235 protein-coding genes, 3 tRNA genes and 1 riboswitch (1 of these 239 running past the window's edge) are annotated in these 222,953 nt (G+C 58.7%); of the genes, 123 read left to right on the top strand and 115 right to left on the bottom strand.

Features of this window, described 5'->3' with window-relative positions:
• The 11 genes from GOX21_RS06970 to GOX21_RS06920 all read left to right on the top strand — a co-directional run.
• Positions 1-341, top strand: the end of a protein-coding gene (locus tag GOX21_RS06970) for an ABC transporter ATP-binding protein (protein WP_170376430.1). It extends 478 nt beyond the left edge of the window; 341 of the gene's 819 nt are visible here — the last part of the coding sequence; the start codon falls outside the window, past its left edge; the stop codon is at positions 339-341.
• A gap of 29 nt (positions 342-370) precedes the next feature.
• Positions 371-1,357 carry a branched-chain amino acid ABC transporter permease gene (locus GOX21_RS06965; protein WP_170376427.1) on the top strand — a complete coding sequence of 329 codons (987 nt, stop codon included), beginning with the start codon at positions 371-373 and terminating at the stop codon, positions 1,355-1,357.
• Positions 1,358-1,612: a hypothetical protein gene (locus tag GOX21_RS06960; protein ID WP_170349607.1), complete on the top strand. Its 255-nt coding sequence runs from the start codon at positions 1,358-1,360 to the stop codon at positions 1,610-1,612.
• Complete coding sequence (locus GOX21_RS06955; RefSeq protein WP_170349608.1) at positions 1,609-1,866, top strand: hypothetical protein; 258 nt, start codon at positions 1,609-1,611, stop codon at positions 1,864-1,866. The genes GOX21_RS06960 and GOX21_RS06955 overlap by 4 nt, the downstream gene beginning before the upstream one ends.
• 3 nt (positions 1,867-1,869) lie before the next feature.
• Positions 1,870-2,946 carry a branched-chain amino acid ABC transporter permease gene (locus tag GOX21_RS06950; protein WP_170349609.1) on the top strand — a complete coding sequence of 359 codons (1,077 nt, stop codon included), beginning with the start codon at positions 1,870-1,872 and terminating at the stop codon, positions 2,944-2,946.
• Positions 2,947-3,019: 73 nt separating this feature from the next.
• Positions 3,020-4,303: an ABC transporter substrate-binding protein gene (locus tag GOX21_RS06945; RefSeq protein WP_170360980.1), complete on the top strand. Its 1,284-nt coding sequence runs from the start codon at positions 3,020-3,022 to the stop codon at positions 4,301-4,303.
• Positions 4,304-4,368: 65 nt separating this feature from the next.
• A complete protein-coding gene (locus tag GOX21_RS06940; protein WP_170376426.1) occupies positions 4,369-5,598 on the top strand; it encodes a patatin-like phospholipase family protein in 1,230 nt (409 codons plus the stop codon).
• A gap of 2 nt (positions 5,599-5,600) precedes the next feature.
• Positions 5,601-6,434: an ABC transporter ATP-binding protein gene (locus tag GOX21_RS06935; protein ID WP_170349612.1), complete on the top strand. Its 834-nt coding sequence runs from the start codon at positions 5,601-5,603 to the stop codon at positions 6,432-6,434.
• Positions 6,435-6,453: 19 nt separating this feature from the next.
• On the top strand, positions 6,454-7,674 hold the full coding sequence (locus GOX21_RS06930) for a phenylacetate--CoA ligase family protein (RefSeq protein ID WP_170376419.1): 1,221 nt from the start codon (positions 6,454-6,456) through the stop codon (positions 7,672-7,674).
• Positions 7,675-7,795: 121 nt separating this feature from the next.
• Positions 7,796-9,460: an ABC transporter permease gene (locus GOX21_RS06925; protein WP_170376417.1), complete on the top strand. Its 1,665-nt coding sequence runs from the start codon at positions 7,796-7,798 to the stop codon at positions 9,458-9,460.
• A gap of 76 nt (positions 9,461-9,536) precedes the next feature.
• Positions 9,537-9,887, top strand: coding sequence for a DUF2794 domain-containing protein (locus tag GOX21_RS06920; RefSeq protein WP_170349615.1), 351 nt, complete (start codon positions 9,537-9,539; stop codon positions 9,885-9,887).
• Here the strand turns inward: GOX21_RS06920 and GOX21_RS06915 are convergent.
• From GOX21_RS06915 to GOX21_RS06905, 3 genes are all read right to left on the bottom strand, one after another.
• The gene (locus GOX21_RS06915; protein WP_170376415.1) at positions 9,884-10,621 is read right to left on the bottom strand and encodes a C40 family peptidase; all 738 of its coding nucleotides are present in this window, start codon (positions 10,619-10,621) and stop codon (positions 9,884-9,886) included. The two genes, GOX21_RS06920 and GOX21_RS06915, sit on opposite strands and share 4 nt — an antisense overlap.
• Positions 10,618-12,000 carry a leucyl aminopeptidase family protein gene (locus tag GOX21_RS06910; protein ID WP_170376413.1) on the bottom strand — a complete coding sequence of 461 codons (1,383 nt, stop codon included), beginning with the start codon at positions 11,998-12,000 and terminating at the stop codon, positions 10,618-10,620. The genes GOX21_RS06915 and GOX21_RS06910 overlap by 4 nt, the downstream gene beginning before the upstream one ends.
• A 63-nt stretch (positions 12,001-12,063) precedes the next feature.
• Positions 12,064-12,453, bottom strand: a complete 390-nt coding sequence (locus tag GOX21_RS06905) for a hypothetical protein (protein ID WP_170349845.1) — start codon at positions 12,451-12,453, stop codon at positions 12,064-12,066.
• A gap of 144 nt (positions 12,454-12,597) precedes the next feature.
• Here GOX21_RS06905 and GOX21_RS06900 point away from each other — a divergent pair, with 144 nt between their 5' ends.
• Complete coding sequence (locus tag GOX21_RS06900) at positions 12,598-13,248, top strand: carbonic anhydrase (RefSeq protein WP_170349618.1); 651 nt, start codon at positions 12,598-12,600, stop codon at positions 13,246-13,248.
• A 105-nt stretch (positions 13,249-13,353) separates the two neighbouring features.
• A complete protein-coding gene (locus GOX21_RS06895) occupies positions 13,354-13,890 on the top strand; it encodes an SRPBCC family protein (RefSeq protein WP_170376411.1) in 537 nt (178 codons plus the stop codon).
• A gap of 60 nt (positions 13,891-13,950) precedes the next feature.
• Here the strand turns inward: GOX21_RS06895 and GOX21_RS06890 are convergent, their stop codons facing one another.
• From GOX21_RS06890 to GOX21_RS06875, 4 genes are all read right to left on the bottom strand, one after another.
• The gene (locus GOX21_RS06890; RefSeq protein ID WP_170376409.1) at positions 13,951-14,868 is read right to left on the bottom strand and encodes an endonuclease/exonuclease/phosphatase family protein; all 918 of its coding nucleotides are present in this window, start codon (positions 14,866-14,868) and stop codon (positions 13,951-13,953) included.
• A gap of 161 nt (positions 14,869-15,029) precedes the next feature.
• A complete protein-coding gene (locus tag GOX21_RS06885; protein WP_170349621.1) occupies positions 15,030-16,052 on the bottom strand; it encodes an aspartate-semialdehyde dehydrogenase in 1,023 nt (340 codons plus the stop codon).
• A gap of 110 nt (positions 16,053-16,162) precedes the next feature.
• Positions 16,163-17,200: a glycosyltransferase family 4 protein gene (locus GOX21_RS06880; protein ID WP_170376407.1), complete on the bottom strand. Its 1,038-nt coding sequence runs from the start codon at positions 17,198-17,200 to the stop codon at positions 16,163-16,165.
• A gap of 33 nt (positions 17,201-17,233) precedes the next feature.
• Positions 17,234-18,406 (bottom strand): MFS transporter, encoded by a 1,173-nt coding sequence (locus GOX21_RS06875; RefSeq protein ID WP_170376405.1) that lies wholly within the window; start codon positions 18,404-18,406, stop codon positions 17,234-17,236.
• A 142-nt stretch (positions 18,407-18,548) separates the two neighbouring features.
• Here GOX21_RS06875 and GOX21_RS06870 point away from each other — a divergent pair, with 142 nt between their 5' ends.
• Positions 18,549-19,691 (top strand): DUF3095 domain-containing protein, encoded by a 1,143-nt coding sequence (locus GOX21_RS06870; RefSeq protein WP_170376403.1) that lies wholly within the window; start codon positions 18,549-18,551, stop codon positions 19,689-19,691.
• A gap of 4 nt (positions 19,692-19,695) precedes the next feature.
• Here GOX21_RS06870 and GOX21_RS06865 read toward each other — a convergent pair whose 3' ends face one another.
• Positions 19,696-20,466 carry an HpcH/HpaI aldolase family protein gene (locus tag GOX21_RS06865; protein ID WP_170376401.1) on the bottom strand — a complete coding sequence of 257 codons (771 nt, stop codon included), beginning with the start codon at positions 20,464-20,466 and terminating at the stop codon, positions 19,696-19,698.
• A 10-nt stretch (positions 20,467-20,476) separates the two neighbouring features.
• Positions 20,477-21,889 (bottom strand): pyridoxal phosphate-dependent decarboxylase family protein, encoded by a 1,413-nt coding sequence (locus tag GOX21_RS06860; protein WP_170376398.1) that lies wholly within the window; start codon positions 21,887-21,889, stop codon positions 20,477-20,479.
• Between the two features lie 236 nt (positions 21,890-22,125).
• On the opposite strand from GOX21_RS06860, the gene hpaR reads away from it, so the two are divergent.
• Positions 22,126-22,560 (top strand): homoprotocatechuate degradation operon regulator HpaR, encoded by a 435-nt coding sequence (gene hpaR, locus GOX21_RS06855; protein ID WP_170349627.1) that lies wholly within the window; start codon positions 22,126-22,128, stop codon positions 22,558-22,560.
• Positions 22,561-23,101: 541 nt separating this feature from the next.
• Positions 23,102-23,800 (top strand): fumarylacetoacetate hydrolase family protein, encoded by a 699-nt coding sequence (locus GOX21_RS06850; RefSeq protein WP_170376396.1) that lies wholly within the window; start codon positions 23,102-23,104, stop codon positions 23,798-23,800.
• A gap of 3 nt (positions 23,801-23,803) precedes the next feature.
• Here GOX21_RS06850 and GOX21_RS06845 read toward each other — a convergent pair whose 3' ends face one another.
• Both GOX21_RS06845 and GOX21_RS06840 read right to left on the bottom strand, forming a co-directional pair.
• A complete protein-coding gene (locus GOX21_RS06845; protein ID WP_170376393.1) occupies positions 23,804-25,012 on the bottom strand; it encodes a winged helix-turn-helix domain-containing protein in 1,209 nt (402 codons plus the stop codon).
• Positions 25,013-25,016: 4 nt separating this feature from the next.
• The gene (locus tag GOX21_RS06840) at positions 25,017-26,042 is read right to left on the bottom strand and encodes a LacI family DNA-binding transcriptional regulator (protein ID WP_170349630.1); all 1,026 of its coding nucleotides are present in this window, start codon (positions 26,040-26,042) and stop codon (positions 25,017-25,019) included.
• Positions 26,043-26,157: 115 nt separating this feature from the next.
• Between GOX21_RS06840 and GOX21_RS06835 the strand changes: the two genes are divergently transcribed.
• Positions 26,158-26,234, top strand: a tRNA-Arg gene (locus tag GOX21_RS06835).
• Between the two features lie 56 nt (positions 26,235-26,290).
• Here the strand turns inward: GOX21_RS06835 and arsJ are convergent.
• Genes arsJ through GOX21_RS06820 form a run of 3 tightly spaced genes read right to left on the bottom strand, consistent with a single transcriptional unit; the run spans position 26,291 to position 29,381 of the window.
• On the bottom strand, positions 26,291-27,556 hold the full coding sequence (arsJ, locus tag GOX21_RS06830) for an organoarsenical effux MFS transporter ArsJ (RefSeq protein WP_170376391.1): 1,266 nt from the start codon (positions 27,554-27,556) through the stop codon (positions 26,291-26,293).
• Positions 27,553-28,551 carry an ArsJ-associated glyceraldehyde-3-phosphate dehydrogenase gene (locus tag GOX21_RS06825; protein WP_170376389.1) on the bottom strand — a complete coding sequence of 333 codons (999 nt, stop codon included), beginning with the start codon at positions 28,549-28,551 and terminating at the stop codon, positions 27,553-27,555. The genes arsJ and GOX21_RS06825 overlap by 4 nt, the downstream gene beginning before the upstream one ends.
• 2 nt (positions 28,552-28,553) lie before the next feature.
• On the bottom strand, positions 28,554-29,381 hold the full coding sequence (locus tag GOX21_RS06820; protein WP_170376387.1) for a helix-turn-helix domain-containing protein: 828 nt from the start codon (positions 29,379-29,381) through the stop codon (positions 28,554-28,556).
• A gap of 206 nt (positions 29,382-29,587) precedes the next feature.
• Between GOX21_RS06820 and GOX21_RS06815 the strand changes: the two genes are divergently transcribed.
• A tRNA-Thr gene (locus tag GOX21_RS06815) sits at positions 29,588-29,663 on the top strand.
• Between the two features lie 32 nt (positions 29,664-29,695).
• On the opposite strand, the gene dxs is transcribed toward GOX21_RS06815, so the two are convergent.
• The 6 genes from dxs to GOX21_RS06785 form a co-directional block, all read right to left on the bottom strand.
• Positions 29,696-31,624 carry a 1-deoxy-D-xylulose-5-phosphate synthase gene (dxs, locus tag GOX21_RS06810; RefSeq protein ID WP_170376385.1) on the bottom strand — a complete coding sequence of 643 codons (1,929 nt, stop codon included), beginning with the start codon at positions 31,622-31,624 and terminating at the stop codon, positions 29,696-29,698.
• 14 nt (positions 31,625-31,638) lie between these two features.
• Positions 31,639-32,505, bottom strand: a complete 867-nt coding sequence (locus GOX21_RS06805; protein ID WP_170376383.1) for a polyprenyl synthetase family protein — start codon at positions 32,503-32,505, stop codon at positions 31,639-31,641.
• Positions 32,506-32,748: an exodeoxyribonuclease VII small subunit gene (locus GOX21_RS06800; protein ID WP_170376381.1), complete on the bottom strand. Its 243-nt coding sequence runs from the start codon at positions 32,746-32,748 to the stop codon at positions 32,506-32,508.
• A complete protein-coding gene (locus GOX21_RS06795; protein ID WP_170376379.1) occupies positions 32,745-33,671 on the bottom strand; it encodes a histone deacetylase family protein in 927 nt (308 codons plus the stop codon). The genes GOX21_RS06800 and GOX21_RS06795 overlap by 4 nt, the downstream gene beginning before the upstream one ends.
• Positions 33,672-33,740: 69 nt before the next feature.
• A complete protein-coding gene (locus GOX21_RS06790) occupies positions 33,741-34,442 on the bottom strand; it encodes a response regulator (protein WP_170349647.1) in 702 nt (233 codons plus the stop codon).
• Complete coding sequence (locus GOX21_RS06785) at positions 34,439-34,951, bottom strand: MarR family winged helix-turn-helix transcriptional regulator (RefSeq protein WP_170349648.1); 513 nt, start codon at positions 34,949-34,951, stop codon at positions 34,439-34,441. Before GOX21_RS06785 ends, GOX21_RS06790 begins: the two co-directional genes overlap by 4 nt.
• A gap of 160 nt (positions 34,952-35,111) precedes the next feature.
• On the opposite strand from GOX21_RS06785, the gene GOX21_RS06780 reads away from it, so the two are divergent.
• From GOX21_RS06780 to GOX21_RS06765, 4 genes are all read left to right on the top strand, one after another.
• Positions 35,112-35,978, top strand: a complete 867-nt coding sequence (locus GOX21_RS06780) for a branched-chain amino acid aminotransferase (RefSeq protein WP_170349649.1) — start codon at positions 35,112-35,114, stop codon at positions 35,976-35,978.
• A gap of 127 nt (positions 35,979-36,105) precedes the next feature.
• Positions 36,106-37,056 (top strand): AraC family transcriptional regulator, encoded by a 951-nt coding sequence (locus GOX21_RS06775; protein ID WP_170376377.1) that lies wholly within the window; start codon positions 36,106-36,108, stop codon positions 37,054-37,056.
• A 109-nt stretch (positions 37,057-37,165) separates the two neighbouring features.
• Entirely contained in the window at positions 37,166-37,531 is a 366-nt protein-coding gene (locus GOX21_RS06770; RefSeq protein WP_170349651.1) for an SPW repeat domain-containing protein, read from the top strand.
• A 262-nt stretch (positions 37,532-37,793) separates the two neighbouring features.
• Complete coding sequence (locus GOX21_RS06765) at positions 37,794-37,991, top strand: hypothetical protein (RefSeq protein ID WP_170376375.1); 198 nt, start codon at positions 37,794-37,796, stop codon at positions 37,989-37,991.
• 33 nt (positions 37,992-38,024) lie between these two features.
• Here the strand turns inward: GOX21_RS06765 and cobO are convergent, their stop codons facing one another.
• The 5 genes from cobO to GOX21_RS06740 form a co-directional block, all read right to left on the bottom strand.
• Positions 38,025-38,624, bottom strand: a complete 600-nt coding sequence (gene cobO / locus GOX21_RS06760) for a cob(I)yrinic acid a,c-diamide adenosyltransferase (RefSeq protein WP_170360936.1) — start codon at positions 38,622-38,624, stop codon at positions 38,025-38,027.
• Between the two features lie 58 nt (positions 38,625-38,682).
• Positions 38,683-39,618 carry a DMT family transporter gene (locus GOX21_RS06755; RefSeq protein WP_170376372.1) on the bottom strand — a complete coding sequence of 312 codons (936 nt, stop codon included), beginning with the start codon at positions 39,616-39,618 and terminating at the stop codon, positions 38,683-38,685.
• Between the two features lie 45 nt (positions 39,619-39,663).
• The gene (locus tag GOX21_RS06750) at positions 39,664-40,326 is read right to left on the bottom strand and encodes an HD domain-containing protein (protein ID WP_170376370.1); all 663 of its coding nucleotides are present in this window, start codon (positions 40,324-40,326) and stop codon (positions 39,664-39,666) included.
• Positions 40,310-41,410, bottom strand: coding sequence for a chorismate synthase (aroC, locus tag GOX21_RS06745; RefSeq protein WP_170376368.1), 1,101 nt, complete (start codon positions 41,408-41,410; stop codon positions 40,310-40,312). Before aroC ends, GOX21_RS06750 begins: the two co-directional genes overlap by 17 nt.
• Before the next feature lie 95 nt (positions 41,411-41,505).
• Positions 41,506-41,946, bottom strand: a complete 441-nt coding sequence (locus GOX21_RS06740) for a 6,7-dimethyl-8-ribityllumazine synthase (protein ID WP_170376366.1) — start codon at positions 41,944-41,946, stop codon at positions 41,506-41,508.
• A 74-nt stretch (positions 41,947-42,020) separates the two neighbouring features.
• A riboswitch (FMN riboswitch) is annotated at positions 42,021-42,168 on the bottom strand.
• 109 nt (positions 42,169-42,277) lie between these two features.
• Here GOX21_RS06740 and GOX21_RS06735 point away from each other — a divergent pair.
• Positions 42,278-42,886, top strand: a complete 609-nt coding sequence (locus GOX21_RS06735) for a glutathione S-transferase (protein ID WP_170376364.1) — start codon at positions 42,278-42,280, stop codon at positions 42,884-42,886.
• Between the two features lie 41 nt (positions 42,887-42,927).
• Here the strand turns inward: GOX21_RS06735 and GOX21_RS06730 are convergent, their stop codons facing one another.
• Positions 42,928-43,386, bottom strand: coding sequence for a c-type cytochrome (locus GOX21_RS06730; protein WP_170349659.1), 459 nt, complete (start codon positions 43,384-43,386; stop codon positions 42,928-42,930).
• A 485-nt stretch (positions 43,387-43,871) separates the two neighbouring features.
• On the opposite strand from GOX21_RS06730, the gene petA reads away from it, so the two are divergent.
• The 4 genes from petA (at position 43,872) to GOX21_RS21700 (ending at position 47,161) form a co-directional block, all read left to right on the top strand.
• Positions 43,872-44,456 (top strand): ubiquinol-cytochrome c reductase iron-sulfur subunit, encoded by a 585-nt coding sequence (gene petA / locus GOX21_RS06725; RefSeq protein ID WP_170349660.1) that lies wholly within the window; start codon positions 43,872-43,874, stop codon positions 44,454-44,456.
• 11 nt (positions 44,457-44,467) lie between these two features.
• Entirely contained in the window at positions 44,468-45,799 is a 1,332-nt protein-coding gene (gene petB, locus GOX21_RS06720) for a cytochrome b (protein WP_170376362.1), read from the top strand.
• Between the two features lie 17 nt (positions 45,800-45,816).
• On the top strand, positions 45,817-46,602 hold the full coding sequence (locus tag GOX21_RS06715; RefSeq protein WP_170376360.1) for a cytochrome c1: 786 nt from the start codon (positions 45,817-45,819) through the stop codon (positions 46,600-46,602).
• Between the two features lie 208 nt (positions 46,603-46,810).
• The gene (locus GOX21_RS21700; RefSeq protein WP_170376358.1) at positions 46,811-47,161 is read left to right on the top strand and encodes an HNH endonuclease; all 351 of its coding nucleotides are present in this window, start codon (positions 46,811-46,813) and stop codon (positions 47,159-47,161) included.
• Positions 47,162-47,201: 40 nt separating this feature from the next.
• Here GOX21_RS21700 and mtaB read toward each other — a convergent pair whose 3' ends face one another.
• Complete coding sequence (gene mtaB / locus GOX21_RS06705) at positions 47,202-48,458, bottom strand: tRNA (N(6)-L-threonylcarbamoyladenosine(37)-C(2))-methylthiotransferase MtaB (RefSeq protein ID WP_170376356.1); 1,257 nt, start codon at positions 48,456-48,458, stop codon at positions 47,202-47,204.
• The gene (dapF, locus tag GOX21_RS06700; RefSeq protein ID WP_438826465.1) at positions 48,455-49,288 is read right to left on the bottom strand and encodes a diaminopimelate epimerase; all 834 of its coding nucleotides are present in this window, start codon (positions 49,286-49,288) and stop codon (positions 48,455-48,457) included. The genes mtaB and dapF overlap by 4 nt, the downstream gene beginning before the upstream one ends.
• Positions 49,289-49,508: 220 nt before the next feature.
• On the opposite strand from dapF, the gene GOX21_RS06695 reads away from it, so the two are divergent.
• Positions 49,509-49,584: transfer RNA gene (locus GOX21_RS06695), tRNA-Lys, on the top strand.
• Between the two features lie 432 nt (positions 49,585-50,016).
• Here GOX21_RS06695 and GOX21_RS06690 read toward each other — a convergent pair.
• The 11 genes from GOX21_RS06690 to GOX21_RS06645 form a co-directional block, all read right to left on the bottom strand.
• Complete coding sequence (locus tag GOX21_RS06690) at positions 50,017-50,379, bottom strand: hypothetical protein (RefSeq protein WP_170376352.1); 363 nt, start codon at positions 50,377-50,379, stop codon at positions 50,017-50,019.
• Between the two features lie 26 nt (positions 50,380-50,405).
• Complete coding sequence (locus GOX21_RS21630; RefSeq protein ID WP_302476805.1) at positions 50,406-50,531, bottom strand: hypothetical protein; 126 nt, start codon at positions 50,529-50,531, stop codon at positions 50,406-50,408.
• Between the two features lie 123 nt (positions 50,532-50,654).
• Positions 50,655-50,930: a hypothetical protein gene (locus GOX21_RS06685; RefSeq protein WP_170376351.1), complete on the bottom strand. Its 276-nt coding sequence runs from the start codon at positions 50,928-50,930 to the stop codon at positions 50,655-50,657.
• 8 nt (positions 50,931-50,938) lie between these two features.
• On the bottom strand, positions 50,939-51,262 hold the full coding sequence (locus tag GOX21_RS06680) for a hypothetical protein (protein WP_170376350.1): 324 nt from the start codon (positions 51,260-51,262) through the stop codon (positions 50,939-50,941).
• 26 nt (positions 51,263-51,288) lie between these two features.
• Complete coding sequence (locus GOX21_RS06675) at positions 51,289-51,732, bottom strand: recombinase family protein (RefSeq protein ID WP_217353035.1); 444 nt, start codon at positions 51,730-51,732, stop codon at positions 51,289-51,291.
• 110 nt (positions 51,733-51,842) lie between these two features.
• Positions 51,843-52,994 carry a hypothetical protein gene (locus GOX21_RS06670; protein WP_170376349.1) on the bottom strand — a complete coding sequence of 384 codons (1,152 nt, stop codon included), beginning with the start codon at positions 52,992-52,994 and terminating at the stop codon, positions 51,843-51,845.
• A 182-nt stretch (positions 52,995-53,176) separates the two neighbouring features.
• Positions 53,177-53,401 (bottom strand): hypothetical protein, encoded by a 225-nt coding sequence (locus GOX21_RS06665; protein WP_170326242.1) that lies wholly within the window; start codon positions 53,399-53,401, stop codon positions 53,177-53,179.
• Positions 53,402-53,534: 133 nt separating this feature from the next.
• On the bottom strand, positions 53,535-53,759 hold the full coding sequence (locus GOX21_RS06660; RefSeq protein WP_117871481.1) for a helix-turn-helix transcriptional regulator: 225 nt from the start codon (positions 53,757-53,759) through the stop codon (positions 53,535-53,537).
• A 103-nt stretch (positions 53,760-53,862) separates the two neighbouring features.
• Complete coding sequence (locus tag GOX21_RS06655; protein WP_170376348.1) at positions 53,863-54,531, bottom strand: hypothetical protein; 669 nt, start codon at positions 54,529-54,531, stop codon at positions 53,863-53,865.
• A 287-nt stretch (positions 54,532-54,818) separates the two neighbouring features.
• Positions 54,819-55,184: a hypothetical protein gene (locus tag GOX21_RS06650; protein WP_170376347.1), complete on the bottom strand. Its 366-nt coding sequence runs from the start codon at positions 55,182-55,184 to the stop codon at positions 54,819-54,821.
• 566 nt (positions 55,185-55,750) lie between these two features.
• Complete coding sequence (locus GOX21_RS06645) at positions 55,751-56,935, bottom strand: site-specific integrase (RefSeq protein WP_170376346.1); 1,185 nt, start codon at positions 56,933-56,935, stop codon at positions 55,751-55,753.
• Positions 56,936-57,559: 624 nt separating this feature from the next.
• On the opposite strand from GOX21_RS06645, the gene GOX21_RS06640 reads away from it, so the two are divergent.
• The 6 genes from GOX21_RS06640 to GOX21_RS06615 all read left to right on the top strand — a co-directional run bounded on the left by GOX21_RS06640 (position 57,560) and on the right by GOX21_RS06615 (position 61,921).
• Positions 57,560-57,988: a hypothetical protein gene (locus tag GOX21_RS06640; RefSeq protein ID WP_170349678.1), complete on the top strand. Its 429-nt coding sequence runs from the start codon at positions 57,560-57,562 to the stop codon at positions 57,986-57,988.
• Positions 57,985-58,650: a MotA/TolQ/ExbB proton channel family protein gene (locus GOX21_RS06635; protein WP_170349679.1), complete on the top strand. Its 666-nt coding sequence runs from the start codon at positions 57,985-57,987 to the stop codon at positions 58,648-58,650. Before GOX21_RS06640 ends, GOX21_RS06635 begins: the two co-directional genes overlap by 4 nt.
• Before the next feature lie 31 nt (positions 58,651-58,681).
• Positions 58,682-59,008, top strand: coding sequence for a biopolymer transporter ExbD (locus GOX21_RS06630; RefSeq protein ID WP_170349680.1), 327 nt, complete (start codon positions 58,682-58,684; stop codon positions 59,006-59,008).
• Positions 59,005-59,382 (top strand): ExbD/TolR family protein, encoded by a 378-nt coding sequence (locus tag GOX21_RS06625; RefSeq protein ID WP_170349681.1) that lies wholly within the window; start codon positions 59,005-59,007, stop codon positions 59,380-59,382. Before GOX21_RS06630 ends, GOX21_RS06625 begins: the two co-directional genes overlap by 4 nt.
• Complete coding sequence (locus GOX21_RS06620) at positions 59,379-60,524, top strand: TonB family protein (RefSeq protein WP_170376345.1); 1,146 nt, start codon at positions 59,379-59,381, stop codon at positions 60,522-60,524. The genes GOX21_RS06625 and GOX21_RS06620 overlap by 4 nt, the downstream gene beginning before the upstream one ends.
• Positions 60,525-60,898: 374 nt before the next feature.
• Complete coding sequence (locus tag GOX21_RS06615) at positions 60,899-61,921, top strand: porin (protein ID WP_170360912.1); 1,023 nt, start codon at positions 60,899-60,901, stop codon at positions 61,919-61,921.
• A 58-nt stretch (positions 61,922-61,979) separates the two neighbouring features.
• On the opposite strand, the gene GOX21_RS06610 is transcribed toward GOX21_RS06615, so the two are convergent.
• From GOX21_RS06610 to GOX21_RS06590, 5 genes are read right to left on the bottom strand one after another with little or no spacing between them, the layout of a single operon-like run.
• Positions 61,980-62,522: a DUF3833 domain-containing protein gene (locus tag GOX21_RS06610; protein ID WP_170349684.1), complete on the bottom strand. Its 543-nt coding sequence runs from the start codon at positions 62,520-62,522 to the stop codon at positions 61,980-61,982.
• Positions 62,519-63,136, bottom strand: coding sequence for a DUF3833 domain-containing protein (locus tag GOX21_RS06605; RefSeq protein ID WP_170376344.1), 618 nt, complete (start codon positions 63,134-63,136; stop codon positions 62,519-62,521). Before GOX21_RS06605 ends, GOX21_RS06610 begins: the two co-directional genes overlap by 4 nt.
• On the bottom strand, positions 63,133-64,356 hold the full coding sequence (locus tag GOX21_RS06600) for an MFS transporter (protein ID WP_170376714.1): 1,224 nt from the start codon (positions 64,354-64,356) through the stop codon (positions 63,133-63,135). The genes GOX21_RS06605 and GOX21_RS06600 overlap by 4 nt, the downstream gene beginning before the upstream one ends.
• Positions 64,356-64,901 carry a hypothetical protein gene (locus tag GOX21_RS06595; protein ID WP_170376343.1) on the bottom strand — a complete coding sequence of 182 codons (546 nt, stop codon included), beginning with the start codon at positions 64,899-64,901 and terminating at the stop codon, positions 64,356-64,358. Before GOX21_RS06595 ends, GOX21_RS06600 begins: the two co-directional genes overlap by 1 nt.
• The gene (locus GOX21_RS06590; RefSeq protein WP_170376342.1) at positions 64,852-66,186 is read right to left on the bottom strand and encodes an NAD(P)/FAD-dependent oxidoreductase; all 1,335 of its coding nucleotides are present in this window, start codon (positions 66,184-66,186) and stop codon (positions 64,852-64,854) included. Before GOX21_RS06590 ends, GOX21_RS06595 begins: the two co-directional genes overlap by 50 nt.
• A gap of 166 nt (positions 66,187-66,352) precedes the next feature.
• On the opposite strand from GOX21_RS06590, the gene GOX21_RS06585 reads away from it, so the two are divergent.
• Positions 66,353-67,078 carry an SDR family NAD(P)-dependent oxidoreductase gene (locus GOX21_RS06585; protein ID WP_170376341.1) on the top strand — a complete coding sequence of 242 codons (726 nt, stop codon included), beginning with the start codon at positions 66,353-66,355 and terminating at the stop codon, positions 67,076-67,078.
• 3 nt (positions 67,079-67,081) lie between these two features.
• Here the strand turns inward: GOX21_RS06585 and GOX21_RS06580 are convergent, their stop codons facing one another.
• Together GOX21_RS06580 and GOX21_RS06575 are read right to left on the bottom strand one after the other, a co-directional pair.
• A complete protein-coding gene (locus tag GOX21_RS06580) occupies positions 67,082-68,734 on the bottom strand; it encodes a DUF6504 family protein (protein WP_170376340.1) in 1,653 nt (550 codons plus the stop codon).
• Positions 68,735-68,795: 61 nt separating this feature from the next.
• Positions 68,796-69,086 carry an I78 family peptidase inhibitor gene (locus GOX21_RS06575; protein WP_170376339.1) on the bottom strand — a complete coding sequence of 97 codons (291 nt, stop codon included), beginning with the start codon at positions 69,084-69,086 and terminating at the stop codon, positions 68,796-68,798.
• A 129-nt stretch (positions 69,087-69,215) separates the two neighbouring features.
• Here GOX21_RS06575 and GOX21_RS06570 point away from each other — a divergent pair, with 129 nt between their 5' ends.
• Positions 69,216-70,328, top strand: coding sequence for an S-(hydroxymethyl)glutathione dehydrogenase/class III alcohol dehydrogenase (locus tag GOX21_RS06570; protein ID WP_170360895.1), 1,113 nt, complete (start codon positions 69,216-69,218; stop codon positions 70,326-70,328).
• Positions 70,329-70,379: 51 nt separating this feature from the next.
• Here GOX21_RS06570 and GOX21_RS06565 read toward each other — a convergent pair whose 3' ends face one another.
• The 3 genes from GOX21_RS06565 to GOX21_RS06555 all read right to left on the bottom strand — a co-directional run bounded on the left by GOX21_RS06565 (position 70,380) and on the right by GOX21_RS06555 (position 74,841).
• Complete coding sequence (locus GOX21_RS06565) at positions 70,380-71,315, bottom strand: DMT family transporter (RefSeq protein ID WP_170376338.1); 936 nt, start codon at positions 71,313-71,315, stop codon at positions 70,380-70,382.
• Positions 71,316-71,457: 142 nt separating this feature from the next.
• Positions 71,458-71,871, bottom strand: coding sequence for a group III truncated hemoglobin (locus tag GOX21_RS06560; RefSeq protein ID WP_170376337.1), 414 nt, complete (start codon positions 71,869-71,871; stop codon positions 71,458-71,460).
• A 51-nt stretch (positions 71,872-71,922) separates the two neighbouring features.
• Complete coding sequence (locus GOX21_RS06555; RefSeq protein ID WP_170376336.1) at positions 71,923-74,841, bottom strand: error-prone DNA polymerase; 2,919 nt, start codon at positions 74,839-74,841, stop codon at positions 71,923-71,925.
• A 109-nt stretch (positions 74,842-74,950) separates the two neighbouring features.
• Between GOX21_RS06555 and GOX21_RS06550 the strand changes: the two genes are divergently transcribed.
• Positions 74,951-75,415: a DUF1203 domain-containing protein gene (locus tag GOX21_RS06550; protein WP_170376335.1), complete on the top strand. Its 465-nt coding sequence runs from the start codon at positions 74,951-74,953 to the stop codon at positions 75,413-75,415.
• Here the strand turns inward: GOX21_RS06550 and GOX21_RS06545 are convergent.
• Positions 75,412-76,404, bottom strand: coding sequence for an ABC transporter ATP-binding protein (locus GOX21_RS06545; protein WP_170376711.1), 993 nt, complete (start codon positions 76,402-76,404; stop codon positions 75,412-75,414). The genes GOX21_RS06550 and GOX21_RS06545 overlap by 4 nt on opposite strands.
• An 87-nt stretch (positions 76,405-76,491) precedes the next feature.
• On the opposite strand from GOX21_RS06545, the gene GOX21_RS06540 reads away from it, so the two are divergent.
• The 3 genes from GOX21_RS06540 (at position 76,492) to polA (ending at position 80,257) form a co-directional block, all read left to right on the top strand.
• On the top strand, positions 76,492-76,671 hold the full coding sequence (locus GOX21_RS06540) for a zinc-finger domain-containing protein (RefSeq protein WP_170349697.1): 180 nt from the start codon (positions 76,492-76,494) through the stop codon (positions 76,669-76,671).
• Positions 76,672-76,705: 34 nt separating this feature from the next.
• Positions 76,706-77,368, top strand: coding sequence for a YrbL family protein (locus GOX21_RS06535; protein WP_170376334.1), 663 nt, complete (start codon positions 76,706-76,708; stop codon positions 77,366-77,368).
• Between the two features lie 90 nt (positions 77,369-77,458).
• Positions 77,459-80,257, top strand: coding sequence for a DNA polymerase I (polA, locus tag GOX21_RS06530; RefSeq protein WP_170376333.1), 2,799 nt, complete (start codon positions 77,459-77,461; stop codon positions 80,255-80,257).
• 58 nt (positions 80,258-80,315) lie between these two features.
• Here polA and GOX21_RS06525 read toward each other — a convergent pair whose 3' ends face one another.
• Both GOX21_RS06525 and GOX21_RS06520 read right to left on the bottom strand, forming a co-directional pair.
• Positions 80,316-80,546, bottom strand: a complete 231-nt coding sequence (locus tag GOX21_RS06525; protein WP_170349700.1) for a DUF2798 domain-containing protein — start codon at positions 80,544-80,546, stop codon at positions 80,316-80,318.
• 62 nt (positions 80,547-80,608) lie between these two features.
• Positions 80,609-81,364 carry a hydroxypyruvate isomerase family protein gene (locus GOX21_RS06520; RefSeq protein WP_170376331.1) on the bottom strand — a complete coding sequence of 252 codons (756 nt, stop codon included), beginning with the start codon at positions 81,362-81,364 and terminating at the stop codon, positions 80,609-80,611.
• 181 nt (positions 81,365-81,545) lie between these two features.
• Here GOX21_RS06520 and GOX21_RS06515 point away from each other — a divergent pair, with 181 nt between their 5' ends.
• Positions 81,546-82,481 carry a DMT family transporter gene (locus GOX21_RS06515; protein ID WP_170376329.1) on the top strand — a complete coding sequence of 312 codons (936 nt, stop codon included), beginning with the start codon at positions 81,546-81,548 and terminating at the stop codon, positions 82,479-82,481.
• On the opposite strand, the gene GOX21_RS06510 is transcribed toward GOX21_RS06515, so the two are convergent.
• Positions 82,478-83,056 carry a DUF1285 domain-containing protein gene (locus GOX21_RS06510; protein ID WP_170349702.1) on the bottom strand — a complete coding sequence of 193 codons (579 nt, stop codon included), beginning with the start codon at positions 83,054-83,056 and terminating at the stop codon, positions 82,478-82,480. The two genes, GOX21_RS06515 and GOX21_RS06510, sit on opposite strands and share 4 nt — an antisense overlap.
• Positions 83,057-83,120: 64 nt before the next feature.
• On the opposite strand from GOX21_RS06510, the gene GOX21_RS06505 reads away from it, so the two are divergent.
• Genes GOX21_RS06505 through GOX21_RS06490 form a run of 4 tightly spaced genes read left to right on the top strand, consistent with a single transcriptional unit; the run spans position 83,121 to position 89,801 of the window.
• On the top strand, positions 83,121-84,128 hold the full coding sequence (locus GOX21_RS06505) for an AAA family ATPase (protein WP_170360874.1): 1,008 nt from the start codon (positions 83,121-83,123) through the stop codon (positions 84,126-84,128).
• On the top strand, positions 84,125-85,000 hold the full coding sequence (locus tag GOX21_RS06500) for a DUF58 domain-containing protein (RefSeq protein ID WP_170376327.1): 876 nt from the start codon (positions 84,125-84,127) through the stop codon (positions 84,998-85,000). Before GOX21_RS06505 ends, GOX21_RS06500 begins: the two co-directional genes overlap by 4 nt.
• A complete protein-coding gene (locus tag GOX21_RS06495; RefSeq protein ID WP_170376325.1) occupies positions 84,997-87,762 on the top strand; it encodes a DUF4159 domain-containing protein in 2,766 nt (921 codons plus the stop codon). Before GOX21_RS06500 ends, GOX21_RS06495 begins: the two co-directional genes overlap by 4 nt.
• Complete coding sequence (locus GOX21_RS06490; protein ID WP_170376324.1) at positions 87,759-89,801, top strand: hypothetical protein; 2,043 nt, start codon at positions 87,759-87,761, stop codon at positions 89,799-89,801. Before GOX21_RS06495 ends, GOX21_RS06490 begins: the two co-directional genes overlap by 4 nt.
• On the opposite strand, the gene GOX21_RS06485 is transcribed toward GOX21_RS06490, so the two are convergent.
• Entirely contained in the window at positions 89,802-90,650 is an 849-nt protein-coding gene (locus GOX21_RS06485; RefSeq protein WP_170376322.1) for a 2-keto-4-pentenoate hydratase, read from the bottom strand.
• A 117-nt stretch (positions 90,651-90,767) separates the two neighbouring features.
• Between GOX21_RS06485 and GOX21_RS06480 the strand changes: the two genes are divergently transcribed.
• Together GOX21_RS06480 and GOX21_RS06475 are read left to right on the top strand one after the other, a co-directional pair.
• Positions 90,768-92,969: a response regulator gene (locus tag GOX21_RS06480; RefSeq protein WP_170376320.1), complete on the top strand. Its 2,202-nt coding sequence runs from the start codon at positions 90,768-90,770 to the stop codon at positions 92,967-92,969.
• Between the two features lie 8 nt (positions 92,970-92,977).
• Positions 92,978-93,436: a VOC family protein gene (locus tag GOX21_RS06475; protein ID WP_170376318.1), complete on the top strand. Its 459-nt coding sequence runs from the start codon at positions 92,978-92,980 to the stop codon at positions 93,434-93,436.
• Here GOX21_RS06475 and yaaA read toward each other — a convergent pair.
• From yaaA to GOX21_RS06460, 3 genes are all read right to left on the bottom strand, one after another.
• Positions 93,427-94,197, bottom strand: a complete 771-nt coding sequence (gene yaaA / locus GOX21_RS06470) for a peroxide stress protein YaaA (protein WP_170376316.1) — start codon at positions 94,195-94,197, stop codon at positions 93,427-93,429. The genes GOX21_RS06475 and yaaA overlap by 10 nt on opposite strands.
• Before the next feature lie 33 nt (positions 94,198-94,230).
• A complete protein-coding gene (gene recQ / locus GOX21_RS06465; protein ID WP_170376314.1) occupies positions 94,231-96,270 on the bottom strand; it encodes a DNA helicase RecQ in 2,040 nt (679 codons plus the stop codon).
• Positions 96,271-96,355: 85 nt separating this feature from the next.
• Complete coding sequence (locus GOX21_RS06460; protein ID WP_170326293.1) at positions 96,356-96,646, bottom strand: YggT family protein; 291 nt, start codon at positions 96,644-96,646, stop codon at positions 96,356-96,358.
• 131 nt (positions 96,647-96,777) lie between these two features.
• Between GOX21_RS06460 and GOX21_RS06455 the strand changes: the two genes are divergently transcribed.
• The 10 genes from GOX21_RS06455 to smpB all read left to right on the top strand — a co-directional run bounded on the left by GOX21_RS06455 (position 96,778) and on the right by smpB (position 104,906).
• Entirely contained in the window at positions 96,778-98,145 is a 1,368-nt protein-coding gene (locus GOX21_RS06455; protein WP_170376312.1) for an MFS transporter, read from the top strand.
• Positions 98,142-99,005 (top strand): penicillin-insensitive murein endopeptidase, encoded by an 864-nt coding sequence (mepA, locus tag GOX21_RS06450; RefSeq protein WP_170376310.1) that lies wholly within the window; start codon positions 98,142-98,144, stop codon positions 99,003-99,005. Before GOX21_RS06455 ends, mepA begins: the two co-directional genes overlap by 4 nt.
• Positions 98,978-99,859, top strand: a complete 882-nt coding sequence (locus tag GOX21_RS06445) for an esterase-like activity of phytase family protein (RefSeq protein ID WP_170376308.1) — start codon at positions 98,978-98,980, stop codon at positions 99,857-99,859. The genes mepA and GOX21_RS06445 overlap by 28 nt, the downstream gene beginning before the upstream one ends.
• A gap of 93 nt (positions 99,860-99,952) precedes the next feature.
• Positions 99,953-100,597, top strand: coding sequence for a queuosine precursor transporter (locus tag GOX21_RS06440; protein WP_170376305.1), 645 nt, complete (start codon positions 99,953-99,955; stop codon positions 100,595-100,597).
• Positions 100,598-100,860: 263 nt separating this feature from the next.
• Positions 100,861-101,280 (top strand): alternative ribosome rescue aminoacyl-tRNA hydrolase ArfB, encoded by a 420-nt coding sequence (arfB, locus tag GOX21_RS06435; RefSeq protein WP_170360851.1) that lies wholly within the window; start codon positions 100,861-100,863, stop codon positions 101,278-101,280.
• Positions 101,281-101,334: 54 nt separating this feature from the next.
• Positions 101,335-102,081: an SDR family oxidoreductase gene (locus GOX21_RS06430; RefSeq protein WP_170376303.1), complete on the top strand. Its 747-nt coding sequence runs from the start codon at positions 101,335-101,337 to the stop codon at positions 102,079-102,081.
• A 9-nt stretch (positions 102,082-102,090) separates the two neighbouring features.
• The gene (locus GOX21_RS06425) at positions 102,091-103,107 is read left to right on the top strand and encodes a P1 family peptidase (RefSeq protein WP_170376301.1); all 1,017 of its coding nucleotides are present in this window, start codon (positions 102,091-102,093) and stop codon (positions 103,105-103,107) included.
• Positions 103,108-103,219: 112 nt separating this feature from the next.
• Positions 103,220-103,633, top strand: coding sequence for a c-type cytochrome (locus GOX21_RS06420; protein WP_170349719.1), 414 nt, complete (start codon positions 103,220-103,222; stop codon positions 103,631-103,633).
• A 206-nt stretch (positions 103,634-103,839) separates the two neighbouring features.
• Entirely contained in the window at positions 103,840-104,382 is a 543-nt protein-coding gene (gene idi / locus GOX21_RS06415) for an isopentenyl-diphosphate Delta-isomerase (RefSeq protein ID WP_170349720.1), read from the top strand.
• Positions 104,383-104,429: 47 nt separating this feature from the next.
• Positions 104,430-104,906: an SsrA-binding protein SmpB gene (smpB, locus tag GOX21_RS06410; RefSeq protein WP_170360845.1), complete on the top strand. Its 477-nt coding sequence runs from the start codon at positions 104,430-104,432 to the stop codon at positions 104,904-104,906.
• On the opposite strand, the gene glpK is transcribed toward smpB, so the two are convergent.
• The 3 genes from glpK to panB form a co-directional block, all read right to left on the bottom strand.
• The gene (glpK, locus tag GOX21_RS06405; protein ID WP_170376299.1) at positions 104,903-106,381 is read right to left on the bottom strand and encodes a glycerol kinase GlpK; all 1,479 of its coding nucleotides are present in this window, start codon (positions 106,379-106,381) and stop codon (positions 104,903-104,905) included. The genes smpB and glpK overlap by 4 nt on opposite strands.
• A 67-nt stretch (positions 106,382-106,448) precedes the next feature.
• Positions 106,449-107,291 (bottom strand): pantoate--beta-alanine ligase, encoded by an 843-nt coding sequence (gene panC, locus GOX21_RS06400; protein ID WP_170376298.1) that lies wholly within the window; start codon positions 107,289-107,291, stop codon positions 106,449-106,451.
• Complete coding sequence (panB, locus tag GOX21_RS06395) at positions 107,288-108,127, bottom strand: 3-methyl-2-oxobutanoate hydroxymethyltransferase (protein WP_170360839.1); 840 nt, start codon at positions 108,125-108,127, stop codon at positions 107,288-107,290. The genes panC and panB overlap by 4 nt, the downstream gene beginning before the upstream one ends.
• A 171-nt stretch (positions 108,128-108,298) precedes the next feature.
• Here panB and GOX21_RS06390 point away from each other — a divergent pair, with 171 nt between their 5' ends.
• From GOX21_RS06390 to GOX21_RS06365, 6 genes are read left to right on the top strand one after another with little or no spacing between them, the layout of a single operon-like run.
• A complete protein-coding gene (locus GOX21_RS06390; RefSeq protein ID WP_170376296.1) occupies positions 108,299-109,786 on the top strand; it encodes an ABC transporter substrate-binding protein in 1,488 nt (495 codons plus the stop codon).
• Between the two features lie 55 nt (positions 109,787-109,841).
• Positions 109,842-110,909 (top strand): hypothetical protein, encoded by a 1,068-nt coding sequence (locus GOX21_RS06385; RefSeq protein WP_170360835.1) that lies wholly within the window; start codon positions 109,842-109,844, stop codon positions 110,907-110,909.
• A gap of 40 nt (positions 110,910-110,949) precedes the next feature.
• A complete protein-coding gene (locus GOX21_RS06380) occupies positions 110,950-111,897 on the top strand; it encodes an ABC transporter permease (protein WP_170376294.1) in 948 nt (315 codons plus the stop codon).
• On the top strand, positions 111,894-112,709 hold the full coding sequence (locus GOX21_RS06375; RefSeq protein WP_170376292.1) for an ABC transporter permease: 816 nt from the start codon (positions 111,894-111,896) through the stop codon (positions 112,707-112,709). Before GOX21_RS06380 ends, GOX21_RS06375 begins: the two co-directional genes overlap by 4 nt.
• Positions 112,706-114,304, top strand: a complete 1,599-nt coding sequence (locus tag GOX21_RS06370) for an ABC transporter ATP-binding protein (protein ID WP_170376290.1) — start codon at positions 112,706-112,708, stop codon at positions 114,302-114,304. Before GOX21_RS06375 ends, GOX21_RS06370 begins: the two co-directional genes overlap by 4 nt.
• Before the next feature lie 31 nt (positions 114,305-114,335).
• The gene (locus GOX21_RS06365) at positions 114,336-115,787 is read left to right on the top strand and encodes an aldehyde dehydrogenase family protein (protein WP_170376288.1); all 1,452 of its coding nucleotides are present in this window, start codon (positions 114,336-114,338) and stop codon (positions 115,785-115,787) included.
• Positions 115,788-115,790: 3 nt separating this feature from the next.
• Here the strand turns inward: GOX21_RS06365 and pncB are convergent, their stop codons facing one another.
• Positions 115,791-117,083, bottom strand: a complete 1,293-nt coding sequence (gene pncB / locus GOX21_RS06360; protein ID WP_170376285.1) for a nicotinate phosphoribosyltransferase — start codon at positions 117,081-117,083, stop codon at positions 115,791-115,793.
• A gap of 166 nt (positions 117,084-117,249) precedes the next feature.
• On the opposite strand from pncB, the gene GOX21_RS06355 reads away from it, so the two are divergent.
• Positions 117,250-117,783, top strand: a complete 534-nt coding sequence (locus tag GOX21_RS06355) for a hypothetical protein (RefSeq protein WP_170376283.1) — start codon at positions 117,250-117,252, stop codon at positions 117,781-117,783.
• Here the strand turns inward: GOX21_RS06355 and pncA are convergent.
• Positions 117,780-118,373 (bottom strand): bifunctional nicotinamidase/pyrazinamidase, encoded by a 594-nt coding sequence (gene pncA / locus GOX21_RS06350; RefSeq protein WP_170349733.1) that lies wholly within the window; start codon positions 118,371-118,373, stop codon positions 117,780-117,782. The two genes, GOX21_RS06355 and pncA, sit on opposite strands and share 4 nt — an antisense overlap.
• 117 nt (positions 118,374-118,490) lie before the next feature.
• Here pncA and trhO point away from each other — a divergent pair, with 117 nt between their 5' ends.
• Complete coding sequence (gene trhO / locus GOX21_RS06345) at positions 118,491-119,396, top strand: oxygen-dependent tRNA uridine(34) hydroxylase TrhO (RefSeq protein WP_170376281.1); 906 nt, start codon at positions 118,491-118,493, stop codon at positions 119,394-119,396.
• Between the two features lie 75 nt (positions 119,397-119,471).
• Entirely contained in the window at positions 119,472-119,975 is a 504-nt protein-coding gene (locus GOX21_RS06340; RefSeq protein ID WP_170349735.1) for a potassium channel family protein, read from the top strand.
• A gap of 4 nt (positions 119,976-119,979) precedes the next feature.
• Here the strand turns inward: GOX21_RS06340 and GOX21_RS06335 are convergent, their stop codons facing one another.
• Entirely contained in the window at positions 119,980-120,309 is a 330-nt protein-coding gene (locus GOX21_RS06335; RefSeq protein WP_170360821.1) for a hypothetical protein, read from the bottom strand.
• A 182-nt stretch (positions 120,310-120,491) separates the two neighbouring features.
• On the opposite strand from GOX21_RS06335, the gene betB reads away from it, so the two are divergent.
• The 3 genes from betB to GOX21_RS06320 all read left to right on the top strand — a co-directional run bounded on the left by betB (position 120,492) and on the right by GOX21_RS06320 (position 125,874).
• Positions 120,492-121,946, top strand: coding sequence for a betaine-aldehyde dehydrogenase (betB, locus tag GOX21_RS06330; protein WP_170376279.1), 1,455 nt, complete (start codon positions 120,492-120,494; stop codon positions 121,944-121,946).
• Between the two features lie 146 nt (positions 121,947-122,092).
• Entirely contained in the window at positions 122,093-124,534 is a 2,442-nt protein-coding gene (locus GOX21_RS06325) for a GcvT family protein (protein ID WP_170376277.1), read from the top strand.
• On the top strand, positions 124,531-125,874 hold the full coding sequence (locus GOX21_RS06320; RefSeq protein ID WP_170376275.1) for an MmgE/PrpD family protein: 1,344 nt from the start codon (positions 124,531-124,533) through the stop codon (positions 125,872-125,874). Before GOX21_RS06325 ends, GOX21_RS06320 begins: the two co-directional genes overlap by 4 nt.
• A 65-nt stretch (positions 125,875-125,939) precedes the next feature.
• On the opposite strand, the gene GOX21_RS06315 is transcribed toward GOX21_RS06320, so the two are convergent.
• From GOX21_RS06315 to GOX21_RS06295, 5 genes are read right to left on the bottom strand one after another with little or no spacing between them, the layout of a single operon-like run.
• A complete protein-coding gene (locus GOX21_RS06315; RefSeq protein WP_170376272.1) occupies positions 125,940-128,084 on the bottom strand; it encodes a hypothetical protein in 2,145 nt (714 codons plus the stop codon).
• The gene (gene motA / locus GOX21_RS06310) at positions 128,081-128,950 is read right to left on the bottom strand and encodes a flagellar motor stator protein MotA (RefSeq protein WP_170376270.1); all 870 of its coding nucleotides are present in this window, start codon (positions 128,948-128,950) and stop codon (positions 128,081-128,083) included. The genes GOX21_RS06315 and motA overlap by 4 nt, the downstream gene beginning before the upstream one ends.
• A 38-nt stretch (positions 128,951-128,988) precedes the next feature.
• Positions 128,989-129,564: a MotE family protein gene (locus tag GOX21_RS06305; RefSeq protein WP_170376268.1), complete on the bottom strand. Its 576-nt coding sequence runs from the start codon at positions 129,562-129,564 to the stop codon at positions 128,989-128,991.
• Positions 129,561-130,067 (bottom strand): hypothetical protein, encoded by a 507-nt coding sequence (locus tag GOX21_RS06300; RefSeq protein ID WP_170376266.1) that lies wholly within the window; start codon positions 130,065-130,067, stop codon positions 129,561-129,563. Before GOX21_RS06300 ends, GOX21_RS06305 begins: the two co-directional genes overlap by 4 nt.
• A 9-nt stretch (positions 130,068-130,076) precedes the next feature.
• On the bottom strand, positions 130,077-130,574 hold the full coding sequence (locus GOX21_RS06295) for a flagellar basal body-associated FliL family protein (protein ID WP_254428478.1): 498 nt from the start codon (positions 130,572-130,574) through the stop codon (positions 130,077-130,079).
• 119 nt (positions 130,575-130,693) lie between these two features.
• Between GOX21_RS06295 and fliF the strand changes: the two genes are divergently transcribed.
• From fliF to fliP, 4 genes are read left to right on the top strand one after another with little or no spacing between them, the layout of a single operon-like run.
• Complete coding sequence (gene fliF, locus GOX21_RS06290; RefSeq protein ID WP_170376262.1) at positions 130,694-132,283, top strand: flagellar basal-body MS-ring/collar protein FliF; 1,590 nt, start codon at positions 130,694-130,696, stop codon at positions 132,281-132,283.
• Positions 132,283-132,879, top strand: coding sequence for an ABC transporter ATP-binding protein (locus tag GOX21_RS06285; RefSeq protein WP_170376260.1), 597 nt, complete (start codon positions 132,283-132,285; stop codon positions 132,877-132,879). Before fliF ends, GOX21_RS06285 begins: the two co-directional genes overlap by 1 nt.
• Positions 132,872-133,159 (top strand): FliM/FliN family flagellar motor switch protein, encoded by a 288-nt coding sequence (locus tag GOX21_RS06280; protein WP_170360799.1) that lies wholly within the window; start codon positions 132,872-132,874, stop codon positions 133,157-133,159. The genes GOX21_RS06285 and GOX21_RS06280 overlap by 8 nt, the downstream gene beginning before the upstream one ends.
• Positions 133,159-133,890 carry a flagellar type III secretion system pore protein FliP gene (gene fliP, locus GOX21_RS06275; RefSeq protein ID WP_170376257.1) on the top strand — a complete coding sequence of 244 codons (732 nt, stop codon included), beginning with the start codon at positions 133,159-133,161 and terminating at the stop codon, positions 133,888-133,890. The genes GOX21_RS06280 and fliP overlap by 1 nt, the downstream gene beginning before the upstream one ends.
• 4 nt (positions 133,891-133,894) lie before the next feature.
• On the opposite strand, the gene GOX21_RS06270 is transcribed toward fliP, so the two are convergent.
• Together GOX21_RS06270 and GOX21_RS06265 are read right to left on the bottom strand one after the other, a co-directional pair.
• On the bottom strand, positions 133,895-135,346 hold the full coding sequence (locus GOX21_RS06270) for a sensor histidine kinase (protein ID WP_170376255.1): 1,452 nt from the start codon (positions 135,344-135,346) through the stop codon (positions 133,895-133,897).
• Entirely contained in the window at positions 135,343-136,080 is a 738-nt protein-coding gene (locus GOX21_RS06265; protein WP_170376253.1) for a response regulator transcription factor, read from the bottom strand. Before GOX21_RS06265 ends, GOX21_RS06270 begins: the two co-directional genes overlap by 4 nt.
• A 219-nt stretch (positions 136,081-136,299) precedes the next feature.
• On the opposite strand from GOX21_RS06265, the gene GOX21_RS06260 reads away from it, so the two are divergent.
• From GOX21_RS06260 to GOX21_RS06245, 4 genes are read left to right on the top strand one after another with little or no spacing between them, the layout of a single operon-like run.
• Complete coding sequence (locus tag GOX21_RS06260) at positions 136,300-137,544, top strand: ABC transporter substrate-binding protein (RefSeq protein ID WP_170349751.1); 1,245 nt, start codon at positions 136,300-136,302, stop codon at positions 137,542-137,544.
• A gap of 57 nt (positions 137,545-137,601) precedes the next feature.
• Positions 137,602-138,474, top strand: a complete 873-nt coding sequence (locus GOX21_RS06255) for a carbohydrate ABC transporter permease (protein ID WP_170376252.1) — start codon at positions 137,602-137,604, stop codon at positions 138,472-138,474.
• Entirely contained in the window at positions 138,467-139,366 is a 900-nt protein-coding gene (locus GOX21_RS06250) for a carbohydrate ABC transporter permease (protein WP_170349753.1), read from the top strand. The genes GOX21_RS06255 and GOX21_RS06250 overlap by 8 nt, the downstream gene beginning before the upstream one ends.
• Before the next feature lie 3 nt (positions 139,367-139,369).
• Positions 139,370-140,467 (top strand): ABC transporter ATP-binding protein, encoded by a 1,098-nt coding sequence (locus GOX21_RS06245; protein ID WP_170349754.1) that lies wholly within the window; start codon positions 139,370-139,372, stop codon positions 140,465-140,467.
• A gap of 58 nt (positions 140,468-140,525) precedes the next feature.
• Here GOX21_RS06245 and GOX21_RS06240 read toward each other — a convergent pair whose 3' ends face one another.
• Both GOX21_RS06240 and GOX21_RS06235 read right to left on the bottom strand, forming a co-directional pair.
• Entirely contained in the window at positions 140,526-141,134 is a 609-nt protein-coding gene (locus tag GOX21_RS06240) for an MlaC/ttg2D family ABC transporter substrate-binding protein (RefSeq protein WP_170349755.1), read from the bottom strand.
• On the bottom strand, positions 141,124-141,903 hold the full coding sequence (locus tag GOX21_RS06235) for an MlaA family lipoprotein (protein ID WP_170349851.1): 780 nt from the start codon (positions 141,901-141,903) through the stop codon (positions 141,124-141,126). The genes GOX21_RS06240 and GOX21_RS06235 overlap by 11 nt, the downstream gene beginning before the upstream one ends.
• A gap of 328 nt (positions 141,904-142,231) precedes the next feature.
• Between GOX21_RS06235 and GOX21_RS06230 the strand changes: the two genes are divergently transcribed.
• From GOX21_RS06230 to GOX21_RS06215, 4 genes are read left to right on the top strand one after another with little or no spacing between them, the layout of a single operon-like run.
• The gene (locus GOX21_RS06230) at positions 142,232-142,687 is read left to right on the top strand and encodes a RidA family protein (protein ID WP_058282655.1); all 456 of its coding nucleotides are present in this window, start codon (positions 142,232-142,234) and stop codon (positions 142,685-142,687) included.
• A complete protein-coding gene (locus GOX21_RS06225; protein WP_170376250.1) occupies positions 142,684-143,451 on the top strand; it encodes a glycerophosphodiester phosphodiesterase family protein in 768 nt (255 codons plus the stop codon). The genes GOX21_RS06230 and GOX21_RS06225 overlap by 4 nt, the downstream gene beginning before the upstream one ends.
• A 45-nt stretch (positions 143,452-143,496) precedes the next feature.
• On the top strand, positions 143,497-144,684 hold the full coding sequence (locus tag GOX21_RS06220; protein ID WP_170376248.1) for a GNAT family N-acetyltransferase: 1,188 nt from the start codon (positions 143,497-143,499) through the stop codon (positions 144,682-144,684).
• A complete protein-coding gene (locus GOX21_RS06215) occupies positions 144,681-144,974 on the top strand; it encodes a 4a-hydroxytetrahydrobiopterin dehydratase (RefSeq protein WP_170349758.1) in 294 nt (97 codons plus the stop codon). Before GOX21_RS06220 ends, GOX21_RS06215 begins: the two co-directional genes overlap by 4 nt.
• Here GOX21_RS06215 and GOX21_RS06210 read toward each other — a convergent pair.
• The 4 genes from GOX21_RS06210 to GOX21_RS06195 form a co-directional block, all read right to left on the bottom strand.
• The gene (locus GOX21_RS06210; RefSeq protein WP_170376246.1) at positions 144,971-145,282 is read right to left on the bottom strand and encodes a hypothetical protein; all 312 of its coding nucleotides are present in this window, start codon (positions 145,280-145,282) and stop codon (positions 144,971-144,973) included. The two genes, GOX21_RS06215 and GOX21_RS06210, sit on opposite strands and share 4 nt — an antisense overlap.
• A 15-nt stretch (positions 145,283-145,297) precedes the next feature.
• Positions 145,298-145,645, bottom strand: a complete 348-nt coding sequence (locus GOX21_RS06205; protein ID WP_254428477.1) for a hypothetical protein — start codon at positions 145,643-145,645, stop codon at positions 145,298-145,300.
• Between the two features lie 11 nt (positions 145,646-145,656).
• Positions 145,657-145,902 (bottom strand): glycine zipper 2TM domain-containing protein, encoded by a 246-nt coding sequence (locus tag GOX21_RS06200; RefSeq protein WP_058282649.1) that lies wholly within the window; start codon positions 145,900-145,902, stop codon positions 145,657-145,659.
• A gap of 103 nt (positions 145,903-146,005) precedes the next feature.
• Complete coding sequence (locus GOX21_RS06195; RefSeq protein WP_170349761.1) at positions 146,006-146,491, bottom strand: peroxiredoxin; 486 nt, start codon at positions 146,489-146,491, stop codon at positions 146,006-146,008.
• A 100-nt stretch (positions 146,492-146,591) separates the two neighbouring features.
• On the opposite strand from GOX21_RS06195, the gene GOX21_RS06190 reads away from it, so the two are divergent.
• The 4 genes from GOX21_RS06190 to GOX21_RS06175 all read left to right on the top strand — a co-directional run bounded on the left by GOX21_RS06190 (position 146,592) and on the right by GOX21_RS06175 (position 149,283).
• Entirely contained in the window at positions 146,592-147,803 is a 1,212-nt protein-coding gene (locus GOX21_RS06190; RefSeq protein ID WP_170376242.1) for an NAD(P)/FAD-dependent oxidoreductase, read from the top strand.
• On the top strand, positions 147,800-148,357 hold the full coding sequence (rsmD, locus tag GOX21_RS06185) for a 16S rRNA (guanine(966)-N(2))-methyltransferase RsmD (protein ID WP_170376240.1): 558 nt from the start codon (positions 147,800-147,802) through the stop codon (positions 148,355-148,357). The genes GOX21_RS06190 and rsmD overlap by 4 nt, the downstream gene beginning before the upstream one ends.
• Positions 148,358-148,443: 86 nt before the next feature.
• Entirely contained in the window at positions 148,444-149,079 is a 636-nt protein-coding gene (locus tag GOX21_RS06180) for an HAD family hydrolase (protein WP_170376238.1), read from the top strand.
• A gap of 24 nt (positions 149,080-149,103) precedes the next feature.
• Positions 149,104-149,283 (top strand): hypothetical protein, encoded by a 180-nt coding sequence (locus tag GOX21_RS06175; protein WP_170349765.1) that lies wholly within the window; start codon positions 149,104-149,106, stop codon positions 149,281-149,283.
• On the opposite strand, the gene map is transcribed toward GOX21_RS06175, so the two are convergent.
• Positions 149,271-150,083 carry a type I methionyl aminopeptidase gene (gene map / locus GOX21_RS06170; protein ID WP_170349766.1) on the bottom strand — a complete coding sequence of 271 codons (813 nt, stop codon included), beginning with the start codon at positions 150,081-150,083 and terminating at the stop codon, positions 149,271-149,273. The two genes, GOX21_RS06175 and map, sit on opposite strands and share 13 nt — an antisense overlap.
• A gap of 191 nt (positions 150,084-150,274) precedes the next feature.
• Between map and GOX21_RS06165 the strand changes: the two genes are divergently transcribed.
• The gene (locus GOX21_RS06165; protein WP_170376236.1) at positions 150,275-151,963 is read left to right on the top strand and encodes a tetratricopeptide repeat-containing sulfotransferase family protein; all 1,689 of its coding nucleotides are present in this window, start codon (positions 150,275-150,277) and stop codon (positions 151,961-151,963) included.
• Positions 151,964-152,000: 37 nt separating this feature from the next.
• Here the strand turns inward: GOX21_RS06165 and GOX21_RS06160 are convergent, their stop codons facing one another.
• Together GOX21_RS06160 and sfsA are read right to left on the bottom strand one after the other, a co-directional pair.
• Positions 152,001-153,143 carry an amidohydrolase gene (locus tag GOX21_RS06160; protein WP_254428476.1) on the bottom strand — a complete coding sequence of 381 codons (1,143 nt, stop codon included), beginning with the start codon at positions 153,141-153,143 and terminating at the stop codon, positions 152,001-152,003.
• A gap of 105 nt (positions 153,144-153,248) precedes the next feature.
• Positions 153,249-153,956 (bottom strand): DNA/RNA nuclease SfsA, encoded by a 708-nt coding sequence (gene sfsA / locus GOX21_RS06155; RefSeq protein WP_170376232.1) that lies wholly within the window; start codon positions 153,954-153,956, stop codon positions 153,249-153,251.
• 52 nt (positions 153,957-154,008) lie between these two features.
• On the opposite strand from sfsA, the gene GOX21_RS06150 reads away from it, so the two are divergent.
• The 5 genes from GOX21_RS06150 to GOX21_RS06130 are packed head-to-tail and all read left to right on the top strand — an operon-like array spanning position 154,009 to position 157,692.
• Positions 154,009-154,731, top strand: a complete 723-nt coding sequence (locus GOX21_RS06150) for a competence/damage-inducible protein A (protein WP_170349770.1) — start codon at positions 154,009-154,011, stop codon at positions 154,729-154,731.
• Positions 154,728-155,456 (top strand): GNAT family N-acetyltransferase, encoded by a 729-nt coding sequence (locus tag GOX21_RS06145; RefSeq protein WP_170376230.1) that lies wholly within the window; start codon positions 154,728-154,730, stop codon positions 155,454-155,456. The genes GOX21_RS06150 and GOX21_RS06145 overlap by 4 nt, the downstream gene beginning before the upstream one ends.
• On the top strand, positions 155,453-156,025 hold the full coding sequence (locus GOX21_RS06140; protein ID WP_170376228.1) for a peroxidase-related enzyme: 573 nt from the start codon (positions 155,453-155,455) through the stop codon (positions 156,023-156,025). The genes GOX21_RS06145 and GOX21_RS06140 overlap by 4 nt, the downstream gene beginning before the upstream one ends.
• Positions 156,022-156,924 (top strand): OmpA family protein, encoded by a 903-nt coding sequence (locus tag GOX21_RS06135; protein WP_170376226.1) that lies wholly within the window; start codon positions 156,022-156,024, stop codon positions 156,922-156,924. Before GOX21_RS06140 ends, GOX21_RS06135 begins: the two co-directional genes overlap by 4 nt.
• A 48-nt stretch (positions 156,925-156,972) precedes the next feature.
• Positions 156,973-157,692, top strand: a complete 720-nt coding sequence (locus tag GOX21_RS06130; protein ID WP_170376224.1) for an SDR family NAD(P)-dependent oxidoreductase — start codon at positions 156,973-156,975, stop codon at positions 157,690-157,692.
• A gap of 168 nt (positions 157,693-157,860) precedes the next feature.
• Here GOX21_RS06130 and GOX21_RS06125 read toward each other — a convergent pair whose 3' ends face one another.
• Positions 157,861-159,186: a methyltransferase family protein gene (locus GOX21_RS06125; RefSeq protein WP_170376222.1), complete on the bottom strand. Its 1,326-nt coding sequence runs from the start codon at positions 159,184-159,186 to the stop codon at positions 157,861-157,863.
• Positions 159,187-159,210: 24 nt separating this feature from the next.
• The gene (locus tag GOX21_RS06120; protein ID WP_170349776.1) at positions 159,211-160,122 is read right to left on the bottom strand and encodes a LysR family transcriptional regulator; all 912 of its coding nucleotides are present in this window, start codon (positions 160,120-160,122) and stop codon (positions 159,211-159,213) included.
• Positions 160,123-160,350: 228 nt separating this feature from the next.
• Between GOX21_RS06120 and GOX21_RS06115 the strand changes: the two genes are divergently transcribed.
• Positions 160,351-160,791, top strand: coding sequence for a DUF4399 domain-containing protein (locus GOX21_RS06115; protein ID WP_170376221.1), 441 nt, complete (start codon positions 160,351-160,353; stop codon positions 160,789-160,791).
• Between the two features lie 78 nt (positions 160,792-160,869).
• Positions 160,870-161,478, top strand: coding sequence for a LysE family translocator (locus tag GOX21_RS06110; protein WP_170349778.1), 609 nt, complete (start codon positions 160,870-160,872; stop codon positions 161,476-161,478).
• 13 nt (positions 161,479-161,491) lie between these two features.
• Here the strand turns inward: GOX21_RS06110 and GOX21_RS06105 are convergent, their stop codons facing one another.
• A complete protein-coding gene (locus GOX21_RS06105; protein ID WP_170376219.1) occupies positions 161,492-163,519 on the bottom strand; it encodes an NADPH-dependent 2,4-dienoyl-CoA reductase in 2,028 nt (675 codons plus the stop codon).
• A gap of 137 nt (positions 163,520-163,656) precedes the next feature.
• Here GOX21_RS06105 and GOX21_RS06100 point away from each other — a divergent pair, with 137 nt between their 5' ends.
• From GOX21_RS06100 to GOX21_RS06080, 5 genes are all read left to right on the top strand, one after another.
• The gene (locus tag GOX21_RS06100; protein ID WP_170376217.1) at positions 163,657-164,142 is read left to right on the top strand and encodes an RNA pyrophosphohydrolase; all 486 of its coding nucleotides are present in this window, start codon (positions 163,657-163,659) and stop codon (positions 164,140-164,142) included.
• Between the two features lie 6 nt (positions 164,143-164,148).
• Positions 164,149-164,688: an RNA polymerase sigma factor SigZ gene (gene sigZ / locus GOX21_RS06095; RefSeq protein ID WP_170376215.1), complete on the top strand. Its 540-nt coding sequence runs from the start codon at positions 164,149-164,151 to the stop codon at positions 164,686-164,688.
• A gap of 64 nt (positions 164,689-164,752) precedes the next feature.
• Positions 164,753-165,463, top strand: a complete 711-nt coding sequence (locus GOX21_RS06090) for a glutathione S-transferase family protein (protein WP_170376213.1) — start codon at positions 164,753-164,755, stop codon at positions 165,461-165,463.
• Positions 165,464-165,534: 71 nt separating this feature from the next.
• On the top strand, positions 165,535-166,908 hold the full coding sequence (locus GOX21_RS06085; protein ID WP_170376211.1) for a radical SAM protein: 1,374 nt from the start codon (positions 165,535-165,537) through the stop codon (positions 166,906-166,908).
• The gene (locus GOX21_RS06080) at positions 166,905-167,738 is read left to right on the top strand and encodes a DUF547 domain-containing protein (RefSeq protein ID WP_170376209.1); all 834 of its coding nucleotides are present in this window, start codon (positions 166,905-166,907) and stop codon (positions 167,736-167,738) included. Before GOX21_RS06085 ends, GOX21_RS06080 begins: the two co-directional genes overlap by 4 nt.
• Before the next feature lie 13 nt (positions 167,739-167,751).
• Here the strand turns inward: GOX21_RS06080 and GOX21_RS06075 are convergent, their stop codons facing one another.
• Genes GOX21_RS06075 through nth form a run of 3 tightly spaced genes read right to left on the bottom strand, consistent with a single transcriptional unit; the run spans position 167,752 to position 170,262 of the window.
• Positions 167,752-168,603 (bottom strand): glycosyltransferase family 2 protein, encoded by an 852-nt coding sequence (locus GOX21_RS06075; RefSeq protein WP_170376207.1) that lies wholly within the window; start codon positions 168,601-168,603, stop codon positions 167,752-167,754.
• A gap of 28 nt (positions 168,604-168,631) precedes the next feature.
• Positions 168,632-169,621 carry an adenosine kinase gene (locus GOX21_RS06070; RefSeq protein WP_170376205.1) on the bottom strand — a complete coding sequence of 330 codons (990 nt, stop codon included), beginning with the start codon at positions 169,619-169,621 and terminating at the stop codon, positions 168,632-168,634.
• Positions 169,618-170,262, bottom strand: coding sequence for an endonuclease III (gene nth, locus GOX21_RS06065; protein ID WP_170349787.1), 645 nt, complete (start codon positions 170,260-170,262; stop codon positions 169,618-169,620). The genes GOX21_RS06070 and nth overlap by 4 nt, the downstream gene beginning before the upstream one ends.
• 118 nt (positions 170,263-170,380) lie before the next feature.
• On the opposite strand from nth, the gene GOX21_RS06060 reads away from it, so the two are divergent.
• Positions 170,381-171,232, top strand: coding sequence for a methylated-DNA--[protein]-cysteine S-methyltransferase (locus GOX21_RS06060; protein ID WP_170376203.1), 852 nt, complete (start codon positions 170,381-170,383; stop codon positions 171,230-171,232).
• Positions 171,233-171,285: 53 nt separating this feature from the next.
• Here GOX21_RS06060 and GOX21_RS06055 read toward each other — a convergent pair whose 3' ends face one another.
• Positions 171,286-172,725: an aldehyde dehydrogenase family protein gene (locus GOX21_RS06055; RefSeq protein ID WP_170376201.1), complete on the bottom strand. Its 1,440-nt coding sequence runs from the start codon at positions 172,723-172,725 to the stop codon at positions 171,286-171,288.
• A 183-nt stretch (positions 172,726-172,908) separates the two neighbouring features.
• Between GOX21_RS06055 and GOX21_RS06050 the strand changes: the two genes are divergently transcribed.
• Positions 172,909-173,559: a peroxiredoxin gene (locus tag GOX21_RS06050; protein ID WP_170360748.1), complete on the top strand. Its 651-nt coding sequence runs from the start codon at positions 172,909-172,911 to the stop codon at positions 173,557-173,559.
• A gap of 69 nt (positions 173,560-173,628) precedes the next feature.
• Here the strand turns inward: GOX21_RS06050 and GOX21_RS06045 are convergent, their stop codons facing one another.
• The 4 genes from GOX21_RS06045 to GOX21_RS06030 all read right to left on the bottom strand — a co-directional run bounded on the left by GOX21_RS06045 (position 173,629) and on the right by GOX21_RS06030 (position 176,076).
• On the bottom strand, positions 173,629-174,360 hold the full coding sequence (locus GOX21_RS06045) for a glycosyltransferase family 25 protein (RefSeq protein ID WP_170376199.1): 732 nt from the start codon (positions 174,358-174,360) through the stop codon (positions 173,629-173,631).
• A 71-nt stretch (positions 174,361-174,431) separates the two neighbouring features.
• Complete coding sequence (locus tag GOX21_RS06040; RefSeq protein WP_170376197.1) at positions 174,432-175,121, bottom strand: outer membrane protein; 690 nt, start codon at positions 175,119-175,121, stop codon at positions 174,432-174,434.
• A 131-nt stretch (positions 175,122-175,252) separates the two neighbouring features.
• A complete protein-coding gene (locus GOX21_RS06035) occupies positions 175,253-175,780 on the bottom strand; it encodes a helix-turn-helix transcriptional regulator (RefSeq protein ID WP_170376195.1) in 528 nt (175 codons plus the stop codon).
• 23 nt (positions 175,781-175,803) lie between these two features.
• Complete coding sequence (locus GOX21_RS06030; RefSeq protein ID WP_170376193.1) at positions 175,804-176,076, bottom strand: PepSY domain-containing protein; 273 nt, start codon at positions 176,074-176,076, stop codon at positions 175,804-175,806.
• A 252-nt stretch (positions 176,077-176,328) separates the two neighbouring features.
• Here GOX21_RS06030 and GOX21_RS06025 point away from each other — a divergent pair, with 252 nt between their 5' ends.
• Positions 176,329-176,964 carry a DUF1326 domain-containing protein gene (locus GOX21_RS06025; RefSeq protein WP_170360738.1) on the top strand — a complete coding sequence of 212 codons (636 nt, stop codon included), beginning with the start codon at positions 176,329-176,331 and terminating at the stop codon, positions 176,962-176,964.
• A gap of 52 nt (positions 176,965-177,016) precedes the next feature.
• On the opposite strand, the gene GOX21_RS06020 is transcribed toward GOX21_RS06025, so the two are convergent.
• Together GOX21_RS06020 and pnp are read right to left on the bottom strand one after the other, a co-directional pair.
• The gene (locus tag GOX21_RS06020; protein WP_170360736.1) at positions 177,017-177,355 is read right to left on the bottom strand and encodes an NIPSNAP family protein; all 339 of its coding nucleotides are present in this window, start codon (positions 177,353-177,355) and stop codon (positions 177,017-177,019) included.
• A gap of 124 nt (positions 177,356-177,479) precedes the next feature.
• Positions 177,480-179,630 carry a polyribonucleotide nucleotidyltransferase gene (pnp, locus tag GOX21_RS06015; RefSeq protein WP_170376191.1) on the bottom strand — a complete coding sequence of 717 codons (2,151 nt, stop codon included), beginning with the start codon at positions 179,628-179,630 and terminating at the stop codon, positions 177,480-177,482.
• A 282-nt stretch (positions 179,631-179,912) separates the two neighbouring features.
• Here pnp and GOX21_RS06010 point away from each other — a divergent pair, with 282 nt between their 5' ends.
• The gene (locus GOX21_RS06010) at positions 179,913-180,674 is read left to right on the top strand and encodes a DUF3299 domain-containing protein (protein ID WP_170376189.1); all 762 of its coding nucleotides are present in this window, start codon (positions 179,913-179,915) and stop codon (positions 180,672-180,674) included.
• A gap of 197 nt (positions 180,675-180,871) precedes the next feature.
• A complete protein-coding gene (locus GOX21_RS06005) occupies positions 180,872-182,473 on the top strand; it encodes a BCCT family transporter (protein WP_170376187.1) in 1,602 nt (533 codons plus the stop codon).
• Between the two features lie 118 nt (positions 182,474-182,591).
• On the opposite strand, the gene GOX21_RS06000 is transcribed toward GOX21_RS06005, so the two are convergent.
• From GOX21_RS06000 to rbfA, 7 genes are all read right to left on the bottom strand, one after another.
• Entirely contained in the window at positions 182,592-183,713 is a 1,122-nt protein-coding gene (locus GOX21_RS06000) for a Hint domain-containing protein (RefSeq protein WP_170376185.1), read from the bottom strand.
• 254 nt (positions 183,714-183,967) lie between these two features.
• Positions 183,968-184,237: a 30S ribosomal protein S15 gene (gene rpsO / locus GOX21_RS05995; RefSeq protein ID WP_008757925.1), complete on the bottom strand. Its 270-nt coding sequence runs from the start codon at positions 184,235-184,237 to the stop codon at positions 183,968-183,970.
• Positions 184,238-184,381: 144 nt separating this feature from the next.
• Positions 184,382-185,410, bottom strand: coding sequence for a calcium-binding protein (locus GOX21_RS05990; RefSeq protein ID WP_170376183.1), 1,029 nt, complete (start codon positions 185,408-185,410; stop codon positions 184,382-184,384).
• Between the two features lie 94 nt (positions 185,411-185,504).
• Entirely contained in the window at positions 185,505-186,008 is a 504-nt protein-coding gene (locus GOX21_RS05985) for a DUF1643 domain-containing protein (RefSeq protein ID WP_170360724.1), read from the bottom strand.
• 21 nt (positions 186,009-186,029) lie between these two features.
• The gene (truB, locus tag GOX21_RS05980; protein WP_170376181.1) at positions 186,030-186,935 is read right to left on the bottom strand and encodes a tRNA pseudouridine(55) synthase TruB; all 906 of its coding nucleotides are present in this window, start codon (positions 186,933-186,935) and stop codon (positions 186,030-186,032) included.
• Between the two features lie 54 nt (positions 186,936-186,989).
• Positions 186,990-187,733, bottom strand: a complete 744-nt coding sequence (locus GOX21_RS05975; RefSeq protein ID WP_170349804.1) for a phosphodiester glycosidase family protein — start codon at positions 187,731-187,733, stop codon at positions 186,990-186,992.
• Complete coding sequence (rbfA, locus tag GOX21_RS05970) at positions 187,730-188,125, bottom strand: 30S ribosome-binding factor RbfA (protein ID WP_170349805.1); 396 nt, start codon at positions 188,123-188,125, stop codon at positions 187,730-187,732. Before rbfA ends, GOX21_RS05975 begins: the two co-directional genes overlap by 4 nt.
• Before the next feature lie 89 nt (positions 188,126-188,214).
• Between rbfA and dapB the strand changes: the two genes are divergently transcribed.
• On the top strand, positions 188,215-189,024 hold the full coding sequence (gene dapB, locus GOX21_RS05965) for a 4-hydroxy-tetrahydrodipicolinate reductase (protein ID WP_170376179.1): 810 nt from the start codon (positions 188,215-188,217) through the stop codon (positions 189,022-189,024).
• A gap of 6 nt (positions 189,025-189,030) precedes the next feature.
• Here dapB and GOX21_RS05960 read toward each other — a convergent pair whose 3' ends face one another.
• The 4 genes from GOX21_RS05960 to tmpA all read right to left on the bottom strand — a co-directional run bounded on the left by GOX21_RS05960 (position 189,031) and on the right by tmpA (position 192,374).
• A complete protein-coding gene (locus GOX21_RS05960; protein ID WP_170376176.1) occupies positions 189,031-189,888 on the bottom strand; it encodes a hypothetical protein in 858 nt (285 codons plus the stop codon).
• 97 nt (positions 189,889-189,985) lie between these two features.
• On the bottom strand, positions 189,986-190,654 hold the full coding sequence (locus GOX21_RS05955; protein WP_170376174.1) for an ureidoglycolate lyase: 669 nt from the start codon (positions 190,652-190,654) through the stop codon (positions 189,986-189,988).
• Positions 190,651-191,241, bottom strand: coding sequence for a (R)-1-hydroxy-2-trimethylaminoethylphosphonate oxygenase (tmpB, locus tag GOX21_RS05950; protein WP_170376172.1), 591 nt, complete (start codon positions 191,239-191,241; stop codon positions 190,651-190,653). The genes GOX21_RS05955 and tmpB overlap by 4 nt, the downstream gene beginning before the upstream one ends.
• Positions 191,238-192,374: a 2-trimethylaminoethylphosphonate dioxygenase gene (gene tmpA, locus GOX21_RS05945; protein ID WP_170349810.1), complete on the bottom strand. Its 1,137-nt coding sequence runs from the start codon at positions 192,372-192,374 to the stop codon at positions 191,238-191,240. Before tmpA ends, tmpB begins: the two co-directional genes overlap by 4 nt.
• 98 nt (positions 192,375-192,472) lie before the next feature.
• Between tmpA and GOX21_RS05940 the strand changes: the two genes are divergently transcribed.
• Complete coding sequence (locus tag GOX21_RS05940) at positions 192,473-193,327, top strand: LysR family transcriptional regulator (RefSeq protein ID WP_170376170.1); 855 nt, start codon at positions 192,473-192,475, stop codon at positions 193,325-193,327.
• 4 nt (positions 193,328-193,331) lie between these two features.
• Here GOX21_RS05940 and GOX21_RS05935 read toward each other — a convergent pair whose 3' ends face one another.
• On the bottom strand, positions 193,332-193,526 hold the full coding sequence (locus GOX21_RS05935; RefSeq protein WP_170349812.1) for a DUF1674 domain-containing protein: 195 nt from the start codon (positions 193,524-193,526) through the stop codon (positions 193,332-193,334).
• 89 nt (positions 193,527-193,615) lie between these two features.
• On the opposite strand from GOX21_RS05935, the gene GOX21_RS05930 reads away from it, so the two are divergent.
• From GOX21_RS05930 to GOX21_RS05900, 7 genes are all read left to right on the top strand, one after another.
• Positions 193,616-194,872, top strand: a complete 1,257-nt coding sequence (locus tag GOX21_RS05930; protein WP_170349813.1) for an RsmB/NOP family class I SAM-dependent RNA methyltransferase — start codon at positions 193,616-193,618, stop codon at positions 194,870-194,872.
• A gap of 90 nt (positions 194,873-194,962) precedes the next feature.
• Positions 194,963-196,702, top strand: coding sequence for a heparinase II/III family protein (locus GOX21_RS05925; RefSeq protein ID WP_170376168.1), 1,740 nt, complete (start codon positions 194,963-194,965; stop codon positions 196,700-196,702).
• Between the two features lie 22 nt (positions 196,703-196,724).
• Entirely contained in the window at positions 196,725-198,314 is a 1,590-nt protein-coding gene (gene purH / locus GOX21_RS05920) for a bifunctional phosphoribosylaminoimidazolecarboxamide formyltransferase/IMP cyclohydrolase (protein WP_170376165.1), read from the top strand.
• Entirely contained in the window at positions 198,314-198,784 is a 471-nt protein-coding gene (gene lspA / locus GOX21_RS05915) for a signal peptidase II (RefSeq protein WP_170349816.1), read from the top strand. The genes purH and lspA overlap by 1 nt, the downstream gene beginning before the upstream one ends.
• Positions 198,785-198,834: 50 nt before the next feature.
• Positions 198,835-199,353, top strand: coding sequence for a DUF3035 domain-containing protein (locus GOX21_RS05910; protein WP_170349817.1), 519 nt, complete (start codon positions 198,835-198,837; stop codon positions 199,351-199,353).
• A gap of 82 nt (positions 199,354-199,435) precedes the next feature.
• A complete protein-coding gene (locus tag GOX21_RS05905; RefSeq protein ID WP_170349818.1) occupies positions 199,436-200,776 on the top strand; it encodes a M16 family metallopeptidase in 1,341 nt (446 codons plus the stop codon).
• On the top strand, positions 200,773-202,083 hold the full coding sequence (locus tag GOX21_RS05900) for a M16 family metallopeptidase (protein WP_170376163.1): 1,311 nt from the start codon (positions 200,773-200,775) through the stop codon (positions 202,081-202,083). Before GOX21_RS05905 ends, GOX21_RS05900 begins: the two co-directional genes overlap by 4 nt.
• Before the next feature lie 21 nt (positions 202,084-202,104).
• Here GOX21_RS05900 and GOX21_RS05895 read toward each other — a convergent pair whose 3' ends face one another.
• The 3 genes from GOX21_RS05895 to deoC all read right to left on the bottom strand — a co-directional run bounded on the left by GOX21_RS05895 (position 202,105) and on the right by deoC (position 206,479).
• Positions 202,105-202,920: an SDR family oxidoreductase gene (locus GOX21_RS05895; RefSeq protein ID WP_170360697.1), complete on the bottom strand. Its 816-nt coding sequence runs from the start codon at positions 202,918-202,920 to the stop codon at positions 202,105-202,107.
• 216 nt (positions 202,921-203,136) lie between these two features.
• Positions 203,137-205,470: an aldehyde dehydrogenase family protein gene (locus GOX21_RS05890; protein ID WP_170376161.1), complete on the bottom strand. Its 2,334-nt coding sequence runs from the start codon at positions 205,468-205,470 to the stop codon at positions 203,137-203,139.
• Between the two features lie 10 nt (positions 205,471-205,480).
• Positions 205,481-206,479, bottom strand: a complete 999-nt coding sequence (gene deoC, locus GOX21_RS05885) for a deoxyribose-phosphate aldolase (protein WP_170376159.1) — start codon at positions 206,477-206,479, stop codon at positions 205,481-205,483.
• Between the two features lie 200 nt (positions 206,480-206,679).
• Between deoC and GOX21_RS05880 the strand changes: the two genes are divergently transcribed.
• The 6 genes from GOX21_RS05880 (at position 206,680) to GOX21_RS05855 (ending at position 214,015) form a co-directional block, all read left to right on the top strand.
• On the top strand, positions 206,680-207,648 hold the full coding sequence (locus GOX21_RS05880; protein WP_170376157.1) for a metal ABC transporter solute-binding protein, Zn/Mn family: 969 nt from the start codon (positions 206,680-206,682) through the stop codon (positions 207,646-207,648).
• 3 nt (positions 207,649-207,651) lie between these two features.
• Positions 207,652-208,455: a metal ABC transporter ATP-binding protein gene (locus GOX21_RS05875; RefSeq protein WP_170376709.1), complete on the top strand. Its 804-nt coding sequence runs from the start codon at positions 207,652-207,654 to the stop codon at positions 208,453-208,455.
• Positions 208,456-208,458: 3 nt separating this feature from the next.
• Positions 208,459-209,664 carry a metal ABC transporter permease gene (locus GOX21_RS05870; protein WP_170376155.1) on the top strand — a complete coding sequence of 402 codons (1,206 nt, stop codon included), beginning with the start codon at positions 208,459-208,461 and terminating at the stop codon, positions 209,662-209,664.
• Positions 209,661-210,590: a metal ABC transporter permease gene (locus tag GOX21_RS05865; RefSeq protein ID WP_170349825.1), complete on the top strand. Its 930-nt coding sequence runs from the start codon at positions 209,661-209,663 to the stop codon at positions 210,588-210,590. Before GOX21_RS05870 ends, GOX21_RS05865 begins: the two co-directional genes overlap by 4 nt.
• A gap of 283 nt (positions 210,591-210,873) precedes the next feature.
• On the top strand, positions 210,874-212,733 hold the full coding sequence (gene mutL / locus GOX21_RS05860) for a DNA mismatch repair endonuclease MutL (protein ID WP_170376153.1): 1,860 nt from the start codon (positions 210,874-210,876) through the stop codon (positions 212,731-212,733).
• 52 nt (positions 212,734-212,785) lie between these two features.
• Positions 212,786-214,015 (top strand): DNA recombination protein RmuC, encoded by a 1,230-nt coding sequence (locus GOX21_RS05855; RefSeq protein ID WP_170376151.1) that lies wholly within the window; start codon positions 212,786-212,788, stop codon positions 214,013-214,015.
• Positions 214,016-214,018: 3 nt separating this feature from the next.
• Here GOX21_RS05855 and GOX21_RS05850 read toward each other — a convergent pair whose 3' ends face one another.
• The 3 genes from GOX21_RS05850 to GOX21_RS05840 are packed head-to-tail and all read right to left on the bottom strand — an operon-like array spanning position 214,019 to position 215,796.
• Entirely contained in the window at positions 214,019-214,423 is a 405-nt protein-coding gene (locus GOX21_RS05850; RefSeq protein ID WP_170349828.1) for a hypothetical protein, read from the bottom strand.
• A gap of 55 nt (positions 214,424-214,478) precedes the next feature.
• Positions 214,479-215,129 (bottom strand): ChrR family anti-sigma-E factor, encoded by a 651-nt coding sequence (locus GOX21_RS05845; protein WP_170376149.1) that lies wholly within the window; start codon positions 215,127-215,129, stop codon positions 214,479-214,481.
• Between the two features lie 10 nt (positions 215,130-215,139).
• Positions 215,140-215,796, bottom strand: a complete 657-nt coding sequence (locus tag GOX21_RS05840; protein WP_170349830.1) for a sigma-70 family RNA polymerase sigma factor — start codon at positions 215,794-215,796, stop codon at positions 215,140-215,142.
• A gap of 146 nt (positions 215,797-215,942) precedes the next feature.
• Here GOX21_RS05840 and GOX21_RS05835 point away from each other — a divergent pair, with 146 nt between their 5' ends.
• The 5 genes from GOX21_RS05835 to GOX21_RS05815 all read left to right on the top strand — a co-directional run bounded on the left by GOX21_RS05835 (position 215,943) and on the right by GOX21_RS05815 (position 218,955).
• Positions 215,943-216,716, top strand: a complete 774-nt coding sequence (locus GOX21_RS05835) for a DUF1365 domain-containing protein (RefSeq protein ID WP_170376147.1) — start codon at positions 215,943-215,945, stop codon at positions 216,714-216,716.
• Between the two features lie 86 nt (positions 216,717-216,802).
• Positions 216,803-217,120, top strand: a complete 318-nt coding sequence (locus GOX21_RS05830) for a DUF3775 domain-containing protein (protein ID WP_170326413.1) — start codon at positions 216,803-216,805, stop codon at positions 217,118-217,120.
• A gap of 115 nt (positions 217,121-217,235) precedes the next feature.
• Entirely contained in the window at positions 217,236-218,315 is a 1,080-nt protein-coding gene (locus GOX21_RS05825; RefSeq protein WP_170376145.1) for a hypothetical protein, read from the top strand.
• A gap of 159 nt (positions 218,316-218,474) precedes the next feature.
• Entirely contained in the window at positions 218,475-218,711 is a 237-nt protein-coding gene (locus GOX21_RS05820) for a DUF1127 domain-containing protein (protein ID WP_170349833.1), read from the top strand.
• 43 nt (positions 218,712-218,754) lie between these two features.
• A complete protein-coding gene (locus GOX21_RS05815) occupies positions 218,755-218,955 on the top strand; it encodes a DUF1127 domain-containing protein (protein ID WP_170349834.1) in 201 nt (66 codons plus the stop codon).
• Between the two features lie 99 nt (positions 218,956-219,054).
• Here GOX21_RS05815 and GOX21_RS05810 read toward each other — a convergent pair whose 3' ends face one another.
• From GOX21_RS05810 to GOX21_RS21435, 5 genes are all read right to left on the bottom strand, one after another.
• Positions 219,055-220,197 (bottom strand): saccharopine dehydrogenase family protein, encoded by a 1,143-nt coding sequence (locus GOX21_RS05810; protein ID WP_170376143.1) that lies wholly within the window; start codon positions 220,195-220,197, stop codon positions 219,055-219,057.
• Between the two features lie 3 nt (positions 220,198-220,200).
• Entirely contained in the window at positions 220,201-221,256 is a 1,056-nt protein-coding gene (locus GOX21_RS05805; protein ID WP_170376141.1) for a saccharopine dehydrogenase, read from the bottom strand.
• 14 nt (positions 221,257-221,270) lie between these two features.
• The gene (locus GOX21_RS05800; RefSeq protein ID WP_170376707.1) at positions 221,271-221,885 is read right to left on the bottom strand and encodes a glutathione S-transferase family protein; all 615 of its coding nucleotides are present in this window, start codon (positions 221,883-221,885) and stop codon (positions 221,271-221,273) included.
• 17 nt (positions 221,886-221,902) lie between these two features.
• Positions 221,903-222,553, bottom strand: a complete 651-nt coding sequence (locus GOX21_RS05795; protein WP_170360664.1) for a histidine phosphatase family protein — start codon at positions 222,551-222,553, stop codon at positions 221,903-221,905.
• Between the two features lie 87 nt (positions 222,554-222,640).
• A partial coding sequence (locus GOX21_RS21435) for a hypothetical protein (protein WP_217353034.1) occupies positions 222,641-222,953 on the bottom strand: 313 nt, incomplete at its 5' end.

Raw genomic sequence — 222,953 nt, 5'->3', positions numbered from 1 at the left:
ACATCCGAAAAACTCCGGTCTCGCGCCTACCTTACGGGTTAAAAAAGCGGGTCGAGCTGGCCCGTGCGCTGGCGGCCGAACCCAGGCTGCTGCTGCTGGATGAGCCGATGGCGGGCATGAATGTCGAAGAAAAAGAGGACATGAGCCGCTTTATCCTAGACGTGAATGACGAATTCGGCACCACCATTGCCTTGATCGAACACGATATGGGCGTGGTGATGGACCTGAGCGACCGCGTGGTCGTGATGGATTACGGAAAAAAAATCGGCGACGGCACCCCGGATGAGGTGCGCAGCAATCAGGACGTCATCGACGCCTATCTGGGGGTCAGTCATGACTGAGCATCGGACAGACATGGGGAGAGGCGCAGATGCCTGAACAACTCGTATTCGCGATGGAGGTCATCCTCAACGGTCTGATGGCCGGGGTGCTCTATGCGTTGGTCGCGCTGGGCTTTGTTCTGATCTACAAAGCTTCGGGGATTTTCAATTATGCCCAAGGCGTTATGGCGCTGTTTGCGGCGATGACGCTGGTCGGGGTCATGAACGGGCAGGTGCCCTTTGCGCATGTGATAAATGCAACTTTTGGCACGCATGTTCATACCTTCGGGTGGAATGTGCCCGCTTTTGTGGCGATCCTTTTGACCATGGGTGTCATGGTATTGCTGGCCTGGGCGGTACAGCGGTTCGTCATGCGTCATCTGGTAGGGCAAGAGCCGATCATCCTGTTCATGGCCACCATCGGGCTGGCCTATTTCCTTGAAGGTGTGGCCGACCTGATGTGGGGGTCCGAGATCAAGACGCTGGATGTGGGCCTGCCGCAGGGCATCAATCTGTGGATTGATGAGAGCACCTTTAACATCTTCGGTTATGGCTTCTTCCTCGACAATCTGGACATCGTGGCGACCGTGATTGCGGCGCTGCTGGTGGCGGCCTTGGTGGCGTTCAGCCAGTACACCAAACAGGGCCGGGCCATGCGTGCAGTGGCCGATGACCATCAGGCAGCACTGTCGGTTGGCATCTCGCTGAACTTCATCTGGATCATGGTCTGGTCGGTGGCTGGGTTCGTGGCGCTGGTCGCGGGCATCATGTGGGGCACCAAGTCGGGCGTGCAGTTCTCGCTGTCGCTGATCGCGCTCAAGGCGCTGCCGGTGCTGATGCTGGGCGGGTTTACCTCGATCCCAGGTGCCATTGTCGGCGGGTTGATAATCGGTGTGGGTGAGAAACTGTTCGAGTTCGCCGTCGGCCCGCTGGTCGGCGGCGCGACTGAGAACTGGTTCGCTTACGTTTTGGCGTTGGTCTTCCTGGTGTTTCGTCCGCAAGGTCTCTTCGGTGAGAAAATTATCGAGAGAGTATAGATGGATAAGCTGGAACCCCTCTTCAAAACGTTGCCAATTGCATTGCTGGCCTATGGGTTCGCGCGGTCACTTGGTGACTGCTTTGAACTCAACCTGTCTGGTTCAAGCATAGCGATGCCTGGCGATACAGCGTGGGAGATGAGGATGTTGCTCATTGTGAGCTATCTGCGAGCCTTGGACTCGCTGTTCTTCTACGCAGCTTTTGCTGCTGTGGTGCATTGGCTGAACGTCAAAAGCCGCGGGGTCGCTGCATGACCAAACTGATCGCCATCATCAACGTCATCGCATGGGCAGGGTTCTGGGCCTTTGGCTATATCGCCGTCACCTCGGAAGATCTGACCGAAAGCCAGCTGGTCGTGGCCGCGATACTGGCTTTTGCCGGGCTGATCACGGGCGTTCTGGCCTACATGAAACTGGTGCGCAACTCCGAGGCGAGCGGATACGCCAAGGGCACAAACCAACTGGATGCCGAGGCTCGTAACCGGGCACAGGAAGAGTGGGAGAAGTAAGTTATGTTCTACCGTGAGGCCGGGGATTTCAAAACCTCCTACATCGATGACAACCAGACCTTTCCGATCAAGTTCGACCGGTATCGGTACTATGTCGTGCTGGCCGTGGCCTTTGGGATTATTCCGTTCCTCATCAATGATTACTGGGCCAATGCGTTGCTGTTGCCGTTTCTGATCTACGCGATTGCAGCGATCGGGTTGAACATTCTGGTGGGCTATTGCGGTCAGGTCAGCTTGGGCACCGGGGGGTTCATGGCCGTGGGGGCCTATGCCTGCTACAAGCTGATGACCGCGTTCCCGGATGTCAGCATGTTCATACATGTCATTCTGGCGGGCGGGATCACCGCCATTGTCGGCGTGCTGTTCGGCCTGCCAAGCCTGCGGATCAAGGGGTTCTATCTGGCGGTGGCAACCCTGGCCGCGCAGTTCTTTCTGGTCTGGCTTTTCAACCGCGTACCGTGGTTCTACAACTATTCCGCTTCGGGCCAGATCAACGCGCCCGAGCGTGACGTGTTCGGCATCATCATCACCGGCCCGAATGCACCGGCCTGGGCCACCTATCTGTTCTGCCTGATCTTCCTGTCGGTCAGCGCGATCATTGCGCGCAACCTGACGCGTGGCACCACGGGGCGCAGCTGGATGGCGATCCGCGACATGGATATCGCCGCCGAGATCATCGGGGTGAACCCGCTGAAGGCGAAACTGACCGCTTTTGCCGTCAGCTCGTTCTTTGTGGGCATCGCCGGGGCGCTGTTCTTTGCCGTCTATTTGGGCGCTGTCGAAGTGGGTGAGGTCTTTGGCATTCAGAAATCATTTCTGGTGCTGTTCATGATCATTATTGGCGGGTTAGGGTCTATTTTCGGATCCTTTGCGGGCGCTGCGTTTCTGGTGTTGCTGCCCGTGGTGCTGAAAGTTGTTGGCGCCGATTGGCTGGGCTGGCCCACCGATATTGTGGCGCATCTGCAGCTGGTGATTGTCGGCGCGCTGATCATCATGTTCCTGATCCTTGAGCCACACGGTCTGGCGCAGCTTTGGCGCGTGGCGAAAGAGAAACTCAGACTCTGGCCGTTCCCGCACTAAGGGGCAGGCCCAATCAGATAACGGGTGCAAAGCCCGACCCCAACATCGGACCAACCAAGGGAGGAGACACCCGATGAAATTGACACTGGCAACCGCGGCGCTTGGCGCCCTGATGGCCGCAGGACCGGCTCTGGCGGATTTGGTAATCCCTGATCTCAGCTACCGGACTGGGCCCTATGCAGCTGGCGGCATTCCGTTTTCGGACGGGTATAACGACTATTTCACCCTGTTGAACGAACGGGATGGCGGCATTGGCGGCGTGCCGATCCGCGTGGTCGAATGCGAAACCGGCTACAACACCGAAAAAGGGGTTGAGTGCTACGAATCAACCAAGGGCGAAGGCGCGTTGGTGTATCAACCGCTCTCGACGGGCATCACCTATCAGTTGATTCCAAAAGTGACCGCGGACAATATCCCGCTGCACACGATGGGATATGGCCGGACTTCGGCTAAGAATGGCGACGTTTTTAGCCATACGTTCAACTATCCGGCCAACTATTGGGACGGGGCCTCAGGTGCGATCAACTATCTGTTGGAAGAAAACGGTGGCGATCTGAGCGGCAAGAAAATTGCTCTTGTCTACCACAATTCGGCCTACGGCAAGGAGCCGATCCGCACGCTGGAAGAACTGTCCAAGAAGCACGGCTTTGAGCTCGCGGCCCTACCGGTTGATCACCCCGGTCAAGAGCAGAAATCGCAATGGCTGCAGATCCGCCGCGACCGTCCTGACTATGTCTTGATGTGGGGCTGGGGCGTCATGAACCAGGTTGCGGTACAGGAAGCCGCGAACATCCGCTTCCCGATGGAGAATTTCATCGGTATCTGGTGGTCCGGCTCGGAAAATGACGTTGTGCCTGCGGGTGAGGCCGCGAATGGCTACAAGGCGCTGACCTTCCACAATGTGGGCACGGATTTCCCGGTCTTTGCTGACCTGCAACAATATGTGGTCGATTCTGGCAAGGCTGCCGGTGCAGGCGATCAGGTTGGGACGGTACTGTATAACCGTGGCCTTTACGCTGCGGTGCTGGCTGCAGAAGCCATTAAGAAAGCACAAGAGCTTTCGGGCAATGCCGAAATCACTCCGGCTGACATGCGTGACGGTATGGAAGCGCTTGAAATGACCGAAGAGAAAATGGCTGAGCTGGGCCTGCCGAACTTTGGTCCGACCTTCTCGGTCTCGTGCAAAAACCACGGCGGCGACGCTCTGGTTGGTGTGACGCAGTGGGACGCGGCGAACAAGACCTGGTCGCTGATTTCTGACTTCAAACCAACAGATGGTGACGTGATCGGTGCGCTTATCGACGAGGATTCCGCAGCTTACGCGTCGGAAAACAACCTCGAGGGGCGCTGCAACTAAAGCGCAACAAAAAAAAGGGGTGGCGGTGATCCGCCGCCCCAACCCCCAAACAAGGACAGGCGGTGATGCTGGAGTTTCTCCGGATAAGAACAGGGATAGTGCTGAGTGCGGTACTTGGGCTTGCTGCGTGCAGCGCGCCCGAGATCGACGGGCCGACCTGCACCGGGCTTGTCCGAGATTTTGTTCCGGCGAAATCCGTTGTCGGGCGCAGCTCAGCGCCGAATGTGGATGCGACTGCGGATCTGTTTGCCCGGGTGTTCGAAGGTCAGGCCGCGCAACGTGCAGACCTTGACCGCGATGGGCGGGGCATTCCCGTCGAAATTCTGGCTATGACCACCGGTGGGCAATATGGTGCCTTCTCATCAGGCGTTCTGACGGGCTGGACAGAAAACGGCAGGCCAGACTTCAACGTCGTGACCGGGGCCAGCGCCGGGGCGTTGATTACCCCTCTGGCATTTGCGGGATCGGCGTTTGACGCGCGCCTGAAATCCAATACCAGGATCAATTTGAACGATGTGCTGTCGCTGCAAATCGTGCCACCGATTCCTTTGGCCAGTTCTGTCTTCAGCACCAAAAAGCTGAAACGGCTGGTCGAAAGTGAAATTGACGAACCTCTGCTGGATCGTATCGCCAAGCGGGCCGACCCGGGCCAATCCGGGCAAGAGGTCAACAGCGTGGTGGTCGGCGCGGTCAATCTGAAAACCGGGCGGTTCGACATCATGGATATCGGTCAGTATCTGGCCACCACCCCAGATGATTTCGCGACAAAAGAGGATTGCGTGTCCGAGGCGGTTCTGGCCAGCTCGGCCATTCCGGTTCTGTTCCCGCCTCGCAAGATCAATGGGGACCTATACGCGGATGCAGGTGTGCGCCAGCATGTGTTTCTGGAAGGCCTGGCTAAAGGTCAGCAAACAGCTACGCAGCGCACAGGCCAACAATTTGACGTTCGGGTAACTTTGCTGGTGAACGGTGACCTGGTTGTCGCGGAAAAGGACCCAGGACCCGGTATCCTCGCGTTGGCAGGCCGGAATTTCCAACTGGTCACCGATCAGGGATTTCGCGAGTCGATCGACCGAACCCTTCGCGTTGTGAAACAGAACCCCTCTTGGACCTTTAAGGCATTGGTTGCGCCTGAACTGCCCGCGCTCAATTGCAAGAACCCCGAACCCCTTTTTGACAAATGTATCACCGGGGCCTTGTTCGAGGCGGGGAAGAACATGACAAGCTCTCAACCCATCCCGTGGCTGACCGCGGCTGAGTTGGAGCGCAAGATCAACGAAATCTACGGGAGTTGACGATGCTGGATGCGGCACAAACCACCGATGTACAGGCCGAAACCCTGTTGGAGGTCAACAATATCGAGGTGATCTACAACCACGTCATTCTTGTGCTGAAGGGCGTCAGCCTGACCGTGCCCAAGGGTGGGATCACCGCCTTGCTGGGCGGCAACGGGGCGGGCAAGACCACGACGCTCAAGGCGGTGTCGAACCTGCTGCAGTCCGAACGGGGCGAGGTCACCAAGGGTACGATCACCTATCGCGGCACCAGCGTGCATGAAAGCGATCCGGCCGATCTGGTGGAAAAGGGCGTCATTCAGGTGATGGAAGGCCGCCATTGCTTTGAACACCTGACGGTCGAGGAAAATCTGCTGACCGGGGCCTATACTCGCAAGGATGGCAACGCGGCGATCCAGCAGGATCTTGAACTTGTGTATTCCTATTTCCCGCGTCTCGCAGAACGGCGCCGGTCGCAGGCGGGCTATACCTCGGGCGGGGAACAGCAGATGGTGGCGATGGGTCGGGCTTTGATGTCGCGCCCAGAAACGATCCTGCTGGATGAGCCTTCGATGGGTCTTGCGCCGCAGCTGGTCGAAGAGATTTTCGGCATCGTTAAGGATTTGAACGAGAAAGAGGGCGTGTCCTTCCTGCTGGCCGAACAGAACACCAATGTGGCGCTGCGGTTTGCACATTACGGATACATTCTGGAATCGGGGCGTGTTGTGATGGACGGCCCGGCGGCCGATCTACGCGAAAACCCGGATGTGAAAGAGTTTTATCTGGGCATGTCCGACGAGGGGCGCAAAAGCTTCCGTGACGTGCGCTCATACCGCCGCCGCAAAAGGTGGCTGTAAGCGGATGGAGGATCTGGTCATGACGAATTACTACGACGCGCTCGAGACCCGTTCAGCCGACGAGCGCGCTGCCGATCAGGCGCAGGCGCTGCGTGTTCAAATTCAGCGGGCGTTGTCCGCGCCCGGTTTTGCGGCGCATCTGGCAGGGGTTGATTGCAGTGCTGTTGCCTCGGCCGAGGATCTGGTGAAACTGCCAGTGCTGCGCAAATCTGAACTGGCGCAGGCACAGGCGGCGCGGCCGCCGTTTGGTGGGTTCACGGTCACACCGGCGCGGCATTTTCACCATGTTTTCCAGTCCCCGGGCCCGATTTATGAGCCCGGCAGCACTGATCCCGATTGGTGGCGCATGGGCCGGTTCCTGCATGCGGCAGGCGTAGGACCCGGCGATATCGTCCATAACTGTTTTGGCTATCACCTGACCCCGGCTGGGATGATTTTTGAAAGTGGTGCGCGGGCTGTTGGGGCCGCTGTGCTGCCCGCCGGTACCGGCCAGACCGAGCTGCAGGTCACTGCGGCGCGTGATGTGGGGTGTACGTCTTATGCGGGTACTCCGGATTACCTGAAGGTCATTCTGGACAAAGCGGATGAGATGGGCGTGGAGCTGAACTTTTCTTCTGCCGTGGTGGGTGGTGGCGCACTGTTCCCATCGCTGCGTCAGGATTATGCCGACCGGGGTATTTCCTGTCTGCAATGTTATGCCACCGCCGATCTGGGCAATATCGCCTATGAAAGCCACGCGATGGAGGGAATGATCATCGACGAGCATGTGATTGTCGAAATCGTCACGCCCGGCACAGGCACCCCGGTTGCAACGGGTGAGGTGGGTGAGGTCGTGGTGACCTCGCTAAACCCAGATTATCCGCTGATCCGGTTTGCCACCGGTGATATGTCCGCGATCATGCCCGGACAATCGCCTTGTGGCCGCACCAACCTGCGTATCAAGGGTTGGATGGGACGGGCCGATCAGACCACCAAGATCAAAGGCATGTTCGTGCGTCCTGAACAGGTGGCCGCGCTGGTCGACAAACATTCAGAGATCGTCAAAGCCCGTGTCATCGCCGCGCGACAGGGGGAAATGGACACGATGACCGTTCAGATCGAAAGTCCACGCGACGATGACGTGACCTATGCCAAATCCGTAATTGAAGTGCTGAAACTGAAAGGCGCGATTGAGGTTGTGGCCCCCGGTTCGCTGCCCAAGGACGGGTTGGTGATCGAGGATCAGCGCGTTTACGAATAGTCCAACAAAGGGTTCTGCGGCAGTTTGTGCCGCAGAATTGTTCCTTTGCCTACTGGTGTTTCTTAGCATTTTAGTCGATTAAAGGCGAAACCTGCGCCTCTTTGCCTGTAACACCGGAAACATGGCTGAAATCGAATACTCAGAACACGGAACGCGCAATCGGGGCGTGTTTGGCACCCGGTTGGTGGCCGTGGTGGCCTATCTGGTGGCAGCAGCCTGTCTGCTGCCGATGATTGCGGTTGTGCTTGCGGCAGTGACGGGTGGGACGGAAACGATCTCACACCTGCTGGATACGGTTCTGCCCGGCTATGCGCTAACAACGTTGATTTTGGTGGTTCTGGTCGCCATTGGCACCTTGTCCATCGGTGTGGGCGCGGCTTGGCTGGTGACGATGACCCGCTTTCCGGGCGTCCGCTTTCTTGAGATCGCACTGGTCTTGCCACTGGCCTTTCCGGCTTATGTTCTGGCCTATGCCTATACGTTCATTCTGGATCACCCCGGTATCGTACAGACCACCCTGCGCGAGGTGACCGGCTGGGGCCCGCGCGATTATTGGTTCCCCGAGATTCGCTCGACCGGGGGCGCGGCGGTGATGCTGATCCTGGTTCTGTATCCTTATGTCTATTTGTTGGCCCGCGCCGCCTTTCTACAGCAAAGCTCGACCGCTTTTCTGGCCGCGCGGGCGTTGGGAAAAAGCCCTTGGCTGGCGTTCTGGCATGTGTCCTTGCCAATGGCGCGCCCGGCAATTGCCGGCGGGGTCCTGCTGGCGATCATGGAGACCATCGCTGATTTTGGTACCGTGGCCTATTTCGGTGTCCAGACCTTTGCCACCGGTATCTATACCAGCTGGTTTTCGATCGGAGACCGCGCTGCCGCCGCGCAGCTGGCCATGTGCCTGCTGGGTTTCGCATTGCTACTGGCAGTGATCGAACGCACTCGGCGGGGCAAGGCAAAATATTACCAGGCAGGTAAAAGCCACGCCCCACTGCCAGCACAGCAGATTAAAGGTTGGTTTGCAGTTGCGGGGTTCACGCTGTGTGCCATTCCGGTGCTATTGGGTTTTTTGCTGCCGGTGTTCATTCTGGTGCAGATGGGGCTTGAATCGGAACAGAACCTGCTGTCGCGGCGCTATATCGGGTTTATCCAGAACTCGTTGACGCTGGCAGGTACGGCCGCCGTCGTCACCGTTTTTGCGGCGATTTGCATCGGGTTCTATCAGCGGTTGCGCCCGGGCAAAGGGTCAGCCACGACGGGTTATGTCGCGCGGCTGGGTTATGCAGTGCCGGGCGGTGTAATCGCGGTGGGCCTTTTGGTGCCATTTGCCAGTTTCGACAACGCATTGGATGCTTGGATGCGCGATACTTTCGATATCTCGACCGGACTGCTGGTTACCGGGTCAATCTGGTTGCTGATCGCGGCCTATATGGTGCGTTTCCTGGCCGCTGCGCTCAGCGCTTATGAGGGTGGGCAAAGCACGGTGCATGTCAACATGGACGCCGCTGCACGGTCGCTGGGCCAGACCCCGTTGGGAACGCTGAGACGGGTGCATTTGCCGATCCTGACACCCTCGCTGCTGACGGCGCTGCTGATCGTCTTTGTCGACGTGATGAAAGAGCTTCCCGCCACCCTAATCATGCGGCCCTTCAACTTTGATACGCTGGCGGTACAGGCGTATCGGCTGGCCTCGGATGAGCGGTTGGAGGGTGCCGCCGTGCCCTCGTTGGTGATCCTTGCGGTGGGGCTGTTGCCGGTGATTCTGATCTGCCGTCAGGTAAGGCGGCGCTAGCACAGGGCGAACCAAAAAATCACATCCTGTTGTGCTTGGGCTTGATTCAAACGCAATTTCCGGCAAGGCTTGGGGTATGAACATGCAGCCTCCCAGCCGGTTTTCTGCAAACTCGGCCCAGATGCCCGTCGCGTTTAACCGGCACGAGATGTCCCATATTCTATCCGTCTATGGCAGGATGGTCGCCGCTGGAGAATGGCGCGATTACGGAATTTCCAACCTGCGCGACATGGCGGTGTTTTCCATCTTTCGGCGAACGGCAGAACATCCGATTTACCGGGTCGAGAAACATCCACGTCTGCGGCAAAGGCAGGGGATGTATTCGGTGGTTGGCATGGATGGCCGCATCCTGAAACGCGGCCAGGATTTGCGCACGGTTCTAAGGGTGTTGGAACGCAAGCTGATTCGCTCGGTCGATCTTGATTAGAGCCGTTTGTGGGCGGTCACTGGCCCATCACCCTGTTCCAGAATACGCGTGATAGCCTGATCCATCGGCTCGAACGTCACATCCATGTGATAGGCATTGGCATGCAGCAGCATGTTTTCGCCATAGACCCAGGCGACGTGTCCCTTCCAAAACAGCAGATCGCCGCGTTTCGGTTCCGTCCCAGCAGGCAGGGCCTCGCCCAATTCACGCTCTTGATCGCCGCTATCGCCGGGACAGGGCGTGCCGCAGGCCAATAGCCCAGCCTGCACCAGACCCGAGCAATCCAATCCGAACCGGCTGTTGCCGCCCCAAAGATAGGGTGTGCCCAGAAACAGTTCGGCCACGGAAACCGGATCGGTCAGGTGGATGGCGGTGCGCTTGGCATGAACGGCGGGGATGAATCCCAGCTCAGTTTCCAGAAACCGGCCACTTTCCGAAAGAACCTGAACCCTGCTGCCGAAACTTAACGAGACCCGGTCGGGGCTTTTCATATCTGGCTGCGCATAGGCGTGGGTCGCAGGCGCCGTGACCCAATGCGTATCGGGCACCGGTACCCCCAAATGATCCAGGTTTACCCATCCCGGGTAACCGTCCTTGTCGGCGGTGATCCGGCCCCAACCCTGTTGCGTTTCAAGGACGGTGACGGTGTCACCGAATAAAAGCTGCCGGTCCCGCGGACCATCCGGGCGGCGCAACAGGTCGGCGACGGGGGTTATGATGCGCTGTTGGGTCATAAGCCCAGAATCTCGGGTAGGGCGGTCAATATGGCGCGGGGGCCTTGACCGAGGCCGCCTTTGCTGCGGCCCGGGACCTTGCTGGGCTGCCACGAGTAGATGTCGAAATGCATGTAACGACTATTGCCCACAAACCGACGCAAGAACAGCGCGGCGGTGATCGAGCCTGCAAACCCACCCGGAGGCGCATTGTCCAGATCGGCGATGCCGGGTTCGATCATTGCCTCATAGGGTTCATGGAACGGCATCCGCCAAACCGGATCAGCGGCCTGCCTGCCTGCTTGAGTCAAAGCATCGGCAGCACTGTCGTCATCGGTGTAAAACGGCGCAAGATCGGGGCCAACGGCCACCCGCGCGGCACCCGTCAGCGTGGCCATCGAGATTACCAGATCCGGCTCCCCCTCATCTGCCAGCGTCAGCGCATCGGCCAGTACTAGCCGCCCCTCGGCGTCGGTATTGTTGATCTCAACCGTCAGGCCCTTGCGCGAGGTCAGGATATCGCCGGGGCGAAAGGCGTCTCCGGCCACCGAATTTTCAACCGCTGGGATCAACACCCGCAGTTGCAGCGGAAGGTTCAACGCCATGATCATCCGGGCCAGGCCCAGCACATTGGCCGATCCGCCCATGTCCTTCTTCATCAAGCCCATCGAGTTGCCGGGTTTCAGGTTCAACCCACCGGTATCAAAACACACACCTTTGCCGACCAATGTCAGCTTGGGACCGACACTGCCCCAGTTTATCTCGATCAGCCGGGGGTCCTGCGCGGATGCCCGGCCAACGGCGTGGATCATCGGAAAGTTCTGGTCCAACAGCGCCGCACCGCGGATCACGTCGCACGACGCCTCGAATTCCTGCGCCAGCGCCTCTGCCGCAGCTTGCAATTGATCCGGACCCATATCTGCGGTGGGCGTGTTGACCAAATCGCGGGTCAGGGCCTCGGCTTGGGCCAAAACTTCGATCAACGTGGCGTCGACGCCCTCGGGCGCGATCAGCCGGGCGTTGGCCGGAGATTGCTTGGCATAGCGGTTGAACGCATAGCCGGTCAGCAACCAGCCCAGACATTCGGTCGCTAACACCTCGGATGGGACGCCAGAAGCAATGTGATAGGCGCCTTCTGGCAGGGATTCGGCCACGGCGGCCAGCGGAAAGCGCTTGCGCACCCGGCCTGTTGCTTTGCCATATCCCCCCAGCGCAAATTCGGGTTTGCCTTCCGGTCCGGGAATCAGCACTGCCTGACCCAGCGCACCGGTGAACCCGCTGGCCCTGACCCAGGTTGCAATATGGTCTGGCTGATCGCTCAGCCAGTCTTCCAGATCGGGTTGTGCGATGACATGCAGCGGAAGCGATGGATCAGAAGAGGAAGCGAAGGACAGGGTCATGGAAATCTCGGCTTGTTCGATTTGCGCCCAACCTAGCCGCCCACGGCCCGTCCGCAAGCCCCGTCAGACCGAAAGGTCCTGCTGATCCCAGATCACCGTCAACGAGTTTTCACCGACCCGGATCAGCCGCGACAGGGTGGCGCCGGTGGCAACGGCATCCCCTGCATCCACGGACTGCGCCACATCTCCGGCGACGCGGGCCAATGCGACCATGCCGATCTGTTCGGCGATCGCCACCAGCGACCGCGCGCATTTGCGCAACCCGGCCCAATCGCGTTGCCGCCAGAACCGTTCGCAGTTCGACAGGCGCACGGCCAGTTCCTCGACCGTGCGGCACAATACGTCCAGTGCGTTCTTGTCGCCCAATTGCCGGTACAATCCATTCAGCCGGTCCTGATCCAGACGAACGGTTTCTTTGTGTTCAAGCGTGAGTATCTTATCCACCACATTCACCCCAATATTTTGCGCCCCCACGGCATGGACCGACTTTGACCGCGAATTCCTTTGCAAAACCTTGCATTCGCGGGGGATAATCGCTCGAATTTTCTTCGAATTCGGGGTAGAGCAGCCTCCAGCGAACAAATCAGGGACTTTCAAATGGATCACGCCAAACCTTTGCCGAACTATTTGGTCAAGCGGTATCACGGCTGGAAAGCCACCACATATTCTGAAAATCAAGTCTGGTATCGCCGTCTGGCCACTGAAGGACAACGTCCACGGGCGATGGTGATTTCATGTTGTGACAGCCGCGTCCATGTCACTTCGATCTTCGGGGCCGATCAGGGTGAGTTCTTTATTCACCGCAACATTGCCAACCTGGTGCCGCCCTATGCACCGGATGGTGATCATCACGGCACCAGTGCGGCGATTGAATATGCGGTCACCGCTCTGAAAGTGGCGCATCTGATCGTGCTGGGCCATTCGCAATGTGGTGGTGTGCAGGGCTGTATCGACATGTGCAAGGGGCAGGCCCCGCAACTGGAAGCCAAAGAAAGCTTTGTGGGCCGCTGGATGGATATCCTCAAACCGAAATACGACCTGGTCGCCGATGTCGAGGACAGCGTTGAACAGGCGCGTCAGTTTGAACGGCAGGCGGTTGTGGCCTCGCTTGAGAACCTGATGACCTTTCCCTTCGTGTCCTCTGCGGTGCAGGATGGTTCGCTCAGCCTGCATGGGTTGTGGACCGATATCGGCGAAGGCGGGCTGCAAAGCTATGATCCGCAGGAAAAGAAATTCGTCGTCGTCTAAGCGGCGCTGAAATGTTGCGCAAATAGTGGGCGGGGGATCAGGTCTCTGATTCTGCGCCCTTTTTTGGTATAGTGGCCTGATCCGGGTTTGGGTCGGAGGCGCGATATGCGAGTCATCAAACGTATTTTCCTTTTTCTAATCTGTCTTGTTTTGCTATTGATCGGTGTCTCATACCTGCTGCCCGGCAAGGCGATCGTGTCGCGCAGCATCACCATCGATGCCCCGGCCAGCGCCATCTTTCCTTATGTGAATTCCATGCAAGAGACCGAGAAATGGTCTCCCTGGCTGGCGCGGGACCCGGAAACGCAACTGTCCTATAGCGGACCCGAAGCTGGGGTGGGCAACACCCTGAGCTGGAGTTCCGAGCATCCACAGGTCGGCAGCGGCACTCAGGAAATCATCGAAAGTGTTCCGGATCAGACCGTCAGAACCGCGCTGGATTTTGGTCCGATGGGCACGGCATCGGCGTCGTTTGAGCTGGCGCCCGAAGGTGATCAGACGCAGGTAACTTGGGGATTTGAGTCCGATCTTGGGATAAACCCGATGGCGCTCTGGATGGGTTTGATGATGGATAAGTGGGTCGGCGGCGATTACGAACAGGGGCTGAGCAATCTAAAGGCGCTGGTCGAAGGGCAGACCTAAGCCGATAGGTTTTGCGCCCCAGGTTTTGATCTATGCAGCCCGGCGCAACGGCCGGGCAGATTATTCAAATCGAATTCTGGCGAGCTTTCCAAGGTGGTCGGAGCCCATGAAGGGGCGCAGCTCAACCGTTCCCGTTGTTCCTTTCGGGAACAACAGGATGTCGATTGGCAAGGGTATCTGCCAGCTGCCAAGGTTATGAGTGTTCAGGTTAGTTCCAAAGCTTTGATTGTCTGCTGCCGCCGCGATCCGCTGAACGCTTTGGCCCCAGGGCACCATATTGAAATCTCCGGCAATCAGAACCGGCCCGTCGAGTTCCTTAATGCGGTCAGCAATCACTTGGCTTTGTTTGGATTGGTCATAAGGAAACGGCCAGTTCAGGTGTACGGATACAGCCCAAACCAGACCGCCGCCGGGGGTTTTAACCTGCACCCCGACAAGCCCATACCCTTCCAGGCAAAACTCGGAACCTTCGACAATTGGCAATGTGGTCAGGATGGCGACGTTTTGTTCGGGGCGAAATTCACAGATCGATTTTGCCGGGTAATGCTCGAACATGTTTCTCATGAACTTGCGATTGTGACTGGACACTTCCTGCAAGGTCACGATCTCGGCGTTGGATTCTATTATGTCATCGGCCAAGGGATAGCGTGGCCAGGCCTGGCTCATGAGGTTCTTTTGATACAACGTCAGGCAAGCGCCATTGCAATCACCTGAGGGCGCTGCATAGCTGGTTGCGATTGACCCAATCGCGAGGACAGCGACGGCTATCGCGCTCAATGCCACGTAGCGCGCGCGCATGCACAGCAAAATCACGGCGCATGGTAAAAGCAGAACGCCGGCCAGCGGACGAAGCAGGGCGAACGAATCCCCAGCTGCAATGACGGGGCCTGTAAAGCCAATAATGACCAGACCCATCAGCATACTTGCGCAGCCTATGATCAGATTTCGTACAATCCTGTGCTTGGTCAAAACTCGCATGCTCTGCCTCTGTCGCTTTGTGCGGGGCAATGCATGTGGTTTGCTGTGTCACATGTCCCGCTGTCAAAGCGCGTCATTTTGGTGACAAGCCAGCCTGTCTTTGTCAACAGGCAGAGGTGGAATGTGCCACGTCATCCAACATGGCACATTCGATATGTTTATCAGCCCTTTTTCAGGACTTCGCGACCCAGCAGTTCGGCAATCTGCACAGCGTTGAGCGCCGCGCCCTTGCGCAGGTTGTCGGACACGCACCACAGGTTCAGGCCGTTTTCGATCGTCGAATCTTGACGGATGCGGCTGATGAAGGTGGCAAAATCGCCCGCGCATTCGATCGGCGAGACGTAGCCGCCGGGTTCGCGCTTGTCGATCACCATGATGCCCGGAGCCTCGCGCAGGATGTCGCGGGCTTCGTCTTCGTCTAGGAATTCTTCGAATTCGATGTTCACGGCCTCGGAATGGCCGACGAACACGGGAACGCGGACGCAGGTGGCCGTGACCTTGATCGACGGATCGACGATCTTTTTGGTTTCGACAACCATCTTCCACTCTTCCTTGGTCGAGCCGTCTTCCATGAAGACGTCGATCTGAGGAATGACGTTGAAGGCGATCTGTTTCTGGAACTTCTTCGGTTCAACCTCGGTGGTGGGGTTGTAGATGGCCTTGGTCTGATCCCACAGCTCATCCATCCCTTCTTTGCCAGCACCCGAAACCGACTGATAAGTCGACACGACAACGCGCTTGATCTTGGCGCGGTCATGCAGCGGCTTCAGCGCGACAACCATCTGCGCGGTCGAGCAGTTGGGGTTGGCGATGATGTTCTTGTTCTTATAGTCGTGAATCGCCTGCGGGTTACATTCCGGCACGATCAGCGGAATCTCCGGGTCATAGCGATAGAGCGACGAGTTATCGATCACCACGCAGCCAGCCGCGGCCGCCTTGGGGGCGTAAACCTTGGTGGCCTCGGACCCCACGGCAAACAGTGCCATGTCCCAGCCGGTGAAATCGAATGTGTCCAAGTCTTTGGTCGTGAGGGTCTTGTCGCCAAAAGTCACCTCAGTTCCCAGCGAACGACGGCTTGCCAGGGCGGCAAGTTCATCGACAGGGAACTGGCGTTCCGCCAGGATGTTCAGCATTTCGCGGCCCACGTTACCCGTGGCGCCGACGACTACGACGCGATAGCCCATTTCATGTCTCCAAAGTTAAGGACGCGCGTTCATAGCCGCGTTGCAGCAAAGAAAAAAGAGGAATCGCGCCATTATTCCGAGGATGACGGCGATTTGAGGCGTTTCCGGCCTCAGTCTTGCGCTAACAGGGATCGATACACCTTGACGATCCCTTCTGCCTCGCCTTCGATTCGAAAATTCTGTTCGATATGCTGGCGGGCGGCGGTTCCGGCGGCGGCCATTTTGCCTGGGTCGCTCAGCATGTCGTGCAAAGCCTCGGCCAGCGCATCAACGTTGTCTTTTTCTACCAAACGACCGGTTACTCCGTCCTGAATCTGCGCACTAAAGGCGCCAACGCCATGGCAGGCGATGGCCGGAACGCCTGATGCCATCGCTTCAAGCGGGGTCAGGCCGAACCCTTCATGGCGGGCAGGGGCGACGAACAAATCCAGCGCGCGATAGGTTTCGACGATCTCCTCCCACGGGCGTTCGCCCAGAAACCGGACACGGTCGGCCAGCCCGGCCTGTTTCAGCTTGGTTTCCTGTTCACGCTGGAAGGCTTCGAATTCTTTCGTGGCATTGCCGGTAAAGACGATTTTGGCATCAGGAAAGGATGGCAGCACCTTGATCGCCGCATCAACCAACAGATCGACGCCTTTTTGGGGTCGAATACGCCCGAAACACCCGATCAACGTCCCGGTTGGCAATCCAAGCTTGGCGCGCAGTGCTTCCTTATCCTCGGCCGGGTGGAAGATCTGCGTATCAACGCCATGCATGATCACCTTCGACGGGTGTTGCAGGAATGAGGCCGCCTGTGGTGTGGTGGCAATCAACGCATCCATTTTCGAGATCAGCTTTTTGGTAAATCCCGAATGATCGCGTTGTGCGGCCGACGTGAACAGCATTTTATAGTTGCGGCGGAATACGGACCTTAGGAACAGTCCCATCAGCATTTCGGTGTTGCGACGCGCATGCCAAACGATGGGCTCTCGATTGGGCAAAAACAGAGTCTTCCAAAGGGGGATATGCGGAATATTATCTGGCAACCCTGGACCCGTGGCGCGGATGTTGATCATCTTTGCCTGGATGGGCAGCAGCCGGATAACAGTTGTGGTCACTCCCGAAAGACTATGTTTCAGGTTCGGCGCCAGAACTTCGATATCCTGCATTGAGTTCTCCATACCCGATGATCCGAGGCGGGATCAGTCTATGCTGTCGCGGCTGAATAGATAAATCACGCACCCGATAGCAAGCGCGACTGCGAAAAAGCCGAATATCGCTGTGTAGGGTGCGGTCGGGCTGATGTCCACCGTGGCCGCGTGAATGCGTCCGGTGATAAATTGGGCCAGCCCCACACCACCGATGCCAAACAGGTTCAGCAAGGTCATGCCGCGCCCAACCAGATGCGGTGCAACGAAAGCGCGGCCATGCGCCATGATCACCGGAAAGCTGGCCCCCATGAACCCAATCACCGCCATCAGAACCACTGATACCCAGACGGCGTTGTCGATCCACAGACACAACAGCACCAGCGCCACGGTGCCCAACGCATTGCCGCCGAAAATCACCCATTTCCGCGTGCCTAGCATCCGGTCAAGCGGCCCGTAGGCAAAAGTGCCTGCAATCATCGCCGCGCCCATGATCAGAGTCGCCGTCCCAATCTGAGTGGTGCTGAGGTTGAAAACGTCACTCAGATACGGCCCGGCCCACAGTCCTCGTGTGGCGCCCGAGGGTGCATAGGCGACCAGCATCAAAGGCAGGATCGTCCAAAGCGCGGGTTCCTTCAGCAAATCCAGCACGGACCCCCTGTGTTCGGTCTCGACCCGTTTTGGGTCATGCACGGTGAACAAGATACCCAGTGCGATAGCCCCCGAAAACAGCGCCAACACCCACATCGTTGCGCGCCATCCAACCAGTTCGACCGCCAGCGCAGTGGGGTATGAGGCCACCAGATTGCCGACCGATCCAACCCCCAACATCACCGCGGCCAATGTCGCAAAGCGGGCGGGCGGGTATTCCCGCGCGAAGATATAATAAGATGCCATCAAAACAGGGGAGCATCCGACCCCGATCAATCCCATGGCGATGGCGATGTGAAACGGCGTTTGGGCCACGGCAAACAGGGCTGCGCCGCCTGCGCCGCCGACCAGCAAAAGAACGGCCGAGGTCAGGCGCGGCCCGACTTGATCCAGCGCCCATCCTACCGGTAATTGCATCGCGGCAAAAATCAGAAACCAAAGACCCGAGGCAAAGGCCAGATCCTCGGGTGTGGCGCCGATATCGCGGCCCAGATCAACGCTGAGAACCGCCAGAAAGGCGCGAAAGAACTGGCTGAGCACATAGCCTAGGCACAAGACCACCAGACCTGCCTTCATTTTTCGTCCCTTCTACCCCTGCCTGCGCGGAAATGCTTCGCACGTCAGGATGCGCCACACAAGCGCGTGTGCTATACTGTTTTCACCGGACAGCGTTCACATTCGGTCTATCTAACTATTTACCCATCACCCCGAGGTGCAGATGAAAGACGCCCAGGCCGCCTTTTATGACAGCCTTCCCCTGCAGCGGGACTTTACTCGACTGGCTCAGCCTGCGCGGTTTACCGCTGTGCCGAATGACTGGGCGCTGGGCGTGGCCGATATCGTTGATTCCACCGGTGAGATTGCCAAAGGGCGTTATAAAACCGTCAATATGGTCGGCGCGGCTGTGATCTCGGGCATGATCAACGGGTTGAAGGGGCAGGAGTTTCCCTATGTCTTCGGTGGCGACGGGGCCGGATTTGCCATACCCGCCAGCGCGGTTGACACGGGCCGAACGGTCCTGGCCCAGCTTCGGCGCTGGGCGGACGAGGAGTTTGGGATTACTCTGCGCGGGGCCTTGGTGCCTGTGTCCGAAATCCGCATGGCGGGCAAAGACCTGCGTGTGGCACGCTATGCGCCGTCAGACGGGGTGGATTACGCCATGTTCTCGGGGGGTGGGCTGGCCTGGGCTGAGGCGCAGATGAAAGAAGGCCAGTTCGAAGTGCCGCCCGCCGACCCCGGCGCGCAGCCCGACCTTACCGGCCTGTCCTGTCGCTGGTCCAACAGCAGGGCACGGCATGGAATGATCGTCTCGGTCGTGGTGCAGCCGACTTCCAAAGCCACCGAAAGCGATTTTGCCGATCTGTCTCAATCCGTCCTATCCGCGGCCGATCGGTTGGAGCGCGCAGGTCACCCGGTGCCAGAAAACGGCCCACCGATCAGTTGGCCACCCCCCGATGTCGCGCTTGATGCGCGTGTGTCACGGGCCGGGCGCAACCTGTTTGCGCAGAAACTCAAACTTTTGGGGCAAAACCTGCTGATTGCGCTGCTGTTCAAGACCGGTAAGCGATTGGGTCAGTTCGACCCCGAGCATTACAAACACATGGTCAGTCGCAATGCCGATTTCCGCAAATTCGATGATGGGTTGAAAATGACGCTGGATTGCGATCCGGCCACCTTATCGCAGATCCGCATGATGCTGGAACAAGCGCGCGGGCAGGGCAAGGTACGCTACGGCCTACATGCGCAGGATGAGGCGATGATGACCTGTTTCGTGCCCTCGGCCACGCGCGATGATCACGTGCATTTCGTGGACGGCGCTTCGGGCGGTTACGCGCAGGCCGCGGCAGGGATGCGAGGCTAAAGCGCTACTTCGATTTCCACTTGGCCGCCAGTGCCCGCGCCGCCTGCGCCAATAGCATCACATCAATTCCCACTGCCAGAAACTGCGCGCCCATATCCATATAGGTCTGGCTTGCCTGATCATTGGTGCCCAGAATGCCAGGTGCCTTGCCGGCTGCCTTGATACGGGTGATGGCGTCGGCGATGGTGGCCTGCACCTCGGGCGCGGCGCTATTGCCTTGATAGCCCATGTCGGTGGACAGGTCCGCCGGGCCGATGAACACACCATCAATACCGTCAACCGTCAGAATATCGTCCAGTGCTGCCATCCCGGCGCGGTTTTCCACCTGAACCAGCAGGCAAATCTGCGCATCTGCTGTTTGAATGTAATCCGTGACGGACCCATAGCCAGTCGCCCGTGCGGCCCCTGCACCGACACCGCGTAGGCCCATGGGCGGATAACGACAGGCGCGGACCAATTCCTGTGCCTGTTCGGCGCATTCTACAATCGGTACCAGAATGGTTTGCGCCCCCACATCCAGCACCATCTTGATCTTCGCCGTTTCCCCCACGGGCACGCGTACCACCGGATGCGAGGGGCTGGCGGCCAGCGCCATAAGCTGATCGCGTATCGAACGGATGTCATTCGGCGCATGTTCACCGTCGATCACCAGCCAGTCGAATCCGGCGGTGCCCATGATCTCGGTTGCGATGGGTTCGGCAAAACTGCTCCAGCAACCGATTTGGCGATCTCCGTTGATCAGAGCCTGTTTGAAAGTATTTTTTGGTGCAGACATGGTGGAACCCTTAGGTTAGTGAGCGTGCGATTTCGGTGATGACATCATAGGCCATCCGCACGTCATCTTCAGTGGTTTCGAACTGACCGGCTTGAAAACGGATCGTCATATCACCGTCGACACGGGTTTGGGTCAGGTAAATGCGGCCATCATCGTTGATGGCATTAACCAGACGCAGGTTCAGCGCGTCCAGATCGGGGTGCCCTTCAGGCGCATAGCGGAAGGTCCACAACGACCACATCGGTTGCGTGGTGATCTGGAAATCCGGCTCGACCGCCAACTTGTCATGCAGGTCGACGGACCAGTTCACATGATTGCGCAGCCGTTCACGCAACCCCTCAAGCCCATAGGCGCGTATAACGAACCACAGTTTTAGCGCACGGAACCGACGGCCCAGAGGCACCGACCATTCCGAATAGTTGATGACCCCGTCCTTACCATGTGTCTTCAGGAATTCCGGGCTAATCGCCAACGTCTGCACCAGATCATCCGGGCTTTTCAGGAAATGCGCACAGCAATCGAATTGCACACCAAGCCATTTATGCGGGTTGAAGACGATGCTATCGGCCTGATCCACGCCGGGCCAATAGTGGCGATATTCCGGGCAGATCATCGCCGACCCGGCCCAGGCCGCATCCACATGCGTATAAAGCCCGTATTTCTGCGCCACCTTCAAGCATTCGTCGATCGGATCGGTGGCCCCAGTTCCGGTGCCACCAACACACATAATGACACCGGCGGGCTGAAAACCAGAGTCTAAATCGGCTTGAATTGCCCTATCTAGTACCGCAGGATCCATCCCGCGCCAATCTCCCTTGATCGGAACACGTACCAGATTATCCTGCCCAATCCCCGCAACCCAGATGGCGCGGTCCACCGATGTATGGACCTCGGCCGAGCAATAGACACGAAGCGGTTTCTGACCGAACAACCCCTGACGATTGCCTTGCCAGTTCAACACCTTTTCCCGCATAGTCAGCACAGCGGCCAGCGTTGCCGACGAAGCAGAATCCTGGATGACACCAGCAAACTCTTCGGGCAGGTCCAGCGCCTGTCGCAGCCAGTCCATCATCCGCGTTTCCATCTCGGTTGCGGCGGGCGAGGTCTGCCACAGCATGCATTGTGGCGCGATTGCGCTGGCCAGAAACTCGGCCAGAACCGAAGGGGCCGAGGCGTTCGAGTTGAAATAGGCAAAGAACCGGGGGTGCTGCCAATGGGTAATACCAGGCATCACGATATCTTCGAAATCGCGGAAAATGTCCTCGATCGCCTGCGCCTGTTCCGGCGGATGGGCGGGCAGGGCGTTGAAAACTTCTCCGGGCTCGGTCTGGGCGCGCACCGGTTTGTCCCCCACGGTCAGGTGATAATCCTGTGCCCATTCGGATATTTTCTTGCCCCAGTCTGAGAATTCATCCCATTTCATCGCTATCCTCAGCATTGTTTGGTGCGGGTTACCCCCGGGCTGGTTTTGTCTTGCTGATAGTGATGGACAACGCGGGCAGAAGGTCAACGATCTTTCGATCCTTCACTTCACCACAAAATGACAACCCTGTGAAAATATCCCATGATTTAGAGTCTATTTATGGCTAAACAGGTAAGAACAGCCGAAAAAACCCTTTGTCCCGTTGCAGTGTCGGCGGAATTCGGCAAGAATTTCGTATGACCAATGATGTACCATTGACGTCACGTTCATTGCCCATTGCGTTGCTGCGGGCGCGGGAACGGGTCATGGGACCCATTCGCAAGATGCTGGTGGATGTTGGTGTGACCGAACAGCAATGGCGCGTGCTGCGTGTCCTGAACGAGGAAGGCCCGCAAGAGCCGACTCATATTGCGGACCGTGCTTGCCTGTTGTTGCCCAGCCTCACTCGCATTCTGCAAAAGCTTGAGGTCAAAGGCCTGATCCTGCGGAGCGCGCATCCTTGTGACAAGCGCCGCCAGATCGTCGACATCACAGCCAAAGGAAAGCAGATTATCCAGGACAATATTCAGATAACCATCCATCTGGCCGAGGATCTGCGCACCAAACTTGGGCCCGACCGGCATGAGGCCCTGTTGGACCTGCTGAACGAATTGCGCGAACTGGAAACGTGACACCCCAAATACGAACCCCGCCAGAGACAGGTGCTATCTCTGACGGGGCGGCCAGACGTGTACTGGATTATATGCCTGGCCCGAGGCCGGTTGCACCGGATAGTTCCCGACGGTCCGGCCCGCAATTCAGAGAACGCGCCAATCAAAAAAGTAACCGGCTTTTTGCGCCAAAGACATTGGGGGTAACGCCTTTGACCATAGTTCTCTGAAATATTCGCACCCGATAATGCCGCGTGATGCGGGACCCTATGGGGTGTCTTGACGTCGTGGCGGGTGCTTGGGTCCCCGCCATATCTGTGAGTGGCGGTCAGAGCGCGCGGCACCCCGATTTGCCAGCGCTCGTCACCCAGCCATCTTTCAACTTAGAGCTGTTTGAGCGTTTTCCAAGCCCGTCGACCAGATTGTGAACAGCTGTCGGCCAGGGCTTGCCGATTGGCAGGTAAAATTGCAGTGAATTCAGCCGATGTCGCGAGAAGCGGCGACTTGTTCCCGCGGTTCACCGCATTAAGATGCGCGCTGGCTGATAGATTAGGGGGCTGCCATGCCAGACAATTTGTTTTCTCTTCCCGATCCGGTTGTGATTCCGATGCAGGGGCAGGATGCGACTTATCCGGTGGGGCGAATTTTCTGTGTGGGCCGTAACTATGCCGCTCATGCCGCCGAAATGGGGCACGAGGTCGACCGCGAAGCCCCTTTTTATTTCACCAAATCAGCGCCAAACGCAGTTCTGACTGGTGCGTCTGTGCCATACCCGCCGGGGACCGAGAATTTTCATTACGAGATGGAGCTGGCTGTAGCCATCGGAAAGCCCGTTTTCCGCGCCACCAGTGCGCAGGCTTGGGACGCCGTCTATGCCTATGGCTGTGCCCTGGACATGACCCGTAGGGATCTGCAAATCCGAGAGCGCAACAAACAGCGACCCTGGGATCTGGGTAAGGACCTTGAGGCCGGGGCAGTGTTTGCGCCCCTGACCTCGGCTGCGGACTGGTCACCGCAAGGCAACACACGCATTCATCTAAGCGTGAACGGCGACATTCGTCAGGATGCCACGCTGAGCGAACTGATCTGGAAGATCGACGAAATCATCAGCCATTTGTCCGGATATTACCATCTGCGTCCAGGTGACCTGATCCTGACGGGCACACCCGCCGGTGTTGGCCCAGTGCAGGCTGGGGATGTGATCGAAGGGGGGATTGACGGGTTGCAGCCGATCCAATTGACGCTGACGGACTCAGAATAGACCCTATTTAGGGTCTTTCAGCCAATCGGTTGCGAATTCAATACCGTCCAATCCAGCAAACCGGCGGACGCGGTCCATCTCGGCCTCTAGCCTGCGTGTCCGCGCGTCGGACCAGCGCACGGATCGCTCTGGCCATAACGCGTTGATCTGTAGAATGCCACAGTCGCGCTGGGCTTTCATATCGATCCGGCCAATCAATCGGTCCCCTTCCAGCAGCGGAAACACGTAATAGCCATAGGTCCGTTTGGCGGCGGGAACGAAGACCTCAATCCGATAATGGAACCCGAACAGACGTTCCGCGCGGTTGCGGTCGCGCAGCATCGGGTCAAAGGGGCTAAGCACGCGAATGCGGCTGGACGGCGAAGGCGGGTTTTTCTCGGCCAAATCCGGGCGCGCGAGCAGTTTGCGGCTTCTTCCATCGGCACAGGTGACTTCAATCTCCTCCAGAATGCCCTGTGTTAGACCCTTATTGCACCAGTTTTTGGCTTCGCTAACACTGACCGTATCCCAGAATGCCGCCAGCTCTCCGGGTGTGGCAAATCCCAGCCGGTCCAACGCTGCATTGCACAACCAATCCACGGTTTCCTCGGCGTTGCAGGGCATGTTGCCAGGACACAGATGCGTCTCGATGACCCGTTCGGTCAGATCGTATTGTTTTTGAAACCCGTTGCGGCCAACCACGGTCAGCGCGCCCGACCGCCACAGGAACTCAAGCGCTGTTTTCGATGGGTGCCAATCCCACCAACCGCCCGAGCCCTTTTTCTCGTCCTTGCCCACATCCGAGGACGAGACCGGGCCATGATCGCGGATATGTTGCAGGACAGAGGCAAACTGCTGCTCAAACCCATCCCGGCGCCAATTTTTCCACCGGGATTTCAACAATACCTCATCACGTTGAAATCGCAGATGCCAATGGGGGTAAAACTCTATCGGGATGACAGCAGCGTCATGAGTCCAGTGTTCAAACAGCGCCTTGTCACGTTCGTAAAGCTGTTTGAGGTTTTTGGCGCGATAGGATGGCCTGCGCGAATACAGGATCATGTCATGGGCGCGCGCCACGGTATTGATACTGTCCAGCTGAACAAAGCCCAGTCGGTGGATCAAATCCAATAAATCCGCACCTTTGGCCCCGCCCGAAGGCGGTTCGGCCAGCGCATGGTGATCCATAAACAACGCGCGGGCCGTTTTGTTGTCCAGCCGCCGCGGCGCCATGAGTTTAGCGCCGCTTCAGGGTGTCGCCGTAGCTGATCTTGGGGGTCAGTGTCAGACGCGTGTCGACCTCGGTATTCGGATCGGCCAATTGCGTGGCGATAATCTCGGCCGCCTTGCGCCCGATCTCAAGACGGCAGGCATCCATCGTGGCAAGCTTGCGTGGTAACCCCTGCAGCAGTTCCACATTGTTGAACCCGGCCAGACCGATCTGTCCCGGTATGTCGATGCCCTGTTCCAGCAGGTACAGCAATCCACCAGCACCAATCATATCATTGGAATAATACAGGAAATCCAGGTCGGGCGAACGATCCAGCATGGTCTGCGTCATCTCGCGCCCCTTGGCCAGGGCCGAACCGCCGGAATAGAACTCACGATCTTCGATCTCGATCCCGTTCTTGCCCAGCACTTCGGTAAAACCTTCAAAGCGTTTCCGCGCGCGGTGGTCCAACGGCATCTTGGTGCCCATGAAACCGATATGTTGATAACCCGCTTTCAGGATCGCAGCAGCCATTTCACGCCCGGCGCGACGGTGCGAGATGCCGACCATTGCGTCGACTGGTTTGCCATCTGTATCCATGATCTCGACCACTGGAATTCCGGCTGAATCCAGCATTGCGCGGGCGGCTTCGGTATGTTCCAGTCCCGCGATGATCACACCCGACGGCCGCCACGAGAGCATCTCGTAAAGGACTTTTTCTTCTTTCTCGGGCAGGTAATCGGTGACGCCGACCACGGGCTGCAATTCAGTGTCTTCCAACACCTGATTGATACCGGTCAGAACCTCGGGAAAGACCATATTGGACAGCGACGGGATAATCACCGCAACCAGATTTACGCGGCTGGAAGCCAGCGCGCCTGCAATCTTGTTAGGAACGTATCCCAACTCTTTCGCGGCAGCCAAAACGCGGGTGCGGGTGGCGTCGGACACGTCACCTCGGTTCCTCAGAACGCGGCTGACCGTCATTTCGGACACTCCTGACGCTTCCGAGACATCACGAAGGGTAAGCGGACGTTTTGTTTCTGTGGTCACGGAGGGCACCTGCACTGTTGTTTTGCCCGATGGTAGCGTGAACGGGACTTGATTTACAACTGTTGTGCAAAGGTCATGACAACCTGAAAAAACCGGGTTACAGAGAGCCTTGCGCGGCCCCGTGGCTCAACTGGATAGAGCAGCCCCCTCCTAAGGGGCAGGTTGCAGGTTCGAATCCTGCCGGGGTCGCCAAGTTTGCTGAAACACGGCTACAGGCGGCCGGGCGGTCAGGTAGTGTACGACAACATTCAAGAATAGGCGTCAACGGTTTGATCGGTCAGCTTGCCCGATGCCAGCGCTGCCAGTGCAACCATCGCGGCTGCGGTGCCCAGGACCAGGGAAAGACCTCCGATTTGATAGGTCAGCCCGGAGAGGACGGTGCCCACAAGGCGGCCCGTCGCGTTGGCCATGTAGTAAAATCCGACATCCATCGTCACCCGTTCCGATTTTGTGAAGGCCAGAATCAAGTAGGAATGCAGCGATGAGTTGACTGCGAACACCGCGCCGAACAGCAGCAGGCCCAGCACCAGCGTGACGGTTAACCATGTTTCGGGGCCTGAGGATACCAACACCGCACCCGTCAATGCGGCGGGTACACAAAACAAAGCTGCGGCCCAGCTGCGGGCGGAGTGGATCAGGTCTGCTTCGCTGCGTTCACTGGCGCGCAGAATCTTGGGCGCGCTGGCTTGAACTGCGCCGTAAAGGATAACCCAGACCGCCATGAAAGAGCCGATCATGAAAAAGGCTGCACGGTTTCCTTCTTGGGTGCCGTCGGACAGCACGGCGTAGAAATAGATCGGGATGCCGACCACGAACCACACGTCTCGGGCGCCAAAAAGAAAGACACGCGCCGCCGAAAGCCAGTTCACATTGGCGGACTTCGAGAACACCTCGGAGAACTTTGCCCCCTTGCGGCCCATGGGCAGACCTGCGGGCATGAACAGTATTACTCCAATCAATATCAGCGCCAGAACTGCGGCCATAATCAGGACCGCCATCATGAATCCCGAGGTGGCCAACATCACCGCACCCAGCAGAAAGCCCAGCCCTTTCACCGCATTCTTGGATCCGGTCAGCACCGCTACCCAACGAAAAAGCCCGCCCCCCTCGGTGGGTGCCAGCAGTTTCACAGAAGATTTCGAGGACATCTTGGCCAGGTCCTTGGCCACGCCGCTGGCCCCTTGCACCATCATCACAAAGGTCACCGATGCTGCGATGGTCCAATTCGGGTCCAGTTGCGTCATCGCCAGTAAGGCCAGAACCTGAAGTCCCAGACCGGCATAAAGCGTCGAGGTCAACCCGAAGCGTGCCGCAATCCAGCCCGCCGTCAGATTGGTTACGATCCCTGCGACCTCATACAAAACAAACAGATAGGCCAGCTGCACCGGGGAAAAACCTAGCGAATGAAAATGCAACAGCACCAACATGCGCAACGCACCGTCGGTCAGCATAAACGCCCAATAGGCGGCTGTGACCGCGATATAGGCCGACAGACCCTCAGGCCGTTTGGTCACAGCCCCGACCCAACCATCAGGGCAACGTCCACCAGGCGGTGCGCATAACCCATTTCATTGTCGTACCAGGCATAGATCTTTACCTGCGTTTTGTTCACCACCATGGTCGAAGGCGCATCCACGATCGAAGAGCGTGTATCATTGGTGTAGTCGGTCGACACCAATGGCCGCGTTTCATAACCCAGAATACCTTTCAAGTCCCCTTCGGCGGCGGCTTTGAACAGGGCGTTGACCTCTTCAGCAGTTGTTTCCCGCTCGACTTCGAACACGCAATCGGTCAGCGAGGCGTTCAGCAACGGCACACGCACCGCATGGCCGTTCAGCCGCCCCGTGAGTTCGGGGTAGATCAGCGTGATTGCGGTGGCCGATCCGGTGGTGGTCGGGATCAGAGAATTCAACGCCGAGCGTGCGCGGCGCAGGTCCTTGGCCGGTCGATCCACGATGGTTTGCGTGTTGGTCACGTCGTGGATTGTGGTCATCGATCCGTGTCGAATGCCCAGGTTATCATGGATCACCTTGACCACAGGCGCCAGGCAGTTGGTGGTGCATGAGGCCGCAGTGATGATTAGGTGCTTTTTCGGGTCATAGGTGGCATCGTTGACGCCCACGACGATGTTTGCGGTGGGCCCATCCTTGACCGGGGCCGAGACGACAACCTTTTTGACGCCAGCCGTGAAATAAGGGGCCAACTTGGCCTCGGTCTTGAAAACGCCTGTACAATCGATCACCACATCGACACCGTCCAGTGGAAGGGCATTCAGGTCCTTGGTGCCAATAAAAGGCAGGCGGGTGCCATTGATCGTGACACTCTCTGCGTCATGCTCGAAATTGGCATCCCAGCGGCCATGCACGGTGTCAAACTCCAGCAGATGCGCGTGCATTTCGGGGTCGCCCACTGCATCATTGATCCAGGCGATCTTGGCGCCTTTTTCCAACAATGGTTTCAAGGCCAGCTTTCCCATCCGGCCCAAACCGTTCAGTGCGTAGGTCGTCACAACTATTCCTCGACAGGCGTTCTGCCGATGTCATCGACAGCAGATTGCAATGCGATCCGGTCAAGACTTTCGACCGGCAAAGAGGTGAAGGCTTCGATCCGGCGCTTGAGCGCGCCATAAGTGTTCTGGAAGGCCAGGCTTTTTTCGGCGTCTGTGCCTTCGGTCTGGACCGGATCGATCATACCCCAGTGGCCGCTGATCGGCTGACCTTCCCAGGCGGGGCATTCTTCGTTTGCGGCCTTGTTGCAGACAGTAAAAACGAAATCCAACTCGGGCGCGTCGGGGCCCGAGAATTCAGATATGCTTTTGGACCGTAGACCCGAGGTGTCATGACCCTTGTCCTCAAGCACTTGCATGGCCATCGGATTCAGCTCGGAAAACGATTTTGTGCCAGCTGAGTAGACGTTGAACCGGTTCCCGGCGATGTCTCGCAGCAGGGTCTCGGCAAAAATGGAACGCGCCGAGTTGCCTACGCAGATAAACAACACGTTGAATTTGCGGCCCGTCATTGCGCCGTTTCCTTGCTCGGATGGCATGCAGATATCAGGGCGGCCACGGCAGCAATCGTTCAGCAGGAAGCCCAGCATGTTCTGCACGTTCTTCATTTCAACCGAATAAAGCAGGGAAGTCCCCGACCGTTTCTGCGTCACCAGCCCGGATCGTTGCAATGCGTTCAGATAGTTCGACAGAGTGCTGGGTTTGATACCCAGCTCTGTCGCCAATTCACCCGCCGGAACGGCGTCAGGAAAGCGTCGCATCAATATACGAAACACCGAAATACGTTGCGGGTGGCCAAGGACAGCGAGTTGGTTTGTTATTCGATTTATCATATTTCATGAAATATCGAAATAATACGCAAGCAACAATCCCTAACCTGCGCCGTTACAATAAATTCACATTCGTTGTCACTGAATGTTCGCGTTGGGGTCGAGCGGTCAACAGCACAGCTTGCCCAAACGCGTGGAAAAAGCACGAGGAAACCAAAAAGAAGTAGGCTTGCACGTACCACCCCGACCGTTTAAACGAACCCTCGCTTGCCTCAATAGCTCAGCTGGTAGAGCAGGTCCTTCGTAAGGACAAGGTCGGGGGTTCGAGTCCCTCTTGAGGCACCACATGCATTCCCGAATCGTGTTCCGGTAACCGCTTAGGCGCGTTTTTCGCCTATTGTTGTGACGCCCAGAACCGACAGAACCTTGGCTTCGATCTGTTCGGCATTCATGCCGGCAACGGCATACATGTCCGCTGGGCTGGCCTGATCGATGAAGATATCCGGCAGCACCATCGAGCGGTATTTCAGCCCGTGATCGAACACACCCTCATCCGCCAATAGCTGTGCCACGTGGCTGCCAAATCCGCCAACTGCACCTTCTTCGATGGTGATCAGAGCCTCGTGGTTAGCGGCCAGATCAAGGATCAGATCGCGGTCCAGCGGTTTGGCGAAACGGGCGTCGGCGATGGTGGGTGTGATCCCGCGGGCTGAAAGGGCCTCGGCGGCCTTCTGCACCTCGGCCAAGCGGGTGCCAAAGGACAAAAGCGCCACGCGCGCACCTTTTTGGATCATGCGGCCTTTGCCGATCTCAAGCACCTCGCCTCGTTCAGGCAGGTCGACGCCCACACCCTCGCCGCGCGGATAGCGGAACGCAATGGGACCGTCATCATGGGCCGCCGCCGTGGCAACCATATGCATCAGTTCGGCCTCATCCGCAGCGGCCATGACGGTCATGCCGGGCAGGTTGGCAAGATAGGCAATATCGAAGGATCCCGCATGGGTTGCGCCATCAGCACCCACCAGCCCTGCACGGTCGATGGCAAAACGCACCGGCAGGCGCTGAATGGCCACGTCATGCACCACCTGATCATAGCCGCGCTGCAAAAAGGTCGAATACATCGCGCAGAACGGTTTCATACCGCCAGCCGCCAGCGCCGCCGCGAAGGTCACGCCGTGCTGTTCCGCAATTGCGACGTCGAAACAGCGCGACGGGTAGCGTTCGGCAAACAGGTTCAACCCGGTGCCGTCCGGCATTGCGGCCGTGACAGCCACGATCTTGTCATCGCGCCCCGCCTCATCAACCAGCGCTTTGCCAAAGACCGACGTATATGATGGCGCGTTGGACGGGGCCTTTTTCTGCTCGCCCGTGACCACGTCAAATTTCGCGGTGGCGTGGCCCTTGTCGCGGGCCTGCTCGGCGGGCGCGTAGCCCTTGCCCTTTTTTGTCAGCACATGGATCAGGATCGGACCGGTCGCCCGTGCTTTGACCGTGCGCAAAACCGGCAGCAACTGATCCATGTCGTGACCGTCGAGAGGCCCGATATAGGAAAAGCCAAGCTCTTCGAACAGCGTGCCGCCCACCGCCATGCCTTTCAGCATTTCCTTGGCCCGTTTTGCACCTTCTCGGAACGGTTCAGGCAGAAGCGAAACCGCACCTTTGGCAGCCGCTTTCAATTCGTGGAACGGGGCTTCGGTATAAATTCGCGACAGATAGCTGGACAGTGCACCGACGGGCGGGGCGATGCTCATCTCATTGTCATTAAGGATGACGATCAGACGTTTGCCCAGATGACCGGCGTTGTTCATCGCCTCAAAGGCCATACCCGCCGACATCGACCCATCGCCGATCACGGCAATTGCGTCACCCAGCCCTTCGGGCGTGACGCCTCCCAGATCGCGAGCCACGGAAAACCCAAGTGCGGCGCTGATCGAGGTTGAGCTATGCGCCGCCCCAAACGGATCATACGGGCTTTCGCTACGCTTGGTGAACCCGCTCAGCCCGTCCTTCATGCGCAGGGTTCGGATACGGTCGCGCCGCTCGGTCAAGATCTTATGCGGATAACACTGATGCCCCACATCCCAAATGATCTTGTCGCGGGGCGTGTCGAACACCGCATGTAAAGCAGTGGTCAGCTCGACTACACCTAGGCCCGCGCCCAAGTGCCCACCTGTGACGGACACGGCCGAGATCGTTTCGGTTCGCAATTCCTGTGCCACCTGATGCAGTTGCGCATCCGAGAACTGCTTGAGATCCGCAGGGCGGCTCACAAGGTCCAGCAAAGGCGTTTTCGGGCGGTCAGACATTTGGCGTTCCTGGCTTAGCTGTCCCGGGCAATAACGAAGCGGGCGGCGTCCTTCAAGGTTTCTGCCGATGCGCCATAGCCGTCCAATGCGGCGCAGCCTTGATCCACCAGTTCCGCCGCACGGGCTTTGGCTGCTTCCAGACCCAACAGTGAAACAAATGTGGCCTTGCCAGCCTGGGCATCCTTTTGCAGGCGTTTTCCAGCCTTTTCGGCATCACCCTCGACATCCAGAATGTCGTCCGCGATCTGAAAAGCAAGCCCCAGTGCCCGGGCATATTGGCGCAATGGCCCGGGGTCGGCCTGCGCCAATCGTGCGCCTGCACATGCGGACCATTCAATAAGGGCACCGGTCTTACCCGCTTGAAGGCGCGTGATTTCGTCCAGGGTCAGCGGTGCTGCAGCCGTTTCCGCCGCGATATCCAGCGCCTGACCCAGCACCATACCTTGCGCTCCGCTGGCCTTGGCAAGGGTCAGAGCCAATTCTGCCCGAACCTCGGCCGTGCCGACCTCGGGGCGGGTGCAGAGTTCGAAGGCCAGCGTCTGCAACGCGTCCCCGGCCAGAACGGCGGTGCCTTCGTCCCATTTCACATGAACCGTGGGCCGCCCACGGCGCAGATCGTCGTCATCCATACAGGGCAGATCGTCATGGACTAGTGAGTACGCGTGCAGTGCTTCGATCCCGGTGGCGGGCAAAACGGCGCGAATTGCATCTACGCCGTGCAGGCGCGCGCTTTCCAGCACCAGAAACCCACGCAACCGTTTGCCACCTTTGATGGCATAGGCCATCGCACGGGTCACATTCAGATCGTCCAGCGCGCCCAGAACCAGATCGAACTGATCCTGAATCCGCGCCGCATCCTGCGCTAGTTTTTTACGAAACATTTACTGACCTTCGACAGTCGTCGTCCCGGTCGGCTGACCGTTGGCGTCCAGAGTAATAGCGGCCACCTTTTCTTCGGCCCGCTTCAACTCCTCCTCGCAGCGCTTTTTCAACGCCGCGCCGCGCTCATACAACGCGATGGACTGGTCCAGCGCCACATCGCCGCGCTCGAGCTGGCCAACAACGGCCTCAAGCTCTTTCATCGCCTGTTCGAATGTCATCTGGTCTACTGGGGTATCGGTCATCGGGCTGCCTTCATCAATTCATCCACATGGGCGCGTGTGGCCTGGGCCAGTGCGTTCAGATCATACCCGCCTTCCAGAGTCGAGACGATACGTCCCCCGCAAAGCTCATCGGCTATTTTGCAAAGCTCCGCGGTGACCCAGGCAAAGTCACCTGTGGACCAGTTCAGATTGGCCAATGGATCGTCCTGATGCGCGTCAAATCCAGCCGAGATGATGATCAGGTCCGGCTTGAAGGCGCGCAGGCGCGGGAACGCCTGTGTTTCATAGGCCGCACGCATCTCGGCCCCGCCGGAACCGGGGGACAGGGGGATGTTGAGAATGGTCTCATACGCGCCGGTTTCATCCGGACGCCCCGATCCGGGCCACAACGGCATCTGCTGGCTGGTGATCACAAGTGCGCGTTTCTCATCCCACAGCAAATCCTGCGTGCCATTGCCGTGATGCACGTCAAAATCAACCACTGCGACGCGGTTCAGCCCGTGGTGATCCAGCGCATGTTTTGCCGCCAGCGCGGCATTGCCGAACAAGCAAAAACCCATCGCGGTGTCAGTCTCGGCGTGATGCCCCGGAGGCCGGATCGCACAAAACGCATTTTGTGCCTCACCGCCCAGCACCATATCCACCGCCCGCACCACAGCCCCCGCCGCGCGATAGGCCGCATCGACCGAGCCCGGAGACATGAACGTGTCCCCGTCGATCTGGGCAAAGCCCTCCGCGGGGCGCATTTTGCGCACATCCCGGATGTAGCTTTCCGGATGTATGCGCAGCAGATCGTCATCCGCCGCCAGTGGCGCAGTCACCCGGTTCAGGTCCAATGACTCCAACGCATGCAGAATATGCTCCAGCCGGGCCACCCGCTCAGGGTGCCCATCCGGGGTGACATGCTCCAGACAATCCGCATGAGTCAAAAGGGCGGTATTCATATCGATCCCCTGTTCATCTGGCTAAAAATACCTTCGCCGAAGGCCAATAGTCGCCGCGAGCCGGCCTGATCAATCCGGCGCCAGCATATACCCGGCGCCCCGGACCGTCTGCAGATAACGTGGCTGCTTTGGGTCTTGTTCGATCTTGCGCCGCAGCCGGGTGATCTGCACATCAACCGCGCGTTCCTGCGCCTGTCCCTTGTCGCGGCCCAGATCCTCGACCAGCTTGGCGCGGCTAATCGGCTCACCGGGTTGGGTCGAGAAGATCTTCATCAACTGGCTTTCCGTCGCAGTCAGACGCACCGGTTCTTCGCCCTGCCACATCTCACCACGTTCCACGTCATAGCGGATCGGGCCGAGGGTCAAAATCTTGGTCGCCGTATCTTGCGCCGGTGTTTCAGGCATCCGCCGCAGGATCGCGTTGATGCGCAGCAACAGCTCTTTTGGCTCGAACGGCTTGGCCAGGTAATCGTCCGCACCGGCCTCAAGCCCAGCGATCCGGTGTTCGGTCTCACCACGCGCGGTCAACAGCAGGATCGGGGTTGAATGGGTTTCGCGCAGAGTTCTGGTCAGGCTTACGCCGTCTTCGCCCGGCATCATCACGTCCAGAACGATCATGTCGAAGTCCAGCCCCGACAGTACCCGACGCGCATGGGCGGCATCGCGGGCGGCGGTCACCAGAAACCCGCTGCGCATCAGGAATTTCTTGAGCAGATCACGAATACGCTCATCGTCGTCGACGATCAGCAGATGGGCATCCAAATCGCTCATGAGGTCGTATCCCGCAGTTTCGTGTAAGCATGACGCATATCAGCATCCATCATTGCTTCAAGTACTTTACGAAATCCTGATACCGCCTCGGGGCCCGCATCCTTGTAGGCGGCGCGCATTCGCACCCGCTGTGCCTCAGAGAGTTTGGCCTCAAGCGCCTTGCCTTTTTCGGTCAGAAACAGATGTCGTTCGCGCTTGTCCACTGTGCCCACGCGGCTTTCGACCAGCCCGTCATCGATCAAGGTCCGCAGTACCCGATTCAGCGACTGTTTCGTCACGCCCAGGATTGCCAGCAAGTTGTTCACGGTCGTTCCTGGCGCGCGGTTGATGAAATGAACGGCGCGGTGATGGGCTCGACCATAGGCGAGTTGCGCCAGAATGCGATCAGGATCGGCGGTAAAGCCCCGGTAAGCGAAAAACATCGCTTCGATCCCTTGTCGCAATTGTTCGTCGGTCAAAAACAAAAGGCTTTCACCGCCAAACACTTGGGCGGGGCGCGTATCCGACATCATTTGCCTCATTCGTTACTCAGGACCGACTTTATGTCAGCGTTATTGACATTCCAAGAGTGGACAGGTATCGAACCGCAGTTTCTGCGCAACTTTATGTCCGCATCGGACTTAAATGGCGCAACAAGCGAAAAATTCAACCCAGTTCAGGAGGTTTCGCATGGCGGGGTATGATGATCGTGACGGCGTGATCTGGATAGACGGTGAACTGGTGCCTTGGCGCGATGCCAATGTACACATCCTGTCTCATGCAATGCACTATGCGTCCTCGGTGTTCGAAGGTGAGCGCGCATATAACGGCAAGATCTTCAAAAGCCGCGAGCATTCCGAGCGTTTGATCGCATCTGCCGACGCGCTGGACATGCCGATGCCTTATACGATCGATCAGATCGAAGCCGCCAAGGAAGAAACCCTGAAAGCCAGCGGTCTGCAGGACGCCTATGTGCGGGTGCTGGTCTGGCGCGGTTCGGGCGAAGATATGGGCGTGGCCTCGGCCCGAAACCCGGTACGTATGGCCGTCGCGGTTTGGCCTTGGGGCGCCTATTATGGCGACGCTAAGATGCAAGGCGCCAAGCTGGACATCGCCGAATGGAAACGCCCCAGCCCCGAAACCATCCCGGTTCACGCTAAGGCGGCGGGTCTCTACATGATCTGCACCATTTCCAAGCACAAGGCCGAGGCCAAGGGCTGCTCGGACGCGCTGTTCATGGACTACAACGGCTATGTGGCCGAGGCGACCGGTGCCAACGTGTTTTTCGTCAAGGATGGCGAGGTACATACTCCGTTGGCCGATTGCTTCCTGAACGGCATCACCCGTCAGACCGTGATCCAGATGCTGAAAGACAAGGGCATCAACGTGATCGAACGTCGTATCAAGCCCGAAGAAATGGCTGATTTCGAGCAATGCTGGCTGACCGGCACAGCGGCCGAGGTCACTCCGGTGGGGCAAATCGGCGACTACACTTTCGAAGTCGGAGATCTGACCCGCGAGATCGCCGCAGATTATGAGGCGCTGGTACGCGCCTGATCTGACCAGAAACGCACAGTTAGGAACCCCCGCGTTTCGTGGGGGTTTTTCTTTGCCTGCCGTTCAAGTTCTTGTGCAGATCGTTCAACGGGCTGGACGGCAGCGCAGGCAGCGATAGGTTACGCCCATGTTGGACCTGCTCAGCGATATCCTCACCCGCCTGTCTTTGCGGGGGACATTCTATTTCCGCACGTCATTCACGCCGCCTTTCGGTATTCAGGTCCCTGCCTATCAAAATGTCGCCCGGTTCCACTTTGTTCAGCGCGGCGAATTGAAGGTTTACGTCTCTAACACAGGGGAAACGCTGCGGCTCAAGCAAGGCGATTTGATCCTGATCCCACACGGGGCCGCGCACGCGCTGCTGTGCAATGAGATCAAGCCACTGGACGCGTTGCCATTAGAGCAGGTTCTGGAGGAGGCCGGTTATCAGGGCGATGGCGTCCTGATTTACGGGGGCGAGGATAAAAGCCGCGATACTCAGCTGGTGTGCGGCCATTTCTCATTCACTGGTCCGCCGGGACGAAGGGGCGCAGGTCATATGCTGATCGACCGCTTGCCGTCGTACATTCTGATCGAAAACTACGGCGAAGAGGCCGGTGCCTGGATCGAAGCGACCCTGCGCATGATCGGGTCCGAGATCAACGGTGCCCGTATCGGGGGCGACCTGATCGCCCTGAAACTGTCCGAAGTGTTATTTGCGCAAGCCATACGCGCCCATCTGGAATACCAAAGCCCCAGCGATACCGCCTTGGCCGGGTTCGCTGATACGCGCATCTCGCGGGCGCTGACCGCCTTTCATCAGGCCCCCGCACAGGAATGGAGTGTCGAGTCACTGGCGCGTGAGGCCGGGATGTCACGTACCGCCTTCGCGCAGTTGTTTGCCGAGAAGATGAACGCGACCCCCATGCAATATCTGACGGATTGGCGCATGCAGATCGCCTGTCACGGCCTGACTGAGAATCGCTGGAACGTGGCGGATGCGGCGGCCGAGGTTGGCTATGCGTCAGAAGCGGCCTTTTCCCGCGTGTTCAAGAAACAGATTGGCCTGTCTCCGGCAGCTTACCGGTCCATGCACTAATCCGCTGGATCTTCGAACGATCTGCAATGATTCGCGAACGATCCAGAATTAAACGTCCGACTATCCAATCTTAACTTGGTGCCATGCCAAGTTAGGAAAGGAAAAAACAATGTCTGTCCGTTTTGTTACCCGCACTGTGCATGCTTATCTTGATTATCCGGTTGCTCTGGCGCTGATGGTGTTGCCTTTTGTTTTAGGGTTGGGGCAATCCAACCCAATGGCGTTGTGGCTGTCGGTAGTCACCGGTGTCGCGGCGCTTGTTCTGACCGTGCTGACCGACCACCATCTCGGCGTCTGGCGGGTTCTGCCCTATAAATTCCACCTGGCGGTTGATTTGCTCGTCGGCGTCACGTTCCTGGCCGCACCTAGCCTGTTTGGTTTTACGGGGCTGGACGCAATTTACTACTGGCTGAATGGTGCGGCGGTGGTTGCTGTGATCTCGCTTAGCGCGTCGGAACAGGGCGCAACCGCCTGAGTGTGAAATACGCCCACTTTTATGTCTGTGAGTCGCTTGTTTTAAGAACAGGCGGCTCATCCGCTCATCAAACGCATCACACCTGATCACACGGCGCTTTTGCTCTTGCAATTCCCGACTAAAATAATCAGATAAAAAGCAACGCTGGGTATGATACTATCCGGCACCGAATTTCGAGGCGGTTTGCGGGCTTAGCGCGTGACTTGGTGAGAGCCCGCCGCCGCCTCGGAAACGAAACAGACTGGCATGGAAAGAGCTTGGTATGGGCGATCCGCTGGACGAAATCATGGCACGGTACGAGGCCGCAACCGCGTGCGGCTGCTGTTGTGACGACGATTTTTGCGCCTATGTCGACAAGAAAAAACCTGCCACAGATGCCAAGTCATCCGACCGTTTACCTTACAGCGCCGCCAGCCAACGCGGGTCGGTCCGGTTTCTCAATGAAAACCGGGCGGGATAACAGCCCCGGTTTGGGGCTGTTTAGACTCTGTTTTCAGAAATCCACGCCGCGCTGTGCTTTGATCCCGGCTTGGAACGGGTGCTTTTCTTCGGTCATTTCAGTGACCAGATCGGCATAGTCGCGCAGCGCTTGCGGAGCGTCCCGCCCGGTCAGGAACACGCTGGTTTTGTCTGATCGCTCGTTCAGCCCGTCAATCACCTGATCAACCGACAGATATTCATAACGCAGTGCGATGTTGATCTCATCCAGTACCACCAGATCATAATCCCCGCTGGCCATCAGCGCGCGGGCCTTGTCAAAGGCGGCATTAGCGGCGGCGATGTCACGCTCGCGGTCTTGGGTGTCCCAGGTAAAGCCCTCGCCCATCGTGTGCCAGGTGACCAGATCACGTTCTTCGAAGAAACGCCGCTCGCCGGTTTTCCACTTGCCCTTGATGAACTGGACCACGGCGACCTTCTGCCCCCAACCCAGGGCGCGGATTACCACGCCAAAAGCGGCCGAGGATTTGCCCTTGCCCTTGCCGGTATTGATTAGCACCAACCCACGGCCCGGATCGACCGCCTCTGAGACTTTCTTGCGGTGCTGAGCCTGCACCTTTTGCATCTTTTCCTTGTGATCCTGCGCGTCGCTCATGGGGAACCCTCATTTTGTGTCGCGCCACACCCTAGGGGAAGTTTGGCAAAGGTAAAGGTCAGGCTTTGGGATCTGTGACGGCGCGAGCGCGTCCACGTTCCAGGCCCAGCTGATGTTCGCGCCAGATCACCACGATATTGCCGGCGATCACTAGTGCCGCACCGATCAACATCACCAGTGTCGGGAGTTCGCTGAACCAGAAATAGCCGATGACAATGGCAAACAACATCGAAGTATAGTCGTAGGGCGCCAGCATCGACGCCTGACCAAAGCGATAGGACGAGGTCACCAGAATCTGCGCCACACCACCGATCAGCCCGGCCAGAATCAACACGGCGGCTTGCTCCCACGTGGGCAGGACCCAGCCCCAGAAAACGGTCAGACCGGACAGCAAGGTCGCGGTCATCGAGAAATAAAACACAATGGCCGCCGGGTGGTCGACCTGCACCAACTGCCGGATGTGAATCTGCACAAAGGCGCGTGCAACGGTCGCCCCTAGAATGCACAGCGCGCCGATGGTGGCGGCGGCCTCCATGTTGTTGCCGCCCAGTCGGGGCCAGATCATGATCAGAACACCCAAAAGGCCAATGGCCACGGCGGCGATCCGAATCTTGCGGATGCGCTCGCCCAACATGATCGCGGCCAGAATCAGGGTGAAAATCGGGGTCGCGTAACCAATTGCCGTGGCCTCGGGCAGGGGGATCAGGCCAAGGCCAGTAAAGGTCAGCCCCATCGCTGTGGTCCCAAGTACGCCGCGCCAGAAGTGACCCATGGGTTTGCGAACAACAAAGCCTTGCGCCAATTCTCCGCGTGAGATCAGCCAGATGACGATCACGGGAATGGCGAACAGTGATCGGAAGAACACCATCTCGCCGGGTGGAAAGTGATCAGACTGCGACTTGATCAACCCGGCCATTACGGTGAACAAAAAGACCGCGCTCGTTTTCAGAGCGACGGCCAGCAGCGGTCGATGCGATGTTAACGGTTTTGCCATCGGCGCGAACCTGCGCCTTTGTTCAACAAAGATCAACGCGTGGAATCAGGAATTCGTCCAGTCCGCAGGCAGAGACTGGCCGATCTCGTCCGCGAAGTCCTCCAGAAAGCGGATCATCAGCTCGATGCGTTGTCGTGCAAGGGTTTTTCCGCCCTCGGTCAGCATGTCACTGGGCAGGCCCAGCAGCTTTACCTTCCAGTGATCCAGCGAATAGGTCAGATCGTCCAAGGACCGATTCGCGGCAAACGGATCTGCCGGATCGTACAGCGCCCGTCCCAAAGCGCCTGAAACCGAAAAGTTCCGCGCAATGCCAATCGCGCCCAGCGCGTCCAGCCGATCCGCATCGCGTAAGATGCAGGCCTCGGGTGAGACTGGCGTGATATTGGCAGAGAAGCTGTGTGCCTCAATCGCATGCTGAATGGCACGAATTTGGTTTGGACTATAGCCAAGTTTGCTCAGTATAGGCTCTGATTCCCGCGCGGACTGGCGGGATGCCAGATGGCGATCCGGGTCGTCTTTGGACAGGTTCACCAGATCATGCAGATAGCTGGCGGCCAACAACACGGGTATGTCGGTCTGATCGTCCGCAATGGCCTGCGCGTTCACCCAAACTCGGTCCAGATGGGCCAGATCATGCGCCGGGTCGGTCTCCATCCGCTGCGCGACGATGGCGCGCAGGCGCGCGCGCAGATCAGCCGATCCGTCCACGGTTCTCTCCGATCTGGCCACGGTGCAGCAGCAAGTGGTCGAGGATGACGCAGGCCATCATTGCCTCGCCCACGGGCACAGCACGGATGCCGACGCAAGGATCGTGGCGCCCTTTTGTAATGATCTCGGTTTCCTTACCGGATTTAGTGATGGTTTTGCGGGTGGTCAGGATCGACGAGGTCGGCTTCACCGCAAATCGCACCACAAGATCCTGCCCAGTCGAGATACCGCCCAGAATACCGCCCGCATGGTTGGAGCTGTATTGCGGACCGTCCTGCCCCATGAAAATCTCGTCTGCGTTGGCTTCGCCGGTCAGTTCGGCGGCGGCCATACCTTCACCGATCTCAACACCTTTGACGGCGTTGATCGACATCATCGCAGCGGCCAGATCAGTGTCTAACTTGGCATATACGGGGGCGCCGATGCCGGCAGGGACGCCTCGGGCTACCACTTCAACCACTGCGCCGACCGAATTGCCGGATTTGCGCAGGTCATCCAGATAGGTCGCCCAGTCTTCGGCTGCTGCCGAGTCAGGTGTCCAAAACGGGTTCTGTTCTATTTGCGACCAGTCAAAATTGGTGCGGTCAATCTTGCGCGGCCCCATTTGCACCATATAGCCGGTGATCTGCACATTGGGAGCGATCTGTTTGATTGCTTCGCGCGCCAGCCCCCCGGCGGCCACACGCGATGCGGTTTCCCGGGCCGAACTGCGCCCGCCACCGCGGTAATCCCTGATACCGTATTTCTGCCAATAGGTGATATCGGCGTGACCCGGCCGGAACTTGTCCATGATATCGCCGTAGTCTTTTGAGCGTTGATCGGTGTTCTCGATCATCAGTTGCACGGGCGTGCCGGTGGTCTGGCCTTCAAACACGCCGGACAGGATTTTAACCTGATCAGGCTCACGTCGCTGGGTAGTGAATTTGTTCTGCCCTGGTTTGCGCTTGTCCAGCCAGTGCTGAATCATCGCCTCGTCAATCGCAACGCCCGGCGGGCAGCCATCGACGGTGGCACCCAAAGCGGGCCCGTGGCTTTCGCCCCAGGTGGTGACGCGGAAGAGGTGTCCAAAGCTGTTCATCGACATGGGGCATGCTCCTTTGCGCGTCGTGATTAGCGGGCAAGGCCCGCGGCCTCAAGCGGATTTGCGGTTGGGGCCGTTTGACCCCAACCTTGTTCACATCACGCAGCCGCAGCCAACCCGGCGCGGGTCTGGGTGATTTTCAGCGCCGCCTGTGCCGCTTCGCGGCCCTTTTGCACAAAGTGGTCGCGGTAGATGGCATTGTGGTGGTCGGTTTCCTGATACTGGTGCGGGGTCAGCGATACCGATAGGACCGGAATACCTGTGTCCATCCCTGCGCGCATTAGCCCGTCAACCACGGCTTGGGCAACGAAATCGTGCCGGTAGATACCGCCATCCACGACGAATGCGGCGCAGGCGACCGCGGCATAACGCCCGGTTTGGGCCAGGTCGCGGGCCAGCAGCGGCATCTCGAACGCGCCGGGGACGTCATAAACATCGACCTGCTCGGCGGGGATGAGGTCCAGAAACCCATCCAGCGCGCGGTCAACGATATCGGAATGCCAGTTGGCTTTGATAAAAGCATAGCGGGTGTGTGTCATCATGATCTCCTTTCGTAACAGACACGTCACCCAAGGCGATCACGAGCAAATACGCCGTATCACCGGCGTTACTTGCACGTTCTCTTCCATCCGGACTTTAACCGTCGGCTCTGGCCTTTCACCAGATCTGCTGACACCCCGGTCAACGGGGCCGCTCGCGGGCTTACGGGTCTTGGCCCGCATACCGCCGGTGGGGAATTTCGCCCCGCCCTGAGAACGGGATCGACATTGCCAAGGCCCGCGCGGTTCCGCAAGGGTGAAGGTGCTGGCAATTGATGGGTTTTGTTTCAAACCAGCTGCTGTAGGGTTTCTGAAGCCAAGGAGAATGTGAATGAAACTCTATCACAGCCCGATGTCCCCCTATGTGCGTAAGGTTATGGTTTTGCTGCATGAAACCAGCCAACTTGACGATGTCGAGGTGATGACCATTGCCAATACGCCGTTGGATCCGTCCGATTCCTTGCTGGGCAAAGTGCCGTTGACCAGAATCCCCGCGTTGGAGCGGACCGATGGCCCGACATTGTTCGACAGTCGGGTGATCTGCGCCTTTCTGGACGCACGTGCCCAGGCCGGGATGTACCCCGAGGGTTCCGGGCGCTGGGACGTGCTGACACTGGAAGCGCTGGCAGACGGTATTATGGATTCAGCTTTGGCGGTCGCCTATGAAGAGCGTTTCCGCCCCGAGGATAAGCAGTGGGACCATTGGAAGGATGCGCAATGGGGCAAGATCGAACGCGCCTGCGCTGCGCTGAACCAACGGTGGATGGCCCATTTGGCGGGTCCACTGGATATGGGCCAGATCGCTGTGGCCTGTGCACTGGGTTATCTGGACCTGCGGCATGATGCGCGTGGCTGGCGTAAGGGCAATGATGCCTTGGCCGCGTGGTACGCGGATTTCAGCGAACGGCCAAGCATGGTTGCCACCCGCCCGCCAGCCTAGGAAACAGGCCCCGCGCCGAGGATGGGGCGGAGCCTTTTGCATTACTGACTGCTGAAGGTGGCCAGATAGGCAGCAATGTCTTCGGCCCCTTTCTTCAGCTTCACGCTCATGTTCGGGCGTGCGGTTTCGTCATTCAGGTAATCCTGAATAAACCCAATCGGGTCTTGCGAGTAAGCGATGATATTTTCCTCGGTCCACACAAGCCCTTCGTTGCCCGCACGGATCATGTCATCAGTGAACATTCCGATGGGCAGGCGTTCGCTTCCGTAAAGATAATCAGTCTCGGATCCGGCAACACGACCTACCACACCATACAGATTCGGCCCGGTTATGCCGCCTTTGACCAAAATTTCTCCATCTTTGATGATCGCGTGGCAAGAAGAGCAGCGGTTATATAGTTTTTCACCCTTAGCCGGATCGCCAACGGCCACGGCCTGAGACGCGATGGCCAGAAAAAGGGTCAGCGTTGGTGCAAAAAGTTGTGACACGGGGTTTGACATTGAAAACGTCCTGCAGAGGTTGGAATTTCCTTGCCTTTCGTGGATTCCCGTTAAAAGTGCAATCGAATTCAGACGTATATAACCCGTTATAAAATATACATTTTTAACTCAGTTTTTAATTGGTCACACATTCCAGAAAAGTGGAAAATAGGGTGGCAGAATCTGGTCTGAATCTTGCCCGATGCCCGCTTTCTTGCGGGGCAAAACCCAGTTCTGCATGCCGGTTTCGCCCTCAGTATGCCTCATCCGAATCACATGGGCAGCAGGTTTAGACAGGCGGCTGGTTCCCCCGCTTAAATCCGCCCCCATCTTGAAAAAATACCCCGTCGTTGTGACATGAATGCCCTGTTGAGGCGTCCTGCGCGCCTATGACCGCTGGACGAACCGATTTCTCCCGGCTAGATAGCCGCGATGAGACGCCGCTTTGATGCGGTGCTGATGCATGTTTGCCCGCAATCGCGGGCGCCGGAATCGGAGAAAACCTCGTGTCCCACGCAGAAGACCACGAAGGCACCCGCAGAGATTTCCTCTACTACGTCGCAGGCGGCGCAGGTGTCGTTGCGACGGGTGCAGCCGTATGGCCCCTGATCAACCAAATGAACCCATCGGCAGACGTTCAGGCGCTGTCCTCGATTCGCCAGGACGTCAGCGGTGTCGAGCCGGGCACGCAGCTGACCGTCAAATGGCTGGGCAAGCCTGTATTTATCCGTCACCGTACCGGTGCTGAGATCCAAGAGGCTCAGGAACAGGACGCCGAAGGCGTAGATGCACTGCCTGATCCGCTGGCGCGCAACTTCAACCTGCCCGCCGATGCGCCTGCGACTGACGCCAACCGCGTGATGCCGTCGCCCGAAGGCGAAGCGCCCGGCGCATGGATTGTTCAGATGGGCGTTTGCACCCACCTGGGCTGTGTCCCACTGGGCGATGCGGGTGATTTTGGTGGCTGGTTCTGCCCCTGCCACGGTTCGCACTATGACCTTGCCGGTCGTATCCGCAAAGGCCCCGCGCCTGAAAACCTGCCCGTTCCGCCCGTTGAATGGGTGGATGCGACAACCATCAAGCTCGGCTAAGGGAGACCCAGATGTCCGGAATTCCCCACGATCATTACGAGCCGAAGACAAATGGCGAGAAGTGGCTGAACAGCCGTCTGCCGATCGTCGGCCTGCTGAATGACACCCTTATGATCCCAACGCCCAAGAACCTGAACTGGTGGTGGATCTGGGGCATCGTCTTGGCGTTCTGCCTGGCGCTGCAAATTGTCACCGGTATCGTTCTGGTGATGCACTACACCCCGCATGTCGATCTGGCCTTTGCCAGCATCGAACACATCATGCGCAACGTGAATGGCGGCTATATGCTGCGCTACCTACACATGAATGGCGCATCGCTGTTCTTTGTTGCGGTATACATCCACATCTTCCGTGGCCTGTTCTACGGCTCGTACAAAGCCCCGCGTGAGATCACGTGGATCATCGGGATGCTGATTTACCTGATGATGATGGGCACCGCCTTCATGGGGTACGTTCTGCCTTGGGGTCAGATGTCCTTCTGGGGTGCAACCGTGATCACCGGCCTGTTTGGCGCGATCCCGTTCGTGGGTGATGCGATCCAGACCTGGCTGCTGGGCGGACCCGCGGTGGACAACGCCACGCTGAACCGCTTCTTCTCGCTGCACTACCTGCTGCCGTTTGTCATTGCGGCGCTGGTGATCGTGCATATCTGGGCCTTCCACACCACTGGCAACAACAACCCAACAGGTGTTGAAGTGCGCCGCGGTTCGAAAGCCGAAGCCGAGAAAGACACGCTGCCGTTCTGGCCGTACTTTGTGATCAAGGATCTGTTCGCACTGGCTGTGATCCTGGTTGTGTTCTGGGCGGTCGTCGGTTTCATGCCGAACTATCTGGGCCACCCGGACAACTACATCGAAGCCAACCCGCTGGTGACGCCTGCGCACATCGTGCCCGAATGGTACTTCCTGCCGTTCTACGCGATCCTGCGTGCCTTCACTGGTGAGGTCTGGGTCGTGCAGTTCGCCAGCTTCATCACCGGCGGCATTGTTGACGCCAAATTCTTTGGTGTGATCGCGATGTTCGGTGCGATCCTGGCCATGGCGCTGGCGCCCTGGCTGGACACGTCGACTGTGCGTTCGGGCAAATACCGCCCGCTGTTCAAATGGTGGTTCTACCTGCTGATCATCGATTTCTTTGCCCTGATGTGGCTGGGTGCGATGCCCGCGGAAGAGCCCTATGCGACCTTCTCGCTGATCGCGTCCGCCTACTGGTTCGCTTATTTCTTCGTGATCCTGCCGATCCTTGGCGTGATCGAGAAACCTCTGGCCCAGCCCGAGACCATCGAAGAAGACTTCAACGCGCATTATGGCAAGGCTGACGCCGACGCCACGCCGGCCGAGTAAGAAGAGGGACCGGAAACATGTTCAAGAAACTTGCAATCGGTGCCGCGTTTGCTTTCGCCCTTGCTCCTGCTGCGTCCTACGCGGCAGGCGGCGGCGAACAGCATATCGAGGACTTCCACTTCTCGTTCGAGGGGCCGTTTGGCACCTGGGATCAGAACCAGCTGCAGCGCGGTCTTCAAGTCTATACCGAGGTTTGCGCGGCTTGCCACGGCCTGAGATACGTGCCCCTGCGCGACCTTGAAGCGCTGGGCTATTCGGAAGAAGAAGTCATCGCCTATGCGGCGGGCAACTTCGAAGTGTTCGACCCCGAGCTGGACGATTTCCGTCCGGCCATTCCGACCGATCACTTCCCGGCAAATGACGGCGTTGGCGCACCGGACCTGAGCCTGATGGCCAAGGCCCGTGCGGGCTTCCACGGTCCTTACGGTCTGGGCATCAACCAGTTCTTCAAAGGCATGGGTGGCGCGGAATACATCGCCTCGCTGCTGGATGGCTATACTGGCCATGAAAAAGAAGAGGCCGGCACGATCCTGTACGAAAACACCGCCTTCCCAGGCGGCTGGATTTCGATGGCACCGCCCCTGGCCGAAGATCAGGTGGAATTCGCTGACGGTCACCCGGCCACGGTCGAAGCCTTGTCCGAAGACATCGCGGCCTTCCTGATGTGGACGGCCGAGCCGAAGATGATGGAGCGTAAGTACTCCGGCTTCGTCGGTGTGATCTTCCTGTCGCTGTTGTCGGTGCTGTTGTACCTGGTCAACAAGCGCCTGTGGGCAGGTGTGAAAGGCAAGAAGACCGTCTGATCGGATTTTGCTTCTGAATGTTACGAGGCCCGGTGTTCGACACCGGGCCTTTTTCGTTGCTATTGGGGTAAATCTTTGTTTGAATTAAAGAATACGACGCGGCACTAATTTAGTGCTGTTTGGTGTTAGCAGATGACTCCCAAGTATCGGGGCGGATTCAAGATTGACCGCTGCGCGTCTCATTTAGAGAAACGCAACTGGGTCAACTATGAGAAAAAAACTTAACTGCATTCGTTCAAAAAAATGGAAACTTCAGAATGGTCGCTGCTACTATTGCGGCTTTTTGATGTGGTCTGGCAATCAATCTCTATTTGCGAAGACTCTCGGGGTAAGCACCGCTTGTGTTAGCAGGCTTCAATGCACCGCGGAGCATCTTAATGCACGGTCAGACGGTGGTTTGGACTCCGACGCTAACATTGTTGCCGCCTGTCTGCACTGCAACAGAACGCGTCACAAAGCAGCGACAATTCTGGGACCGCATCCGTACCGCCTAAAGGTCCAGGACAGAATATCGGCTGGGAAATGGCATCCAAGGTGCCTTTGGGGGGCAGCGCCGTGATTTCGGCCAATGAATTACTATGAGTGGAATTTCCTAAACCTCAGGCATTGAGCTGTGAGTGTGAAGCTCCAGTAATTGTAGCCGTCACGATCTGTCCTTCGGTATGCGGGGTGTTGAACGCGACCTCGGTGAACTGCTCGGTCCGGCCCATATGCGGGTTTTCCATCAGGATGTGATGGGTTTTGCCGATCTGGGCGGTCAGGTGCTTTGCGACCTGCGCCTCACCCGCCGCACGCAGACGGGCGGCGCGGTCCTTGATAATGTTCCCGTTGATCTGCTGCGGTATGCGGGCCGCTGGTGTGCCATCGCGCTTGGAATAGGGGAAAACGTGCAACCAGGTCAGATCGCAGTCACGGACCAGCTTTAGCGAGTTCTCGAAATGCGCCTCGGTTTCGGTCGGGAAGCCTGCGATGATGTCGGCGCCAAAGGTCATCTCGGGCCGCAGCTTGCGGGCCTCTTGCGTGAAACGGATGGCATCGTCGCGCAGGTGGCGGCGCTTCATCCGCTTCAGGATCAGGTCATCCCCGTGCTGTAGCGACAGGTGCAGATGCGGCATCAGGCGCGGTTCGGTTGCGATGGCCTGCATCAGGTTCTCGTCCACTTCGATCGAGTCGATGGAACTGATCCTCAGCCGCGGCAGGTCAGGCACCAGTTTCAGGATGCGCATGACCAAATCACCCAGCTTGGGCTCTGCGGGCAGGTCAGCGCCCCAAGAGGTCAGGTCAACGCCGGTCAGTACAACCTCGTTATAGCCCCGGTCCACCAGCCGCTTGATCTGATCCACCACCACGCCCGCAGGGACGCTGCGCGAGTTGCCGCGGCCATAAGGAATGATGCAGAAGGTGCAGCGATGGTCACAGCCATTCTGGACCTGCACATAAGCGCGCGAGCGGGTGCCGAACCCATCAATCAGATGTCCCGCCGTCTCAGTCACCGACATGATGTCATCGACCTGCACAGCCTCAGTCTCACCGATGAAATCCGCGGCCATGCCTTTCCAGGTGTCGGGCTGCATCTTTTCGGTGTTGCCAATCACCGCATCGACCTCCTCCATCCGGGAAAAGGTCTCGGGTTCGGTCTGCGCGGCACATCCAGTCACGATTAGCCGTGCGTCGGGGTTCTCACGCCGCAGTTTGCGAATCTCTTGCCGGGCCTTGCGCACGGCCTCGGCAGTTACAGCGCAGGTATTTACCACCACCGCGTCGGTCAGACCGGCTTGCTGCGACAGCTCTTTCATCGCCTCAGTCTCATAGGCGTTCAGGCGACAGCCTAGCGTGGTGAATTTGGGAGCGCTCATTCCAGAGATTCCAGAAATTCCGGGGTCAGAGTGCCCGAGAGCACGTGGCACGTGGGTCCGGTCATCCAGACGCCATCTTCGCGCCAGTCGACCCAAATGGTGCCACCGTCCAGATCGATCTGCACCTTGCGACCAGTCAGGCCAAGACGGGCAGCAGCCACAGCCGTCGCGCAGGAGGACGAGCCAGAAGCCAACGTGATTCCCACGCCCCGCTCCCAAACACGCATGCGGATGTGGTCCGGTCCGATGACTTGCGCCACCTGTACATTGGTGCGCTCAGGGTACAGCGGGTGATATTCGTACCGCGCGCCAAATTCTTCCAGGGGAATCGCCTCGGCGTTTTCGACAAAGAACGTGCAATGGGGATTGCCCATACCGGTCGCGGTCGGAGTACCCTCGATCGGCAATTCCAGTGTATCAACTTCTTCAGCCAGCGGAATCTCGTGCCATTCCAGCTGCGGTTGCCTCATGTTCACCGAGGTCATGCCGTCCCCGGCATCGCAGGCAAAAAGCGTGCCGCGTTCGGTGGTCAGCGTCAGTTCCGATTTGCCGCTTTCTTCCATCAGGAAACGGGCGATACAGCGCGTGGCGTTCCCGCACGCCGCTGAGGTCGACCCGTCGGCGTTATAAAACACCAGATGCGCATCTGCGTTACCGTTTTCTATCACGGCCAGCTGGTCGAAACCCACGCCGAACTGTCGGTGCCCGATTCCCCTAGCAAGCGCAGGCGAAATCTCAACACTTTGCGCGCGCGAATCTACAATGACAAAGTCATTGCCAAGCCCGTGCATCTTCATGAAGGGCAAACCAGAGGTCATCATTCGTTGCATGGCGCGCATATAACCACGCGTTTGAAAGGAATCCACCCTGCGATGCAGATTCCTGAAAAAAGGGGTTGACCCCCCCGCGTCACCTCCCTAATTAGGCCGCCTATCGGGACGCCGGAAACAAGTTAAGTGACGGTGAAACGAGGTGCAAAATAAGGGCTTGAACCCAGTCGGGAAAATACCTTAGAGAGCGCCACGGATCGAACAGATCCAACAAAAGAGTGGGCCGTTAGCTCAGTTGGTAGAGCAACTGACTTTTAATCAGTGGGTCGCAGGTTCGAATCCTGCACGGCTCACCACTTTTATCAATAATAACAAATATTTACACGGAATCGTGTGGCGCGCGCTTCGTGGCGTGCGGCTTGCCGGAAGCAATACGGAAGCACTGTGACAAAGATTGAAGTGTGCCTATTGGATCACAATAGTATTGCGCGGCGGCAGCTCTCGGACACGGGTGTGCAATCTCCCGGACAAACTCAAGCGGGACTTGAGCAGGCCGGCCACCTTCCGGACATTCGCTGCGAGCGCAAAGCCAACGACTTAAGCTCAAGTAGTCAGTGAATTTCAGAGCCGATGGACTCACTCAGCGAGCCTTAATGCGGACATTCAGAAATGCCCACCCGCTCCTTATTGTTGACTTTGCCGGGGGATGCGTCCCCGCCCCGGCTCGGGGGCAAAACTGACTGACACGAGCCGAAAAGAGGTCAAAAACCGCGCCAGTCAATACGCCCCTATTGTTGAGTGATTGCGCCCGCGAGATGGCAACAACCGTAGAAGAACAATCCAAGCGAGATAAGGAGCGTTGCCATCGCCACATACATCATGCTGTCAGCTGCCGAATAATTGGGTCGTTGACCACGATCAGCCTGGTCAACGTACCGGGTGGACAGAAACGCAGCGAGCCAAGTAACGACACCAAAATTCACACCGGCCGCAAACATCATCATGCCGTGTGAAATGGCCGAGACGTCCATAAACTCTCTTAAGCCGGCTAACTGACTTAGGACTGCAACCGCAGCGCCACCATTTATCAGTATCGCGGCCTTGATTGCCCCTTGGGCGTACTCCTGTGAAATCTCGCGGTAGTCAGCCACGCGCCTCTCCTATTTGTGAAGTTCACCTATCGCCACGAGATTGGCACAAAAGGCTCGCCGTTCTTCTTCAATTCCGCCTCAAGTCGGTGCACATGATCCTGCCAGTCAGGATGTTCATCGACACCGAAGTACTTGCCGAAATGCGCTGCCACTTCCTTTTCTTGATCTTATAAAGATCTGTCCGACGCATAGGCACGGCGGCAAGCTTCGTGCAAGTCTTTCAATGTTCGAACTGTCATCCCACTAAAATCCATGTCTCTTCTCCTTATTGTGAGCTATTCGTTTTTACCAAAGGCATATCCCAGAGCACCCGCGATTAGAGTAGCTGGCGCTCCTTCCAATTGTCCGTTCAGCCCTAGAATGCCAACTATTGGGAGAGAACAAGCAATGACCGTATACCTAATAAAGCTCCAACCAATTCCTTTGCCGTCACCTTGATTTCGGTTCTTTAAGCCGAAGAACAAAACAATTGGAACCGAGACCGCCAGAGCCAAAACAGCCAGATCATGCCCCCAGTTCCCGACAACATTCAGGATATCTTCTTCGACCATCGGCTTTATTATTCCTCACTCAGGCGCGCTGAAATGAAGGTGTTGCCCTTGTGTTGATAGATGTCCAAAAGAAATCCGCCCTCACAGCTTTCGCAATCAAATGCGATGGTTAATCCATGCCGACGTCTGCTTGGGTTATCCGTTAGGTTACGGTCAATCTTCACGTCGTTGTCCAGCACTCTTACATGTGTGCCGTCGTCAGCGTCTTCACCACGCTCGAACACATTGACTTCCCCCTGGTGCGTGTAAGAACCGTCACACCGTGGGCAGTGCAGCAGCTTTTCACCTTCACCAGTGAATTCATCTGAAATGCGAATGACTTTGTTTTTCATTACCCTTAAGTCCTCGGTGTTAGGAATCAATCTATTTCATAGTTGAGACCTTTTGCGCCCTCGCGCAACCAACGCCTTATACTTTCGGTATTTTTCACCGGCTTTGCCTCCGAGTCCGCCGCATTGGCTTCAGCCATCAGCGCACCGGCAGTCATGCCCTTGACCATCACCCCGCCGGAGCCCCGGCTGACAAGGTGAAACTCGCCCGCGTTGTAGAGGCCCTGAATGTGTTTCTGGCGCTTGGGATGGTCCAGAAACCAATGCTTTGCGCCCCACTTCAAATCAGGGTCTGCTGCCTTGCGCGCAGCTATTCCCGCCTTGGTCCGTTCAGAAATCATGCCGCGCTCCAATTCTGCTATGGACGCGATGATGTGAAAGAAGAACGATTGCGCGGAAAACGCTTCTACCCGATGTCCTTTGAATGTCCGCTTTTGGTAAAATGGTGAGCAAGAATAGAGCCCACGTTCCACAGCAGCTTGTAGCTTGATTGCCTAAATTGAGGAAAGTGACCAACGGCAGGTAAGGGCTCAAATTGCCCAAATAGACACGGCACAAATGAAGTTGGGTGCTTGTCAGCGGTTTACGCAATGAACCGATATCTGTTCTTCGCTTCATGCAGCTTGTTTGCGGCGCGCTCAGGATCAGCCTGTACATTCTCTGCGAGCCTGCCTCCAACACTTTCCATGAAATCACTCAACTCACTTTCCTGAGTATCTTCCAGAGCAGCCAACGTGATCCCAAGTCCAGCCATTTGCGCCGATATCAACCTAATTTGCTCGGCGCGATGTACGTGCTTAATGCTTGTAGCATCTACGTAGCTGCGCATTTCCAACAAATCATCCTCTGACGATCCGGCAACCAAGTTCCAGATGTCATGATTTGGCCACCGCGCGCGGTTTCCGTCATCTGGATCAGGTTCGCAGTAGCGAATTTTTTTAAGTGCTTCGGCTATGAGGTCGCCGAACATGGCATCAAATTGGGGCCACGTCCTGATCTGCCAACGATCTTTGAGCAAGTCTTTCCCTGCACGCACCTCTATACGCCACACGCGGCTCTGAGAGACATCAGAATGGTCCAAAGGAGGCAAACCATCCCGCTCAAGGTTCGCGTTCCAGATATCCCACCATATTGGCTTCTTCTTATCAATTACTTCGCGACGTTTGTCATAAATAATGACCTGTCGTCCCGGCATTTTGCCTACAGTGACAGATGTAAACTGGCCCGACTTTCCGTTGCTGCGCATGTCATCTTGAGCGGTTATATAGTCAGCGCGGTTCGTGTGGCTGTGAATGACGAAATTTTCCGGAACCAGTTCGAATACCGGTGCGAGGATATCAACGCAGAAATCGGCGCGACTTATACTAATCTGATGCGACTCAAAGCGGATTCCGAGCCTTGTTAGGGTCTTGTCTATATAGGATCGCGCGTATCCAAGCCCCTGTGTCGCAAGAAGAGTTGAGCCAACCGAAACCCGAATGCCCCAAGGGTCACGCGCATTTGGTTTCTTGAAGGACCAATGTACATCCAATGGTCCCCCTTTGAGGATAAAGCGATACCCGTTGCCGCCATGGGGCAACAAGTCAAAGTCTGCACCACCATAGCTGAATGGAACGGGATGCCGCTCTTCTTCGGCCCTCTCACGTTCGATGCTCAGCAAGTCGAACAACTCCTGAGAGATATTCGCTTGAATCGAAAGTGCGATGGTGTCGAATCCACGATGAACAACGTGCATTATTGGGGTCTCCTATGGTTCCGGTATTTCCAGAGGGGGGTGCTACAATCACCCCCCTCTTTCGGCGAACGCCGCGCGATTTGGTTGAGGTTTGGAAAAGGGGCGGGCGCTGACGCGCCCTTCGATAGTGCCTCCGGCGGGGCAGCTATTGTTTTGGGGCCGGGCTGGACGCCCGGCGGATTTTATTGGCTGGCTGCTGCCTGCTTGCGTGAAATCCAGTTTTCTGCACGTTCCGCGCATTTGGCGACGTTCAGTAGATCATTGTGAGAAAACGCACTGGTGGTACGCCAGTCACCTTCCCCGTTCTTGTAGGACCGTGAGATATCGACGGAGAAAAAACCGTCATTGTCCCAGATCGTTGCGGTGATCAGCCCGATTTTGAATTTGAATGCGGGTTGCTGTGTCATGGTGAACTCCTTGTTTGAACCGTTTGGCAGGCACAGAAAGGGCGCGAGGTGGCGACACCCCGCGCCCCTGAGAGCCATCCGGCCCCAAAATCCCGCTCAGCGCTGCCAACTCTGAGCGGGCAAAACTCGAATGTTAGGAAGGTGCGGCGCTTGTGTTGGCGACGCGCTTTTCGGCAATCCACTTTTGCAGATCGCGGCGCGTGTACCGGACAGAGCGACCGGACACTTTTACGAACATTGGCCCACCGCCTCGAACGCGCCAGTTCTGCAAGGCACGAACGGAGTAGCAAAGGTAGTTGGCGGCTTCTTTTTCGTCGATAAGCCGGTCGAAGTAGTCAGGATCAATCTGTGCTTGCATGGTCGCCTCGCTGCATTTCGTTTCGTTGCAACCAGAATGCAGCGTAGGCACGGATTTTTCTAATGTCATATATGGCTCAAAAATTGCCTATATATGACATCCCCTATTTTTTAAGGCCAAACACGCGCAATGTAGCGTTTCCGATGGCTTGCGATGTCGGGAACTTGTGGTTGGGATCAACCCAGAAGAATGCATATAGGAAACTAAAGAAGTCGTTTTTGTAAGGCTGGTCAGCGTCGGTTTCGTCGTAGCGGTGCTTCTCCATCGGATCGCGACCAGTATAGTGCTGGAAGACCTGCGCGAGCCGCTGAATTGTTTCTTCCAGATTTTCATTTTGCTTCGGTCTGGCACGCGGACGCTTGTGCTGTTCCAGTGCCTCGCCAATCAGGAATTGAATATTCGGTAGTTTTTCTTGAACCGCTTCAACGAGATGTTCGCTGTAGCCAAGACCTTCGTGATCAGAACCCAAAGAGTCTTCAAAGTAGTTTTCCGGCTCGTTACCCATACCCACCTCGTCAAAATCCCATTGGATGGAGGGTGGCAGGCAGGAAAGCTGCTCCAGCAAAGAACTGATGGTCTTGTCCAGCTTGCTGTAGATCGCTTTGCGCTCTTTCGCTGGCAGTGGTGTTATGCGCCGGTCTTTGGGGTGGTAGTGCTGAGCAATCCAACCAATGTCTGCAACAAACCCTTCCGCGATTGGTAAGGGGAGTTGCATCTGCTTCCACATGTTTTCGAAATCCAATTCGCATTTCTTGTCCTGGTTATCCAGCATAAACCCTGAGCCTGTATTGTTATCTAACGTACGGTTGCTGTGTGGTGCCCTATGTAACGTAACCTATACGTAGAGCGCTCAATCCCCTGCTGCTTTCCCTATGTAAGGTAACGTTACTGAACAACCCGCAGTGCTGAGGTTCTCTTATGTGAGGCCTCGAATGCTGAGTTTCTTGAGCACGGTCTTTGAGGCGTGCCGCATTACTCAAATAGTTGTTGGTGGAAAAGCACCGTAAGAAAAAGGAGCACACCTTCATGCTCCCCTTTCCTTGTTGCTGCTTGGCAGTTTTAGCCAGTCACGCCGATTTGGGGGCAGTTCTTCGTCTGCATGGCCTGCGTGATGGCGTCGTAGTTACCTTTGGCCGCCGCCAACTGGTCGGCATGATCCTGTGTCGCAGCCATTGCTAACGCGGCAGGCCAGAAAAGAACCAGTGTCACGCCTGTGATAACCGCGTCATCCGTCGCGGCTTTCTTTTGGTCCGCCGTCAACTTTTTTACGTTGCTTGCAATCTGGTTGCGCTCGGCGTGCAACTGCTGGCACGAACGCCCATCGAAGATAGCCGGGCTGACATACGTGGCACCGACCTTATCCGGCGACTGCGCGCAGGCAGCAACAAAAGGCAACAGGGCAACGACAGTGAAAAACCTGCGCATGAAATACTCCTTTACATACATGCGGTTATGGTTCGGACTGACTACGAGAATGAGGCTTAACAGTGGCAATCTGAGACTTTTTCGATGTTGGTGAAAATTTTTTAACCGGGCGTTGCTGCGTATTAGTGTTTAACTACCTTACCCACGCCGGGTTGAGCGCCGCGACTCGCGATGCCACAGCCCAAGTGGTTCCTGTCCTTCGGCTTCGAGAACAGCTCTGAGATTGGTCCGATTACCTCTCTCGGGACGGTGACGTTTAGGATCCCTATTTTTACCTGATGGCTTGGTTTCCAGAAGTCGTTCGAAGAAGCTGCGTGTTGAGCTAATCAGAGACGCGCACAGAATGATTTCCACCAACAACGCTAACCAGAATTCTGCGGGCATTTTCTCCTCGCTGGGCGATAGCAACCTTAACTTACTGAAATCCAAAGTCTGAACGACATAACCACCTAACGCCATTTAGAATTGTGACTCAACGCCAGTCTTTTGTTCGAATCTGCCAATAGTGATCAATTGCAGCACTATGGGTGCATGGTGAACTTTCTTCACTGGACCTCTTTTTTCGACTAGCTGACAGCCCTCAAGGGTGCAGAACGAATGTCCCGGCGGACAGCACGTGCCAACCGGGCTGCAACCGACCCCGCCGCACTCTGAACTGCATCATCGGCAAGATGCGCGTATCGCAGTGTCGTTGTTAAGTTTTTGTGACCCATAATCTCCTTAAGGGTAAACGGGTCGATCCCGTCTTTCATCGCCACCGAAGCGTATGTGTGCCTGAGATCGTGTATACGGACGTCTTCCAGACCAGCCGCCTTACGTATACGCCGCCACGGCTTTTGCAGGTTGTTGAGCGGCCCGGTCTCCGACTCGCCTAATATAACGTAAGGGTTTTCCGGTTGCCGGGGCAGGTCCATCAGGATGTCGTAGGCTTCCCTCGGCAAGGGGATGCGGCGGCGACCGGTCTTGCTGTCCGGCAATTCCAGATGGTGCGACGTCACATAGTCCCAGCGCAGCGTCAGAATCTCACTGAGGCGGCATCCGGTGTAGATCAGCAGCAGCAGGGCCGAAACCACGTAGACAGTCTCTGTGCCGTCTTCCAACGCCTCTGCCAGCACCTCGCCAAGCCTTATCTGTTCCGCGTCTGACAGGTAGCGTTTCTTTTCTTCTTCGCGGAATTTCTTGATCCGGCGCGCAGGGTTCGAGCTCGGTTGCCGCAATCCCCAATCCTCGGCCAGATTGAAAAGCTTCGACAACATCGCTGCCGCCCGGTTGGCCTGATAGGGCGTTTCGCGCAACCCGTGATGAAACGCCACCACGTCGGCGCGGGTCACTTCGGCAATCGGGATAGGACCAAGCTTGGGGCGGATGAACCGGCGAATGACGCTGTGATAGTCACGGGCGGTGGTCGGCTTGCAATGTTGGTCGACATATTCTTCAAGGAAACGATCACAGAGTCCCGCCACGGTCGGTGCGCGTCGTTTGGCCTGTTTTTCGGCAGAAGGGTCCGACCCGCGCGCAACGTCACCCAGAAGCTGCTTGGCCTGCGTCCGGGCTTCCTCGGCGGTCAGAACGCCGTGTTGGCCGATGGTGATCCGTCGCGTCCGGCGTCCGGCCCGGTACTGAACCAGATAGGTCTTTTTGCCGGAGGGATAAACCCGCAGGCCAAAGCCGCGCATGTCCCGGTCCCAGACAAGGTATTCCTTGGCCTCAATTGAAAACCCCTCAACTGCGCGTTTGGTCAGTTTGAACATATCCAGAACACTCCTTGCTTCCGGCCTGCTTCCGGAAGCTATACGGAAGCAAAATGGCGGTGAATTCTGGAGTAAGTCATGACTTCAAGGCGCAACGGTGGTCAACTTAAATTACTGTTTTTGCTTCATTTTTGTTAGTGTGGCGAAATCTGGCGAAATGTAGAGAATTGGCTCTGGCCGTTCTTTTAATCAGTGGGTCGCAGGTTCGAATCCTGCACGGCTCACCACTTTTTCAACAAAAGCAAGATTTGTCGTGGAGCAGAAGCTGACGTTACCACGAGGTTTGTTTGCACCCCTTCCCCGATAGCTATTCACGTGTGAGTGTGCTTGCGAACGAGAAATTTAAGCCGATCAGACCTGAAGTGGGCGCAGGTCCGACATGTAAGTCTGTTCGTGCCAGTGAGTGGACTGCGCGATGACACATAGGACTGCCCGCAACTGCCCCAGTGACATCAACTAGAGCAGCACGCTGTTGCCCTTGACCCGGCAATAGGGTTGAACGGGTCGAAAATCGCACTTTATCACAAAGATGTCCGCAACCCTTTCGCGCCCCAGCGGTCTTGGATAAGACGGACATAGCGCTGTCAGAACCTCTGCCTGCGTGAAACAATTGGGAGCGTATTCATGAAGTTTCGCCCTTTGGCCCTTGCTGCCATCGTTAGCACGCTGCCCTTTGCGGCTCAGGCCCAAACGGCGAAGGATGCGCCGGGGTTGGTGGTCGAGCTGAACGCGACTGAAGATGTCGAAGGCGCCTGCCGTTTGACCTTTCTGGTCGAAAACGAAACTGCAACGGCGATCGACACTGCCAATTATCAGGTGGTGATTTTCGATGCCGCTGGTGTGTTCGAACGCTTTACCCTTTTTGGATTTCGGGACCTGCCAGCGGAACGCCCCCGCGTGCGTCAGTTTGATGTACGCGACATCGCCTGTGAAAATCTTGGGCGGGTTCTGATCAATGGGCTAAGCGGCTGTACCGTCGACGGTGCTGACAGCGAAATCTGCGACAAAACACCAACCTTGCGCAGCCGTACTGAAGTGGAGCTTTTGGGATGAGTATTCTTGACGCCCTGCGCGAAATTCTGGCCCTGGGCGGGCCGGTTGTGGCCATCCTGATCGCCATGTCCGTGGTGACGCTGGCGGTGACGCTTTACAAGCTTTGGCAATTCGCCGCCTCGGGTGTTGGTCGGCACCGGGTGCTGTCGCAGGCGCTGGACGCTTGGGATGCCGGTGACAAGCAAGCCGCCCGCGCGCGACTGGCCAAAAGCAACAGCTATCTTGCGCCGCTGGTCGGCGTGGCGATGGATGCGCCGGACGCACCCGGTCTGGATCAACGGTTGGATGCCGAGGCGGGGCTGGCGCTGGCCGGGCTTGAACGTGGTTTCCGTCTGCTGGATACGGTGGCGCAGCTGGCGCCGCTGTTGGGTCTGTTTGGTACGGTTCTGGGCATGATCGAAGCGTTCCGCAGTCTGCAAACCGCCGGGTCCTCGGTTGATCCGTCGCTGTTGGCGGGTGGTATCTGGGTGGCGCTGGTGACCACTGCGGTGGGCCTGGCGGTGGCGATGCCGACCTCGATGGTGCTGTCGTGGTTCGAAAGCCGCACCGCACGGGAACGGGTGTTCGCCGACAAGGCGCTGCGCACCGTACTGGTGCCGGGGCAGGCCATCCCGCTGGCCGAGGACGCACAGAGCATGGCGGCCACGCCCGGACATGCGTAACCTCGCACCCTTTGTCAGGCGACCACTGGCGATGACACCGCTCATCGACGTGATCTTTCTGTTGCTGCTGTTTTTCATGCTGACCTCGACCTTTTCCAAATATGGCGAGATCGAGCTGAGCGCTGCCACAGCGGGCAACCCGACCGCGGACACACCTCAAGATCGCGCCTTTGTGCAGCTGGGAGAAGAAAGGCTGGTTCTGAACGGTACTCCGGTCACGCTTGCGGACCTGACCACACAGGTGACGACCGGGCAGGTGCTGGTCAGTTTGGACCCTGACACGACGGCGCAGCGGCTGGTGGACCTGCTGGTTTTGCTGCGCGGGCGCGAGGGCCTCAGCGTTCTGGTGCTGGAATGATCCGTCCTGGCCGCCCCCGCCGCAAACGCGACTCGACCATTGCGCTGATCAATGTCGTGTTCCTGATGCTGATCTTCTTTCTGATCGCGGGAACGGTGGCCACGCCGCTGGACCCTGATCTGAATCTGGTCGACACGTCCGAGTTGGAAGGCCGCGAACCGCCCGATGCGCTGGTGTTACACCGGGACGGAACGCTCAGCTTTCGCGGCGCGCCGATGGACCCCGAAACCTATATGACAGGGCGCGACCCCGGACCGGTACGTATCGTCCCGGATCGCGAGGCGCCGGGCGCTCGGCTGATGGAAGTGACGGCTGAACTGCGGCGACTGGGCGCCGTATCCGTGTTTGTCGTGACCGAAAAGGCGCTGGAATGATCCGGGGGTCGGTGGTCATTGCGGTTCTGGCCGCGCTTCTGTCGCTGCTGCTGCATCTGACGGGGCTAAGCCTGACCGCACCCAGACTGACCGGACAATCAGGTGACACTGATACACCCGACAGGGTTGAACTGGGCAACAGTTTCGAAGATCTGGTTGAAGCCGTCGCTGAACCTGTTGAACCCGAACCGGAGGAAACGCCTGAACCTCCGGTCGAAGACCCGCCCGAACCTGCCGAGATTCCAACCAGCGAAGTGCATGTGGCCTCGGACGATCCCCAACAAACCTTTGCGCCCGATACGGGCACCTCAGAAGTGTTGCAGCCCGTTTCCCCCGAACCGGTCGAGTCAGAAGCCCCCGAACCCCAAGAGACCACGGATGGCGACCAGAGCGCCAGTGACGAGGTGGAAGAAACTCCGGACGTAGAAACTGCCGAGGTTGTCGAAGTCCCAGAAAGCAACCCCGAGGTAACCGAGCCGATTACTGAGGCCGCGGCACCTGAACCGGTTGAGGCCGAGCAGCTTGCCGCGCTGCCGGACCCGTCGGAAGACGTATTGCCATCAGTTGCGCCGGATATCCCCACCGAAAGCGAGGCGGTCGAGCCCGATATTCCCTCAGCCCAAGCCGAATCCGCACCGCAGGCAGAGGAAAGCAGCGAAGGATCAGAGCTGGCCGTGGCCTCTTCGATCCGCCCACAACTGCCGGATCGTCGCCCACAGTCTGAACCGCGGGACGTGTTGCGTAGCGTGCGGGATTTCAGCAACCTTCGGTATCCATCGCGCGAAATTGAATCCCCCCTGACCACATACGCACGCCGAGGTGTCGACAGGTTTACATCGGGCAATAGCGGCAGGCGCTCAGGCGGGCGTGGGCCCGGAAATTCTGACCGGACGAATTATGCTGGAGAGGTTCTGGTTCACCTGAACCGCGCGCCGATCGTCTATACAGCAGCGCGGGGCTTTGCGAGGGTGTTTTTCGTGATCAAGCCGGACGGAACCCTGGATTATGTCGAAGTGGTGGATACCAACGGCACACCGGATCTTGAACGGGCAGCCAAGGCACAGGTGGCAGCGGCCTCACCCTTTCCGAAACCGCCCGGAGGTGTCAGCCGGTCGCTGTCTTTTGTCTATTACGGCAACTGATCTGCCGAAGAGCTTGGCAGGCTGAGCAGGTATATTCGAAAGCGTTGGATTTTGCCGATCAGCGTGGCCGTAAGGCGTTGGCATGAGTATCGAAAACACCATTTACGGCTATTGGGCCAGTCTCTTTAAATTAAAGAGGTCGCGGCCTTTTTCTGCGATCAACTTTTTGTAACGGCTTCTGGAAGCTATGCTAATTATCTAAAAATAAATAATAAAAATTTGTTTATCTGATTTCACCTGTGCAAAGTTGCAACGCAAGCCGAGGGCAAGACGTTCGAATGTCCGCGGGCCCTGTTGAGCATGCCCGCGATTTGTTCGACTAGGCGCTCAGCCACACTTTGTAGCCAAACTCCTCTCACTCTCATGGACTTATCATGAAACAACTTCTTTTTGCGTCGACCGCAACAATTGCAACCGCAGGCATCGCAGCGGCCGAATCCGGCATCAACCTCAGCGGCTATGGCCGTTTTGGTATTGGTTACCTTGAGGACCGTCAGAACACGACACTGACCACCACCACAGCCAATGGTACGGTAAACCAATTCACGGCAGATTCTGACGAGGCCATCCTGATCTCACGTTTCCGTCTGAATATTGACGGCTTCACGGAAACTGACGGTGGCGTTCGGTTTGAAGGTCGTGTTCGTCTGCAGGCCGACGAAGACTCCGACACTGGTGAAGCCAACAACGCCGGTCTGAACGGCGCGCGGTTCTCTGTTATCTATGGTGGCTTACGTGTTGACGCCGGCAACGTGGCCGGTTCATTCGACAACCTGGATGACTATTTCGGCACCGAGCCCGGCCTGGAAGAGTTTCTGGGTCAGTATTCGGGCGTGAACTACTCGTTCCTCGAGTATGAATCGACCGGTTCGGGCGACAATGCCGTGTTCTTCCAGTACACCGTTGGTGATTTTGCTGTTTCGGCGTCCTACGACCAGAACACCATCTTTGCAAACAATGGCACTGGCGCAACCACGGACCGTGACCGTTGGGACGTAAGTGCGGCTTATACTTTCAACAACATCACCGCCTCGCTGGTTTATGGTGAAACCGATGAAGGAGATGGTGTCGAAAAGGAAAGCCTGACCGTCTTCACTTTGGGTGCCGAATTCAATGACTTCTACGGAACGCTGTTCCTGGCGGACGACGATGTGGCCGATGATGATGAAAACGGCACTGCTTACGGTTTCTCGGTCGCCTATAACCTGGGTGCAGCGACCACGTTGCAGCTGGTCTATGGTGACGGATCGGCCGATAATGACACGCGCAACATCGGTGTGGGCGCCATCTATGATCTGGGTGCGGGCGCTACACTGCGTGGTGCCGTTGGCGAAGTTAAAGACGGTGACGACGACGGCCGGATTCAGGCCGACTTTGGTGTCTGGTTCAACTTCTAAAGTGACCTGTTTGACCTAGATTCAAGGGCGGGCCTTTAGGTTCGCCCTTTTTGGTGGCCTACTGTTTTTCAAAGAACAGGATGACCTCGCCCAGCCGCACGCCATATCGCGAAACATAGGCGCGGTTCAGCAGACGATCATCGCTTAGCAGCCACATCCAGTCGTCAAAATTGACCCGCATGGTGCCGTCTTTGATCGGCAGATCGATCTTGTATGTCCAGTTGAAGGTATCACCACGCTCGACCCCGCTGGCAGCGCCCAGAACGCCAGGCGCAGTTCCGGTCCAGGTGTCCTGACCGGTTTTGATTAGGGTCCAGATGCGTTGTTCGGTGGCGCCGTCGTCATAGACGAAATCCTCGATCAGGGTCAGGGTTTCACCATCCCAAGTGCCTTGGATATCCACCGTAAATCGGCGGGGGACATTGCCCAGAACATCCTGAAACTGACCATAGGCGACGGTTTTGCCTTCAAAGAACTCCTCAAGGTTCAACTGCCGGTCGGACAGAAAGCTTTTAGGTACGCGCGGCTTGGCGGAACAGGCGGTCAGCGCGGCAAGCCCCGCGATGGCAAGGGCCGCGATCAGGATGCGGCGGGGCGTCATTGCAAGGTCCTCGTTTCTACCGCGGTGTCATAGCCATTTGAACCGCTGACATGCGCAGCTTTAGCTTCGGGCGCGGGGCGCATGGTGGCGACCAGTTCAGCGACCTTGATGCCGAATTTGCGCATCTCGGACCGGTTCATGATCACACCGTTCTCGGTCAGGTACATCCAATCGGTGACGTCCAGTGTGTGCCCGCCCGCGTCTTGGGGCAGGATGATCCGATAAGTCAGCTTCACGGTCGATCCCGAAATTGTGCCGTGACCCTCACCGACGATATCTTCTGCCGTCGCGGTAAACGTGTTGCCCGTGCCCAGCGTCAGATGCCATTTGCGGGTCATCTTCTTGCCGTTGGAATAGGTGAAATGCTCGGTCAGCGTGCCGGTGTTGCCATCCCATTTCCCCACCATACGGGCGACAAAGCTGTTCGACATCTTCCCATTGGGGCCATAGATCAGCCCTTCGGACAGGATTTCGCCGTTCAGGACTTCTTTCATTTCAAAGGCAGGCCCGGTGCCGCTGTAATCGGCAGGGGATTGCGAGCGAAAGCTTAGGAACCGGCGCTGAGCTGCGACCAGAACAAGGATAGCAAGCAGTAGGATAGCTACGATAGTCATTTGGCTGAGACCTCAGAAGGCAACGTCAGGACCAGCCCGAACGCGCCGAGTTTCAGGATGCAGGGCAGCACGGCATAGGCGAGGGTGAGCGTCCGCAACGCCTCGGCCGAGTTTGCCTGTCCTGGGGTGAACCCGCTGCGTTCCAGCAGCGGCAGAGTGAAAAAGGCAGCGAGCGCGAGGCCCAGCTTGCCAGCGAATGACCAGATGCCAAATGCGGCGGATGCGTTCAGCCCCGCCCGCGTCAGCGCGACTGAGAACATTGCGGGCAGCACCACCATATCCGCCCCCAGTGCCGCGCCCGAAGCCAGGCAGATTGCGGCGAACCCGGTCAGATTACCGGCGGACAACAAAGCTGCGCCAACAAATCCCGCGATCGACAGGGGCATGGCGATGATCAGTGTTCGTTTCGGGCCAATCCGGTTAGCCAGCTTTGCCCAAAGCGGAACGCTGGCCCCGGCGCTGAGGAAGAACAGGATCAGCAGTGGTCCGGCTTTTCCCGGCAATTGCAGGCGATCTTCGACAAAGAACAAAAACAGGGTCGAAGTGATGGCCACTGGCAAGCTGTTGACCAGCGCCAGCAGCAGCAAGCGCAGCGCACCAGCTTGTGCGAGCCCATTGAACGACAGGCCATCGCCAGTAATCGGGGGTCGGCGCCAGATTGGGATCGTCAGGGTCAGGGTGAAGATCGCGATCAGGCCCAGAAACAGGCCAAAGGCGGGATAGCCCTGCGCGCTGGCTCCGAATCCTACGAAGAAGGCTGGGGCGCTGGCTGCAAGGATGACGCCTGTCAACTGCCCGCCTTCGCGCCATGCGGCCAATCTTATCAACTCTTTCGGCTCTGGCTGTATGGCAAGCGTCGCGCTGCGACCATAAAGCAGGATGGTGCCTAAGCTGTAGGCTGAGAATAGTAGAATTAAAACAGAGACTAATAAGGCAATATTTGTTCCCGGCGGCAGTCCAAACAGCATTGGAAACCCGATCGCCAAACCAATCGCAGCGGTCGCAGCAAACAGCAGTTGCGCGTTTGGCCAGCGGTCTATGGCCCAACCAATCAGCGGATCCTGCACCAGATCGATTAATCGGATCACCAGCAGAACGGTGCCGATCACACCCAACCCGATACCAAGATTGACGGCAGCAAATCGCGGCAGATGGATATATAGCGGTATCCCCGCCGCAGCGAGCATCAGCGCATACAGACTGACACGCGGGTACAGCATCATCCGCCCTTCAATTGTCGGGTGAAACTGCCCGATCGGGTGTTGTCACCCAGAAAAATGGACATAAAGGCGCTTTTGGCGCCGGGATAGGACAAGGTACAGGTCTTTTGGCCGTTTCGCCAAAATCCAACTTTGTTCGGGCCTTCCGAGATTGCAATATAGCTGTCGCCCTTGCTAACCGCCTGAAAACACTTCTGCAACCGGGCCTGCGTCGGGGCAGGGTTTCCTTGTCGAGCCATCTCATCCAACGTCGATTCAACCAGTGCTTTCTGTTTCAGGGATTTGCGATAGGTCAGCTGCAATGCAAAGTCCTTCGTCCAATTGAGCGCGCTGCCTTGCGGCGTATACAGCTTGGCTTCGTAGATCGGCATGCCCAAAAAACGGAAGGTTGCGCTGCCTCTGAGTTGCGCATCAGTCAGCGTCTGGGTGATCGGTGACGCGGCCAACCCGCCCGGGGCCAGCACGATCACAGAAAACAGTGCAGCGCGGCAGGTATCAGAGATCAGCCGAGGCAGGGATGGCCGGGTCTTGTGCAGGAATGCCATTGTCAGCTCCGAGTGTGTGCGGGGTGCCGTTAAGGCGCTCAACAACATGCATTGCGCTGGCAATCCCGTCTTCGTGAAAGCCATGCCGGTTGTAAGCCCCGGCAAACCAGGTTCGGTTCTGTCCCTGCATCTCGCGGATTTGCCCCTGAGCTTTCAGGGCCGCTTTGTCGAACACCGGATGGGCAAACTCGACCTTGTCATAGATTTTACCCGCGGGAATTTCCGAAGATGCGTTCAGCGTCACAAACAGCGGATCGCTGTCTGGAATATTCTGCAGTCGGTTCATCCAGTAAGTCACGCCAACATTCCCCGCTTGCGAACGGTAGGTCCAGCTGGACCAGCACGCGCGGCGGCGCGGCATCTGGCTTGGGTCACAGTGCAGGATAGCCGTGTTCGGTTGGTAGCGAATAGAGCCTAACGCAGCTCTTTCCGCATCTGTTGCGGTCTCGCCCAGAATGGCAAGGGACTGATCGGAATGGGTGGCCAATATGATTTCGTCGAACAGATCAACCTGACCCAGGCTGTGGACAGTCACACCGGCATCGCCGCGTTGAATATGCTCAACCGGGCAGGCCAGACGGATTTCACACCCGCGCTCACGTAACGCGGCATCGATGCGGCGGACATATTCGATGCTGCCGCCCTTGACAGTGTACCATTGATGCTGATTGGCGCGACCACTGGCCAGCAGGGCATGGTTGCGGAAGAATTGTACCAGCGAGCGGGCCGGGAACTGATCCACGAACTCCACCGGAGTGGACCAGATCGCGCCGCACATCGGCATCAGGTAATTGTGGCGGAACCAATGACCCAGACGCAGCTGATCGACCAGCTCTCCGATCGTGGTGTCATCGTCACGTGCGGCTTCGGGGGCTTCTTTGCCAAAGCGCAGGATGTCCGCGATCATCTTATAATAGGCAGGCCGCGCGAGGTTGCGTTTCTGCGCCGTCAGGGTGCGCAGGTTGTTCAGTCCGTATTCAATGCGACCGTTGTCGATGGTGGCACCAAAGCTCATCTCGGATTTGATGACGGGCACGTTCAGCTCATCGAACAGGCGCGTCAGATAGGGGTAGGTGGCATAATTGAAGACGATGAAACCGGTATCGACAGGTTGGTCGCCGTTTTTGCCTGCCATGACGGTTCGGGCATGGCCGCCCAGCCGGGGTTCGGCCTCGAACACGGTCACATCGTTGTTTTTTGACAAATAGTAAGCGGCCGACAGACCTGAGATACCTGCACCTACTACCGCGATTTTCTTGCGTACGCCTCGGGTTTCGTCGAACATGCCATCCTCTTTGAGCGACATTTTACAATAGGATACGCAGGAAATGCCGGGGTGGATCAATCGGATTAGAAGTTTTTCGCAAAAGCACTATGTTGTCACGTCTGGAGTTTGATCCAGTGCGTCGCTCTGGCCGTAAAATCATAGACACAACTGTATTGGCCAGGGCATGAGCGGCTTTGAAGGAAAAACCTATTGGATCGTTGGCGCCAGCGAAGGGCTGGGCCGGGCTTTGGCCGAGGCGCTGAGCCGTCAGGGCGCACATCTGATCCTGTCTGCCCGCAATACTGAGCGTCTGACCGAGATTTGCTCTGCCCTGCCAAATGCGCAAGCTGTTCCGTGCGACGTGACAGATCTGGACGCTGTACGTCGTGCCGCGGTCGAGGCCGGAGAGGTGGACGGGTTGGTCTATAACGCCGGAGCTTATGAACCGATGCGCTCTGCCGATTGGAATTCCGAGGCCGTGCTGGCGATGACGGATGTTAATTACACGGGTGCCCTGCGGGTTCTGGGTGAGGTTGTACGCAGGTTCGTACGCAGGGGGCGCGGGGATATCACGCTGATCGGGTCTTTGTCGGGGTATCGAGGGTTACCCGCGGCAGTGGGGTACGCGGCCAGCAAGGCAGCACTTGTTTCGTTGGCCGAGACCATGCGGTTCGACCTGGCGGGCACAGGGGTGACGGTGCGCATCGTCAATCCGGGCTTTATCAAGACCCGCCTGACCGAGAAGAACACTTTCAAGATGCCGATGCTGATGACGCCCGAGGAGGCGGCAGATCGTGTGGTCAAAGCGATGTCACGTCGCCGATTCCGTACGGATTTTCCAGCACCATTTTCCTGGCTGGTGCGTCTGATCGACTATCTGCCTGATTGGCTGGTTTATCGTGGAAAATAGACTCTAACAAAACTGTCCCTGGCAAAACCATCCTGCCGACATGGTACCGCCATGGCCATAAAACAGCCACAGCCGCTCGCCCTGTTCGGTCACCACCACCCAGTAATCGCGCACGCCGCTGCGCCAGTTGGGATCGTCCAGCCACCATTCCGGCGCAATGCGTTCCGGGCCCGTGGCTTGTGCCAGTTGCCAGTCGCGCCCACGCCAGCGAAAGGCGCTGGGCACGTCCGGGGTTTCCGGCGCCATCACCGGTTCGGGTTGCCACATCTGCAAGGGGCGGGGACGCGGAGGGGCAGGCCAGTCATGCGCCGGTTCCGACCAGGCTGCGGCCAGCGTCTGCGCCGTCTTCTCGGGGATATGTGAGGCCGCCGGGTGCCGCCGCGTGATCGCCTCCAGCCCCACGCGTGCGCCCAGCTTGCCGATCAGATCATCGACGCCCGTGTTGCCCTCAAGCCGATCCTGCACGGCGCGGCGGGCCTCGGCATGGCCCGCCATGGTGCGGGCGTGGATAGGCTCGGTCTGGACTGCCACAAGCCGCAGCATGTCGATGCCATAACCCGCATCAATCTTGTCGACTTTCATCTCTAACAAAGGGCGAATACGATATTTGTCAAAGGTCGGACGGGCGAGACCGACTTCGACAATCTCAGCGGCCTGATCGGCGCGATGTGCCTCAAGCCGCAGGGTGCGAACGCCGCGGCCTTTCTCCTCCAGTTTTGCACAAAGCGTGGGCAGTATCCGATCAATGGCGGCCATGACGTCTTCGATCAGACCGATTGGGTTGGGCAGGGTCATCCGCACCGCAAAGCGATGGGGCGGACGGGCGGGCGAGACCGGTTCGGGCGCGCTGCCCATGGCCTGATCCAACCGCAGCACCAGACCCCGCCCGAACCGCCGCGCCAAACTGGCACGCGGCTGGCCCAACAGATCGCCGATCCGGCGCAGGCCCAGCCGGTTCAACTGCGCCACGGTCTGATCCTCCAACCGCAGCGCCGCGATGGGCAGGGGGCTGAGCGCGCCATAGGATTGTCCCGGCGCTGCAATCCGCGCGCCACCACCCAAGGCCATCACCTGCGGCGCGGTGCCACCTTTGGTCCAGTGCCGCCGTTTGGTGGCGCGGGCACGGGTGGCACGGGCCTCTTGGCTGATGGCGTCGCCGTTGCGGTCGGACGTGGCTTCTTGCCCGGCGTATCGCGCCAACGCCCAGGCCGCGCCCAGCGTGTCGGCGATGCCCATCTGTACGCTCAGGCCCATATCGGCGCAGTCGACCTCAAGTACGCTCAGCAACGCCTCTTCGCCGCCGAACAGATGGGCGCAGCCCGACAGGTCGACAATCAGCCCGTCCGGTGATTCTTCGGCTACCCAGGGGCTGAATTTGCCTGCCCAGCGGCGCAAAGCGGTTAGAAACGCGGCCTCGGCCGGGGCATTGCGAGGGCGCGTCACAAGGTTGGCGCACATGGCATGAGCGTCGCGCACCGGCTGCCCCACGCGTAACCCGGCGGCCTGAGCCTGCGCATTCAGCGAGATGACCACCTGCATGTTCGCCTGCTCGGCCACCACGGCCAAAGGCCCATCCTGCAGGCCCCGCGCAGCGCGGACCAGCCGTTCAGCCCCCAGACGGGGAAACCAGAGTGAGAGTATTCGTCGTTTGGGCATCGGCAGACATCAAAATGTTCCCATTTTGTTCTTATCGTAGAATCATGCCCCGAGTCCACGCCTACCCGCAGGTCAGACGCTGAATGATCCCGGCGTCATTGACGAACACGTTCAACCGGTCGATGCGGTAATCCTGCGTGGCCAAATCATCTGGCCCTAACACACGCGCGCGTTCAGGCAGCCGGCCCTGAATGGTCGAAACCGGCTGACCAATGGAATCGCCAAAGGGTTCACCCTCGCAAAAGGCCAGATCGACCGGTGCGGCTTCGGGTGCAAGGCGGGCGTCTTCCGGTGCGGGTGGCGTTTCGGCGCAAGCGGCCAGCAAGATCAAAATCGGAATAAATCGGCGCATTGGCGTTCCTCTTTGCGGCAATGTCGTTTCTGCAATATCAAATCATTAGCCGATCTGTCACCAAAGCGCAGTTGAAAACCCTCTGCGATTGACGCAGGGTCGGGGCAAAGAAGACAGGGAGACAACGATATGCGTACCCGTGCCGCCGTCGCCGTTCAGGCCGGCAAACCCTTGGAAGTGATGGAAGTAAACCTCGAAGGCCCCAAAGCGGGCGAGGTTCTGGTGGAAATCAAGGCCACCGGCATTTGCCACACCGATGAATTCACCCTGTCGGGTGCCGACCCCGAAGGGCTGTTCCCCGCCATTCTGGGCCACGAAGGCGCGGGCGTGGTGGTCGAGGTCGGCCCGGGAGTGACCAGCCTGAAGCCGGGCGATCACGTGATCCCGCTCTACACCCCGGAATGTCGCGAATGCGAATACTGTCTGCACCCCAAGACTAACCTGTGTCAGGCGATCCGCGAAACTCAAGGTAAGGGCCTCATGCCCGATGGCACCTCGCGCTTTTCGACGCTGGATGGCGATCCGATCCTGCACTACATGGGTTGCTCGACCTTCGCTAACCACACGGTCCTGCCCGAGATTGCGCTGGCCAAGGTGCGTGAGGACGCTCCGTTCGACAAGATCTGTTACATCGGCTGCGGCGTGACGACCGGTATTGGCGCGGTGATCAACACCGCCAAGGTCGAGATTGGCAGCCGCGCCATCGTGTTCGGTCTGGGCGGTATCGGCCTGAACGTGATCCAGGGCCTGCGCCTGGCCGGAGCGGATCAGATCGTTGGCGTTGACCTGAACCCGTCCAAGGTGGAAATGGCCACCAAGTTTGGCATGACCGATTTCGTCAACCCGTCCGAAGTTGAGGGCGATCTGGTCCCCTATCTGGTCAACCTGACCAAGGGCGGCGCGGACTATACTTTTGACGCCACCGGCAATGTCGGCGTAATGCGCGCGGCGCTGGAATCGGCGCATAAGGGCTGGGGAGAATCGATCATCATCGGCGTGGCACCTGCCGGGGCCGAAATCTCGACCCGTCCGTTCCAGCTGGTCACCGGCCGGTCATGGCGAGGTACAGCCTTTGGCGGCGCGCGAGGCCGGACCGATGTGCCCAAGATCGTTGACTGGTACATGGACGGCAAGATTGAGATCGACCCGATGATCACCCACACCATGGGTCTGGACGACATCAACCACGGCTTCGACCTGATGCATAAGGGCGAAAGCATCCGGTCGGTTGTGGTTTACTAAGCCTCTAGCTCCGAGAAATTTGCCTGCGGCGCGCTGATTGGCGCGCCGTTTTCATTCACCCGGACGCGACGCACCCGTATCCGACCGCGGTGATCGCACCCGCAGAACCGGAGTGTTGGCGGATGCATTTGTCCGGCTCTCACGCCAAACCACAAACACGCCGGATGCAATGATGATGCTGGCTCCGACGGCGACCCAAGCGTCGGGTTTTTCGCCGAAGAAGATCATGCCAAACAGCGTGGCCCAGATGATCTGGCTGTATTGGCTGGGCGCAATGACACCGGCGGGCGCGGCGCGGTAGGCAAGGATGATCAGGTGCTGGGCGATCACCGAGAACACGCCGACCAGCGCCATCATTGCCAGATGCAGCAGCGAGGGCGGCAGATACACGGCGGGTTGGGCAAGGCTCATCGCCACAATGGCCAGCAGCATCGGGTATAAGATCAATACGGCCGAACGTTCCTCATTCCCGATCTTGCGCACCAGAACGGATGCAAAGGCGCTGCAGAACGCGGCCGTCAGGGCGGCGAGGTGGCCCAATGTGATATCGGTCGCGCCAGGACGCAAGACGATCAGCACGCCGATCAGGCCGACGCCGACAGCAGCCCAGCGTTGGGCGCGCACGACCTCTCCCAATATCGGAATCGACAGGACGGTGACGATCAGCGGAAAGGAAAACAGCAGCGAGTAGACCTCAGCCAGCGGCAGAACCGAAAAGGAATAGAATGCACAGACCATGGACGAAACCATCAAGGCCGAGCGAAGCAGTACCAGCCAAGGGTGATGGGGCAGGAAGTTCCCGGTTGTCCGGTCGGTCAGGATTGTCACCGCCATCGGCACGAAGGAAAACAGCGTGGCGAAAAAGATGATCTGCATCACCGAATAGGTCCCGCCCAGCACTTTGATCAGTGCGTCATGACTCGCAAAAACTGCAAAGCCTGCAAACGCATAGCCAAGACCCCGGAGGGTGGTGTTTTGAGTGCTCATGAGTCTGGCCTCGGGTGATGTGCGGTGTTTAGGACGGCACGGAGTGATCTCGGGCTGTCTATTCGCGCTGCATAAACCCATTTTGCAGAGTCTGATAGCCCCTATTTTACCGCTAACATGTCAAAGCCGGTATGATATCCGATCATCGCAGGATCGGCGGCGCGTCCTTAGGCTGACGGGCAGACTGAACACCCGCTTTCATCCCCACTCCGATACGACGCGCCAAGGCGACCCAGGGAATGGCGGTTTCCGGTGGCAGCATCCGGGTGGCGACCTCTTCGAACAGATCTAGCCAATGGGCGAAGAATTCGGGTTTTACATCGGGCCGCTCGATATGAACCCGCTGTGGATTGCCGTCATAGCTACGCTCGTACAGGATGGCGTTGCGCCAGAAGGCGGCAATTTTTTCCTCATGCGCGGGCCAGTCATCGACATGTCGGTTGAAGATTGGCCCCAGCACTTTGTCTTCCCGGACGCGAGCATAGAAGGCGCTGACCTGCGCGTTGATTTGCTCGGGCGTCGCGGGGAATCGCGGGGGCATGGTTGGTCTGGACATGCGTGATCTCGGGGTTTCGATTTTGTTCGCGGTCAATAGCCGGTTCAGGGGTTACGCTACAGGGGTGGTTTTGTCGCGCTGGTCCGGTGTCAGAATATGCCGCAGCAGGGCCACCGGATGCGCCTTGAGGCTGAGACGGGTGGCCACATAATCCTCGACCACCTGTTCGCCCAGCGTCATCTGGGGCAGATAGGCTTCGGGCTCGTCCAGCGCCTCGCCTTCCAGATCCTGTGAGAACAGCGGCAGAGGTTTGGCGGTGGCAATCGCCTTGGCTTGCCACAGCGCCTCGCGCCGGGTCAGATCGCAGGCGGCGAAGGCATCGGCTTCGGCCAGTCGTTCGATCACCGACGGTCCAAGGCCCGCGCGACGCCAAACATCGTCGACCTGATGGTAGCCGTTGCCACGCGCGGCGGTCAGCCAGCTGGCGTCTTCCTCGCTAAGGCCTTTGATCTGGCGAAACCCCAGCCGCAGGGCCAGCCCGCCATGACCGTCGGGTTCCATCACATTGTCCCAGAAACTGGCATTGATGCAGACCGGGCGCACCTGAACCCCATGTTCGCGTGCATCCCGCACGATCTGGGCAGGCGCATAGAACCCCATCGGTTGCGAGTTCAGCAGCGCGCAGGCGAAAATCCCCGGGTGATGGCATTTGATCCAGGCCGAGGCATAGACCAGCAGCGCAAAGCTGGCCGCGTGGCTTTCCGGAAAACCGTAAGAGCCGAAGCCTTCGATCTGCGAAAAACAACGCTCGGCAAAGTCATCGTCATAGCCATTGCGCTTCATGCCGCGCAGGAACAGCGCGCGGAATTCGCTGACATTGCCATGTTTCTTGAAGGTTGCCAGCGACCGGCGCAGGCGGTCGGCCTGTTCCGGGGTAAACCCGGCACCGACAATGGCGATCTGCATTGCCTGTTCCTGAAACAACGGAACGCCCAGCGTTTTCCCCAGCACCTCGCCCAACGCGTCCGAGGGGAAGCTGACCTCCTCTTCTCCGTTGCGGCGGCGGATATAGGGGTGGACCATGTCGCCTTGGATGGGGCCGGGGCGGATGATGGCGACCTCGATCACCAGATCATAGAAATTGCGGGGCCGCATCCGGGGCAGAAAGTTCATCTGCGCACGTGATTCTACCTGAAACACGCCGATACTGTCTGCCTTGCACAGCATGTCATAAACCATTGGGTCCTCGGGCGGCAGGGTGGCCAGCGTATAGCTGGTCTGGTGGTGTTGGCCGATCAGGTCGAACGCCTTGCGGATGCAGGTGAGCATTCCGAGGCTGAGGACATCGACCTTGAGGATACCCAGAGAGTCGATGTCGTCCTTATCCCAGCAGATGACCGTGCGGTCCTCCATCGTGGCGTTTTCGATGGGGACCAGCTCGTCCAAACGCCCCTCGGTGATGATGAAACCGCCGACATGTTGCGAAAGGTGGCGGGGAAAGCCGTTGATCTCATAGACCAGCATTAGAGTCTGTTTTAGGCGGCGATCCTCGGGGTCGAGACCGATTTCGCGCATGCGTTCAGCCTCAAGCCCGGCGGCAGAGAAAAAGCCCCAGAGTTGTGAGGATAAGGCTGAAATGGTGTCTTCGGTCAGGCCCATCGCCCGCCCGACCTCACGAATGGCGCGTTTGCCGCGATAGTGGATCACGGTGGCGCAGAGACCCGCACGGTGGCGGCCATAGCGGTCGTAGATGTGCTGGATCACCTCTTCACGCCGTTCATGTTCGAAATCGACGTCGATATCGGGGGGCTCATCGCGGGCCTCGGACACGAAGCGTTCAAAGACCATGGTGCCCATCTCGGGGCTGACTTCGGTGATGCCAAGGCAGAAGCAGACCACCGAGTTGGCCGCCGAGCCCCGCCCCTGGCACAGGATACCGCGTGAGCGGGCGAAATGGACGATGTCGCGCACGGTCAGGAAGTAGGGTTCGTATTTCAGCTTGCCGATCAGGGTCAGTTCATGCGCCAGCATCTTTTGCGCCTTTTCCGACGCGCCCGCCGGATAGCGCCATTTTAAACCCTCATGCGCCAGGCGGTGCAGGCGTTGAGTCGGGGTTTCCTGTTCGCTACCTTCGCTGGGATATTCATAGCGCAGCTCGTCCAGAGAAAAGGTTAGTTGTTCGCTGAGTTGATGGGCGCGGGTGACCGCGCCTTCGTGGCCTTTGAATATCCGCAGCATCTCGGCCTCAGACCGCAGGCGCTGTTCCCCGTTGGCCAGCGCTTCGCGACCGAGCTCATCGACTTTGCGGCGTAGGCGGATGGCGGTCACCACATCGGCCAGCTTGCGACGGGTGCCGTGATGCATCAGCGGTGTGCCACTGGCTAGGGTGGGAATGCCGAGTTGCTTTGATTCAGTCTCTAATAAAGAGAAATAGACAGTATCTGCACCATCATACCGGGGATGCATCAGCAGATGCATCCGCCCGGCAAAGCGGCGCGTTAGCTGTTGCGCCTGTGTCCGCCATCCGTTCGCGCCGCCCGGAGACGGTGTCGCCTGTGGCCAGAGCAGCAGGTGGAGACCGTCGGAGAATTCCAACAGGTCGGACAGCTGTAGAATGCAGTCGCCCTTTTCGGCGCGCAGGCGGCCTTTGGACAGGATACGGCACAGGTTGGCCCAGCCCTGCCGGTTCAGGGGTAGGGCGGTGACGGTGGGCGCGTCGGTAAAGATCAGCCGCGCCGCTGGGATCAGGCGCGGCACCGCGTGGATGGGGTAAGAGAGCGGTTTGGGGATGTGATCGGGGCAAGGTGGGCCGATAGAGGTGTTCTGCGCTTCCCACTCCAGCCGTTCACGTACCTTGCGGGCGATTTCGCGCGCTTGGGTATGGGCACGGACGATTCCGGCGACCGAATTGTCATCGGCAATCGCGATGGCCGGTAGGCCAAGGGTGACGGCACGCTCCATATATTCCTCGGGATGTGAAGCCCCGGTGAGAAAGGTAAAATTCGACGTGATCGACAGTTCGGCATACATGGCGATTCCATATTATATTCACGTTTTGTTCTTTTTCGAGTCCTTTGCGCAGGAAACGGGTCGATTGGGATTTTCCGGGTGGGCATGATTGGGCAAAAGGAGACGCAAAATGTTCAAGATCACCGCATTGGCAACCGACGAAGTGCGCGCCCTTCAGGCTGGTCACCCGGATGCTTATGGCGCCACGCCAGAGCGCGCGACATCCACAGGCACAGGCAATCCATGCCGCCATTGCCTGCAGAATATTCCTGAGGGCGAAGAGATGCTGATATTGGCGCACCGGCCTTTTCTAGAGACACATCCTTACGCGGAAACGGGTCCGATATTTCTATGCGCTGCACAGTGTGAGCGGTACGAGGGGAAAGGGCTGCCAGAAATTCTGACCACGTCACCCGACTATCTGATCAAGGGCTACGGAACCGATGACCGGATCGTCTATGGCACCGGAGCGATCACACCCACAGACCAGATTGCCACTGCCGTCAGGGATATCTTTGCCCGCCCCGACGTGAGCTATATCCACGTCCGATCCGCGCGAAACAATTGCTACCAGGCTCGAATCGACCGGGTCTAAAGCTTGACCCGGTGCAGGCCCCGGCGCGGCTGATCCTGATCGTCTGCTGGGGTCTCATTCGCGCGGGATGAGGTAAGGGCGAGGAAGACATCCTCGAGATCAGCTTCTTCGGTACGAACATCGCGGATGCGGATGCCGGCAGAGCGTACGGATTCCAGAACTTGTTCGGCGCTGGTCTGGGCGCTGCGATAGCTCAATACCAGGGTGCCATCGTCTCGCAAAGCGGCTTCGACGCCTTCGGTCGTCGGCAAATCGGTCACCGGGCTATCCGGAGCAATCACCATGGTGCGGCTGTCCACCCGGCCCAGCAGGTTGGCGGTGCTGTCCTGCGCAATCTTTTCGCCGTGATTGATGATCGCGATCTCGTCACACATTTCCTGCGCTTCTTCCAGGTAATGCGTGGTCAGGATGATAGTCATGCCCTGTTCGTTCAACTTGCGCACATTGGCCCACAGCATCTGACGCAGTTCGATATCCACGCCCGCCGTCGGTTCATCCAGCACAAGGATCTTGGGATGATGCACCAGCGCCTTGGCCAACAGCAGCCGCCGCCGCATCCCGCCCGAGAGGGTTCGCGCATAGGCCTCGGCCTTGTCGCTGAGGCCAACCAGCTCCAGGATCTCATCGCTGCGGCGCTGTGCTTTGGGCACGCCGTAAAGGCCAGCCTGTACCTCAAGCGCACCGCGCGGGGTGAAGAACGGGTCGAGGTTCAGTTCCTGCGGCATCACGCCAATGGAAGCACGGGACTGGCGCGGGCTCTGGTCCTGATCGTAGCCCCAGATCGATACATGGCCCGAGGTTTTCACCACCAGCCCGGCCAGGATGTTGATCAGGGTTGATTTTCCGGCCCCGTTCGGCCCCAGCAGGCCAAAGACTGACCCCCGTGGAACGGTCAGGTCGATGCCTTTCAATGCGCTCTTCTCGGGCTGGCCCTTGCCGCCACGATAGGTTTTGCGCAGCCCTTCGATCCTGATTGCCGCATCGGCCATGTGACCCTTGCCCCCGGTTTGCTCATCGCTCATAAACGCACCTAATGCATGCCCGCGAGGCCGACAACCGAAGAAGGATCGCCAGCCGTGACAATCGAAGCGCCGGAAACCAAGATCGTCGAAACCGCCCGTGTCGCCTGTGACGGCGGCGAAGGCGCATTGGGCCATCCGCGCGTCTGGCTGCAAATCCCCGAGGATATTGGTTGGGTCGAGTGTCCGTACTGTGATTGCAAATTTGTGCTGTCCGGCAGCCAGGCACAAAGCTGACAGAGTGGCAGGTGCCGCGCGAAACGGAGGCCGGATGCCATTTGCAGTGCAGCTTTTGCGGCTATCGGATCAGGAGCCACTGGCAAAAGGCGGCCACAGAAATGTGTATGCCTACCCGGATCAGCCCGCGCTTTTGATCAAGGTGACACGGCCCCGTACACGCCGGAACCGCTCGTTCTCTAAACGGTTGGTGCGGCGGATATTGCCGGACACCGCCTTTCGCAACGCCTTGAAAGAGATCGAATGTGAGATGAAAGCCGCGCTGAAAAGCGGTGAGGAAATCGCGCAGCTGCCATTGGCACGGTCGTTCGGCGTTGTGCAGACAGATGTCGGGCCGGGGGTTGTGGTTGAACGGATTCAATCCAGCGATGGCCAGCTTGCGAACCATCTTTTGTCGATGTGCCGACAGCAGGGGTTGAGCGATCAGATGCTGGGTGACCTCAACCGTTTTGTGGAAAAATTGTTCGAACTGCAGATTGTGGGCCGTGACATCCACGCGGAAAACATCGTCTACGGGTTGCGCGGTCAGACCCGGATGTTTCTTCTGATCGATGGGTATGGTGAGCGTAACCTTGTTCCCTTGCGGTCACTGAGCCGTCGTTTGAATGATCGGTCCCTAAACAAGCAGATGCAGCAAATCGCAGATCGTACAAGGCTGGTCTGGGATAAGGCGCGCAGGGTATTCAACCTCGGCTAAGCATTCGGATCCGCAGTTTGTTTGTCTTCTGCGCTGGTCACCTGCACGGCCCTGTGGCAGAACCGTTCCCAACCAGAACGGAGCGCGTACATGAGCAATTTCGGAAAAGGATGTCACCTGCATCTGATCGACGGATCAGCTTTTATTTTTCGGGCCTATCACGCGCTGCCCCCACTGACGCGGAAATCCGACGGGTTGCCGATTGGCGCTGTGTCTGGGTTCTGCAACATGCTGCAGAAATATGTCGAAGGAAACGCCGGGCCGGACGCGCCGACCCATGTGGCCGTGATTTTCGACAAGGGATCGCACACCTTCCGCAATGACCTGTATGACCAGTACAAGGCCAACCGCGAGGCAATGCCCGAAGATCTGCGCCCGCAGATGCCGCTGACGCGCGAGGCGACGCAGGCGTTCAATATCGCTTGCAAAGAGTTAGAGGGCTATGAAGCCGACGACATCATCGCGACCCTCGCCGTGCAGGCGCGCGATGCCGGCGGACGGGTGACAATCGTTAGTTCGGACAAGGATCTGATGCAGTTGGTCGGCGGCGGCGTGGAAATGCTGGACGCGATGAAGAACAAGCGCATCGACCGCGATGGGGTGTTCGAAAAGTTCGGTGTTGGGCCGGAACGGGTAGTCGATGTGCAGGCGCTGGCAGGTGACAGCGTCGATAACGTGCCGGGCGCGCCGGGCATCGGGATCAAGACAGCGGCCTTGCTGATCAACGAATATGGCGATCTGGAAACCCTGTTGGACCGTGCCGAAGAGATCAAACAGCCCAAACGCCGCCAGACGCTGATCGAAAAGCGCGATCAGATCGAGCTGTCGAAAAAGCTGGTGCAATTGGATGAGAATACTCCGCTGGACTTCACCCTGGACGATCTGGAGGTGAAAGACCCCGAACCGGACACTTTGCTGGGCTTTTTGGCCGAGATGGAGTTTCGCACCCTGACCAAGCGCATCGCCGACAAGTTGGGGGCCGAGGCCCCGGTAATCGCTGATGCGCCCGCACCTGCGGTCGAAGAGGCCGAGGCTGAGGCCGTCCCCTTTGATGCGTCGAAATACGAATGCGTACGCGATGCCGGGGCGCTGCAAAAGTGGATTGATCAGGCATATGAGCGTGGCTGGGTCGCGGTCGATACCGAAACCACCGGGCTGAATGAAATGATCGCTGAGCTGGTGGGTATCTCACTGTGCGTTGAGGCGGGTGAAGCTTGCTATGTGCCGCTGATTCATCGCGAAAGTGCAACGGATGATCTGTTCGGATCGGATGCGCTGGCCGATGGGCAAATGCCGTTGGATGAGGCTCTGACCCTGCTGAAACCGATGTTTGAGGATCCATCGATCCTGAAAATTGGCCAGAACATGAAATACGATGCCAAGATATTCAAACGGTATGGCGTCGACGTGGCCCCGATCGATGACACCATGCTGATGTCCTATGCGATGCATGGGGGCGAGCACGGACATGGTATGGATACCCTGTCCGAACGATATCTGAGCCACACGCCGATCCCGATCAAACCATTGCTGGGCTCGGGCAAGTCGGCGATCACCTTCGACAAGGTTCCGATTGATGAAGCTACGGCTTACGCTGCCGAGGATGCGGATATCACTCTGCGCCTGTGGAAACTGTTCAAGCCGCAACTGCATCAGGTGCAGGTGACCACAGTATATGAGACGCTCGAACGCCCTCTGGTGCCGGTTTTGGCAGAGATGGAGATGCACGGCATTAAGGTCGACCGCGACGTCCTGAGCCGCATGTCGAACGCGTTTGCGCAGAAAATGGCGGGATTAGAGGCTGAAATCCATGAGCTGGCGGGAGAGAACTTCAATGTCGGCTCACCCGCGCAGCTGGGTGAGATCCTGTTCGACAAGATGGGTCTGGAAGGCGGCAAAAAGGGCAAGACCGGTAAATATTCGACCGGGGCGGATATCTTGGAAGATCTGGCAACCGAGCATGAGTTGCCGCGCCGGGTGTTGGATTGGCGGCAGCTGTCCAAACTGAAATCGACCTACACCGACGCGCTGCAGACCCATATCAATCCGGATACGGGCCGGGTGCATACTTCTTATTCGATCACTGGGGCGAACACGGGGCGTTTGGCCTCGACCGATCCCAACCTGCAAAACATCCCGGTGCGCACGGAAGAAGGGCGGCGCATTCGCGAGGCATTCATTGCCGAGCCGGGCAATGTGCTGGTCAGTCTCGACTATAGCCAGATCGAATTGCGGATTCTGGCGCATATCGCCGATATATCGGCTCTGAAACAAGCGTTTTCAGATGGTTTGGACATTCACGCTATGACCGCGTCCGAGATGTTTGATGTGCCGCTGGACGAGATGACGCCGGATATCCGCCGTCAGGCCAAGGCGATCAACTTTGGTGTGATCTATGGCATCTCGGGTTTTGGACTGGCTCGCAACCTGCGCATCCCACGAGCCGAGGCGCAGGGTTTCATCGACCGTTATTTCGAGCGGTTCCCTGGTATTCGCCGCTACATGGACGACACCGTCGCCTTTGCCAAAGAGCATGGTTACGTGCAGACGCTGTTTGGGCGCAAAATCCATACGCCCGAAATCAATGCCAAAGGCCCACATGCCGGGTTCTCGCGCCGGGCGGCAATCAATGCGCCGATCCAAGGTACAGCAGCAGATGTGATCCGCCGTGCAATGGTGCGAATGCCGGATGCGATCAATGGGTTACCCGCAAAGATGCTGTTGCAGGTGCATGACGAATTGCTGTTCGAAGTGGCCGAGGACGCGGTGGATCAGGTGATCGACGTGGCGCGCGATGTGATGGAAGGTGCATCGGACCCGGCGGTGAAGTTGGATGTAACGCTGAGCGTGGACGCGGGGCAAGGGGCCAACTGGGCCGAGGCGCACTAGCTGCTAAAAACAAGGGCGGCGCAGTTCATCAGGCCCGGCGGGCCCTCTTCACAGCGGATCAGTCCTGTGGCCTGACCAGGCGGTTGACCAACCGTTGCACGGATGGGCCAAGCAGCAGGATGACGGTGAAGGCGATGGGCCAGCAAAAGGCCCAGGACGCTATCCAGTCGCTGACGGTGTTGGGGCCAAACCCGATGGCTTTTACCGTCGCGATCCCGGTCACCAGGCAGGACATGAGGCCCGACATGATCAGGCTGAACAAGGCGCGGGAAAAGCGGGCGGGGATCATTGCGGGCATCCTGATGGTCTTGTTTCCCCTGATGTGCTGTATTTTCCGTCAAAACGCCAGAGCTAGCCCCGCATCCAGTCAAGGCTGTCCGTTGTTCGTGACGTGGAGGCAATATATTCGGCGCTGACCCAGCCGGAATAACCCGTTGCGTCCATCGCTGCGAACAGACGTTGGAAATCTGTCGGTCCGCGCCCCGGTTCACAGCGGTCGGGGGCGGCGCCGATCTGGGCGTGAACGATCCGCGGGTGAAAGCGATTCCAGACAGTTTCCGCGTCATCGTGGATCATATGAGCATGAAAGCTGTCATATTGCAGGCCGACATTGGGGCGGTTCACATGGTCCAGCACCTGCATTGCCAGATCGTAATCGTTCAGAAAGTACCCGGGCTGGGAAACCGGATTCAGCGGTTCGATCGTGAACTGCTGTTGCGGGGCGAAATCGGCGGCCCATTGCAGGTTGCGCACGAAACAGTCCTGCGCGTCCGAACCCGTGGCATACCCCGACATGATGTGAATCAGCCCTGGTCGCAGGATCTCGGCATAGCGCAAGACACGGCGGATATCGGATTGAAACCGCGCCTCGCCACCCGGAACTGCGGCATAGCCGGGCTCACCCCCGGTGTAATTGGGCGGCGGCGCGTTGATCAGAACAAGTTCCAGTCCATTTGCCAGCAGCGCGCGGCGCGTTTCCTTTGCAGCCAGTTCATAAGGAAACAGAATTTCGACCGCTTTGAATCCGGCGTCGGCCGCCGCCTGGAAACGCTCCAGATACGGAAGCTCGGCAAAGAGCAGTGAGATATTGGCGGCAAATTTGGGCATGGGCGGTCTCTGGCAGTTGTTGGCCGGACCTTAGCGGGACGGCGAATTTTGGGGAAGGGGACCAAAAACGACAGATTGTCGAAAATCGGCCAGATCGCCTGGATCAAATCAGAGACTTTTGGGGCAACGCGGCGAATCATTTTTGCGCGCCGTGCCAACAGAAGGTTTGAACACGATGGCAATGAGCCCTGACCCCGTGCGCGGGAACGCCCTTACTGTGTCTGGCGGACGGACATCCGCGGTGTCTGGCAATGGTCTGGCGGTTGCATCCATGCTGACTTGGGCGGCGGGATTTCCGGCCGCCGAGGTGCTGTTGCAAAGCTGGCCTCCGGTGGCCCTGTTTGCAGCACGATTGGTATTGGCGGTGGCGTTTCTGGTTCCGGTCTGGTTGCTGATTGACGGTCCGTCACGCGTATTGCGCGCCCGTTGGGGACATGCGTTGTTTGTTGGCGGGACGCTGGGCGCTGGCATGTTCCTGATCATTGTGGCGCAAAAACTGACTGACCCGGTAACAGTGGCCATCATCGCCTCTTGCGCGCCTTTGTTCGCGACGCTGTTGGAACTGGCGACCGGCACACGGCGGTTGCGGTGGAATTTTGCGGTAGGTCTGGTCGTGTCGATCGTCGGCGGGCTGATTGCCACCAGTGCGGTAGCTCCGGCGCAGCTTGGGTTGGGTGCGGGCTGTGCCATCCTGTCAACCGGGCTGTTTTGTTGGGCCAGCATGGCGACAGCGCGGGATTTCCCGGACCTCAGCCAGACCGGGCGCAGCACGATTACCTTGGTTGGGGGGCTGATCGTGGCTGCATTCCTGTTCTTTGCGGCCGGTCAGGCTGGCATGGATATCCTGCCCTCGGCACCGATTGATGTGCAGCAGATGGGGATGCTGGTCATCTATGCGCTGGTGTCGCTGGGGCTGAGTCAGGTGCTGTTCATCGCGTCGGTGGGCAAGCTGGGCGTGGCGTTGGCCTCGTTTCATATCAACATCGCGCCCTTCTATGTGATGCTGATCATGCTGGTATTGGGCGAAGAGTGGAATTGGACCCGCGCGCTGGGCGCGAGCATCGTCGCTGTCGCTGTGGTTCTGGCGCAGGATCGCCGGGTCCCGCGACGAGCTTAATCCGGCAGGTCCTCGGACGGAATCAAAGGAAAAAACCGCCCCCCCGACCGAACGCCGAACCAGCCATCCTGATGCTGGGCAAGGTCCACGAGGCGGTAAAAGCTTTTACGATCAATCCGCGCCTCAAGGTTTGTGCGCACCAATACATAGGGCGACGGCTCTTCTGTTTCCTCGTCGATGACAATGCGGATGGGATGATCCGGCCCCGCCACAGCCCGGTCACCGACATGCGTGCTAAAAGTCACGCTTTGCCCGTCACCTTCCCCCTCGACATCGAAATCGACGGCCACAAAGGGCGCATCCTCGACGGTGATTCCAACCTTTTCCACCGGGGTTACCAGGTAATACTTCCCGTCTTCTTTCTTAAGAATTGAGGAAAAAAGCTTCACAAGCTCGAACCGGTTGATGGGCGACCCTAAATAACTCCAGGTGCCATCTTTTGCGATCTTGATGTCCAGATCGCCGGAAAACGGAGGATTCCACAGGTGAACAGGCGGCAAACCCTTGGATTTGGTTGCTTTGACCGATGCTGCCAGACCATCAGGTGAAGGGGTCACAGGTTTTTGTCCGCTCATTGCTTTTGCCATTTCCTCTCAGCGCGATACACTTCAATCATAATAGTCCACGGAAGGGAAAGTCATGAGCGAACCTGCCGACCTCGTGTCCGAGATCGAAGCGCTGGAAAACAAGCTGCAAGAGGCCAAGGCCTCGATCACCCGTCGCTTTATCGGACAGGAACGGGTCGTTGACCTGACCCTGACTGCGCTGTTGTGCGGCGGTCACGCTTTGTTGATCGGCTTGCCGGGGCTGGGTAAGACGCGATTGGTTGAAACCTTGTCGACGGTGATGGGCCTGCATGGCAATCGTATCCAGTTCACGCCCGATCTAATGCCTGCCGATATTCTGGGGTCCGAGGTTCTGGACACCGCCGATGACGGCACCCGCCACTTCCGCTTCATCTCTGGCCCGATCTTCTGTCAGTTGCTGATGGCGGATGAGATCAACCGCGCCAGCCCGCGGACTCAGTCGGCTCTGCTACAGGCAATGCAGGAACGCACCGTAACCGTGGCGGGCGAAGATCGCTCGCTGGGCGAGCCGTTCCACGTTCTCGCCACGCAAAACCCGATTGAACAGGAAGGCACCTATCCCCTGCCCGAGGCGCAGCTGGACCGGTTCCTTGTTCAGGTCGATGTTGAATACCCTGACCGTCAGACCGAACGAGACATTTTGCTTGCAACCACAGGGGTCGAAGAAGACGAAGCCCATCAGATTTTCACCAAAGATGAACTGCTGGCCGCGCAGGTTTTGCTGCGTCGCATGCCGGTGGGAGAGTCGGTTGTGGAGTTGATTCTTGATCTGGTTCGTGCGTTCCGCCCAGAAGAGGCAGGTGCGTCCGAGCGCGTCGCAGAAACAGTTGCCTGGGGTCCAGGTCCCCGTGCGGCGCAGGCGCTGATGATGACGGTGCGGGCCCGCGCGATGTTGCAGGGGCGGTTGGCGCCAAATGCCGAAGATGTCCTGGACATGGCCCGCCCGGTGCTCAGCCACCGGATGGCGCTGAACTTCGCGGCGCGCGCGCGTGGTGATAGTCTGGCTGAGCTGATCGACTCGACGGCCGCCGGGTTAATCCGTACCGAGGCCGCGGCGTGAATGCCGCGCTGACCCTTCGAGAAAGATCCGAGGCCGAGGCATCCCGGCTACCGCCGCTGTTGGCGCGCGCAGAACATCTGGCCGGAACCGTTTTGCTGGGCGATCACGGGCGCAGGCGCTCGGGCCTTGGCGATGATTTCTGGCAATACCGCCCGGCGCAGATTGGTGACAGCCGCCGGATGATCGACCACCGGCGCTCGGCCCGCGGGGATCAGCAGTTTGTGCGTGAACGGGAATGGCAGATCGCGCAATCGGTGATGCTGTGGGTGGATCAGGGTGCCTCGATGCGGTTTGCGTCCAACAAGAACCTTCCCACGAAAGGTGACAGGGCCCGTTTGCTGGGTTTGGCAATCTCGATCCTGCTGGTACGCGGTGGAGAGCGCGTGGGCCTAACCGGTACCACGCTGCCGCCCCGGCGCGGAAACGCGCAAATCATCCGACTGGCGCAGGCCTGGTCAGGCGATGTGCAGGACGATTACGCCTCGCCCGAGCATCGCGCCATGATCCCGCGCGCGCGTGCCGTGTTCATATCGGACTTTCTGGGCCCGATGAGCGAGGTGGAGCTGGCCCTGACCAAAGCTGCCGACCGTGGTGTACGGGGCGTTTTGATGCATGTTCTGGACCCGAGCGAGGAATCTTTTCCCTATCACGGCCGCACCGTGTTCGAGAGTGTCGGACGAACCCTGAGACACGAGACACTGAAAGCTGGTGCTTTGCGTGGCCGGTACCTTGAGCGGCTGGCGGAGCGTAAGGAAGCGCTACAGCAATTGTGCCGGGCGACAAATTGGCAATATGGCCTGCACCACACCGAAGACAGCGCACAGGCGGCGCTGCTGTGGTTGTACCGCGCTTTGGACGGGAGCTTGCGATGACGGCATTTCTGTCAGTGATCAGCTTCACATCCCCTTGGGTATTGCTGAGCCTGCTGGCCCTGCCGATCCTGTGGCTGATTCTGCGCGCGGTTCCACCTGCACCGATCCGCCGCTTGTTTCCCGCGGTCACTTTGCTTTTGGGACAGAAGGACAAGGAAAGCGTTTCGGACCGTACCCCGTGGTGGTTGCTTTTGCTGCGGATGTTGGCAGTTGCCGCGATCATCATTGGATTAGCCGGACCGGTATTGAACCCGTCACGTATTCAGGCCGGGTCCGGCCCGTTGCTGTTGGTGTTGGATGCAAGCTGGGCCGGGGCTACGGGATGGCCAGCAACGCTGGAGCAAATTGACGCCCAGTTGGTTGAGGCCGGACGCGCGGGCCGTCCGGTATCCATTTTGCGCCTTACAGAGCCGGAAACCCCGGTCTTTCAGGCGGCAGAGGCCTGGCGCGGGCGGTTGCCGGGGATGGTTCCGGTGCCGTGGCAACCAAGCGAAACCCAGATCACGCAGGCAATTGACGTGCTGGATCAGATCGAAGAGGACTTTGACACATTCTGGTTCAGCGACAAGCTGGCTTACCCGAACAGCGCCCGAATTCTGGACACTTTGCAATCGCGCGGTGACGTGACGGTGTATCAACCTGCCGCCCCGGTACTGGCGATGGTTCCGGCAGTGTATCAGGATGGGGTTATTCAACTGACTGCAAGACGATCTGAACCCGGGCCAGCGACGGCTGTCACGCTTGTGGCTCAGGGCCGCGACCCGGCGGGTGTCATGCGCATTCTGCACAGTGCTGATGCCGTTTTCGAAGAAAATGAAACAACGGCGCAGGTGGAGCTTGCCCTGCCATCCGAATTGCGGGGACGGATCACAAGGTTCGAGATTCAGGGGCAGCGTTCGGCCGGTGCGGTAACGCTAACGGATGACAGCCTTCGCCGACGCGAGGTCGCCCTGATCGCCGGAACGTTGAACCGTGAAGGGTTGGAACTGCTCTCACCGCTGCACTATCTGACCCAGGTCCTGAGCCCAACTGCGGATTTCGTGGATGGAGGGTTGCTGGAAGTTTTACCTGCCAATCCTGATGCCATCGTTCTGGCCGATGTGGCCAAACTGTCGCCCGGGGAGCAGACGGCATTGGTGGAATGGGTCGAACAGGGCGGATTATTGCTGCGCTTTGCCGGTCCACGCATGGCCGCCAGCGACCTGGGCCGCGATTCCGAAGATGTATTGCTGCCGGTACGTCTGCGCAGCGGCGGTCGCTCGGTCGGTGGCGCGATGAGCTGGGGTGAGGCCAAGGGGCTGGCACCCTTCCCGGAAAACTCGCCTTTCTACGGCTTGCAGGTGCCCGGCGATGTTACGGTCACAACACAGGTCATGGCGCAACCAGACCCTAACTTGGCGGATCGGGTGATTGCGTCGCTGTCCGACGGCACGCCCCTGGTCACACGCAAGGCGCTGGGCTTGGGTCAGGTGGTTCTGTTCCATGTGACGGCGGATGCAGAATGGTCCAGCCTGCCGCTTTCGGGGCTGTTTGTTGAGATGTTGGACCGTCTAGCGGTGGCCTCGGCTGCGAAATCCCGGCAGGATTCGCAGCTACGGGGCACCACGTGGGAGCCGTTGCAAGTGATGGACGGCTTTGGCGCCCTGTCCGATGCGGGCAATCTGGCTGGCGTGGACGGGGTCAAGCTGATCTCGGGCACAACCGGCCCCGATTTGCAGCCCGGCCTTTATGAAAGCGGCAAACAGAAGCTGGCCTTGAATGTTCTGTCGGAAGAAGCTGTGATTAGCCCGGCAATCTGGCCTTCGGATGTACCGATCAAAGGGCAGGAGGTGAACTCTGAGACACCTGTCGGGGGCATCCTGCTCAGCCTCGCTCTGCTATTGCTGACGATTGATGTGATCGCCTCATTGGCCTTGTCTGGCCGCCTTGGTCTGGCCAAAGCGGCGGCGGTTGCGCTGGGTGCCATGCTGTTGGTGCCCGAGGCGCAGGCGCAGACGCCCGAGGATACAGAATTCGCACTGAATGCCACGCATGAGCTGGTGCTGGCCCATGTGCTGACCGGAAATGCGCAGGTTGACGATGTGGCAGGTGCTGGCCTGCGTGGCTTGTCGCAAACGTTGTTCTATCGCACATCGGTCGAACCTGCCGAGCCATTTGGGGTGGATCTTGAGCGCGATGAACTGGCGTTTTTCCCGCTGCTGTATTGGCCGATCACTCCGGATCAGCCGCAGCCTTCGGCTGAGGCTTATGTTAAACTGAACGCTTATTTGCGATCGGGTGGCATGATCCTGTTCGACACACGTGATGCGAATATCGCGCGCTTTGGAGCCTCGAGCCCCAATGGGCGCAAACTGCAACAACTGGCGGCCCCGCTTAATATTCCCGCGTTAGAGCCTGTCCCCGGTGATCATGTGCTGACTCGTGCCTTTTACCTGCTGCAGGATTTCCCGGGTCGCTACGCTGGTACAGAAATCTGGGTCGAGGCCGCCCCGGTGGATGCCGAACAGATCGAGGGCATGCCATTTCGCAATCTCAACGACAACGTCACCCCTGTGGTGATTGGCGGCAATGACTGGGCCGGGGCCTGGGCGATCGACCGCAACGGACAGGCGCTGTTGCCAGTCGGGCGTGGTTATGCCGGGGAACGTCAGCGCGAGCTGGCCAATCGCTTTGGGGTCAATCTGGTGATGCATGTGCTGACGGGGAATTACAAATCGGATCAGGTACACGTGCCTGCGCTTTTGGACAGGTTGGGACAATGACCGGAACAGTCATCTTTGATCCGCTGATCCCGTGGCCAGTACTGGCCATTGTCGCCGCGATTGCGGTCACAGGGGTTCTGCTGGCCCTTTGGCGCGGCCTGTCTGGTTGGGCCTTGCGCGGGCTGGCGGCGCTGGTGGTGATCGCGGCCTTGGCGGGTCCGGTCTATCAGGTCGAAGACCGTGCGCCGCTGACTGATATCGTGCTGATGATCGAGGATGAAAGCGCCAGTCAGGCCCTTTCGGATCGCGCCGACCAAACCGCACAGGCGGCCGAGGGTTTGGCTGCTGAAATCGAAGCCCGTGACAATACCGAGCTGCGCCGAATCAAGGTCGCCGACGGAGACGGGGACGAAGGCACGCAGGTCATGGCCGCGTTGAGCGCCGCATTGGCCGAAGAGCCGCGCGCACGGATTGCGGGTATTCTGGTGGTTTCAGACGGTCTGGTGCATGATGTCGAGCAGGCACCCGACCTGCCCGCGCCGATGCACTTGCTGCAAACCGGACGTGAAAGCGACTGGGATCGCCGCCTGATCGTCCGCAATGCCCCCGCCTTTGCTATTATCGGCGAGCCTGTCACCCTGACCTTGCGCGTCGAAGACAGCGGCGCCGCGCCGGCCGGGGCGACCACTGCGCCGCTTGAGATATCAGTAGATGGGGCCGAGCCGGAACAATTCACCATTCCCATCGGCGTCGATGTCGAATTGCCCATCGCTCTGCCGCATGGTGGGCGCAATGTCATCCAGTTCACTGTGCCTCAGGCCGAGGGCGAATTGACCGACCGTAACAACACCGCGCTGATCCAGATGAACGGGGTGCGTGACCGGCTGCGTGTGCTGCTGGTTTCGGGTGAGCCGCATCCGGGTGGGCGGACCTGGCGCAATCTGCTGAAATCCGACAGCTCGGTCGATTTGGTGCATTTCACCATCTTGCGTCCGCCCGAGAAACAGGATGGCGTGCCGGTGGACGAGTTGTCCTTGATCGCTTTCCCAACGCGCGAGCTGTTTCTGGAAAAGATCAACGATTTCGACCTGATCATCTTTGATCGCTACAAACGGCGCGGCATCCTGCCCGCGATCTATCTGGACAATGTCACCAATTATATCAACGAAGGCGGCGCTGTTCTGATTGCGGCAGGGCCGGATTTTGCCAGCGCCGACAGCATCTTCCGTTCACCTTTGGCGCCGATTCTGCCGGCACAACCCACTGCCCGAGTGATCGAGGAACGTTTCGTGCCCATGGTGACCGATCTGGGCCATCGCCACCCGGTGACGACAGATCTGGGGGATTCCGAGGATTGGGGTGCATGGCTGCGCCAGATCGACGTCAACCACCGCACGGGTGAGCTGTTGATGACCGGTGTGGATGAGCGACCCCTGCTGGTGCTGGACCGCGTGGGCGAAGGGCGCGTGGCGCTCTTGGCGTCGGACCATGCCTGGTTGTGGAGCCGGGGTTTTGAGGGCGGCGGGCCGCAATTGGAACTGTTGCGCCGTCTGGCCCATTGGATGATGAAAGAACCCGAGCTTGAGGAAGAAGCCTTATGGGCCGAAGCCAACGGGCAGGTCATGCGTATCATCCGTCAGACATTGGAGGATGAGGTCGGACCGGTGACCATCACCCGCCCCGATGGCGAAACGCTTGAAATAACGCTCGATGAGGTCTCCCCTGGGCGGTTCGAGGCGACATATTTTGGACCCGAGATTGGCCTCTACCGTCTTCAGGAAGGTGACCAGATGGCAGTGATCGGGCTGGGCCCCGCTGCGCCGAAAGAGTTTGAGCGCACCATCGCCACTGATGAGGTGCTGAAACCCGTACTGGCCGAATTGCGCGGGGGTGCAATCCGACTGGAAGACGGGTTGCCGTCTATCCGCAATGTCCGCGCCGGGCGTCCGGCTGCTGGGCGCGGATGGATCGGCCTGACCCCGCGAGAAGCCTATGAGACGCGCGATGTCACACAGGCCGGGCTTTTACCGCCCTGGCTGGTGCTGGTGCTGGCCGGTGGCTTCTTGCTGGCCGGATGGTTGCGCGAAGGGCGACGTTGATTACTCGAACACCACGCTGACCGTGGGATCACCGGGCAGACCCGCATAGGTGACGGACGCCCCGCCTTTGCCCTTTGCAGGCGGCACAAGCGGGCCGAAAGACCCGACCGAAATCAGGTCGCCGGCTTGAAACTCGATACCTTTCGACATCAGCCATAGGGCCGCATTTGCCGGGTGCCCCAAAACGGCCGCCCCTGGGGCTTGCGCCAGTACCTCGCCATCCGCGGCGCGGAGTGTGACCGTCATATCCTGCAACGCCTGCGTCATCGCTGTAGGATCGGATACGGGAATTTCAGAGCCTAACACGCCGAGTTTCGGGGCAACGCCAATGGCGGTTAGGGTAACCGGCGTGATTGGCTCCCCCTCGGCCAGGGTAAGATCCGGCAGCTCGATAAAGGGGCGGATGGCTGAGATATGGGCAAGAACTTCGGCCGGGGTAGTCGCCTGATTGATGCCAGCGTCGCCGACAACCAGCACCAAATCGGCCTCAAAAACCGGACGCGCACCCCATGTGGCGGGTACAGTGGCCCCGTCGTCCAGCATCATATCGCGGTACAGAACGCCCTGAACCGGTTCAGATGCGCCGAACCGCTCTTGCGCGGGGGCGCTGGTCAGGCCTGCCTTATAGCCGATGATCGGCCCCAAATGTGGTTCTAACACACTGACTATCTTGGCCTGTGTACACAGCGCGTCTTCCATGCTGCCATCCGCAGAAAGGGCCGCCGTCGGCGTGTTGGTCAGATAGTCCTGCACATATTGGTCGATCTGCGCTTCTGTGGCGCAATCCGCCACCGCATGAGAACCCAGCGTGATTGCGCAGAGTATTGGCAAGTATGTTTTACGCGGCATGGCAGACCTCCAGGTTTTCGAAAACTCTGGCACGATGGTCCGTGTTCGGGCAACGGCTTAAGCACTTTTTCACGCTCTGTCTGGATGCTGGGCGCAAGTTACCCGGGATCAGCAACGATGAGTCTAGCAACCAAACTGGCACAGGAACGGCGTGCGCGGCTGGCGGCCGAGCGGCTGTTGGAAATGAAGCAGGTCGAATTGTCAGCCGCCAATCGCAAGCTGGGTTTGCATGCGATGGCCCTGACCAAACGCATCGGTGAAACCCAGGCCGAGGTCGAAACGGTCAGGGATGAAAATGAAAAGGTCAAATCCGACCTGACCGAAGCCAATGCCAAGATCGAAGTGGCCGAGCGCCGCTTGTGGCATTCGATGCAGACCATTCAGGACGGTTTCGCCTTTTTCAATGACCAAAGCAACATGATCGGGGCCAATGCCGCCTATCTCAGCCTGTTTGACGGTTTGGAAGAAGTGTCGCCGGGTATTGCCTATGCCCGTATCCTTGAGATTCTGACCGACGAAGGGTTGATTGACATTGGCGCGGAATCTCCGGCCGATTGGCAGGCCAGAATGCTGAACCGCTGGGCACAACCCCAGCCGGAATCGGTGGTGATCAAACTGTGGAATGGTGAATATTTCAAGTTGATCGACCAGCGCGGCAATGGCGGTGACGTGGTCAGTTTGGGCCTGAACATCACCGCCTCGGTTCGGCATGAGGCTGAGTTGAAGGCCGCCCGCGAACGGGCCGAGGCCGCAAACCGGGCCAAATCTGCCTTTCTGGCGAATATGAGCCATGAAATCAGAACCCCGATGAACGGCATTGTCGGCATGACCGAGTTGATGTCGGAAACCCCGCTGGACGAGGAACAGCGGCTCTACCTCAACACCATCCGCAACTCGGGCGAGGCGTTGTTGGTGATCATCAACGACGTTCTGGATTATTCCAAGATCGAGGCGGACAAGCTGATCCTGCACCCTGAACAGTTCGATTTTGAACGCTGCATTCTTGAGGTTGCGATGCTGATGCAACCCAGCGTGCGCGACAAAGGGCTGTCCTTGCTGGTCGATTATGATTTGTTCCTACCGACCTTGTTCGTGGGCGATCCCGGTCGCGTGCGGCAGGTATTGACCAATCTGGTGGGCAATGCGGTCAAGTTCACCACCGAAGGCCATGTGTTGATCCGCGTCACTGGTGTGCCGAATGCAGACACGAACACATGCGATATTCACGTTGCGATCGAAGACACCGGTATCGGCATCGAAGAGGACAAGATCGGGCACATCTTCGGTGAATTCAATCAGGTCGAAGATGAAAAAAACCGCGCATTCGAGGGTACAGGGCTGGGGTTGGCGATCACCAAGCGGCTGATCACACTAATGGGCGGGTCGGTCTGGGTGGAAAGCGAGCCCGAGCTGGGCTCCTGTTTTGGATTTCGCATCTCGTTGCCCACCATCGAAGGCCCGCAACCCACACCGCCTGATTTGGCTGGTCGGTTGCGCCACGTGGTCGTTGTCGAGGATCTGGCGGTGAACCGTGCCATCCTGTCGAAACAGCTAGGGCGATTGGGATCGAAAGTCACCGTTTGCGCCTCGGGGGGTGAGGCGCTGGCCGCTGTTGATGGCAGTGTGGACCTGTTGCTGTGTGATCACGACCTGCCGGACATGGATGGGTTGGAACTGGCGACCACGCTGAAAGGCCGGGGCTGGGGGGATTTGCCCGTGGTGGTGATGTCGGCCAATCCCGGTGTCATCCACGCCAACCCGGCACGTAACCTGATTGACGGGGTTTTGCAGAAACCTATTCCCCGCGCCGAACTGTATTCGCGCTTGACGACATTGGGGCGGCTGCCTGTCACGCCTGAAGCTGCTTCAAGTGACCCCGAGGCACCGTCAGAGCCGCACGGTGAACGCCAGATGCGTGTTTTGGCAGCCGAGGACAATCGGACCAATCAGTTGATCCTGCAAAAGATGGTCAAGGATTTGAATATTGACCTGCAATTCGCCGCGAATGGGCTGGAAGCCGTGGACCAGCATCAGAAATTCGACCCGGACCTGATTTTCATGGATATTTCGATGCCCAAGATGGATGGGAAACAGGCCACGGCGGAAATCCGGCGGCGCGAGATTGACACGGATCGGCATGTGCCGATCGTCGCATTGACGGCGCATGCCATGGCTGGGGATGATCAGGGCATTCTGTCGGCCGGATTGGATCACTATCTGACCAAACCGCTGCAAAAGCGGAGAATCCACCAGATGATATTGGACCATCAGCCCGAGGATGCTTTGCCTGTCATTGCCGAAGATGCACAGGCTGAATAGGGTAAGCCATGACTGATCGTGGATTTCAGCCTCGTGCCTTGGGTGAGATTGCCATTCGCTGTGCCGATATGGGCGCGATGGTGGCGTTTTATGAAGATGTAATCGGGCTGGAACGCCTGAGCGGTGATCACAACAGCGCCATCACCTTTTTCCGCATCGCCGAAGGGTTCGGTGGGCATACACAGGTCTTGGCCCTATTTCACCACACAGCAGCCCCGCGGCCTGGGTTGCACCCGACCGGCGCCGACAAGCCCACTACCGGCGCCGGGTCATCGCTGCATCATATTGCTCTGTCATTGCCCTTTGCCGAACAAGAGGCCGTGATGCGCTGGTATGACAAAATCAGTCAGCCTTACCGCGTTGAACAATTCGGCTGGATCGGATGGCGGGGCATTTTCACCGAAGACCCCGAGGGCAACACGGTTGAGTTGGTTGCTTACGACCCATCGATGCTGGATCAGGCCTGATAGGGGCGCACGAAAACGGGTTTGTCCTCTTGCGACAGGTCCGAGCGGTATTCATATCCACCAGTGTCGAAATCCAGCAACCCTTTGGGGTCGGTCAGACGGTGTTGAACGATATATCGGGCCATCGCACCCCTCGCTTTTTTGGCAAAGAAACTGACGATCTTGGGGGTGCCGGCCTTGTCTTCCATAAAGACCGGCGTGACCACCCGCAGCTTCAGCGCCTTCAAGTCGACCGCGCCGAAATATTCCTGACTGGCGCAATTCACCAGAACGTCTGATCCGACCTCTTCAGCCTGCGCGTTCAGCGCTTTGCTCAGTTGGTCGCGCCAGTATTCATACAGGTTCTTACCGCGCCGGGTTTTCAGCTTGCTGCCCATTTCAAGACGATAGGGTTGAATCGCGTCCAGCGGGCGTAACACCCCGTAAAGTCCGGACAGGATACGCAGATGGTCTTGTGCCCAGGCCATTTCTTCGGCATCCAGCGAGGTCGCTTCCAGCCCCTGATAGGTATCCCCAGCAAAGGCCAGCGCTGCAGGTCGGGTCAATTCAGCGCTCGGCGAGTCCGAAAATGCTCGATACCGGTCACGGTTCAGACGGGCCAGATCGTCGCTGAGGTCCATCAGTTTTTTCAGATCGCCCAGTGTCAGATTGCGGGCGGTTTTCGACAGTCGGATCGCGTCGTCCTGAAAGTCGGGTTGCGTGACCTCAACGTCCCGCTCTGCCCAATCCAGCCGCTTGGCCGGGGAAACCACTACCAGCATATCCGCCCTCGTTTCTTGCCTGATGCAGGGTATCTAGCCCGCCTGACGCAGCACGTCCAGAAACGCGGCACCAAACCTTTCGTGACGACGGTTGCCCAGCACCTGTTCCATCCCGCGGGGGTCATTGGGGCGCAGTTGTGCGACCTTGGCCAGTTGTGAGGCCGAACAGGTCAGCGGTTTGTCAATCCCGTCGGAACCGCGCGAAAGCTGTGTTTGAACCTCAAGCAGTCGGTCATAGATATCCCCTTGTTCGCGGCCCGCCAGTTTGCGGCGTGCTGGGTGCAATTCTTCAACCGCGCCGGTCAGCACCTCAAGGAAGGTGTCGCCGTACCGTTCCAGCTTTTTCGCGCCAACTCCGCTGATCCGGGCCATATCGTCCAAAGAGGCCGGGCGTTTTTCGGCCATTTCAATCAGAGTGCGATCGGGAAAGATAACATAGGCCGGAACTCGCGCGCTTTCCGCCAGCGCGCGACGTTTGGCCTTGAGCGCAGATAGCAGCGGCGCGTCTTCCTCGGACACCATCATCTTGACGGCGGGCCTCCGGGTGGCCTTGCGGATCGTGTCTTTGCGCAGGTTGATCTGCGCCTCACCTTTCAGGATCGGCTTGGCTGCTTCGGTCATGCGCAACGCGCCGTGGCGTTCGGGATCGGGGCGAACAAGATCGTGACCCATCATCTGCCGGAAGATCGCCTGCCATTGCGGGCGCGACCAGTCCTTGCCGATGCCCCATGTGGACAGGTTGTCGTGCCGCCGGGCGCGAATCTTGTCGGTTTCATTACCCAGCAGAATGTCGATCAGATGGCCCGCGCCGAACCATTCCTCGGTGCGAAGGATCGCCGACAAGGCCATGCGAACGGGGGTGGTGCCATCGAACACTTCCGGAGGGCTGTCGCACAGGTCGCATTTACCGCAAGGTTCGATCTGTTCTCCGAAATACCCCAGCAGGGTCTTGCGTCGACATTCGAGCGCCTCGGCCAGCCCGAGCAGAGCGTTCAGCCGCGCATGATCTGCCATGCGCCGTTCCGGTGGTGCGAGCCCCTCGTCGATCTGAGACCGGCGCAAGCGAATGTCGTCGGGGCCGAACAGGGTCAGGGTTTCAGCAGGCCCGCCGTCGCGGCCGGCGCGGCCGATTTCCTGATAATAGGCTTCGATGGACTTGGGTAGGTCCGCATGCGCGACCCAGCGGATATCGGGCTTGTCGATGCCCATTCCGAACGCAACGGTGGCAACCACGATCAGCCCATCCTCGCGGGCAAAGCGGGTTTCGACGATGCGGCGGTCTTCGGCCTCCATTCCGCCGTGATAATGACAGGCGGTGTGGCCTTCGGCGCGTAAGGCCTGGGCCAACACTTCGGTTTTGTTGCGGGTGCCGCAATAGACGATACCGGATTGGCCTTTGCGCGCTTCGGCGAAGTCGAGGATCTGTTTGCGTGGGCCGTCCTTGGCGGCAAAGGCCAGATGGATATTGGGCCGGTCAAAGCCGCGCAGGAACTTACGCGGGGCAGTGCCGTCGAAAAGTTTTTCGACGATTTCCTCTTGAGTTTCGGCATCCGCGGTGGCGGTGAAAGCGGCCAAAGGCACGTCTAATGCGCGCCGTAATTCTCCAATCCGCAGATAATCTGGGCGGAAATCATGGCCCCATTGGCTGACGCAATGGGCCTCGTCTACGGCGATCAGGCTGACATTGATCCGACGCAACATGCCCAAGGCTGACCCGGCGGCCAGACGCTCGGGGGCCATGTAGAGCAGTTTCAGACGCCCGGCCTCCAACGCCTCCCACACGGCGTCGGTTTCTTCGGGGGTGTTGCCCGAGGTCAGCGCACCGGCCTCGACCCCGGCCTCTTGCAGCCCGCGCACCTGATCACGCATCAAGGCAATCAGGGGGGATATCACCACGGTCACCCCGTCACGCAGAAGGGCGGGTAACTGAAAACACAGGGATTTGCCGCCGCCCGTGGGCATGATTGCCAGCACGTTTTCACCCAGCGTGACGGCATCGACGATCTCTTCCTGACCGGGGCGGAAATCGTCGAATCCAAAGACATCTCGCAGCAAAGGCGCGGCGTCGAACATGTGCGGGGTTGCCCTGTTTTAAGGTTTATCTGCTCTTAAGACAGGACAATCACATACTAAGATTCGGTGAACAAGAGGGTTCGCGTCAGCTCAGCGCCATAAACAGTTCCGGCAGGACGTAGCTGCGAAGCGAAATGATGATGACCAGAACTACCAGAGGTGTCAGGTCGATGCCGCCGAGATCGGGCAAGACTCGGCGAATTGGGCGATAGATGGGCTCAAGGATGCGGTTCAAGCCATACCAGATCTGGGCAACGAACTGCTGGTGCAGATTCAGAACCTGAAAGTTGATCAGCCAGCTCATAATCACCTGAATTAAGACGAACCAATAGGCGATGCTCAATATCAAGTCGATGGGGCCGAAAATAGCCATCATGTCCGAATACTCCAGTTACGTTTGACGAGACCTAAGCGCCCCCGCCTTAAAGAGCAAGCCCGCGCCAACAGAACGCTTGCGAAACGGGACAAAGGCCCGTCTTATGATGGCAACGATAATCAGGGGCGGTCATGGCAGAGATTTCCAAGCGCAAGCGCATTTGGGGCTGGTGGTTTTTCGACTGGGCAAGTCAGCCCTACCACACACTTCTGGTCACTTTTGTCTTTGGTCCCTATTTCGCCGGGGTTGCGGCGGGGTATTTCTCGGGTACCGGTTTGGATGCCGAGGCTGCAGCGGCGCGGGCGCAGACGGTTTGGGCCAATTGCCTGACCATCACCGGGCTGATCATCGCTTTTGGCGCGCCGCTTTTGGGTGCGATGGCCGACGTGTCCGGGCGGCGCATTCCCTGGATATTCGCCTTTTCGGTGATGTATGCGGTGGGCTCGGCGGCGCTGTGGTTCACGATGCCGGATGGCTCGAACATGTGGCTGATGCTGTCGGCCTTTGGTCTGGGCTTTGTGGGTGCGGAATACGCGCTGATCTTCATCAACTCTCAGCTGCCTGATCTGGGCGATGACAACGAGGTGGGAGAGATTTCGGGCTCGGGCTTTGCTTTTGGTTACTTTGGCGGGCTGATCTCGCTGGCGATCATGCTGTTGCTGTTTGTCGAGCAGCCCAACGGCAAGACGCTGATCGGGATGGACCCGATGTTCGGGCTGGACGCCGCCATGCAAGAGGGTACGCGGTTCGTCGGACCCTTCACCGCCGGCTGGTTCGCCCTGTTCATGGTGCCCTATTTCCTGTGGGTGCGTGACGACCCGGACAGCAATAAAACAGGCAGTCTGGGTAAGGCGCTGCGCCTGCTGGGCAAATCGATCTCGGACCTGCGCCATCGGGTCAGTCTGGCGACCTATCTGGGCTCGTCCATGTTCTACCGCGATGCGCTGAACGGGCTGTACAGTTTCGGCGGTGTCTATGCACGGCTGGTATTGGAATGGGGGCTGATCAAGATCGGAGTGTTCGGGATTGTCAGCGTTCTGGCCTCGGCCATCTTTGCGTGGGTCGGTGGCAAGATGGATAAGAAATACGGCCCTAAACCAGTTATTCTGGTCGCGATCTGGGTGCTGATCTTTGTCTGCATCACCGTGGTGTCGATGGATCGGACGCAGATTTACGGCATCTCCTTGCCCGAAGGGTCAGGCCTGCCGGATCTGGTGTTCTTTGGCTGCGGAGTTTTGATCGGCGGTATGGGGGGTATCCTGCAATCGGCCAGCCGATCCATGATGGTGCGCCATACCGACCCAAAAACGCCAGTCGAAAGCTTTGGCCTTTACGGCCTGTCCGGCCGCGCGACATCTTTTGCTGCGCCTTTGCTAATCGGGATTGCCACAACTGTTACGGGCAGTGCGCGGTTGGGGGTGTCACCGATCATTCTGTTGTTTATTCTGGGCCTGTTCCTAATGCGCTGGGTTAAACCGGAAGGGGATCAGAGCAGATGATTTTACTACGTTTTTTAGCAATAATCGCCGCGATGACATTGGCAGGAGCAGCCGGGGCGCAGCCCTTGGCTAAGCAATTGTTCGGGGCGCAAAAGCAAAGTTCACAGCAAAAGCCAGCCGCGTTCGGCAGTTATTCGCGCGGATGTGCCGCGGGGTCGGTGCAACTGCCCGAAACGGGGCCGACATGGCAAGCCATGCGCCTGTCGCGTAATCGCAACTGGGGGCACCCGGAGGCGGTGGATTACGTACAGGACCTCAGCAAGTTTGCGGCTCGGCAACCGGGGTGGAATGGTCTCTATATCGGGGATATCAGCCAACCGCGTGGTGGTCCGATGACTTCTGGTCATCGCAGCCACCAGTTGGGGTTAGACATCGATATCTGGATGCTGCCTGGCGACAACATGCGGCTGTCGCGCAAAGCGCGCGAGAATATCTCGTCGATTTCCCTGCGCCGCGCCAACGGGGCCTATGTGAATGGCAATTGGACGGCACAGCACCACGCCGTGCTGCGTGAGGCGGCAAAGGACAAGCGCGTGGCGCGGATTTTCGTCTTTCCCGGCGCCAAGGTTCAGATGTGCAATGATGAAAAAGGCAACAAGGCCTATCTGCGCAAGATCAGGCCATGGTGGGGGCATCATTATCATTTCCACGTGCGTCTGAAATGCCCCAAGGGCTCGCGCGGCTGTGTCAATCAGGACGCGCCGCCCAAAGGTGATGGGTGTGCCGAGGCGCAGCAATGGGTGCGCAACATCCTCAACCCGCCGCCACCTGACCCGAACGCGCCTGCGCCGAAGAAACGCCGCGAGTATGTTCTGACCGATTTGCCCCAGCAATGCGCCGCAGTCTTGCAATCCAACTGATTGCTACTTTGCTGGCGGGTGCGGTTTGGGCGGTCGAGGTCAAGACGGCCACATACTTAAACAGCTTTGTCTGGCGCCACCCGGCGGAATGGTTTGGTGGGTTTTCGGCCCTGTATATCTCGGACAACGGTCGGCATATGCTTGCGCTTAGTGACCGGTCGGTTCTTGTCCGCGCGACCATTGCGCGGGACGAGGATGACATTACAGGGGTCCGGATCACCGGGAACTGGCCGGTTCTCTCCAGCACAGGACGGCCCCTATCCGGCGAAGCAGGGGATTCCGAAGGCATTGCGGTCGCACCGGACGGTAGCCATTACATCTCATTTGAGTCAGTGCATCGCGTTGCCCGGTACGCGACCCCCGACGCCGAAGCGCGGGTGCTGCCGCGCCCAAAGGCGTTTGAAAATCTGAAACTGAATGGGTCGTTCGAAGCCTTGGCAATCGACAATCAGGGGTGGCTGTATACCCTTCCCGAAAGAAGCCGGACCGAAGCAGGCGACATCCCCGTTTATCGCTGGGACGGGCAGGGTTGGTCGACCCCTTTCGTGTTGCCACAGCGGGGCAAATTCTTGCCTGTATCTGCCGATTTTGGTCCCGATGGTCGGTTCTATTTATTGGAACGAGCCCTGTCCCTGACAGGGTTCCGCACCCGCCTGCGGCGGTGGCAGATCACAGAGGATTCAGTCGGTGCCGAAGAAAACCTGTTCACGACCGGCACAGGCACGCATGATAACCTAGAAGGGTTGTCGGTTTGGCGCGATGATCAGGGGCGGCTGCGCGCCACGATGATATCGGACGACAACTTTCTGGTCCTTCAGCGCACTGAACTGGTGGAGTATCTGCTACCGGATTGACACATCCCAACCAAAGGTCTAAACGCACGGCTTGCCTTGGGACGGTCCCTTGGCCAAGTCGCCGCTACCTTGTCAAAACGGGCATCTGAAAACATGCAACGCGCTTATATACCCGGCATTATTGCCATGGCCGCCATTGTTGTGGCCTCGAACATTCTGGTTCAGTTCCTGATTTTTGACGGGCTGCTGACCTGGGGTGCTTTTACCTATCCGCTGGCCTTTCTGGTCACCGACATCATGAACCGCGTCTATGGCGTGGCCACGGCCCGCAAGGTGGTGTTTGCTGGGTTTGTCACCGGCATCATCTGTTCGCTGATCGGCAGCCAGATCATGCTGCAAGGTGACGGGTTCACCTATGCCGCCGTACCGCTGCGGATCGCTGTTGCCTCGGGGACGGCGTTTCTGATTGCACAGCTGACCGATGTCACCGTGTTCAATTCGCTTCGCGGTGGTCGCTGGTGGCGCGCGCCGCTGGTGTCGACTTTGGTTGGCTCGGCGCTGGACACCGCGCTGTTTTTCACCATCGCATTCTCAGCTTCGATCACGGTTTTCGGTGCCAATGCTGATGCGGCGATCAACTGGGCGTGGGAGCCTGTGCCCTTCATGCTGACTGGTCCGATGACCCCCCTGTGGGTGACGTTGGCCTTTGCTGACTGGCTGGTGAAGTTGTCGCTGGCGATGATTGCGCTGATCCCGTTCAAGGTGATCGTTGCGCGGTTGACCGCGCAGCCTGCGTAAAAAAGTGCTTTGAGAATGGCGCATCTTGTGTCAGGCTCAAAGTTAACCGCAACAGATAGAAAAGGAGGTGATCCAGTGTCGAGAAAGAGATTGGAGAGAGGTGTCGGAACAACCGGGGGGATCGCCTGTTAGGGCAGCCCTTGGCGGAGCGCTCGCTCCGGCTGGTCGATTGATCTAACCGACCCAACCTCCTGTACTTTCGAAGGGCCGTCCCGCCGGGGCGGCCCTTTTTGTTTCTGTTTGTGCCGGATAAGGTCCACTTCATGTTGCGCATCACCGACGATATCACCCTGCAGGACTGGGAAATGACCGAGAGCTTTGTCCGCTCGTCCGGTCCCGGTGGTCAGAACGTGAACAAGGTCTCGACCGCAGTTGAGCTGCGGTTCGAGGCTGCGCGCTCGCCCTCCTTGCCCGATCCGGTCAAAAACAGGCTGAAACGGTTGGCCGGGCGGCGCTGGACCAAAGATGGCGCGATCATCATTCAATGCGAAGAAACCCGCAGCCAAGCCCGCAACCGCGAGATTGCCCGCGCCCGTCTGGCTGAACTGATTGTCCGCGCGCTGGTGAAACCCAAGCGGCGGATTGCGACGAAACCCACCTATGGCTCGGTCAAACGGCGGCTGGCGGCCAAAAAAGCGCGCTCGGATGTGAAGGCGCTGCGCGGCAAGGTCGCAGAAGATTGAACTGGCAGTTTCACGGTGCCTTGCTAGTTTGATAGGGCAAGGGAGAGCAAGATCATGAGGTTAGAGGGGAAAACCGCGATTGTAACCGGTGGCGCGTCTGGCTTTGGTGCCGGGATCGTGCAGAAATTCCTGTCCGAAGGCGCGCGGGTCATGATTGCCGATATCAATGGTGACGCGGCCGAGGTTCAGGCAAATCAGCTTGGGCCGAATGCGATTGCTCAGATGGTCGACGTGGCGAATGCAGTCTCGGTGCAGGCCATGGCGGATATTGCGATGGATCGGTTCGAGCAATTGGATATTTTGGTGAACAATGCCGGTGTCACGCATCTGCCGACGCCGCTAGAGAATGTCACCGAAGAGGAATTTGACCGCGTCTTCAATGTGAACATGAAATCGGTCTATCTGACCGCACGGACGCTGGTGCCAGCGATGAAAGCGCGCGGGGCGGGTGCGATCCTGAACGTGGCCTCGACCGCGGGGCTGTCGCCACGTCCGAACCTGAATTGGTACAACGCGTCCAAGGGCTGGATGATCACGGCCACCAAGACAATGGCGGTGGAACTTGCGCCTTCGGGTGTGCGTGTAAACGCGCTCTGCCCGGTGGCCGGGGAAACACCACTGCTGAAATCCTTCATGGGAGAAGATACGCCTGAAATGCGCGCCAAGTTCCTGTCGACCATCCCGCTGGGGCGTTTCTCGACCCCCGACGACATGGCCAACGCCGCCTGTTTCCTGTGTTCGGACGAGGCGAGCATGATCACCGGCGCTGCTTTGGAGGTCGACGGTGGCCGTTGTATCTGAGGTCCATCCATGATCCCCGGACCCCGTAACCTGATCACCGATGTCTCTGGCCTGAGGGTCGGAAATGCGCAGGACGCTGCGTTGAAATCGGGAACAACTGTCCTGACGGCAGATCAGGCCTTTACCGCGTCGGTCCATGTGATGGGTGGTGCGCCGGGTTCGCGGGAAACCGATCTGCTGGCGCCGGATAAATCGGTCTCGCAAGTGGATGCAATTGCTTTGTCCGGTGGGTCGGCCTTTGGGTTGGATGCCTGTTCTGGCGTCTCGGATGCATTGCGGTCGCGGGGCAGGGGGTATCCGGTGGGCGATACTGTGGTGCCCATTGTGCCGGGCGCGATCCTGTTTGATTTGTTGAACGGCGGAGACAAGGATTGGGTTGAAAACCCCTATCGCGCGCTGGGACAGGAGGCCTTTGACGACGCAGATGTGGATTTTGCGTTAGGCACAGCGGGGGCCGGAACCGGCGCTTTGGCGGCGCGGCACAAGGGGGGGCTCGGGTCCGCCTCATTGGTTCTGGACAATGGGGTGACCGTCGGTGCCCTGGTTGCGGCCAACCCGTTGGGCAGTGTGACAACACCCGGCGACCGCCATTTCTGGGCAGCACCGTTCGAGTTTGGAGACGAATTTGGCGGTTTAGGATCTGATTCAAGTGCCGGTCTTGGCTTTCCAGCCCCCAGCCTCAAGGCGCAGGCGATGCGACTTGCCGAGCCGGATAAGGGCAACACGACAATCGCTATTGTGGCCACGGATGCTGCCTTGTCGAAATCGCAGTGCCAGCGACTGGCAGTGGCAGCACATGATGGCATTGCCCGCGCCATTCTGCCGGCACACACACCAGGGGACGGAGATCTGGTCTTTGCAGTCAGCACTGGCGCGCAGACCATCGACGCCGAAGCCGGCTTGGGGCTGATCGGACATGCGGCCTCGGTCTGTCTGGCACGAGCTATTGCGCGGGCTATTTACTTGGCGACCCCGGCAGCGGGCGATCTATTGCCCTGTTGGACCGCACCACATGACAAAAGTTAAGGACTGTCTTTATGCCGCAGGGCACATTACCCTCGCGCGGCAATCTGCGCGTTGACTCTTTTTTGCGCCGACGGTCCATTCGGTGCAGCCAATTCGTATCGGAGCAAAACTCATGAATCGTATCCTCGCTACCGCAATTGTCGGCCTGCTGGCCCTTCCTGCCTATGCGGAAGGTGACGCCGAGGCGGGCAAGAAGGCCTTCAATAAATGCAAATCCTGCCATCAAATCGCTGACCCGGCCGGTGAAGTCATCGTCAAGGGCGGTAAGACCGGTCCGAACCTATACGGTATCGCGGGCCGCACCGCGGGAACCGTCGAAGGGTTCAAATACGGAGACAGCATCGTTGAGGCTGGTGAAAACGGTCTGGTCTGGGATGAAGCCACATTTGTCGAATACGCGCAGGATCCCAAGGCGTTTTTGAAAGATTACCTGGGTGAGACATCGGCCAAGTCGAAAATGACCTTCAAGTTGAAGAAGGGCGGCGAAGACGTCTATGCCTATATCGTCAGTGTCTCGGGCGAATAACGTCTGAAACCAGACCATTCGAAAGATTGCAAAAGGCCGCAGCCCCCTGCGGCCTTTCGTGCGATTGATAACAGCTTGGATCAAGGTCACCTTGGGGTTACGCGGTTCATCATGCCCTTGCATGACTTCGCAGAGCCAAGCCGGTCCGGCGGCAGCCAATTCCATACATCCCGCCGCCCTGGCGGATCGGCAGCAGGAGACGACAGATGGGAATCATGATCCCGGCCTGGGTTGATGGTGAATTGACCCCCGTGGACAAGCTTGAGGCGCATGAAAAGGGCCTGCGGCACAAAGCAGTGTCGGTCTTTGTCGTGCGCGGCACCGAGATCTTGATGCAACGCCGGGCTTTGGGCAAATACCATACGCCGGGCCTGTGGGCGAATACCTGCTGCACCCATCCCGATTGGGGCGAGACGCCCTCGGAATGTGCCGTGCGTCGTTTGCGCGAAGAGTTGGGGATCACCGGCTTGTACCCGGAATACCGGCACCGGCTGGAATATCACGCCGATGTTGGCAACAACATGATCGAACACGAAGTGGTCGATATCTTTCTGGCTCATGTTCGTGGGCCACTTAAAATCGAGCCTAATCCGGACGAAGTCATGGATATCCGGTGGATCGACTACCATGATCTGCTGGCTGAAGTGCAACGACATCCGCAGCGGTTCACGCCGTGGCTGAAGATCTATCTGCACAGTCATGCCGACACGATTTTCGGTCCTGATCTGATCATCTCGGCCACGTCCTGACCGCAACGGCTTGCAAGGGCCGCTCAAGCCGCCTAAATCAACGCGTCATGGCCAAGCAAAAGACAGACCCGAATTACAAAGTCATCGCCGAAAACCGGCGCGCGCGCTTCGATTACGCGATCGAGGACGATATCGAGTGCGGCATCGTGCTGGAAGGGTCCGAGGTCAAATCCCTGCGCGTTGGTGGGTCAAACATCGCCGAAAGCTATGCTTCTGTCGAGGATGGCGAGCTGTGGCTGATCAACAGCTATATCGCGCCTTATGAGCAGGCGAAGGTTTTCAAGCACGAAGAACGCCGCCGCCGCAAGCTGCTGGTGTCGCGTAAAGAGCTGTCGAATCTGTGGAATGCGACCCAGCGCAAGGGCATGACGCTGGTGCCGCTGGTTTTGTATTTCAACCACAAGGGCCGGGCGAAGCTGAAGATCGGCATCGCCAAAGGTAAAAAGCTGCACGACAAGCGTGAGACTCAGGCCAAGCGGGACTGGTCACGGCAGAAACAACGGCTGATGAAGGATCACAGCTAGAAGGTCATCGCGGCCTCAACCGCGCGTTTCCAGCGATCATAGGCGGCGTCGCGTTCTTCGGCAGACAGTTCCGGTTCAAACCGACGATCCAGTGCCCAGGTTTCGGAAAAACCCTGTTGGTCCGGATAAACACCGGCGCGCATGCCGGCCAGCCAGGCCGCCCCTAATGCGGTGGTTTCCTGCATCACCGGGCGGTCGACCTCGGCCCCCAGATAGTCCGACAGCCCCTGCATCGCCCAGTCCGAGGCGCTGGCACCGCCATCCACGCGCAGGGTGACATCGGTGTCCGCGCCCCAGTCGCCCTGCATGGCGTGCCACAGGTCGCGCGTTTGATAGGCGATGCTTTCCAGCGTGGCCTTGGCGAATTCCGCGCGGCCGGAATTACGGGTCAGGCCAAATATCGCACCACGGCAATCAGGTTTCCAATAGGGCGCGCCGAGGCCAGTAAAGGCGGGGACCAACACGACATGCTGGTTCGGATCGGCTTGTTGCGCCAACTCGCCGCTTTCGGGGGCTGATTCGATGATCTGCAGCGCATCGCGCAGCCATTGCACAGCGGCCCCAGCGACAAAGATCGATCCCTCCAGCGCATAGGTCCGCTTACCGTCCAACTGATAGGCGATCGTGGTCAGCAAACGGTTCTTCGACTCAACCGGTTTGTCTCCGGTGTTCAAGAGGGCAAAACACCCCGTGCCATAGGTCGATTTCATCATTCCGGGCTGGAAACAGGCCTGCCCGATAGTGGCAGCCTGCTGATCCCCCGCCACGCCTAGAATCGGGATATTTCCCCCAAATAGGGTCGTATTTCCGAAATCCGAGGCGCAATCGTGTACCTCTGGCAGCATGTTCATCGGCACGTCAAGCAGATCGCAAATCTCGGCACTCCACGCGCCTTTGTTGATGTCGAACAACAGGGTGCGCGCTGCATTCGTGGCGTCGGTGGCATGGCTGCGCCCCTCGGTCAGACGCCAAATCAGGAAACAGTCGATGGTGCCGAACATCAACTCTCCGGCCTCGGCGCGGTCGCGTGCGCCGGGCACGGTGTCCAGCAGCCATTTGACCTTGGTGCCCGAGAAATAGGGGTCCAGCAACAGCCCGGTCTGGGCGGTCACGTCATCTTCGCACCCCGCCCGTTTGTAGCGCGCGCAAATTTCGGCGGTGCGGCGGTCCTGCCAGACGATGGCGTTGTGGAGTGGTTGACCGGTGGCGCGGTCCCAGACCACAGTGGTTTCGCGCTGGTTAGTGATGCCGATGCCTGCGATCTGGTCGGCGGTGACGTCGGTGGTTTCCATCACCTCGCGGCAGACGCGTAGAACGCTCTCCCAGATTTCTTCGGCGTCGTGTTCGACCCAACCTTCCTGCGGGAAATGCTGCGTGAATTCGTGCTGCGCGGTGCCTGCGCGCTGCATTTCCGCGTCAAACAATATGGCCCGTGATGATGTGGTGCCCTGATCAATGGCAAGAATATAGGTCACGCCTGCGCCCCCTCCGGTCTGGTTTTGCCGGACTTTAGCGCAAACAATGACGATCGTGCCAGAGCGTTCAGACAGGAATATTGTCGATCAGCCGCACGCCATCCGCCCAGGCCGCCGCAAACAGCCGAGCGGGCCGTGTGGCATGGGTCAGCGGGTCCAGTGTGTCGGCGCAGCGCAGTTGAATATATTCAACTTGAGTGAAGCCTGCCGCCAGCAGATCAGACTCGGCCCGCGCGGCCACAGTTTCAAACGCGGCCCCTGCTTTCAGCGACTGGACCACACCCTGCATGATCCGGTGCTTGTTGGCCGCAATGTTCAACCCCTCGGGCGAGAGGAGGAGGTTGCGCGAGGACATTGCCAACCCCGAGGGTTCGCGCACCGTGGGGCAGCCGATCACCTCGATGGGGATGTCCAGATCGCGGGCCATGCGGCGGACGATCATCAATTGTTGATAGTCTTTTTCCCCGAAATAGGCTCGATCTGCCTGCGTTTGCAGGAACAGCTTAGCGACAACAGTGGCAACGCCATCGAAATGGCCAGGGCGGAATTCACCCTCCATCACATCGGTCAAACCGGCGACTGAAACGGTGGTGGCGAAGCCTTGCGGATAGATCTCCTCGGGATCGGGGACATAGATGGCGTCGACACCGTAAGGGGCCAGTTTCTGCGCATCTTCGTTCTCGGTCCGCGGGTAATTGGCCAGATCGTCGGGGTTGTTAAACTGTTTGGGGTTCACAAAAACCGTAACGATCACCCGGTCGGTTCCGGCCTTGGCGGCTTCGGCCAGAGACAAGTGCCCCTGATGTAGCGCGCCCATGGTGGGGACGACACCGATCGTTTCGCCGTTGCCGTGCCATTTGGTCGTCAGCGCGCGCAAATCACTTAGGCGGCGCAGAATGGGTGCGGTCATGTCTTAGGTCCTTTGGTCGGAGCCTGATCGGCAAAGACATGTTCATCCGCTGGAAAGCTGCGGGCGCGCACATCGGAGGCATATTCCGCGATGGCGGCCTCGGCTTGCGGACCCAGTTCGGCATAGCGTTTGACAAATTTCGGTTTGAACGCGGTGAAAAAGCCCACCATGTCGTCCACGACCAGAATCTGCCCATCACAACCGGCTGAGGCGCCAATGCCGATGGTCGGAATCGCGACCTCGGCGGTGATCTGATCAGCCAGGCCTTGCGGTACCTTCTCAAGCACAACGGAAAATGCACCAGCCTCGGCCACGGCATGGGCATCGGCCAACACCGCCTTCGCCTGTTCGTCGCGACCCTGCACCTTGTAGCCGCCCAGCGTGTTGATCGATTGTGGAGTCAGGCCGATATGCGCCATCACCGGGATACCGCGCTTGACCAGAAAGCGGATGGTCTCGGCCATTTCCACGCCGCCTTCCAGCTTGACCGCGCCTGCGCCGGTTTCGGCCATCAGGCGAGCGGCATTCTTGAAGGCATGGGCCGGGTCGTGTTCGTAACTGGCAAAGGGCATATCGATAACCATCATCGCCCTGTCCAGACCGCGAGCAACGGCCTGACCGTGCATCACCATCATCTCCATCGTCACACCCAGGGTCGAGGTCAGCCCATGCAGCACCATGCCGACGCTGTCGCCGACCAGAACAAAGTCGCAATGGGCATCCATCAGCCGTGCCATCGGTGTGGTATAGGCGGTCAAACTGACCAATGGTGTGCTGCCTTTGCGGGCGCGGATATCCTCGGCATTCGGGGCTGTTTTGCGGGCGGTGGCGCTCATGATCGCTCCTGCGGGGTTCATGTTGCAGTGCGGCATAGCAGATTGCACAAGGTTATAGAAACCCCGGTTGCGCGAACATTTCCTTGATTGACCCGAGGTTTAAAGGGACATTGAGTGCAGAAAAGCCTGTAAAACAGCCGGTTCCAAGGATTCAATCAGGGAGAGTTTTTCATGACAAAGCAGATGTTTCGGAGCATTGCGTCGGCTCTGGCGGTGGGTGCCAGCCTGTTTGCCTCGCAGGCTTTGGCCAAATCGGACATTACGATTGCGATGCAGTTGGAGCCGCCACACCTGGACCCGACCAGCGCCGCCGCGCAGGCCATTGATTCGGTGGTTTACACAAATATCTTCGAGGGTCTGACCCGCTTTATGGGTGACGGCTCGGTCGTGCCCGGCCTGGCCGAAAGCTGGGAAATTTCCGAGGACGGTACTGTCTATACATTCAAGCTGCGCGACGGGGTGACCTTTCATGACGGCACCGTCATGGATGCCGAGGACGTCAAATTCAGCCTCGACCGCGCCACGGCAGAAGACAGCGCAAATGCGCAAAAGGCGCTGTTTGCAGGCATCGAAAGCGTTGAGGTTGTGGATCCGCTGACCGTAAAGGTCACCCTGTTCGAGCCGAACGGCAATTTTCTGTTCAACATGGCTTGGGGGGATGCGGTGATCGTCGCGCCCGAAAGCATCGACAACATCAAGACCAACCCGGTGGGGACCGGTGCCTTTACCTTTGGTGACTGGGTGCAGGGCGATAGCATCACGCTAAACCGGAACCCCAACTATTGGGGCGAACAACCTGCGTTAGAGACTGCTACGTTCAAATTCATCTCGGACCCCACTGCCGCCTTTGCCGCGGTGATGGCCGAAGATGTGGACGTCTTCGACAACTTCCCCGCACCCGAAAACCTGCCTCAATTCGAGGCTGACCCGCGTTTTCAGGTGCTGGTGGGGTCGACCGAGGGGGAAACCATCCTGTCGACCAACAACAAGAAACCCCCGTTTGATGATATCCGCGTGCGGCAGGCGCTGGCCCATGCCATCGACCGGCAGGCGGTCATTGACGGTGCGATGTTCGGCTATGGCACGCCCATTGGCACCCATTTCGCGCCGCACAATCCGGCCTATGTCGATCTGACCGGCACCTCGGCCCATGACCCGAAACAGGCCGCCAAACTGCTGGCCGATGCGGGGTATGAAGAGGGGTTCGAGACCACACTGCACCTGCCGCCGCCCTCTTATGCCCGACGCGGAGGCGAGATCATCGCCGCGCAACTGGCCGAGGTTGGAATCAAGGCCGAGATTATCAATGTGGAATGGGCGCAGTGGCTGGAATCTGTGTTCAAGGGTAAGGATTACGGACTGACCATCATCAGCCATACTGAGCCAATGGATATCGGCATCTATGCCCGCCCCGACTATTATTTCCAGTATGACAGTCTGGATGCCCAGACGTTGATGGAGACATTGAACGCGACCACCGATCCGGAGGAACGTAAAAAGCTGTTGGGCGATATGCAGCGCCTGATCGCCACGGACTATGTCAACGGCTACTTGTTCCAATTGGCCAAGCTGGGGGTCGCCAAGGCCGGTGTTCAGGGCCTGTGGGAGAACGCGCCAACGGCCGCCATCGACCTGACCCAGATCAGTTGGTCCGAATAATCGGGTCCGAGGCCGATATCGGCCTCGGATTACCTGTTTCCGAGTGAGCCTGAAAATGAATCTGGTCCGTTTCTTGTGTTTTGTTGCTGTGACTGCCTGCCTGTGTGCGCTGGGCGGCAAGGGACAGGCGCAGAATGTGCTGGATGGCGGGCTCGGTGGTCTGGTTGGCACGCCGGAAAACCCGCTGAAGGTGGGGATCGGCATCCGTATCGATCAGGTTACCAGCGTGGATCAAAAGGCCGAGAATTATGGCGCCGTCGTCGTATTGCGCGCCGAATGGACCGATCCCGCGCTGGCCTTTGACCGCGACACTGTCGGGCGCGAGTTTCAGGTTTTCAATCCGAGGACGCTGGCTGAACATGCCACGGATATCGGGGCGGTGGTTCCGGCGTTTGTCATTCACAACCAACAATCCAACAAATGGATACATGAATCTGCAGCCTCGCTGCACTATGACGGGCATGTGGTCTATGTCGAGAAGTCCTCTCTGACGTTGCAGGCTCCGCATTTCGATTTCCGAAAATACCCGTTCGACACCCAGGAGTTTTTCTTCGAAGTTGTCTCGATCTTCCCGTCCGAATACGTATCCTACTATCCGCTGGAAAAGTATTCTGGCCTGGGTGATCTGCTGGGCGAGGAAGAGTGGATACTGGACAACCCACAAGTCCTGCATTCGACGGTCATTGGCCTTTCGGGCCGGGACAGCGATCAGGTTGTGCTGGCGTTTGAAGGAAAGCGGCACCTGACCTATTATGTGATCCGGGTGTTCCTGCCGATGCTGGTCCTGGTCTCGGTGGGCTGGGCGCTGTTTTTCCTCGACGAATACCGCCGCCGGATCGAGATTGCCGGAGGCAACCTGCTGGTCTTCGTGGCCTTCAACTGGGCCATCTCTGCTGACCTGCCCAAGCTGGGCTACCTGACGTTTCTGGATTTCATCCTGCAATGCATGTTCCTGATGACAGGGGCATTGATCGTGTTCAACGTGGCCTTGCGCAAACTGAAAGTGTCCGGGCATGAGGACGGGGCCAGAAAGCTGGACAATTACGCAATTAAGTGGATTTATCCGCTGGGCTATGCGTCCATCGTCGCTTACGCGGTTTTTGCCTATCTGTTGGTGCCTTAGGTGCTGGACCCGCGCGATATGTGATCCTAACGTGGCCTCAATGCTCCGCTATGCCTTGAAACGTCTGATATCGCTGGTCATCAGCCTTGTGGTCGCCTCGGTGGTCATCTTCGCCGTGATCGAGGTGGCGCCAGGCGATCCGGCCTCGTTCATGTTGGGCGTCAACGCGCAAGAGGACACACTGGCCGCCCTGCGGGCCGAGCTGGGATTGGACGGGTCCAAGATCCAGCGCTATTTCAACTGGGTTGGCGGTATGATGGTGGGGGATTTTGGGACCTCTTACACCTATCGCACACCAGTGTCGCAGATGATTTCGGACAGGCTGTGGGTGTCATTGCCGCTGGCGCTTTACGCCTTGACCTTATCGACCCTGATTGCCTTCCCGGCCGGGATTTACGCCGCAGCCCGTCGTGGCAAGCCGGGGGATTTGACGGTGATGGGGGTGACGCAATTAGGTATCGCAGTGCCGAATTTCTGGTTCGCGATGATGCTGGTGCTGATCTTTGCCATCAACCTTCGCTGGTTCAACGCCGGAGGTTTTGCGGGTTGGGACAAGGGCGTCTGGACCGGCTTGCATTCTCTGACATTGCCCGCCATTGCGCTGGCCTTGCCGCAGGCCGCGATCTTGGCGCGGGTCATGCGGTCTTCGCTGCTGGATATACTGGGCGAAGAATTCATGCGCACTGCCCGCGCCAAGGGATTGTCACGCCGTCAAGCACTGTGGCGGCACGGTGTGCGCAACGCGCTGATCCCGGTTCTGACCATCCTCGGGCTGCAGTTCTCGTTTCTGTTGGCGGGGTCGATCATTATCGAGCAGGTGTTTTATCTGCCCGGACTCGGGCGGCTGGTGTTTCAGGCGATCTCGGCCCGCGATTTGGTCGTGGTGGAATCGGTGGTCATGCTGCTTGTCTTTGCTGTCATCACCGTGAATTATATGGTCGATCTCGCCTATGCCGCCGTGGACCCACGGCTGAGAGGTCGGTCATGAGCCGCAACCTGCTTCTTGGTTCAGTATTGTCCTCGTTGGTCTTGCTGGCGGCGCTGATGTCCTTTGTCTGGACGCCGTATGATTATGCGGAGCTGGATATCCCCAACAAGCTGGAGCCGCCTAATGCACAGCATTGGTTCGGTACGGATCATTTCGGGCGCGACATGTTCTCGATGATCATGGTGGGGGCTCGTACGTCCATCGCGGTGGCATTGGTGGCGGTGGGGATCGGTATGGCGCTGGGCGTACCGCTGGGCCTGACGGCGGCAGCGCGTAAAGGATCATGGCTGGATGAGGTGATCATGCGCGGCAACGATCTGGTCTTTGCCTTCCCCTCGCTAGTCATCGCCATTCTGATCACAGCGGTGTTCGGAGCAGGCGCGATCAACGCGATCATCGCGATCGGTATTTTCAACATTCCCGTCTTCGCCCGCATCACCCGTGGCGCGGCCTTGTCCCTATGGGAACGCGAGTTCATTCTGGCCGCGCGTGTCGCGGGCAAAGGCGCGGCGCGGATATCAGCAGAGCATATTCTGCCCAATGTTGCGAACCTGCTGATCGTTCAGGGGACCATCCAGTTCTCGCTGGGTATCCTGGCCGAAGCGGGCTTGTCTTATGTCGGTCTGGGTGCGCAGCCGCCCACACCCAGTTGGGGTCGAATGCTGGCTGATGCGCAGACAATGGTCAGTTTTGCCCCGCATTTGGCTCTGATTCCGGGGCTGGCAATTATTGTCACTGTGCTGGGACTGAACCTGTTAGGCGATGGGTTGCGCGATTGGCTTGATCCCAGAATACGAGTCGCGCGCGCATGAGCTTGCTGGAGATCGAAAACCTTTCTCTGACCATCCATGAGACCGAGATTCTGAAGCGGGTCAGCTTGTGTATTGGTGCCGGACAAATTGTTGCCGTGACCGGTGAAAGTGGCTCGGGCAAGTCGATGACCGCGCTGGCCGTGATGCAATTGCTGCCAAATGGCGCAAAGACAGAAGGCGCGATCTGGCTGGGACGTCAGAATCTGCTGAAACAGTCTGAACGCGAAATGTGCGACCTGCGTGGGGCCGAGATTGGGATGGTGTTTCAGGAACCCATGACCGCCTTGAACCCAGTCAAAACCATTGGCGATCAGGTGATCGAAACCATTCCGGTCCACAAGGCCATGTCGCGCACCAAGGCGTCGGCCCGCGCACACGAGGTTTTGAGCCGCGTTGGCCTGCCACCTGACCGTTTCCCGCTGTCGCGATACCCGCATGAACTGTCAGGCGGTCAACGGCAGCGTGTGGTAATCGCCATGGCAATCGCACTGCGCCCCAAATTGTTGATCGCGGATGAGCCGACAACCGCGCTGGATGTGACGACGCAGGCGCAGATACTCGACCTGCTCAAAGGTCTGGCGCGCGAATATGGCATGGGGCTGCTGATGATCACGCACGATCTGGCGGTGGTGGCAGACATGGCCGACCAAATCGTCGTGATGCGCCATGGAGAGGTGGTCGAAAGCGGTGCAACCATTGACCTGCTGAACAATATGCAGCACCCCTATACACGGAAGCTGTTTCAGGCCTCGGGGCATCAGGTTTCGCTGCCTGAACCGCCAGAACCTCGACCGCTGCTCGAGGTAAAAAATGTTGTTCGGGACTATCGTCTGCCGAGAAACAGCTTGTTCGCAAAGGCAGGGCAACATCGCGCAGTAGATGACGTCAGCTTTACGCTGAACCGGGGTGAGCGGTTGGGGTTGGTCGGAGAGTCGGGATGCGGAAAATCGACCCTAACACGGGCAATTCTTGGCTTGGAAGAGGTGCAAAGCGGCGAAATCAGACTGGACAACCAACCTGTCTTTGCCGGTCACAAGCCGAACCCCGCTGTGCGACGTAAGATGCAGGTGGTGTTTCAGGACCCCTATGGCAGTTTCAACCCGCGCCACCGCGTCGCCCGCCTGATCACCGAGCCGTTTCACCTGTTGGAATCCCCGCCCACCGGCACAGAGAGGCAAGACCGTATCGCCGAAATGCTGACCGCCGTGGGCCTCAGCCCGGATGATGCGAACAAATACATCCATGAATTCTCGGGCGGGCAACGACAGCGGATTGCCATTGCCCGCGCCTTGATCATTCGCCCCGAACTGATCGTGTTTGATGAGCCGGTCTCGGCCTTGGATGTATCGGTCCGGGCACAGATTCTGGATCTGCTGGCCGAGCTGTGTGCCACCTACAACCTGACTTACTTGTTCATCAGCCATGATCTAAGTGTCGTACGGACAATCACGGACCGGGTGATGGTGATGCAGGCGGGCAGAATTGTTGAACAGGGTGAGACCGAACAGGTATTCTCTTCCCCGCGGCACGCTTACACTCGGACCCTGATCGATGCCGCACCGATCTTGCCCGGTATCGGTGCAAATGTCGCGTAATTCCTTTGTTAGAGACGATATGGAGGCCAAAATGCCCAATTCTCTCTGGTTCAATCCCGGCCTTTGCCTGATCGGCGGCGATTGGGTCGCGCCTGCGTCACAGCAGACGATTTCGATGATCAATCCGTCTGACGGATCCGAGATCTGCCGGATTGCCCGCGCGAGTGCCCCAGATATAGATGCCGCTGTGCAGGCCGCCCAAACGGCGTTGGATGGGGATTGGGGGCGAAAGACGGCGTTGGAGCGCGGCCGCGTCCTGACCCGACTTGGCCAACTGGTTTTGGAGCGCGTAGAGGACTTGGCGCAGCTTGAGGCGATGGATGTAGGAAAACCGCTGACACAGGCCCGTGCGGATGCCGTGGCGTTGGCGCGGTACTGCGAATTCTACGGCGGCGCGGCGGACAAGGTGATGGGCGAGACGATCCCCTATCTGGACGGCTACACCGTGTACACGCTGCGCGAACCGCACGGGGTGACCGGGCATATAGTGCCGTGGAACTATCCGATGCAGATCATTGGCCGCTCTGTCGGGGCAGCTTTGGCGATGGGTAACGCCTGCGTGCTGAAGCCAGCGGAAGAGGCGTGTTTGACTGCGCTTGCCTTTGCCCATCTGGCGCAACAGGCGGGCCTACCTGCCGGAGCGCTGAACGTGGTGCCGGGGTTGGGGGCCGAGGCCGGGGCGGCATTGTCAACGCATCCAGGCGTGCAGCATATCTCATTCACAGGGTCAGTTGCCACCGGCGCGCTGGTGCAACAGGCAGCGGGGCGCAACGTGGTGCCGGTGACGCTGGAACTGGGCGGTAAATCGCCCCAGCTGGTATTTGACGATGCCGATCTTGATGCCGCACTGCCGTTTCTGGTGAACGCGGGTATTCAGAATGCCGGGCAGACCTGCTCGGCCTCGTCCCGTATTCTGGTGCAGCGTGGGGTGTATGAGCAGGTCAAAACCCGCATGGCAACCGCCTATGCCGATCTGACTGTTGGTCCAGCACCCGAAGATTTGCGGGTCGGCCCCCTGATCTCGGCCCGTCAGAAACAGATCGTCGAGGGGTTTTTAGCCAAAGGCGCCGACCTCAACATCGCAGGACAAGGGCGTATCGTAGATCATGCCCCCGGCGAGGGGGCATATGTGCAGCCAACCCTTTTTGCCGATGTCCCGTCAGATCACCTTCTGGCTCGGGATGAAATTTTTGGACCGGTGCAGGTTCTGATCCCCTTTGAAACCGAGGAGGAGGCGGTTCAGATCGCCAACGCCACCGAATACGGGTTGGTTGCCAGCATCTGGACCCGCGACGGTGCGCGGCAGATGCGGTTGGCGAAACAGCTGCGTTCGGGACAGGTGTTCATTAACAATTATGGTGCGGGGGGCGGGGTAGAGTTGCCGTTTGGCGGTGTCGGCAAGTCCGGTCATGGCCGCGAAAAGGGGTTCGAGGCGCTGTTTGGGTTCTCGCAGGTGAAAACAGTAGCGGCTTACCATGGTTAGGGTCTAAACAATCACTTCGATCGACTGTTGCGCACCCACACCGAAGACGCGCTTATAGCGCTCGATCTCATCCTTTGGGCCCATCGCTTTTTCCGGGTTGTCGGACAGTTTCACGGTTGGTCGGCCATTGGCGGACACCGCCTTGCAGACCAGCGAGAACGGTGCCAGCGCGTCTTGTGGGACCAGCCCACGGAAATCATTGGTCAGCAAGGTGCCCCAACCAAACGAGACCTTCGTGCGATGAGCGAACTGGCTGTGTAGTTCGTGGATTTTGTCCACGTCCAGCCCGTCCGAGAAGATTACCCGCTTTTGCAGCGGGTCCTCACCGCGCGATTTCCACCAGTTGATGGCAATCTCGGCACCTGTCGCCGGATCTCCGCTGTCGACACGAATACCGGTCCATCCCGCCAACCAATCCGGCGCATTGTCCAGAAAGCCCTGCGTGCCATAGGTGTCGGGCAGGATGATGCGCAGATTGCCGTCATGTTCCTCGTGCCAGTCGCTGAGGACGTCATAGGGGGCCTGCGCCAGTTCGGTGTCGGATTCCGCCAGCGCGGAATAGACCATGGGCAGTTCATGGGCATTGGTGCCGATCGCCTCAACCTCGCGTCGCATGGCGATCAGGCAGTTCGAGGTGCCGGTAAACGCGGGCCCCAGTCCTTCGATCATCGCCTGCACGCACCAGTCCTGCCACAGGAAGGAATGCCGCCTACGGGTGCCGAAATCAGCAATGCCCAGCCCATCGATGCTGCGCAATTGATCGATTTTTTCCCAAACGCGGGTCATGGCGCGGGCATAAAGCACCTGCAGTTCGAACCGGCGCATATTGTTCAGAACGGCGCGGGATCGCAGCTCCATCAATACCGCAAGCGCCGGGATTTCCCACAGCATGACCTCGTGCCACTTGCCCTCGAAGGTCAGTTCATACTGATCGCCTTTGCGCTCAAGGTGGTATGGCGGCAGGCGCAGATTCTCGAACCACTCCATGAAATCCGAGCGGAACATCTGCCGTTTCCCATAGAACATATTGCCACGCAGCCAAGTGCTTTCACCCCGGCTGAGGCTAAGAGACCGGATATGATCCAGCTGTTCGCGCAGCTCACCCTCATCGATCAATTTGGCCAGTGGAATGTGATTCGACCGGTTGATCAGCGAAAAAACCACATCCGTTTGGGGCTTATTTCGAAACACTGACTGGCACATCAGCAGTTTGTAGAAGTCTGTGTCGATTAAAGACCGTACAATCGGGTCAATCTTCCATTTATGATTGTACACGCGCGTCGCAATATCGACCATGGCAGAACTCCTGCGATTTCTGTTGTTAGATCAATAGGTGCATGAATTGGCAAGAGTCGCTAGATTGAAGACAATGACAAGGTGAGGTCACAAATCGAGCATATTGTGTAATCTTTTCATTGGTTAGTGAAAAGAAGGGGTTGGAAGAACAAGGTTTAGTTGGTGAATGGGTCTCGAGTACGACTTTGATATTGTAGCGATTGCGCCTGATGAAGTGGATCCGGAACATGGCATGGCTGCCGTGACGGGCCACCGCGCCGTTCGCGCGACCTTTCGCAATACTCAGACTGTTGAGGCCTTGCACAGTGCATCCCCCAAGATTCGTCGTATTTTTCTGGAATCGGGCTTCAGCCTGGAATCCAAGGGTGGCAGCCTTCCACATGGTTATTTCCTGTCCGAAGATGCACCGGATCGTGAACGCATCCTGAAACGGCTGTTTTCGAATATCCGCAATATGGGTGTTCAGGGGGAATATTGTGGTGATTTCGACTTTTGGCATTTCCTGGACGACGTAAGGCGGGCCCGCCCCCGGGCAAATGCCACGCGCGAGTTGCAGGAATTGACGCCAAGCCCTAAAGCGCCTGATGTGGTCAAACCAAAACGACGCTCGGTTCAGGGGCGTATCGGGTTTGCGCTTGGTCTGGCCGTGGTTGTGATTGTCGTGCTGAGATACCTGGCGTCCGAGGGGTCTGCCCCCTAGGCCAGGATAACGCCGGCTTCCCGCATTGCGGTTTCAGCAGCGGCCAGTGATCCATCCATATCGATAGCTCGGCACGCATCCATTCGGACCGTGACGTCAAAACCCAGACGTGCTGCGTCGATTGCGGAATAGTACACACAAAAATCAGTGGCCAAGCCGACGAGCGTCAGTTTCGTGATTCCGCGCGACTTAAGATACCCCTCCAACCCAGTTGGTGTTTTCTGGTCATTTTCGAAAAACGCCGAGTAGCTGTCGATACCGCTGCGAAAGCCCTTGCGAAGGACAAGATCGGCATGGGTGTTCAGATCCGGATGGAAATTGGCGCCCTCGGTTCCCTGAACGCAGTGATCCGGCCAAAGTACCTGCGGGCCGTAGTGCATTTCCGTCATGTCAAACGGGTTCTTGTCGTCATGCGACCCGGCGAAGGACGAATGACCCGCCGGATGCCAGTCCTGCGTCAGGATCACGGCATCGAATTCGTCCATCATGGCGTTGATCGGGGCCACGATCTCATCCCCTCCGGGTACGGCCAGCGCGCCGCCGGGGCAGAAATCGTTCTGGACGTCGATCACAAGCAGGGCGTGGGTCATCGCGGTTTCTCCTCAGGTTGCTCTATCGGTAGGGCGCGCAGGCCCAATCGTCAATCTGGCTGCGAAGCGTCAATTCGATCCCTTGCGACTCTGTTGCGTCAGGTTTAGACCGCGCGCATGTATACCATCGCTGCTCTTTATCACTTCACCCGTTTCCAGGATCACGCTGCCCTGCGCGAGCCTTTGTCGGACCTGTGCCGTACGCAATCTGTCAAAGGCACATTGCTGCTGGCGCAAGAGGGGATCAATGGCACTATTGCCGGCCCCCGCGCCGGGATCGATGCGGTGCTGGCGCATATCAAAGCGCTGCCCGGCTGTGCCGATCTGGACTGGAAAGAGGCCACCGCCGATCACCCGCCTTTTGGCAAGATGAAGGTGCGCTTGAAAAAAGAGATCGTGACCATGGGGCAGCCGGATATCGATCCGCGCGCCCGTGTCGGCAACTATGTCGAGCCTGAGGATTGGAACGATCTGATCCGCTCGGACGACGTGGTGGTGATCGACACCCGCAACGATTATGAGGTGGCGATTGGCACGTTTGAGGGCGCAATAGACCCTGAAACGGCCAGTTTCCGTGAGTTCCCGGCTTGGTGGGAAGAGAACAAAGAGCGGTTCCACAACAAGCGCGTCGCCATGTTCTGCACCGGTGGTATTCGCTGTGAGAAATCCACTAACTTCCTGCTGGGGCAGGGGGTTGAGGATGTGTATCACCTGAAGGGCGGCATCCTGCGCTATCTTGAGGAAATGCCAGCTGATGACAGCACCTGGCAGGGCGAGTGCTTTGTGTTCGACAACCGTGTGTCCGTTGGGCACGGGCTGGTCGAGGGGCCGCATAACCTGTGCCACGGTTGCCGCCGTCCGATTCTGCCCGAGGATATGAAGCGCCCTGAATACGAACATGGCGTGTCCTGCCATCGGTGTGTTAACGAAACCTCTGAAGCCGACAAAATGCGGTTCCGTGAGCGGCAAAAGCAGATCGGTCTGGCGCGTCAGCGCGGGCAAGAGCATCTGGGCGCCGACTAACTCTCTGATAAATAAGGTTGCAGGCGCGGGTCGGAATGTCGATCATTGAACCTGCATCACCGTATCGGAGGTTTAATGCACCGCGACCCGACAACTCTGGATGAGTGGAAATCGACCTTGGTCGCGGCCTTGGGTCTGGTGGTCGTCAGCTTTGTTGCCTGGTATGGCCTGTCGCGGCTGAGCGAGACCACTGCTGGCGACAAAATAGGGACTGCAACAACCGTAGGGTTGACGATCTGGCTGGTGTCGCAGACCTGGTACTACATGACCCAGGTGAAATCCCCAAAGCGCCAGCTGTTGCTGATGGGGATATCCTTTATTCAGGTCGTGCCTTTCTTGTTCGCAGCCGTTTACGGCTCGTTCGGGTATAACGATCTGTGTGTGGTCGGGGCCAAAGGGCCGTCAGACGTTTTGTATTTCTCATATGTCACATTCACGACGGTTGGGTTCGGAGACCTGCATCCCGCAGGCCTGTGCCGCGGGCTGGCCGTGGCTGAGGCGATCACTGGGTATATCCTGCTGGGCCTGTTCGTAGCGGCGGCCGTGGGCATTTACGCGCGCGGACACAGCCAGAATTGAACGGTCACTTGTTGTGGTCGATCCACTGGGACATTGCGTATTTGTCGCGAAAACACTCAGACGGGATTGGCCTGCGTTTGCTGCGCGAAATCCGTTCGGCAAAGGCGACCTGCTTGCCTGTGGGATAATTGGCAAAAGGTGACGGATCGTGTGGTTTATGTGCCGAAATCCAGGCTGACATTGATCGGCGGTCACGTTGTGCTTCGACCGGGATTTCCAGCGCCGACTGTTCCGCAATAGCGCGGGCAAAGCGCATCTGCCGGTCCGTGACGGGCAGCAGGTGATAGTCGTTTGTCGGGCCGCTTGGGGCGGAATTTCGCAAGTTCTGGGTCATCGGATGTTCCCCTGACTATGTAGAACATAAATGGAACATTAGCTTTTAATTTCAAGAGAGGGGGCTGCGACTCGGCGGGATATTGCCTGTTACGGCTTTTATTGACTGACCAATCAATAAAAGCTAAATCCGCGGATAACGCTCTTTGCCCGACGCGGGTGCAATCAAGAAAAGGACGCGGCATGAAGTTTCAGCCCAAGGCCAGCCATTTCATCAATGGCGAATATGTCGAAGACACAAATGGCGCCCCCATCGACGTCATCTACCCGGCCACTGGCGAGGTCATCGCGCGGCTGCATTCCGCCACGCCAGAGATTGTAAATCAGGCTCTAAACAGCGCCAATGCGGCGCAAGCGGAATGGGCCGCGATGTCCGGAACTGAACGTGGCCGGGTTCTGCGCCGCGCCGCCGATATCATGCGTGAGCGTAATCGTGAGCTGTCGATCCTCGAAACCCACGACACCGGAAAACCGCTGCAAGAGACCTTGGTGGCCGATGCAACCAGTGGCGCGGATGCGCTGGAATATTTCGGTGGGCTGACGGCGTCGCTGACGGGTGAACATATCCCGCTGGGCGGTGGCGATTTCGTCTACACCATCCGCGAGGCGCTGGGTGTCTGCGTCGGAATCGGTGCGTGGAACTATCCGACGCAGATCGCTTGCTGGAAGGGTGCCCCTGCGCTGGCCTGCGGCAACACGATGGTGTTCAAACCCTCTGAGACCACGCCTCTGTCGGCCTTGAAGGTGGCCGAGATTCTGATCGAAGCCGGCGCGCCCAAAGGCGTCTACAACGTGGTGCAGGGCTATGGCGATGTAGGTGCGTCACTGGTGACCGACCCGCGCGTGGCCAAGGTATCGCTGACCGGATCCGTTCCGACGGGCCGCAAGGTCTATGCCGCCGCGGCGGATGGCATGAAACACGTGACCATGGAATTGGGTGGCAAGTCCCCAATGATCGTGTTCGATGACGCCGATATCGAAAACGCCGTGTCGGGTGCGATTTTGGGCAATTTCTATTCCTCAGGTCAGGTCTGTTCCAACGGCACCCGCGTGTTCGTGCAGAAAGGCATCAAAGAGACCTTCCTGAACCGTCTGTCCGAACGTTTGGCAACGGCGAAAATCGGCGATCCGCTGGATGAAGAGGTCAATTTCGGCCCCATGGTCAGCGAAAACCAGATGAACATCGCGCTGGGTTATATCAAAAAGGGCAAGGCCGAGGGCGCACGGCTGGTCTTTGGCGGTGAGCGCATCGAAGGTGACGGGTTCTATATGCAGCCTACTGTTTTTGCCGATGTCACCGATGATATGACCATCGCGCGCGAAGAAATCTTTGGCCCGGTCATGTCGGTGTTGGATTTCGACACCGAGGAAGAGGTACTGGCCCGCGCCAACGACACAGAATTCGGCTTGGCCGCCGGTGTGTTCACCAACGACCTGACCCGCGCCCACCGCATTGTGGCCGGGTTCGAGGCGGGCACCTGCTATATCAACACCTACAACCTTGCTCCGGTCGAGGCACCGTTTGGCGGGTCGAAAATGTCGGGTGTCGGACGTGAGAATTCGAAACTGGCGATCAACCATTTCAGCGAGATGAAGACGGTTTATGTCTCAATGAACGATGTCGAGGCACCGTATTAACTCATCTCTGCGTGAAAATTATTCATACCGAGAATACTCTGTTCCCGACATTTCGCGTCGGGAACAGAGCATAAGCCACCTTTGACCTGTGGCTGACTTTCCTGACAGGGTGCGGTTCATGCGCCCGCCAGCAGGAGGTCACACCCATGAAAACCCACGCCCAGGCCGTTGTGATCGGAGGAGGCCTTGTCGGCTGCTCGATCCTTTATCATCTGGCCAAGCTCGGCTGGACCGACGCGGTGCTGCTGGAGCGGGATGAGTTGACCTCGGGTTCGACCTGGCATGCGGCGGCGAATATTCATGGGCTGCACGACAACAACAACATCACCCGCATCCAGCATTATACGATGAACCTGTATAAAGAGCTGGAAAAGGAAACCGGACAGGGCTGCGGCGTGTTCCAGTCGGGCTCGCTGTATCTGGCGCAGACCGAGGACCGCGAACACCAGCTGCGCCTGCAAGAGGCCAAGGCAAAATTCTACGGCCTGAACTTCTATGAGATCAGCTGCGAACAGGCGATGGAACTGCATCCGCTGGCGCAGTTCGACGATATCCGCTGTATCATGTTTGAACCCGATGGCGGCAACGTCGATCCGTCGGGTGTGACTCACGCCTACGCCGCAGGGGCGCGCGCGATGGGGGCAACGATTGAGCGGTTTTGCCCTGTAATAGGGACTGAACAGAAATCTGATGGCTCGTGGATCGTGCGCACCGAAAAGGGTGATATCCACACGCAGTGGGTGGTCAATGCCGGGGGTCTGTGGGGGCGAGAAGTCGCGGCGCTGGCCGGGATCGAACTGCCGCTGCAACCGACCGAGCACCAGTATTTCGTGACCGAGGCGATTGACGAGGTTGCGGAACTGGGCCGTCGCCTGCCCTCGATCGCCGATCGGGATGGTGAGTATTATTTCCGTCAGGAAGGAAACGGCCTGCTGATCGGAGCCTATGAGAAAGACATGCGGTTCTGGGCCGAAAACGGCACGCCGCTGGACTTCGCCCATGACCTCTTCCCCGACGATCTGGACCGGATCATGGAAAACGTGATCCGCGCCACCGAACGTGTGCCGGTAGCGGCAACGGCCGGGGTCAAACGGGTGATCAACGGCCCGATGATCTGGTCGCCGGACAGCAACGCGATCTGGGGGCCGGTGCCAGAACTGAAGAACTATTTCTGCTGTACCGGTATCATCCCCGGCTTCTCGCAATCCGGTGGCCTTGGGCTGTTGGCGGCGCAATGGATGGTCGAGGGCGAGCCGCAATATGACATGTTCGCCTGGGATCTGGCGCGGTTCGGCGACTGGGCCGATAAGAAATTCACCAAGGCCAAGGTGGAGGATGTCTATACCCACCGTTTTGCCATCCATTTCCCGAATGAGGAACGCAGCGCTGGCCGTCCGGCCCGTGTGCGGCCGGCTTATGAAATGCAAAAGCAGATGGGTTGTGTGTTCGGCCTGAACTGTGGCTGGGAACACCCCTTGTGGTTCGCCGATCAGCCCGGTGAGACCGAAACCAACGGCTTCACCCGCCAGAACTGGTGGCAACCCGTGGGCCGCGAGGTACAGATGCTGCGCGACAACGTAGGCGTCATCGATATCTCGAACTTCGCCAACTACGTGATCAAGGGGCCGGGCGCGTATGACTGGCTGGACCGTCTGGTGGCCAATCGGGTGCCGACCGAAGTGGGACGGTCCTGCCTGACACCGCTGATCTCGGTTCGCGGTGGCGTGGCCGGTGATTTCACCATCACCAAAGTGGCCGAGGATGAGTATATGATGATCGGCTCTGGCATGGCGGAACGGTATCATCAGCGTTTTTTCAACATGGTCGATCTGCCCGAAGGCACCACGTTCGAGGTTGCCACCAATCGGATTGCGGGCTTCAACGTGGCCGGTCCAAAGTCGCGCGATCTGCTGCAACGGCTGACCAACGCGGACCTTTCGAACGAAGCGTTCCGCTTTATGCGGTCCCAGACCATCGAAGTGGCCGGGGTGACCTGTCTGGCCATCCGCGTTTCGTTCACCGGTGATCTGGGGTGGGAGCTACACTGCGCCGAATCCGATCAAATCAGGCTCTATTCCGCGCTTTTGAATGCGGCGAAAGAGTTGAACGGTGGCCCGGTTGGCGGTCGCGCGTTGGGATCTCTGCGCATCGAAAAAGGCTACGGCTCGTGGGGACGGGAGTATTCTCAGGAATACTGGCCGCAAGAGGTCGGGTTGGCCGGCCTGATCAAACTGGACAAGGATTTCCTGAACAAAGACGCCTATCTGTCCATCAAAGATAATTCTGCCCGCGAAATGCTTTCGATCTTTGAGGTTGATGCCGTTGACGCTGATGCCACCGGAGGTGAGCCGATATTCATGCCCGATGGTACGCCTGTGGGCCGGGTGACCTCGGGCGCCTATGGCTATTCGGTGGGCAAGTCCCTGGCCGTTGGGTATGCCGACCCCAAAGTGGCCGGCCCCGGCGATACGGTCGAAATCTACATTCTGGGCAAGCCACACAGCGCCAGAATCCTCTCGGAACCGCCTTTTGATCCCAAAGGTCACAAGTTGCGTGATATTCAGCCGGTCGCCGAAGGCGTCTCATGACTGGAACTTTCGCCCGCGTTGCAGATTTTGCCCTGAACCGATCTGCCGATCAGATGCCCGTCAGCGCCAAGGAAGCGGCTGCGCTGATGATGCTGGATACGATGGGCATCCTGATCGCCTCTGGCCCGATGGAGGCCGGGGTGATCGCACGCGACACGGCGGCCCTGCTCTATGGCAGCTCTGATCCGGACTACAGCGCCCGGATGATGTTCGACGGGCGTCCGGTCAGCATGGCCGGGGCGGCTTATGCGGCGGCGACCCAGACTGATAACCTGGATGGGCATGACGGCTATAACCCGACCAAGGGGCATATTGGTGTCGTGGTTTTGCCCGCACTGATCGCCATGGCCGCCCATCGCCCGGATCTGACGGGCCCCGAAGCACTGGCGACGGTGATCACCGGCTATGAAATTGCCGGGCGCGCGGGGTTGTCGCTGCATGCCTCGGTCAGTGACTACCATACGTCAGGTGCATGGAACGCGTTAGGCGTAGTCGCGATGGCCGCCCGTCTGCGCGGCCATTCGCAGGATCAGATGCGGCAGGCAATGGGTATCGCCGAATATCACGGTCCCCGCAGTCAGATGATGCGCGAGATAGCCAACCCCACGATGCTGCATGACGGATCGGGTTGGGGTGCGCTTGTCGGAGTTTCAGCCGCTATTCTGGCCGAACATGGCTTTACCGGTGCCCCCGCCATCACGATCGAGGCAGAAATCGCCGCGCCTCATTGGGCCGATCTAGGCCAGTTTTGGCAGGTCGAGCATCAATACGTGAAACCCTACCCAATCTGCCGTTGGGCCCATGCCGCAATCGACGGTGTCCGGGCGGTAATGCGGGACAATGACCTGTATCATGCGCAAATCCGGTATATTCAGATCAACACATTCCATCAGGGTGCTTGCCTGTATGCCGGAATGCCCGGCACGACCTCTCAGGCACAGTATTCGTTGCCTTTCGCGGTGGCCGTGCAGGCGCTTTACGGTCGGATCGGGGTCGAGCATATTTCCGGTTCCGGTCTTTCTGACCCGGCAGTGGCCGCGCTGATACCCCGTATTCACGTGGCCGAGAGTGATCGTCACAATGCCCGCTTCCCCGAGGGGCGTTGGGCCGATGTCAGTGTCGAAACCACGGATGGGCAGATTTTCGACTCTGGAGATGTCCACGCCCGAGGCGGTCCTGAGGTCCCCATCAGCCGCGAAGAAGTGATCACCAAGTACTCGGAATTCGCAACGCCAGTCATCGGCCCGACCCGGGCTGCGGCAATTCGGGATGCAATTTTGGGATGGGTCGCGCCGGACTCTCGGATGTCTGACTTGTCTCCGTTGATATTTGATCCTTAGAAAACGTGTCGTTTACGTCGCGCGTGTCGACAAACAACAGGAAAGTGTCCGCGTTAGAGCCGTATTCACGGCTGACTCAATATGGCAAACAACTCCGCAATCCTGTTGCGGGTTTCCACGCTGTCCCTCAATAGGTTCTCCGCGTCGGCCAGGGGCGTTTCAGGAAGTCGGGCCGGTGCACCTGTTAGACCCTGGGATGTCTGGACGACCTGATCGAATTTGGTGTGATTTTCCAAATTCACTTGCTCTGGTAGATCGGCCAGCCAGAACAAGCGGTTTGCTTCATCCTCACGACCTGAGTTGCGCATCAGATCACCCGCCGCCGCAAAATCCTCTGCTGCAATCAGGGCTTCAGTCCGTAGCATACTCGCTGCGTCCGTCTGATCATCGTCCAGTTCCAGCATCGCTTGATGCGGACGCTGATCCAATAGCGCGGCTTTGGCCCGCAGACGGGCACGCTCACCCCGCCTCAGCCTGTCCTGATGACGCTTTGCTAGTGCGTATGCATGTCGTGAAAACCCAAGCTTTGCCAGTCGGTCAGCAACGGCAATGGCTGTGTCGGTTGTCAGATTTTGGGAATGCTTATGTGACAAGATCAGGACGCGGCGCAAAAAGGTCGCATCATCAGCGCGTTCGGTCAGGATAAGCACCGCACGGTTCAGAGCGTCCGCGGATTCCGCATCCTCTGACAGCTCTGCCACCAAATCCAGAGAGGCATCGAATTCCTGACTCAGGCTTAGCGCGACCATATGGGTTTGTTTCATCAGGGGGCCGATGTCAGAACGGCGAAACTCAACCGTGTAGGATTCCGCCAGATCCAGTTCCTGAGGAGAGATTGCGCCACGTTCCAGCCAACGTTTGTCGACCAGTCGGGCCAGTGCCAACGGCGCCTCAAGCGTGGCGTCTGACGCTTCGATCGCTTCAGTCAGCAAGGCTTCGGTCCGGGGGGCGTCACCTTCGGCCGCTGCAACCTTGGCCTTTGCCTGCGCGACATTTGCGCTGGTTTGCGTCTTGACGCGATCGACCGAGCGCAAGATCCGCCGGGCGGCTTCTAACTCGTCCCCGTCTACCAGAATGTCCGACAAGGCCGGGCCGACATGGCGCCGCAGATGGTCCGGTAAGCGGGCAAAAGACTGTTCGATAGCCGTTAGATTGGCGTCGCCTTGCAAGTTGCCTTCACTCATCGCCGCCCACAAAGCCACATCGCCCTCGCAACGCTGCAAGCCCTGGAACGGATTGCCTTCGATCAGCGGCCCATCATCCAGAACACGGGCAATGGCCGCGATGTGTTCGGTTTCCAAAGATCGCTCGTCCAGCAGGTCCAACGCCCGGATCGCTTCGGCGCCAAACCCGGAATGCGCGTACAGTTTCGCCAGTTTCAGCGCGCTCTCTTTGTCGATGGTATCGAATTCTTGGTACAGTTCTGATCGAAGCTGCGCGGCTTGTTCTGGAAACGGACGCTCGTCAGACCAACGGTCAAAAGCCAGCTCGGCGCTGGATACGCAGGGTGGGCGCCGTTCCACTTTTGGAACATCCGGACCCAAAAGCCCGTTCAAACCGTCCAAAATCGAAGTCACTTGAACATTCAATTCAACATCGGCTGGCAAAAACAGGCTTTGATTCCCGTTGGATGCGCGTGGCCCCACCGGCGCAATGTTCAGATCAATGATTCCGCGGTCCGCCCCCTGCAGCAGCCGGGTCGAAAGCTGGTCTTCGAATCCGTTCGCGTTGAGGTTCAACAGCGGCAGGGCCAGTGCATCAATGGTCTGCTCCGGGCCTGTCGTTTTGATTTCTTTTGGGGTTTTGGGCAGGACCGGGGCCTGAATATTACTGGTGAGCGGCGGCAGGAAGGTGCCGGGTGCGATATCAATCACAATCATCGTACTTTTGAAAAGAAAGGCCGAAGCGACACAATCGCAACCGAACTCCAGTTCCAGTGCACCGCCTGGTTCGGCCTGCGAAATCGCGGCAAGTCGGTTTTGCGTCAGACGTTGGAAGACGGTGCCGGTTCGGTATGTCACATCCTTCAGCGCGACGTTCAGGCGTGCGCCGTTTTTTGTCTGTTTCAGAACCCAATCGGTGTCTTGAGGCACTTGAACCACCAATCTGGTATAACCTTCATGCTCACCCGAGCGCACCGTCAGATCTTGCGCTGCGGCTCCGCTGGCCCCGGCGATGAACGCCGAGAATAAGAATGCAAACCGGGTCATGCGGCTGCCTGTTTGAGTTCTTTCAACGCTTCTTCCAACTCGGTGAAATCAGGGCGGTTGTGGGTTGGGGTGTTCTGACGCCCAACCTCAATGCACATGGCAGCGTTGTGGTTGTGCAGATTGGCGACCAACACTTCTTTGATCAGCTGGTAGAAGTGGTTGTCTTCTTCGACGACAGCTTTCAGTTTGCCCGCGAAAGGCCCGACCAGGCCATAAGCCAGAAACACCCCAAGAAAGGTCCCCACCAGGGCGCCGCCGATCAATTTACCCAGCACTTCGGGGGGCTGGTCAATCGAACCCATCGTCTTGATCACGCCAAGAACCGCCGCAACGATGCCCAAGGCAGGCAGGCCATCCGCAACCGTCTGCAAGGCGTGGCTGGAATGCATGGCATGGTGGAAGTTCGCCTCCATCCGCTTTTCCAGAACTTCTTCCACCTGATGCGGATCATCATAGTTCATCGAGGCGGCGCGCATCGTATCGCAGATCAGGTCAACGGCCTCTTTATCTGCCTGAATTTTCGGGTAAGCCGAGAACAGAGATGAATTTTCCGGGTCTTCGATATGTTGTTCCACCTCGACCGGGTTGGCCTTGGCAATACGGATCAGCGAGAACAGCAGGCACAGCAGGTCGCGGTAGTCCTCAGGTTTCCATTTTGGTCCTTTGAACACTTTGCCCATGTCTTTGAGGGTGTGTTTGACGGCGCTCATGTCATTGCTGATCAGGAAAGCGCCAACAGCGGCACCGCCGATCATCATCATCTCAAAAGGAAGCGATTTCAAAATGATGGTCATTTTGCCGCCCGCAGCCAGATAACCGCCGAACACCATGGCGAAAATGACGACAATTCCGATTATTCCGATCATGGGTGATCTCCAGCAAAATCCTGTGCGGGGTTAGAGTTTTATTCCTGTGGGGCGGCGGCGTTGCGGCCTGCCATTATGACGCTGATGGTATAGGCGGCTTCGGGGCGCAGGCCGGTCAGAACACCAGCAGCCGCATCGGGCGGCATGCGAGACAGGAATCCGGCGGCAAAGCTTGGGTCCATCGTCTCAAACAACGCTGCGGCGTCCTTGGGTTTCATGCTTTGATAGACATCCGTCAGGCGCGTCAGATCGGTCTCGGCAGCTTTTTCGGCAATGGCGAGCGTCGCGCGCAGGGCCTCTTCGGCCTCTTGCAGGGCAACCAGTCGCGTCTCGATCGCCTGATCCGCAATGGCCAATGCCTTTTCCTTGTCAAGCGCTGCTGCCTCGCGCTTTTTCAGCGCTTCTTCCCGGCGCAGCAGTTCGGTCAGCAGGACCTGTGCGCCGGGCAGATCGGCCTGTGCGTGTTTGACTTTGGGAGCATAAGGTTCGGCAGTTTTTGCCAACGCTGGTCCTGCTTCCAGCCCAAGACGAATCGCGGCAGACCCGATCATCAGCAAAGAGATGACGGCCAGCACGCCACCTTTTGGGCGCCTATCGGCTTTCCGGCGGGTCATGATGCGGCCTCACCCTGAGAGCGATCGTGGCGGAAGAACATCAAGCCGCCCGGCCGCTTGGCCGGTTTTGGGGCGGTCGCGTCCTTTTTTGGCTTCTCGGGCGCTGCGATCGTTTCAGCGACTTCATCTAACTCAGCCACGGCGGATTCCGCCTGTTCCTCGGGTGCGGCGCTGATATCTTCTTCGGTGTCGGTCGACTGGTCGGGTTTGTCTTGCGATGGAACGACGTCGTGCATCGAAGCCATCATCAGCTCTAACCGTTGCGCCACCGATTCGGCCCGCTGCGTCAGCTCTTTCAATTCCGCACCGGACTGGTCCGAGGCTGCTTGTGCGGCACCCAGGGATTTCTTAAGCTCATCCGCCTGGGTCGATAGAACAGCAACCGCGCCGCCCACGCCTTTTTCCAGATCGGTGAAGCGTTTCAGCCGTCGGGACAGCACGAAACAATACAGACCCGCACCCAGCGCGCCGGCGACCAGCAAAATATCTGCAATCAGCTCCAATTTCGCCTCCTAGTTCAAAACGAATTCCATCACGAGAACGTCGCGCACGCGGCCTTCTCCGACGACGATTTCAATGCGGCGCAGCAGATGGCCGCGGATGCGCATCAGGGCCAGAGAATCTTCAAGGTCCGAGACTTCGACCGCGCGTAGATACCCGTTCAGGATGTCCATGATTCGGGGTTTCATCTTTTCGACATCGGCGGCGTATTCGCTGTTCACCTCAAGCTGAGCGTGAAATTTCAGATGCCGCGAATCGCCTGCATTCACCGACACGATCACCGGCGGCAGATCGATGAATCCCACTTGCGGCAGGGCCTTTACAGCCTTGCCCTTATCCGTTTCCTTGACGTCTTCCATTGCGGGCTTGCCACCAAAAGGAAGCAACCCGGAGGTGGTCAGGAAATAGCCACCAGCCGCCCCGGCCACGGCCAGAATCACCCCTATGATCATCCCTTTTTTCCCAGATTTTTCTGGTACTTCTGCCTGTTCTGCAGTCGCGTCAGTCATGACGTCCTCATTTGTCCGTTCTGCAATCGTCATAACCCGGCAGGGACTAACCGATTGTTAAGGGCAATCGTTCAAACAAGGGATGCGCCGGGCAGAATGTCGGCGAGTCGGAGGTGATCGTGCAGCAGATCGGAACTGTCTGGGCAAGTTTGGACAGGCGTAAACAAATCATCGTCGCCGGTGCAGTAGTGCTGGTTTTTCTTGGGGTCCTTGCGATGTCGCGGATGGTCACGGCGCCGTCGATGACCTTGCTTTATGCCGGGCTGGAAAGTGGCGCGGCGGGGGATGTCGTCCGCTCGCTGGATCAGCGCGGGGTGCTTTATGAGATTCGGGGCGGCTCGATCTACGTGCCCGGATCACAGCGAGATGAGCTGCGCATGACACTCGCCAGCGAGGGGATGCCCGCCAACGGCAATCAAGGCTATGAGCTGTTGGATTCACTTAGCGGGTTTGGCACCACCTCGCAGATGTTCGATGCCGCCTATTGGCGCGCAAAAGAAGGTGAGCTGGCCCGAACCATCGTTGGCAGCCCTCATGTCAGCCAGGCACGGGTTCATATTGCCAACGGATCGAACAACCCGTTTCAGCGCAGCGTGGCGCCGACGGCCTCGGTCTATCTGGTGCCGTCAGGGGCGCATATCACATCCGATCAGGCCAAGGCGATCCGGTTTCTTGTGGCGTCTGCCGTCAGTGGTCTGGCGCCTGAGAATGTCACCGTGGTCGATTCGAACGGGGCGATGATCGGCGCGCAGGAGACCGCAGTCGCTGCGGATACGGCAGATGACAAGGCGCGCCAGTTGCGCGAGCGTGTGATGCGATTGGTCGAGGCGCGCGTCGGCACGGGCAATGCTGTGGTTGAGGTCAGCGTCGACACCGTGACCAAGACCGAATCCATCCGCGAACGCCGTTTTGACCCCAATGGCCGCGTTGCCATCAGCACTGATGTCGAGGAACGCTCGGACAGCGCCCGCAATCAATCCGCCGATGTCACCGTGGCGTCGAACCTGCCGGATGGCGATGGCGCGGGTGGGGACGAATCGAATTCGAACGCGACGCAGACGCGGGAACGGGTGAATTACGAGGTCTCGGAAACTGAATTGGAAGTCCACAATGCCCCCGGTGCGATCAAGCGTCTGACGGTTGCGGTTCTGGTCAACGGCACACGGTCCGTGGATGCGACCGGAGTCGAGACATTTGAGCCGATGCCCGAAACCGAGATGGAGGCCTTGAAGGAGCTTGTGGCCTCGGCCGTGGGGTTCGACGCCGAACGCGGGGACGTCATCACCCTGAAATCGCTGGACCTGCCGGTGGTAGAGCCGCAGGGCACATTGGCAGCGGCCTCGATCTGGCAAAAGGTTCATTTCGACGCGATGTCGTTGATCCAGATGGCAGTGTTGGCGATTGTCTCGCTGGTGCTTGGGCTCTTCGTGATCCGTCCGATCCTGACCAAACCGGCGATGGCCCCGGCCTTGCTGCCCGCCGGGGCACCTCCTGAGCCCGAGGCCATTCTGACCGGCGAGATAGCGACTGACGAAAACGGACAATTTAGCGCGCTGCCGGGCCAGACTGCCGCTGGCGACGTCCCGGCGCTGGCCGCGCAGGCGGGCGCTGATCCGGTCGACCGATTGCGGGCTATGATCGGCGATAAACAGGAAGAGACCGTCGAGATCCTGCGCAGCTGGCTTGAAGAAGGTGAGGAGCGCGTCTGATGTCGATTGCTCATCTTCTTGAGGATTTCACGCTGCAAGCCGGGGGCGGCAAGCTGCACCTGCTGGACGAGGACGCGCTGGAGGAACAGCGGCTGGCAGCGTTCGAGCAAGGCTATAGCGCCGGTTGGGAAGACGCGCTTCAGGCGCAAGAACAAAGCCGAGGTCAGGTCTCAGACGGGCTGGCCAGATCGTTGGAGGACATGTCCTTTACTTATCATGAGGCTGTCACCCGCATGACGTTGTCGCTGGACCCGATGTTCCAGAGCCTGGTGGACACTGTCCTGCCCGAAACGCTGGATCGCGGTTTTCCTGTCCGGTTGGCCGAACAGCTGACCGAAATGGCGCGGGAACAGATTGGCCAGCCGATGCAAATCTTCGTGCCCAAGGGCCGCACAGCTGGGGTAGAGGCCCTGCTACCGCAGGAACTGTCCTCACCCACTCGCGTGATCGAAGACCCCTCGTTAGAGCCAGGACAGGCCCGGTTGCAGGTCGGTACAACCCAGCGTGAGGTGGATTGCAGCGGTCTGCTCGCCGCAGTCGCGGGGGCATTTGACGCTTATGTATTTGAGGCAAAAGAGGCAGTGAACCATGAATGATCCCCAAACTCCGAAACCCGAAAAAGCCAATCCGTTCGAGGCGGTTCCGATTGAGGTTACGGTTTCGGTCGGGCGTGCGCGTCCGCTGATCCGCGACCTGCTGAACATGGGTGAGAACGCCGTGCTGACGCTGGACAAGCGGATCGAGGACCCGGTTGACCTGTATGTCGGAGACCAACTGGTCGCCCGCGGCCTGCTGGAGGAGATGGAGGGCGATCAGGCCGGGCAGCTTGCTGTGCGCCTGACAGAGATTGCTGATTTGCAGAACGGGATCGGTTGATGCGGCTTCTGCTTTGGTTGGTTGTTGCGCTGGCGACGCTGTCCCCGTCTCTGGCTGTGGCGCAAGAGCTGTCGCTGTCATTGGGCGAGGGGGGGTCGATCTCGGCGCGGACCATCCAGCTGATCCTTTTGATCACGATCCTCAGCCTGGCACCTGGGCTGGCGATCATGGTCACCTGTTTTCCGTTTCTGATCACCGTTCTGGCCATTCTGCGTCAAGGGATCGGATTGCAGCAGTCGCCACCGAACATGCTGATCGTCAGCCTGGCGATGTTCCTGACCTATTTCATCATGGAGCCCGTATTTTCCGAGGCCTGGGCCACCGGTATTCGACCGATGGTCGAAGAAACCATGGCGGTCGAACCCGCGTTGCAGATTGCCATTCAGCCCTTCCGAGCCTTTATGGCAGCGCGGCTGGACCCAGATACGTTTCACGCGATGGCGGCCTTGCGACCTGGCGGTGACGCTATCGCCCTGACGCCCGAGGCGCCGCTGTCGATCCTGATGCCGTCCTTCATGCTGTCCGAGATTGCACGCGCCTTTCAGATTGGTTTTCTGATTTTCCTGCCGTTTCTGATCATTGATCTGGTTGTGGCGGCGGTGCTGATGTCGATGGGAATGATGATGGTGCCGCCTGCGACGGTATCGCTGCCATTCAAGCTGGCGTTTTTTGTTATTGCGGATGGCTGGTCGCTGATCGCCGGGGCGTTGGTGCGCAGCTATATGACATGAGGTATCACTGCCGGGTGATTTGCAGCCGCGCGCGCAAGCCCTGGTCCCCGGCCTCAAAACTGAGGGAGCCCCCATGCTGTTCGGCAATTGTGGCCACGATGGTCAGACCCAGGCCGAACCCGTCTGAGGATCCGATGTTCGATCCGCGCCGGAACGGTGCCATCAGGTTTTCGATATCAGTGACGGACAGATCGGCACCCTTGTCCTCGACCGTGATGGTCGCGGTGCGGGCGTCGGTTTCCAGCTGCACCTCGGCATGGCGGCCGTATTTCAGGGCGTTGTCGATCAGATTTGTTAACGCCCGTTTCAGAGAGATTGGCCGCCCCATCACCAGCATCCGCCGTGTCTCGGGCAAGGATCCATGCCCGCGTCGGGACATGAAGACCGATTGCGCGCCTTCGACTGCGACCGGGGCGATTTTCTTCAGGGTCACCGGCAGGTCCATGTCCTGATAATCAGCGACCACAGACTCGACCAGCGCGGTCAGGGAAATCTGACGGGGGTCTTCAACGCTGAGTTCCGAGCGTGTGTAAGTCAGCACGCTTTCGATCATGCCCGTCATCTGATCCACATCGGCCTCAAGCTTTTCGCGCAGTTCGTCATCGGCGATCAGGGCCGCGCGCAGGCGAACACGCGTGGCAGGGGTGCCAAGATCGTGACTGACACCGGACAGAACGGTAGCGCGTTTTTCAAGCTGCATGCGCTCGGCATCCAGATGGTCGTTCACGGCTGACACGATGTCGCGCAGTTCCGCCGGGCCGTCGGCATCATAGCTGCTCGGCCCGCCCCGGCGCTTGCGGCCGCGCAGGGCGTTGGAAAACCGGGTGAAACTGTCCGAGACATTGCCGATCGATGTCAGGATGACCGCCAAAGCCACGATGGCGGCCAGAATGGCGGGCAGGCGCAGGTCGCCAGGGGCGGCCTTGCAACCCCAGATATCGGTGCCGTCCACCTGCTGCCAGCCCCTGTGTCCGAACCGGGCGACCAGGATTGGCTCGCTGCAATAGGTGGCAAGAAGGCGGGTCAGATTGCCCATCTTCTCGGCCCCGGTCTGGTCAACGCGGGACAGAAGATCAGACACTGGGTAAACCAGCCGGTCGGACATCACCGCCAGCGTCAGTTCGCGCCCGGCCAGGGGGGCGGTGTTGTCGGTCAGGATCGACAGGTTGGTGACAAAGCTGCGATCCGACAGGCCGGGCAGTTGCTCGAACCGCCCGACATCGGCCAACTGCGCAGCTTCGGGGGACAAGGGGGTGATCGTGATCCCCGGCGGGGGGATTTTGCTGACCCGCAGCTCTTCATAGACGGAAAACCCTGCGACATAGGCGCGGGTTAGAAAGTTGTCCCAGGCGCGGGCCGAAGAAAACCACAGCCCGGCGGAGAGAAGCCCCGAGGCAAAGGCGGCCCCTGTCCAGATCCAGCCCAGGCTGCGCAGGCGCGGGGCGTGTGTGGTCATGCGTCCTCTTCCACCGACACTTCGGCCGCAAAGACATAGCCGACCCCGCGTTCGGTACGCAGCATCTGCGGGTCTTTCGGGTTGACCTCGATTTTCGAACGCAACCGACCAACCAGCATGTCGATGGCGCGACCCTGCGCCTCGGGTTTGTCGGCGCTGCCGGTGACGTCCAGCGCAGCGGCGATTTCATCCCGAGTTAGGGGGATATGCGGGTTGGCCAGCAAAACCTTGAGCAGCGCAGTTTCCCGTTGCGACAGAGGAACCAGGTAGCCTTCGGGTGAATGCACCTCATCCCGTTTGCCGTCATAGGCCCAGTCGTTGAACCGAAAGCGGTGTGTGCGGCGGCGATAGGCCAGCGACGGCGTACGCCGGGCGCGTTGCATCACCGCACGAACCCGCGCCAGCATCAGCTGCGGGTTGAAAGGCTTGGCGATATAGTCGTCGGCCCCGACCTCGTACCCCGCCATGCGCTGATGGTCGGCTGACAGGGCCGAAACCAGAATGATCGGCACGTCCTGTTCAGCCCGCAGGCGGGCGCAGATCTCGACTCCGTTCTCATCCCCAAGCATCACATCCAGCAGGATCAGGTCGATCCGTCCCGCTTTCAGATGGTTGCGGATTTCAGCCTCGGAACTGGCGGGCAGGGCGACGAACCCGTTCTGATGCAGGAATTGGGTCATCATCGACCGCATTTCAGGGTCGTCATCCACCACCAAAAGTCGCGGAATGCTCACGCGGTTTGTCCTCCCAGTTTCTGCTGCTCCGACATCATCCATTGTAACGAACGGAAACAGATTCAATGTCAACGTAACACGCTGTAACAAAAGCAGTGAATTTTTGGGTGGTTGCCGGGCTTTGGCGCGGATTCAGCGTTGCCAGATGACGAACTGGTCTCAGAATAACGGGCATCGCTGCATCAGCAGTCACTAAGTTCTCTAGGGAGGAGACAGACAATGAAGCATTTTGCATTCGCCACCGTTTCGACATTGGCCGTTGTGGCCGGGTCGTCGGTTCTGGCCGAGCCGCAGGCCGAGGTTCTGCATTGGTGGACGTCGGGTGGTGAGGCCAAATCGGTCGCCGTACTGCAGGAAGAGTTCGCGTCGAATGGCGGAACCTGGACCGATATGCCGGTTGCAGGTGGTGGCGGTGACGCGGCCATGACCGCGTTGCGTGCCCGGGTGCTGGCCGGAAACGCGCCGACCGCAGTTCAGCTGAAAGGCCCCGCAATTCAGGAATGGTACGAAGAGGGCGTTCTGGCCGATATCTCATCCGTGGCCGACGCCGAAGGCTGGGCGGATGTGCTGCCCGCATCCATCGCAGGTCACATGAAGTGCGAGGGCACATGGTGCGCCGCACCAGTGAACGTACATCGCGTAGACTGGATCTGGGCCAATGCTGATGTTCTGGCCGCAAATGGCATCGAAATGCCGACCACCTGGGACGAGTTCAACGCTGCTGCTGATAAGCTGCAGGCTGCCGGTGTGATCCCGCTGGCCCATGGTGGTCAGTCATGGCAGGACGCGACCGTCTTTGAAACTGTGGTTCTGGGTATCGGCGGGCCCGAGTTCTTCCAGAAAGCGCTGGTCGATCTGGACCCCGAGGCGCTGACCTCGGACACGATGGTACAGGTCTTTGATCAGATGCGTACTCTGCGCGGCTATGTCGACGAGAACTTCTCGGGCCGCGACTGGAACCTTGCAACAGCGATGGTCATGAACGGCGAAGCAGCCTTCCAGATCATGGGTGACTGGGCCAAGGGTGAGTTCCTGGCGGCCGGCAAGAAGCCCGGTGAAGATTTCCTGTGCGCCTCGACCCCCGGCGACGGCTATCTTTACAACGTTGACAGCTTTGCCATGTTCGACGTGGACGGAGATGACAAGAAAGCCGGTCAAGACCTGTTGGCCAAGCTGATCGTGGCGCCGAACTTCCAGAAGGTGTTCAATCTGAACAAAGGCTCGATCCCTGCCCGCACCGACGTCGCGCTGGATGATTTTGACATCTGCGCCAACCTGTCGGCTGAAGACATGGGCTCGACCTCGGACGCTGGGTCGCTGTTGCCGTCCTATGCCCATGGCATGGCGCTGCGCGGGTCGCAGTCCGGTGCGATCACCGACGTTGTGACCGCGCATTTTAACTCGGATATGTCCTCGGCTGACGCGGTTCAGCAACTGGCGGACGCGGTGGCAAACAGCTACTGATCCAATACGCTCTGCCCCCTATAATGTGGGGCAGAGCATCTTTCCCCGGAGGAAAAAATGTCCGAATGGCTGGAAAACCACCTGCCCAAGGTGGTGCTGGCACCGTCGTTCATCGCCGTATTGATCTTTGTTTACGGATTTATCGGATGGACCGCATGGGTGTCGCTGACACGATCTAAACTACTGCCGAAATATGAGATCAACGGGTTCATCCAATATGAGCGCCTGTTTGATTCACCCCGCTGGGATACGGCAATCAACAACCTTTACATCTTCGGCGCGCTGTTCATCGTGATCGCGATGGTCCTGGGTCTGCTGCTGGCCATCCTGCTGGATCAGAAGATTCGCGTCGAAGGAGCGATCCGGACGATTTACCTGTACCCGATGGCGCTGTCGATGATCGTGACTGGCACGGCTTGGAAGTGGATTTTGAACCCCGGATTGGGCATTGAATCCATGGTGCAGGGTTGGGGCTTTCCGAATTTCGAGTTCGACTGGCTGGTGCACCCTGACTACGCGATCTATACGATCGTAATCGCTGCTATCTGGCAGAGCTCGGGCTTTGTTATGGCGTTGTTTCTGGCAGGTCTGCGGTCTGTGGATGGCGAAATCATCAAGGCCGCGCAGGTCGATGGTATTCCCACTTGGCGCATCTATACGGCGATCATCATCCCGTCGATGGCTCCGATCTTCCTGTCGGCGTTCATCGTGCTGGCGCACCTTGCGATCAAGAGCTTTGACCTGGTCATCGCCCTGACAGGCGGCGGTCCGGGCTACGCGACCGATCTGCCTGCCACTTACATGTATGCCATGGCGTTTTCGCGCGGCGATATCGGTCAGGCGGCATCCTCCGCGATGATCATGATGCTTGTCGTCTTTGCCATCGTGGTTCCCTATCTTTACTCAGAGCTGAGGGCGAAAAATGACTGATCTGTCGATGCCCCAAACCCAAACCCGCACCCAAAGCGCCACGGGCAAGATCGCCTTGCGCTGGTTGCTGTATGTCCTGCTGGGCCTGTTCGCGCTGTATTACCTGATGCCGCTTTTCGTGATGTTGACCACGTCGCTTAAAAGCCTTGAGGAAATTCGCACAGGCAGCCTGATCTCGCTGCCGCGTGAGGTCAGCTTTGACGCCTGGAAAACGGCGTGGTCCGGGGCTTGCACCGGTATCCAGTGTGAAGGGCTGCGGCCGTACTTCTGGAACTCGGTCCTGATCGCGGTGCCTGCGGTGGCCCTTTCGACCCTACTGGGCGCGCTGAATGGCTATGTCGTGGCGCAATGGCGGTTCAAAGGCGCTAATATCATCTTCTCGCTGATGCTGTTTGGTTGCTTCATCCCGTTTCAGGTTGTGCTGCTGCCGATGGCGCGTCTGCTGGGCATGATGGGGATCGCCGGGACCATTCCGGGTCTGATCTTCGTCCACGTGATCTATGGCCTCGGTTTCACTACACTGTTTTTCCGCAATTACTATGTCACCATTCCGGCCGAGCTGACCAAGGCGGCCCGGGTCGATGGGGCCGGATTCCTGCGGATATTCTGGTCGATCTTCCTGCCGCTGTCGCTGCCCATCATCGTGGTGACCGTGATCTGGCAGTTCACGCAGATCTGGAACGACTTCCTGTTCGGCGTGTCGTTCAGCCAGGCGGGGACGCAGCCCGTGACCGTGGCGCTCAACAACATCGTAAACTCCACCACCGGCGTCAAAGAGTACAACGTCGACATGGCCGCCGCGATCATCGCGGGGTTGCCGACGCTGCTCGTTTATGTCGTCGCCGGTAAGTATTTCATCCGCGGTCTGACCGCTGGCTCAGTGAAGGGATAACCCATGGCTCCCATCCTCGATATCAACAATCTGTACAAGAATTACGGCGCAACTGAGGTTCTGAAGGACATCAACATTTCGATCGAACCGGGTGATTTCCTGGTGCTGGTCGGCCCCTCTGGTTGCGGCAAGTCCACCCTGCTGAACTGTATTGCGGGGCTGGAGGAAATTACCGGCGGCACGCTGTCCATCGGGGGCAAGGACATGACCCATGTCAGCCCCAAGGATCGCGACATCGCGATGGTGTTCCAGTCTTATGCCCTGTACCCGACAATGTCCGTGGCCAAGAACATCACCTTTGGCATGAAGGTACGCGGGGTCGATCAGGCGACGCAGGAGGCCAAGCTGAACGAGGTTGCCTCGTTGCTGCAGATCGAGCCGCTGCTGAACCGCCGCCCCAGCCAATTGTCAGGCGGTCAGCGTCAGCGAGTGGCGATGGGTCGGGCGCTGGTGCGCGATCCCAAACTGTTTCTGTTTGACGAGCCGTTATCGAACCTTGACGCCAAGCTGCGGGTCGAGATGCGAACCGAGATCAAGAAACTGCATCAGACGCTGGATGCCTCGATCGTCTACGTGACCCATGACCAGATCGAGGCGATGACGCTGGCGACCAAGATCGTGGTTCTCAAAGGTGGAATCGTGCAGCAGATCGGCAGCCCGGCTGAAATCTACAACAACCCGGCCAACCTGTTTGTGGCTGATTTTATGGGCTCACCGGCGATGAACCTGATCCCGGCGCAAGCGTCCAAGACCGGCCCGGGCACGCAGATCGCCATTGCACGTGAAACGGGCGAGACACTGGTTCTGAACGATGCCCGCGATCTGTCACTGCCCGAGGATGTGATTCTGGGCCTGCGCCCCGAAGACATTGCCGAGGCCGGGTTCCGTGCCGGTGATGGTGTGCAAGAGGCCTCCTGTATGGTCGACATGGTCGAACCGGCGGGGGCTGATACTTATGTGGTCTCGGAACTGGGCGGCAAACAGGTCACTGCGCGGCTGCACGCGGAAACCAGTGCGCAGGCGGGCAAGATGTTGAACCTGGCCTTTGACATGAGCAAGGTGTCCTATTTCGCCAAGGAAACTGGCGAACGCCTGAACTAAAACCAAAAAAGAGCCGCGCGAACCCAATCGCGCGGCGCTTTTTCATTTGTGAACCGGATCAGCTTAGCTTGTTTCGGCTCATATCCTTGATCAGACGGTTCAGATCGCCCCCACGCGCATCCAGCATGGCGCCGACCTCTGTCCGTTCGGTCAGCAGCATGTTCACCCCTTCGATGAACATGTTAAAGAACTTGTCGCGGCCCGATTTGTCCGACACCAGGAATGTCACCTCAAACGGGGAAGACCCCTGCAACTTGACCGAGGTGCGCACCTCGTAGCCCGCCTTGATTTTGCGGGCATTGCGAACAGTGACTTGGCCACCAATGAACTCGCGGAAGCGGCGGCCATATTTGTTGGAAATATAGCCTTGAAACGCTTTGGTGAATTGCTTGATCTGCGAGGGGCTGGCTGAGCGGCCATCGGCCCCCAGCACATAGCGCGCCATGATCGGCACATCGGCATATTGCACGAAGATCTTTTCAAAATCGCGGATCATCGCCTTTTCGGATTTGCCCGAGGCGATCACGCGGTTGATATCGTCCACGACACTGACAACCAGTGCCTTAGCGCTGGCTTCGGTCTGTGCAAAGGCGGGCAGGGCGGTCAGCATCGCACTGGCCAGGCCAGTGGCGATAAAGCCGCGTCGGTTCAGATGGTTATTCGGCATAGGGGTCCTCGTAGGGGTCTAAGTAGGGGTCCCTGACTGGGTCAGTCCCGATATCTGCATAAGGGTCATCGTACAGACCCAGATAGGCGTCCTCATCGTCGCGTGCCAGTTCAAAGCGGCGGTTTTGGATGTAAATTGTCTGTGCCTGCGCATAGCTGTCGGCGCTTTCATACAGGATTGAATCCACCGTATCCGAGAACCGGCCCCGATCACCCATGCGGCGGACGACCTCTGCATATACGCCGATATTGTCCACCGGACGGACCGGTGTGAAATTGATCGGATTCGAGAATAGATTGACCACAACACCAATCGCATCCCGTTGGGTTGACGGGCCATAGAAAGGCAGCTCGACATAAGCGCCCTCGCCAACGCCCCAAACATGCAGGGTCTCGCCGAAATCGGTATCCACCGGCGGCAGGTTCAACTCGGCAGCAGGGTCAGACAGGCCCAAGCCGCCCACAGTGGTATTGACCACAAAGCGCAGCAAAGCGTTGCCGGATTGTTTGACATTGCCTTGCAACAGGTAGTCCAGCGCCTGCCCGGGCATCGTCAGGTTTTCAGCGAAATGGTTAAAGCTTGTCACCATCGGATCGGGTACGATCTTGACATAGCCTTTCGAGGCCGGGCGGAACAGAAACCGGTCAACGCCCAAGTTGAATTTGTGAATGCCCCGGTTGGTGTTCTCATAGGGATCGAACACCTCATTCGACGGGGTCCCCTCCGGCGGTCGCGTGGCGCAGGCGCTAAGGAATGCCATCACGGACATGACGATAAGGTGCTTCAGGCGGGGTCTGCTCAACACGGTCTTTGCCACTCCTAAACGTTCGGGTTCCACACGCCCGAACTGTCAATCAATACTGCCCGTGGCCACATAGCATGGCCCAATCCGATGTCACATATACGTTTCGCAACCAGTATGAAACAAAAAGCGTTTAACCTGTGCGACGTACTTACGTAAAGTGGTACAGGTTCAACTGTTCGGCATAGGAAGAGTTACGCTGACCGCTCTGGGTCGTCTATCCCCGTTTTCGTACTTTCCGATCCCGGTCTTCCCGGTTAGCTTCGCCCCGACTCAAAGATTGGGAGGAAGCTTCATGAGCATCGCAGCAAAACTGGAAAGCCTGGGCGTCAACCTACCGGACGCGCCTGCGCCGGCGGCGAACTATGTACCCTTCGTTCGGGTGGGCAACATCGTCTATGTCTCGGGCCAGATTTCCAAGGATGACGATCTGATCACCGGCAAGCTGGGCGATGACATGGAAATCGAAGCCGGTGCCGCTGCCGCGAAGGTTTGCGCCATCAATCTGCTGGCGCAGGTCAAGGCAGCCTGTGGCGGTGACATCGATAAGCTGGTGAAAGTGATCAAGCTGACCGGTTTCGTGAACTCGACCGCCGATTTCACAGCACAGCCCCAGGTGATCAACGGGGCGTCGGATTTCCTGGTCGAGGCGCTGGGCGAGGCTGGCCGTCATTCCCGCTCGGCCGTCAGCGCCGCGGCACTGCCGCTGGGCGTGGCCGTCGAAATCGAAGGTATTTTCGAGGTTCAATGACACCGACCTTGCCGTCAGTTTTCCTGCAGGCCCCGATTGCGCATCGGGCGCTGCATGACCTTTCGGATAACCGCCCGGAAAACAGCCGGGCGGCCATCCGTGCGGCTGTCGAGGCCGGGTACGGGATCGAGATGGATTTGCAGCGAACCTCGGACAGCCGGGCAATGGTGTTTCATGATTACGACATGACACGCCTGACCGGGCAGCCCGGCCCTATTCAGCGGGTGACGGCGACACAGGCGCAGGCGACGCAGCTACTACATGCTGATGATGGTATTCCGACGCTGGACGACGTGCTTGCACTGGTGGACGGCAAGGTTCCCCTGCTGATCGAGTTCAAGGATCAGGACGGCGCGATGGGTCCCAATGTCGGATCACTTGAGGCTGACGCAGTGCGGGCCTTGCAAGGGTATGACGGACCGGTGGCCTTGATGTCTTTCAATCCCAACAGCGTGGCCGAACTGGCGCGTCTTGCCCCCCATCTGCCGCGCGGGTTGGTGACTTGTTCTTACCAGCCCAAGGTCGAGCTGCTGCCGCAGAAGGTCTGCGATCACCTGCGCGACATACCCGATTTTGACAGGGTCGGTGCCAGCTTTATCAGCCATGAGGTCGCCGATCTGTCCCGCCCCCGCGTGGCCGAATTGAAAGCGCGCGGCGTGCCGGTTCTGTGTTGGACCGTACGCTCGGCCGAGCAAGAGGCTCAGGCCCGAAGGGTTGCCGATAACGTGACCTTCGAAGGGTATTTGGCCCCACATCCGGGTTGAACCTGCCCCTCGGTGTCACAGATAAAGATCAGACGCGGAGGGCACATGGATCAGGCGCAAATCGAAGTTCAGGTTCTGAGATCGCTTTCGCAGATTTCTGCGACCGAATGGGATGCCTGCGCCTGCCCCGAGGCCGCCGACGGTGGTCGGCCGCTTGATCCCTTTACCACGCATCGATTCCTGCTGGCGCTGGAAAACAGCGGTTCGGTTGGGCCGGGCACTGGCTGGCAGCCTCAATACCTGACCGCATATCTGGATGGGATGCTGATCGCGGCCGCGCCGATGTATGCCAAATCGCACAGTCAAGGCGAATACATCTTCGACCACAGCTGGGCCCATGCTTATGAAAACGCAGGCGGGCGGTATTACCCCAAACTGCAGATCGCGGTACCGTTCACTCCGGCCACCGGGCGGCGGTTTCTGGTGCGACCGGGCTACGAGGTGCCGGGCATGTCGGCCCTGGTGCAAGGGGCCGTGCAGATTGCAGCCGATAACCGGGTGTCTTCGGTTCATGCCACGTTCTGCACCGAGGACGAAGCGCTGGCGGGCGAACAGATGGGTCTGTTGCTGCGTCAATCACAGCAGTTTCACTGGCTTAACGGCCAATATGCGGATTTTGATGGGTTTCTGGCCGCGCTGTCCTCGCGCAAGCGCAAGAATATCCGTAAGGAACGCGCGCAGGCCTGCGAATTTGGCGGAGAAATTCACACCTATTCCGGTGATGATCTGCGCCTTGAACATTGGGATGCGTTCTGGCGGTTCTATCAGGATACCGGCGCGCGGAAGTGGGGATCGCCTTACCTGACGCGACAATTCTTTGATATCGCTCAGGAAACCATGACTGACGATATGGCATTGGTTCTGGCAGAGAGGGATGGCTATCCGATTGCCGGGGCACTGAATTTTATTGGGCGCGAAACGCTTTATGGCCGCTATTGGGGCTGCGTCGAACATCACCCCTGTCTGCATTTTGAATTGTGCTACTATAGGGCGATCGACTTTGCCATTGCAGAAGGATTGGCCCGTGTTGAGGCCGGTGCGCAGGGCGAACACAAGCTGGCGCGGGGCTATCTTCCCATGCGCACGTATAGCTTGCATTGGGTCGCCGACCCCGGCTTTGCCGATGCGATCAAGAAATATCTGGACGCCGAGGCCCACGCAGTGGGACAAGAGATTGAGATTCTGACGGAATACGGCCCGTTCAGGAAATCGAACCCGGAGGAACAGCAATGACCGAACTATTGTCGCCCGAGACCCGCGGACCGCTTCTGGACCCGCTGTTCAACAACGGCTGGACCATGGTCGAAGACCGGGATGCGATCACCAAGACCTTTATCTTCGAAGATTTCGTGCATGCCTTTGGCTGGATGACGCAGGTGGCGATTTTTGCCGAAAAGTGGAATCACCACCCCGAATGGTCCAACGTCTACCGCACAGTCGAGGTGACGCTGGCCACCCATGATGTCGGTGGCATTTCGGCGCTGGATGCAAAGCTGGCGCGCAAGATGGACAGCCTGGTTTAGCCTCTGTCGCTCCGCGAGCCTTCTCCGCCGGCCAGGGATGCAGCAATACCCAATTGCCGGAACTCATCAGGTGTCACGGTTCCGTCGCTGACGTTGATATTGCCAGGAATTTGCGTCGTCCGATTGCCGATTTGGCGCACACTGCGGGCTGCCGGATTAATATCCAGACATTTGGTGTTATAGCAGGTCAGCCCGGAAGTGTTGATCTGGATAAATGTCTGCCCGTCCGGTCCGGTCACAACCGGCGCCTGCGGTACATCGCAGGCCGCCACCAGTAAAAGCGCACCCAAACGGATCCATTTGTTCATCGTGCGCTCCTGTTGCTAGTCCAGGTGACCGTTGCCGTTTTTATCCGCCGCATTGAAATCGTCGTTCATCTGCGCGTCGTATTCCGCCCGAGAGATAAAGTCGTCATTATCGCGGTCAACGTCCTGAAACTGTTTTATGTCCAGAAACGGCTTGGCTTCGTCCAATCCCAGCGTGCCGTTCTTGTCGTCATCCATTTCCTGAAAGGCATAATCGGAAAAGGCATCGAACTCATCGCGGGACAAGAAGCCGTCATTGTTCTTGTCGATGGCCTTCAGTTCGTTTTCATGCAACTCGCCCACGGTCTCGGCTGTGGCCGCACCGGCCAGTATAAGGGCCGCAGCAATCAAAATTCCACGTGTCATCTCGGCTCTCCTCAGCATGCGTATCTGTTGCCTTCAATCGCGCCAGCGGCTGCGCCTGCCGCAGTCAGGATGGATTTACCTGATCCGCCACCGAATTGGTTGCCGATCGCGCCGCCGATCAATGCACCGCCCAGTGATCCGCTGAGACATGCGATTTCATGCTGCCGCGCCGCCTGTTGCTGAGGGGTGGGTGCCGGGCCGCAGGCGGCCAATGCCCCCGCTGTGCCCAGTAATAGAGTGAATACTTTCAGTTTCATCAATGAACTCCCTGATTGTATGCCACAACTATTGGCTGATCAGGGCGTTGCATCAAGTTAAATGCGTTTGCGGCCCCGAGGTGACCCGGGGCCGCGCGCAGGATCAGATCGCGTCCAGCAGAGTTTCGCCTGCTGAAATCTCGCAGGTGCCGGGGCTTTCTTCCAGGTTCAGCGCAGTGACCTTGCCGTCTTCGACCAGCATGGCATAGCGTTTGGACCGGGCATACAGTCCGGCGGGCGGGGCGTCGAATTCCATGCCAATGGCCTTGGTGAATTCGGCTGAGGCATCGCCCAGCATGGTCAGGCCTGCATCGGCCGCGCCTGTGGCCTCGCCCCAGGCTTTCATAACAAACGGGTCGTTGACCGAAACGCAGATGATCTCATCCACGCCATTGGCGGTAAACTGGTCTTTGGTGCGAATGAAGCTGGGCACATGGGCCGAACTGCAGGTCGGCGTGTATGCTCCGGGCACCGCAAAGATCACCACTTTGCGCCCTTTGGTTTTGTCTGAAATCCGCACCTCTTCGGGGCCGTCTGCGCCCAGTTGCGTCAGTGTGGCGTCGGGCAGTGTCTCACCTGTTGAAATCATTTTTTAAGCTCCTGTCGTTTGGATTTGCAGAGTCGGGCTCAGCCGCAATATAGGTGGTCGCGTGGATGAGACCACGGGAATTCGACACGGTGGGAGGAACATGAGCCATATTGTCGTCATCGGTGCCGGGCAGGCGGGGTCGTCGCTTGTTGCCAGGCTGCGCAAAGACGGGTTCGAAGGGGACGTCACTCTGATCGGGGCCGAGCCGCATCTGCCTTATCAGCGCCCGCCGCTGTCAAAGGCTTATCTGCTGGGTGAAATGGAGCTGGAGCGCCTGTTCCTGCGGCCCGAAAGCTTCTATGCCGAGAACAATATCACCCTACGTTTGGGTCAGCGCGTGACGGCGATTGATCCGCAGGCCAAAACCGTGACCGTAGGGGATGAGGTCATCGCATATGACGAACTGGCCCTGACCACCGGGTCGGACCCGCGCTACCTGCCTGCCGCGATTGGCGGTGATCTTGAAGGTGTCCACGTAGTACGCGATCTGGCCCATATCGACGAGATGGAGCCCCGCGTGAAAGACGGCGCGCGCGCCCTGATCGTGGGCGGCGGCTATATCGGGCTGGAGGCCGCGGCAGTCTGCGCCAAGCGCGGGGTCAAGGTGACTTTGGTCGAAATGGCCGACCGCATCCTGCAACGGGTCGCTGCGCCCGAGACCAGCGATTACTTCCGCGCATTGCACAGTGAATATGGCGCCGATATCCGCGAAGGTGTCGGGCTGGATCGTCTGGTGGGCGACAACGGCAAGGTGGTTGGTGCGGTTCTGACCGATGGCACCGAGATCGAGGTCGATTTTGTTGTCGTTGGTGTGGGCATCGTCCCATCAACCCAACTGGCCGAGATGGCCAGTCTGGAACTGGACAACGGCATCAAGACCGATGCCCATGGCCGTACGTCTGATCCGTCGATCTGGGCGGCAGGCGACTGCGCGTCCTTCCCACATGGCGATGCCCGTATTCGTCTGGAAAGCGTGCCGAACGCGATTGATCAGGCCGAGATCGTGGCCCAGAACATGGTGGGCGCGGCCAAGGACTATGTGGCGACGCCGTGGTTCTGGTCGGATCAATATGACGTCAAACTGCAGATCGCGGGCCTGAACACCGGCTATGACCGCGTGGTGACCCGTCAGGGTGACGGTCAGACCGTGTCCTTCTGGTACTACCACGGCGATCAACTGATCGCGGTGGATGCGATGAATGATCCGCGCGCTTATATGGTTGGCAAGCGCCTGATCGAAGCGGGCAAAACGGCTGATCCTGCTATCGTAGCTGATCCTGACGCGGACCTGAAACCGCTGCTCAAGGCGTGAGGATCATCGCCGGAGAATTCCGGGGCCGGGCCTTGGCGTCGGTCGGCAAGGGGGATGCGGGCGCACATCTGCGCCCCACCACCGACCGGGTGCGCGAAAGCCTGTTCAACGTGTTGGGTCATCAGATCGACTTTGACGGGCTGCGCGTTCTGGACCTGTTTGCCGGAACCGGCGCGCTGGGGCTTGAGGCGCTGTCGCGCGGCGCTGCACGGGTGACCTTTGTGGATGACGGGCGGGTGGCGCAGGGGCTGATCCGCAAGAATATCGACCTGACCCGCAGCGCCGACCGCACCACCTTGATCCGCCGGGACGCCACGCGGCTGGGCGAAAATCCGGGTGCGCCCTATGATCTGATCTTTCTGGATCCGCCTTATGGAAAATCCATGGGGCAAAAGGCCATCGCTGCCCTGTCCCATGGCTGGATTGCCGACGACGCGCTGATCGTGTGGGAGGAAAACAGCCCCATGGCAGCGCCGCAGGGGTTCGACCTGCAGGACAGCCGGAAATACGGTGACACGCATATCTCGTTGATGTGGCGAAATGTTTCAGGCTGAAACCCTGCGGGCAAGGTTCTGCTGACACCCGGTTTGCACCTGCGCGCACGGTTGGCTAGGCACAGTGCAAAACAAAGAGGGCAGGCATGCACGATCTGGTCATTTTCGATTGCGACGGTGTTCTTGTGGACAGTGAACCGCTGTCCAATCAGGTGCTGGTCGACAATCTTGGACGGTATGGGCTGAACTTGACGCTGGAAGACAGTGTTGCGTTCTTTCTTGGGGGTACAATGACCGGAGTGCGCGACAAGGCCCGCGCGCTGGGCGCAAACCTGCCCGAAGATTGGGTCGATGAGGTTTATGCAGAAACCTATGATCGTTTGCGGCAGGGCGTGGATCTGGTTTCGGGTATTCCGGAACTGCTGACCGCGCTGGATGCCAAGGGCATCCCCTTCTGTGTGGCGTCAAATGGAAGTCCCGACAAAATGCAGATCACTCTGGGCCAGAACGGTTTGTGGGAGCGTTTTAGCGGCGCAATGTACTCCGCCCATGTCTTGGGAACCGCCAAGCCTTATCCGGTCATGTTCCAGACGGCCGCCGATCAATTCGGGGCCACCGCACCAGTGGTGATCGAAGACAGCCAGAACGGCGTAATGGCAGCCAAACGCGCGGGCATGCGCTGTCTGGCCTACGCGCCGCATGGGCAGGGCGAGAAGCTGGCAGAACTTGGGGCCGAAGTCTTTACCGATATGGCCGAGGTTCCGACGCTTTTGGGAATCTGACCCGGGCGTGCTAGCATTCGGGGCATGGACCGTACCTTAAATCCCCCGATCTGGACCCTTTCAAAGGATACGGAATCGACTACCGGCCCCGAACGCAATCCCATGCGCGCGCCGGTATTCATCCATGACGCAGTAACGCCGTGGAGGGATGAGACATTGCTGCTGAAGCTATTGCGCGATCAGGCCGTCAATCAGGACGAATAGGTTGGGTGAAACTTGTTGCCCGGTGACAGGGTAAAGATCTCAACCCCATCTGCCGTGACACCCACCGAATGTTCGAACTGCGCCGATAGTGACTTGTCACGGGTCACGGCGGTCCAGTCATCGGCCAGCGTTTTGGTCTCGGGGCGGCCCAGATTGACCATCGGCTCGATGGTGAAGAACATGCCTTCTTCCAGCTTCGCTCCGGTCCCCGGACGGCCATAGTGCAGCACGTTGGGCGGGGCGTGGAACACACGACCCAACCCGTGGCCACAGAAATCGCGGACAACGCTCATCCGGTGCGCCTCGACATAAGCCTGAATCGCGTGGCCGATATCGCCGAAGGTGTTGCCCGGCTTGACCATCTCAATGCCTTTGAACAGCGCATCATGGGTCACCTGAATCAGACGCTCTGCCTTGCGGGGCAGTTTGCCGGCCACGAACATGCGCGAAGTATCGCCGAACCAGCCGTCAACGATGACGGTAACGTCGATATTCAGGATGTCGCCATCCTTCAGGCGCTTGTCGCCTGGGATGCCGTGGCAGACCACATGATTCACGCTGATACAGCTTGCGTGCTGATAGCCCTTGTAGCCTATGGTGGCCGACGTTGCGCCTGCATCCTCGACCATCTGAGTGATCAGGCGGTCGATCTCACCGGTTGTTTGGCCGGGAAAGACATGATCCGCAATATCGTCGAGTATCCGCGCCGCCAGTGCCCCTGCCGCGTGCATGCCGGCAAAGTCACCCTGTTCATAGATGCGGATGCCATCCTTGGTCAGACGGCCACGATGTTCTTTCATGGATGCGAGGCTCCAAATGTTTCGCGCAGCACTCCTTTTACGCTGCTTGTGCAGAAAGTACCAGAGGGCGTTGGGTCGTAATGTCAAGTCCGCGCCCGGTCTGGTACCTGATCGCATATAGACCCTCAGGTAATTTTCAACTAGCACAAAGCAAGGCTGCGCGGGTGCGCGAAACAGGAGAAGGCGTGCAAATGCAAAGAAAAGCAGACCAGTTGAGGGCCGAGATCACCAATATCAGCGCGCTTCTCCAGGCTGGTCGGCTGGATCAGGCCTTTAAACGCGCCACCAAGGCGGCCAAGAAATGGCCTAAGGCTGCGGCGTTGCCCCGAATTGCCGGTCTGTGCGCAATTCAGCAGCAGAACTTCAAGCAGGCCCAGATTTATTTTGAACGCGCTTGGCGGCTGGACCCCGGCAATGCCGAACTGATCCAGAACTATGGCCTGAGCTTGATTCAAGGCGGCGAACCGGCTGCTGCCTTGAAGTTTCTGGAAAAAATCAGCGCACGTGGTCCTCTCAGCCCGGCGCAGCTGTTCATTCAGGCGTTGGCCCTGCTGCAAGAGCAAGAAGCGGAAATGGCCCTTGTAGCCATCGAACAAGTCCTGAAGCGCGAACCCGCCAATGTGAATGCGCAAATTCTGAAGGCGGACATTCTGGACGCGTTGCAGCAATGGGATAGTGCTGTAGACATGTTGAATACGCTGGTTCGAAAAAACCCGCGGTTTCTTCCCGGCCTGTTGCGTCTTGCCAGATCTCAGTTGGGTTTGGGCCAGCTTGGCGAGGTGTTAAAGAACCTACGCACAGCCCTGGTGCAAGCGCCTGGTCACCCCGAGGCGCTTGAGATGATGGCGGGGTTGCCCAACCTGACCTTCGAGGATGCCGCAACGCTGAAGACGCAGATCGCAGCTGCGCTGGAGCGCGGCGTGCCAAACCCTAAGGATGCTGTGATGGTATGCTTTGCTGCGGCCAGCCTGGCACGCCGCGAAAAGAACACACCGCTTGAAATGCAGCACCTGTCTGAGGCTCATTTGATGCAGCGTGCGGGGTTTGACTCTTGGGAAGAACGCAGCGTGCAGGAATGCGATAAACGGCTGGCTGCGCCATTGCCCGCTGCCCAGCCCAAACCATCCAAGGGCAGTACCCGGCCGATTTTTGTGGTTGGTCTACCCCGGTCGGGCACCACGCTGGTCGAGCGTATTCTGGGCCGTCACTCTGCTGTTCAGGGTTTGGGTGAGCTGGCATCAGTACACCAATGGGCCAGACAGGCCGAAGCGCAACCACCCGAATGGCGCGAGGCTCATAATCTGGCCGATTTCTACATGGGTAAGCTGCCTTCATTGACAGATGGCGCAGTGGCTTTTGTGGACAAAGCACCGGGCAACTACGCTTTTTTGGGTGAGATTGCGCAAGCTTTCCCCAATGCCGTGATTTTTAACGTGCTGCGAGACCCGCGCGATGTCGCGCTGTCCATGTGGCGCGCGAATTTTGGCGCGGGCGGGTTGTATTTCACCCATGACCTGGACTGGATGGCGGCCGAGGCCAACCGCTATCAGCGCTATATGCGGCACTGGCACAAGGTACTGCCCGGGCGCATTCACGACGTTCGGTACGAAACGTTGGTGGGCAATCTGGAAGAAACCGCAAAAGAACTGGCTCAGATCTGCGATCTGTCCTTTGAGGACGCGATGCTGTCACCGGACAAGTCCCCGAACGCGATTAAGACGGCCAGTAACCTACAGGCGCGCAAGCCGGTCAATGCCGCCTCGGTCGGGGGCTGGCAGGCGGTGACAGATGAGTTCGAGCCGTTTGTGAACGGACTGGATGCCGAGTTGTGGGCAGAGTTTCTGGATGCGCCAGGCGATGCTGAGGAACAGCAAGCCTGAAACCGGTTGCGCCCTCATCCATTGGGGCCGCTTCGGTTCAGTCCCTTGCGGGCAAACGATCGCGCGCAAGCGCAGTCCAGAAATCGACCCCCAAGGGTAGCAATTCATCATTGAAATCGTAATCGCTGGAGTGCAGCGGTTGCCCATGCGGTCCGGTTTCGCCATTCCCCATCAGCAGAAAACAGCCCGGAACGGCCGCGCTGAAATGGGCGAAATCTTCGGAAAAGCTCATGGGCTGGCGGTCAGGGATGGTGTCGGCGCCGATGGATCGTGCGGTCCGAACAACGGCCTTTGTGGGTTCCTCGGCATTAATTGTTTCGATGAATTCCGTGTTGAACATGACATCGGCCGAGACCCCGTGCGCGATGGCCACACCGCGTGCGATTTCGCGCATCAGGCCCTCGATGGTGATGCGGTCTTCGGGGCTGCGGGCGCGTACGTCGCCTTTCAAGGTCGCTTGTCCCGGCAGAACATTGCGCTGCCCATCGGTCAGAAACTCGGTCACTGACACCACCGCCCCGGCACCGGGGGCAAGTTTGCGCGATACGATGGTCTGCAATGCCTGCACCATGTCCGCGCCAATGGTGATCGCATCGCGCCCTGCTTGCGGCATCGAGGCATGCCCCCCCTGACCGGTGATGGCAATCTCGAACAGGCTTTCTGAGGAACAGATCAACCCGGTCCGCGTCGATACCTGCCCGACAGGGGCACCGGGAAGGTTGTGAATGGCATAGATCTCGTCCACCGGAAACTGTCCCAGAATCCCTTCATCAATCATCGCCCGCGCGCCGAGCCCATGTTCTTCATTGGGCTGGAACAAAAAAACTATGGTGCCATCGAAGCTGGGATCAGCAGCCAGTTCCTGCGCGGCGCCCAATAACATCGACATGTGGCCGTCATGCCCACAGGCATGCATCACGCCATCGGTCTCCGAGGGGTAATCGTGCTGGCTGGTCTCATGAATCGGCAGGGCATCCATATCAGCGCGCAGCCCGATGGCCCGGTTGCCTGTACCCGCTTTCAACACCCCCACGACGCCGACGCCTTCGTGAACGTCCAGCCCAAGGTCGCGCAGAAATTCCGCTACTTTGGCCTTGGTACGTGTCTCATCGAACCCAAGTTCCGGAAAGCGGTGAAAATCTTGCCGCAAGGCAACTAGCTTTTCTTGATTGGACTCCAAGTGCGTTCCCCTGACTGGTTGGTAAATCGTTGGTGCGGGTGACCCGGGCATAGTCAAACGCGCGGACCGGGAAATGGCAACGGGCGCAACAGATAAAATCCGGCCTTATCCGGGTTGCGCCCGAATCCTTTCGCCGACCGTGATTTCGGTGGGTGCAATGCGCGTGCCGTAAATCAGCCGCTCGACCCCTTGCCCCTGCGCGACCTCGAACGCGGCCGCGTAGGCTGGGTCGATATCCGCGGCCAGCGCGAACCGGTCGCAATCGGTGCGCTGCACCAGATACAGCATGATCGCGCGGTGCCCCTGCGCCGCCATCTCCGCCAATTCGCCCAGATGCTTGGTGCCGCGGGCGGTGACACTGTCCGGGAATTCGGCCAGTCCCGGTTGGCGAGACAGGGTGACGCTTTTGACCTCGACATAGGCATCTGGCAGGCCCGGTTGGGTCAATAAAAAGTCGATGCGGCTGTTTTCGCCGTATTTCACCTCGGGGCGGACGGTCCTGTAGGCCGCAAGTTGCGGAATCTCACCAGCTTCCAGTGCCGCGCGCAGGGCTTTGTTGGGAACCGAGGTGTCGACCCCGGTAAAGTGTCCATTTTCATGATCGACCAAACGCCAGCCGTATTTCAGTTTCTTCTTCGGGTCGTCATTGGGCTCCAGCCAGATTTTCCCACCCGGCTCCGCCAGACCCATCATTGAGCCCGGATTGGCGCAGTGTGCGGTCACCTCGCGCCCGTCCTCCAACGTGCAATCGGCCAGGAAGCGTTTGTAGCGTCGGATCAGGCGGGCGGGGACAAGGGGGGTTTCAAATTTCATGCCTCAGGGCCTATACCTGCTCCAAAGGTCGATCAAGAGGGAGGCACGCGCCATGGCCAATCCAACCGCTGCAATGCTGGTGATCGGGGATGAAATCCTTTCAGGCCGCACCCGAGATGCGAATATGCATTACCTCGCCGGTGAACTGACCAAACATGGCATCGATCTGAAAGAGGTGCGCATTGTCAGCGACGACGCATCCGCCATTGAAACGGCGGTCAAGGCGTTGTCGGAAGCCTATGACAATGTCTTTACCAGCGGTGGGATCGGCCCGACCCATGACGATATCACCGCCGACAGCATTGCCCGTGCGTTCGACACGCCTATCGACGTGCGCGAGGATGCGCGCGCTTTGTTGCAGGCCCGCTATGACAAATCCGGGCAGGAGTTGAACGCGGCCCGCCTGCGTATGGCGCGCATTCCGGACGGGGCGGCGCTGATCGACAATCCGGTTTCGACCGCGCCGGGGTTCACCATTCAGAACGTGCATGTGATGGCCGGGGTGCCCTCGGTGTTTCAGGCGATGGTTGCCAGCGTGTTGCCCGGCCTGACCGGTGGCAGCCCGTTGTTGTCGCAAACCCTGCGCGTGGAACGTGGTGAGGGAGATATCGCGGGACCGCTGTCCGCCTTAGCTGAAGATTTCTCGGACCTGTCCATCGGCAGCTACCCGTACCAGATCAACGGCGTGTTTGGGGCGAACGTGGTTGTGCGCGGCACAGACGGGGCGCGGATCGACGCGGCTGTCACCCGGTTGGCGAAAGAGCTTGATCTGTGAGCGTCAACTGGCCCGACATCGTTGACGGCACCTGGCCCGCTGCGGGCTATGAACGGCTGGGGCCGTTTCAGCTGCGACAAGGGCAGGGCGGCGGATCGCGGGTGTCAGCGGCCAGTGCACTGGGCCCGGTGACCGAAGCTGATATCAGCGCCGCCGAGGCTGCAATGCAGGCAATGGGGCAAAAGCGCCTGTTCTGTCTGCGTCCGGGGGATGAGGCATTGGATGCTCAGCTTGCCGCGTGCGGGTATGAGGTTCTGGATCCGGTTAACATCTATGCCTGCCGGGCAATTCACCTGACCGATACACCGATCCCGCGCGTGATGGTCTTTCCAACACCGGAACCCCTTGCGATTATGCGCGAAATTTGGGCGCAGGGTGGAATTGGTCCGGCACGTGTTGCGGTGATGGAGCGGGCGAAGGGCCCGAAAACCGGGCTACTGCTGCGCCGCGACGATCAGCCCGCCGGTACTGTATTTGTCGCGATACAAAACGGTGTTGCGATGGTTCACGCGCTTGAGGTTCTGCCGCAGCACCGGCGACACGGGTTGGGTGCCTGGGCGATGCGCGCGGCAGCCTTTTGGGCACAGGAAAACGGTGCCGAAACACTCAGCGTGATCTGCACCAAGGCGAATGCTGCGGCCAACGGGCTTTATCACGCACTTGGGATGGAGATTGTCGGCGAATACCACTACCGTCAGCTTGCCCAAGGAGAGAGCCTGACGTGACCGACCAGAATTTGCCCACCGCGCTGAATTTGCCGATGGTGGACCCGCTGCCGCCCGAGACGCAGAAATATTTTGATATCTGTGTGGAAAAACTGGGCTTTGTACCGAATGTGCTGCGGGCCTATGCGTTTGATATCGACAAGCTGAACGCATTTACCGCGACGTATAACGATCTGATGCTGGGCGACAGTGGGCTGAGCAAGCTGGAACGGGAAATGATCGCCGTGGTCGTTTCGGCGATCAACAAGTGCTTTTACTGCCTTGTGGCCCATGGCGCAGCGGTGCGGCAATTGTCGGGCGATCCACAACTGGGTGAGATGCTGGTGATGAACTACCGTGTGGCGCCATTGGACCCGCGACAGCGCGCGCTGCTGGATTTCGCCGCCAAAATGACGACTTCCAGCGCCGAGATCGAAGAGCCCGATCGCCAACACCTACGGGATGTCGGGCTGACAGACCGGGATATCTGGGATCTTGCCAATGTCACCGGATTTTTCAACATGTCGAACCGGGTTGCCAGTGCTACGGCCATGGCCCCGAATGACGAATATCACGCGCAGGCCCGATGACCCGAATTGCCTTACTGATCCTGTTGTTGCTGGCCGGACCGCTTGCCGCGCAAGACCTGACCCTGCCTAGCGGCGCGCGCCAGCTCAGCGACCGTGTCAGCCCCTTGGACAGTTACGATCTGCCAACTGGTCCCTTTGCCGATGGCAACCTGCCCGTGCGCCACGTCGAAGGGCAGGTTGAGCGCATCACATGGCGTGTGCAATCGGGCTCTAGCACCACGTTGCAGTTGTTGGCGCCATTGCGTGAACAGATCATCGCGCAGGGCTATGAGGTCTTGTTCGAATGCGAGGCTCGGAACTGCGGCGGGTTCGATTTCCGCTTCGGGACCGAGGTGGTGCCGACCCCCGACATGTATGTCTCGATCCAGGATTACCGCTTCTTGGCTGCCACGCGCGGGGATGAGGTACTGAGCCTGCTGGTCAGCCGCAACCCGCCCAGCGGCTATGTGCAGATGATCCGTGTCACCCCGGTTGGTGTCGCTGCTCCGCCGCCACTGGTGATTGAGGAAACGGTCAGTGGTTCGGACGGCCTGCTGAGCGAATTGGCCCAGAACGGGCATGTGATTCTGGACGACCTGCATTTCCGTACCGGTGAGATCACGCTGGGTGACGGGCCCTTTGCCTCTCTGGATTTGATTGCCGGGTATTTGGCCGACAATCTGGGTACGCGGCTGGCGTTGGTGGGCCACACAGATGATACCGGCGCGCTGGATGCTAACATCTCGGTTAGCACGGGTCGGGCGCAAGCGGTGCGAACCCGTTTGATCGAGGCGCATGGGGTTGCCGCCGACCGGCTTGAGGCGCGGGGGATTGGGTATCTGGCACCGCTGACGTCAAACGCAACCGCCGAAGGGCGCGATCTGAATCGCCGGGTTGAGGCCGTATTGCTGGTCAATTGATCGCACCGACTTAGGTCAGTGAGAGGACCAAGAGTGAAGGAGCCTGCCATGGCCGATCAGACACAAACCCCTCAGGCATTGATCATCGGCGCGGGGGCAGGCTTGTCGGCCTCATTCGCGCGGGCCTTGGCTCGGGATGGATATGCGCTGCACTTGACCGCGCGCGATATCGCGAAACTGGAACCTCTGGTTGCCGAAACGGGTGCGACGCTTCATCAGCTGGACGGTACGGATGCCACGGGCGTGGCGGCGTTGGTCGCCGATCTGCCGGGTGAATTGCGTGTGGCCTGTTACAACCCCTCGGCCCGGCAGCGTGGTCCCATCACCGATCTGGACCCCGAAACGGTACGCAAGGCGGTTGAAGTAACGGCCCACGGGGCCTTTTTATTAGGGCAGGCCGCTGCCCGCCGCATGCTGGACCAGCCGATGCGGGACAACCGGCGCGGAACGATTCTGTTCACCGGTGCCTCGGCTGGGGTCAAGGGCTTTCCGCTGTCCGCACCCTTTGCCATGGGCAAATTTGCACAACGCGGATTGGCGCAATCCATGGCGCGCGAGTTGCACCCCAAGGGCATCCACGTGGCGTGGGTCAATATCGACGGCGGCATCCGCAATGCGTCCCGTCCGGAACGGGTTGAGGCCACGGACAACCCCGACAGCATGTTGGACCCGGACGCCATCGCGCGGGAATACATGCATTTGGTACATCAGCACCGATCCGCCTGGAGTAACGAGCTGACCTTGCGTCCTTGGGTCGAGCGTTTCTAAGAGACAATCAAGAAAAAAAGACCCGCGCTGATGCGCGGGCCGTCGAGGTTCACCGGGGAGATATTTCCTGTTACTTGCACTATCACTGGCAAAAGAGACGATTTGTCGACAAAACGAAGACGATCTGTGGTTGTTCTTCGACCAATCGCCTTCGGTTGGCTCTGACCGTCAGGGTTTCTGACTGCGACGTTGATTTCGTAAGCGCGCAATCAGGCCATTCTCCGCGATCCAGTCAGCATAGGCGTGATAGTCTTCGTCGGTCATAAGATGCTTTTCTTCCGTCTTAGCGCGCGCGTAATACAGTGCATTCACCCCCAACAACAAAATGCAGCTTTGAAGGGCGGCCGCTGGTCCGACGGCCGAAAGAAATGGCATGTAAAGCATCCACCACATGATGTTTTTGGACAGATAGGCAGGATGCTTGGAATAGCGAAACGGCCCGGTCGTGATAATCCCGCGATGGGTCAGGTTCGAAAAACGAAGCCCGAACGCAGCGGTTGCCCAGGCATAGATTATGGCAAGCAACAGAATTACGCCGCCCCAAACAATCAAAAGCACAGGCTGATCCGACAGCCAATCCGTCCATGATTGCGTGCCTGCGCGATAGTCGAGCGGGCCGCCAGTGGTCATCAACGCGAAGGGGGGATAACACACCAGCGCAGCGACCCAGGCAGACAGATACGGGTTCGCAGTTCTAATATGTGAATCGAGAACCCGGAACGTGCAGACATAGCCAATCGACCCGATGCACACATCCACAAGAAAGGAAACCTGGATCAAGAGCAGGATGAGCGACACCGGGTCGGCAAGAAAGCTCTCTAGATCCGCGTTGGTCACGAAACTGACGATCTGCGGTAGGATGGTGATCATGAAGGCCAGGAAAAACCCTTTGACCAGCCATGTCCTGCAATGGTCTTTAATCTTTTCAGAATCCACGACGGAAAGCTGCAGGGTGATCAGCTTACCAAAGTGCCAAAGCTCGTCGCGCGGCTCGACCATGTGGCGGGTGGTGAAGGCAATATAAGCTGGGGACAGAATCCAAATTATAGGAAACCACGCAAGGGTCAGTGCGCGAACCAGCTCGTATTTCGACGAGTCGTAGGTCGGAATGGTCTGGTAGGCCATGGCGATGACGAAAAAGGTCGCTCCAAGGCCCAGGGTCTTTGTTACCGTGATTGAGACAACATCTGAAGAGTGCCTCCTGAGCCTATAATCCAATCCTGTTGAGGCGCGCAAATGGGCCTTGTCCAGCAGGATAGACGACACAATCATCGGAAGCGCGGCACCCGCCAACAACAACTGAATGGACTGCAACAACGGCGTGTCGAAATAGACGGCTGCCAATGTTGCTGCAAAAAGGCCGACTACGCCAATCAGGCCAGTGATTTCGCTTACGGCTGAAACCGGGGGCGTTTTTGACCCTGTTGACGATGCAGGACGTGCGTCGCCATCGGCGTGCTCGGTGCTATTCTCGGTCTGAATAGCTGTATTCATTTGTTCAGCCTGTTGAGCATCGGGTCAGTCCACCCAATCCATCAGGCCTTTTTCCGCAAAGGACTGAACCAGGAAATCGATGAACGCGCGTACTTTGGGCTGCGTGAAGCGGCCGGGTGGATAGACGGCATAGATACCCTGCACCTCATCGGGCAATGACGGCATCGCATCCAGTACCTCGCCGGATTTCAGCGCCTCGGCATATAGGTAGCTGGGCAGATATGCGATCCCCAGCCCCGAGATCGCCGCGTTCAACAGCGACTGACCGTCATTCACGCTGAGCCAACCGGCGGTGCGCACTTGTCTTTTTTCACCTGACGGTGCGGTCAACCTCCAGACATTGCCCGAGGATTGGCTCGAATAATGCAGCAGCTTGTGTTCATTCAGATCGTCGATTTTCTGCGGACGACCGAATTTCTCGATATAGCTGGGCGCGGCCACCATTCGTTTCACGGTTTCGGTCAGTTTACGTGCGCGCAGGGTGCTGTCCTCAAGCTCACCAATGCGTACGGCGACGTCGAAGCCTTCGGAAATCAATTCCACGTAACGGTTGTTCAGAACCATATTCACGGTGATATCCGGGTACGCGGCCAAAAAGTCCGACAGCACCGGCGACAGATGGTTCACCCCGAAATCCGTCGCCACGCTGATTCGCAGCAGGCCAGAAGGTGCCGATTGCATTGAGGTGACCAGCGCATCCGCTTCGCCCGCGTCATTCAGTACGCGGCGCGCGCGGTCGTAATAGGCCAGCCCGATCTCGGTCGGGGATACCCGACGCGTGGTACGGTTCAGCAATCGTGCGCCCAGCCGTGCCTCTAGGCTTGATACATGCTTTGATACTGCAGATTTAGAAATACCCATCTTCTTGGCCGCATCGGTGAACCCACCCTGATCCACCACATTGGCAAAGGCTTCCATTTCGGTCAGTCGGTCCATACTCGTTCCCCGGGTGTTTTGTCTCTGCCTGACTTTGGCGCCCAATCTGGGCGGAAACGGGGCAGACATGGGATAATATCAGGGATTTAATTGCTATCGTTTGCAGATGGGAAACGCGGAAACAATAGTTTCCAAGGTGACTACACCCCAAAAAAGACAAAGGGTTTAGGGGCATTGGCGCGAATATGCTAAGATGAGAATGGCAAATTTGTGACCACGGAGGAGATCATGAAAGCCTTTTTCGCCCTTGCTGCCCTGTGCCTGTCCGCAACCCTTGCGTTGGCCGGTGGAGAAACGCCATCCAACCCCGAAGCAAAGGTTTATTTCGTCAATCTGGCGGACGGGGATACCGTCAAGTCCCCTGTGACGGTGGTCTTTGGTCTTAGCGGCATGGGCGTGGCCCCGGCCGGGACCGAGAAGGAAAACACCGGTCACCATCATTTGCTGATTGACCGCCCACCGCTAGGAGAGGGCGAAGACGGCGCGGATGAGCTGGCCTATGGTTTGCCCGCAGACGACAATCACCTGCATTTTGGTGGCGGTCAGACCGAAGTGACGCTGGACCTTGCCCCCGGTGAACACACGCTGCAACTGGTGTTGGGCGATGCAGGGCACGTGCCGCATGCAACACCAATTGTGTCCGAGGTGATTACGATTACGGTGGAGTAGTCACCAGAACTGCCAGCTAAAACGGTTTACATTAATTTGATTGTCGGAAACTCTGCCTCGGAACAAGTTGGAGGCGGCATGTCGCTTGAGTTTTTTCTGACATCCCTAATTGTGGTGCTATTGCCGGGGACCGGTGTGATATACACGCTGGCCGTTGGTCTTGGGCGCGGTTTTCGCGCCAGCCTTGCGGCCGCAGTTGGATGTACAATTGGAATCGTTCCGGCAGCGCTTGCCAGTATCATCGGGCTTGCCGCGCTTTTGCATACCAGCGCGCTGGCGTTTCAGCTCATCAAGTATCTGGGTGTCCTTTATCTGTTTTATATGGCTTGGGGGATTCTCAAAGATGGCGGCGCATTGGAGGTCAATGCCGAGAAATCCTCGGTAAGCCACGTCAAAATCGCGGTGACCGGAACTTTGATCAATGTTCTGAACCCCAAACTATCCTTGTTCTTTCTGGCCTTCCTGCCACAGTTCTTACCGGCAGGTACGGCGAACGCAGGGCTGGAACTGATCAAGCTCGCCCTTGCCTTCATGGCACTGACCTTTGTGGTCTTTGTTGGATACGGAGCCTGCGCGGCGCTGGCGCGGGATTATGTCATTCACCGACCATCCGTCATGACCTGGATCAAGCGGTGTTTCTCAACCGCGTTTGGTGCGCTGGGCGTCAAGCTCGCGCTTTCCGAGTAACCTTTGTACGAACTCAGAGGCTAGCCGCCAACCGTGTGCCCTGATTGATCGCCCGCTTGGCGTCCAGCTCTGCCGCTACATCCGCGCCACCAATCACGTGCGGGGTGATGCCGCGATCGATCAGCGCGTTGGCAAGGCAGCGTTCAGACACCTGACCAGAACACAGAACAATCGTATCCGCTGGGATGACAGTCGGATCAGCGCGTTCTTCGCCAAAGGTTACATGCAGGCCGTCCTCGTCGATGCGTTCATAGTTCACGCCGCCTACGAAATTGACGTTTTTCATCTTTAGCGTTGCGCGGTGAATCCATCCCGTAGTTTTGCCCAGCCCTTTGCCGTGTGCCTGCTTCTTGCGCTGCAACAGGGTGATCTGCCGCTTGGGGGCCTCGGGCTGCGGGCCTTCGGGGGCCAGGCCCGAGCGGTGATCCTCGGGGTCGGTCACACCCCATTCTTTCATCCAGACGGGCAAGTCGGTTGTGGGGCTATGTCCGTCTTCAATCAGGAATTCGGACACATCAAAACCAATGCCGCCTGCGCCGATCACGGCGACGGACGCGCCGACCTCGGCCTTGTTGCGCAGCACGTCGATATAGCTGAGGACGTTGTCCCGATCCTGTCCCGGTATCTGCGGATCGCGCGGGGTAACACCGGTGGCGATGATCACCTCGTCAAAACCGGTCAGGTCATCGGCACTAATCTCGCGGTTCAGTTCCACCTTCACACCCAGATCAGCCATCATGGTGCGGTACCAGTCGACCAGGCCCCAGAACTCTTCTTTACCCGGTACCTGTTTGGCCATGTTCAGCTGACCGCCAATTTCACTGGCGCGGTCGAACAGGGTGACCTCATGGCCGCGCTGGGCGGCGGTCATGGCGGTGGATAGACCAGCCGGGCCAGCACCGACAATAGCCACCGTCTTGACCGTATCTGCCTTGGCAATCTCCAACTCGGTCTCGTGGCAGGCGCGCGGGTTAACCAGGCATGAGGTCAGCTTGCCGCTGAACGTGTGATCCAGGCAGGCCTGGTTGCAGGCGATACAAGGCGCGATCTTGGCGCTGTCCCCGGCAATCGCTTTGTTCACGAAATCCGCATCCGCCAGCATTGGGCGGGCCATTGAGACCATATCGGCGCAGCCTGTCGCCAAAACCTCTTCTGCCACTTCCGGTGTATTGATCCGGTTTGAGGTGATCACGGGGATCGAGACCTTGCCCATCAGCTTTTTGGTCACCCACGCAAAGGCGGCGCGGGGAACACTGGTCGCAATCGTCGGAATCCGTGCCTCGTGCCAACCGATGCCGGTGTTGATGATCGTCGCACCGGCCTGTTCGACCCGCCGCGCTAATTCCACCACCTCATCATGGGTCGAGCCGTTGGGGATCAGGTCAATCATCGACAGGCGGTAGATGATGATGAAGTCCGTTCCCACCGCCTCGCGCGTGCGGCGTACGACTTCGATGGGCAGGCGCATCCGGTTCTCATACGACCCGCCCCAACGATCGGTGCGCTTGTTGGTGTGGGTTACAAGGAACTGATTCAGGAAATACCCTTCAGAGCCCATGATCTCGACCCCGTCATAACCTGCCTTCTGGGCCAATCGGGCAGCGTTGACGATATCGCTGATCTGTTTCTCGATGCCGCCTTCGTCCAACTCGTTTGGCGGAAACGGCGAGATCGGAGACTTCACAGGGCTGGGGGCCACACATTTCGGGCCATAGGCATAGCGGCCCGCGTGCAGGATCTGCATCGCGATCTTGCCGCCTGCTTCGTGTACCCGCTGCGTCACGATGGAATGGTTCGCCACTTCTTTGTCGTTGGTCATCATTGACGCACCCGGCAGGACCGAGCCTTCAAGGTTCGGGCCAATCCCGCCCGTCACCATCAGTGCCACGCCACCCCGCGCACGGTCGGCATAGAACTCGGCCACGCGGTTCCAGTCGCCGGTTTCCTCAAGCCCTGTATGCATCGAACCCATCAGCACGCGGTTCTTCAACGTGGTAAAACCCAGATCCAGCGGGGCCAGCATGTTTGGGTACGCAGTCATGGCGAAACTCTCCCTCACGAATTTGCAACCTAAATTGACGCGCGCGTAAACTTTGTCACGCGAAACCTAACGTCACCCCCTTTGCGGACCTCGCGGCGCTTGTTAGAGGTTGCCTGAACATCCCCATGAGGCCACGCATGACCCCCGAAGAAATCGCTAAACTGCCCTATCGCCCCTGCGTCGGGTTGATGCTGATGAATGCCGACGGCAAGATTTTTGTCGGCCAGCGTAATGACCGCCATAAGGACGCGTGGCAGATGCCACAGGGTGGGGTGGACAAGGGTGAGAACCCCCGCGATGCTGCCTTGCGTGAGCTATGGGAAGAAACAGGCGTGACCGCTGATCTGGTCAAGGTGGTGGCCGAGACCGATGGCTGGCTTCCTTATGACCTGCCGCATGAGATTGTGCCCAATATCTGGAAAGGCCGTTTTCGCGGGCAGGAACAGAAATGGTTCCTGCTGCGCTTTACCGGCCGCGACGATCAGATCAATATCGCAACCGAGCACCCGGAATTCACCCGCTGGAAATGGCAAGACCCCGGCAAGCTGATCGCGGAAATCGTGCCTTTCAAGCGTGAGGTCTATGAGCAGGTGGTGGACGCGTTCGCCGATTACCTGTCATAAACCAGCATGCAGATCGAAGATATTTGGCCGAAATATCGCGCTCGTCTAAAGGCGTTTTTGCATTCGCGCGTGTCCAATGCGGCGGATGTGGATGACCTGCTGCAAGAGATTTCGGTCAAGGTCTTCACCGGCCTGCCTGATTTGAAAGATCCGGCCAAGCTGCAGCCGTGGCTGTTTCAGACGGCGGATCGCACTATCATTGACCACTATCGCAAAGCGGGCCGTGCGCAGGCGCATCCGGATGACCTGTGGTATCATCGCGATGATCCCGAAACCCGTCAGGATCTTGAAGGCTGTGTCGAACCCTTCATTCGGGGTCTGCCCGCCGAGACCGCAGATATGTTGATGGCCATAGACATCAATGGCATGTCACAACGCGATTATGCACAGGCGCATGGGCTGTCCTATTCGACCCTCAAGTCACGCGTTCAAAAAGGTCGGTCCGAGCTGCGCAAGGCGTTTGAAGACTGCTGCAATATTTCGATGGATGTGCGGGGAAACATCTCGGACGTGCAGGAAAAATCCAGCAATTGCAGAAAATGTTGATCTGATCGTCGTCTTTTTGGCGTGGGCTTCGTCTGACAGGTGAAGCAACCAAAAGGAAAGACCAATGATCCGTATCATCAGCTTTAAAATTTGCCCTTTCGTTCAGCGCGTCACGGCGTTGCTTGAGGCCAAGCAGATGCCCTATCAAATCGACTTCATCAGCCTCAGCGACAAGCCTGATTGGTTTCTTGAGCTGTCGCCCACAGGCCAGGTGCCCGTGCTGGTGACCGAAGGCGGCACGCCGCTGTTCGAGTCAGACGCAATCGCTGAATATCTTGATGAAGTCGCTACCCCGCTGCAACCCGATCTGACGCCCGAACAGCGCGCCTTGAACCGAGCGTGGAGCTATCAGGCCAGCAAACACTATCTGGTTCAGTGCAGCACCATGCAAAGTGCGGACAGCGCGGTATTTGGTGAACGCGTGACCAAATTGAACGCCGCCTTTGCCAAGGCGGAAAAACAACTGGGCGATGGTCCGTTCTTTGCAGGTGAAACGCTGGGCAATGTCGATATGGCATGGCTGCCCTTGTTGCACCGCGCTGCGATTGTCGCCGATTACAGTGGGCACGACATGCTGGCCGATTATCCCAAGGTGAAAGCGTGGCAGCGGGCCCTACAGGCCACGGGCATTCCGCAGAAATCCGTGTCCGACGACTTTCACGACCGCTTCACCGATTTCTATCTGGCCGAACGCACCTGGCTGGGTCGGGGTGCGAATGTGAACGAGGCTCCGTCGGCGACCGAAGTGAAACAATCCGGTGGCTGCTGCGGCTGATCGTTCACCGGCCCGCACGTTGGCGTGAGAGGGCGTGGCCGCATGTCCGAGCCCTCTCTAGCTTGATGCGTATGAAAGACACCGCGCATCCCCAGCCCGCCATTGTCCCCGCCGGACGCAAGTTCACAGGCACCGACCGTCGTGCCCCCTTGCGTGGTGGTTTGCTAAGTTGCGGTGAATTTGGTGCGGGACAGACAGCGGGGCGGTTTTACCCCATCGCCTGCGTCGCGCTTGAGGTCACCCAGCACTGCAATCTGGATTGCACGCTATGCTACCTCTCGGACCGGGCCGAGATGACCTTTGACCCACCGCTTTCGGTTCTGTTTGCACGGCTCGCCACGATCCGCAGCCACTATGGCAAAGGTGTCTCGGTACAACTGACGGGCGGTGACCCGACCCTGCGCAAGGTCGAGGATCTTGAGGCCCTGTGCCGCGAGATCCGCCGTCTGGGCATGCGGTCCTGCCTGATGACCAACGGTATCCGCGCCAGCCGGGCTTTTCTGACGCGGCTGGCAGCGGCAGGGTTGGATGATGTCGCCTTTCACGTCGACCTGACCCAGGAACGAAAAGGGTTCAGCACCGAGGTCGAACTGAACACCGTGCGCCGCGCCTACATCCGCCGCGCGCGCGGGTTGGGGTTGCGTATCCTGTTCAATACCACCGTGTTTGGCGGCAATTTCGGCGAGATACCGAAATTGGCCCGGTTTCTGCGTGACCGCCCCGAGGTTGCTTTTGTGTCGTTCCAGATGCAGGCCGATACCGGGCGCGGTGTACTGCGCGTGCGGCCCGATGCGATCACGCAGGACAGTGTGACGCGCGCGATCGAAGCAGGCTACGGCACGCCGCTGCATTTCGACACTGCTGCCATTGGGCATTCCAAATGCAATCGTTATGCCAGTGTGGTCACCGCCGGAGGGCGCGCGGTCTCGTTGCTGTCGAACCGGCGGCTGGTGCATCGGGTGATCGCCGCGCTTGAGGGCGTGGACGACAAACAGGACGCGCATATCCGCATCCGCCCCAAACTGCGGCGCATGATCTGGCGGCACCCGCTTCTGGCCTTGCGGGCGCTTGGTCATCTGGCGTTAAGCGTGGTGCGTCTGGGATCAGGGCTGCTGCGCGGCCCGGTGCGGCGGCAGGCCGTGTTCATCCATAACTTCATGGCGGCGGATGCGCTTGAGGAGGATCGCTGCGCCTCATGCGTGTTCATGGTCGCGACGGCCAACGGACCGCTGTCGATGTGTGTACACAATGCGCAGCGCGATATGCATCTGGCCAGCCCGGACCAGATCGAAGGCCCGACCGGCCCAAGCTGGTGGAACGCCGCCGTGCCGCGTCTGTCTGGTGGGCCGGATCTGCCCGAGCTTGGCGACCCCTCGCTTGCCCCGCTGAAGCGGCTCAAGGGTCAGATGCGGGCCCTGCGCCAGATTCGGAAGGACGCGTCATGAGATACCTGCTAATCCTACTGCTGCCCTTGCTGGCCGCTTGCGCCAGTGTCGAGCGTTTGGCGCTGCCCGCGCCTGAGACCTTGCCGGGGCAGACCTTGACCAGCTACGCGCCACTGCCCGGACAACGGGTTGATCACGGTGATTGGACGGCTTTCCTGTCCCGTTATGTCGCGCCGGATGCGCAAGGTGTAAATCGGCTGGCTTATGGGCAGGTGACGCAGGCCGACCGGGCGCGGCTGGATGGTTATCTGACCGATTTGCAAGCCGTGGATCCGATGCAACTGACCCGCGATCAGCAGCTGGCCTATTGGATCAATCTCTATAATGCGGTGACGGTGGATGTGGTTCTTGATAACTATCCCGTCGCCTCAATCCGCGACATTAAAGACGGGCCGCTGTCGATCGGCCCCTGGAACTGGCCTCTGGTTGAGGTGGCGGGGCAGACGCTGACCTTGAACGATATCGAGCATCGCATCATCCGACCCACATATGATGAGCCCCGCATCCACTATGCGTTGAACTGCGCGGCCGTGGGTTGTCCCAATCTGATGAGCCGCGCTTGGCAGGCCGAGACCTTGGAGCAGGACTTTGCCGCGGCCGAGCGTGCCTATGTCAATGATCCGCGCGGGGTGCGGTTCAATGATCACGGGAGGCCTGTCCTGTCAAAAATCTACATCTGGTTTCGCGAAGATTTTGGACCAAATGAACAGGCCGTGCTGTCCTATATTCGAACGGTCGCCGATCCCGACTTGCGGGTCCGATTGCAGCAAACACAGCGGGTCAGGGCGTATGATTACGATTGGCGGCTGAACGACGCGGCCGGTTCATAGCACGATCTTCCGATCACACCTGGCCGAGAATACCCTGCGGGAGTTCCACGACGCGGTTCATGTCGGGTGTCGCAACAGGCACAAGGATACCGCGCCGATACCAGGCTGGTCTGTGGCGATTGCTTTGAACGTTCCGGACGTGACTGAGATGAGCATCGCTATCATCGACCTGACCCAAAGCAATGTGGTCAAGAATAATCCGTTCCCACTTGTCCAGATTCTTCCACGAGCGCGGCGCGTTCTTCATCATGATTTTTCGATTACGATGGGCCTGATGCACGGCGTTCGAACACATCCGCATGTGCAGCAGATACAGCCCTTCAGGCATGTTTACAGTGTAGGAAGATGATCCTCGAGGGTTTATGTGAACCCCATGGTTTTCCAGCCGCATGCCATTTCGTACCGCAAACGCCTTGGAATACCTGGCAAGAACCAGACCATAGCGCCGCTGGGTGGTGATAGGGTCTGGCGTCAGTTCCTTTTCGCTTTCGTGTTGGAAAACCTCAAGGCCGAGGGCAAAGGCGAACGGAACCTCCTGACGCTGCAGGATCTCGGGCACGGTTCCATATGCCCTGTCCGCGACAATGAACTCATCCGAATCCGTGCGAATGACCCAATCATAAGAACTGGACAGAAACTGAACGAAGCGATGCAGCATTTCGAACCGCCACGTGTCGAAATTCGGAACGGGCTCCCTTGGGACAGTGATGCAGTTGCACCCTTGGGCAATCTCACGGTGCCGTGGGTCGGCACCATGAGAGACGATAAAAAGGTTTTCGCGGCCCAGCATGTCGCCGTAATAATCGCACCAGCGCGCCAGCATTTCATAGTCGCGGTACACCATCGTCAGCGCAGCTATTTTCATGCGATGCCCTCTGTCCGGCCCTGACTTTTTACAGCAAGCCTGCGGCGCGTAGCAGTTCCTGCATATTTGCTTCGGGCCTTGGGCCGATATGGCTGATCACTTCGCGGGCGCAGACATTGCCGATGCGGGCGCAGGTCTCATAATCGCGACCGGTGGCCATGCCATACAGGAACCCGGCGGCAAACTGGTCGCCCGCGCCGGTCGCGTCCACCGGCACCACCTTTTCCACCGGAACATCGGTGCGTTGGCCGTCATACAGAACCGTTACCCCGTCACCCGACCGGGTACACACAACCAGAGGGCAGATCGCGGCGGTCTTTGCTAGCGCTTCTTCCAGATCGTCGGTTTCGAATAGCGACTTGATCTCGGCCTCGTTGCCGATGACGAAATCCAGCTCGTTCTCGATCAGCAGCAGGAAATCGACCCTGTGACGTTCCACGCAGAACGGGTCCGAGATGGCGATGCCCGCCATTCCGCCGCCTTTGTGACAGTTTCGCGCAGCCTCAAGAAACGCCGCTTTGCCCTTTTCCTTGTCGAACAGATACCCTTCAAGGAACATAAGCTGGCTGTTGCCCGCCACGTCGCTTGAGACGTCTGCTGAGGACAGCTCGGAAGAAATCCCCAAATAGGTGTTCATCGACCGTTCCCCATCTGGCGAGACAAAGATCATTGAGCGCGAGGTCGGCAGTTCGCCACCCGGCACCGGCGGGTTCACGAAATCCACGCCATCCTCGTTCATCGCATCCGCATAGAACCGGCCCAACGCGTCATCATGCACTCGTCCGATAAACGCGGCATCCAGCCCCAGTGCGCCGGCCCCGGCGATAGTATTTGCCACAGACCCGCCCGGCGTCTGAACCCGACCTTCCATCGAGGCATACAGTACCTCGCCGCGTTCCTGTTCGATCAGCTGCATGATGCCTTTTTCGATGCCCATAAGTTCCAGGAAACTGTCATCGGCCTGGGAAATCACGTCCACAACGGCGTTTCCGATGCCAACAAGCTGGTAGGTTTTCATAGGTTCTTGTCCTCAAATTCGCAGAGATCGCGGATGATACAGGTGCCGCACATGGGTTTGCGCGCCTTACAGTGATAGCGGCCATGCAGGATCAGCCAGTGATGTGCATGCAGCTGGAAATCGGTCGGAATGTTGTCTTCGATGGCACGCTCGACCGCGTCCACGTTTTTGCCCGGGCAGATGCCGCTGCGATTGCCGACACGAAAGATATGGGTGTCCACCGCCTGCGCCGGATAGCGCCACCACATGTTCAGCACCACATTCGCCGTCTTGCGCCCCACCCCCGGCAGTGATTGCAAGGCCGCACGGGAATTGGGTACTTCGCCGCCATAGTCTTCGACCAGAATACGGCTGAGCTTGATGACGTTCTTGGCCTTTTGTCGAAAAAGACCGATGGTTTTGATGTGTTCGATCAGGCCGTCTTCGCCAAGATCCAGCATCTTTTGCGGCGTGTCGGCAACCTTGAACAACGCGCGTGTGGCTTTGTTGACGCCCGCGTCCGTCGCCTGCGCAGACAGCGCCACAGCAACGACCAAGGTGTAGACGTTGACGTGCTCCAACTCGCCCTTGGGTTCGGGGTCGGCGTCATGGAAACGCGTAAAGATCTCGCGGATCGTATGATAATCGAGTTGCTTTGCCATCTGGGCCTTAATGCCGCCCGCTGGCCCGTGACACAAGCCCAAAGCCAATGCGCAAGTTCCGGGTCGCTTGGACGTGGCCTGCGCGCTATGGTTTACCCCAGATAATGAGGTGAAAGACATGAACGTCCAGACTCCTGAAAGCGGCTATCACTACAACGTCATGCGACGCGCGATCGAGTTGATTGATCAGGGCGGAGAGCCCCTCAGCCTGGATGAGCTGGCCCGCCAGATGGACATGAGCCCGGCGCATTTCCAACGCCTGTTCTCGCGCTGGACCGGCGTGTCACCGAAACGGTACCAGCAATACCTGACTTTGGGTCACGCTAAGGCGCTGTTGCGCGAACGGTTCACGACGCTGGAGACCGCCCACAATGTGGGTCTGTCCGGCTCTGGCCGCCTGCACGATTTGTTCCTGAAATGGGAATCCATGAGCCCCGGCGAATACGCCCGCAAAGGCGCAGGGCTGACGATCTATTGGGGCTGGTTCGAAAGCCCCTTTGGTCCGGCGCTGGTGATGGGTACCGACAAAGGCATTTGCGGCATGGCCTTCGGCGCCGAGACCGGTGAAGAAGACGCGATGGAGGATATGCTGTCGCGCTGGCCACAGGCGGACTTTGTCGAGGACCCTATGCGCCTGCGCCCCTGGGTACTGAGCGCGTTTGGATCGGTCAGTGATCGGTTGGAGCCGACACCGCTCTACCTGATCGGCTCACCCCTGCAGATCAAAGTTTGGGAGGCTTTGATGCACATCCCATCAGGCCAGGTCACCACCTATTCCGAGATCGCGCAGCGGGTAGGGTCTCCGCAAGCGGTGCGTGCGGTCGGTACAGCGGTGGGGCGCAATCCGGTCAGCTGGCTGATCCCCTGCCACCGGGCGCTGCGGAAATCCGGCGGTTTGGGCGGCTACCATTGGGGCCTGCCGGTCAAACGCGCGATGCTGGCTTATGAGGCCGCGCAGGCGGATGCCTGAAAACAGAGCGAGGCACCGCAAGGTGCCTCACAATTGGATTATTCCAAGTCTGTTTACTCGGCTGCCCAGCCGCCGACGGATTTGACTTCCAAAAAGTCCTCCAAACCCCAAACGCCACCTTCGCGCCCGTTGCCGGATTGCTTCATCCCGCCAAAAGGCGATCCGGCGCTGCGTGACTGGCCATTCATTTCAACCATGCCCGACCGCAGCACCCGCGCCATACGATTGGCGCGCGCGGGGTCCTGTGTCTGAACATAGTTTGTCAGACCATAAGGCGTGTCATTGGCGATCTCGATGGCATCTTCTTCGGTGTCGAAGGGCATCATGGTCAGGACCGGGCCAAAGATTTCTTCACGCGCGATAGTCATCTGATTATTGGCGTCGGCAAAGACGGTGGGGCGGACGTAGTACCCTTTGTTCAGACCCTCGGGTCGACCGGTGCCACCAGCAACCAGACGCGCGCCCTCATCAATGCCCTGTTGGATCAGATCCTGAATCTTGGTCCATTGCACCTCGTTCACCACAGGGCCGATATGGCGACCTTCCTCAAGCGCGGGACCAACGGTGACTTTGTTGGCTACCTCTGCCGCAATCTCCACCGCCTGATCATAGATTGGGCGCTGGACCAGCATGCGGCTGGGCGCGTTGCAGCTTTGGCCGGTGTTGTTCATCATGTGCAGCACACCGCGTTTAACGGCCTTTTCATCGGCATCGGCAAAGATCACGTTCGCGCCTTTGCCGCCCAGTTCCAGATGCACTTTCTTCAGCGTTTCGGCCGCAGCCTTGGAAATCGCGGTTCCGGCACGGGTCGATCCGGTAAAGCTGACCATATCCACATCTGGGTGTGCCGAAAGTTGCGAGCCGACGCCCGCCCCATCGCCATTCACCAGATTGAACACGCCGGGCGGAAAGCCTGCGGCGTCCATCATCTCGGCAAAAATCATCGCGTTCAGCGGGCTTTGCTCGGATGGCTTCAGCACCATTGTGCAACCCGCAATCGCCGCAGCACCGACTTTGAGCGTGATCTGGTTCATCGGCCAGTTCCACGGTGTGATCAGGGCCGCAACGCCTACGGCCTCGTGAATGATGCGGTCATTGGGGGCATGATCGCCCAACGGGCGTTCGAACGGGAAATCCTTTGCGGCGCGGATGAAGTTCTTGAGGTGATAGATGCCCGCGCCTGCTTGCGAACTGCGTGACATATCCAGCGGCGCGCCCATCTCAAGCGACATAGCCTGCGCCAGATCTTCCGAGCGGGTTTGATAGACCTCGACAAGTTTTTCCACCAGCGCGATCCGTTCCGCAACCGGAGTGGCCATCCAGCTGGGCAGAGCCGCCTTGGCCGCAGCGACGGCGGCATCCGTATCGGCCTGCGCGCCCAACGAGATCACCGCGCAGGGTTCCTCGGACGAGGGGTTGATCACGTGAAAGTCATTGGCCGCCGAGGGGGCGACCCACTGACCGTTGATATAGAAATCGCGTTTTTCGATCATGGCGCATCCTCCTGTGCCAATAGCCCGAAGCCGGGAATCGCGGCCACTCTGTCACCGGGGCAAGGGCACGGCAAGGAAAAATTTGATCAAATTATTTGACGCCCTTATGTGGTTTAACAATCGCGCAAAGTGTTTAGGTTTACGGCAACCGACTCGGGTTTTTCACAATAAAGGAGATTCGCCTTGGGTTTGCGCATCAATGATACGGTTCCGAACTTCACTGCAGAGACGGATCAGGGCACCATTCAGTTCCATGATTGGATCGGTGACAGCTGGGCGATCCTGTTTTCGCACCCCAAAGATTTTACTCCTGTTTGCACCACCGAGTTTTCGGCTGTGGCGCAGCTGAATGACGAATGGGCGGCTCGCAATACCAAGGTTCTGGGCGTGTCGGTCGACGGGGTCGAGGATCACAAGAAGTGGAAAAAAGACATCGAGGCTTACGGCAACGCCAACCCCGGCTTTCCGATCATCGCCGATGACGGGCTGGCGGTGTCCAAGGCGTTCGACATGCTGCCAGCCGAGGCGTATCTGCCCGACGGTCGCACGCCTGCAGACAGCGCCACGGTGCGCTCGGTCTTTATAATCGGGCCGGACAAGCAGCTGAAACTTTCGATGACCTATCCGATGACCGTGGGCCGGAACTTTGCCGAGATTCTGCGCGCGCTGGACGGATTGCAGATGTCGGCCAAGGGCGTTGCGACGCCTGCCAACTGGGTGCCGGGTGAAGACGTGATCATCCCTCCCGCCGTGTCCAACGACGAAGCGAAAGAAAAGTTCGGCGAGTTCGAAACGATCTTTCCCTATCTGCGCAAGACCAAGGCGCCGTCGTAAGGCGGCACCGGGTCTGAGGGGCTGTCTGCCCCCCTCGCGCCTAACGGCGTACTTCCCCCGAAGGTATCTTCAGCCAGATGAAGTACGCGGGCGCTGCGGGTGCAGGTGCAGCTTTGCCCGATAAGCTGCGCGTTTGAATTCGCGGGTCAGTTTATCCGACAGTGGCGGTTTGGTTTGGATGGTCGACCCACCGATTTCGCGCGCCACCTCTTGATTGCCACTGCCCAGCAGGGCGTGGATGGGTTGGCCGGTCAGCCAGTGCATTTGCATGAAGGTATCTACCGGGCGGTCAATCTGTTCGGTGGCGGCAAGCAATCGTTTGGCCGCGTGTCGACCCACCATCTGACAGACGCATTGCAACCCGATCACCTTGGGCAGGATCAGCCGAAGCCCGTTCTGTTCGGCCAGAGTCTGAACCGAGACCTCGCGCTGCTTTACCGGAATGCGGATATAATGGTCGGGTGTGGCGACCGGGGCCAGAACCTCTAGCGTCTCGGCCATGCGGGCGGGGTCGATACGCAGGTCATCTTCGGTGATGATGGCCAGATCAATTTCTTCATCGACCAGCTTGCGCCAGATGCGGCGATGGCTTTCGAACACGCCGATTTCAGCCGGACGGAGGGGAAAGGGGTAATGCGGGCGGTGCAGATTGCCGGGATGAAGCTGAACACCGGCGATCTGTTCAGGATCACGGCCATTCACGGCCTCGAACAGTTCGGCATTTGGCAGATCGGCGCACAGCTCGTCGGCATTGGGTCGCCGGGCGGTGCTAGAGGACATATGGATGATAAAAGATCGCATGATCCCGTGCATAGAACACGGGACCATGCGGGGGAAGAGGAACCGGATAGAAACTCTGCCCCCGTGCGCACTCAGAACCCGTAGCGCAGTCCGACATTGACACTGAACGTGTCGATATCGTCTTCGACAGAGCCGGTGGAGGCTCCGTTGGGTGCCACGCGGTTGGTTGAGACGTCGAAGGCACGAGAATAGCGGGTATCGAGGGTTAATGCAGTGGTTTCGTTGACCTCATAAGCCACGCCGGCGATGACTTGGGCTGCAAAGTTCGTCTCACTGTCGTCCAGCCGCACGCCCGGCCCGTAAGAGATGTCGATATCGGAATAGGTTACGCCAAGACCCAGACCCACATAGGGTGTGAAAGCGCTGCTTTGCTTGATGTCGAACAGCACATTGCCAAACAGCGAGGTCTGCGTGATATCGCCCGATGTATTCCCCTCGTTCCCTGGCCCGTTGCCCGAGAAATTGACGCCGTCCACGTCGTTGTCGCGGTAGGACAATTCCAGTTCGACCCGGGTGCCGATGCGGTCATTAGACCATTGTGGAATTTCCTTGCCAACGGCGATACCCAGCCCATAGCCCGCGTCAAAATCGGTGTCCACGGATTGTGGCGATCCGTTGACCGTGCCGCCGAAGTCGCTGTCTTGCAATTGGCTGTAGCCTGCGAAGCCCTGAATATAAAGGCCATCAGTCAGGCTTTGGGCAGCCAGTGCCGACGCGCTGACCGTCAGGGCCGCCGAGGCGAGAATGAGACGAGAAACCATAACCATGTCCTTTGTTCCGAATTGGGTACAAGGCACATGTGGGCAATTGAGACGCGAAAAGAAGGCGCGGGAGCTTCACGTTGAGTCACAGGTTATTTGCACGGTGTGAGTGAATAAATCCGCCTTGAATTTCAGATTTGATCTTTTCTGGGCTTGGGCGCTTTGGGCTCGTTTATCAGCGGAGCGGTCAAAAGCTCTTCGACAAAGAAACTGAGCAGTTGAAGCCGCCCCGTGACATCTGCCTTACGATAGATCGCTGCGCTTTGTGCCTTGATCGTCCCTTCTTTGGTCTGCCTGAGTTCGGCGATTTCTGCGATGGACAGCCCTTTGATGGACAGCAGCGCGACGTCACGTTCAGCGTCGCTGAGTTGCCATTCGCTGAACTGGTTATCGATGATTTGGGCAAAGGCACCCTGCGCCACACCAAGCTGGCGCTGCATTTCGCGCACGCGTCGGTTTTGGGTGCGTATCAGGGTAATGGTTGCAGCCAGTCCCCCCATCAGAGCCAGCGACAGGACCAGTTCAAACCCGTGCAGATGGCGGAACCCGGCACTTTCACCTCCGGTCCAATCCAGGATTGCGTCGGTCAAGAAAAAGGCGGCGCAGAGGGCCTGCACCACCAGAAGGAGCCAGAGTAAAGACGTCTGTGAGAGCTTCATGGCGCTCCTTTGATATCGCGCGGTCAGTCGTCGTCGTTTTCGATTTCGATGGCGGTCACCTCGCCATCCGTTTCGGTCAGGACCAGTTCAGTTTCCACGCCATCCTTGCTGAGTTCAACCTCGATCTCACCATCTTCGAATTCGATCTCTTCGATCTGGTACCCCTGCGCCTCTAGGGTCGACCGGATTTCGGCCTCGTTGGTTCCCAGTTTGTCGCCAAGCCCTACGTTGGCCAGAGCCAGGGCCGGGGCAGTTACGATCAGGCCGGTCAGTGTCAGCATCTTGAAGGTTTCCATATCGCATCTCCTTTTGTGCATTGCGTCGATGCGATCGAACTGGGGATGGCCTCCGGCTGCTGCGATTGGATTTTGGTTGAAACAGGCGGGTTTAAACCAAGGTTTACGCCGCAATTTCAACGAAACAGGGGCATTTGGGCCTTACGGTTCTGAACGCAACCAATTTGTGGTAGGGTGTTATCTGGGGAATAATCTACAGGCATGCGACCAACGACGTCGGGATTTTCAGACTGTGCATAACAGGAGAAGACGATGGGTTTTACTGATTGGTACATTGAAGGCGATGCTTTTGGGAACTGCAACTGCGGGTATGCATGCCCTTGCCAGTTCGAAGAATTGCCAACCCATGGCCATTGCCGCGGGTTTGAAGTGTTGGAAGTTTCAAAGGGGCATTTTGGCGACACGGATCTAAGTGGTACGAAGGCTGCTCTTATCTATGCCTGGCCGGGTCCCATTTTCGAGGGCGGCGGTGAGATGCAGGTGATCATCGATCCAAGTGCCTCGGACGCCCAACGCGCCGCATTGGAAAAGGTCTTTCACGGCGAAGAGACCGAGGAAATGGCGACCCACTGGCACGTTTTCCGTACGATGTGCGACAACGTTCACGAGACTCTGTATGTGCCGATTGATTTTGAGATGGACATGGACGGGCGTACGGCCCAGGTCACCATCGGGGATGTGCTGAAATCTTCCGGCGAACCGATTCAGGCACCGCATGGCGGTGGCCCGCATCGCGTACGGATCGATATCCCCGGCGGTATCGAATTCACCCTGGCCGAGATCGGCAGCGCGTCGACCAAGGCAGACGCGGCGATCAAACTGGACCTGAACGACAGCTACGGTCAGTGGCATGTCATGAAGCACGGGCCGACAGGGGTGGCGCACTGATTGTCGAGCAGCGCCGCATTTGTCCAAAACCCGAATTGCGGCGCAGTTCTCACTACATATCGAGTGTTCGAGCGCCTTTGAATGTCTCGAACCCGTTGGTTGTCTCGGTCAGTTCTGCCTCGTAATGGGCAATCATTGACATTGCGATGGGCTCGATCTGCTCGTGCCAGACTGGCCCTTCGTAGAAGTCATTCTTTATCCGCTCTCTTGCTTCCAAAGAGGGGAAAGCGCGCATCCAGTGTACTTTGTTGGCATCCTCCAGATCGCGGAGTGGCCCAAAAACAAGCATGCCTGCATCGCGCAGAGCAGAGCGGTTATGCTTTTCAAAAAACGCAATAAATTCCTCCCGGAGGCCGGGTTTCAGCGTGTAATGACGAATTTCCAGGATCATTGCATTGCCTCACAGAAGAACTCTTTAACTGTCGCCATGGTTCGAGGACGTTTCAAGGGCAACCCAAACAAAAAAAAACCCCGGCTGAAACCGGGGTCTTTCCTGTTCGGAATAGAAAGGCAGATTACTCTGCGCTTTCCTCTTTCTTCTCTTTCTTCTCGGGAACGATCTCTTCACCGGTTTCCTGATCGACCACTTTCATCGACAGGCGCACCTTGCCGCGATCGTCAAAGCCCAGCAGCTTGACTTTCACTTCCTGACCTTCCTTCAGAACATCTGACGGATGGTTCAGGCGGCGGTTTTCGATCTGGGACACGTGGACCAGACCGTCGCGCTTGCCAAAGAAGTTCACAAAGGCACCAAAGTCGACGATCTTGACCACTTTGCCGGTGTAGATCTGGCCTTCTTCCGGCTCAGCGACGATCGAATGGATCATGTCATAGGCCTTCTGGATAGATTCACCGTCGGGCGAGGCGATCTTGATGACGCCATCGTCGTTGATGTCGACCTTGGCGCCCGACACTTCGACGATTTCGCGGATGACCTTACCGCCCGAGCCGATCACTTCGCGGATCTTGTCGGTCGGGATGTTCATGGTCTCGATGCGTGGGGCGTGGACCGAGAATTCGTTGGTCTCGGACAGGGCTTTGCCCATCTCACCCAGGATGTGCATCCGGCCGTCCTTGGCTTGCGCCAGGGCTTTCTCCATGATCTCGGGCGTGATGCCCGCAACCTTGATGTCCATCTGCAGCGAGGTGATGCCGTTTTCGGTACCCGCAACCTTGAAGTCCATGTCGCCCAGGTGGTCTTCGTCACCCAGAATGTCGGACAGGATGGCATAGTCGCCGTCATCTTCCAGGATCAGACCCATGGCCACACCGGCAACCGGGGCTTTCAGCGGAACGCCCGCATCCATCATCGACAGCGAGCCGCCGCAGACCGACGCCATCGAGCTGGAGCCGTTGGATTCAGTGATCTCCGACACGATGCGGATCGTGTAGGGGAAGTCGGTCGCCGCAGGCAGTACCGCCTGCAGGGCGCGCCAAGCCAGCTTGCCGTGGCCGATCTCACGACGGCCGGGGCCACCAACGCGGCCAACTTCACCTACCGAATACGGAGGGAAGTTGTAGTGCAGCAGGAAGTTCGATTTGAAGTTGCCATGCAGCGCGTCGATGAACTGTTCGTCGTCGCCGGTGCCCAGCGTGGTCACGGCCAGCGCCTGTGTCTCACCACGGGTGAACAGGGCGGAACCGTGCGTACGCGGCAGCATCGAGGTTTCCGCAACGATCGAACGGATATCGGTGGTCGAGCGACCATCGATCCGCTTGCCGCCTTTGACGACGTCGCCGCGAAGAATACCTGCTTCCAGCTTTTTCATCGCGGAACCGAGGTTGCCGTCTTCCAGCTGTTCCTCGGTCAGTGCTTCCTTGATCGCTTCACGGGCAGCGGCAACAGCAGCCGTGCGCTCCTGCTTGTCGGTGATTGCGAATGCGGCGCGCATCTGCTCTTCACCGGCGGCCTTAACGGCAGCTGACAGTTCGGAGTAATCCGGCGCCTGGAAATCGAACGGCTCTTTCGCGGCCTCTTCAGCCAGCGAGATGATCAGGTCGATGACCGGCTGGATCTGCTCATGCGCAAAGTTAACCGCGCCCAGCATTTCCGCTTCGGACAGCTCGTAGGCTTCCGATTCCACCATCATCACGGCGTCTTTGGTGCCGGCAACAACCAGGTCAAGACGCTGTTCGGGGTTCAGGCGCAGGTCCTGCATATCGTCCACGGTCGGGTTCAGGACGTATTCGCCATCCTCAAACCCAACACGGGCACCGGCGATCGGGCCACGGAACGGCGCACCGGAAATGGTCAGCGCAGCCGACGCAGCGATCATCGCGACGATGTCGGGGTCGTTGACCAGATCGTGGCTTAGCACGGTGCACATCACCAGAACTTCGTTTTTGAAGCCGTCAACAAACAGCGGGCGGATCGGACGGTCGATCAGACGCGCGGTCAGCGTCTCTTTCTCGGTCGGGCGCGCCTCGCGCTTGAAGAAGCCACCCGGAACCTTACCGGCGGCATAGTATTTTTCCTGATAATGCACGGTCAGCGGGAAAAAGTCCTGACCGGGTTTTTGTGCCCGCGCAAAGGTCACGTTTGCCATAACGCTGGTCTCGCCCAGCGTGGCAATCACGCTGCCGTCCGCCTGACGGGCAACTTTGCCGGTTTCCAGTGTCAGCGTCTCTTCGCCCCACTGCATAGATTTCTTTGTTACATCAAACATATGCGTATCCTAGATGGGAGCACTCCCGGCCCTCCGGGTCTCCCGTTTGCATGGCGGCCCCATTGCCGCCGACCCCATTTTAACTTTCGTCTGAGTGCCAGGGTCAGGGCACAACGTCTCAGATATCGCGCGCATACATGAGATTGCGCCCAAAGGAAAGCGAAACCGAACCGGGTTGGCGGTCTGCCGCCCTGCTGAATTCGTGATGATGCCGGCATGGACCTGGGGTGGTACAGGCCGCTAAGGTACGGGGGCATTTCGGGTTTCGGGCGGAGAATGCAGATGACGGCCTGGCTAAAGATTATACCGCTGGCATTGCTGGGTTTCATCGGCCCGGTTTCGGCCGGGCCAGGTGCTGCGTTGGATTGGGCCGCGCTGCCGGACCCGTCGGTCCAGACCTATGACGACCCGTTTCGCGCGCTTACCCCCGAGCAATTTGATGATCTGTTATTCGCGGTCCGCCTGCGCGGCAGGTTGCAGCAAGACGTCGGCAGCGCGGAAGACCGCCAGAAATGGCAAACACTTCTGATGGAAACCGAAGATGCCCTTGCCGCCGACCAGATTGACGTCGACTGGCTGCTGTCCCAGCGCGAATACGTGTCCGAGCGCCGAAACAGAGCCAACACAAGCGGCAATCCGGGTCTTGACGGTCAGACGGTGACCCTGATGGGTTATGCCATTCCTGCGCCATCGGATGAAGATGGCCAATCGGTGGCCTATCTGGTGCCTAAGCCCGGCATGTGCAGTCACCTGCCACCGCCCGCGCCGAACCAGATGATCCGGGTGAAATTGCGCAACGGCTGGACACCCGCCTATACGCATGAGCCGGTGCGCCTGACCGGGAAACTAGCCATTGATCCTACGGATCAAGTGATGAACGTTGTTGACGGGTTGGTGTCGATGCGCGCCACGTTCCGGTTGGATGCCGATCTAGTCGAGACGCTGGAAAACAAAGAAGGTCAATCCACCTGGACGCCAACCCTCAAGGACCGGTTGCGCGCGGCGGGCAGTCGTAAAACCCGTGGGGCGCCGTTACAGGATTAATTGCCCGATTTTTTCGTTTTTGGCAGTAAAACCCCAAGAATTGCGTGGATTTTGCGAAATTTTGATGATCGTGTAAGCTCTTACCAGAAGACTCGCGGTCGACATGACGGGAAACGCGCCAAGGGAAAACCAGAAAACTTGCCGTCCACCGACCGAAGACCTTGGCGTTTGCACGCAGCAAACTGAGGGAAAGTCGAATGGCACAAACCAAGAAAATGCTGGATCCGGATCCACGGATCTACGATTTCGAGACCGAATATGAGCTTGGACAGGATAACGTCCGGCCCTTCGGTCTGGATATCCACAACCCGGTCTTTCTGATCTCAAGTATCCTGATCTTTGCCTTTGTTCTGATCGCCTTAGCCAACCAAGAGGCCGCAGCGACGTTCTTTGGCTGGCTCCGGCCCTGGCTGACAAGCACGTTTGATTGGTTCCTGGTCCTGTCTGTGGACGCGATTACTCTGTTCTGCCTGGTGCTGATCATCCTGCCCGTGGGCAAGGTCCGGATCGGCGGCAAGGACGCCAAACCCGACTATTCCTATGCTGGCTGGATCGCGATGATGTTCGCTGCCGGTATCGGCATCGGCCTGCTGTTCTTTGGCGTGATGGAGCCGGTCTATTACAACTTTGCCGAAGATGGCAACGCCGTGCCACTAGGCATTGATATCGCGGTACCCGGAAATGAATATGCTGGTGTCGTTGGTACCATTCACCACTGGGGTCTTGAAGGTTGGGCGGTTTACGCCGCAGTGGGTCTTAGCCTTGCGATCTTCAGCTACAACCTGGGCCTGCCGTTGACCCTTCGGTCTGCGTTCTACCCGATCCTGGGTGAACGTGTCTGGGGCTGGTGGGGCCATTTCATCGATACGCTGGCCGTCTTTGCCACCCTGTTCGGCCTGACCACATCATTGGGTCTGGGCGCGCAGCAGGTTGCGGCGGGGCTGTACGAAGTGTTCGGCATTGAATCCAGCCCGACCGTCGTTGTCCTGCTTATTATTGGCATCACCATGATTGCACTGGGCTCGGTCCTGATGGGTATGGATGCAGGCGTCAAACGGCTGAGTGAGATCAACATGATCATGGCTGTAGGGCTGTTCATTTTTGTCATTGTTGTCACCGGAATTGGCACAGCCATCTCACGGTATTTCAACGTGATGACAGATTATGTGCTGCACCTTCCAGCGCTGTCCAACCCGTTCGGACGTGAGGATACCAGCTACTTCCATGGCTGGACCACCTTCTACTGGGCGTGGTGGATCGCATGGTCACCGTTTGTGGGCATGTTTATTGCCCGTATCTCGAAGGGCCGCACGGTACGTGAATTCGTCATCTGCGCCCTGCTTGCGCCGACAGCGGTTTGCGCCCTGTGGATGTCGACATTTGGCGGCGCAGCCATCGACATGCTGAACGCAGGCGGAGCGGAAGGTGTTCGCGCCACGGTGATCGACAGTTATGCCCCCGAAGGCGCGCTGTTCGGCTTCCTGAAAGAGCTGCCGCTGTATAGCATCGTGGCCCCCATCGCGCTGGTCCTGATCGTGGTGTTCTTTGTGACCTCGTCGGACTCGGGTTCGCTGGTGATCGACACGATCACGGCGGGCGGCAAGATGGACGCCCCCGTCATCCAGCGCGTGTTCTGGTGTACGCTCGAAGGTCTGGTCGCCATCGCGTTGCTGCTTGGCGGTGGCCTTGCCGCCTTGCAAGGCGCAGCGGTGTCGACAGGTATCCCCTTCACGCTGGTGGTTCTGATCATGTGCTATTGCCTATGGCTGGCACTGAAATCAGAGAAGGCGAAGATGTGAGGTAATACCTGACACAACGGTAGCGCTCGCCATCAGGCGGGCGTTTTTTTTGTTGCGCCTTAGGTCGGTTCTCGGCCTAAAATCTGAAAGCTTTGTTTTGCTATCAAACAGAAGAATTCTAAGCGGGGAATTCGCCGAACAGAGGTTTTTGATTGCTCTGATGCCGCTGGACAAGCTTTCGCATTTGTTTGCCCTTTTGGGGAATATAACGTGCCGACAGCGCCCGAACCTGCGGGTCGCCGCATCCGGGAAACAAATCCATTATCTCTTGCCGGGCCTCTTCCGAGACTGATTTTATGGCTTCTGGCCCTGTAAAAAGGCTTTCCGTTGGTGTGCCGTTGGACCAGATGATTTCATGCGTATCGAACAGAAGATGGAAATACACCACCCCGTCTGATGTGTTTTCCAGTGTCTCAACGCCGTCAAGCGGAAGAAGCTTGTTCGCCGGGATCAAGATATCCTTACAATCAAACATGCGCAGAGCGACCGTTGAGGAAACAAGAACACGATGCTGTGGTGAGACGACAAGATCCTGCTTGGGGTATCCTGCCCCCAAGGCACCAGCGCGGATCAAAATCGGTTTAAGTCTCGGCTGGGCCTCAAGTTCAGCGTTGCTGAGACAGCGTGACCCGATCCATCGGATAGGTTTATGGCCATGATCATAGGTCAGAACCTGATCTGACACTTGCAGGTCCTCGACCCGCCTTGGACCATGAAGCGTTTCAATAAAGGTTCCGGACGCAAAGCATAGCACGTCCACAAACTCGCCGCTTGCGTTTGTTGGGCCCGTTTGTGACTGGTTGATGTCAATTTCGTTTTGCCCGCTATCATTCCAAGCCGCAGCAATTGCATCGGTGTTTACGGTCAATCCATTGAACAGCGCCAGCGGTTCCAGCGGCCCATTGTTCACCTTCACACCAAACAGCGCGATGGTTCCGTCCGGATTTACCTCTAACCGGACGACGGGCTCCCCATTCGTGTTTCCCAGCTGCCAAACGGCAGGTGTGTCGATCTCATACCTGTCACCGTCAGCAAACTGAACCGTTTGGCCCGCGGTTCCAGGTATCTGAAATTGAAGCTCATTTGGGGCTCCGGCAGGCCCGCCGACAAACAGATCGACGTCATTGATCTGAAGACTGAAACTGTTGTCCAGACTATCGAAGTCAATAACGAATCCGCCACCAGGGGACGTATCTGTAAAGTCGGTGGAGCCACCACCACTGATGCTGAAGTCTGTCATTTAATTTCTTCGGTCCCAAATCTTACGCGGACACAAAATCCATGTGCGGGGGTTCAATCAAGGCCGCAATGAGGTCATTTCGCGGCATCGGGAAAGTGTGTTCCGACGCTAAGGTTGGCGAAGTGTAAAGAAAAACTGTATCCGTTTCAGCACGTTCGCGATTCATGCGCTTTACCATCACTGGCAAGGGTAAAACAAAAAAAAGCCCGCCAAAAAGGCGGGCGTCTGAATTGTACCAGCTGTACAGTCCGATCTTAGCGGCGGATGCCCAGCTTTTTGATCAGGTCCTGATAGCGTGCTTCTTCCTTGCCCTTCAGGTAGTCCAGCAGCTTACGGCGCTGGGCGACCATTTTCAGCAGACCGCGACGACCGTGGTTGTCTTTTTTGTGGGTCTTGAAGTGCTCGGTCAGGGTGGTGATGCGCGAGGTCAGGATGGCAACTTGGACTTCTGGCGAACCGGTGTCGCCGTCCTTGGTTGCGAATTCTTTCATAACGCGTGCTTTTTCAGCGGCAGTAATCGACATCGGGGTCTCCTTTAAAAGGTTAGAGTTGATGGCGCAGGCCGGGATGTCGTCCAGCACAGGCCCATGGAGAAGACCGCACCGATTCCGATGCGGATGCGCGCGTATAAGCGTATTTTTGGCGAATGGCAAAAGGATTCTTCGGGCTCAGCCCAATGCGACCAGCTGTGCCAGATCGATCTCAGAGATCAGCTGAATGTCGTCGGCAGTCAACCCTTCGACCCCCAGCAGCTGCGCCACATCCTGCCCGTCGATCAGCACATGTGTCAGATTCTCGTTTTCAGCGTCAGTTTCGATCTGAATGTCGGGGTCTTCCTGACCATCCCATGATACAAACAGCTTGTCCTGGCCGGGTTGGAAATCCATCACGGTCACCGCTTCATCCTCGGCTTCGGGGGTCAGGATAATCTCATCCGCGCCGTCGCCGCCGGTGACGATGTCGCCGCTATCGGCCAGAATGGTATCCTCGCCATCGCCGCCGTTCAGGAAATCGACAGCGTCTACTTCTTCTTCGCCGTTCAATATGTCGTCGCCGTCGCCGCCAAAAAGAACATCCTCACCCGTGCCGCCGTCCAGTATGTCGTCGCCATACCCGCCGTGCAGTGCATCATCGCCTTCACCACCGTCCAACGTGTCATCGTCCTGCCCGCCATAGAGCGTATCTTCACCCTCGCTCCCTTCCAGCTGATCTGCGCCGGAATGACCATAAAGCATGTCATCGTCTTCACCCCCGGTCAGCAGGTCATCCCCGTCCTCGCCATGCAGAATATCGTCGCCCGCGCCTCCTGACACGAAATCCGCCCCTTCACCGGCGAACAGCACGTCATTGCCGGCACCGCCGTCGATGGTGTCATCCCCACTATATCCATTGACTTGGTCGTCCCCGTCCTGACCGGTCAGCACATCCGCCTCTTCGGTTCCGGCAATGACCAGATCGCCTTCGAATTCGGACAGGATGGTTCCGGTCGATGGTTCCTGTTCTTCCGCGGTGTCTTGGGACGTGGTCGGGTCTTCGTCGGTTTCGTCGATCTCAAGGTACTTGCCGTCAGAGACCTCATCAGGCTGATCGTCAATGCTGTCATCATCTTCGGGCGTGTCTTCGGGGACAAACGCGTCGCTCATGGCAAAGGCTGCGCCACCGACAGCGGCCAGACTTAGAAATCCGATCAGAAACATGGGAACCCTCCGTAAACGTACTGCCCCGAGGGTAAATGTCTCATGCGGTCAAGCACTTGGTCAAAGCCAAGCTGATCTCGTGGTTAACCTTTTGTCACCACGGTTCGGGTTGTTGAGTATAGGCGATATAGAGTGGGTGTTTCGGGTGTCCGCCCTTGGTCAGCCCCAGGTGAAACAGTGGTTGGCCGGTGCCGCGCAGCAAGGTTTCCACCGCCGGGCCGCGATCCAGATGCGCACCATGGGTGCCCCAGGCGGCAATGACCTGATCGGCCCATTCGACGCCGTCCAGAATCGCCGCGTCATTCGCAGGCCCGACCGGATCGGTGGCGGCGCGCATCTTGCGCGGATCTGTGTCGCGCCACGCAAAGATGTTGGTGACCTGAAACGCCCCGAACCCCAGCGCCCGCGCCCGCCGTTCACAGCGTTCGACGGTGGGGTCGTTCTGCACCTCGGTCGCGGTTGAGGGGTTCAGCATCACGAACAGCGCCTTGCATCCCTCCGGGTCCCAGATGCGGGTCAGGCTATAGCGATACTTCTCGCAATCGGAATAAATGGCGGTCGAGGGCGCATCGCCCTTGGTATGCGTTCGGGTGATCATGCCCTTCGCCTAACACGTGGCTCAGGCGACGAACACCCGGCTGGGGTGCAATTCGCCGGATTTATAGATGCCCACGGCCACAGCCTTGCCATCCAGCGAGGCCCATGCCTCGTCGCCGTATTCCACGTCCGAGGCCAGCACCATACCCGGGTTGCCGTTGCGCAGGCGATTGGCCCCTTCGGGGGTACATTTCAGTTCGGGCAGATCCGACAGACCGGTTTCCAGCGGATGCAGATACTCGTCCAACGCGGTTGTCTTGGCCATTTCGTCGATCTGTTCGATGCTCAAACCGTCCTCGGCCTCAAACGGGCCGGACCAGATGCGGCGGAGGACCTTGACGTGGCCGTGGCATCCCAGTGCCGCCCCCAGATCGCGGGCGATCGAGCGGACATAACCGCCTTTGCCACAGGTCATTTCCAGTACGACGTGATCTTCATCGGGGCGGTCGACGAGGACCAGTTCCTCAACCCATAGGGGGCGGGCGGTCAGTTCCACGTCCTCGCCATCGCGGGCCAGCTTATAAGCGCGCTGGCCGTCAATTTTCACTGCCGAGAACTTGGGCGGAACCTGCATGATCTCACCCAAAAAAGGGGCCAGCGCCTGTTTGATATCCTCATCCGAGGGGCGCGCATCGCTTTGTGCAATCACTTCGCCCTCGGCATCGTCGGTATTGGTGGCCTGACCCAGACGCACAGTGAATGTGTAGGCTTTCAGCGCGTCGGTGATGTAGGGAACGGTCTTGGTCGCCTCCCCCAATGCCACGGCCAGAACACCGGTCGCTTCGGGGTCCAGCGTGCCTGCATGGCCCGCTTTTTTCGCGTCCATCGCCCAGCGTACCTTGTTGACCACCGCGGTCGAGGTCATGCCCGCGGGTTTGTCCACCACCAGCCAGCCGGAAATGTCTCGACCCTTGCGTTTACGTCCCATCTTGCACCTTGCCCTTTGCTGAGGCGCGCGACCTAACGGATCACCCGGGTCCTGTCAATTTCCCGGTGTGTCTTCGACCACACCCACGATTGGCCCCAGCGAAAAGCCAACATCCGAGCGGTTGCTGGCCCGGTCGTACATGCGTGAGATATTGCCATCGAAGAACAGCGCATTCGGCGTTTCCAGCACGTTGCGGAAAAGGCTGCCGAATTCATGAAAAGTGACGTAGTCATCCGAGATTGCGAACACCGCCCGCGTGCCATCGGCGCTGGTGCCCACCCCGTTGCGCACATAGAGCGAGGTCGAGTCAGGCAGAAAGCGCGGATGCAGCTCTCCGTCGATCACCAGCATCGGGCCGGATTGGGTGGCAAACCGGCAGTCGGGGGCCTGTTCGACGAAATCCAGCGTCTCGAACACATCGGCGCGACCGTCGCGGATGCAGAACACGCCGTTGGGCAGCAGGCCGAAATTGCCGGGGCCGGGATTCGGGATCACGCGCATGACCTCTTCGCCCTCTTCGACATAGTGGCCGACGGGCGAGCGGTCGTCGTGATACATACCGGCGTTCATCCCAAAGGCCAGACGCTTTCCACTGGGTTCAAGCGCCTCGTTCACCGATGAGAAATGCCCCAGCAGGTCGTCATTTTCGTCGTTCAGAAACAGGCGCAGGTCTTCATTGGCGGCGTCCACCTCGCAAACGGTGTACCGCTTATTCTCGTGGGTCAGCTTTTCGCAGGTGACCGCGCCGGCCTGCGCGGCCCAGAAAACCGCGCCCAACGTGACCAGTGTGCGGATCACTCGTCCAGATCGCGGCGCACCGCGTCCTGATTGAACATGCGGCGGGTGTCGTCCAGACGATCGAAAGTATCATCCAGACGGAACCGCAGATCGGGCGAAAACTTAAGGTTGAGCTTTTTGCCGATCACGCGCCGCAACTCGCCCTTGTTGCGAGCGAGCAGTTCGATCACATCTTCCTGCCCTTTGCCTCCAAGGGGCAGCACATAGGCGGTGGCGATCTTCAGATCGGGCGAGGTGCGCACCTCACCTACAGTGATCGACATGCGGTTCAGGTCGGGGTCGTGGACATCTCCGCGCGCCAGAACCTCGGACAGGGTGCGTCGGATCAGTTCGCCGACGCGCAGCTGTCGTTGGGAGGGGCCGGGGCCATCGTGGAATTTGTTCTTTGCCATATCCCCGATCTAAGCGCAAAGCTGGGCTTTGCCAAGCGGGCGCGAACCGGGTAGGAGGCTTTGAGCCGACTTTAGAAAGGACCAGCGCAATGACCCATATTCCGGGGATCGTCATCACAGGGGCTTCGGGCCGTATGGGGCAGATGCTGATCAAGACCGTCACCGACAGTGATCAGGCGCGTTTGGTCGGTGTGGTCGAGCGTACAGGCCATGATTGGATCGGTCAGGACGTGGGCACGGCCATGGGCGGTCAAGCGCTGGGCGTCACCGTGACCGATGACCCGCTTGAGGCATTTGCGCAGGCGCAGGCGGTGATCGATTTCACAGCACCCGAAGCGACGCTGGAATTTGCCGCGCTGGCGGCACAAGCGCGCTGCGTGCACGTGATCGGCACCACCGGCATGTCGGATGAGCAGATCGCAGCGCTGGAGCCAGCTTCGCGCCATGCCGTTATCGTGCGGGCCGGGAACATGAGCCTTGGGGTCAATTTGCTGGTGCAACTGACCAAGAAAGTTGCCGCCGCGCTGGATGAGGATTTCGACATCGAAGTGATTGAAGGACACCATCACCACAAGGTCGATGCGCCCTCGGGCACCGCGCTGATGCTGGGTGAGGCCGCCGCCGAAGGGCGCGGTGTCAATCTGGCCGACGTGTCCGACCGGGGCCGCGACGGGATCACCGGGGCCCGAAAACGCGGAGACATCGGATTCCACGCCATTCGCGGTGGCGACATCGTCGGCGAGCATGACGTGCTGTTCGCCGCCCCCGGAGAACGCATCGTTCTGCGCCATCTGGCCACCGACCGCGCCATCTTTGCTCGCGGTGCCCTAAAGGCAGCGCTATGGGGGCAGGGCAAGGCCCCCGGCCAGTATGACATGGTGGATGTGCTGGGGTTGTAACCCCGTTTAGCGGAATGCGGCCAGACCGGGCGGTTCTGCACCATCCTGTTCTGCCGTTGCAAAGAGCAGCCCCAATCGTTGATCCCATGTCGGGTACTGGCCGGTCCGGGCATAGGTCAGGCGCTCGGCCCCGATGGAAATGCCAAGGGGCGCGGCCTCACCTCCGATCACGATCTCGCCGATCTCGGTCCAGTTGGCGGACGGTGGATAGGCCGTGGGGGCGAGTTCATCCGTATCACCGACGCGGTAATAGACGCCCATCGTCACGATGTAGGCATCGCCAAACGGATCAGGAAAGAAAAAGCCCGAGGCATCGCGGGCGGCCAGGGCCTCAACCTCATCGCGCAGCAGCACTTTTTCGGTAAAGGGTAGGGCCATCTCGTCCAGCACCGTGCGCATATCCTCGGACTGCGGCACGCTGACAAAGGCAATGCGGGCGGGGTCAAGATCGAAGGCTTTGGTCAGAATGCGCATCATCAGACGCGTCGAGGCTTGACCGTCTGCGTCTGCGGGATGGCAGCCGACCTCATGAAATAGTGGCAACACGTCCGCACGAGATTTCTCACTGACATCGGCAACCCGAGCCAACGGTTGAATGACAAAAGCGTTCGAGGGCAGCGCGGATTGGTCAAAATCGTGCCGCAGCCCCTCGTTATAGTCATCGCGCCCGGAAGCAATGGACAGTGGCGCCGCTTCGTTGAACCCAAGCCCCGAGAATGTTTTTCTCAGATGATCGAGCGTCGTGCTGAATTCCTGTTCGAACGCCGCATTCTGGTCTTCCGCTGCTGTTGCCATGCGCGGCAACAAGGTTCCGACCGTTGCTGCGGTTCCCAGCTGGACAACTTTGCGCCTGTTCCATCCCATCGGATACCTCCCGTGCCTGTTGGACGTGGCATCAGAGTATCACAGATGTTTCGGCTAAGGGTTAAGGGTTTCTGAAGACAGGCTTCCTGAGGTGCAGTTACAGATCCTTCACCTTTTCATCACGCAGCGGGCAGGCCAGATAAACGCCGAATTCTTTGCCGATATCGGCGCTGACACGGGCGTGGACCCGGCCCTGGCGGTCGAGGAACCGTTGATTGTCTTCGACGGGGAAAATCCCCTCATGCCAGATGCCGGGGTGGATATAGAGGCCTCGCGAGCCGTCACACCAGAACGCGACCACTTTGTCGGGGGTCAAATTGTCCCCGGGCAGCGCAGCGGGAACGATGAAGGGTTTGTTATCCAGCGGCCAGAACATCTGTCCGCCGTCTGGGTGATAGTTCATATGCCATAACAGCACCTGATCACGCGGCGCGGTTTGCTGGTCGGTCTGTGCCTGTTGCGGGTCGGCGGACCAGCCCAAAACATAATGGCCTTTAACCGCCTCGTTCTCACCATACAGAACGTCGCCCTGCCAGTCGCATTTGAACGTGCCCTCAACCCAACCACCTTCATCGCCGGTGCCCTCGTCGATGGGGCGCCAGCCCTGTTGGGGCCAGCGAGAGATTTCGATCTCGAAGCCGTCCGGGTCATCGACCAGACAGCCATAGCCCTTGACCGACGCGTCTGTGGCCCGGATCAAGGGTACCTCTTGCCAGGGCAGGGACGGCTTCGAACTGGCCTCAAAGATATATTCGGGGGCGTTCATGCCACCCCCAGATGTTTGTCGACCATGCGCTGCACCATCGGCGCAAAATGGGTGAAATCCGGCGTTTCCATGTCTGCGCGCTTGCCCGCTTCGTCCAGATAGCGGACCTGAATGATCTCTTTCAGGTTCGGGTTCGCTTCGAATTCCGCGACTTCTTCGGCGTTCATTGGTCCGCCCTGCAGTTCCAGTGTATGGACCGAAGCCGTGGACAGACGGTTGAAATAGTCAGGCTTGGTGGCACAGAGATAGCGCTTGGCCGCCACATGATAGCGGCAGCAATCGGTGATGACTGACGGGAAGAACTGTTCCAGAACTTCGGCCCCCGCATCCTCATGGTGGCGATCCTCGGTATCGTCGGGGTGATAGGTGCCGAACTCGGATGTGAAATGGCCGATATCGTGCAGCAGCGCGCCAACGATGATTTCCTCGGACTGGCCGTTCTGTTCGGCAATTGTGGCGCCTTGCAGCATGTGTTCTGCCATCGTGACCGGTTCACCCAGATATTCCTCGCCGCCACGACGGTCGAAGATATCCCCGATAAAGGCCACGATGTTGTCGCGGTTGAGGGTTGAGAAATCGGGTTTCATTCCGCTGCCTCCGGTTGCGCCATGTCCATCGCCGCGAGCGTCGACAGCAACCCATCCTTGTCGGCATAGCAGCCTTGTAGCCAACGCGATCCTGCGCCGGAATAGCCCAGCCGCGCGTGTAGGACGCGGGTGTTGTCGACGATGAAACTTTCACCCGGTTCCAGCTTGAACGACACGCCCATGGCCGGATCGTCGATTATCTCGCCAAGTTGGCGATAGGCAGCATAGTAGGCTTCCATCTGATCGAATGGCACGTCAACAAACGGGGCGGAAGACCGATTGTTGAAGCGGATGCCGACTAGCTCACCGTCCGGCGACAACTCGATCATTGGGCGGCGAGACCGCAGGCAGATGCCGTCCGAACCTTTGTATTCAAATCGCGCGGGATAGCCTGCCAGCAGGGCGAAGCCTTCGGGGTTCTGATCGCGCAGTTTTTCGGCGGCACGGAAACCATCGACTACAATGGAATCGCCACCTTCGGCGCTGTTTTCCAGACAATAGAGGATTTGCAGCGTCGGCACCGGGTCACGATAGGGGTTGTCGGTATGCGCCTGAAGACCAAGGCCGGTATAGGCTAGGTTGGTCGGGTTTACCTCGGTCCGAACCTCAAAATAGGGGCCATAGTTGGTTTCGCGGACGTAGCCGAACAGATCGGCCACCTTCAGCAGTGATTCCGGCTCAGTCGGGCCGCCGGTCAGCTTGGCAAAACCGAACTTAGCCACTGCAGCCAGCCAGCCGCGCTTGGCGGCGGGATTGGCGTGGACTTCACCCCAATCAGCACTTGGCGCTTCGATGCCGCGTTCCCACGTGGTGATGCCATGTGCGACACGGCCTGTTTCTAAGGACCGGGCGCAATCATAGACGTGATCGGCCAGCCAATCGGCGGGGAAGGTCACGGTCTTGTCTTCGGGCTGGAAAGTGACCGTTAGATCGCCATTGCTGATCTCGGCGGAGCTGACTGAAATATCGACGGGAATGTCGCTGATGGTGATCAGACGCTGACCGTTTCCGGGCGCGCGTGTCTCCGGATCCAGCGCATTATCGCGCAGCCAGATCGCATGGAAACGGGCCTGAGTTCCGGTGTCAAATTCAACAGTCACAACCGAAGTATCGTGATTGGCAGTGCGCAGCATGGGGGTCTCCTGTTCAGCGCGGGCTTTGATTGAGCAGATACGCCTCTTGTGGCATTAACACAATTAATCCTTCTTTCGGCTGAGGCTTGGAAAATCTTATGGCAAAGAAAAAAATCGGATTGCCGCCGCTGGATTGGCTGCGCGTGTTCGAGGCCGCCGGTCGGTTGGGTGGTTTTTCCGCCGCCGCCCGAGAGTTTGGGCTGACACAGGCAGCCGTCAGTCAGCGGATCGGTAACCTGGAGGCTTGGCTGGGCCGGTCCCTGTTCGTGCGCGAGGCACGAGGCGTGTCACTGACGGTTGAAGGCGAAAGCTATCTGCCGCTGGTGCAAGAGAGTTTGCAGGCGTTGGAGCGCAACACCGAAGATTTGTTCGGCAAATCCCCGCAAGAGCTGCGCGTCGCGGGCCTGTCTTCGAACATCCACGCGCTGGTTCTGCCTGGGCTTGCCTGGTTTCAGGAAACGCGACCCAATGTGCGGGTGATGACCGACTCGGTGGCGCGCCGGTCGTCCTTGGATGAGGAGCGGACCTGGTTGCAAATCCGCTATGGGCGTGGGGCCTGGCCCGGTCGGGATGCGGCCCTGATCGCCCGCGAGGTTCTGGTGCCGATGGCCGCGCCCGGTGTAAAATGGGGGGTGCCGCTGATTGAGCTGCGTGGCGAGCGCCCGGCGTGGCGGGACTGGGCGCGTAAGACGGGGCATGGCGAGATGCCGCCGTCACAGATCAGTTTCGATTCGATGGAACATGCCATTTCGGCGGCCCGGCAGGGGATTGGGGTGGTGCTGGGCTCGGTGCCTCTGGCCAGCGCGGATTTGCAGGCCGGTCGGCTGTGTCGGCTGGATCTGCCCGATTTGCAGACCAAAGACGGCTATTGGCTGACTTGGCCCGAAGAGCGGGTCAAATCGAAAAAGCAGCGTGCCCTGATTGCCGATTTTCTGCAGGCACTTCAGGGCTGATCAATCAGAAATCGACGGCGATGCCCTTTTTTTCCCAATCGCCATAGCGGGCCGGATCAGGGCCGTCGCGCCCGCCCAGTTCCTTGGGCATCTCTTTTGCTTCTGCCTCGGCCTTGCTGCGGCGTTCTTCCGCCTCGGCCAGGGCGCGCTGGGCGGCTGGGGGCAGGTCTTTGTGGTCGTCATTCGTGGTGTCGGGCATGACATCGGGTTCCTTTCCGGGCACGGGCTTGATATACGCCCCCGTCCGCCTTTGGCAATGCGGACGAGAGTCACATCAAAGGCGGTTTCATGTCCGACAACGCAACAGCGGCGCGACGCAGCGCGATCTATCTGTTGGATCAGATATTGGGTGAGGGGCGGCTGTTGTCCGAATGCCTGGCCGCAGGCGCGTTGGATCGACTGGCCCCCGAGGATCGCGCGCGGGCGCAGCGTTTGACCTTGCAAACCCTGCGCGGTTTGGAACGAGCTGACCGTCTTCTGGACAATCACCTTAACAGGACGCCTGCTCTGACCGTCAATAACGCGCTGCGCCTGGGCGCGGTTGAGCTGTGCCAGGGTGAGGCCGCGCATGGTGTCGTGAACTCGATGGTCGAAATTGTGGGGCGGTCGCGCAAACATGGCCGGCTCAAGGGGTTGGTCAACGCTGTGCTGCGCAAGGTTGCCGCCGAAGGGCCGGAAGCCTGGCCCAAGATGCGGGTGCCGCGCCTGCCGGACTGGCTGCGCGAGCCGCTGATCATGGCCTGGGGCACTGATGCCGTTGCAGGCATGGAGCAGGCGCATTTCACTGGCGCACCGCTGGACCTCTCACTGAAACCGGGGGCCACGGGACCGGGTGAGGCACTACCGACCGGGTCGATGCGTATGCAGGATGCGGGGCAGGTCTCAAACCTGCCGGGGTTTGATCGGGGCGACTGGTGGGTGCAGGACGCGGCGGCGGCTTTGCCGGTGTGTGTATTGGCACCAAAGCCCGGGGAATCCGTGCTGGATCTGTGTGCTGCACCCGGCGGCAAGACGCTGCAAATGGCGGCAGCCGGGGCCAAGGTGACGGCTCTGGATATTTCGGAGCCCCGACTGGAGCGAGTACGCGAGAACCTCAAACGCACTGGCTTACAAGCGCAAGTCATCGCTGGTGACGCGTTGGAGCATCAGGGCCAGTATGACGCGATCCTGTTGGACGCACCCTGTTCGGCCACCGGAACCATTCGGCGCCACCCGGACCTGCCCTTTGCCAAGGACGGCTCGGACTTCGGCGGGTTGATTGAATTGCAGGCGCAGATGCTGGCCCATGCCTGGACCCTGCTGAAACCCGGCGGACGGTTGGTCTATTGCACCTGCTCCCTGTTGCCTGACGAAGGCGAGGTGCAGATCGAAGAGGCGCTGGAACAATATCCTGACATGAGCATCGACCGCACCGCGCTGGACGTGACCGGGGTGGATCAAAGCTGGATCACCGAAGAAGGTGGCCTGCGTCTGCGGCCCGATTATTGGGCGGATCGCGGTGGCATGGACGGGTTCTATATCGCCTGCCTGAACAAATCCGCCTGATGGCACGCTTTTCGATGACTTGACGATCACACCGGTCTATCGTTGGGTCTCAGGCGCCAGCAGAGCGTGAGAGGCAGAGTAACGAGCGTCATGTCAAACTCAGATACCATGACAAATCGGTGGACGCGGTTTCAGAACCGTCTGTATGCGCGGCTCAGTCAGCGGCGCAAGGCCGCTGCCGGCTTCGTCACCGAGCCTGAACCGCGCACCGTAGGTTCATTTGCCCGGGGGCGGCAGCTGGTCGCCGGAAATCTACTGTTTGCCGGGTATCTGGTCGAGGCACAGGATACCGGCCTGTGGGACGTGACCGCGCCCAGCACCGGCTTTGACAATGAGCGCCATGGCTTTGCCTGGCTGGATGATCTGGCCGCCGTCGGCGATATGCGCGCGCGGGAAAAGGCGCAGCGTTGGGTGTGGGGCTGGATCGACGCGCATGGCCGCGGGCAAGGGCCGGGCTGGGCACCCGATCTGACCGGGCGGCGGGTGATGCGCTGGATCAACCACGCCGTCTTCCTTCTGCGTGGAATGGATGACAAACAGACCAATGTGTTCTTTCGCGCGCTGGCGCAGCAAACCTGGTTCCTGTCCAAACGCTGGAAAGCGGCCACGCCGGGCCTGCCCCGGTTCGAGGCTCTGGCCGGTCTGGTTCAAGCTGGACTGGCGCTGAAAGGGTTGGAGCAGATGGCCGACCCGGCCCTGCGCGCCCTGGCAAAGGAATGCGAACGGCAGATCGACGCGCAGGGCGGCATTTCCACCCGCAACCCTGAAGAGTTGCTTGACGTGTTTACCCTGCTGTCCTGGACCTCGGCCGCGCTGAGCGATCAGGGGCGGGGCACCCCCGGCGCGCAGGCCGATGCGATCAAACGCATGGCGCCGACGCTGCGCAGCCTGCGCCATTCAGACGGCGCATTGGCCCGCTTTCATGGCGGCGGGCGCGGGATCGAAGGGCGGCTGGATCAGGCGTTGGCTCAAAGCGGGGTTCGCCCGCAACACGCAACTGGGTTGGCGATGGGGTTTGCACGGCTTTACGCGGCCCGGACCAGCGTGATCGTCGATGCTAACGTGCCGCCCAAGGGGGCTGCATCTTATAATGCCCATGCCTCGACACTGGCGTTTGAGCTAACTTCGGGGCGGCGGCCACTGATTGTGAACTGCGGATCAGGCGAAAGTTTCGGAACGGAATGGCGGCGAGCCGGGCGCGCAACACCTTCGCATTCGACCCTGTGCCTGGATGGCTATTCTAGCGCGCGTTTGGCACCAGCGGGGAATGGAGGTGAACGAGAGGCTTTGGTCGATGCACCGCAAGACGTGCCGATTGATTTCGAAGAGGCATTCGAAGGCACCCGCTTTATGGTCGGGCATGACGGCTATACCAAAGTGTTCGGTCTGACCCATGCGCGTACGTTTGAGCTGCGATTTGATGGGCGAGAACTGACGGGCGAGGATATTTTGCTGACTGCTACCGACAAGGCCAAGCGGCAGTTTGACCGGGCGCTGGACGCTTCGGGCCTGAACGGGATCGGATTTGATATCCGGTTTCACCTGCATCCAGACGTGGATGCGGCCATTGATTTGGGCGGCGCGGCGGTGTCGATGGCGCTCAAAAGCGGCGAAATTTGGATTTTCCGCCATGATGGCGTGGGAAAATTATCCGTTGAACCAAGCGTTTACCTTGAAAAAGGCCGTTTAAAGCCACGCGCGACAAAACAGATCGTTCTATCCGGGCGCGCAATGGAGTATGCGACCCGCACCCGGTGGACGCTGAGTAAGGCTCAGGATACAGCCTATGCCGTGCGCGATCTGCACCGGGACGAGCCCGAGTTTGACTGACGCCAAAAGGACCTTTGGACCCATGACCGATCTTCACCCCGTGCGCCGCGCGTTGCTTTCCGTTTCCGACAAGACCGGGCTGATCGAGCTGGGTAAGGCGCTGGCCGAGCGCGGGGTCGAGCTCCTGTCGACCGGCGGTACAGCCAAGGCGCTGCGTGATGCAGGGCTTGAGGTGAAGGATGTCAGCGAGATCACCGGTTTCCCCGAAATGATGGATGGTCGGGTCAAGACTCTGCACCCGATGGTGCATGGCGGCCTGCTGGCGCTGCGCGACAACGACGGCCACGTGGCTGCGATGAATGAACATGGTATTGGCGCGATCGACTTGCTGGTTGTGAACCTCTATCCGTTCGAGGCGACGGTGGCCAAAGGCGCAGGTTATGACGAGTGCATCGAGAACATCGATATTGGCGGCCCTGCGATGATCCGTGCGGCCTCGAAGAACCATGCCTTTGTGAACGTAGTTGTGGATGTAGAGGATTACTCTTCGCTCCTGGATCAGTTGGAAGAGAATTACGGCAAGACATCCTACGGTTTCCGCCAGTGGCTGGCGCAAAAGGCTTACGCCCGGACCGCAGCGTACGACACCGCGGTTTCGAATTGGATGGCCGACGCACTGCAGCTTGATGCGCCCAAGCGCTGCGCCTTTGCCGGTGAACTGAAACAGACCCTGCGCTATGGTGAGAACAGTCATCAACAGGCGGCTTTCTACACTGATGGAACCAACCGTCCGGGTGTGGCGACCGCCGTTCAGCACCAGGGCAAGGAGCTGAGCTATAACAACATCAACGACACCGACGCAGCGTTTGAACTGGTGGCTGAGTTCGATCCTGCAAAAGGTGCGGCCTGTGCGATCATCAAACACGCCAACCCTTGCGGTGTTGCCTCAGGCGCGACCTTGCTGGACGCGTATAAGTCGGCATTCGACTGCGATCGTACTTCGGCCTTTGGTGGGATCGTGGCACTGAACCAACCGCTCGACGCGGAAACCGCACAGGAAATCACCGGGATTTTCACCGAAGTCGTGATCGCCCCCGGTGCATCGGATGAAGCAAAGGCGATCTTCGCGGCCAAGAAGAACCTGCGCCTGCTGACCACTGAAGCTCTGCCGGACGTGACCGCAGGCGGCAAGACCGTGCGTCAGGTAGCGGGCGGTCTGCTGGTGCAGGACAAGGACAATGGTTTTGTCGGCATGGACGATCTGAAGGTCGTCACTAAGAAGGCGCCGACCGAAGAGCAGATGCGCGACCTGCTGTTTGCCTGGAAAGTGGCGAAACACGTTAAATCCAACGCAATCGTTTACGTGAAGGAAGGTGCGACCGTTGGCGTTGGTGCAGGCCAGATGAGCCGCTTGGACTCTGCCATGATTGCCGCCAAGAAGGCCGAACGCATGGCCGACGCGCTCGGCTTGCCGCAGCCGCTCACCATCGGCTCGGCCGTTGCGTCTGATGCATTCTTCCCCTTCCCTGACGGGCTGATGGAAGCCGCTGAGGCTGGTGCGACCTGTGTCATCCAGCCGGGCGGTTCAATGCGTGATGACGAGGTGATCGCGGCCGCGGATGAGGCCGGATTGGCAATGGTCTTCACCGGCATGCGCCACTTCCGCCACTGATGCGCTCTCGTATTCTGCTCTGGGCCGCGCTGGCCGCGTTTGCGATCGACCAGATCAGTAAGTATCTGGTCGTTCACGTGATGCGTGTGGCCGAGGGCAATATCGATGTGCTGCCGCCGCTCTTGGTGTTCAAATACGGTGAGAATCGGGGCATCAATTTCGGCCTGTTCCAAGGCGACAGCGACACCGCGCGTTGGGTGCTGATCGGCATCTCGCTGGCTGTTGCGATTGGCGTGCTGATCTGGCTGATGCGGACAACCCCGTCCAAGCTGATGTTGTTTTGCGGCGGGTTGCTGATTGGTGGCGCGCTTGGGAACGTGGTGGATCGGGTGCTGTACGGCTATGTTCTGGATTTCCTGAACATGTCCTGTTGCGGCCTCAACAATCCGTTTGTTTTCAACCTGGCCGATGTGTTCATCTTTGCTGGTGCTTTCGGACTTGTGTTGTTCGATGGCAAAAAGCCCTCGTGACGCGCCGGGTGATATGCGATAAAAGCGCCTGAAACTGGCTGGAGACTCTGATGCGGTTGCCGCGTTCCATTTTTGCTGTGACATTGGCCTTTGCGGTTGCCGGGTGCTCGGATATCGGTTTGCGCCATCTTGAGGCACCGGGGGACGGACCGGATGAGTTTTCGGTCATGCCGGTCAAACCGCTGACCCAGCCCAAGGACTATAAGTTCCTGCCTGCGCCCACACCGGGCGGTTCCAACCTGACCGACCCAAACCCCAAGGCGGATGCCGTGGTGGCGCTGGGCGGTAGCGAAGCGGCGTTGAACCCGAATGCCGCAATTCCTGCATCTGATGGCGCGCTGGTGACGGCCTCAAGTCGCTATGGCGTACCATCCAACACGCGTCAGGTCGTCGACACCGAAGACGCCGAGTTTCGCAGAAAGCAGGGCCGCTTGACCCGTCTGCGCCTGTTCAAGATAGACCGCTATTCGCAGGTTTACAGTCGCGAAGCACTTGATGCCAATCGGCAGAACGAAGCAGCGCGTCAGGCCGGGATTGAGACGCCCTCGGCCCCACCGGCTGATGAATAAATCTTAACTTTCCGTCATCACCCTTGAACCTGCGCACCACAACCGTAGTTTGAACACCATCAAACGAAACGGAGGACGCCCCATGGTTCGGGCCCTGGCATTATCTGCCGCCCTGTTCGCCGCCACCCCTTTGCTTGCCAAGGAAGGGCACGAGGCGGTTACCACTTTCACGCTGGATAACGGCATGGATGTCGTTGTGATCGAAGATCACCGCGCCCCGGTCGTGCAGCACATGGTCTGGTATCGCGCCGGATCTGCGGATGAGCCTGTTGGTTCGTCCGGCGTGGCGCATTTCCTGGAGCATCTGCTGTTCAAGGGCACCGATACGCTGGCACCGGGCGAGTTCTCCGCTACCGTCGCCGCCAACGGTGGCAATGACAATGCTTTCACCTCCTATGACTACACTGCCTATTTCCAGCGTGTAGCCGCCGACCGGTTGGAGTTGATGATGCGGATGGAGGCGGACCGGATGCGCAATATCCGCCTGAGCGAAGAGGATATCGCAACCGAGCGTGACGTGATCCTTGAAGAACGCAACCAGCGTACCGAAAACAGCCCGCGGGCGCTTTTTGGCGAGCAGATGAGCGCGTCTCAGTACCTTAACCATCGTTACGGCGTGCCGATCATCGGCTGGAAGCACGAGATGGAGACGCTGGACATGGAGGATGCGCTGTCCTTCTATCAGACCCATTACGCGCCCAATAACGCCATTCTGGTGGTGACCGGCGATGTGGAGCCGGATGAGGTCAAAACTCTGGCCGAACAGTATTATGGCGTTATCCCCGCCAACCCGGACTTGCCTGAACGCGTACGCTCGCAGGAACCGCCGCAATCGGCCGAACGTCGCCTGACCTTCAAGGACGCGCGTGTTTCGCAGCCTTATGTCCAGCGCAGCTATCTCGCGCCCGAACGGGATGCCGGTGCGCAGGAAAAAGCCGCCGCGCTGTTCCTGCTGGCCGAATTGCTGGGGGGCAGCACCACGTCCTACCTGAACGAAAAACTGCAATTCGAACAGCAAAAGGTCGTTTATACGGGTGCCTTCTATCGCGGCGTCTCGCTGGACGACACGACCTTTGATCTGCTGGTCGTCCCGGCCCAGGGCGTGTCGCTGCAAGAAGCCGAAGAAGCCATGGATCAAGCCGTCGCCGACTTCATCGCTGAAGGTGTGAACGAAGAAGACCTTGACCGGATCAAGATGCAGCTGCGCGCCGCCCAGACTTATGCGCGCGATAATGTGGACGGGATCGGCAACCGCTATGGCCGCGCCCTGACCAGCGGCTTGACGGTCGAGGATGTGCAGGCGTGGCCCGATATCCTGCAGGCCGTGACCGGGGAAGAAATCATCGCCGCCGCCCGTGAAGTTCTGCAGCCCGAGGCGTCGGTCACCGGATGGCTGATGCGCGACGATGAGGTGACGCAATGAAACGGATTTTTGCAACCCTGATCGCCGTTGTCATCGCGCTGCCCGCATGGGCCGAGATCGAGATCGAAGAGGTCACCTCACCCGGCGGTATCACCGCATGGCTGGTCGAGGATCACTCGATCCCCTTCACCGCGCTGGAACTACGTTTTCGCGGTGGTACCTCGCTGGATGAGCCCGGCAAACGCGGCGCCATCTATCTGATGAGCGGTCTGATCGAGGAAGGCGCAGGTGACATGGACGCCCGCACCTATGCGCGCGAGTTGGAATCACTGGCGGCCTCGTTCCGGTACAATGCGTCGGATGATTCCGTTTCGATTTCCGCGCAATTTCTGACTGAGAACCGGGGCGAAGTCATCGACCTGTTACGCACCACGATCCACGAGCCTCGGTTCGATGAAGACGCGGTTGAGCGGGTGAAGGCGCAGATTCTGTCCGGACTGCGCTCGGACCAGACTGACCCCAATGACATTGCCGGGCGCAATTTTGCACAGATGGCATATGGCGATCACCCCTATGGGTCCGAGGGCAAAGGCACGATCGAAAGCGTCAGCGCATTGAACCGTGATGATGTGGTCACCGCCTATGACAATGTGTTCGCCAAGGACCGCCTATATGTTGGCGCGGTGGGCGATATCACCCCCGATGAGCTGGGTGCGCTACTGGACACGTTGCTGGCGGATCTGCCCGAGGCGGGCAAACCCATTCCGGGCCGTGCTGACGTGGACATCCCCGGTGGCGTCAGCGTGGTCGAGTTCGATACGCCGCAATCCGTGGCCCTGTTTGGCCACGCGGGGATCGACCGGGATGATCCTGACTTCTTTGCCGCTTTTGTTCTGAACCACATTTTGGGTGGCGGTGGTTTTGAGAGCCGCCTGATGCAGGAAGTGCGCGAAAAGCGTGGCCTGACCTATGGCGTCGCGACCTATCTGGTACCCAAGGATCTGGCTTCGGTCTATCTGGGCTCGGTGTCCTCAGCCAATGACCGCATCGCCGAAGCGGTCGAGGTGATCCGCGACCAGTGGGCGCGTGCCGCGACCGAAGGTGTGACTCAAAAAGAGCTGGACGACGCCAAGACCTATTTGACCGGAGCCTATCCGTTACGGTTTGATGGCAATGGCCCGATCGCCGGGATCATGGTCGGTATGCAGATGGAAAACCTGCCCATCGACTATATCGCCACCCGCAACGACAAGGTGAACGCGGTGACGTTGGACGAGGTGAACCGCGTGGCCAGTGAATTGCTGGACCCCGAGGGGCTACATTTCACTGTTGTCGGCAAACCCGAAGGTTTGGAAACCACAAACTGATCAAAGGGGGCTGAGCAACGCTCAGCCCTTTTTCCCCGCTGCGCTGCGCAGCATCTGCCCCATCATCTGCCCGAACTTGCCGGACCCGCGCTGATACAGCGCGCCATCAACGGACAGAACTGTGCCACTGATATAGCTGGCCATGTCCGAGCTGAGGAACAGGCAGGCATTGGCTACATCCTGTGTATTTCCCCAACGCCCCAGCGGCACATCGCGGCGCAGTTCCTCGTGGGCGTTTTCCGTTGGTGCCAGACGCCGTGCGCCTTCAGTTCCTTCAATAAATCCTGGCACTACCGAGTTCACGCGGATGCCTTCGACCCCCCATTCCATCGACAGGGTGCGAGTGATCTGATCGACCCCGGCTTTGGCCGCGCAAACATGGGCTTGCCCTTCGTAGGGCAGAAACGCCTGTGGGGCCGAGATATTGATGATGCTGGCGCCGGGGCGTTTGAGGTAAGGATAGGCCCCCTTCATCACATGAACGGTGCCCATCAGGTCGATATCCACCACGGTCTTGAACGCATTGACCGACATCTCGGAGGTCAGGGCCGGGAAATTCCCCGCCGCGCCAGAGACCAGAACGTCGAAATCACCCAAGGCGTCATGGAATTGTTTCAGCCCGTCCGCCACTGCCTGCGCATCGCGCACATCAAAGGCTGCGCCAACTACTTCGGCTGCGCCGGCCTCTTTTAGCGCGGCAAGCGTGTCATCGACCTTGTCCTGCGACCGGCTGGCGACGGCCAGTTTGGCACCCGAGGCCGCAAATGCCTCGGCGATGCCGCGATTGATGCCGCTGGTCCCGCCAATCACGATGACGGTTTTTTCTGCGAAGTCCATTTAGGTCTCCCTAGTTGTGATCAGCCACGTTTCCTTGACTCAGTTTGCCGCGCATCTCTTCAACCATTGGGATCACGAGGCTGTCGACGTTCGCAAGCAGGAAAGCCAAACAAACCAAAGCACCAACTGTGCACCAAATCACAAGGCGAACAACGGTGGTTCTAGTCGTTTTGTCTGTAGGTAGTACCAAATTGGCCGCTTCCTGATGCGGGAGCCCTACTCGCCGTAGGGCACCCAGATGTTTTTCACTTCGGTTGCAGCCTGCAGGAAGCGGCGCGAATGGTCCACGCCCCAATCAAATGCCGTCGCGTTATTCACCCAGGTCCGTTTCAGGTTCCCGGCCGAGACGACCTCGATCTCTTTCGACAGGTCGGTGGACGAGAATGACCAGACCGCATCGACGTTCAGGTGTGAGGCCAGCGGTTTCGCCAGTTCCACGTGGCTGCCGGTCAGGATGTTGACCACACCTGCGGGCACGTCGGACGTTTCAAGAATCTGGTAGAAGTCGGTTGCTGTCAGCGGATAGGGCTCGGACGCGACCAGAACTGTCCGGTTACCCATAGCGATCGCCGGGGCCATGGCCGAGACCAGACCCAGCAAAGGTGCCTCATCCGCGCACAGCGCGCCGATGACGCCAACGGACTCTTTCATGGCAATGGCAACGCCCCGGATCGGAACGCCATGCACTTGACCGTCATATTTGTCCGCCCAGGCGGCAGCGGTGAACAGGCGCTGGATCGAGGCCTCGACCTCTTTCGCACCATCCTTCTTACCGGTCATGGCATCGAGACGAGCCGCGAATTCATCAGCACGGGCCGACAGGTTTTCACCAATATAATACAAGATCTGCGCCCGCAGATGGCCAGTGGTTTTAGACCAGCCCTTGGCGCCCGCCGCAGCTTCAACCGCGTTGCGGACGTCCTTGCGGTTGGCTAGGCCCACATGACCCAAAAGGCCGGATTTACCCCAGACAGGCTTGGAATAGCCACTATCGGGTCTTGCCTGCTTGCCGCCGACATACATCTTGGCGGTGCGGTCGATGGGATCAACCGGAGCACCTTCGCCCAGGGTCGCCTCAACCTTGGCCAGCGGTTTGACCTTGCCCTTGGGCTTGGTATAGGCCGCCAGACCTTCCCAACCGCCTTCACGGCCAAAGCCGCTTTCGCGTACACCGCCGAATCCGGCGGCAGCATCGAACAGGTTGGTGGCATTGACCCAGACCACGCCCGCGACCAGTTTGGGCGCAATATCCAGTGCAAGGTTCACATTCTCGGTCCAGACCGTCGCGGCCAGCCCGTAGCGGGTGTTGTTGGCCAGCTCGACCGCCTCATCCGGAGTGCGGAAAGTGGACGATACCAGTACCGGGCCAAAGATTTCTTCCTGCATCAGCGGGTCTGAGGTTTCGAGCCCCGAGATCAGCGTCGGTGGGTAATAGCACCCATTGGCGGGCAGGTCGCAGGCCGCCTGATGAACGTGACCGGCGGTGTTGCTTTCGACCATGCTCTTGATGGTCTGCAACTGAACCGGGTCCACCACCGCGCCCACGTCGATACATTTGTCTAGAGGGTCGCCAATGCGCAGCTTGTCCATCCGCGCGCGCAGTTTCTCGTGGAAGCGGTCGGCGATGCCTTCCTGCACCAACAGGCGCGAGCCTGCGCAGCAGACTTGGCCTTGGTTGAACCAGATCGCGTCGACCAGACCTTCAATGGCTGAATCGATATCGGCGTCGTCAAAGACGATGTAAGCAGACTTGCCACCCAGCTCCAGAGTCAGTTCTTTGCCTGAGCCCGCAGTGGCTTCGCGGATGCGACGGCCCACAACGGTCGAGCCGGTAAAGGCGATCTTGTCCACGTCTGCGGAAACGATCATTTCGCCCACGGCACCGTCGCCGGTGACGATGTTGACCACGCCTTTCGGCAAACCGGCCTGGGAGCAGATATCAGCGAACAGCAGCGCGGTCAGCGAGGTGTATTCAGCCGGTTTCAGAACCACGGTGTTGCCCATCGCGATCGCAGGGGCGATTTTCCATGCCAACATCAGAAGCGGGAAGTTCCACGGAATGATCTGCCCGCACACACCCAACGCCTGCACATCGGGCAGCTCGCTTTTCATCAGCTGCGCCATGCCCGCGTGGTAGTGGAAATGCCGCTGCGCCAACGGGATGTCGATGTCGCGCGATTCCCGGATCGGCTTGCCGTTGTCGAGGCTTTCCAGCACGGCAAACAGGCGCGCGTGTTTCTGCAACAGCCGCGCAATGGCATAGAGGTATCGCGCACGGCCCGCACCGCCCAGCTTTTCCCATTTCGGTTGCGCCTTGCGGGCGGCGGCAACGGCTGCGTCCACATCGGCCTGTTTGGCTTGGGTCAGCTTGGCCAGCACCTCTCCGGTCGCGGGGTTGCGGCTTTCGAACCCTTTGCCGGGCTTGGTGAAGGCGCCGTCGATATAGTGACCGAACTTATCACCCTGATCGACCAGCCAGGCCAGTGCCTCGGCGGCGCTTTCGGGGGCGGGGCCGTAGTCCATGGTCTCGAAAATCTCTTTGACTGTCATTGTTCTGTCCTCAGCCCATCGAGTGACGGTAACCGGCCGAATAGGCTCCGGTCACATAGTGTTCCAATTGCCGTTCGATATCGCCCAACAAGGACGACGCGCCAAAGCGGTACAGGTCCGGTTGCAACCAGCGGTCGCCCAGCTCATCCTTGATCAGCGACAGGTAAACCAGCGCGTCCTTTGCTTTCGAGATGCCACCCGCAGGCTTATAGCCAACGCGATACCCGGTGCGGTCATAATAGTCGCGGATCGCGCGGATCATCACCAGCGACACGGGCAGGGTGGCGTTGACGCTTTCCTTGCCGGTCGAGGTCTTGATGAAGTCCGCCCCGGCCATCATGCAGACCAGCGAGGCGCGCGCGACGTTGCGCAGGCTGCCCAGCTCTCCGGTGGCAAGGATGGCCTTTACATGCGCATCACCGCAAGCCACGCGGAAGGCTTTCATCTCATCATACAGCGCCTGCCAATCTCCGGACAGCACGTGGCGGCGCGAGATGACGATGTCGATCTCTTCGGCGCCAGTTTTTACGCTTTCTTCGATTTCGGCTACACGCAGGTGGAACGGCGAAAGGCCCGCCGGGAAACCGGTTGACACAGCCGCAACCGGAATGCCGGTGCCTTTCAGCGCCTCAACCGCCGTGCCGATCATGTCGTGGTAGACGCAGACAGCCCCGGTGGTGATCGGCGGCATGTCCAGCGCCTGCAATACCGAAGGTGCCACCGGCTGACGCGCCTTGGCGCACAGGCGGCGCACCCGGCCCACGGTGTCATCGCCGGACAAGGTGGTCAGGTCGATCATGGTGATCGCCTTCAACAGCCACGCGGCCTGATACTCTTTTTTAACCGAGCGGCGACCGGGCAGCGTCGCGGCCCGGCGTTCGATGGCCGAGGTATTGGCCTGCACGGCGCGTACCCAATCCAGATCAAGATCCATGCCGGGGTTTCTGGGTTCGGTCACTTGCGGCAGATGCGCGGTGCGCACGGGGCTTTCTGAGCTCTGCGTATCCATAGTCACGTCCTTTGGGAGGTTTGCGCCAAAATCGCACGAGCCGCACGTAAAGGGAAGGTGCAGCAAGGTTCGATCTGCAAATTTTTTGACCAAATGGACAAAAATAGGCATTTTCTTGCGAATAATTCGCAATAGCGTTGACTTAGTTGCGAATGGTTCGCATATTCATTCTCAACAGGACACCAAATCGGGATCTGACTATGATTCGTCGCAGCTTTCTTGCAGCGCTGGCATTTGCGGCTGCTTTGCCTCTGACGGCTTGGGCCGAGACACCACTGGCCGAGACACCACTGAAAGTAGTCGCAACCACCGGTATGATTGCTGACGCCGCGCGTCAGGTGGGCGGGGACCAGGTCGAGGTGAAGGGCCTGATGGGTCCAGGAGTCGATCCGCATGCCTATCGCCAGACCCGCAGTGATATCGTTGCGATGACCCGTGCGGACCTGATCCTGTGGCACGGTCTGTATCTGGAAGCGCAGATGGAAGATTTCTTCCATGACCTCGGCCGCAAACGCACTGTGGTGGCCGTGGCTGAAGGGATCGACAAGTCCAAACTGCGTGGGCATGACGATTATGCCGACAAATACGACCCGCATGTGTGGATGAGCCCGACCCTGTGGCGTGATGTGGTGGTTGAGGTGCAAGAGGCCCTGACCGCAGCGCGCCCCGAAGCGGCGGATATTTTTGCCGCTAATGCGGAAGCGCATTTGGCCGAGCTTGATGCGCTGACCACCTATGCCAATCAGGCGCTTGCAGCTGTTCCCGAAAACAACCGCGTGCTGGTCACCGCGCATGACGCCTTTGGCTATTTCGGCGCGGCTTACGGCTATGAAGTGATGGGCATTCAGGGCATCTCGACCCAATCTGAGGCCGGGCTGAACCGGATCGGAGAGCTGGTGGATACGTTGGTCGATCAACAGCTGACGGCGGTGTTCGTTGAAAGCTCGGTCTCTGACCGGTCGATGCGGGCGCTGATCGAAGGAGCTGCTGCCAAAGGTCACGACGTGGGTGTGGGCGGCGAGCTGTATTCCGACGCCATGGGAGAGCCTGGCACGTATGAAGGCACTTATGTTGGCATGTTGGATCACAACATCACTGTCATCGCCGGGGCGCTGGGCGCGGATGTGCCTGATCGGGGTATGAACGGCAAACTATCGGCGGGGTTTTGAATGATGCTGGAACTGGCCGCTGATCAGGGTGTTTCAATTACCGGGCACAGTTTGCACGAGAGCCCTCTGGCCATTCGTGGATTGACCGTTTCCTATGGCCAGAAACCTGCGGTGTTCTCCGTGGATATGACCGTGCAGACCGGTGCGATGACGGCGATCATCGGACCTAATGGCGCGGGGAAATCGACCCTTCTCAAAGCCGCATTGGGGATTGTATCGCCGCTCTCCGGGCAGGTCACTGTCTTTGGCAAACCGCTGGAGCAGCAGCGTGCCCGCATCGCCTATGTCCCGCAGCGCGCCAGTGTGGACTGGGATTTCCCGACTCGCGTGATCGACGTGGTGCTGATGGGCCTGTCGCGGCAGTTGGGCCTGTTGGGCCGCATTCGAGCCCGACATATGTCGCGGGCCATGGATTGCCTGAACCGGGTCGGCATGCGCGACTTCGCGGATCGTCAGATTGGCCAGCTTTCCGGCGGTCAGCAGCAACGGGTATTTCTAGCCCGCGCATTGGCGCAAGAGGCTGATCTTTACCTGTTGGACGAACCTTTTGCCGGGGTCGATGCGGCCACAGAAAAGGCCATCATCGCGGTTTTGAAATCGCTGAAAGAGGCGGGCAAGACCGTCGTTGTCGTGCATCACGATCTGGCCACCGTTACCGATTATTTCGACCACGTCTTCCTGATCAACACCCGTAAGGTGGCCGAGGGAACAGTGGCCGAGGCCTTTACCGCCGAAACCCTGCAATCGGCCTATGGGGGCCGACTGGCCACCGCGCAGATCGACCAGATCTCACGCGCGCTGGGGTAAATCATGCTTTGGGATGCTCTGAGCCTGCAGCTTGGCTATAACGCCACGCTGGTTGCTATTGGTGCGACCTTACTGGGCGTATCCGCCGGGGTGACCGGCACTTTCCTGTTTCTACGCAAACGCGCGCTGGTCAGCGATGCGATCAGCCATGCGACCCTTCCCGGCGTGTGCCTGGCCTTCATGGTGCTGGTCGCTTTTGGCGGCGATGGACGCAATCTGATCGGTCTGCTTGCCGGATCGGCGATCTCGGCCTGGATTGGTCTGCTGTGTATGAACTGGCTGACCCGGCGCACGCGGCTGGCCGAAGATGCAGCTATTGGGGCGGTGCTGTCCGTTTTCTTCGGATTTGGCATCGTACTGCTGACCGTGATTCAAACCATGGGCGTTGGTCGTCAGGCGGGGCTCGAAGGGTTCTTGCTGGGCTCCACTGCCGGGATGTTGTGGGCGGATGCACTGATCATTGCGATTGGCGGGGCAGCGACGCTTGTTCTGGTGATGATCATCCGCCGTCCGATGACCATGGTGGCGTTTGACCCGGAATATGCCGCTGCACGGGGTCTGCCGGTGCATCGGATTGATCTGGCGATGATGGGATTGGTGATGGCCGTCACCGTTGTCGGGTTGAAGATCGTCGGGCTGATCCTGATTGTGGCATTGCTGATCATACCGCCCGTGACCGCGCGGTTCTGGACCGACCGCTCGGACCGAGTTGTTTTGCTCGCTGGTTTGGCGGGTGGGTTGGCCGGGTATCTGGGCGCGGCCCTGTCGGCCTCGGCGCCGAACCTGCCGACCGGTCCGATCATCGTGCTGGTTAGTTTTGGCTTTTTCGCGCTGTCCCTACTGTTTGCACCTGTTCGCGGTGTTCTGGCGGCGGTGTTGCAACATCTGAGATTCCAGCGCCGAGTGCATATTCGGCAAGGTTTGCTGGCGCTGGCACAAGGCCAGAAAATCTATGAACCGCTGACTCTGCGCTTGTTGAAACGCGCTGGCTTTGCCCGCGCCGATGGCGTTGCTACCGAGGCTGGTAAAGCCCGTGCCGCCAAGGCGTTGCGCGACGAAAGACGGTGGGAATTCGTGCGCGCGGATCAGGCGCATGAGGCGACGGCGGCGCTTTATGACGGGCTGCGCGATATCGAATCGGTGCTGACCCGCGATCAGATCGCGGATATCGACCGCCTGATCGGTGGCCCGCAGGAGGTCCAGCCATGAGCGGTGAAGAATTTGTCCCCCTGTCCCTGACGCCTCTGTTGATCGGGATCTTCGCCGCCATCGCCTGCGCCCTACCGGGGAATTTTCTTGTACTTCGCAAACAAGCCCTAATTGGGGACGCAATCAGCCACGTGGTGCTGCCCGGCATCGTTGTGGCCTTTCTGCTGACCGGAGCGATCTCGACCTGGCCCATGATGCTGGGCGCGGCGGGTGCAGCCATTGTTGCCGTTGTGATGATCGAGGCGATCCGGCGGCTGGGCCAGATTGAACCCGGTGCTGCGATGGGCGTGGTGTTCACCACCATGTTCGCAGGCGGTGTGCTGCTGCTGGAGCAGACCGATACCTCAACCGTGCATCTGGACGTGGAACATGCGCTATATGGCAATCTGGAAAGCCTGATCTGGCTGGATGCTGTGGGCTGGTCATCGCTGTTGGACCTGACGGCTTTGGCCGGGCTGCCGCCGGAGCTGCCGCGGATTGCGCTGACGCTGGTCGGGGTGGTCCTGTTCATCTGGCTGTTTTGGCGCCCGCTGAAAATTTCGACCTTCGACGAAGGCTTCGCACGCACCATCGGCATTCGCACCGGCGCGCTGGGTATGGCGTTGGTGATCGTGGCTGCAATATCGGCCGTGGCCGCGTTTGATGCAGTGGGGTCAATTATCGTGATCGCCATGTTCATTTGCCCCCCGGCGGCGGCGCGGATGATGACAAATCGGCTGGAAACCCAAATCGCCTGGAGCGTCATTTTCGCCAGCGTGTCGGCAATATCGGGCTATGTGCTGGCGGGCTACGGGCCGCTTTGGTTGGGCAGTACGGATGCGGTCAGCGCGGCGGGGATGATCGCAACCATGTCCGGCCTGATCCTGGCCTGCGCCGCATTGTGGGGCCCGTGCCGCTCCCGCGCCGGAGCGCCCCAAGCCACTTGACACGGCGCTTTCCCGCTGTTGGTCAATGCGAGGGGTCGGCTGAAATTCGCCCAGACGCCCAGCGAGGACAGAGTTAATGATTGTCGCGCCGCGTTTCGTGTTAGGCCCGCCGCAATAAATTTCTGAATGACCACCACTCACTTGGATCGTTCGGACAATCGTGGCAAGGTTTGCCGTCTGTTGACATCGGCGCAGCGCGATTGTTCGAACGCCCCCTCCCTCTTAAAAATAGGACTGCCAAATCAGTGGCAGAATCGTGTGCGCATATGCTAGGTCTGGTGGTATGGTGCAGGCAAACCCCAATATCAGCGAAATCCGCCCCGTAATCCGTCAACTTGACGATGCTGCAATCAACCGCATCGCTGCGGGTGAGGTGGTGGAACGTCCCGCCTCGGCTGTCAAAGAACTGGTGGAAAACGCCGTCGACGCCGGATCAACCCGGATTGCCATCGATATCGCTGATGGTGGCAAGACGTTGATTCGCGTCACGGATGATGGGTGCGGGATTTCGGCGGATGATCTGCCACTGGCCCTTTCGCGCCACGCGACATCCAAGATCGACGGGTCGGATCTGCTGAACATTCACACGTTCGGCTTCCGGGGCGAGGCGCTGCCGTCGCTGGGTGCGGTTGGGCGGCTGAACATAACCAGTCGGGTGCCGGGGTCAGATGCGGCCCAGATATATGTATCTGGTGGCAAGATGGAGGCGGTGAAACCCGCCGCCTTGCGTGCAGGCACGGTGGTCGAGCTGAGGGATCTGTTCTTTGCCACGCCCGCTCGGCTGAAATTCATGCGCACCGACCGGGCCGAGGCGCAGGCGATCACCGATACGGTCAAACGTCTGGCCATGGCCGAGCCCGCCATCACTTTTACGCTGCGCGATGTCTCGGGCGGGGGCGAAGGTCGCGTGACCTTTCGCGCCGATCGCGAAAATGGCGATCTGTTCGATGCGTTGCACGCCCGTCTGGCCCGCGTGATCGGGCGCGAGTTTGCCGAGAACGCATTGCAGATCGATGCGACTCGTGACGGTATTCGCTTGTATGGCTATGCTGCCTTGCCGACCTATTCGCGTGGCGCAGCGGTGGCGCAGTATCTCTTCGTCAACGGCCGTCCCGTGCGTGACAAGATGCTGACCGGTGCGCTGCGGGCGGCCTATTTCGATTTCCTCAGCCGTGACCGGCATCCGGCGGCCGCATTGTTTATCGACTGTGACCCGATGCTGGTGGATGTAAATGTTCACCCTGCAAAGTCTGAGGTTCGGTTCCGCGATCCCGGCGTGGCGCGGGGGCTGATCGTCTCGGCCTTGCGGCATGCGTTGGCCGAGGCGGGGCACCGAGCGTCCTCGACCGTGGCAAATGCAACGCTGGGCGCGATGCGGCCCGAACCGGCACAGCCCACTCCCGCCCGGGTGTATCAGATGGATCGTCCTTCGCCCGCAGCCCGGCAGGCCGCGTTTCACGCGCAGGCGCCGGGTTTTGCCGAACTGTCCCGCGATTATAGCGGTAGCATCGTGGAGGCGGCTCCGCCAGTTTCGACCACGGCAGAAGAGCCCCCGATGCAGGACCTGCCCTTGGGTGCAGCGCGCGGGCAAGTACATGAGAACTACATCATTGCCCAGACCGCTGATGGTATGGTGATCGTCGATCAGCACGCCGCGCATGAACGGCTGGTTTATGAAAAGCTAAAAACCCAGATGACCGAAAACGGCGTCGCCGCGCAGGCATTGCTAATCCCGGAAATCGTCGAGCTGTCCGAAGGCGACTGCGCGCGTCTGATGGCTGTTGCGGATGACCTGTCGCGCCTTGGGCTGACGTTGGAACCCTTTGGCGGCGGCGCCATCGCCGTGCGCGAAACACCTGCCATTCTGGGCGAAGTGGATGCCCGTGCAATGATCCTGGATATTCTGGATGAACTGGCCGATCAGGGCGAAAGCCAAACGGTGCAGGCGCGGATCGAAGCAATCCTCAGCCGGGTGGCCTGTCATGGCTCGGTCCGGTCTGGCCGCCGGATGCGGGCCGAGGAAATGAATGCTCTGCTGCGCGAGATGGAGGCGACTCCCCATTCCGGCCAGTGCAATCACGGGCGACCCACTTATGTGGAACTGAAGCTAAGCGACATCGAACGCCTGTTCGGGCGCAGTTGATCCCGACGCCCGGTCGGGTTATGAAGAATAAAACAAGAACATCCGAGGCGACATGATCGAGATTGCTGGCACAGAAATGGCTTTGAACGACCCTGTGGTGCTGATCGCGGGTGGAGTGGTGGCATTGATTCTGCTGCTGCTATTCCTGTCCTTGCGGGCAGCCAACCGTTCCGCCCGAATGGCAGAACCATTGGCGCGGCAGATGGCGCATTTGGGTCAACACGTGCAGCAACTGGGGCAGGGCCAGGAACAGTTGCGCGGTGGTTTGCAGCATGTGTCGGATACACAGGCCAATGCGCAGGTGCAGGTGATCCAGACGGTTGAATCGCGCCTGTCCTCGGTGCAGCAGCAGATGAATGACCGGTTGGCAGACAATGCGATGAAATCCGCTCGGGCTTTGGCCGAGATGCAGGAGCGAATGAAGGAATCGCTGCATGGCTCGTCGAAACAGACCGCGACGTCTCTGACACAATTGCAGGAACGTCTGGCCGCCATCGACAAAGCGCAGGACAATATCACCAAGCTGTCGGGCGATGTGCTGTCGCTGCAGGATATCTTGTCGAACAAGCAGACACGCGGCGCGTTTGGGGAGATTCAGCTGAACGATATCGTCTCGAAGGCATTACCGTCGGATAGCTTCCAATTGCAGGCGACTTTGTCAAACGGGCGTCGTGCGGACTGCTTGATCCACCTGCCAAACCCGCCGGGGCCGATTGTGATCGACAGCAAATTCCCGTTAGAGGCTTATGAAGCGCTGATTGGATCGACCAATGACGCCGAGCTTAAAGCAGCCGTGCAGATGTTTCGCAGCACGGTGCGCAAACACATCAACGACATTGCCGAGAAGTACATTCTGGACGGCGAAACCGCCGACGGCGCGCTTATGTTTCTTCCGTCCGAGGCGGTATATGCCGAGTTGCACGCCAAATTCCCGGAACTGGTGCAAGAGAGTTTCAGCAAGCGAGTCTGGATCGTTTCCCCCACCACCTGCATGGCGACGCTGAACACGATGCGGGCGATCTTGAAAGACGCGCGTATGCGAGAACAGGCGGGGGCAATCCGCAAGGAACTGGGCCTGTTGCACAAGGATGTGGAGCGTCTGGGGGACCGTGTTTCGAATCTTGATCGCCATTTCGGACAGGCAGCCAAGGATATCTCGGAAATCAAGATCAGTGCCGAAAAAGCCGGGCGTCGGGCACAGCGGTTGGACAACTTCGATTTCGAAGAGCTTGCCCCGGACGACCACAATAATGTGGTACCGCTGGGCAAATCCGAAGGCTAGGCTTTACTGGATCGACAGATCCAGATTGTAGCCGACTGTCTTATCAGTATCCCGATCATTGCCCATCAGATAGACGCGGATCGTATAATCTCCGTCTTCGGGCAGGTCGATGCGGGCGGTGTTGCCATCGATAGAGCCGTTGTAGATCGCAACGCCGTCACTGCCGGGTGGCAGGATGTTGAAGTAAATCACGCCATTGCCATTGGTGTCGCTGACCTTGAGATCGGCGAACATTTCCTGACCAGCCTGCGCGCCCAACATGTAATCGAAATACTCGTTGCCGGTAATTGCCCCATTCACCATCGTGCCGAAATTGCCGGGCTCGAATTTTACTTCTGCTGCACGCTGCGCCCAGGCCGTGCTGGTAAGGCTTGCGATCAATGCAGTCAGTATCAGATGATGTCTCATGAAACGTCTCCCGAACCTATTGATGAGTCAGTGTAGCACGAGCCGCATCAACGCTTCAGATTCGTAGGAATGGCTGGAACAGGCGCGGCATCAACTTGGTAAATTTCAAGGGCGCGTCAGTCACGGCCAGACAGATGCAATCCTCTGAGATATCGGCCGTCGGCGTGTGGTGCAGGCTTTCATCCGCAATCTCAACATCTCCACGACCGAAATGGTCGACCTCGTCCGAAAACGCGCCTTGCAGAACCATCGTCAGTTCCATGCCGTTGTGGCTGTGATCGGGCACGGCTGCACCGGCCGGAATGAATAGCAGGCGGGCGGTGGCCTCGCTCGTGGTGGGTAGGATCGCCTGTTTTACACCCATGCCGATGGATCGCCATTTGATGTCATTCACATCGCCGCCGACATAATCCTGCAAGGGCGCGGGCAGAACCGTGCATCCCGGACGTGCGGGTTTTGCAATCGGGGCTCCCTGAGCGATCAGCGCCATGGTTGCGGCTAGAGACCCATCGCTCATGCTGGTAGGGCTGTCCTGCTCTTGCAGAACACATCCGCCCACAGCGTCAAAACTTTCGGCCCGGGCGCGGCAGTGGTCACACAGGGACAGGTGTGTTGCCACCATCAGGTCGAACGCTTCGGGCAGGTTGCCCGCGGCGTAGGCCATCAACAGATCGTCTGTCAGGTGATGTTTGATATCATTGCTCATCTTCGTCATCTCAATTCATCGCATGGCGCAAGCGGTCCAGCGCCAGCCGTATCCGTGATTTGATCGTACCCAAGGGCAACCCGGTCTGAGATGCGATTTCTCGATGGCTCAGATCACCAAAATAGGCCTGTTCGATCAATTGTCTTTGCGCCTCGGGCAACGCCGCCATGGCGTCGCGCAGCTGCGCGGTTTCCTGTTGCAACGCGACCACGTCGTCCTGATCTGGTTCCGCCTCAGGCCCCCACCACAGATCCTCGGGTTCGGGTCGGCGTTGTTTGCGCAGGACATCGATGCGCTTGTTCCTTGCAATCGTGAACACCCAAGTGGCCACGGTCGCGCGAGTGGGATCGAACAGATGCGCCTTGTGCCACAAGGTCGCCATCACCTCTTGCGCGCATTCCTCGGCCAGCGCGGCGTCGGACCCTGACTTAATCAGGAACGCCTTGATGCGTGGCGCGAAGTGTTGGAACAGTTCGGCAAAGGCCGCCTGATCCTGCGCGTCCCGAATGCGCCTGACGTGGCTCACCCACTCAGTTCTGGTGTCGCAACTGCCATCCGCTTTGTTCACCGGCTTGCCCCTGATGCGTTTGCTTGCGCGCCGAGGTTTCAGTGCTGGCCTTTCGGCCGCCGGTTCATCCAAGGTCACGGTATCGATCTCGGTAAACATAACCACATTACGCGGCCCAGCCCAAGGCGGATCACTTTATTTGCTGTTTTTGATCCGGGTCACGTCAAATATCGTACTATCTGATAGAAACACATGAGGAAAAGAATGCCGCCGGAACGGTTTGCACGGAGATCGGAGAAAACTGAGTGAACACGGTCGACCATATTTCAGGCCATACCTTTCACGGGCGCAAGGGCGCGATCCAGAACGCCTTTCGGTATTCCGTCGACTACATCTTGCTGGATCCGGAAAGCCATCCGGCCACTCCGGCGCTGTTTTCCCTGAACCGGACTAATGTCACCAGCTGGCGGGAGCGCGACCATGGTGGTGAGCCAGGGCAGGGGCGCGGTGTGGCCTGGCTGCGGGAGCAGTTTGACCAGATGGGCGTGACCCAACCGGATCACGTGACATTGCTGACCCAGCCGCGAGTGTTCGGCCATGTGTTCAATCCGGTCAGCTTCTGGTTTTGCTTTGATGTTGACGGACAGCTTTACGCCGTGGTGGCCGAGGTCACAAACACCTATGGCACGCGCCACAGCTATCTGTGCCACACCCCCAACTTTGCGCCGATCCGACCCTCGGACCGGATCGTGGCGGACAAGCTGATGCATGTCTCGCCGTTTCAAAAGGTCGAAGGGTCTTATACCTTCCGGTTTGACTATCGCCCGGACCGGGTGGGTGTCTGGATCGATTACGGGCGCGACTATGGTGGGCTGATTGCAACCCTGACCGGACGGCGGGCTCCGCTGACCAATCGCACGATCCTGTGGTCTTTGCTGCGCCGACCTTTTGGTGCGCGCCGCGCGTTTTTCCTGATCCTGTGGCAGGCGGTGAAGTTGAAGGCGAAAAAGGCCCGGTTCCGCCCGTTTCGTACAGCCCCCATTCCCGACCACCCGGTTTCCCGCATTCGCGAGCCTTAAGCTGGCATAGTTTGCGTAAGATCAAAGACTCAGGCGCCGTGGGGTGGTTGTGCTAGGATGAAACCGCGAACACGAGGAGTTGGGTCATGTTGGAAATCTCGGCAAGAAAAATCGCTCAGGTCGCCATGATGGGGCGTGAATTGAACCGCGCTGAGGGCGAACTGCGCGCCTTTATCGACCGTATGGGTGAGGACGAGCAGGCCGAGTTGGTTGCTGTCATGTGGATCGGACGTGAAAGCTTTTTCGCCGAGGATCTGGCCGAAGCCATCGCAACCGCAAAATCCGAGGCCTCGACCCCCTGCGCCGATTATCTGATCGGCACACCACACCTGTCGGATCACCTAGAAAACGGTCTGGATGCGCTGGGGATTTCAGCCGAGGACGTGGAAAACGATCTGATGTAGGCCGGTTTGAACGAAGCGCCTTTTCCCCATGCCTGGTGGTCATCAAATCCGACCGCCAATTCGGCGGCGCAAAGAACAGTTGCAGCAGGGTCGTAAACTGGTGGATGCTCGAACCATGCGACTCGATTGGCGTATTCTAGTGGGACTTGTGTTTGCCGTGGCCAGCATGGCCGCTCCGCGCGTTTCGAACGCCTGTTCAGTTTGTACAACATTGCCGGAATACTCTCTTGCAGACCGTATTCTGTCTGCGCGTGTGATTGTTCTGGCTGCGCCGTCGCCGACCAATCCCTTTAAGTACGCCTCGGTTTCTGTGCTGAAAGGCGCGCCCGCGCAGCTAGAGACCCTACCGGATATCCCATTCCTGGTTGACAGCGTGACGCGATCAGCCTTCCGCGTCGACCCTGAAAGAGTTGTTTTGATGATCTACGGCAGCGGATCTGTGGACAAGTCAGGCCGCAGCTTCGCAACCGCCTGGTCCAAAGGTTTCCTGATGACGCAAGAGCGGGCAGCTTTTCTGGAAGGGGTGCGTGTTCAGGGTAAACACTGGATCGTCGGAAAGACGGCTAACCCTGCACGCGTCACTTTTTTTAGCCAATATCTGACGCATGAAGACAGGCTGTTGCGCAATGCCGCGCTTGCAGAGGTTCATCGCGCACCGTATCCGACTGCCCGACAGGTGCGGGACGTTGTGACAACGGCGTCTTTGTTGCAGGAGTTGCGCGATGTAAATCGCCTTGCTTATGCGCCGGCTGTCATTCGATTGTTGGGTATGCAATCCGATCCTGCCGCGCAGGCATTCGTTCGACAGCGGTATCAGCCCGCGTTGCGTGCCGGTGACCGGAACATAGCGGATTGGGCGCTGGCCGGGATCGAGGTGGACGGCGCAGACGCAGTAGAAGCGATTGGGCAGGCGTTAGCGCAGGCGAACTGGTCGCCAGAAGATAAGCAGAAGCTAATTCAGGTTCTTGCCGTTGGCGGTTCCACATGGCCGGAATTGCAAGAACAAATACTGGAGATTTACAAGCTTGAGCTTGAACGCAGCGCGGAACTGGCAGGCTGGATCGCCTTGTCTGTACGGACATGGGAAACGGATGCATTGACGGCGTCGTTCAAACAAGTTTTGGCGCGTGAAGACCTCGATGCCGCGGTTTTGTTTCTGGTTCAAAACGCGCTGGATATTAGTGATTTTGATTAAATTATTTTATTTCAGATGATTACACCTGACCGTGCCATGTTGTCGGCGTCTGGTCCTGCGAAGATTAAGCGGATTTAATCCAACCCTCCGACGCTTTTAACCCCGAACCCTTTTCTCTGTTTCAACGACAAACGCAATTCAGAGTTAAAGGAGAAAGTCATGGGATACGCACAAACAGTTACGCCGCAAAAGGGGCTCTTCTTCGGTCTGTTCTCGAATTACGCCGAAGCACGGGTCGAACATTTTCGCCGCGATATCTTTGCCAAATCCGTTCGGGCACTGGAAAACCTCAGTGATCGTCAATTGGCAGACATCGGCATCCCACGCAGTGAGATCAAGCAACGCGCCTATGAGAGCGTTTATCACAAGAAGCCTTACTCGGGCACCGCACACTGATCCACGGGCCGCGCCGAATATCGTAAATTACTTGGAGGAGAAAATGTTTGATTTTAACCCAAATCGCGACCAGTCGATAAATGCCAGTTCCGTTTTGTTGTTCGACCGGGCGATGCGGTTGCAGGCGATCAGTTCCAGCATCGTACGCGCCGCACAAGATCTGAACCGCCTGAACGATTCCGAACTCGCCGAACTGGGCATCAACCGCAGCGATATCGACACCGTGATCGAGCGCTACATCTGACCGATCGCGATGCAAGACAAACCAAAAGCCATTCCGATATTTCGGGATGGCTTTTTTAACCTTTAAGCGGCCCATTCTCGAACGGGCGATGTCAGCCGTTCATTTCAACTGGTCTACGATCTGAAGATGCTGAGCCAGCGTGTCGATTTCGGCCATCCAGTCCTGTACCAGTTTCGGGTCACTGGGGGCGGCGTGGACGCCGGCTGGGATGGCGCGGTTCAGGACCGCCTCGACCGCAAGCGACACCGGGATCGACACCAGTCGCGCCATGGCGGTGCCACGCGCGTCACCCCAGGCGTCCATCACATAGGTCTTGTGCCAGACCGGGATGCCGTCTTTTTCCGCCTTCAGTCCGACGCACAGGACCACGCGGTCGGGTTCGCCCTCGTCATAGGCGTTTTCTTCCCAGAACTGGTCTGACATCTCTTTCAAGCGCGCGTCACCTTCGGGGCCGGACAGGGTTTCGATTTCGCGGAATACATCAGACCACGCATCGGCCCAGCCGTTCAGGCGCAGGGTGCCGCGGACAAATTCCTTGACCGGCCAGTGCTTTTCAAAGTGGTACTGCTCCATGAACGGGATCGAGTCGCGGTTGGGGTAGACCTCAAAGCTTTCGGGCGTCGGCAGCGGCGCGATATAGCTGGTGATTGCGTCCCAGGGGCGGGCCACGTCCAGCGGGGCGTAATCGCGGATCGACTTGGACGGCGAACGCAGCGCCTTGAGCACACCAAGCGGCGACCAGCTGAATTTGTAACGGAACGGGTTGGGATTCTTCGGAATGCCACCGCAATACGAAATGAAGCTCAGGTGGTTCTGGGCATCGAACGCATCCGAGGCGCGGTAGTCATCGACCAGAGCATGCGCCATCAGGTGGTCTATGCCTGGGTCCAGCCCGACCTCATTCACCAGTGCCACACCGGCTTCGCGGGCCTTGTCGTCCAGCGCACGCATCTCGGGCGCGATATAAGAGGACGAGACGAAATTGGCCTGTTTCGCGATGGCCAGCTCGGCCAGCGGCACGTGCCAGTCACCCGGCAGCATCGAGACGATCACGTCGCCCTTTTCCAGCACCGCACCCAGCGCATCGATGTCAAAGGCGTGGATGTCGTCGGTCAGGTCACCGACCTCGGCCTTGGCTTTTTCGATGGTCCGGTTCCAGACGGTGACCTTGTGCCCGCCTTCAATCAGGCGGCGCAGGCCGGGGATGGCCGACAGGCCGGTGCCACACCAATGAATCGTCATCGCTCAGAATCCTTCGATATGAGTGTTATAGGTCGCCGCCGCCCGGCCCCAGACACCGGCGTTCAGATTGGTCAGGGTCAGCAACGAAGGCAGCAATTGCGCGGCATAATCTTGCGAGCTTTCGACCGGGAGCATTGACGGAAGGTTGTCGATGGCCATCACGTCCATCACCGGATCAGTCGCCACACGCAGGGCAGGGGCGTCCCAGGAGGTTGCACGGTCATAAACGGGCACCGGGTTGTAATCGCTGTCGGGGTCGCAGGCTACATCGCCAATAGCGGTCAGCTTGCGCGGCGCGGTCAAAGCCTCACGCGGTACAAAGACCGGGGTGCCGGGGCGCGCAAAGATGCAGTTCAGGAACAGATTGTGGTCAAGGATTTCCGGGAACGGTCCGCCGCTAGACGTTTCGGCCATGTCCCATTTGGTAACGCTGACCCCCATGGCCTCGCATAAGTCTGCAGCCCCGGTGCCCACTCGGCCCAGAGCGCCTATGACAATGGCGCGGGGGCGAGTTGCGCCCGTTGCATCCAATTCAGTCAGCAACTCCGCGTTCAGCGCGTCTTTGCTGGCATACACACCGACCGGCGGGCATTGCTGACCTCGTTGCTGCGCTGCCCAGGTCTTGAGCGTCACAGCAGCGCCCGCATATCCAGCCCAATAGCCGAAGGCGGCGACGCGGCGGCCAGCTTCGTCCACCAGATATTCCAGATCATAGAGCGTTCCGCCGCCGGCCTTGAACCGCGCAAGCAGCGCACGGCCTGAATGCTGACCCTTGTAGGCGTGGCCGAACATGATGTGGCGGTGGGGCAGGGGCGTACCGTCTTCGGGCAGTTCCTTGAGGCCGAAGATGATCGCATCCAGTGGTGCCCGGGGCCAGGAGTTTTCGGGCGCGATCTCGCATCCGACCTCTCTGTAGCCATTAATCGGGATTGCGCGCACGGAACTTTCCTCAACCGTCACGCGGATGCCGGCTGCGATCAGATCAGCAGCGCCTTCGGGGGTCAGCCCGACCCGTTCCTCATTCGGGCGCTGTTCTGCCCGGACCCAAAGATGTGTCATGCGTTATCCTTTTGTCAAAGCATTCCGGCGGCGCGCACCGCCTGAACCGAAGAACGTGCCTCCATCGCCGCGCGGAAGGTCAGAATTTTGGGAAAGGCCGAGACGTCGACGCCGTCGACTTCCAGCCAACTGCAAACCACATAGAGATAAGCATCTGCCAGAGAGACCGCCTCGCCCAATACAAACGGCCCGCGCAACCCGTTGGAGGAGATATAGTCGCAGGACGCGGTCATCGTCTGTGGAACCTTGTCCGTCATGTCTTTCCAGCTGGATTTCTTGTCGGCCCAGCGGGCGCCGCGCAATTTGTGCGCGTGATTCACATGCATGGTCGAGGCCAGATAATACATCACCTCGCGCATCCGGGCGGCCATGATCGGATCGGTGGGCACCAATTCGGCTTCGGGCGCCTTGGCCGCGAGATATTCCAGCAGAGCACCGGTTTCGGTCAGGATACCGCCATCAACCACCAGTGCCGGAACCCGGCCCTTGGGGTTGATTTGTTTATAAGCTGGTTTCGTTTGTTCTCCCCCAGCGAAATCCAGTTGGATCGCTTCATACTCTAGCCCAGCCTCTTCCAACGCAATGGCAACAGCGACCGAGATTGTGCGGGGGGCATAGTATAGCTGCATCATAATGGCCTCCGAGGTCAAAGGTGGGTTTGCGCGTATTGCCTGTCGGGCGAGTCCAGGTGCGGCACCGCATTGAACAGAACCGGGCTTAGCTGCGCGCCGATCGGGTGCAGGCGATGCAGCGACGTGTTCATGATGGCCAGCGCCACCCGTGCCATCGCCGGGATATCCAGACCCATCGCTTGCCGTACCACCATTGAAATCAACCCGCCCGAGGTCACAACGATGGCCGGCCCGCCCTCGGTTCCAATCTCGCGCAAAGCGTCCGAGACACGGGTTTCGAACTCGGCAAAGGTTTCGGGCGTATCCGTGATCTCACCCCGGGCCCAGGCGGCAAAGGTGCGGGGCAGATGTTCGACAAAGCCCTCTCGGTCGGTGGGGATCGCCACGCCGTGCTGCTGTTCATATAGCTGCGCGATGGTGAAATACTCGATCTCATTCAGGCGTGCGTCCCGGATTGGGTCAGGCAAGCCCATGCTGGCCGCAGTTTCCACATGTCGCTGCAACGTGCCGCAATAGACCCGCGGGTAATGGGCGCGCGTATCCTGCAGGTGCGCCCCCAGCCAGCGGGCCTGCTGATGGCCCAGATCGCTGAGCCTGTCATAGCTTTCTTCATCCCGTGCGGTGGTGTTGGCCTGTCCGTGACGCACCAGTGTAATATGTGACATTGCAATTCCTCTTGGGCGAAGTCTTAGGGCAGGATTTGGAAAGGGGCCAGAGGCGTTTGTCAGGGGGCGGGCAAAAACCGACCCTCGTCAAAGGTTTTGCGTGTTCGTTTTCAGACCTGCGATTTCGCGATGTGATTGTTGCTCAACGGAAAATAGTTTCCTATACGATACAAGGCCGCTGCATGCGGCTGTATACGCTTTGTATCGGCTATCATGGCAAATCCTGTTGACTCGCAATAGCGTCCCGGGAACCTTGGTGTTGATTGTAAAAGGGTTGCCATTGCAGACCGCACGGTGATCTTTCAAAACGGCATTCGAAAGGCCCGGATTATGAGCACCGAACCGAAACGCACTCCTCTCTACGATCTCCATGTTGAGTTGGGAGGCAAGCTGGTTGATT

Origin of the sequence: Ruegeria atlantica, from assembly GCF_013032005.1 — a bacterium.
In the GTDB taxonomy this organism is placed as follows: Bacteria; Pseudomonadota; Alphaproteobacteria; order Rhodobacterales; family Rhodobacteraceae; genus Ruegeria; species Ruegeria atlantica_A.
This window is presented reverse-complemented; position numbering and strand designations above follow the sequence as displayed.

Bases quoted from the DNA above. Each gene is read 5' to 3' on its own strand.
- GOX21_RS06045 (WP_170376199.1), bottom strand. From the start codon at position 174,360: ATGCGATCTTTTATCATCCATATGTCCTCTAGCACCGCCCGGCGACCC.
- fliP (WP_170376257.1), top strand. From the start codon at position 133,159: ATGCGGCTTCTGCTTTGGTTGGTTGTTGCGCTGGCGACGCTGTCCCCG.
- GOX21_RS06875 (WP_170376405.1), bottom strand. From the start codon at position 18,406: ATGAAGGCAGGTCTGGTGGTCTTGTGCCTAGGCTATGTGCTCAGCCAG.
- GOX21_RS06180 (WP_170376238.1), top strand. From the start codon at position 148,444: ATGCACGATCTGGTCATTTTCGATTGCGACGGTGTTCTTGTGGACAGT.
- GOX21_RS06545 (WP_170376711.1), bottom strand. From the start codon at position 76,404: ATGGCCGATGCGGCAATCAGGATCGAAGGGCTGCGCAAAACCTATCGT.
- GOX21_RS06765 (WP_170376375.1), top strand. From the start codon at position 37,794: ATGGGCGATCCGCTGGACGAAATCATGGCACGGTACGAGGCCGCAACC.
- GOX21_RS06125 (WP_170376222.1), bottom strand. From the start codon at position 159,186: ATGAATACAGCTATTCAGACCGAGAATAGCACCGAGCACGCCGATGGC.
- GOX21_RS06580 (WP_170376340.1), bottom strand. From the start codon at position 68,734: ATGCCCAAACGACGAATACTCTCACTCTGGTTTCCCCGTCTGGGGGCT.
- GOX21_RS06315 (WP_170376272.1), bottom strand. From the start codon at position 128,084: ATGACCCGGTTTGCATTCTTATTCTCGGCGTTCATCGCCGGGGCCAGC.
- GOX21_RS05810 (WP_170376143.1), bottom strand. From the start codon at position 220,197: ATGACGATTCATTGGTGTGGCACCGGCCTGTCGGCCATCCCCGGCCTG.
- GOX21_RS05960 (WP_170376176.1), bottom strand. From the start codon at position 189,888: ATGGGATGGAACAGGCGCAAAGTTGTCCAGCTGGGAACCGCAGCAACG.
- GOX21_RS05825 (WP_170376145.1), top strand. From the start codon at position 217,236: ATGCGACTCGATTGGCGTATTCTAGTGGGACTTGTGTTTGCCGTGGCC.
- GOX21_RS05865 (WP_170349825.1), top strand. From the start codon at position 209,661: ATGAGCGGTGAAGAATTTGTCCCCCTGTCCCTGACGCCTCTGTTGATC.
- GOX21_RS06335 (WP_170360821.1), bottom strand. From the start codon at position 120,309: ATGACCCAGAACTTGCGAAATTCCGCCCCAAGCGGCCCGACAAACGAC.
- truB (WP_170376181.1), bottom strand. From the start codon at position 186,935: ATGGGACGTAAACGCAAGGGTCGAGACATTTCCGGCTGGCTGGTGGTG.
- panB (WP_170360839.1), bottom strand. From the start codon at position 108,127: ATGAGCGCCACCGCCCGCAAAACAGCCCCGAATGCCGAGGATATCCGC.
- GOX21_RS06860 (WP_170376398.1), bottom strand. From the start codon at position 21,889: ATGAAATGGGATGAATTCTCAGACTGGGGCAAGAAAATATCCGAATGG.
- GOX21_RS06520 (WP_170376331.1), bottom strand. From the start codon at position 81,364: ATGCCCAAATTTGCCGCCAATATCTCACTGCTCTTTGCCGAGCTTCCG.
- GOX21_RS21700 (WP_170376358.1), top strand. From the start codon at position 46,811: ATGAGAAAAAAACTTAACTGCATTCGTTCAAAAAAATGGAAACTTCAG.
- GOX21_RS06820 (WP_170376387.1), bottom strand. From the start codon at position 29,381: ATGATAAATCGAATAACAAACCAACTCGCTGTCCTTGGCCACCCGCAA.
- GOX21_RS06900 (WP_170349618.1), top strand. From the start codon at position 12,598: ATGGATCACGCCAAACCTTTGCCGAACTATTTGGTCAAGCGGTATCAC.
- GOX21_RS06085 (WP_170376211.1), top strand. From the start codon at position 165,535: ATGAAAGACACCGCGCATCCCCAGCCCGCCATTGTCCCCGCCGGACGC.
- GOX21_RS06590 (WP_170376342.1), bottom strand. From the start codon at position 66,186: ATGTTCGACGAAACCCGAGGCGTACGCAAGAAAATCGCGGTAGTAGGT.
- GOX21_RS06175 (WP_170349765.1), top strand. From the start codon at position 149,104: ATGGACCGTACCTTAAATCCCCCGATCTGGACCCTTTCAAAGGATACG.
- GOX21_RS06010 (WP_170376189.1), top strand. From the start codon at position 179,913: ATGACGGCCTGGCTAAAGATTATACCGCTGGCATTGCTGGGTTTCATC.
- GOX21_RS05815 (WP_170349834.1), top strand. From the start codon at position 218,755: ATGTTTGATTTTAACCCAAATCGCGACCAGTCGATAAATGCCAGTTCC.
- GOX21_RS06080 (WP_170376209.1), top strand. From the start codon at position 166,905: ATGAGATACCTGCTAATCCTACTGCTGCCCTTGCTGGCCGCTTGCGCC.
- GOX21_RS06550 (WP_170376335.1), top strand. From the start codon at position 74,951: ATGTTCAAGATCACCGCATTGGCAACCGACGAAGTGCGCGCCCTTCAG.
- GOX21_RS06165 (WP_170376236.1), top strand. From the start codon at position 150,275: ATGCAAAGAAAAGCAGACCAGTTGAGGGCCGAGATCACCAATATCAGC.
- dapF (WP_438826465.1), bottom strand. From the start codon at position 49,288: ATGCAACGAATGATGACCTCTGGTTTGCCCTTCATGAAGATGCACGGG.
- GOX21_RS06575 (WP_170376339.1), bottom strand. From the start codon at position 69,086: ATGCGCCGATTTATTCCGATTTTGATCTTGCTGGCCGCTTGCGCCGAA.
- GOX21_RS06495 (WP_170376325.1), top strand. From the start codon at position 84,997: ATGACGGCATTTCTGTCAGTGATCAGCTTCACATCCCCTTGGGTATTG.
- GOX21_RS06665 (WP_170326242.1), bottom strand. From the start codon at position 53,401: ATGACACAGCAACCCGCATTCAAATTCAAAATCGGGCTGATCACCGCA.
- GOX21_RS06645 (WP_170376346.1), bottom strand. From the start codon at position 56,935: ATGTTCAAACTGACCAAACGCGCAGTTGAGGGGTTTTCAATTGAGGCC.
- GOX21_RS06245 (WP_170349754.1), top strand. From the start codon at position 139,370: ATGGCTCCCATCCTCGATATCAACAATCTGTACAAGAATTACGGCGCA.
- GOX21_RS06460 (WP_170326293.1), bottom strand. From the start codon at position 96,646: ATGATGGCTATTTTCGGCCCCATCGACTTGATATTGAGCATCGCCTAT.
- GOX21_RS06270 (WP_170376255.1), bottom strand. From the start codon at position 135,346: ATGACCACACACGCCCCGCGCCTGCGCAGCCTGGGCTGGATCTGGACA.
- dxs (WP_170376385.1), bottom strand. From the start codon at position 31,624: ATGTCTGACCGCCCGAAAACGCCTTTGCTGGACCTTGTGAGCCGCCCT.
- GOX21_RS06945 (WP_170360980.1), top strand. From the start codon at position 3,020: ATGAAATTGACACTGGCAACCGCGGCGCTTGGCGCCCTGATGGCCGCA.
- GOX21_RS06260 (WP_170349751.1), top strand. From the start codon at position 136,300: ATGAAGCATTTTGCATTCGCCACCGTTTCGACATTGGCCGTTGTGGCC.
- GOX21_RS05880 (WP_170376157.1), top strand. From the start codon at position 206,680: ATGATTCGTCGCAGCTTTCTTGCAGCGCTGGCATTTGCGGCTGCTTTG.
- tmpA (WP_170349810.1), bottom strand. From the start codon at position 192,374: ATGCTGCGCACTGCCAATCACGATACTTCGGTTGTGACTGTTGAATTT.
- GOX21_RS06030 (WP_170376193.1), bottom strand. From the start codon at position 176,076: ATGGAAACCTTCAAGATGCTGACACTGACCGGCCTGATCGTAACTGCC.
- map (WP_170349766.1), bottom strand. From the start codon at position 150,083: ATGAAAGAACATCGTGGCCGTCTGACCAAGGATGGCATCCGCATCTAT.
- GOX21_RS05935 (WP_170349812.1), bottom strand. From the start codon at position 193,526: ATGCCCGACACCACGAATGACGACCACAAAGACCTGCCCCCAGCCGCC.
- GOX21_RS05840 (WP_170349830.1), bottom strand. From the start codon at position 215,796: ATGTTTACCGAGATCGATACCGTGACCTTGGATGAACCGGCGGCCGAA.
- cobO (WP_170360936.1), bottom strand. From the start codon at position 38,624: ATGAGCGACGCGCAGGATCACAAGGAAAAGATGCAAAAGGTGCAGGCT.
- GOX21_RS06560 (WP_170376337.1), bottom strand. From the start codon at position 71,871: ATGTCCAGACCAACCATGCCCCCGCGATTCCCCGCGACGCCCGAGCAA.
- GOX21_RS05900 (WP_170376163.1), top strand. From the start codon at position 200,773: ATGAAACGGATTTTTGCAACCCTGATCGCCGTTGTCATCGCGCTGCCC.
- GOX21_RS06525 (WP_170349700.1), bottom strand. From the start codon at position 80,546: ATGATCCCCGCCCGCTTTTCCCGCGCCTTGTTCAGCCTGATCATGTCG.
- GOX21_RS06325 (WP_170376277.1), top strand. From the start codon at position 122,093: ATGAAAACCCACGCCCAGGCCGTTGTGATCGGAGGAGGCCTTGTCGGC.
- GOX21_RS06380 (WP_170376294.1), top strand. From the start codon at position 110,950: ATGCTCCGCTATGCCTTGAAACGTCTGATATCGCTGGTCATCAGCCTT.
- GOX21_RS06570 (WP_170360895.1), top strand. From the start codon at position 69,216: ATGCGTACCCGTGCCGCCGTCGCCGTTCAGGCCGGCAAACCCTTGGAA.
- GOX21_RS06795 (WP_170376379.1), bottom strand. From the start codon at position 33,671: ATGAATACCGCCCTTTTGACTCATGCGGATTGTCTGGAGCATGTCACC.
- GOX21_RS06780 (WP_170349649.1), top strand. From the start codon at position 35,112: ATGGCGGGGTATGATGATCGTGACGGCGTGATCTGGATAGACGGTGAA.
- GOX21_RS06390 (WP_170376296.1), top strand. From the start codon at position 108,299: ATGACAAAGCAGATGTTTCGGAGCATTGCGTCGGCTCTGGCGGTGGGT.
- GOX21_RS06210 (WP_170376246.1), bottom strand. From the start codon at position 145,282: ATGAACAAATGGATCCGTTTGGGTGCGCTTTTACTGGTGGCGGCCTGC.
- GOX21_RS06220 (WP_170376248.1), top strand. From the start codon at position 143,497: ATGGATCAGGCGCAAATCGAAGTTCAGGTTCTGAGATCGCTTTCGCAG.
- GOX21_RS06625 (WP_170349681.1), top strand. From the start codon at position 59,005: ATGATCCGTCCTGGCCGCCCCCGCCGCAAACGCGACTCGACCATTGCG.
- GOX21_RS06480 (WP_170376320.1), top strand. From the start codon at position 90,768: ATGAGTCTAGCAACCAAACTGGCACAGGAACGGCGTGCGCGGCTGGCG.
- sfsA (WP_170376232.1), bottom strand. From the start codon at position 153,956: ATGAAATTTGAAACCCCCCTTGTCCCCGCCCGCCTGATCCGACGCTAC.
- GOX21_RS06420 (WP_170349719.1), top strand. From the start codon at position 103,220: ATGAATCGTATCCTCGCTACCGCAATTGTCGGCCTGCTGGCCCTTCCT.
- GOX21_RS06000 (WP_170376185.1), bottom strand. From the start codon at position 183,713: ATGACAGACTTCAGCATCAGTGGTGGTGGCTCCACCGACTTTACAGAT.
- GOX21_RS06895 (WP_170376411.1), top strand. From the start codon at position 13,354: ATGCGAGTCATCAAACGTATTTTCCTTTTTCTAATCTGTCTTGTTTTG.
- mepA (WP_170376310.1), top strand. From the start codon at position 98,142: ATGATTTTACTACGTTTTTTAGCAATAATCGCCGCGATGACATTGGCA.
- GOX21_RS05930 (WP_170349813.1), top strand. From the start codon at position 193,616: ATGTCCGACAACGCAACAGCGGCGCGACGCAGCGCGATCTATCTGTTG.
- GOX21_RS06110 (WP_170349778.1), top strand. From the start codon at position 160,870: ATGTCGCTTGAGTTTTTTCTGACATCCCTAATTGTGGTGCTATTGCCG.
- GOX21_RS06660 (WP_117871481.1), bottom strand. From the start codon at position 53,759: ATGCAAGCACAGATTGATCCTGACTACTTCGACCGGCTTATCGACGAA.
- mtaB (WP_170376356.1), bottom strand. From the start codon at position 48,458: ATGAGCGCTCCCAAATTCACCACGCTAGGCTGTCGCCTGAACGCCTAT.
- GOX21_RS06735 (WP_170376364.1), top strand. From the start codon at position 42,278: ATGAAACTCTATCACAGCCCGATGTCCCCCTATGTGCGTAAGGTTATG.
- GOX21_RS06485 (WP_170376322.1), bottom strand. From the start codon at position 90,650: ATGCCGCGTAAAACATACTTGCCAATACTCTGCGCAATCACGCTGGGT.
- GOX21_RS06565 (WP_170376338.1), bottom strand. From the start codon at position 71,315: ATGAGCACTCAAAACACCACCCTCCGGGGTCTTGGCTATGCGTTTGCA.
- GOX21_RS06190 (WP_170376242.1), top strand. From the start codon at position 146,592: ATGAGCCATATTGTCGTCATCGGTGCCGGGCAGGCGGGGTCGTCGCTT.
- GOX21_RS06025 (WP_170360738.1), top strand. From the start codon at position 176,329: ATGGGTTTTACTGATTGGTACATTGAAGGCGATGCTTTTGGGAACTGC.
- GOX21_RS06250 (WP_170349753.1), top strand. From the start codon at position 138,467: ATGACTGATCTGTCGATGCCCCAAACCCAAACCCGCACCCAAAGCGCC.
- deoC (WP_170376159.1), bottom strand. From the start codon at position 206,479: ATGGATACGCAGAGCTCAGAAAGCCCCGTGCGCACCGCGCATCTGCCG.
- GOX21_RS05990 (WP_170376183.1), bottom strand. From the start codon at position 185,410: ATGTTTCTGATCGGATTTCTAAGTCTGGCCGCTGTCGGTGGCGCAGCC.
- GOX21_RS05805 (WP_170376141.1), bottom strand. From the start codon at position 221,256: ATGACACATCTTTGGGTCCGGGCAGAACAGCGCCCGAATGAGGAACGG.
- hpaR (WP_170349627.1), top strand. From the start codon at position 22,126: ATGACCAATGATGTACCATTGACGTCACGTTCATTGCCCATTGCGTTG.
- GOX21_RS05925 (WP_170376168.1), top strand. From the start codon at position 194,963: ATGTCAAACTCAGATACCATGACAAATCGGTGGACGCGGTTTCAGAAC.
- panC (WP_170376298.1), bottom strand. From the start codon at position 107,291: ATGACCGCACCCATTCTGCGCCGCCTAAGTGATTTGCGCGCGCTGACG.
- pncA (WP_170349733.1), bottom strand. From the start codon at position 118,373: ATGACCCACGCCCTGCTTGTGATCGACGTCCAGAACGATTTCTGCCCC.
- GOX21_RS06610 (WP_170349684.1), bottom strand. From the start codon at position 62,522: ATGACGCCCCGCCGCATCCTGATCGCGGCCCTTGCCATCGCGGGGCTT.
- GOX21_RS06535 (WP_170376334.1), top strand. From the start codon at position 76,706: ATGCCATTTGCAGTGCAGCTTTTGCGGCTATCGGATCAGGAGCCACTG.
- GOX21_RS06770 (WP_170349651.1), top strand. From the start codon at position 37,166: ATGTCTGTCCGTTTTGTTACCCGCACTGTGCATGCTTATCTTGATTAT.
- GOX21_RS06120 (WP_170349776.1), bottom strand. From the start codon at position 160,122: ATGGACCGACTGACCGAAATGGAAGCCTTTGCCAATGTGGTGGATCAG.
- GOX21_RS06800 (WP_170376381.1), bottom strand. From the start codon at position 32,748: ATGACCGATACCCCAGTAGACCAGATGACATTCGAACAGGCGATGAAA.
- GOX21_RS06510 (WP_170349702.1), bottom strand. From the start codon at position 83,056: ATGAGCGGACAAAAACCTGTGACCCCTTCACCTGATGGTCTGGCAGCA.
- GOX21_RS06445 (WP_170376308.1), top strand. From the start codon at position 98,978: ATGCGCCGCAGTCTTGCAATCCAACTGATTGCTACTTTGCTGGCGGGT.
- GOX21_RS05955 (WP_170376174.1), bottom strand. From the start codon at position 190,654: ATGAACGCCCCCGAATATATCTTTGAGGCCAGTTCGAAGCCGTCCCTG.
- aroC (WP_170376368.1), bottom strand. From the start codon at position 41,410: ATGTCGATGAACAGCTTTGGACACCTCTTCCGCGTCACCACCTGGGGC.
- GOX21_RS06215 (WP_170349758.1), top strand. From the start codon at position 144,681: ATGACCGAACTATTGTCGCCCGAGACCCGCGGACCGCTTCTGGACCCG.
- GOX21_RS06205 (WP_254428477.1), bottom strand. From the start codon at position 145,645: ATGACACGTGGAATTTTGATTGCTGCGGCCCTTATACTGGCCGGTGCG.
- GOX21_RS06340 (WP_170349735.1), top strand. From the start codon at position 119,472: ATGCACCGCGACCCGACAACTCTGGATGAGTGGAAATCGACCTTGGTC.
- GOX21_RS06885 (WP_170349621.1), bottom strand. From the start codon at position 16,052: ATGGGCTATCGCGTCGTAGTCGTCGGCGCCACGGGTAACGTGGGCCGC.
- GOX21_RS06595 (WP_170376343.1), bottom strand. From the start codon at position 64,901: ATGGCATTCCTGCACAAGACCCGGCCATCCCTGCCTCGGCTGATCTCT.
- GOX21_RS06920 (WP_170349615.1), top strand. From the start codon at position 9,537: ATGAACATGCAGCCTCCCAGCCGGTTTTCTGCAAACTCGGCCCAGATG.
- GOX21_RS06255 (WP_170376252.1), top strand. From the start codon at position 137,602: ATGTCCGAATGGCTGGAAAACCACCTGCCCAAGGTGGTGCTGGCACCG.
- GOX21_RS06090 (WP_170376213.1), top strand. From the start codon at position 164,753: ATGATCCGTATCATCAGCTTTAAAATTTGCCCTTTCGTTCAGCGCGTC.
- GOX21_RS06965 (WP_170376427.1), top strand. From the start codon at position 371: ATGCCTGAACAACTCGTATTCGCGATGGAGGTCATCCTCAACGGTCTG.
- GOX21_RS06630 (WP_170349680.1), top strand. From the start codon at position 58,682: ATGACACCGCTCATCGACGTGATCTTTCTGTTGCTGCTGTTTTTCATG.
- GOX21_RS06730 (WP_170349659.1), bottom strand. From the start codon at position 43,386: ATGTCAAACCCCGTGTCACAACTTTTTGCACCAACGCTGACCCTTTTT.
- GOX21_RS06130 (WP_170376224.1), top strand. From the start codon at position 156,973: ATGGCCGATCAGACACAAACCCCTCAGGCATTGATCATCGGCGCGGGG.
- GOX21_RS06225 (WP_170376250.1), top strand. From the start codon at position 142,684: ATGACACCGACCTTGCCGTCAGTTTTCCTGCAGGCCCCGATTGCGCAT.
- GOX21_RS06605 (WP_170376344.1), bottom strand. From the start codon at position 63,136: ATGACTATCGTAGCTATCCTACTGCTTGCTATCCTTGTTCTGGTCGCA.
- GOX21_RS05940 (WP_170376170.1), top strand. From the start codon at position 192,473: ATGGCAAAGAAAAAAATCGGATTGCCGCCGCTGGATTGGCTGCGCGTG.
- GOX21_RS06195 (WP_170349761.1), bottom strand. From the start codon at position 146,491: ATGATTTCAACAGGTGAGACACTGCCCGACGCCACACTGACGCAACTG.
- GOX21_RS06240 (WP_170349755.1), bottom strand. From the start codon at position 141,134: ATGCCGAATAACCATCTGAACCGACGCGGCTTTATCGCCACTGGCCTG.
- GOX21_RS06805 (WP_170376383.1), bottom strand. From the start codon at position 32,505: ATGTTTCGTAAAAAACTAGCGCAGGATGCGGCGCGGATTCAGGATCAG.
- sigZ (WP_170376215.1), top strand. From the start codon at position 164,149: ATGCAGATCGAAGATATTTGGCCGAAATATCGCGCTCGTCTAAAGGCG.
- GOX21_RS06755 (WP_170376372.1), bottom strand. From the start codon at position 39,618: ATGGCAAAACCGTTAACATCGCATCGACCGCTGCTGGCCGTCGCTCTG.
- GOX21_RS06305 (WP_170376268.1), bottom strand. From the start codon at position 129,564: ATGACCCGCCGGAAAGCCGATAGGCGCCCAAAAGGTGGCGTGCTGGCC.
- GOX21_RS06355 (WP_170376283.1), top strand. From the start codon at position 117,250: ATGGGTCTCGAGTACGACTTTGATATTGTAGCGATTGCGCCTGATGAA.
- GOX21_RS06105 (WP_170376219.1), bottom strand. From the start codon at position 163,519: ATGACTGCGTACCCAAACATGCTGGCCCCGCTGGATCTGGGTTTTACC.
- GOX21_RS05890 (WP_170376161.1), bottom strand. From the start codon at position 205,470: ATGACAGTCAAAGAGATTTTCGAGACCATGGACTACGGCCCCGCCCCC.
- GOX21_RS06635 (WP_170349679.1), top strand. From the start codon at position 57,985: ATGAGTATTCTTGACGCCCTGCGCGAAATTCTGGCCCTGGGCGGGCCG.
- GOX21_RS06670 (WP_170376349.1), bottom strand. From the start codon at position 52,994: ATGCACGTTGTTCATCGTGGATTCGACACCATCGCACTTTCGATTCAA.
- GOX21_RS05820 (WP_170349833.1), top strand. From the start codon at position 218,475: ATGGGATACGCACAAACAGTTACGCCGCAAAAGGGGCTCTTCTTCGGT.
- betB (WP_170376279.1), top strand. From the start codon at position 120,492: ATGAAGTTTCAGCCCAAGGCCAGCCATTTCATCAATGGCGAATATGTC.
- GOX21_RS06455 (WP_170376312.1), top strand. From the start codon at position 96,778: ATGGCAGAGATTTCCAAGCGCAAGCGCATTTGGGGCTGGTGGTTTTTC.
- GOX21_RS05795 (WP_170360664.1), bottom strand. From the start codon at position 222,553: ATGTCACATATTACACTGGTGCGTCACGGACAGGCCAACACCACCGCA.
- mutL (WP_170376153.1), top strand. From the start codon at position 210,874: ATGGTGCAGGCAAACCCCAATATCAGCGAAATCCGCCCCGTAATCCGT.
- GOX21_RS05905 (WP_170349818.1), top strand. From the start codon at position 199,436: ATGGTTCGGGCCCTGGCATTATCTGCCGCCCTGTTCGCCGCCACCCCT.
- GOX21_RS06935 (WP_170349612.1), top strand. From the start codon at position 5,601: ATGCTGGATGCGGCACAAACCACCGATGTACAGGCCGAAACCCTGTTG.
- GOX21_RS06385 (WP_170360835.1), top strand. From the start codon at position 109,842: ATGAATCTGGTCCGTTTCTTGTGTTTTGTTGCTGTGACTGCCTGCCTG.
- GOX21_RS06320 (WP_170376275.1), top strand. From the start codon at position 124,531: ATGACTGGAACTTTCGCCCGCGTTGCAGATTTTGCCCTGAACCGATCT.
- GOX21_RS06940 (WP_170376426.1), top strand. From the start codon at position 4,369: ATGCTGGAGTTTCTCCGGATAAGAACAGGGATAGTGCTGAGTGCGGTA.
- smpB (WP_170360845.1), top strand. From the start codon at position 104,430: ATGGCCAAGCAAAAGACAGACCCGAATTACAAAGTCATCGCCGAAAAC.
- GOX21_RS06280 (WP_170360799.1), top strand. From the start codon at position 132,872: ATGAATGATCCCCAAACTCCGAAACCCGAAAAAGCCAATCCGTTCGAG.
- GOX21_RS06055 (WP_170376201.1), bottom strand. From the start codon at position 172,725: ATGATCGAAAAACGCGATTTCTATATCAACGGTCAGTGGGTCGCCCCC.
- GOX21_RS05895 (WP_170360697.1), bottom strand. From the start codon at position 202,920: ATGGACTTCGCAGAAAAAACCGTCATCGTGATTGGCGGGACCAGCGGC.
- arfB (WP_170360851.1), top strand. From the start codon at position 100,861: ATGTTGCGCATCACCGACGATATCACCCTGCAGGACTGGGAAATGACC.
- pnp (WP_170376191.1), bottom strand. From the start codon at position 179,630: ATGTTTGATGTAACAAAGAAATCTATGCAGTGGGGCGAAGAGACGCTG.
- GOX21_RS06650 (WP_170376347.1), bottom strand. From the start codon at position 55,184: ATGCGCAGGTTTTTCACTGTCGTTGCCCTGTTGCCTTTTGTTGCTGCC.
- GOX21_RS06910 (WP_170376413.1), bottom strand. From the start codon at position 12,000: ATGACCCTGTCCTTCGCTTCCTCTTCTGATCCATCGCTTCCGCTGCAT.
- GOX21_RS06890 (WP_170376409.1), bottom strand. From the start codon at position 14,868: ATGCGAGTTTTGACCAAGCACAGGATTGTACGAAATCTGATCATAGGC.
- GOX21_RS05850 (WP_170349828.1), bottom strand. From the start codon at position 214,423: ATGAGACATCATCTGATACTGACTGCATTGATCGCAAGCCTTACCAGC.
- rbfA (WP_170349805.1), bottom strand. From the start codon at position 188,125: ATGGCAAAGAACAAATTCCACGATGGCCCCGGCCCCTCCCAACGACAG.
- GOX21_RS06685 (WP_170376351.1), bottom strand. From the start codon at position 50,930: ATGGTCGAAGAAGATATCCTGAATGTTGTCGGGAACTGGGGGCATGAT.
- GOX21_RS06620 (WP_170376345.1), top strand. From the start codon at position 59,379: ATGATCCGGGGGTCGGTGGTCATTGCGGTTCTGGCCGCGCTTCTGTCG.
- GOX21_RS06515 (WP_170376329.1), top strand. From the start codon at position 81,546: ATGAGCCCTGACCCCGTGCGCGGGAACGCCCTTACTGTGTCTGGCGGA.
- recQ (WP_170376314.1), bottom strand. From the start codon at position 96,270: ATGTTCGACGCCGCGCCTTTGCTGCGAGATGTCTTTGGATTCGACGAT.
- GOX21_RS06440 (WP_170376305.1), top strand. From the start codon at position 99,953: ATGCAACGCGCTTATATACCCGGCATTATTGCCATGGCCGCCATTGTT.
- GOX21_RS06100 (WP_170376217.1), top strand. From the start codon at position 163,657: ATGACCCCCGAAGAAATCGCTAAACTGCCCTATCGCCCCTGCGTCGGG.
- GOX21_RS06150 (WP_170349770.1), top strand. From the start codon at position 154,009: ATGGCCAATCCAACCGCTGCAATGCTGGTGATCGGGGATGAAATCCTT.
- GOX21_RS06955 (WP_170349608.1), top strand. From the start codon at position 1,609: ATGACCAAACTGATCGCCATCATCAACGTCATCGCATGGGCAGGGTTC.
- GOX21_RS06865 (WP_170376401.1), bottom strand. From the start codon at position 20,466: ATGTCTGCACCAAAAAATACTTTCAAACAGGCTCTGATCAACGGAGAT.
- GOX21_RS06640 (WP_170349678.1), top strand. From the start codon at position 57,560: ATGAAGTTTCGCCCTTTGGCCCTTGCTGCCATCGTTAGCACGCTGCCC.
- tmpB (WP_170376172.1), bottom strand. From the start codon at position 191,241: ATGAAACCCGATTTCTCAACCCTCAACCGCGACAACATCGTGGCCTTT.
- GOX21_RS06655 (WP_170376348.1), bottom strand. From the start codon at position 54,531: ATGCTGGATAACCAGGACAAGAAATGCGAATTGGATTTCGAAAACATG.
- polA (WP_170376333.1), top strand. From the start codon at position 77,459: ATGAGCAATTTCGGAAAAGGATGTCACCTGCATCTGATCGACGGATCA.
- GOX21_RS06490 (WP_170376324.1), top strand. From the start codon at position 87,759: ATGACCGGAACAGTCATCTTTGATCCGCTGATCCCGTGGCCAGTACTG.
- GOX21_RS06850 (WP_170376396.1), top strand. From the start codon at position 23,102: ATGCCAGACAATTTGTTTTCTCTTCCCGATCCGGTTGTGATTCCGATG.
- GOX21_RS05845 (WP_170376149.1), bottom strand. From the start codon at position 215,129: ATGAGCAATGATATCAAACATCACCTGACAGACGATCTGTTGATGGCC.
- GOX21_RS06200 (WP_058282649.1), bottom strand. From the start codon at position 145,902: ATGAAACTGAAAGTATTCACTCTATTACTGGGCACAGCGGGGGCATTG.
- GOX21_RS06075 (WP_170376207.1), bottom strand. From the start codon at position 168,603: ATGAAAATAGCTGCGCTGACGATGGTGTACCGCGACTATGAAATGCTG.
- GOX21_RS06775 (WP_170376377.1), top strand. From the start codon at position 36,106: ATGTTGGACCTGCTCAGCGATATCCTCACCCGCCTGTCTTTGCGGGGG.
- dapB (WP_170376179.1), top strand. From the start codon at position 188,215: ATGACCCATATTCCGGGGATCGTCATCACAGGGGCTTCGGGCCGTATG.
- rpsO (WP_008757925.1), bottom strand. From the start codon at position 184,237: ATGTCGATTACTGCCGCTGAAAAAGCACGCGTTATGAAAGAATTCGCA.
- GOX21_RS06880 (WP_170376407.1), bottom strand. From the start codon at position 17,200: ATGCAGGATATCGAAGTTCTGGCGCCGAACCTGAAACATAGTCTTTCG.
- GOX21_RS06925 (WP_170376417.1), top strand. From the start codon at position 7,796: ATGGCTGAAATCGAATACTCAGAACACGGAACGCGCAATCGGGGCGTG.
- GOX21_RS05910 (WP_170349817.1), top strand. From the start codon at position 198,835: ATGCGGTTGCCGCGTTCCATTTTTGCTGTGACATTGGCCTTTGCGGTT.
- purH (WP_170376165.1), top strand. From the start codon at position 196,725: ATGACCGATCTTCACCCCGTGCGCCGCGCGTTGCTTTCCGTTTCCGAC.
- lspA (WP_170349816.1), top strand. From the start codon at position 198,314: ATGCGCTCTCGTATTCTGCTCTGGGCCGCGCTGGCCGCGTTTGCGATC.
- GOX21_RS06715 (WP_170376360.1), top strand. From the start codon at position 45,817: ATGTTCAAGAAACTTGCAATCGGTGCCGCGTTTGCTTTCGCCCTTGCT.
- GOX21_RS06070 (WP_170376205.1), bottom strand. From the start codon at position 169,621: ATGAAAACCTACCAGCTTGTTGGCATCGGAAACGCCGTTGTGGACGTG.
- GOX21_RS06870 (WP_170376403.1), top strand. From the start codon at position 18,549: ATGAAAGACGCCCAGGCCGCCTTTTATGACAGCCTTCCCCTGCAGCGG.
- GOX21_RS05875 (WP_170376709.1), top strand. From the start codon at position 207,652: ATGCTGGAACTGGCCGCTGATCAGGGTGTTTCAATTACCGGGCACAGT.
- GOX21_RS06020 (WP_170360736.1), bottom strand. From the start codon at position 177,355: ATGATCCTGGAAATTCGTCATTACACGCTGAAACCCGGCCTCCGGGAG.
- GOX21_RS06235 (WP_170349851.1), bottom strand. From the start codon at position 141,903: ATGTCCGTGATGGCATTCCTTAGCGCCTGCGCCACGCGACCGCCGGAG.
- GOX21_RS06960 (WP_170349607.1), top strand. From the start codon at position 1,358: ATGGATAAGCTGGAACCCCTCTTCAAAACGTTGCCAATTGCATTGCTG.
- GOX21_RS06680 (WP_170376350.1), bottom strand. From the start codon at position 51,262: ATGAAAAACAAAGTCATTCGCATTTCAGATGAATTCACTGGTGAAGGT.
- GOX21_RS05830 (WP_170326413.1), top strand. From the start codon at position 216,803: ATGTTGGAAATCTCGGCAAGAAAAATCGCTCAGGTCGCCATGATGGGG.
- GOX21_RS06035 (WP_170376195.1), bottom strand. From the start codon at position 175,780: ATGAAGCTCTCACAGACGTCTTTACTCTGGCTCCTTCTGGTGGTGCAG.
- GOX21_RS05870 (WP_170376155.1), top strand. From the start codon at position 208,459: ATGCTTTGGGATGCTCTGAGCCTGCAGCTTGGCTATAACGCCACGCTG.
- GOX21_RS06930 (WP_170376419.1), top strand. From the start codon at position 6,454: ATGACGAATTACTACGACGCGCTCGAGACCCGTTCAGCCGACGAGCGC.
- GOX21_RS06230 (WP_058282655.1), top strand. From the start codon at position 142,232: ATGAGCATCGCAGCAAAACTGGAAAGCCTGGGCGTCAACCTACCGGAC.
- GOX21_RS06115 (WP_170376221.1), top strand. From the start codon at position 160,351: ATGAAAGCCTTTTTCGCCCTTGCTGCCCTGTGCCTGTCCGCAACCCTT.
- GOX21_RS06060 (WP_170376203.1), top strand. From the start codon at position 170,381: ATGAACGTCCAGACTCCTGAAAGCGGCTATCACTACAACGTCATGCGA.
- GOX21_RS06375 (WP_170376292.1), top strand. From the start codon at position 111,894: ATGAGCCGCAACCTGCTTCTTGGTTCAGTATTGTCCTCGTTGGTCTTG.
- GOX21_RS06790 (WP_170349647.1), bottom strand. From the start codon at position 34,442: ATGAGCGATTTGGATGCCCATCTGCTGATCGTCGACGACGATGAGCGT.
- GOX21_RS06285 (WP_170376260.1), top strand. From the start codon at position 132,283: ATGTCGATTGCTCATCTTCTTGAGGATTTCACGCTGCAAGCCGGGGGC.
- GOX21_RS06615 (WP_170360912.1), top strand. From the start codon at position 60,899: ATGAAACAACTTCTTTTTGCGTCGACCGCAACAATTGCAACCGCAGGC.
- GOX21_RS06555 (WP_170376336.1), bottom strand. From the start codon at position 74,841: ATGTATGCCGAACTGTCGATCACGTCGAATTTTACCTTTCTCACCGGG.
- GOX21_RS06505 (WP_170360874.1), top strand. From the start codon at position 83,121: ATGAGCGAACCTGCCGACCTCGTGTCCGAGATCGAAGCGCTGGAAAAC.
- GOX21_RS06005 (WP_170376187.1), top strand. From the start codon at position 180,872: ATGGCACAAACCAAGAAAATGCTGGATCCGGATCCACGGATCTACGAT.
- GOX21_RS05800 (WP_170376707.1), bottom strand. From the start codon at position 221,885: ATGCAGCTATACTATGCCCCCCGCACAATCTCGGTCGCTGTTGCCATT.
- GOX21_RS06425 (WP_170376301.1), top strand. From the start codon at position 102,091: ATGATCCCCGGACCCCGTAACCTGATCACCGATGTCTCTGGCCTGAGG.
- idi (WP_170349720.1), top strand. From the start codon at position 103,840: ATGGGAATCATGATCCCGGCCTGGGTTGATGGTGAATTGACCCCCGTG.
- GOX21_RS05985 (WP_170360724.1), bottom strand. From the start codon at position 186,008: ATGATCACCCGAACGCATACCAAGGGCGATGCGCCCTCGACCGCCATT.
- GOX21_RS06740 (WP_170376366.1), bottom strand. From the start codon at position 41,946: ATGACACACACCCGCTATGCTTTTATCAAAGCCAACTGGCATTCCGAT.
- GOX21_RS06370 (WP_170376290.1), top strand. From the start codon at position 112,706: ATGAGCTTGCTGGAGATCGAAAACCTTTCTCTGACCATCCATGAGACC.
- motA (WP_170376270.1), bottom strand. From the start codon at position 128,950: ATGATCGGAATAATCGGAATTGTCGTCATTTTCGCCATGGTGTTCGGC.
- GOX21_RS06475 (WP_170376318.1), top strand. From the start codon at position 92,978: ATGACTGATCGTGGATTTCAGCCTCGTGCCTTGGGTGAGATTGCCATT.
- GOX21_RS06785 (WP_170349648.1), bottom strand. From the start codon at position 34,951: ATGTCGGATACGCGCCCCGCCCAAGTGTTTGGCGGTGAAAGCCTTTTG.
- GOX21_RS06040 (WP_170376197.1), bottom strand. From the start codon at position 175,121: ATGGTTTCTCGTCTCATTCTCGCCTCGGCGGCCCTGACGGTCAGCGCG.
- yaaA (WP_170376316.1), bottom strand. From the start codon at position 94,197: ATGCTGGTAGTGGTTTCCCCGGCCAAGCGGCTGGATTGGGCAGAGCGG.
- GOX21_RS06600 (WP_170376714.1), bottom strand. From the start codon at position 64,356: ATGCTGTACCCGCGTGTCAGTCTGTATGCGCTGATGCTCGCTGCGGCG.
- GOX21_RS06430 (WP_170376303.1), top strand. From the start codon at position 101,335: ATGAGGTTAGAGGGGAAAACCGCGATTGTAACCGGTGGCGCGTCTGGC.
- GOX21_RS06365 (WP_170376288.1), top strand. From the start codon at position 114,336: ATGCCCAATTCTCTCTGGTTCAATCCCGGCCTTTGCCTGATCGGCGGC.
- GOX21_RS06845 (WP_170376393.1), bottom strand. From the start codon at position 25,012: ATGGCGCCGCGGCGGCTGGACAACAAAACGGCCCGCGCGTTGTTTATG.
- GOX21_RS06585 (WP_170376341.1), top strand. From the start codon at position 66,353: ATGAGCGGCTTTGAAGGAAAAACCTATTGGATCGTTGGCGCCAGCGAA.
- nth (WP_170349787.1), bottom strand. From the start codon at position 170,262: ATGGCAAAGCAACTCGATTATCATACGATCCGCGAGATCTTTACGCGT.
- trhO (WP_170376281.1), top strand. From the start codon at position 118,491: ATGTATACCATCGCTGCTCTTTATCACTTCACCCGTTTCCAGGATCAC.
- GOX21_RS06915 (WP_170376415.1), bottom strand. From the start codon at position 10,621: ATGACCCAACAGCGCATCATAACCCCCGTCGCCGACCTGTTGCGCCGC.
- petB (WP_170376362.1), top strand. From the start codon at position 44,468: ATGTCCGGAATTCCCCACGATCATTACGAGCCGAAGACAAATGGCGAG.
- pncB (WP_170376285.1), bottom strand. From the start codon at position 117,083: ATGGTCGATATTGCGACGCGCGTGTACAATCATAAATGGAAGATTGAC.
- GOX21_RS05855 (WP_170376151.1), top strand. From the start codon at position 212,786: ATGATCGAGATTGCTGGCACAGAAATGGCTTTGAACGACCCTGTGGTG.
- GOX21_RS06135 (WP_170376226.1), top strand. From the start codon at position 156,022: ATGACCCGAATTGCCTTACTGATCCTGTTGTTGCTGGCCGGACCGCTT.
- GOX21_RS06950 (WP_170349609.1), top strand. From the start codon at position 1,870: ATGTTCTACCGTGAGGCCGGGGATTTCAAAACCTCCTACATCGATGAC.
- GOX21_RS06295 (WP_254428478.1), bottom strand. From the start codon at position 130,574: ATGACTGACGCGACTGCAGAACAGGCAGAAGTACCAGAAAAATCTGGG.